195 protein-coding genes and 2 pseudogenes are annotated in these 202,006 nt (G+C 64.8%); 74 read left to right on the forward strand and 123 right to left on the reverse strand.

Annotated features, from left to right (window positions below; all coding sequences use genetic code 11):
- Window positions 1-261 precede the first annotated feature (261 nt).
- Both ACSU1G_RS30505 and ACSU1G_RS30510 read left to right on the forward strand, forming a co-directional pair.
- On the forward strand, window positions 262-2,397 hold the full coding sequence (locus ACSU1G_RS30505) for an acyltransferase family protein (protein ID WP_439284729.1): 2,136 nt from the start codon (window positions 262-264) through the stop codon (window positions 2,395-2,397).
- 117 nt (window positions 2,398-2,514) lie between these two features.
- Entirely contained in the window at window positions 2,515-2,991 is a 477-nt protein-coding gene (locus ACSU1G_RS30510; RefSeq protein WP_439284731.1) for a transposase, read from the forward strand.
- Between the two features lie 266 nt (window positions 2,992-3,257).
- Here the strand turns inward: ACSU1G_RS30510 and ACSU1G_RS30515 are convergent, their stop codons facing one another.
- From ACSU1G_RS30515 to ACSU1G_RS30525, 3 genes are all read right to left on the reverse strand, one after another.
- Window positions 3,258-4,355 carry a glycosyltransferase gene (locus ACSU1G_RS30515; protein WP_439284733.1) on the reverse strand — a complete coding sequence of 366 codons (1,098 nt, stop codon included), beginning with the start codon at window positions 4,353-4,355 and terminating at the stop codon, window positions 3,258-3,260.
- An 81-nt stretch (window positions 4,356-4,436) separates the two neighbouring features.
- Window positions 4,437-5,756, reverse strand: a complete 1,320-nt coding sequence (locus ACSU1G_RS30520; RefSeq protein WP_439284735.1) for a hypothetical protein — start codon at window positions 5,754-5,756, stop codon at window positions 4,437-4,439.
- Window positions 5,757-5,886: 130 nt separating this feature from the next.
- Entirely contained in the window at window positions 5,887-6,522 is a 636-nt protein-coding gene (locus ACSU1G_RS30525; protein ID WP_439284737.1) for a VanZ family protein, read from the reverse strand.
- A gap of 143 nt (window positions 6,523-6,665) precedes the next feature.
- Between ACSU1G_RS30525 and ACSU1G_RS30530 the strand changes: the two genes are divergently transcribed.
- Both ACSU1G_RS30530 and ACSU1G_RS30535 read left to right on the forward strand, forming a co-directional pair.
- Window positions 6,666-6,935 carry a hypothetical protein gene (locus ACSU1G_RS30530; protein ID WP_439284739.1) on the forward strand — a complete coding sequence of 90 codons (270 nt, stop codon included), beginning with the start codon at window positions 6,666-6,668 and terminating at the stop codon, window positions 6,933-6,935.
- Window positions 6,932-7,270 (forward strand): ribbon-helix-helix protein, CopG family, encoded by a 339-nt coding sequence (locus ACSU1G_RS30535; RefSeq protein ID WP_439284740.1) that lies wholly within the window; start codon window positions 6,932-6,934, stop codon window positions 7,268-7,270. Before ACSU1G_RS30530 ends, ACSU1G_RS30535 begins: the two co-directional genes overlap by 4 nt.
- Before the next feature lie 37 nt (window positions 7,271-7,307).
- On the opposite strand, the gene ACSU1G_RS30540 is transcribed toward ACSU1G_RS30535, so the two are convergent.
- The 20 genes from ACSU1G_RS30540 to ACSU1G_RS30635 all read right to left on the reverse strand — a co-directional run bounded on the left by ACSU1G_RS30540 (window position 7,308) and on the right by ACSU1G_RS30635 (window position 28,854).
- Complete coding sequence (locus ACSU1G_RS30540) at window positions 7,308-7,754, reverse strand: hypothetical protein (RefSeq protein ID WP_439284742.1); 447 nt, start codon at window positions 7,752-7,754, stop codon at window positions 7,308-7,310.
- Window positions 7,755-8,100: 346 nt separating this feature from the next.
- On the reverse strand, window positions 8,101-8,508 hold the full coding sequence (locus tag ACSU1G_RS30545) for an antitoxin HicB (RefSeq protein WP_439284744.1): 408 nt from the start codon (window positions 8,506-8,508) through the stop codon (window positions 8,101-8,103).
- Between the two features lie 14 nt (window positions 8,509-8,522).
- Window positions 8,523-8,732 (reverse strand): type II toxin-antitoxin system HicA family toxin, encoded by a 210-nt coding sequence (locus ACSU1G_RS30550; RefSeq protein ID WP_439284746.1) that lies wholly within the window; start codon window positions 8,730-8,732, stop codon window positions 8,523-8,525.
- Between the two features lie 144 nt (window positions 8,733-8,876).
- Window positions 8,877-10,070 carry an elongation factor Tu gene (gene tuf, locus ACSU1G_RS30555; RefSeq protein ID WP_439284748.1) on the reverse strand — a complete coding sequence of 398 codons (1,194 nt, stop codon included), beginning with the start codon at window positions 10,068-10,070 and terminating at the stop codon, window positions 8,877-8,879.
- Between the two features lie 153 nt (window positions 10,071-10,223).
- Complete coding sequence (fusA, locus tag ACSU1G_RS30560) at window positions 10,224-12,338, reverse strand: elongation factor G (protein WP_439284750.1); 2,115 nt, start codon at window positions 12,336-12,338, stop codon at window positions 10,224-10,226.
- Window positions 12,339-12,424: 86 nt separating this feature from the next.
- On the reverse strand, window positions 12,425-12,895 hold the full coding sequence (gene rpsG / locus ACSU1G_RS30565; protein WP_439284752.1) for a 30S ribosomal protein S7: 471 nt from the start codon (window positions 12,893-12,895) through the stop codon (window positions 12,425-12,427).
- A 5-nt stretch (window positions 12,896-12,900) separates the two neighbouring features.
- Window positions 12,901-13,269 carry a 30S ribosomal protein S12 gene (gene rpsL, locus ACSU1G_RS30570; protein ID WP_439284754.1) on the reverse strand — a complete coding sequence of 123 codons (369 nt, stop codon included), beginning with the start codon at window positions 13,267-13,269 and terminating at the stop codon, window positions 12,901-12,903.
- A gap of 980 nt (window positions 13,270-14,249) precedes the next feature.
- Window positions 14,250-18,101: an SCO7613 C-terminal domain-containing membrane protein gene (locus ACSU1G_RS30575; RefSeq protein WP_439284756.1), complete on the reverse strand. Its 3,852-nt coding sequence runs from the start codon at window positions 18,099-18,101 to the stop codon at window positions 14,250-14,252.
- Window positions 18,101-18,340, reverse strand: coding sequence for a helix-turn-helix domain-containing protein (locus tag ACSU1G_RS30580; RefSeq protein WP_439284758.1), 240 nt, complete (start codon window positions 18,338-18,340; stop codon window positions 18,101-18,103). The genes ACSU1G_RS30575 and ACSU1G_RS30580 overlap by 1 nt, the downstream gene beginning before the upstream one ends.
- Entirely contained in the window at window positions 18,340-18,816 is a 477-nt protein-coding gene (locus tag ACSU1G_RS30585) for a DUF2975 domain-containing protein (protein WP_439284759.1), read from the reverse strand. Before ACSU1G_RS30585 ends, ACSU1G_RS30580 begins: the two co-directional genes overlap by 1 nt.
- Window positions 18,817-19,049: 233 nt before the next feature.
- Window positions 19,050-19,697 (reverse strand): spermidine/putrescine ABC transporter substrate-binding protein, encoded by a 648-nt coding sequence (locus tag ACSU1G_RS30590; RefSeq protein ID WP_439284761.1) that lies wholly within the window; start codon window positions 19,695-19,697, stop codon window positions 19,050-19,052.
- 54 nt (window positions 19,698-19,751) lie between these two features.
- Window positions 19,752-20,186 carry a hypothetical protein gene (locus tag ACSU1G_RS30595; protein ID WP_439284763.1) on the reverse strand — a complete coding sequence of 145 codons (435 nt, stop codon included), beginning with the start codon at window positions 20,184-20,186 and terminating at the stop codon, window positions 19,752-19,754.
- A 71-nt stretch (window positions 20,187-20,257) separates the two neighbouring features.
- A complete protein-coding gene (locus ACSU1G_RS30600) occupies window positions 20,258-21,367 on the reverse strand; it encodes an ABC transporter (RefSeq protein WP_439284765.1) in 1,110 nt (369 codons plus the stop codon).
- 83 nt (window positions 21,368-21,450) lie between these two features.
- Window positions 21,451-21,636 carry a hypothetical protein gene (locus ACSU1G_RS30605; protein WP_439284767.1) on the reverse strand — a complete coding sequence of 62 codons (186 nt, stop codon included), beginning with the start codon at window positions 21,634-21,636 and terminating at the stop codon, window positions 21,451-21,453.
- A 153-nt stretch (window positions 21,637-21,789) separates the two neighbouring features.
- Window positions 21,790-22,473 (reverse strand): HAAS signaling domain-containing protein, encoded by a 684-nt coding sequence (locus ACSU1G_RS30610; RefSeq protein WP_439284769.1) that lies wholly within the window; start codon window positions 22,471-22,473, stop codon window positions 21,790-21,792.
- A complete protein-coding gene (locus ACSU1G_RS30615; RefSeq protein WP_439284771.1) occupies window positions 22,470-22,802 on the reverse strand; it encodes a PadR family transcriptional regulator in 333 nt (110 codons plus the stop codon). The genes ACSU1G_RS30610 and ACSU1G_RS30615 overlap by 4 nt, the downstream gene beginning before the upstream one ends.
- Before the next feature lie 164 nt (window positions 22,803-22,966).
- Window positions 22,967-24,844, reverse strand: a complete 1,878-nt coding sequence (locus tag ACSU1G_RS30620; RefSeq protein WP_439284773.1) for a glycoside hydrolase family 13 protein — start codon at window positions 24,842-24,844, stop codon at window positions 22,967-22,969.
- Window positions 24,845-24,964: 120 nt separating this feature from the next.
- The gene (locus tag ACSU1G_RS30625; RefSeq protein ID WP_439284775.1) at window positions 24,965-25,900 is read right to left on the reverse strand and encodes a sugar ABC transporter permease; all 936 of its coding nucleotides are present in this window, start codon (window positions 25,898-25,900) and stop codon (window positions 24,965-24,967) included.
- Window position 25,901: 1 nt separating this feature from the next.
- A complete protein-coding gene (locus ACSU1G_RS30630; protein WP_439284777.1) occupies window positions 25,902-27,515 on the reverse strand; it encodes an ABC transporter permease subunit in 1,614 nt (537 codons plus the stop codon).
- 94 nt (window positions 27,516-27,609) lie between these two features.
- Window positions 27,610-28,854, reverse strand: a complete 1,245-nt coding sequence (locus ACSU1G_RS30635; protein WP_439284779.1) for a sugar ABC transporter substrate-binding protein — start codon at window positions 28,852-28,854, stop codon at window positions 27,610-27,612.
- A gap of 188 nt (window positions 28,855-29,042) precedes the next feature.
- On the opposite strand from ACSU1G_RS30635, the gene ACSU1G_RS30640 reads away from it, so the two are divergent.
- Window positions 29,043-29,531, forward strand: a complete 489-nt coding sequence (locus tag ACSU1G_RS30640; RefSeq protein ID WP_439284781.1) for a YajQ family cyclic di-GMP-binding protein — start codon at window positions 29,043-29,045, stop codon at window positions 29,529-29,531.
- Window positions 29,532-29,589: 58 nt separating this feature from the next.
- Here the strand turns inward: ACSU1G_RS30640 and ACSU1G_RS30645 are convergent, their stop codons facing one another.
- Window positions 29,590-29,970 carry a helix-turn-helix transcriptional regulator gene (locus tag ACSU1G_RS30645; RefSeq protein ID WP_439284783.1) on the reverse strand — a complete coding sequence of 127 codons (381 nt, stop codon included), beginning with the start codon at window positions 29,968-29,970 and terminating at the stop codon, window positions 29,590-29,592.
- Between the two features lie 94 nt (window positions 29,971-30,064).
- On the opposite strand from ACSU1G_RS30645, the gene ACSU1G_RS30650 reads away from it, so the two are divergent.
- Complete coding sequence (locus ACSU1G_RS30650; protein ID WP_439284785.1) at window positions 30,065-30,361, forward strand: WhiB family transcriptional regulator; 297 nt, start codon at window positions 30,065-30,067, stop codon at window positions 30,359-30,361.
- 98 nt (window positions 30,362-30,459) lie between these two features.
- Here the strand turns inward: ACSU1G_RS30650 and ACSU1G_RS30655 are convergent, their stop codons facing one another.
- Window positions 30,460-31,200: a hypothetical protein gene (locus ACSU1G_RS30655; RefSeq protein ID WP_439284787.1), complete on the reverse strand. Its 741-nt coding sequence runs from the start codon at window positions 31,198-31,200 to the stop codon at window positions 30,460-30,462.
- Window positions 31,201-31,208: 8 nt separating this feature from the next.
- Complete coding sequence (locus ACSU1G_RS30660) at window positions 31,209-31,397, reverse strand: hypothetical protein (RefSeq protein WP_439284789.1); 189 nt, start codon at window positions 31,395-31,397, stop codon at window positions 31,209-31,211.
- Window positions 31,398-31,761: 364 nt separating this feature from the next.
- Between ACSU1G_RS30660 and ACSU1G_RS30665 the strand changes: the two genes are divergently transcribed.
- Both ACSU1G_RS30665 and ACSU1G_RS30670 read left to right on the forward strand, forming a co-directional pair.
- Window positions 31,762-32,439 carry a RelA/SpoT domain-containing protein gene (locus ACSU1G_RS30665; protein ID WP_439284791.1) on the forward strand — a complete coding sequence of 226 codons (678 nt, stop codon included), beginning with the start codon at window positions 31,762-31,764 and terminating at the stop codon, window positions 32,437-32,439.
- Between the two features lie 2 nt (window positions 32,440-32,441).
- On the forward strand, window positions 32,442-32,693 hold the full coding sequence (locus ACSU1G_RS30670; protein ID WP_439284792.1) for a hypothetical protein: 252 nt from the start codon (window positions 32,442-32,444) through the stop codon (window positions 32,691-32,693).
- 56 nt (window positions 32,694-32,749) lie between these two features.
- Here ACSU1G_RS30670 and ACSU1G_RS30675 read toward each other — a convergent pair whose 3' ends face one another.
- Window positions 32,750-33,055, reverse strand: coding sequence for a hypothetical protein (locus ACSU1G_RS30675; protein WP_439284794.1), 306 nt, complete (start codon window positions 33,053-33,055; stop codon window positions 32,750-32,752).
- A 148-nt stretch (window positions 33,056-33,203) separates the two neighbouring features.
- Here ACSU1G_RS30675 and ACSU1G_RS30680 point away from each other — a divergent pair, with 148 nt between their 5' ends.
- Entirely contained in the window at window positions 33,204-33,464 is a 261-nt protein-coding gene (locus ACSU1G_RS30680) for a hypothetical protein (RefSeq protein ID WP_439284796.1), read from the forward strand.
- A 165-nt stretch (window positions 33,465-33,629) separates the two neighbouring features.
- On the opposite strand, the gene ACSU1G_RS30685 is transcribed toward ACSU1G_RS30680, so the two are convergent.
- From ACSU1G_RS30685 to ACSU1G_RS30695, 3 genes are all read right to left on the reverse strand, one after another.
- Window positions 33,630-33,965: a hypothetical protein gene (locus ACSU1G_RS30685; RefSeq protein WP_439284798.1), complete on the reverse strand. Its 336-nt coding sequence runs from the start codon at window positions 33,963-33,965 to the stop codon at window positions 33,630-33,632.
- Between the two features lie 324 nt (window positions 33,966-34,289).
- On the reverse strand, window positions 34,290-34,790 hold the full coding sequence (locus ACSU1G_RS30690) for a hypothetical protein (protein ID WP_439284800.1): 501 nt from the start codon (window positions 34,788-34,790) through the stop codon (window positions 34,290-34,292).
- A 180-nt stretch (window positions 34,791-34,970) separates the two neighbouring features.
- A complete protein-coding gene (locus tag ACSU1G_RS30695) occupies window positions 34,971-35,615 on the reverse strand; it encodes a hypothetical protein (RefSeq protein ID WP_439284802.1) in 645 nt (214 codons plus the stop codon).
- On the opposite strand from ACSU1G_RS30695, the gene ACSU1G_RS30700 reads away from it, so the two are divergent.
- Window positions 35,614-36,027, forward strand: a complete 414-nt coding sequence (locus ACSU1G_RS30700; RefSeq protein ID WP_439284804.1) for a DUF2255 family protein — start codon at window positions 35,614-35,616, stop codon at window positions 36,025-36,027. The two genes, ACSU1G_RS30695 and ACSU1G_RS30700, sit on opposite strands and share 2 nt — an antisense overlap.
- Window positions 36,028-36,041: 14 nt before the next feature.
- On the opposite strand, the gene ACSU1G_RS30705 is transcribed toward ACSU1G_RS30700, so the two are convergent.
- Together ACSU1G_RS30705 and ACSU1G_RS30710 are read right to left on the reverse strand one after the other, a co-directional pair.
- On the reverse strand, window positions 36,042-36,638 hold the full coding sequence (locus ACSU1G_RS30705) for a response regulator transcription factor (RefSeq protein WP_439284806.1): 597 nt from the start codon (window positions 36,636-36,638) through the stop codon (window positions 36,042-36,044).
- A 41-nt stretch (window positions 36,639-36,679) separates the two neighbouring features.
- Window positions 36,680-38,431, reverse strand: a complete 1,752-nt coding sequence (locus ACSU1G_RS30710) for a sensor histidine kinase (protein ID WP_439284808.1) — start codon at window positions 38,429-38,431, stop codon at window positions 36,680-36,682.
- A gap of 181 nt (window positions 38,432-38,612) precedes the next feature.
- On the opposite strand from ACSU1G_RS30710, the gene ACSU1G_RS30715 reads away from it, so the two are divergent.
- Together ACSU1G_RS30715 and ACSU1G_RS30720 are read left to right on the forward strand one after the other, a co-directional pair.
- Window positions 38,613-38,747, forward strand: coding sequence for a hypothetical protein (locus tag ACSU1G_RS30715; protein WP_439284810.1), 135 nt, complete (start codon window positions 38,613-38,615; stop codon window positions 38,745-38,747).
- 367 nt (window positions 38,748-39,114) lie between these two features.
- A complete protein-coding gene (locus tag ACSU1G_RS30720) occupies window positions 39,115-39,750 on the forward strand; it encodes a GntR family transcriptional regulator (RefSeq protein ID WP_439284812.1) in 636 nt (211 codons plus the stop codon).
- Here the strand turns inward: ACSU1G_RS30720 and ACSU1G_RS30725 are convergent.
- From ACSU1G_RS30725 to ACSU1G_RS30755, 7 genes are all read right to left on the reverse strand, one after another.
- Window positions 39,735-40,784: an alpha/beta hydrolase gene (locus ACSU1G_RS30725; RefSeq protein ID WP_439284814.1), complete on the reverse strand. Its 1,050-nt coding sequence runs from the start codon at window positions 40,782-40,784 to the stop codon at window positions 39,735-39,737. The two genes, ACSU1G_RS30720 and ACSU1G_RS30725, sit on opposite strands and share 16 nt — an antisense overlap.
- Window positions 40,785-40,811: 27 nt before the next feature.
- Complete coding sequence (locus tag ACSU1G_RS30730; protein WP_439284815.1) at window positions 40,812-41,864, reverse strand: hypothetical protein; 1,053 nt, start codon at window positions 41,862-41,864, stop codon at window positions 40,812-40,814.
- A gap of 159 nt (window positions 41,865-42,023) precedes the next feature.
- Window positions 42,024-43,397: an FAD-dependent oxidoreductase gene (locus ACSU1G_RS30735; RefSeq protein WP_439284817.1), complete on the reverse strand. Its 1,374-nt coding sequence runs from the start codon at window positions 43,395-43,397 to the stop codon at window positions 42,024-42,026.
- A 37-nt stretch (window positions 43,398-43,434) separates the two neighbouring features.
- The gene (locus ACSU1G_RS30740) at window positions 43,435-44,496 is read right to left on the reverse strand and encodes a polyprenyl synthetase family protein (protein ID WP_439284819.1); all 1,062 of its coding nucleotides are present in this window, start codon (window positions 44,494-44,496) and stop codon (window positions 43,435-43,437) included.
- 10 nt (window positions 44,497-44,506) lie between these two features.
- A complete protein-coding gene (locus tag ACSU1G_RS30745; RefSeq protein WP_439284820.1) occupies window positions 44,507-45,232 on the reverse strand; it encodes a class I SAM-dependent methyltransferase in 726 nt (241 codons plus the stop codon).
- Window positions 45,233-45,288: 56 nt separating this feature from the next.
- Window positions 45,289-46,200: a hypothetical protein gene (locus ACSU1G_RS30750; RefSeq protein WP_439284822.1), complete on the reverse strand. Its 912-nt coding sequence runs from the start codon at window positions 46,198-46,200 to the stop codon at window positions 45,289-45,291.
- 127 nt (window positions 46,201-46,327) lie between these two features.
- A complete protein-coding gene (locus ACSU1G_RS30755) occupies window positions 46,328-46,903 on the reverse strand; it encodes a hypothetical protein (protein WP_439284824.1) in 576 nt (191 codons plus the stop codon).
- A 105-nt stretch (window positions 46,904-47,008) separates the two neighbouring features.
- On the opposite strand from ACSU1G_RS30755, the gene ACSU1G_RS30760 reads away from it, so the two are divergent.
- Window positions 47,009-48,292 carry an isochorismate synthase gene (locus ACSU1G_RS30760; RefSeq protein ID WP_439285086.1) on the forward strand — a complete coding sequence of 428 codons (1,284 nt, stop codon included), beginning with the start codon at window positions 47,009-47,011 and terminating at the stop codon, window positions 48,290-48,292.
- A gap of 76 nt (window positions 48,293-48,368) precedes the next feature.
- Here the strand turns inward: ACSU1G_RS30760 and ACSU1G_RS30765 are convergent, their stop codons facing one another.
- The 3 genes from ACSU1G_RS30765 to ACSU1G_RS30775 all read right to left on the reverse strand — a co-directional run bounded on the left by ACSU1G_RS30765 (window position 48,369) and on the right by ACSU1G_RS30775 (window position 51,326).
- Window positions 48,369-49,223: a PPK2 family polyphosphate kinase gene (locus ACSU1G_RS30765; protein WP_439284826.1), complete on the reverse strand. Its 855-nt coding sequence runs from the start codon at window positions 49,221-49,223 to the stop codon at window positions 48,369-48,371.
- A 91-nt stretch (window positions 49,224-49,314) separates the two neighbouring features.
- On the reverse strand, window positions 49,315-50,982 hold the full coding sequence (gene menD, locus ACSU1G_RS30770) for a 2-succinyl-5-enolpyruvyl-6-hydroxy-3-cyclohexene-1-carboxylic-acid synthase (protein WP_439284828.1): 1,668 nt from the start codon (window positions 50,980-50,982) through the stop codon (window positions 49,315-49,317).
- The gene (locus ACSU1G_RS30775; RefSeq protein WP_439284830.1) at window positions 50,979-51,326 is read right to left on the reverse strand and encodes a PLD nuclease N-terminal domain-containing protein; all 348 of its coding nucleotides are present in this window, start codon (window positions 51,324-51,326) and stop codon (window positions 50,979-50,981) included. The genes menD and ACSU1G_RS30775 overlap by 4 nt, the downstream gene beginning before the upstream one ends.
- A gap of 104 nt (window positions 51,327-51,430) precedes the next feature.
- On the opposite strand from ACSU1G_RS30775, the gene ACSU1G_RS30780 reads away from it, so the two are divergent.
- On the forward strand, window positions 51,431-52,897 hold the full coding sequence (locus ACSU1G_RS30780) for an alanine/glycine:cation symporter family protein (RefSeq protein WP_439284832.1): 1,467 nt from the start codon (window positions 51,431-51,433) through the stop codon (window positions 52,895-52,897).
- A 171-nt stretch (window positions 52,898-53,068) separates the two neighbouring features.
- Here the strand turns inward: ACSU1G_RS30780 and ACSU1G_RS30785 are convergent, their stop codons facing one another.
- Window positions 53,069-54,160 carry a glycosyltransferase gene (locus ACSU1G_RS30785; protein ID WP_439284834.1) on the reverse strand — a complete coding sequence of 364 codons (1,092 nt, stop codon included), beginning with the start codon at window positions 54,158-54,160 and terminating at the stop codon, window positions 53,069-53,071.
- Window positions 54,161-54,291: 131 nt separating this feature from the next.
- On the opposite strand from ACSU1G_RS30785, the gene ACSU1G_RS30790 reads away from it, so the two are divergent.
- From ACSU1G_RS30790 to ACSU1G_RS30800, 3 genes are read left to right on the forward strand one after another with little or no spacing between them, the layout of a single operon-like run.
- On the forward strand, window positions 54,292-54,852 hold the full coding sequence (locus ACSU1G_RS30790; RefSeq protein ID WP_439284836.1) for a TetR family transcriptional regulator: 561 nt from the start codon (window positions 54,292-54,294) through the stop codon (window positions 54,850-54,852).
- On the forward strand, window positions 54,849-55,604 hold the full coding sequence (locus ACSU1G_RS30795; protein WP_439284838.1) for an ABC transporter ATP-binding protein: 756 nt from the start codon (window positions 54,849-54,851) through the stop codon (window positions 55,602-55,604). Before ACSU1G_RS30790 ends, ACSU1G_RS30795 begins: the two co-directional genes overlap by 4 nt.
- Window positions 55,604-56,371: an ABC transporter permease gene (locus ACSU1G_RS30800; protein ID WP_439284840.1), complete on the forward strand. Its 768-nt coding sequence runs from the start codon at window positions 55,604-55,606 to the stop codon at window positions 56,369-56,371. The genes ACSU1G_RS30795 and ACSU1G_RS30800 overlap by 1 nt, the downstream gene beginning before the upstream one ends.
- Before the next feature lie 3 nt (window positions 56,372-56,374).
- Here ACSU1G_RS30800 and nhaA read toward each other — a convergent pair whose 3' ends face one another.
- From nhaA to ACSU1G_RS30820, 4 genes are all read right to left on the reverse strand, one after another.
- Window positions 56,375-57,691, reverse strand: a complete 1,317-nt coding sequence (nhaA, locus tag ACSU1G_RS30805) for a Na+/H+ antiporter NhaA (RefSeq protein WP_439284842.1) — start codon at window positions 57,689-57,691, stop codon at window positions 56,375-56,377.
- A 95-nt stretch (window positions 57,692-57,786) separates the two neighbouring features.
- A complete protein-coding gene (locus ACSU1G_RS30810) occupies window positions 57,787-58,482 on the reverse strand; it encodes a potassium channel family protein (RefSeq protein ID WP_439284844.1) in 696 nt (231 codons plus the stop codon).
- Window positions 58,483-58,523: 41 nt separating this feature from the next.
- Window positions 58,524-59,891 (reverse strand): TrkH family potassium uptake protein, encoded by a 1,368-nt coding sequence (locus tag ACSU1G_RS30815; protein ID WP_439284846.1) that lies wholly within the window; start codon window positions 59,889-59,891, stop codon window positions 58,524-58,526.
- A gap of 42 nt (window positions 59,892-59,933) precedes the next feature.
- The gene (locus tag ACSU1G_RS30820) at window positions 59,934-61,460 is read right to left on the reverse strand and encodes a SulP family inorganic anion transporter (protein WP_439284848.1); all 1,527 of its coding nucleotides are present in this window, start codon (window positions 61,458-61,460) and stop codon (window positions 59,934-59,936) included.
- 87 nt (window positions 61,461-61,547) lie between these two features.
- Here ACSU1G_RS30820 and ACSU1G_RS30825 point away from each other — a divergent pair, with 87 nt between their 5' ends.
- Window positions 61,548-61,901 carry a MerR family transcriptional regulator gene (locus ACSU1G_RS30825; protein WP_439285088.1) on the forward strand — a complete coding sequence of 118 codons (354 nt, stop codon included), beginning with the start codon at window positions 61,548-61,550 and terminating at the stop codon, window positions 61,899-61,901.
- A 31-nt stretch (window positions 61,902-61,932) separates the two neighbouring features.
- Here ACSU1G_RS30825 and ACSU1G_RS30830 read toward each other — a convergent pair whose 3' ends face one another.
- The 4 genes from ACSU1G_RS30830 to trxB are packed head-to-tail and all read right to left on the reverse strand — an operon-like array spanning window position 61,933 to window position 65,446.
- Window positions 61,933-62,340: an arsenate reductase ArsC gene (locus ACSU1G_RS30830; protein WP_439284850.1), complete on the reverse strand. Its 408-nt coding sequence runs from the start codon at window positions 62,338-62,340 to the stop codon at window positions 61,933-61,935.
- A gap of 33 nt (window positions 62,341-62,373) precedes the next feature.
- Complete coding sequence (locus ACSU1G_RS30835) at window positions 62,374-63,375, reverse strand: metalloregulator ArsR/SmtB family transcription factor (RefSeq protein WP_439284852.1); 1,002 nt, start codon at window positions 63,373-63,375, stop codon at window positions 62,374-62,376.
- On the reverse strand, window positions 63,372-64,469 hold the full coding sequence (gene arsB / locus ACSU1G_RS30840; protein WP_439284854.1) for an ACR3 family arsenite efflux transporter: 1,098 nt from the start codon (window positions 64,467-64,469) through the stop codon (window positions 63,372-63,374). The genes ACSU1G_RS30835 and arsB overlap by 4 nt, the downstream gene beginning before the upstream one ends.
- On the reverse strand, window positions 64,466-65,446 hold the full coding sequence (gene trxB / locus ACSU1G_RS30845) for a thioredoxin-disulfide reductase (protein WP_439284856.1): 981 nt from the start codon (window positions 65,444-65,446) through the stop codon (window positions 64,466-64,468). The genes arsB and trxB overlap by 4 nt, the downstream gene beginning before the upstream one ends.
- A gap of 219 nt (window positions 65,447-65,665) precedes the next feature.
- Here trxB and ACSU1G_RS30850 point away from each other — a divergent pair, with 219 nt between their 5' ends.
- Entirely contained in the window at window positions 65,666-67,273 is a 1,608-nt protein-coding gene (locus ACSU1G_RS30850) for a peptide chain release factor 3 (RefSeq protein ID WP_439284858.1), read from the forward strand.
- Window positions 67,274-67,289: 16 nt separating this feature from the next.
- Here ACSU1G_RS30850 and ACSU1G_RS30855 read toward each other — a convergent pair whose 3' ends face one another.
- A complete protein-coding gene (locus ACSU1G_RS30855) occupies window positions 67,290-68,612 on the reverse strand; it encodes an FAD-dependent oxidoreductase (protein ID WP_439284860.1) in 1,323 nt (440 codons plus the stop codon).
- Between the two features lie 83 nt (window positions 68,613-68,695).
- Between ACSU1G_RS30855 and ACSU1G_RS30860 the strand changes: the two genes are divergently transcribed.
- The 4 genes from ACSU1G_RS30860 (at window position 68,696) to ACSU1G_RS30875 (ending at window position 71,496) form a co-directional block, all read left to right on the forward strand.
- Window positions 68,696-69,037 (forward strand): ArsR/SmtB family transcription factor, encoded by a 342-nt coding sequence (locus ACSU1G_RS30860; protein ID WP_439284862.1) that lies wholly within the window; start codon window positions 68,696-68,698, stop codon window positions 69,035-69,037.
- Window positions 69,034-70,209 carry an MFS transporter gene (locus ACSU1G_RS30865; protein ID WP_439284864.1) on the forward strand — a complete coding sequence of 392 codons (1,176 nt, stop codon included), beginning with the start codon at window positions 69,034-69,036 and terminating at the stop codon, window positions 70,207-70,209. The genes ACSU1G_RS30860 and ACSU1G_RS30865 overlap by 4 nt, the downstream gene beginning before the upstream one ends.
- Before the next feature lie 167 nt (window positions 70,210-70,376).
- Window positions 70,377-70,931: an NADPH-dependent FMN reductase gene (locus ACSU1G_RS30870; RefSeq protein WP_439284866.1), complete on the forward strand. Its 555-nt coding sequence runs from the start codon at window positions 70,377-70,379 to the stop codon at window positions 70,929-70,931.
- A 253-nt stretch (window positions 70,932-71,184) separates the two neighbouring features.
- Entirely contained in the window at window positions 71,185-71,496 is a 312-nt protein-coding gene (locus ACSU1G_RS30875; RefSeq protein ID WP_439284868.1) for a DUF4229 domain-containing protein, read from the forward strand.
- A gap of 35 nt (window positions 71,497-71,531) precedes the next feature.
- On the opposite strand, the gene ACSU1G_RS30880 is transcribed toward ACSU1G_RS30875, so the two are convergent.
- Window positions 71,532-72,110 carry a TetR/AcrR family transcriptional regulator gene (locus ACSU1G_RS30880; RefSeq protein WP_439284869.1) on the reverse strand — a complete coding sequence of 193 codons (579 nt, stop codon included), beginning with the start codon at window positions 72,108-72,110 and terminating at the stop codon, window positions 71,532-71,534.
- A gap of 86 nt (window positions 72,111-72,196) precedes the next feature.
- On the opposite strand from ACSU1G_RS30880, the gene ACSU1G_RS30885 reads away from it, so the two are divergent.
- Complete coding sequence (locus ACSU1G_RS30885) at window positions 72,197-72,643, forward strand: anthrone oxygenase family protein (RefSeq protein WP_439284870.1); 447 nt, start codon at window positions 72,197-72,199, stop codon at window positions 72,641-72,643.
- Window positions 72,644-72,666: 23 nt separating this feature from the next.
- Here the strand turns inward: ACSU1G_RS30885 and ACSU1G_RS30890 are convergent, their stop codons facing one another.
- Window positions 72,667-73,635 carry a 1,4-dihydroxy-2-naphthoate polyprenyltransferase gene (locus ACSU1G_RS30890; protein WP_439284872.1) on the reverse strand — a complete coding sequence of 323 codons (969 nt, stop codon included), beginning with the start codon at window positions 73,633-73,635 and terminating at the stop codon, window positions 72,667-72,669.
- A 42-nt stretch (window positions 73,636-73,677) separates the two neighbouring features.
- Window positions 73,678-73,965 carry a DUF4287 domain-containing protein gene (locus ACSU1G_RS30895; RefSeq protein ID WP_439284874.1) on the reverse strand — a complete coding sequence of 96 codons (288 nt, stop codon included), beginning with the start codon at window positions 73,963-73,965 and terminating at the stop codon, window positions 73,678-73,680.
- Window positions 73,966-74,045: 80 nt separating this feature from the next.
- Between ACSU1G_RS30895 and ACSU1G_RS30900 the strand changes: the two genes are divergently transcribed.
- Entirely contained in the window at window positions 74,046-75,035 is a 990-nt protein-coding gene (locus tag ACSU1G_RS30900) for a DUF5937 family protein (protein ID WP_439284876.1), read from the forward strand.
- Here the strand turns inward: ACSU1G_RS30900 and ACSU1G_RS30905 are convergent, their stop codons facing one another.
- Window positions 75,036-76,262, reverse strand: coding sequence for an MFS transporter (locus ACSU1G_RS30905; protein ID WP_439284878.1), 1,227 nt, complete (start codon window positions 76,260-76,262; stop codon window positions 75,036-75,038).
- Between the two features lie 27 nt (window positions 76,263-76,289).
- Entirely contained in the window at window positions 76,290-76,739 is a 450-nt protein-coding gene (locus tag ACSU1G_RS30910; protein ID WP_439284880.1) for an Lrp/AsnC family transcriptional regulator, read from the reverse strand.
- A gap of 71 nt (window positions 76,740-76,810) precedes the next feature.
- On the opposite strand from ACSU1G_RS30910, the gene ACSU1G_RS30915 reads away from it, so the two are divergent.
- Both ACSU1G_RS30915 and ACSU1G_RS30920 read left to right on the forward strand, forming a co-directional pair.
- Window positions 76,811-78,223: a DUF6421 family protein gene (locus ACSU1G_RS30915; RefSeq protein WP_439284882.1), complete on the forward strand. Its 1,413-nt coding sequence runs from the start codon at window positions 76,811-76,813 to the stop codon at window positions 78,221-78,223.
- A gap of 105 nt (window positions 78,224-78,328) precedes the next feature.
- A complete protein-coding gene (locus ACSU1G_RS30920) occupies window positions 78,329-78,970 on the forward strand; it encodes an SDR family oxidoreductase (protein WP_439284884.1) in 642 nt (213 codons plus the stop codon).
- 15 nt (window positions 78,971-78,985) lie between these two features.
- Here the strand turns inward: ACSU1G_RS30920 and ACSU1G_RS30925 are convergent, their stop codons facing one another.
- On the reverse strand, window positions 78,986-80,509 hold the full coding sequence (locus tag ACSU1G_RS30925; protein ID WP_439284886.1) for an MFS transporter: 1,524 nt from the start codon (window positions 80,507-80,509) through the stop codon (window positions 78,986-78,988).
- An 80-nt stretch (window positions 80,510-80,589) separates the two neighbouring features.
- Here ACSU1G_RS30925 and ACSU1G_RS30930 point away from each other — a divergent pair, with 80 nt between their 5' ends.
- Window positions 80,590-81,657 carry a threonine aldolase family protein gene (locus ACSU1G_RS30930; RefSeq protein ID WP_439284887.1) on the forward strand — a complete coding sequence of 356 codons (1,068 nt, stop codon included), beginning with the start codon at window positions 80,590-80,592 and terminating at the stop codon, window positions 81,655-81,657.
- 98 nt (window positions 81,658-81,755) lie between these two features.
- Window positions 81,756-82,493 (forward strand): SDR family NAD(P)-dependent oxidoreductase, encoded by a 738-nt coding sequence (locus ACSU1G_RS30935; protein WP_439284889.1) that lies wholly within the window; start codon window positions 81,756-81,758, stop codon window positions 82,491-82,493.
- A 65-nt stretch (window positions 82,494-82,558) separates the two neighbouring features.
- On the opposite strand, the gene ACSU1G_RS30940 is transcribed toward ACSU1G_RS30935, so the two are convergent.
- Window positions 82,559-83,158 carry a DUF4916 domain-containing protein gene (locus tag ACSU1G_RS30940; RefSeq protein WP_439284891.1) on the reverse strand — a complete coding sequence of 200 codons (600 nt, stop codon included), beginning with the start codon at window positions 83,156-83,158 and terminating at the stop codon, window positions 82,559-82,561.
- A gap of 36 nt (window positions 83,159-83,194) precedes the next feature.
- Between ACSU1G_RS30940 and ACSU1G_RS30945 the strand changes: the two genes are divergently transcribed.
- Window positions 83,195-83,881, forward strand: coding sequence for an alpha/beta hydrolase (locus ACSU1G_RS30945; RefSeq protein ID WP_439284893.1), 687 nt, complete (start codon window positions 83,195-83,197; stop codon window positions 83,879-83,881).
- Here the strand turns inward: ACSU1G_RS30945 and ACSU1G_RS30950 are convergent.
- Entirely contained in the window at window positions 83,870-84,124 is a 255-nt protein-coding gene (locus ACSU1G_RS30950; protein ID WP_439284895.1) for a hypothetical protein, read from the reverse strand. The genes ACSU1G_RS30945 and ACSU1G_RS30950 overlap by 12 nt on opposite strands.
- Window positions 84,125-84,375: 251 nt before the next feature.
- On the opposite strand from ACSU1G_RS30950, the gene ACSU1G_RS30955 reads away from it, so the two are divergent.
- Together ACSU1G_RS30955 and ACSU1G_RS30960 are read left to right on the forward strand one after the other, a co-directional pair.
- Complete coding sequence (locus ACSU1G_RS30955) at window positions 84,376-85,986, forward strand: ABC-F family ATP-binding cassette domain-containing protein (RefSeq protein WP_439284897.1); 1,611 nt, start codon at window positions 84,376-84,378, stop codon at window positions 85,984-85,986.
- The gene (locus ACSU1G_RS30960; protein WP_439284899.1) at window positions 85,983-86,165 is read left to right on the forward strand and encodes a PspC domain-containing protein; all 183 of its coding nucleotides are present in this window, start codon (window positions 85,983-85,985) and stop codon (window positions 86,163-86,165) included. Before ACSU1G_RS30955 ends, ACSU1G_RS30960 begins: the two co-directional genes overlap by 4 nt.
- Before the next feature lie 97 nt (window positions 86,166-86,262).
- Here the strand turns inward: ACSU1G_RS30960 and ACSU1G_RS30965 are convergent, their stop codons facing one another.
- The 3 genes from ACSU1G_RS30965 to ACSU1G_RS30975 all read right to left on the reverse strand — a co-directional run bounded on the left by ACSU1G_RS30965 (window position 86,263) and on the right by ACSU1G_RS30975 (window position 90,586).
- Complete coding sequence (locus ACSU1G_RS30965) at window positions 86,263-88,833, reverse strand: hypothetical protein (RefSeq protein WP_439284901.1); 2,571 nt, start codon at window positions 88,831-88,833, stop codon at window positions 86,263-86,265.
- A 163-nt stretch (window positions 88,834-88,996) separates the two neighbouring features.
- Window positions 88,997-90,328, reverse strand: coding sequence for a DUF222 domain-containing protein (locus tag ACSU1G_RS30970; protein ID WP_439284903.1), 1,332 nt, complete (start codon window positions 90,326-90,328; stop codon window positions 88,997-88,999).
- A gap of 54 nt (window positions 90,329-90,382) precedes the next feature.
- Window positions 90,383-90,586 (reverse strand): hypothetical protein, encoded by a 204-nt coding sequence (locus ACSU1G_RS30975; protein WP_439284904.1) that lies wholly within the window; start codon window positions 90,584-90,586, stop codon window positions 90,383-90,385.
- Window positions 90,587-90,652: 66 nt separating this feature from the next.
- Between ACSU1G_RS30975 and ACSU1G_RS30980 the strand changes: the two genes are divergently transcribed.
- The 6 genes from ACSU1G_RS30980 (at window position 90,653) to ACSU1G_RS31005 (ending at window position 97,956) form a co-directional block, all read left to right on the forward strand.
- On the forward strand, window positions 90,653-95,353 hold the full coding sequence (locus ACSU1G_RS30980; protein ID WP_439284906.1) for an Lhr family ATP-dependent helicase: 4,701 nt from the start codon (window positions 90,653-90,655) through the stop codon (window positions 95,351-95,353).
- A gap of 32 nt (window positions 95,354-95,385) precedes the next feature.
- Window positions 95,386-95,634: a type II toxin-antitoxin system Phd/YefM family antitoxin gene (locus ACSU1G_RS30985; protein WP_439284908.1), complete on the forward strand. Its 249-nt coding sequence runs from the start codon at window positions 95,386-95,388 to the stop codon at window positions 95,632-95,634.
- Window positions 95,631-95,897, forward strand: coding sequence for a Txe/YoeB family addiction module toxin (locus ACSU1G_RS30990; protein WP_439284909.1), 267 nt, complete (start codon window positions 95,631-95,633; stop codon window positions 95,895-95,897). The genes ACSU1G_RS30985 and ACSU1G_RS30990 overlap by 4 nt, the downstream gene beginning before the upstream one ends.
- Window positions 95,894-96,664 carry an EI24 domain-containing protein gene (locus tag ACSU1G_RS30995; RefSeq protein WP_439284911.1) on the forward strand — a complete coding sequence of 257 codons (771 nt, stop codon included), beginning with the start codon at window positions 95,894-95,896 and terminating at the stop codon, window positions 96,662-96,664. Before ACSU1G_RS30990 ends, ACSU1G_RS30995 begins: the two co-directional genes overlap by 4 nt.
- A gap of 30 nt (window positions 96,665-96,694) precedes the next feature.
- Window positions 96,695-97,468, forward strand: coding sequence for a DNA-formamidopyrimidine glycosylase family protein (locus ACSU1G_RS31000; protein WP_439284913.1), 774 nt, complete (start codon window positions 96,695-96,697; stop codon window positions 97,466-97,468).
- Between the two features lie 80 nt (window positions 97,469-97,548).
- Complete coding sequence (locus ACSU1G_RS31005) at window positions 97,549-97,956, forward strand: DapH/DapD/GlmU-related protein (protein WP_439284915.1); 408 nt, start codon at window positions 97,549-97,551, stop codon at window positions 97,954-97,956.
- A gap of 96 nt (window positions 97,957-98,052) precedes the next feature.
- Here ACSU1G_RS31005 and ACSU1G_RS31010 read toward each other — a convergent pair whose 3' ends face one another.
- The 3 genes from ACSU1G_RS31010 to phnD are packed head-to-tail and all read right to left on the reverse strand — an operon-like array spanning window position 98,053 to window position 101,770.
- Entirely contained in the window at window positions 98,053-99,891 is a 1,839-nt protein-coding gene (locus ACSU1G_RS31010) for a PhnE/PtxC family ABC transporter permease (RefSeq protein ID WP_439284917.1), read from the reverse strand.
- Window positions 99,888-100,772: a phosphonate ABC transporter ATP-binding protein gene (gene phnC / locus ACSU1G_RS31015; protein WP_439284918.1), complete on the reverse strand. Its 885-nt coding sequence runs from the start codon at window positions 100,770-100,772 to the stop codon at window positions 99,888-99,890. The genes ACSU1G_RS31010 and phnC overlap by 4 nt, the downstream gene beginning before the upstream one ends.
- A 41-nt stretch (window positions 100,773-100,813) precedes the next feature.
- Entirely contained in the window at window positions 100,814-101,770 is a 957-nt protein-coding gene (gene phnD, locus ACSU1G_RS31020; RefSeq protein WP_439284920.1) for a phosphate/phosphite/phosphonate ABC transporter substrate-binding protein, read from the reverse strand.
- 153 nt (window positions 101,771-101,923) lie between these two features.
- Here phnD and ACSU1G_RS31025 point away from each other — a divergent pair, with 153 nt between their 5' ends.
- Genes ACSU1G_RS31025 through ACSU1G_RS31035 form a run of 3 tightly spaced genes read left to right on the forward strand, consistent with a single transcriptional unit; the run spans window position 101,924 to window position 105,136 of the window.
- A complete protein-coding gene (locus ACSU1G_RS31025) occupies window positions 101,924-102,652 on the forward strand; it encodes a LysR substrate-binding domain-containing protein (protein WP_439284922.1) in 729 nt (242 codons plus the stop codon).
- Between the two features lie 19 nt (window positions 102,653-102,671).
- Window positions 102,672-104,420 (forward strand): alkaline phosphatase family protein, encoded by a 1,749-nt coding sequence (locus ACSU1G_RS31030; RefSeq protein ID WP_439284924.1) that lies wholly within the window; start codon window positions 102,672-102,674, stop codon window positions 104,418-104,420.
- A complete protein-coding gene (locus tag ACSU1G_RS31035; RefSeq protein WP_439284926.1) occupies window positions 104,420-105,136 on the forward strand; it encodes a glutamine amidotransferase-related protein in 717 nt (238 codons plus the stop codon). Before ACSU1G_RS31030 ends, ACSU1G_RS31035 begins: the two co-directional genes overlap by 1 nt.
- A 17-nt stretch (window positions 105,137-105,153) precedes the next feature.
- Here ACSU1G_RS31035 and ACSU1G_RS31040 read toward each other — a convergent pair whose 3' ends face one another.
- From ACSU1G_RS31040 to ACSU1G_RS31050, 3 genes are all read right to left on the reverse strand, one after another.
- Window positions 105,154-107,709 carry an ATP-dependent Clp protease ATP-binding subunit gene (locus tag ACSU1G_RS31040; RefSeq protein WP_439284928.1) on the reverse strand — a complete coding sequence of 852 codons (2,556 nt, stop codon included), beginning with the start codon at window positions 107,707-107,709 and terminating at the stop codon, window positions 105,154-105,156.
- Between the two features lie 73 nt (window positions 107,710-107,782).
- Window positions 107,783-108,241, reverse strand: a complete 459-nt coding sequence (locus ACSU1G_RS31045) for a glutaminase (protein ID WP_439284930.1) — start codon at window positions 108,239-108,241, stop codon at window positions 107,783-107,785.
- Entirely contained in the window at window positions 108,238-109,446 is a 1,209-nt protein-coding gene (locus ACSU1G_RS31050; RefSeq protein WP_439284932.1) for a cation:proton antiporter, read from the reverse strand. The genes ACSU1G_RS31045 and ACSU1G_RS31050 overlap by 4 nt, the downstream gene beginning before the upstream one ends.
- 96 nt (window positions 109,447-109,542) lie before the next feature.
- Here ACSU1G_RS31050 and purU point away from each other — a divergent pair, with 96 nt between their 5' ends.
- Window positions 109,543-110,394, forward strand: a complete 852-nt coding sequence (gene purU, locus ACSU1G_RS31055) for a formyltetrahydrofolate deformylase (protein WP_439284934.1) — start codon at window positions 109,543-109,545, stop codon at window positions 110,392-110,394.
- Between the two features lie 123 nt (window positions 110,395-110,517).
- Here the strand turns inward: purU and ACSU1G_RS31060 are convergent, their stop codons facing one another.
- The 3 genes from ACSU1G_RS31060 to ACSU1G_RS31070 form a co-directional block, all read right to left on the reverse strand.
- Window positions 110,518-110,913, reverse strand: coding sequence for a type II toxin-antitoxin system VapC family toxin (locus ACSU1G_RS31060; RefSeq protein WP_439284936.1), 396 nt, complete (start codon window positions 110,911-110,913; stop codon window positions 110,518-110,520).
- Window positions 110,904-111,161 (reverse strand): type II toxin-antitoxin system Phd/YefM family antitoxin, encoded by a 258-nt coding sequence (locus ACSU1G_RS31065; RefSeq protein WP_439284938.1) that lies wholly within the window; start codon window positions 111,159-111,161, stop codon window positions 110,904-110,906. The genes ACSU1G_RS31060 and ACSU1G_RS31065 overlap by 10 nt, the downstream gene beginning before the upstream one ends.
- A gap of 155 nt (window positions 111,162-111,316) precedes the next feature.
- A complete protein-coding gene (locus tag ACSU1G_RS31070; RefSeq protein ID WP_439284940.1) occupies window positions 111,317-112,351 on the reverse strand; it encodes an NAD(P)H-dependent flavin oxidoreductase in 1,035 nt (344 codons plus the stop codon).
- Between ACSU1G_RS31070 and ACSU1G_RS31075 the strand changes: the two genes are divergently transcribed.
- Both ACSU1G_RS31075 and ACSU1G_RS31080 read left to right on the forward strand, forming a co-directional pair.
- Window positions 112,316-112,684 carry a DUF6412 domain-containing protein gene (locus ACSU1G_RS31075; RefSeq protein WP_439284941.1) on the forward strand — a complete coding sequence of 123 codons (369 nt, stop codon included), beginning with the start codon at window positions 112,316-112,318 and terminating at the stop codon, window positions 112,682-112,684. The genes ACSU1G_RS31070 and ACSU1G_RS31075 overlap by 36 nt on opposite strands.
- A 61-nt stretch (window positions 112,685-112,745) precedes the next feature.
- The gene (locus tag ACSU1G_RS31080) at window positions 112,746-113,504 is read left to right on the forward strand and encodes a YidC/Oxa1 family membrane protein insertase (RefSeq protein ID WP_439284943.1); all 759 of its coding nucleotides are present in this window, start codon (window positions 112,746-112,748) and stop codon (window positions 113,502-113,504) included.
- Here the strand turns inward: ACSU1G_RS31080 and ACSU1G_RS31085 are convergent.
- The 5 genes from ACSU1G_RS31085 to ACSU1G_RS31105 form a co-directional block, all read right to left on the reverse strand.
- On the reverse strand, window positions 113,482-114,384 hold the full coding sequence (locus ACSU1G_RS31085; RefSeq protein WP_439284945.1) for an EamA family transporter: 903 nt from the start codon (window positions 114,382-114,384) through the stop codon (window positions 113,482-113,484). The two genes, ACSU1G_RS31080 and ACSU1G_RS31085, sit on opposite strands and share 23 nt — an antisense overlap.
- Before the next feature lie 64 nt (window positions 114,385-114,448).
- Window positions 114,449-115,537, reverse strand: coding sequence for an alcohol dehydrogenase catalytic domain-containing protein (locus tag ACSU1G_RS31090; RefSeq protein WP_439284947.1), 1,089 nt, complete (start codon window positions 115,535-115,537; stop codon window positions 114,449-114,451).
- Window position 115,538: 1 nt separating this feature from the next.
- Window positions 115,539-116,264: a phosphonatase-like hydrolase gene (locus ACSU1G_RS31095; protein WP_439284949.1), complete on the reverse strand. Its 726-nt coding sequence runs from the start codon at window positions 116,262-116,264 to the stop codon at window positions 115,539-115,541.
- Complete coding sequence (locus tag ACSU1G_RS31100) at window positions 116,261-117,415, reverse strand: TIGR03364 family FAD-dependent oxidoreductase (protein ID WP_439284951.1); 1,155 nt, start codon at window positions 117,413-117,415, stop codon at window positions 116,261-116,263. The genes ACSU1G_RS31095 and ACSU1G_RS31100 overlap by 4 nt, the downstream gene beginning before the upstream one ends.
- Before the next feature lie 419 nt (window positions 117,416-117,834).
- Window positions 117,835-118,977 carry a sensor histidine kinase gene (locus ACSU1G_RS31105; protein ID WP_439284953.1) on the reverse strand — a complete coding sequence of 381 codons (1,143 nt, stop codon included), beginning with the start codon at window positions 118,975-118,977 and terminating at the stop codon, window positions 117,835-117,837.
- A 228-nt stretch (window positions 118,978-119,205) separates the two neighbouring features.
- On the opposite strand from ACSU1G_RS31105, the gene ACSU1G_RS31110 reads away from it, so the two are divergent.
- From ACSU1G_RS31110 to ACSU1G_RS31140, 7 genes are all read left to right on the forward strand, one after another.
- Window positions 119,206-119,865 carry a response regulator gene (locus tag ACSU1G_RS31110; RefSeq protein WP_439284955.1) on the forward strand — a complete coding sequence of 220 codons (660 nt, stop codon included), beginning with the start codon at window positions 119,206-119,208 and terminating at the stop codon, window positions 119,863-119,865.
- A gap of 63 nt (window positions 119,866-119,928) precedes the next feature.
- Complete coding sequence (locus tag ACSU1G_RS31115) at window positions 119,929-121,209, forward strand: M18 family aminopeptidase (protein ID WP_439284957.1); 1,281 nt, start codon at window positions 119,929-119,931, stop codon at window positions 121,207-121,209.
- A 113-nt stretch (window positions 121,210-121,322) separates the two neighbouring features.
- Entirely contained in the window at window positions 121,323-122,774 is a 1,452-nt protein-coding gene (locus ACSU1G_RS31120; RefSeq protein ID WP_439284958.1) for a purine-cytosine permease family protein, read from the forward strand.
- On the forward strand, window positions 122,771-123,328 hold the full coding sequence (locus ACSU1G_RS31125) for a cysteine hydrolase family protein (RefSeq protein ID WP_439284960.1): 558 nt from the start codon (window positions 122,771-122,773) through the stop codon (window positions 123,326-123,328). The genes ACSU1G_RS31120 and ACSU1G_RS31125 overlap by 4 nt, the downstream gene beginning before the upstream one ends.
- An 86-nt stretch (window positions 123,329-123,414) precedes the next feature.
- Window positions 123,415-125,574: a choline BCCT transporter BetT gene (gene betT / locus ACSU1G_RS31130; protein WP_439284961.1), complete on the forward strand. Its 2,160-nt coding sequence runs from the start codon at window positions 123,415-123,417 to the stop codon at window positions 125,572-125,574.
- Window positions 125,571-127,043: an aldehyde dehydrogenase family protein gene (locus tag ACSU1G_RS31135; protein WP_439284963.1), complete on the forward strand. Its 1,473-nt coding sequence runs from the start codon at window positions 125,571-125,573 to the stop codon at window positions 127,041-127,043. Before betT ends, ACSU1G_RS31135 begins: the two co-directional genes overlap by 4 nt.
- Window positions 127,044-127,066: 23 nt before the next feature.
- On the forward strand, window positions 127,067-128,629 hold the full coding sequence (locus ACSU1G_RS31140) for a GMC family oxidoreductase (protein WP_439285090.1): 1,563 nt from the start codon (window positions 127,067-127,069) through the stop codon (window positions 128,627-128,629).
- A 17-nt stretch (window positions 128,630-128,646) separates the two neighbouring features.
- Here ACSU1G_RS31140 and ACSU1G_RS31145 read toward each other — a convergent pair whose 3' ends face one another.
- Entirely contained in the window at window positions 128,647-129,354 is a 708-nt protein-coding gene (locus ACSU1G_RS31145; protein ID WP_439284964.1) for an MBL fold metallo-hydrolase, read from the reverse strand.
- A 91-nt stretch (window positions 129,355-129,445) separates the two neighbouring features.
- Here ACSU1G_RS31145 and ACSU1G_RS31150 point away from each other — a divergent pair, with 91 nt between their 5' ends.
- The 8 genes from ACSU1G_RS31150 (at window position 129,446) to ACSU1G_RS31185 (ending at window position 135,920) form a co-directional block, all read left to right on the forward strand.
- Window positions 129,446-130,006 carry a TetR/AcrR family transcriptional regulator gene (locus ACSU1G_RS31150; RefSeq protein WP_439284965.1) on the forward strand — a complete coding sequence of 187 codons (561 nt, stop codon included), beginning with the start codon at window positions 129,446-129,448 and terminating at the stop codon, window positions 130,004-130,006.
- 17 nt (window positions 130,007-130,023) lie between these two features.
- Window positions 130,024-131,085 (forward strand): alpha/beta hydrolase, encoded by a 1,062-nt coding sequence (locus ACSU1G_RS31155; protein WP_439284967.1) that lies wholly within the window; start codon window positions 130,024-130,026, stop codon window positions 131,083-131,085.
- Between the two features lie 114 nt (window positions 131,086-131,199).
- Window positions 131,200-132,051: a tryptophan 2,3-dioxygenase gene (locus ACSU1G_RS31160; protein ID WP_439284969.1), complete on the forward strand. Its 852-nt coding sequence runs from the start codon at window positions 131,200-131,202 to the stop codon at window positions 132,049-132,051.
- Complete coding sequence (locus ACSU1G_RS31165; protein ID WP_439284971.1) at window positions 132,051-132,995, forward strand: hydrolase; 945 nt, start codon at window positions 132,051-132,053, stop codon at window positions 132,993-132,995. The genes ACSU1G_RS31160 and ACSU1G_RS31165 overlap by 1 nt, the downstream gene beginning before the upstream one ends.
- 1 nt (window position 132,996) lies before the next feature.
- Window positions 132,997-134,211 carry a kynureninase gene (locus tag ACSU1G_RS31170; protein WP_439284973.1) on the forward strand — a complete coding sequence of 405 codons (1,215 nt, stop codon included), beginning with the start codon at window positions 132,997-132,999 and terminating at the stop codon, window positions 134,209-134,211.
- Window positions 134,212-134,236: 25 nt separating this feature from the next.
- Window positions 134,237-135,223, forward strand: coding sequence for a formylglycine-generating enzyme family protein (locus tag ACSU1G_RS31175; protein WP_439284974.1), 987 nt, complete (start codon window positions 134,237-134,239; stop codon window positions 135,221-135,223).
- The gene (locus tag ACSU1G_RS31180; protein ID WP_439284975.1) at window positions 135,220-135,582 is read left to right on the forward strand and encodes a YidH family protein; all 363 of its coding nucleotides are present in this window, start codon (window positions 135,220-135,222) and stop codon (window positions 135,580-135,582) included. Before ACSU1G_RS31175 ends, ACSU1G_RS31180 begins: the two co-directional genes overlap by 4 nt.
- Entirely contained in the window at window positions 135,582-135,920 is a 339-nt protein-coding gene (locus tag ACSU1G_RS31185; RefSeq protein ID WP_439284976.1) for a DUF202 domain-containing protein, read from the forward strand. Before ACSU1G_RS31180 ends, ACSU1G_RS31185 begins: the two co-directional genes overlap by 1 nt.
- Window positions 135,921-136,124: 204 nt before the next feature.
- On the opposite strand, the gene ACSU1G_RS31190 is transcribed toward ACSU1G_RS31185, so the two are convergent.
- The 3 genes from ACSU1G_RS31190 to ACSU1G_RS31200 are packed head-to-tail and all read right to left on the reverse strand — an operon-like array spanning window position 136,125 to window position 141,714.
- Window positions 136,125-137,591, reverse strand: coding sequence for an amidohydrolase (locus ACSU1G_RS31190; protein ID WP_439284978.1), 1,467 nt, complete (start codon window positions 137,589-137,591; stop codon window positions 136,125-136,127).
- Window positions 137,588-138,241, reverse strand: a complete 654-nt coding sequence (locus tag ACSU1G_RS31195; protein ID WP_439284980.1) for an FMN-binding negative transcriptional regulator — start codon at window positions 138,239-138,241, stop codon at window positions 137,588-137,590. Before ACSU1G_RS31195 ends, ACSU1G_RS31190 begins: the two co-directional genes overlap by 4 nt.
- A 20-nt stretch (window positions 138,242-138,261) precedes the next feature.
- Window positions 138,262-141,714 carry a proline dehydrogenase family protein gene (locus tag ACSU1G_RS31200; protein ID WP_439284982.1) on the reverse strand — a complete coding sequence of 1,151 codons (3,453 nt, stop codon included), beginning with the start codon at window positions 141,712-141,714 and terminating at the stop codon, window positions 138,262-138,264.
- A gap of 131 nt (window positions 141,715-141,845) precedes the next feature.
- Between ACSU1G_RS31200 and ACSU1G_RS31205 the strand changes: the two genes are divergently transcribed.
- The 3 genes from ACSU1G_RS31205 to ACSU1G_RS31215 all read left to right on the forward strand — a co-directional run bounded on the left by ACSU1G_RS31205 (window position 141,846) and on the right by ACSU1G_RS31215 (window position 143,683).
- Window positions 141,846-142,736 (forward strand): LysR family transcriptional regulator, encoded by an 891-nt coding sequence (locus ACSU1G_RS31205; protein WP_439284983.1) that lies wholly within the window; start codon window positions 141,846-141,848, stop codon window positions 142,734-142,736.
- 109 nt (window positions 142,737-142,845) lie between these two features.
- Entirely contained in the window at window positions 142,846-143,193 is a 348-nt protein-coding gene (locus ACSU1G_RS31210; protein WP_439284985.1) for a hypothetical protein, read from the forward strand.
- A 148-nt stretch (window positions 143,194-143,341) separates the two neighbouring features.
- Window positions 143,342-143,683 (forward strand): hypothetical protein, encoded by a 342-nt coding sequence (locus ACSU1G_RS31215; protein ID WP_439284987.1) that lies wholly within the window; start codon window positions 143,342-143,344, stop codon window positions 143,681-143,683.
- Window positions 143,684-143,758: 75 nt separating this feature from the next.
- Here ACSU1G_RS31215 and ACSU1G_RS31220 read toward each other — a convergent pair whose 3' ends face one another.
- From ACSU1G_RS31220 to ACSU1G_RS31240, 5 genes are all read right to left on the reverse strand, one after another.
- The gene (locus tag ACSU1G_RS31220; RefSeq protein ID WP_439284989.1) at window positions 143,759-146,002 is read right to left on the reverse strand and encodes an arylsulfatase; all 2,244 of its coding nucleotides are present in this window, start codon (window positions 146,000-146,002) and stop codon (window positions 143,759-143,761) included.
- Window positions 146,003-146,113: 111 nt separating this feature from the next.
- Window positions 146,114-147,160: an ABC transporter substrate-binding protein gene (locus ACSU1G_RS31225; protein WP_439284991.1), complete on the reverse strand. Its 1,047-nt coding sequence runs from the start codon at window positions 147,158-147,160 to the stop codon at window positions 146,114-146,116.
- Window positions 147,161-147,233: 73 nt separating this feature from the next.
- Window positions 147,234-148,067: an ABC transporter ATP-binding protein gene (locus ACSU1G_RS31230; protein WP_439284993.1), complete on the reverse strand. Its 834-nt coding sequence runs from the start codon at window positions 148,065-148,067 to the stop codon at window positions 147,234-147,236.
- Window positions 148,060-148,878 carry an ABC transporter permease gene (locus ACSU1G_RS31235; RefSeq protein WP_439284995.1) on the reverse strand — a complete coding sequence of 273 codons (819 nt, stop codon included), beginning with the start codon at window positions 148,876-148,878 and terminating at the stop codon, window positions 148,060-148,062. The genes ACSU1G_RS31230 and ACSU1G_RS31235 overlap by 8 nt, the downstream gene beginning before the upstream one ends.
- 8 nt (window positions 148,879-148,886) lie before the next feature.
- Window positions 148,887-149,702, reverse strand: a complete 816-nt coding sequence (locus ACSU1G_RS31240; protein ID WP_439284996.1) for an ABC transporter permease — start codon at window positions 149,700-149,702, stop codon at window positions 148,887-148,889.
- Between the two features lie 125 nt (window positions 149,703-149,827).
- Between ACSU1G_RS31240 and ACSU1G_RS31245 the strand changes: the two genes are divergently transcribed.
- Both ACSU1G_RS31245 and ACSU1G_RS31250 read left to right on the forward strand, forming a co-directional pair.
- The gene (locus ACSU1G_RS31245) at window positions 149,828-150,991 is read left to right on the forward strand and encodes an ROK family transcriptional regulator (RefSeq protein WP_439284998.1); all 1,164 of its coding nucleotides are present in this window, start codon (window positions 149,828-149,830) and stop codon (window positions 150,989-150,991) included.
- A gap of 121 nt (window positions 150,992-151,112) precedes the next feature.
- Complete coding sequence (locus ACSU1G_RS31250) at window positions 151,113-152,117, forward strand: NAD(P)-dependent alcohol dehydrogenase (RefSeq protein WP_439285000.1); 1,005 nt, start codon at window positions 151,113-151,115, stop codon at window positions 152,115-152,117.
- Window positions 152,118-152,185: 68 nt separating this feature from the next.
- On the opposite strand, the gene ACSU1G_RS31255 is transcribed toward ACSU1G_RS31250, so the two are convergent.
- From ACSU1G_RS31255 to ACSU1G_RS31275, 5 genes are read right to left on the reverse strand one after another with little or no spacing between them, the layout of a single operon-like run.
- Window positions 152,186-154,399, reverse strand: a complete 2,214-nt coding sequence (locus tag ACSU1G_RS31255) for an arylsulfatase (RefSeq protein ID WP_439285002.1) — start codon at window positions 154,397-154,399, stop codon at window positions 152,186-152,188.
- Window positions 154,396-155,208 carry an ABC transporter ATP-binding protein gene (locus tag ACSU1G_RS31260; protein WP_439285004.1) on the reverse strand — a complete coding sequence of 271 codons (813 nt, stop codon included), beginning with the start codon at window positions 155,206-155,208 and terminating at the stop codon, window positions 154,396-154,398. The genes ACSU1G_RS31255 and ACSU1G_RS31260 overlap by 4 nt, the downstream gene beginning before the upstream one ends.
- A 38-nt stretch (window positions 155,209-155,246) precedes the next feature.
- Window positions 155,247-156,002: an ABC transporter permease gene (locus ACSU1G_RS31265; RefSeq protein ID WP_439285006.1), complete on the reverse strand. Its 756-nt coding sequence runs from the start codon at window positions 156,000-156,002 to the stop codon at window positions 155,247-155,249.
- Between the two features lie 17 nt (window positions 156,003-156,019).
- Window positions 156,020-156,823 (reverse strand): ABC transporter permease, encoded by an 804-nt coding sequence (locus tag ACSU1G_RS31270; RefSeq protein WP_439285008.1) that lies wholly within the window; start codon window positions 156,821-156,823, stop codon window positions 156,020-156,022.
- Window positions 156,824-156,830: 7 nt separating this feature from the next.
- Complete coding sequence (locus ACSU1G_RS31275; protein WP_439285010.1) at window positions 156,831-157,838, reverse strand: ABC transporter substrate-binding protein; 1,008 nt, start codon at window positions 157,836-157,838, stop codon at window positions 156,831-156,833.
- A 182-nt stretch (window positions 157,839-158,020) separates the two neighbouring features.
- On the opposite strand from ACSU1G_RS31275, the gene ACSU1G_RS31280 reads away from it, so the two are divergent.
- On the forward strand, window positions 158,021-159,040 hold the full coding sequence (locus tag ACSU1G_RS31280) for a LacI family DNA-binding transcriptional regulator (protein WP_439285012.1): 1,020 nt from the start codon (window positions 158,021-158,023) through the stop codon (window positions 159,038-159,040).
- Between the two features lie 42 nt (window positions 159,041-159,082).
- A complete protein-coding gene (locus ACSU1G_RS31285) occupies window positions 159,083-160,456 on the forward strand; it encodes an MFS transporter (RefSeq protein ID WP_439285014.1) in 1,374 nt (457 codons plus the stop codon).
- On the opposite strand, the gene phnN is transcribed toward ACSU1G_RS31285, so the two are convergent.
- The 12 genes from phnN to ACSU1G_RS31345 form a co-directional block, all read right to left on the reverse strand.
- The gene (gene phnN, locus ACSU1G_RS31290; protein WP_439285016.1) at window positions 160,407-160,979 is read right to left on the reverse strand and encodes a phosphonate metabolism protein/1,5-bisphosphokinase (PRPP-forming) PhnN; all 573 of its coding nucleotides are present in this window, start codon (window positions 160,977-160,979) and stop codon (window positions 160,407-160,409) included. The two genes, ACSU1G_RS31285 and phnN, sit on opposite strands and share 50 nt — an antisense overlap.
- A complete protein-coding gene (locus tag ACSU1G_RS31295) occupies window positions 160,976-162,184 on the reverse strand; it encodes an alpha-D-ribose 1-methylphosphonate 5-triphosphate diphosphatase (RefSeq protein ID WP_439285018.1) in 1,209 nt (402 codons plus the stop codon). The genes phnN and ACSU1G_RS31295 overlap by 4 nt, the downstream gene beginning before the upstream one ends.
- Complete coding sequence (locus tag ACSU1G_RS31300) at window positions 162,181-162,834, reverse strand: DUF1045 domain-containing protein (RefSeq protein ID WP_439285020.1); 654 nt, start codon at window positions 162,832-162,834, stop codon at window positions 162,181-162,183. The genes ACSU1G_RS31295 and ACSU1G_RS31300 overlap by 4 nt, the downstream gene beginning before the upstream one ends.
- The gene (gene phnL, locus ACSU1G_RS31305; RefSeq protein WP_439285022.1) at window positions 162,831-163,547 is read right to left on the reverse strand and encodes a phosphonate C-P lyase system protein PhnL; all 717 of its coding nucleotides are present in this window, start codon (window positions 163,545-163,547) and stop codon (window positions 162,831-162,833) included. The genes ACSU1G_RS31300 and phnL overlap by 4 nt, the downstream gene beginning before the upstream one ends.
- A 2-nt stretch (window positions 163,548-163,549) precedes the next feature.
- Window positions 163,550-164,326: a phosphonate C-P lyase system protein PhnK gene (phnK, locus tag ACSU1G_RS31310; protein ID WP_439285024.1), complete on the reverse strand. Its 777-nt coding sequence runs from the start codon at window positions 164,324-164,326 to the stop codon at window positions 163,550-163,552.
- The gene (locus ACSU1G_RS31315; protein WP_439285026.1) at window positions 164,323-165,222 is read right to left on the reverse strand and encodes an alpha-D-ribose 1-methylphosphonate 5-phosphate C-P-lyase PhnJ; all 900 of its coding nucleotides are present in this window, start codon (window positions 165,220-165,222) and stop codon (window positions 164,323-164,325) included. The genes phnK and ACSU1G_RS31315 overlap by 4 nt, the downstream gene beginning before the upstream one ends.
- Window positions 165,219-166,337, reverse strand: coding sequence for a carbon-phosphorus lyase complex subunit PhnI (locus ACSU1G_RS31320; protein ID WP_439285028.1), 1,119 nt, complete (start codon window positions 166,335-166,337; stop codon window positions 165,219-165,221). The genes ACSU1G_RS31315 and ACSU1G_RS31320 overlap by 4 nt, the downstream gene beginning before the upstream one ends.
- The gene (phnH, locus tag ACSU1G_RS31325) at window positions 166,337-166,960 is read right to left on the reverse strand and encodes a phosphonate C-P lyase system protein PhnH (RefSeq protein ID WP_439285029.1); all 624 of its coding nucleotides are present in this window, start codon (window positions 166,958-166,960) and stop codon (window positions 166,337-166,339) included. Before phnH ends, ACSU1G_RS31320 begins: the two co-directional genes overlap by 1 nt.
- Window positions 166,957-167,451, reverse strand: a complete 495-nt coding sequence (gene phnG, locus ACSU1G_RS31330) for a phosphonate C-P lyase system protein PhnG (RefSeq protein WP_439285031.1) — start codon at window positions 167,449-167,451, stop codon at window positions 166,957-166,959. The genes phnH and phnG overlap by 4 nt, the downstream gene beginning before the upstream one ends.
- 98 nt (window positions 167,452-167,549) lie before the next feature.
- Window positions 167,550-168,269, reverse strand: coding sequence for a GntR family transcriptional regulator (locus ACSU1G_RS31335; RefSeq protein WP_439285033.1), 720 nt, complete (start codon window positions 168,267-168,269; stop codon window positions 167,550-167,552).
- A gap of 65 nt (window positions 168,270-168,334) precedes the next feature.
- Window positions 168,335-170,449: an alpha-galactosidase gene (locus ACSU1G_RS31340; protein WP_439285035.1), complete on the reverse strand. Its 2,115-nt coding sequence runs from the start codon at window positions 170,447-170,449 to the stop codon at window positions 168,335-168,337.
- Window positions 170,450-170,524: 75 nt separating this feature from the next.
- Complete coding sequence (locus ACSU1G_RS31345; protein WP_439285037.1) at window positions 170,525-171,649, reverse strand: ROK family protein; 1,125 nt, start codon at window positions 171,647-171,649, stop codon at window positions 170,525-170,527.
- Window positions 171,650-171,746: 97 nt separating this feature from the next.
- Between ACSU1G_RS31345 and ACSU1G_RS31350 the strand changes: the two genes are divergently transcribed.
- Entirely contained in the window at window positions 171,747-173,885 is a 2,139-nt protein-coding gene (locus ACSU1G_RS31350; protein ID WP_439285039.1) for a glycoside hydrolase family 36 protein, read from the forward strand.
- A gap of 68 nt (window positions 173,886-173,953) precedes the next feature.
- Here the strand turns inward: ACSU1G_RS31350 and ACSU1G_RS31355 are convergent, their stop codons facing one another.
- From ACSU1G_RS31355 to ACSU1G_RS31380, 6 genes are all read right to left on the reverse strand, one after another.
- A complete protein-coding gene (locus ACSU1G_RS31355; RefSeq protein ID WP_439285041.1) occupies window positions 173,954-174,844 on the reverse strand; it encodes an ABC transporter ATP-binding protein in 891 nt (296 codons plus the stop codon).
- Entirely contained in the window at window positions 174,841-175,725 is an 885-nt protein-coding gene (locus ACSU1G_RS31360; RefSeq protein ID WP_439285043.1) for an ABC transporter ATP-binding protein, read from the reverse strand. Before ACSU1G_RS31360 ends, ACSU1G_RS31355 begins: the two co-directional genes overlap by 4 nt.
- On the reverse strand, window positions 175,722-176,732 hold the full coding sequence (locus ACSU1G_RS31365) for an ABC transporter permease (protein WP_439285045.1): 1,011 nt from the start codon (window positions 176,730-176,732) through the stop codon (window positions 175,722-175,724). Before ACSU1G_RS31365 ends, ACSU1G_RS31360 begins: the two co-directional genes overlap by 4 nt.
- A 5-nt stretch (window positions 176,733-176,737) precedes the next feature.
- Window positions 176,738-177,727, reverse strand: a complete 990-nt coding sequence (locus tag ACSU1G_RS31370) for an ABC transporter permease (RefSeq protein WP_439285047.1) — start codon at window positions 177,725-177,727, stop codon at window positions 176,738-176,740.
- A gap of 43 nt (window positions 177,728-177,770) precedes the next feature.
- Window positions 177,771-179,471: an ABC transporter substrate-binding protein gene (locus ACSU1G_RS31375; RefSeq protein ID WP_439285049.1), complete on the reverse strand. Its 1,701-nt coding sequence runs from the start codon at window positions 179,469-179,471 to the stop codon at window positions 177,771-177,773.
- Window positions 179,472-179,705: 234 nt separating this feature from the next.
- The gene (locus ACSU1G_RS31380; protein ID WP_439285051.1) at window positions 179,706-182,156 is read right to left on the reverse strand and encodes a glycoside hydrolase family 2 protein; all 2,451 of its coding nucleotides are present in this window, start codon (window positions 182,154-182,156) and stop codon (window positions 179,706-179,708) included.
- A 126-nt stretch (window positions 182,157-182,282) separates the two neighbouring features.
- Between ACSU1G_RS31380 and ACSU1G_RS31385 the strand changes: the two genes are divergently transcribed.
- Together ACSU1G_RS31385 and ACSU1G_RS31390 are read left to right on the forward strand one after the other, a co-directional pair.
- Window positions 182,283-182,951 (forward strand): hypothetical protein, encoded by a 669-nt coding sequence (locus tag ACSU1G_RS31385; RefSeq protein WP_439285053.1) that lies wholly within the window; start codon window positions 182,283-182,285, stop codon window positions 182,949-182,951.
- A complete protein-coding gene (locus ACSU1G_RS31390) occupies window positions 182,948-183,505 on the forward strand; it encodes a hypothetical protein (protein ID WP_439285054.1) in 558 nt (185 codons plus the stop codon). Before ACSU1G_RS31385 ends, ACSU1G_RS31390 begins: the two co-directional genes overlap by 4 nt.
- 386 nt (window positions 183,506-183,891) lie before the next feature.
- Here ACSU1G_RS31390 and ACSU1G_RS31395 read toward each other — a convergent pair whose 3' ends face one another.
- Complete coding sequence (locus ACSU1G_RS31395; protein WP_439285056.1) at window positions 183,892-185,172, reverse strand: hypothetical protein; 1,281 nt, start codon at window positions 185,170-185,172, stop codon at window positions 183,892-183,894.
- Between the two features lie 141 nt (window positions 185,173-185,313).
- On the opposite strand from ACSU1G_RS31395, the gene ACSU1G_RS31400 reads away from it, so the two are divergent.
- Window positions 185,314-186,528, forward strand: a complete 1,215-nt coding sequence (locus ACSU1G_RS31400) for a Fic family protein (protein ID WP_439285058.1) — start codon at window positions 185,314-185,316, stop codon at window positions 186,526-186,528.
- 220 nt (window positions 186,529-186,748) lie between these two features.
- Here the strand turns inward: ACSU1G_RS31400 and ACSU1G_RS31405 are convergent, their stop codons facing one another.
- The 4 genes from ACSU1G_RS31405 to ACSU1G_RS31420 all read right to left on the reverse strand — a co-directional run bounded on the left by ACSU1G_RS31405 (window position 186,749) and on the right by ACSU1G_RS31420 (window position 190,803).
- Window positions 186,749-187,237 (reverse strand): Fic family protein, encoded by a 489-nt coding sequence (locus tag ACSU1G_RS31405; RefSeq protein WP_439285092.1) that lies wholly within the window; start codon window positions 187,235-187,237, stop codon window positions 186,749-186,751.
- Window positions 187,188-188,384 (reverse strand): acyl-CoA dehydrogenase family protein, encoded by a 1,197-nt coding sequence (locus ACSU1G_RS31410; protein ID WP_439285059.1) that lies wholly within the window; start codon window positions 188,382-188,384, stop codon window positions 187,188-187,190. The genes ACSU1G_RS31405 and ACSU1G_RS31410 overlap by 50 nt, the downstream gene beginning before the upstream one ends.
- Window positions 188,381-189,535 (reverse strand): CaiB/BaiF CoA transferase family protein, encoded by a 1,155-nt coding sequence (locus tag ACSU1G_RS31415; RefSeq protein ID WP_439285061.1) that lies wholly within the window; start codon window positions 189,533-189,535, stop codon window positions 188,381-188,383. The genes ACSU1G_RS31410 and ACSU1G_RS31415 overlap by 4 nt, the downstream gene beginning before the upstream one ends.
- Before the next feature lie 374 nt (window positions 189,536-189,909).
- Complete coding sequence (locus ACSU1G_RS31420; protein WP_439285063.1) at window positions 189,910-190,803, reverse strand: LysR substrate-binding domain-containing protein; 894 nt, start codon at window positions 190,801-190,803, stop codon at window positions 189,910-189,912.
- Window positions 190,804-190,978: 175 nt separating this feature from the next.
- Here ACSU1G_RS31420 and ACSU1G_RS31425 point away from each other — a divergent pair, with 175 nt between their 5' ends.
- The gene (locus tag ACSU1G_RS31425) at window positions 190,979-191,122 is read left to right on the forward strand and encodes a hypothetical protein (RefSeq protein ID WP_439285065.1); all 144 of its coding nucleotides are present in this window, start codon (window positions 190,979-190,981) and stop codon (window positions 191,120-191,122) included.
- Between the two features lie 279 nt (window positions 191,123-191,401).
- Complete coding sequence (locus ACSU1G_RS31430; RefSeq protein ID WP_439285067.1) at window positions 191,402-192,787, forward strand: IS1380 family transposase; 1,386 nt, start codon at window positions 191,402-191,404, stop codon at window positions 192,785-192,787.
- Window positions 192,788-192,939: 152 nt separating this feature from the next.
- Here the strand turns inward: ACSU1G_RS31430 and ACSU1G_RS31435 are convergent, their stop codons facing one another.
- From ACSU1G_RS31435 to ACSU1G_RS31450, 4 genes are read right to left on the reverse strand one after another with little or no spacing between them, the layout of a single operon-like run.
- A complete protein-coding gene (locus tag ACSU1G_RS31435) occupies window positions 192,940-193,809 on the reverse strand; it encodes a fumarylacetoacetate hydrolase family protein (RefSeq protein WP_439285069.1) in 870 nt (289 codons plus the stop codon).
- Between the two features lie 44 nt (window positions 193,810-193,853).
- On the reverse strand, window positions 193,854-194,639 hold the full coding sequence (locus ACSU1G_RS31440) for an SDR family oxidoreductase (protein ID WP_439285071.1): 786 nt from the start codon (window positions 194,637-194,639) through the stop codon (window positions 193,854-193,856).
- Window positions 194,636-195,334 (reverse strand): GntR family transcriptional regulator, encoded by a 699-nt coding sequence (locus tag ACSU1G_RS31445; RefSeq protein WP_439285073.1) that lies wholly within the window; start codon window positions 195,332-195,334, stop codon window positions 194,636-194,638. The genes ACSU1G_RS31440 and ACSU1G_RS31445 overlap by 4 nt, the downstream gene beginning before the upstream one ends.
- A gap of 14 nt (window positions 195,335-195,348) precedes the next feature.
- Complete coding sequence (locus ACSU1G_RS31450) at window positions 195,349-196,014, reverse strand: polysaccharide deacetylase family protein (protein WP_439285075.1); 666 nt, start codon at window positions 196,012-196,014, stop codon at window positions 195,349-195,351.
- 717 nt (window positions 196,015-196,731) lie between these two features.
- Between ACSU1G_RS31450 and ACSU1G_RS31455 the strand changes: the two genes are divergently transcribed.
- Window positions 196,732-197,313, forward strand: coding sequence for a quercetin 2,3-dioxygenase (locus tag ACSU1G_RS31455; protein ID WP_439285077.1), 582 nt, complete (start codon window positions 196,732-196,734; stop codon window positions 197,311-197,313).
- Here ACSU1G_RS31455 and ACSU1G_RS31460 read toward each other — a convergent pair.
- Window positions 197,310-198,401, reverse strand: a pseudogene (locus tag ACSU1G_RS31460) (IS630 family transposase). The gene ACSU1G_RS31455 and the pseudogene ACSU1G_RS31460 sit on opposite strands and share 4 nt — an antisense overlap.
- 248 nt (window positions 198,402-198,649) lie before the next feature.
- Between ACSU1G_RS31460 and ACSU1G_RS31465 the strand changes: the two are divergent.
- Complete coding sequence (locus ACSU1G_RS31465; RefSeq protein ID WP_439285079.1) at window positions 198,650-198,910, forward strand: ATP-binding protein; 261 nt, start codon at window positions 198,650-198,652, stop codon at window positions 198,908-198,910.
- A gap of 285 nt (window positions 198,911-199,195) precedes the next feature.
- On the opposite strand, the pseudogene ACSU1G_RS31470 reads toward ACSU1G_RS31465, so the two are convergent.
- The 4 genes and pseudogenes from ACSU1G_RS31470 to ACSU1G_RS31485 form a co-directional block, all read right to left on the reverse strand.
- A pseudogene (locus tag ACSU1G_RS31470) lies at window positions 199,196-199,489 on the reverse strand (transposase); the annotation flags it as partial.
- Window positions 199,447-199,710, reverse strand: coding sequence for a hypothetical protein (locus ACSU1G_RS31475; protein WP_439285081.1), 264 nt, complete (start codon window positions 199,708-199,710; stop codon window positions 199,447-199,449). The gene ACSU1G_RS31475 and the pseudogene ACSU1G_RS31470, both read right to left, overlap by 43 nt.
- A 149-nt stretch (window positions 199,711-199,859) precedes the next feature.
- Complete coding sequence (locus tag ACSU1G_RS31480; protein ID WP_439285082.1) at window positions 199,860-201,002, reverse strand: integrase core domain-containing protein; 1,143 nt, start codon at window positions 201,000-201,002, stop codon at window positions 199,860-199,862.
- 54 nt (window positions 201,003-201,056) lie between these two features.
- Window positions 201,057-201,608: an IS110 family transposase gene (locus ACSU1G_RS31485; protein ID WP_439285084.1), complete on the reverse strand. Its 552-nt coding sequence runs from the start codon at window positions 201,606-201,608 to the stop codon at window positions 201,057-201,059.
- Window positions 201,609-202,006 lie beyond the last annotated feature (398 nt).

Here is a 202,006-nt window from a genome sequence, read left to right on the forward strand (position 1 = left end):
CGGCAAGCCGCTCTGGGGCGTTTGACCCCGATCGAATTCGAGACCATCATGAACACGACCGTCGCCCTCGCGGCGTGACTAGAAACTGTCACCTAACCGTGCAGCAGTCCCGACCGTCGACGCGCTCAGACGGCTACACCCTTGTTCGCGTAGCGCCCCTTGCCACTAGCCTTCCCCTTCCCCACCAGTTCAGCTAGCCCGGAACTTTACGGTTATCGGAGATGAGCATCATTCGCTCACACCATAGATTCCATTGCTCGCATGAAGTACCTTTCGCAGAAACACCCCAGTTCGGGCCGCTGGATTCAAGCAGATAGCATCGAGACTCTGAAGCCCGCAGGAAAGCTGGAAATGACCCACAACACCCTGAAAGTTCAGGTAGCTACGCAACGAACGCTCCGACACGACATCCAAGGACTTCGTGCGGTCGCTGTCATTGCTGTGGTCGTGTACCACCTGTGGCCGTTGAAGCTATCCGGCGGATACATCGGCGTCGATGTCTTCTTCGTCATCAGTGGATTCTTGATCACCGCGCACCTACTAGGCGAGGTGGATCGCACTGGAACTGTGTCATTGTCCCGGTTCTGGGCGCGACGTGTACGTCGACTGCTACCTGCAGCGTTCCTCGTCCTCATCGTTTCGTTCGTGCTCGCACTTACGGTGATCCCTCGTTCGCAGCTCATGCAAAACCTGACCGAGATCGCGGCGTCAGCGCTCTATGTGCAAAATTGGGTGCTCGCATTCAACGCGGTCGACTACCTCGGCGCGGACAACGCGGCATCCCTCGCGCAGCACTACTGGTCACTTTCAGTGGAGGAACAGTTCTACATCGCATGGCCAATGCTCGTACTCGCGGCTGTGTGGATCGCGTCGAAGCTGAAGCGTGCTCCACGTCTCGCGATCCGCGCGACGCTCGGTGCCGTGTTCATCGCGTCGCTCGCCCTGTCGTTCTGGCTCACAGCGACGAATCCTGCTCAGGCTTACTTCGTTACGCCGACGCGTGCATGGGAGTTCGCCGCCGGCGGGTTGCTAGCATTCGCTCCGCTGCTGGCAGCGAACTTCAATAGGAAGATCGCGGCGGCCGCTAGTTGGGTCGCACTCGGACTGATTCTTGTACCGGCGTTCATCTACGACGCATCTACGCCATTCCCCGGATGGACTGCTCTGATTCCCGTTGCTGGAACCGTCACGTTGATTTACATCGGAGACATAGCGACCACGTGGTCACCGCAATACCTGCTACGGGCAGGCGTCGTTCAGCTTCTCGGGGACACATCATACGCAATTTATCTCTGGCACTGGCCTCTGATCTTCACGTACCCGATGGTCTTCGGAGGACGCATTTCGCTGCTCCCCGGAGTGTTGATTTTCGCCGTCTCCGTGGGTCTTGCATGGCTAACAAAAAAGTTCGTGGAAGACCCGACACGGAGGAGCGACGGACTGCTCGGCAACCGTCGCCGTGCCTTCAGTTTCATGGCCAGTGGCTTGGCCGTCGTCGTTGGCATGACATCGCTGACAGGTTTTGTATCCGACAACGCCAAAAACTACTATGCAAACAGCGTTGCAGCGGCGATGGCCGACACCGATGGTTGCTTCGGCGCGTATGCCCTCGACAATGGCTGCGAGCGCCCCTTCGCCACTGGTGAGCTCACAAACCCGGAAGTGGCGGCGACAGACATTCCATGGCGAACTGGCATCTCACCTACCGCCGACTGCTTGGGCGAGATCATAAGTGCGTGCGACTTCGGTACGGCAGATGACAAGGCCCCCACAGTGCTGTTTATCGGCGATTCGCACGCACAGCATCTCGTTGATCCCATGGCCGAGGTCGCATCCGAAAACGGATGGGAGCTGACGACGCTGACGCGCAGCGGATGCACTGGCTTCGAGGTCCCAACAAAATTTGACGACGCAAACCAACAAGAGCGACACAACGGATGCGTCGAATGGGGACAAGGCGTAGAAGAGGTCGTTGAGTCAACCTCTGGCCTTACGCTCATTGTGCTGTCTGCCCGTGCGCACGCTACACCCGTCACCTCAGAAGACGCGATACCACGACTCGAAGCGCTCCGCAGCCACGCTCCGGTGGTGGTGCTCACAGACGTCCCTGGAATGCCCAACGGCGTGCAGGGTGCCGTCTGCGTGGAAGACTCGGAGCAAACTGCCGATCCTTGCAGTTGGGATCAGCCTTCTCGTAGCAACTTCTTGGTTGAAGCTGTCAATACGATCGGTGGCACAACGATCGACCTGGGCGGGCGGCTCTGCACGAATGGAACGTGTCACGCAGTTATCGGCGAAGCGATCGTTTACTTCGACGATAATCACCTGACCACAACATTCGCGCGAACGCTAGCCCCGTGGCTCGATGAGCAGTTGTCTCCGCTATTGTCGAGATAGCGGAGCGTCCAGGGGAAACGACGGACATCGTGATGTCGCGATTCGTCGACCATCCAAGGCCGTTCCATTGCGAAACCATAGATCGCGCTCGACGAAGAAGTCAAAGAACACGCGGAAATGATCGAGCAGCTGGTGATGAAATGCGTGCCGCACCTGCTGGATGAGTTCGGCATCGGCTTGGACACCGCTGCGGAGATACTGATCGTTGCTGGCGACAACCCTGAGCGAACCAGAAGTGAGGTCGCGCTCGCGAAGCTCGCTGGAATCAACCCCGTACCAACCAGCTCCGGGATGACCAGCAGGAAACACAGGTTCAACCGCAGCGGGCACCGGCAGCTGAACGCTGCGATCTACCGGACGGTGATCGTGCGGATGCAACACCACGAGCCAGCGAAGGCATATGTCGCACGCCGCACCACCGAGGGCAAGAGCAAAAGAGACATCTATCCGCTACCTCAAACGCTATGGCATCCGCGAGGTCTTCCAGCTCATCAAGGTGAATCCTCGAACCGACGAAATCCTGAGTTGACGACCATGGGAGAATCAAACCCCTCGCCGAGAGCGTCGTCGGCCTTTACAGGACCGAGTGCATGAAGATCGACGGCCCATTCCGCACCGCCGAGGAGGTCGAACCGCCACACTGTCGTGGGTGCACTGGTTCAGCCGAGAGCCGACTGCGTTCACAGATCAGCCATCTCACACCGTTCGAGAAGGAGAACGAGTACTACCGTTAGACGAAGCCCCAGCGTCAGGTGGCGCTGGGAGAACTCGCCCTCCACTGAACCCGGGGTGATTCACCATCGACCTCGCAATCCGAGTATCCGCAGTTACCTGCCAGCGATCAGCGGTTTGGGCTTAGGTCAACCGATATTGGAGTTCACAAAATGAGTAATCCGGTGAGTGAAGACTTCGGTGTTAAATTCTCTCGCGCGTGCAACGCATGCATTTGAGGCAGATGCCACCGCGCGATCTACCGCCGCGGCCAGCTCAGTATGAGATTCCCAGTCATGCACATGCGCGCCAGTGACGCCATCGATGACTGACTCCACCGCGCCGCCGATGCCGTTCGCGACCACTGGCGTCCCCGACGCCATCGCCTCCACCGGCACAATGCCGAAGTCTTCGATGGGGGCGAACACCAAAGCCGCGGCCTTACGGTACAGCGCCTTCAGTAGCGGGAACGAAGGTCGGTGCAGGAACCGGACGTCGACACCGCTTGCTTCGGCTTCCGCACGCAGACGGGCTTCGTCAGGCCCCTCCCCTGCAAGCACGACCGGGCGGCCAGAAGCAAGTCCAGCAGCGATCGCGGCATCAAGTCGCTTATACGGAACCCATCGAGACACAGCGAACAGGAAGCCCTCGGGCAGTGCGTCCAGCACGGCCTGGTCGGCGTCCGAAAGCACGGGTGCCTCAGCGAAATCTTGCACTGCTACCGGCGGATAGATCACTTCAGCGTCACGTTGCCAAGTCGCTTGGATTCGTTCAGCGACGAATTTGCTGTTGGCTGCGATCGCAACAGGTTCTTGCGCGCGCTTGCGATCGAGCGGTTTCAGCGCCGAGGACATGAGCTTTGCCGGAATCGACCCGCCGCGGCCGTCTAACTCCGGCACCCAGATGTAGCGGGCGGGAGTGTGTGCGTACACAAGCTTTGGGGCATGCCGCGCAGGCCCTGCGAAGCGCGCATGATGCGCGAAGAGGTGGCTGCTCGTTAGAACCCAGTCAGCTTCAGCGGATGGCAGTTGACGCCACGCCAGCGGCATCAACGGGAGAGCCAGCGCCTTACTGCGGCGTAGAGGCGTGCTCGCTAACCAGGTCTCACCGACACCGTTGAAACGACCCTCACTGTCATCCCACAGCGCATATCGCGCGGCGTCTGGAAAAGTCTCGCTGAGCACCTCGAAGACGTTCTCCGACCCTCCGGTGCGAGCGAGCCACTCGTGAACGAGAATGCCGCTCAAAATTCAACCCCCATTGTCAATGACCATTCGATCTTAGTCGCGCGGTCAATGAGCGCCGAACCGGCCGCTTGAGGGGTGCGATTACGCCCGCGCCTCGAACTGTGCCCGGCGAGCCAGCAACACGACCGCGAGACCGCCGAGTACCAGCACGAGACCGCTGGTCGCGACGCCCGATGCGAACGCGGAGTCGATACCGGTGATGGCCAGATCGTCAGTCACTGTGATGTCGACGAACACGGACCCGCTGGTTGCGCCACGCACCTCGATCTCGTGGTCACCGATCTCCGTGCCGCCAGCGATTCCCACCGGCAGCGAAAGTGCTCCGGTTGCATCTGCGGTGGCGTTCGTCAGCTTCCACGGATCCGAGTGCAGCCAGATCTCCAGCGACTCGTTCGGCGCGAATCCGCTCGCGTTGACCGTCACGCTGCCACCGGCAGGAACCGACGTGCTCGAGAGGCTAGCTGCAGGCACAACCGGTGCGGGCGCGGGCGGTTCCACAACCGGCGCGGGAGCAGGGCTCGGCGCCGGAGCGGGAGCCTCGGAAGGCTCAGCCGGGGCCGGCGCCTCGGTCGGCTCCACGGTCGGAATCGGCGTAGGCGTCGGCTCCACGGTCGGAGTCGGCGTCGGCGTGGGCTTCTCTGTCGGAGTCGGGGTCGGAGTCGGCGTTACTTCAGCGCAGTCGACCGCAAACTCGTACGTCTTCTCGCCGACAGGCTTCACTAGATCTGCACTGTGGCGCTCGACGACGGTCACAACCGTCTTTCCTTCACGCGGGATCGCGAACTCGATTACCGCTTGGCGGTTCTCATCAATGTCAGCGGAGTACGTTCCTTGGGTGTCGCCGTTGATCACGGTCAGCTCGGCGGTCGCGTCGCTCGGCGCGTCAGCGCTGAACCGCACGGTCGCCGTGGCCGTGGCATCCCCTTCAGCGGGGCACACCGCGTCGCTGAACGTCACTGCACCCGCAACAGGTGCTGACGCATCGGCGCAGTTCTCGGCGTACGAGAACTGGCCGTTGGAATGCACGACATCATTGACGACCCACTCGACGAGATGCGTCTCAGCGTCTTCGATGACCGGAGTTGTCCCAGCGCGGTTCACGAGCAGGCCGTTTTCATCGGCCGTGATCGTTTCGACGTTCGCGGGAGCTTCACCATCAACGCGAAGATAAGCAGTCACCGACTCATCTGCGCCCAGGGTGATCACTCCGCCGCCGTTGACCTGGAAAGCATCCGAAGAGCACTGCGTCGTGAGCTGCGCAACGCTGTCGATCACGACGGATGCCTGTGCGGGCGCGGCCACGATCAAGCTGCTCAACGCTATAGCGAAGACGCCCACCAGCGACGCAAGGCGCGCGCGAAGCGTGCTGTGCGGACTGCTGTTGTGAAGGCGTCGAGTCATGTCGGCTCTTTCGGTCAATGAGCACCGTTATGAACGGATGCAAGGGCGTCAGCGTTGACGCTTACGCGAATCTTATCGAACTTCCGGGACAACCGGCGACTCTGCACCGGTCATTGTGCATTGAAGGTGGTCAAAGGTTCAGTCGCAGGGTCGGCGCCTCATCCGATGCCCAGAAATCAGCATCCAGCACCCGGGTCACCGGGTCAGGCTCGGCCGGCGCATAAGACTGCTGATACTGCTCGGCACGGGCACGCTGAAGCTGCGCAGCAGCCGCTCGGCGCTCCCACAACTCACGCTCGATCTTGGTGCGGTCACGGGCATAGATCATGGCCCGCATGACCATCGCGAGCAGCAGCCCAAGGTAGCCACCGATCGTGTTCGACAACACGTCGTAGAACGTCGATACACGCTCATCAAGGGCAAGCCCCTGCGTGAACTCGATCGCACCAGAGAACGCGGGAAGCAAGAAGATCGCCACCCACCACGCCTTGCGCGCCAACGCGAGCCCCAACAAGAAACCGAGGGGCACAAACATGCCAATGTTCGCCGTGAACTCGAGCTTGTCGTATCCGAACGACTCCGGCACTCCGAAGTTATGCAGCACCTGCAGCAGACGCGAGGAGATGCTCCCGAACTCCAGCTGCTTCGGGTTCGGCCACATCGTGACCAGCAGAACGAACGCGGCGTAGAACGCGAGCAGGACTGTCGAGACCCACAGACGTGCATAGCTGCGCGGCGGCGGTGGGCCGACGTGGATTTCACTCAATGGGTGCTCCTCGGTACTAGCGGGCGGATAGCCATCGTAGCGAGGGGCGGCTGGGAGAACGGGTCGTTCTGAGGATCCCTCCAGTGATGCGCCGATATGAAGGGAAACTAAAGTGTAGCCTCATTCTGAGCTACACTTTAGTTATGGCCGTTGAGTGGGCGCGTAGCGCGGACAAACACGGGATTCCGCACGAGGATGCCCTGTACGCGATGATGCACGCCGAGGCGATCGCAGAGGTGGACGGTGAGCCGGCGGAACAAGTGATCGTGTACATCGGCCACCCGCATGGGCAGACAGACCGTTACCTCGAAGTGATCGCCGCGCACCAGCCGCCGCGCACGATCTTGATCTTCCACGTCATGCCCCTGACCGACATGTTCCGATACTTACTGCACGAAGGAGAAGCACAATGACTACTGACAAGTACGACGAGCTGGCCGCTCGCGCTGAGCGCGGCGAGCTGACTGTCAAGCCCAGCACCATCCGACGCGGCGCCGAGGCCGCGGCCGAAGCGCGTAGCGCTCTCATGGCGGCGACCGGCGCAGCGACTCCGCAGGAGGCGGTGCAACTGGCAATGGGGCGACCGCCTGTCGGCACGAAGCGCGGCCCGTCGCCGGTCGTGCGTGCGCGTGTGCCCCAGGCGCTCAAGGATCGCGTGCGTGACCTCGCGCAACGTGAGCAGCGCGACGAATCTGACATCGTGCGCGAAGCTCTCGCCGCATACGTCGAACTGCGGCACGTCTCCTGACCGCCCGAACGCGAAGCGAGCTCATCGAAAAGCTGTCTCAGGCTGCGGCCAGGTCCAATTCAGCGCCCGCGGTCGCCTCCAGATCTACGCCCGAGAACCGAACGCGCAGTATGCCGGTCTTCGCCGACTGTTGGCGCATGAACATCACAAGATAGTCCATTGTGATGTTGTTGTGCACGTCGGAGACGTCGGTCGACTTCTCCAGCTCAATATCCGACTCAGCGGGCGCTTGATGCTTAGCGACCATCTCGATGATGTGAAGCTTCTCGTCTGAGTCGACGACAAACAGGTTCGCTGAACCTCCCGCGCTCTGTACACGCGCGAATACAACATCGACCTTCTCGTGCCCCAAAGCAACAACGATAGGTGAGGTTCCGTCAGCTGCCTTCACCGTGAGTACTGAGTGCAGATTATTGCGCACGACGGACTTCATCAGGTCGCGCGCGTAACGCGTACGGATGAGAGTGTCGGTGTCAGCGGCCATCACGCCACTTCCCTTCATTTAGGCGGCCAGAGCTTCCGTGGGGCAGCGACACTGACATTGACAGCCACCATGTCGGAGAGACGCCGAGCCACATCACTGCGACAGCATCCACCAATAGCAAAGGGGTCGGACCCGAAAGCGCGAGCCCTTTGCGAGGAAGCGGATGCGCACGCTCCGCCCGCAGACGCTGCGTCCGGCTACTCGGCTTCGGCGAAGTACCTTGCGTGAGTCTTCTTCACGGTGTCGCCGGAAAACTCTCGAACGCGGTGCTCACCAGTAGGGCGGTGATACTCAATCACGAATCCCGACATGGCCACGCCTTCCCTATCTGCGATTCGGGGCGTCGTCACGATGCAATCTTCTCCGTTACGTCTGCGGCCTTCTCGAGCTGGTAAACACGCTGCTTACTGATACCGAGCACGCGGCCGACGTCGGGGGCGCTATAGCTCTGTCCGCGAAGCTCACGCACGACGGCGCGACGACGCGCCGCGGCGCGGGCCTGAGCCCGTCGGGCTTCTTCCTCGTCGAGCTCGGCAGCTGCCCACTCGGCCAGAGCTTCCGCGGGGCCAGCGACACTGACATTGACGGCCACCGCCTCAGGAGAGACGTCGAGCCACATCGCGGCGACCCCCTGGGCCTCGGAGCTCACTTCGCCGAGACTGCGAGCCTGGCCACCAGTGCCGAGTTCAGGAATCTCGAAGACCCACCACTTGCCGTCGCGCTCGACCTTGACTTCGAATCTTTGAGCACTCATCGCGTCCTCCCTATTCACTGCCAGTCCCGGGGCAAATTTACCCCTGCGTTCTTGATCTGTCGGAGGACTCCAGCGGAGACCTCGCGGTGTCCGACCGGAATCGCCGCCTTCACAGATTCATCGGGCAGTCCCCAAATCTCGTGACTTCCTTGGCCGTCCCGGAGGAACACCCAGCCAATACTCCTGAGGTACTTGAGGACATCCCGCGTCTTCTGTGCCTTCATCAGGCTAGTCTAGGCCTCCCTTTACCGCAACGACAAGAGGGGTATAGAATTCTCGGAACCCAGCATCCAACACCAGCATCCGGCATCCGCCAACGACAAACGGGCCGGACCCGAAGGCCCGACCCGTTTGAGAAGTAAGAGTACTTACTTGATGATGCTCGTGACCGTACCAGCGCCCACGGTGCGTCCACCCTCACGGATGGCGAAGCCGAGGCCGTCTTCCATAGCGATCGGCTGGATCAGCGCGACCGTCATGTCAGTGGTGTCACCAGGCATGACCATCTCGGTGCCCTCAGGCAGCGTGATGACGCCGGTGACGTCGGTGGTGCGGAAGTAGAACTGCGGGCGGTAGTTCGTGTAGAACGGGTTGTGACGGCCGCCCTCTTCCTTGGAAAGGATGTACGCGGTGCCCTCGAAGTCGGTGTGCGGCGTAACCGTACCCGGCTGAACGACGACCTGGCCGCGCTCAACGTCTTCACGCTTCAGACCGCGAAGCAGCAGACCACAGTTCTCGCCGGCCCATGCCTCGTCGAGCTGCTTGTGGAACATCTCGATACCAGTGACCGTGGTCTTCTGCGTCGGGCGGATGCCGACGATCTCGACCTCAGAGTTGATCTTGAGGGTTCCACGCTCGGCGCGGCCGGTGACGACCGTTCCACGACCGGTGATCGTGAAGACGTCCTCAACAGGCATAAGGAACGGCTTGTCGCGGTCACGCTCGGGGTCCGGCACGCTGTCGTCGACAGCCTGCATGAGCTCGACGATACGCTCGACCCACTTCTCTTCACCCTCGAGCGCCTTGAGCGCCGAGACCTGAATGACAGGTGCGTTGTCGCCGTCGAAGCCCTGGCTGGAGAGCAACTCGCGAACCTCGAGCTCGACGAGCTCAAGGATCTCTTCGTCGTCAACCATGTCGCTCTTGTTCAGCGCGACCATCAGGTACGGCACGCCGACCTGCTTGGCGAGCAGAACGTGCTCACGGGTCTGAGCCATCGGGCCGTCGGTAGCGGCAACCACGAGGATTGCGCCATCCATCTGAGCTGCACCGGTGATCATGTTCTTGACGTAGTCGGCGTGGCCGGGAGCGTCAACGTGCGCGTAGTGGCGCTTGGGGGTCTCGTACTCAATGTGCGAGATGTTGATCGTGATACCACGCTGGCGCTCTTCCGGCGCCGAGTCGATGGTAGCGAAGTCACGCTGCACGTTGGTGGCCGACGGGTACTTGTCAGCGAGCACCTTGGAGATGGCTGCGGACAGCGTCGTCTTGCCGTGGTCAACGTGACCGATGGTTCCGATGTTGACGTGCGGCTTGGTCCGCTCGAACTTGGCCTTGGCCACTGGGTCCTCCTCAGGACGTTCGTGTAGAGATTGCCGGGCACTGGTTTGTGACCGGTTCCCTACGGGGTTTGATTCTCAGTTTAGTAGAGAGATTGCATGTGAAGTTGTGAGTGTGATCCGGATGCCCCTCACGAGGCATCCGGATCGAAAGGGTTATTCGCCCTTGATCTTCTGGACGATCTCGTCCGCCACGGCCCTGGGGACCTCAGCGTAGGAGTCGAATTCCATCGAGTAGACAGCGCGACCCGAAGTCTTCGAGCGCAGGTCACCGATGTATCCGAACATCTCGGACAGCGGAACCGACGCACGAACGACCTTGACGCCAGCAGCATCTTCCATCGACTGGATCGAGCCACGACGTGAGTTCAGGTCGCCGATGACATCGCCCATGTACTCCTCAGGAGTACGCACTTCGACGGCCATCAACGGCTCAAGGAGCACAGGGTTGGCGCGACGGAGAGCTTCCTTGAAGCCCATGGAACCAGCGATCTTGAACGCCATCTCCGAAGAGTCGACGTCGTGAGCAGCACCGTCAACGAGGGTCGCCTTGACGCCCACGATCGGGAAGCCGGCGAGAACGCCGACGTTCATAGCATCCTGGAAACCAGCATCGATGGAGCCGATGTACTCACGCGGAATGCGACCACCGGTGACGGCGTTCACGAACTCGTAAGTCTTCTCAGCATCCAAATCGAGCGGCTCGATGTTGAACTGGATCTTTGCGAACTGACCCGATCCACCCGTCTGCTTCTTGTGGGTGTAGTCGTGCTTCTCGACGGTCTTCTTGATCGTCTCGCGGTAAGCCACCTGGGGCTTGCCGACGTTCGCCTCGACGTTGAACTCGCGCTTCATACGATCCACGAGGATGTCGAGGTGCAGCTCGCCCATGCCCTTGATGGTCGTCTGACCGGTCTCGGGGTTGAGCTCCGTGCGGAAGGTCGGGTCCTCCTCAGCGAGCTTCTGGATGGCGACACCCAGCTTCTCCTGGTCGGCCTTCGTCTTCGGCTCGATCGCAACCTCGATGACAGGCTCCGGGAACGTCATCGACTCGAGAACGACCGGGGATGCCGGGTCAGTGAGGGTGTCACCGGTGGTGGTGTCCTTCAGACCGATCACAGCGTAGATGTTGCCCGCGGTGACTCCGGCGACCGGGTTCTCCTTGTTGGCGTGCATCTGGAAGACCTTCCCGATGCGCTCCTTCTTGCCCTTGGTCGAGTTGATGACCGCAGAACCAGAATCCAGGTGACCCGAGTACACGCGAATGTACGTGAGGCGACCGAAGAACGGGTGCACAGCAACCTTGAACGCCAGAGCCGCGAACGGGTCCGTCGCGCTGGGGTTGCGCTCGATGATCGTGTCGTAGTCCTTCGGGTCGTGTGCCTCAATGGCACCGACGTCGAGGGGGTTCGGCAGGTAGTCGACAACAGCATCCAGCATCGGCTGCACGCCGCGGTTCTTGAACGCCGAACCACACAGGACCGGGTAGATCTCAGAGTTGACGACCATCTTGCGGATCGCACCCTTGACCTCGGCGACCGTGAGGTCTTCGCCACCGAAGAACTTCTCCAGCAGCGCGTCGTCGGTCTCGGCGACCGTCTCCAGCAGAAGCTGACGGTACTCGGCGGCCTTCTCCTTGAGGTTCTCAGGAATCTCCTGAACCTCGTAGGAAGCGCCCATGGTCACGTCACCCTTGGAGTCACCTGCCCAGACAAGCGCACGCATCTCGACGAGGTCGACGACACCGATGAAGTCGCTCTCAGCACCGATCGGCAGCTGAAGCACGAGCGGCTTCGCACCAAGACGGTTGATGATCGTGTCGACGGTGTAGTAGAAGTCAGCGCCGAGCTTGTCCATCTTGTTGACGAAGCAGATACGCGGAACGTTGTACTTGTCAGCCTGGCGCCAGACGGTCTCGGACTGGGGCTCAACGCCCTCCTTGCCGTCGAACACAGCGACAGCACCGTCGAGCACGCGGAGCGAACGCTCCACCTCAACGGTGAAGTCCACGTGGCCGGGGGTGTCAATGATGTTGATCTGGTTGTTGTCCCAGAAGCAGGTCACGGCGGCAGACGTGATCGTGATGCCGCGTTCCTTCTCCTGCTCCATCCAGTCAGTCGTTGCGCCACCGTCGTGCGTCTCGCCAAGCTTGTGGTTGACGCCCGTGTAGAACAGGATGCGCTCGGTGGTGGTGGTCTTGCCAGCATCGATGTGCGCCATGATGCCGATGTTGCGGACCTTGCTCAGGTCGGTGAGCACGTCTTGTGCCACTGGAGTGTCCTTTTCTATCTAGCCGTACAACTGCGAAAGTTTGGGTGCCCGTCCCCGGCACGCGACCGGGAACGGGCAAAGGCTGTTTACCAGCGGTAGTGAGCGAACGCGCGGTTCGACTCGGCCATCTTGTGAGTGTCCTCACGGCGCTTGACTGCAGCGCCCAGGCCGTTCGAGGCATCCAGAATTTCGTTCTGGAGACGCTCGGTCATGGTCTTCTCGCGACGACCCTTGGCGTAGCTGACGAGCCAGCGCAGCGCGAGAGTGTTCGCACGGTGCGGCTTGACTTCGATCGGCACCTGGTAGGTCGAGCCACCAACGCGGCGGCTACGAACCTCAAGGGTGGGGCGCACGTTGTCGAGCGCCTTCTTGAGGGTTGCGACAGCGTCCTGGCTGTTCTTCGCCTCGACGCCGCGGAGGGCGCCGTAGACGATCGACTCTGCGAGCGACTTCTTGCCATCAACAAGGATCTTGTTGACAAGCGAGGTGACGATCGGAGCGCCGTATACGGGATCGTTGACGACGGGGCGTTTCTGGGCGGGACCCTTACGAGGCATTGGTCTTAACCCTTCTTCGCACCGTAGAGGCTACGAGCCTGCTTACGGTTCTTGACTGCCTGGGTGTCCAGGGCGCCACGGACGATCTTGTAACGCACACCGGGGAGGTCCTTGACACGACCGCCGCGGACGAGCACCAAAGAGTGCTCCTGCAGGTTGTGTCCCTCACCGGGGATGTACGCCGTAACTTCAGCGCCGTTACGAAGCTTCACACGAGCGACCTTGCGCATCGCCGAGTTCGGCTTCTTCGGGGTGGTGGTGTAGACGCGGGTGCATACCCCGGCCTGCTGCGGGTTCGACTTCAGGGCGGGCGCCTTGGTCTTAGTGACCTTGGGCGAGCGTCCCTTGCGAACCAACTGCTGAATAGTTGGCACGTTCTCTCCTCATAGTGCTGCACGGTGACAGCGTGATGGGTTTCACCTCATGACCCACCGGCCGCGCGGAATCGCTTAGCTTTTGGTGTGGTGGGTATGCCGTGGGGGCGGACCGATATGGACCGGAGCCCGTGTGCAGGCACGCCAAGACGTGCACACACCTGATCAAGTGTAATGCGGCGTGGTGTAGCGGTCAAATGAGGGTGTGGGGTGGGTGGGGGCGCGGCGGCGGGGGTGGCGGCGCGTGGATGGTCGCGGCATCCGGGGTGAGGCAACATCCTGCGCGCGCGGCGACACGAAGCGCGTGAAGCACCATCCCTACGGTGGTGGCTCATGCTGTCGGTGTCGCGGCGTGCGGGAGATGTTGTCTCGATCGGGCCCGAGTGCGTCGAACGAGGTGCTCGCGGGCTGGACGCAGCCGCGAGAATCGGTTTGCCGCACGAGACGGGCCGCGGGAACACCCGTCTCATGCAGCTGGGCCATTCTCGAGGCTGGGGCCGCGGGTTGGCCGAGCTCGAGCGGGCTCGGAGCTGGTGCCGGGTCGAAGTCGGCGAGTTATATTGATAGTGCCTCCCGTTGCGACGGATCGGGAAGAAGGCCTTAGAAACCCAGCCGGACGACTGGATCTAGGGCCTTTCGCTTGCTTCAGGGCAGATTCAGTCCCCCAGGCGGCTGGCAAGCGAGGTACTCGGTGCATAGGTGGCCCGGCATCCGGGGTGAGACAACATCCTGCGCGCGCGGCGACACGAAGCGCGTGAGGCACCATCCCTACGGCGGTGGCTCATGCTGTCGGTGTCGCGGCGTGCGGGAGATGGTGCGTCGATCGGCCCAGGTGAGTCGATCGAGGTGCTCGAGGGTGGGATGCGGCCGTGAGAATGGGTTTGCCGCACGAGAAAGGCCGCGGGAACACCTGTCTCATGCAGCAAACCAATTCTCGCGGCGGGATCGGGAGGGCGGGGCGAGCGGGGGCGAGGCGGGGCTCAGCGCAGGTCGCGGATGCGGGCGGCCACCGTCGAGGCATCTTCGCTGCGCCGCTCGTAGGTCACGGCGATGATGAGCAGCACCGCGCCGATGACGGCGAGCGTGATCCACCACGGCATCGACTCAATCCCACGGCCGATCTGCACCGAGAAGACGAAGACGTTCTCGATCGGCAGCACGAGCATCCCGATAATGAAGGGAGCGGCCAAGCGGCGGCCAGCACCGACCATGATCGCTGCGAGCGCGAGCACCATCACCAGGATCGCCCGCCACGTCAGCGGATCGGTGAAAGTCGCCACGATCGACGCACTCATCATCGTGATGATTCCCGGCGCGAGCAGCATCCAGGAGCCGGTGCGACCGGCGGGCCAGTTCCCGAGCATGCTGCCGGACTCCCCCGCGTGCCGCCGTTCCCCCGCGTGCCGACGCATCCCGGCGATTCCGCCGAGCAAGAGGAAGGCGCCGAGTGGCAACGAAAACCACTCCACCCGCAGGTCGCGCGGACTCCACGCGACCACCGCGGTGACGAACGCGACTGCGAACAGGAACCACACCGGCGGCAGCGTCGATCGCTCTGCACGGACGGCGGCCGTGAGCATGAGCGCGAGGATGCCGATCATCAGCATCCACATCATCCAGATCGATCCCCAGTCGCGTTCGATCGCGCACCAAGTTCCGACGGCGAGCGCGAGCACTGCGGGCGCGAATATCCAGCGTGAGGTACGCAGGCGCGACTTCGCACGCGCCGCCAATCGGATGCCACGGCCAGCGAAGACGAGAATGAGCGCAGCGAGCGCCGACACCCCGAAGCACGCGAAGAACAGCGCCGATCCATGCAGGAAGGAAAGGTCGGCACCGATGCCCATTCGGATGCCCTGCATCGGGCCCGCGATCGCCGCGAGACCTGCCGCCGCGAGCGTCGCCGGTACGAGCATCCGCAATCGCGCGATGCGCAGCCGCTGCCCGAGGCGGGCGAGGCCCGCCGCGATTCCGAGCAGCAGTACACCGGCGGCCAGGAGCGCGAAGGCCCGCCATGGCACGTCCGCTGCGGTGCGGGAATCCGGTTCGATAAGGGCGAGCAGCGCGATGCTGGGCAGTACGGCGACACCGAGACCCGCGGCGTAGAGGCCGCGCACCTCCACTCCACGCGCGGCGAGGATCGCCGCGATGAGCGCCGCGGCCAGCGCCGGCGGAAGCAGATAGGCCTCGAGCAGGTCGACGCCGTTCATGGTCCACACGCACCAGAGCGCACCGGTGAAAGCGGCACCCGCCACCCACCAGCCGTAGCGACGACGGGTGAATACGGCGCTGGCGGCCGCTCCGATTCCGAGGATCACGAGCACCAGGAAAGTCGTTCCGAGCCCGGCTGCCTCTCGTGCGAGCGCGAGCGCAGTGGCGATCACTCCGGTGAGCAGTGCGGATGCTTCGATTGCCACGCGCACGGCGGCCGCGGCATCCGCTGGTAGGCCATTGCGACGCAGGGAATCTCTAATGATGGTGGTGCTCGGAAGCACGAGCGCGACGATCGCCGCGATGATCGGGAGCGTGACCGGCGAGGCGCTGATCGCGAGCACCTGGGCGCCCAGGCACACCACGACGACGGCGACGGTGGGCACGAGCATCCCGGCCGCGAGCGTGCGCAGGACGATGTTGAGGCCGGGGCGACGAGTCAGTAAAAGTGACAGGGCGAGCGCGAACATCAGGGCGGTCGAGAGTGCGGTCCAGCCGCTGCGCTCGAAGATCACCTGCACGATGCCGGCGGCGAATGGCACCACTGTCACGACCAACACGGCGTACCAATTGCGCGAGCTGACCCGAGGCAAGAAGGTCACGACGATCGCGCCGACGAGACCAGCGGATGCCACCAGGCACAGCACCGCGATACTGCCGAGTTCGGTCAGCGCGAGCGCCTGCCCGAGACACACCAGCGCGTAGGCGAACCCGACGCCGACATGCAGGAAGCGGATGCCTGCGGGCAGTGCCATGGCCGCAAGCGCCAGGGCCGCGATCACGCCGAGACCGGACAGTGGTGCGGACTGGGGGTCAAGCCACGAGATGAGGACGCCGACTGCGATCGCCGTGTGGATGCCAATGATCAGCACCACGCGATTCACCAGCGCTGTGTTGCGGATGCTCGGGATCGCTCTCAGCGCGATAGCCGCGGCTGCTGCGGAGGCGAGCACGATGATGAGGCGTGCAGGGAGCGGAAGGAGGTTGCTGCAGGCCAGAGTGAGGATTGCGAGCGCCGCCGCACCGATCGCGATGACGTCGGTGGTTGCGGCGAAGGGGCGGAGGGTCTGGCTCTTGTCTGGGGTTTGGTGTTGGCGGTCTTGGTTTTGGTGTTCCTGGGTTTGGGCGTCTCGGTCTCGTGCGAGTCCGCCGAACAGGGCGATTCCGGCGGCGAGCCCGACCATTCCGAGCACCGGGGCCCATTCTCCTGGCTCTCCTGGCAGGAGGGGTCCGGTCCCCCGCACCACGTCGGTCAGGGTGTCGAGAGCGGCGACTGCGGCATAGGCCAGGGGCAGAAGTCCGATCAGCGCAACCACGATGACGCCACCGATCGCGAGAGTGGAGCGAGCGACCGTGCGCGGCAACGGCGACACCGCGATGAGGGCGAACGCGAATGCCGCGGCCGTCGGGAGCGCTGCCGGCATCCACTCTGTTGCCGCGTGAGCCACGGGCGACGTGACCGCGAGCACGAATGCCGTGGTCGCCGAGGCTCCGGCGACGAGACTCCACCAGTGCCTCAACAGCTCGTGCGTGGCGAAGAGCGCGTGCGCGGCGATGAGCGCGAGCACCAGGCTGATGCCGAGCATGATCGTGACCGTGCCGGAAAACCAGAAGGATCCCAGCACCGCGAGTGGCACAGCACTCAGCACCGCGACCACCTGAATCGCGGTGAGCGAGCGCTGCGCGACGGGCGGCCACACCCTGACGAGCACGGCGGCTAGGAGAGCGGTGCCGATGTGTCCCAGGGCTGAGACATAGATCGCACCCGCGGCGTAGCCGAGCATCGCGGGCACGACGGCGACGCCGATCAGCGCTGCCCACGGCCACACTCTGATTCTCGCGGCCCCGATTTTTGACAGCCTGCCTGCGGCGAGCATCACTGCGCTGGCGACCGCGGTTGCGAGCGCGGCCAGCATCCAGGTGGCGGCGGGCGTGTCGCCGATCTGCGCAAAGGAGTAGACGTCGATCGCGACAAACACGAGGCCGAGGGCGCCGATGGCTTCGGCGGAGAACTGGAGTCCTCGGCGGGCGAGCATCCACGCTCCGCCGAGGAAGACGAGCGTGACCAGCCCGACTACGACACTGCGGATGCCACGGTCGGAGAGGTCGGGATTCAGGAAGGTGAAGATGAGCGCGGCGATTGCGAAGAGTCCGGCGCCGGCGATCGCCAGTACGGACTGGACCGTGGCGCTGCTGCGCGGCTGGGGGTGGGGTTTCGGCTTGGTGGGTGGCGGGGTTTGTGGTGGGGCAGGTGGGGCGGGTGGCGCGGTCGGCTGTGGGATTGCGGGCGCTGCGGCGGTCACGGGCGTCGCGGCGTTCGTGGTCGCGGGCGCTGCGGCGTTCGCGGGCGCTGCGGTGAGTGCGGGCGCCGGCGCCGTGGCCGGGGCATCCACGATTCGAGGGACGCGACTGAGCAGCGCGTCGCGTGCACGTAGTGCGGCGGCTGCGGATATCGAGGCGTTCCACACCTGGATTCCGACGGCACCGCGAAGGTCTGCACCGCAGTGGGCGCAGCATCCATCTTTCAGATTGTCGGATGCGCAGACGGGGCAGACGGTGCTGTCGAGAAGTCGCTGGGCGACAGGCTCGGCCCAGTTGATCGTGTCGGTCGCGGTGCTCATCACTCCCCCGGTTCTGTGTCGGTGTCGGCGGTGGTGTCGGCGGTCCACCGTAGGATGTCGCCAGGCTGGCATTCCAGCACGCGGCAAATGGCCTCGAGGGTGGTGAAACGTACGGCTTTGGCGCGTCCGTTCTTGAGCACAGCGACGTTCGCGGGGGTGATTCCGATGGCATCCGCGAATTCCTGGACGCTCATCTTCTTGCGCGCCAACTGCACGTCGAGGTCGATGACGATGGGCATCAGACGACCTCGGACATGTCCTGCTCGAGCTCGAGCGCCTTGCGCAGGAGCCCACGCAGCACCATGACCAACAGGGCGAGGGCGATGCCGACGACGACCCCGAGGATCGAGACGAGCAGGATCGACGGCGAACCTGCCTTGGCGCCCATGATGATCACGTTCGACACGATGATGATGAGGCTTGCCGCGATCATCGTGGCGATGATGACGTCGACGTAGATGAACGCGTTCGAGCTGAAGATCCGCTCGGTGCGCACGAGCGACAGGAGCCGCCAGATGCAGGCCAGCACAACCTCCACACAGACGAGAAACACCACCGCGGCGATGACGCCGGGGATCTCAAGGTGAGCGAACTCGGGGAATCGGTCTGCCGTGGCAGCGGCCAGGCCAGGAATCATCCACACCTGAGCGGCGACCAGCAACAGGATCATCACGGCGATCAACGTCTTCAACACAGCGGTCACACGGGGTTGCATGAATCTACCTATCGATAAGCGGCCGGTATCTATCGAAAAACGATAGCTCGGGATGCCCGGGTGGCTCAAGCCGAGCGGCCGCTCTCACAGGGAATGCACGGAGTGGGGCGGTGCGGGGCTGCGGCGCGGTAGCGGGGCGGGCTGCCAGCCGAGAATGGGTTTGCTGCACGAGAAAGGCCCCAGGAAGACTCGTCTCGTGCAGCAAACCGATTCTCGCGGCTACGCACGCCGGGCTAAGGGGCCTCGGGGTCGAACGGAGAGTCGAGCGACTCCGTGAGCTCGGCCAGCAGGGCCTCGATCTGCGGTTCGATGTGCTGCGAGATCGCCGCCTGCACGTTCAGGCGATGCCGCAGCAGCATCCCACAAATCTCGCGTCCGACCATATTGGCGTACTCATCGGCGAGGCCGACCTCTTGCCGCAGCGCGGCCTTCGCCTCGTCGCTCAGCGGCGGCAGCGGGGGAAGCTCGACGCTGGCGTCATCCGCGAGGCCCGCGATCGTGAAGAGAAAAGGGGCGCCAGGCGTCGGATCCGGATCGAGCGGCATGCCCTCGAACTCCGGCGCGAGATCCTCGGACGGGCGATAGCTGCGGGCGCGATTGCGCTCGGCCTGCTGGTCGAGCTCCATCTGCAACATGGGCAGGTTGCGCGCGGTGTACCCGGCGACGGAGTGATCGACGACCCGCTTGATCCGGGTGGACAAGCCGTGCTGCACACCGTGCGGAACGTTCGATCCGATACCGGCGGCGGAAAGGATCGGCGAGCCGAGACAGAGTCGACACGGGGCGGCGCGACCGCGGTGCGTGGGCGGCTCCCAGCGCGGCACCCAGCGCAACCAGGCCTCGACGGCCTGGTCAACCTGCGTCTCTATCGACCGCTCCACGTTCCCAGAGTACGGCGATCTGCGTGTTCAGCCGAGATTTCCGGGGGTGGTTGGTTAGGACCCGTTCGGATCCTCGCGCTCCCAGGGCCACTGCGGATGTTTCGCCTTCGTCCGGCGGAGCGCAACTCCGGCCCAGGATGCCACGGCGGCCACCACAAGAATCACGAGGCTCGCTCCCCCGGTGATCAACCCACCCATGACAGCCATCGCCGTGACAAATTCGCCCGTCGCGATCGCGGCGACCAGACCGACAGCCAGCAGATGTACGAGTGCGGTGGTGATCGAGATCGTCCACACCGAGCGGAAGCGCGGATGCTTGATCCGCACAGCCAACCAGAGGATGCCAGCGAACACCGCGACGGCGATGACCATGCCCACGATGCCCGGCGCTTGACCCACTCCCGGGATTGCGATGATGTCAGTATCCGTCGCAATGCTCAACGCGCCCAGGCCGAAAACAGCGAGCGCGAAGAAACCGATCGTCGTCATGACCGTCGCCAAGGCGGCCGAAACCCCCGCAGGCACGGGGCCGCGAGGGTCAGGCGTTGAAGTGGTCGTGATTACCTCGGCAGGCTCGGGCCGGCCTCAAGCGTGCGCTCGTACTCACGCTGAGCCTCGGCGTTGAGTTCGGTCTTGCGAGCGCCGCTGCGAGCAGCCCACGCGCCGAACCAGATGGTGAGCTCGCGACCGAACACGAATGCGGCGATGGCGAGCGGAGCCAACAGCTGCGAACCGACGAGTTCGCTGCCCTCGCTGGCGGTGACGGCCCAGAACGGCGCCTCGAACAGCTGGCCGAGAATGTGACCGGCGTAAGCGAAGATGCCGACGATGATGCCGAAGACTACCCAGCGACCCCAGCGGCCGCGGTTGATGATCGCACCGAGCAGCCAGAATCCGATGAAGAACACGACGACCGGAACCCAGAAACCCCAGGTGGTCAGCGGGGCGAGTGCGGCTTCGCCGATGTTCTCACCCGTGACGTCACCAGCAAGAGCGCCCAGGCCCAGAGCAGTGGCGAGGTACAGGATTGCGAAAGAAAGCGTTGCGAGCAGGCCGATGCCAGCCGCGGTGCCACGGTTGTTGCGTTCACGCGGCGGCTCGGGAGCCTGCACGAAGATCGGCTGCTGCTGCTGCGAGAAAGCCGGCGGCGCGGCGACGATCGAGTCAGACGAGGCGCTCGGCTGGGGAACCGGCTCCGACGGAACGACGCGGGTCGCGGTGTCGTCAGCGGCCGGCGGCAGGTACGCGGTGTCGGCGATGGATGCGTCGTTGGCGTCGGCGGCGGGCCAGCTGTCTGCGATGGATGCGTCGGCATCCGCGGTGGCGCGTTCGTCAATAGCCTCGGACGGCTCGGAAGACGCCGAAGATGCGAAGGATTCCGGGGCGCCGAATGTACCAGGATGCGCCCTCTCTGCCTCTTCGAATGCGGCGAGATCGGGGTCGACAGCATCCGCGACACTGTCAATGCCCGCAGATTCTGCGCCGACGACGTGCGCGTCAGCACCTTCGGCGGCACCTTCTGCAGCGCCGTCGATGTCTGCGCCATCAGTGTCAGCACCGGGTACCTCGGCGGCGGCCGCCTCGGCCTCGGCGAGTCCAGCGTTGGCACTGTCGACGACGTCGTTGACGTCTGCCGGCTGCTCGGGCTGGGGAACCTCGGGGTCACTCATGGGGGCGCCTCTCGTCGGATATGTGCAATGTGAGGTTATCTCCGCATGGTCATGCGGTTGCGGAGGCGTGCCGACGTGTCGCTCTACCCGCTGGATTTCAGGGCGGATGCCGTCGTGCTGGCATCCGCGCCGCGCAGGGTGTCGCCGAGGAAGTTGAACAGGTCCGCCGCCATCGGAGCGGCGAACCAGAGCAGCGCCACGATGACGCCCACGCAGAAGATGCCGGCGATCCAGCTGATCACCCGATTGCGCCCCGCGACCCCGGCCATGCCTCCACGATACGACCGCTCGGGTTCTCCCCCGCCCCAGACACGCGCTCCCCCTCTGACTGCCGTTGCGAGTGGCCGCTTGTGGCTCTATTTTTCGCAATTTTCGAGCCACGCGCGCCCACTCGCAATCAGCTCATGTGGGGCGGGGCGGAGTTAGGTGCGGGGCGCGTGGGGGCGCCGGCGCAGGCGCCAGAGGAGCCAGAGGCCGGATGCCGGAATGAGCAGGATGCCGACCACGACGAGCCCGCTCCAGACGAGGTCGTACGTCGCTGGCAGCAGCGGGTTGTTCACAGGTGCAGAGAACTCGCCGCTCCCGGTCGATGTACCCATTGCGCCGCCGGGAGCAGCTTGGAAGGCGAGCAGTCCCGCACCACCTATGGCGATCAGCGCCACAAACGGCACGATGATCGCAACCGCCTTCTCCCACGCCCGCCACAGCGAGCTGAAGCAGACCAGCACCACGCCGACCACCCAACCGGCGAACGGCAGCACGATGCCGCCGACACTCAGAGTCAGCGCGGCAGCGATGGCGAAGCCGCGCGTGCTCGTCGCCGGCGCATTCCGCACCGTGGGTGCAGCCGCTGGCGGCGGCACAGGCGTGGGCACGGCCACCGGCGCCACCAGCACCGGCGCTTCATCTTGCGCCTCGCGGGCGACAGCCTCTGGATCACCGAGCTGTGCGATCCGGGCGGCGGTGGCCGCGGCATCCAGACCCTGCAGCTCCTCAAGGATCCCGCCACGAATCTCGGCGGCGACGCCGTGCGGCACATTGCGCATCGCAGCATCCAGGCGCTTCAAATAGTCTCCGCGTAGGCGATCAGCGTCGGCGATGTTCATGAGGGTTCCTCTCCGATGAGTCCGGTGACGACTCGGGCGAACGGCATCCACTGTGTGCGGAACTGCGCGAGTTGCGCGATGCCGGCATCCGTCAGTCGGTAGTACTTGCGCGACGGGCCGGACTCGCTCGGCCGATCGAACGTGCTCACCCAGCCGTTATCGCGCAGGCGCCCGAGCAATGGATACAGCGTGCCGATGCTCGCGATCAGCCCGGCGCCGGTCAGCGCCTCTGACAGCTGCCAGCCGTACATCGGCTCGCGCGCGAGGAGGCCGAGTACGCAGTACTCGACCACTCCCTTGCGCATCTGCGCTCCGACATCCGCTGTCATGCATCGCAAGATAGCATGCCTCGCAAGATAGCCCTCGTTTGCGCCCCGCGACCCCTTGCGAGCGGGCGCCTGTGGCTCTATTTTTCGCAAATTTCGAGCCACAAGCGCCCACTCGCAACCAGGGACCAGGGACCAGGCACCCAAGGCACCCCAGAACGAGGGGCTTAGGGGGTTGGGACTCCGGGGAGATGCCAGGCGGCGAACGACGCACCGGACGCCGTGATGGTGATTGCACCAGCCGCCGTCAGCACCGCCGAGCCGAACAGCATCCGTGCCTGCCCGATACCTGCGATCGACGCGGCGTCCAGCACGATGTCCGCTCCGCTGCGCGTCGCCAGCACGAGCACAGACTCCTCCGCCGACTCGCGGACAAACACGATCGTCTCGTCATCCACGTGCAACCAGCGCATACCGCCCGTGCCGAGCACCGGATGCTCACGACGCAGCGCGATGAGCGAGCGATACTCGGCCAAGCGCTCCGCGACGCCAGGCTCCTGTTCGGATCCCCACGGCATCGGCGTCCGACTGGCCTCGCCGTCGACTCCGGTAAGCCCGAACTCGTCGCCGGCGAAGACGACCGGCAACCCCGGCATCGTCATGGACAGACCGACCGCGACGGGCACGGTTCCCGGTGCCGCGTTCGTCGCGAAGCGAGCAGTGTCGTGAGTGTCGAGCGGCTGCATGTTGCCCTGCCTCACCCGCCACGGAATGCCGGCGGTGAATGCAGTCACACTGTCGACAAAGTCGCGAGCCGTGTACCGAGGGATGCCGCCGGTCTGCAGCCCGAAGAACCACGGCTCGGTCTGCTCGTCCCCCTGAGCTGTCAGATAGGGTGTGAAGTTCGCCTCACACAGCCAAGCCCACAGCGGACGAGTGAACGGCGGATACGTCATCGCGCCGTGCCATCCGTCGCCCTGCAGGTCACTGACCGCGTCGTTCGTGGACTCACCCAGCAGGATCGCGTCGGGATTGATACGGCGCATCGACTCACGCAGCAGCGCGCGAACCTCGGCGTTCACATCGACAGCGCCGAGACGCCCGGTCATGTTCGCCACATCGACCCGCCAGCCGTCGGCGTTGTACGGCGGCTTCAACCACTTCGCGACGATCGAGTCCTCCGCTGAGACGAAACGCTCGCGAAGCGCCTGCGACTCCCAGTTGAACTTCGGCAGCGAGGGCACCCCCAGCCACGTCTCGTACTCGGTATTGCCCTCGTCAGTGAAGTAGTAGTAACTCTCAGTCTCGGCCCCCGGGTTGCCGAGCGCAGCCTGGAACCACTCGTGCCGGTCACCGGAGTGATTGCTGGTGAGATCGCCGATTACACGGATGCCACGGGCGTGTGCCGCTTCGATCAGCTCGATGTACGCCTCGTCGCCACCCAGAAGCGGGTCGACGCGATCGAAGCTTGACGCGTCATAGCGGTGGTTGGATGCCGCTGGGAACACCGGAGTCAGATAGAGCAGGTTCACGCCCAGCTCAACGAGGTGGTCCAGCTTCTCGATGATGCCGGGGATGTCGCCGCCGTAGAACTGGCTCGAGCGCGCAGGCATCACCGGGTCAACGGGTGTGCTCCAGTCGGTGGGCATTGCCCAGTCCGGGGCGGGATGCTCGTCGGCCTGCGCTGAACGGGCGAAGCGGTCGGGGAACACCTGGTACATCACCGATTCGTTCAGCCACGCCGGTGGGGCCTCGTTTGCGACGAGAGCGAAGTCGTCGGCATCCACGGTCTCGATCGAGTGGAGACCCGCCTGGTTCAGCCATTCGACCCGACCGTCGACGTGCAACAGCATGAACCGGTAACCATGACGGGGGTTGCGAACCGTGATGTCCGCTTCCCACCAGTGCCAGCCGTCGATGCTGCCGATGCGACGAGCGTCCGTCCATTCCGGCTCATGATCAGGGTTGGAGCGCGCACGTACGGCCTTGAGCGGACCGTAGCCTGCCGGGACGCGCACGCGCACTGTGACCTGCTCGCCCAACGCAGGAGCGGAGTTCGAGACGTGCAGGGGCGAGCCGTCGTGATGGGGAAGAAGGATTGTCATGTCAGGACCTTTCGGTTGACGGCGATGCTCCATCGCCGGAAATCGACGTGGTTGCAAGGCGGGTGCCATGACAGAGCCCTTGAGTTGTTGTTACATTGTGCGCCTCATCGGCGCAGAACGCTACTTCACACTACCGGCTGTCAGACCCCCGACGATGTACTTCTGCAACGCCAGGAACAGCGCCACCGGAAGGACCGCGGCAAGAACGGCGCCAGCGCCGAAGACGCTCCAGTTCTTCGAGAACTCATCGGAGACGAACTTGTAGAGGCCAACCGCGAGCGTCTGCTTCTCAGGATCGACGAGGATCAGGCTCGCCAAGATGAACTCACTGCTCGTGCCGATGAAACTCAGCAGTCCCACCACCGCGAGGATGGGAGCGACAAGGCGCAGGATGATCGTGAAGAAGATGCGCGCGTGTCCGGCGCCGTCAATCTTCGCGGCCTCGTCGATCGACGAAGGAACAGTGTTGAAGAATCCGTACATCAGGTACGTGTTCGCGCCCAATGCCCCGCCGAGATAGACCATGATCAGGCCGATCTGCGAGTTCAGGCCGATCGCCGGGAAGACGTCGCCGATGGCGACCATGATCAGGAAGATCGCGACCATCGCCAGCATCTGCGGGAACATCTGCACGACCAGCAACGCCGTGAGGCTGAAGCGGCGACCGGTGAAGCGCATGCGCGAGAACGAGTAGGCGGCGAGAGCGCCGAGTATCACAGTGAACACCGCAGTCACCAGGCCGATAATCAGCGTGTTCACGAACCACGCCGCATAAGGGCTTCGCGGACTGTTGAACAGCGTCACGTAGCTGTCGAAGCTGATGTTGCTGAACAGAGAGTTGGCGGTCAGTAGCGTGCCGCCGGGGTTCAGCGATGCACTGAGGATGTACAGCAGCGGGAAGAGTGCGAACGCACCCACAACGATTCCGACGATGTGCCGCCAGCCGGTCTCGCGGAAGTAGCGTTTGAATGGACGACGGGGTGCTTTGCCGACACCGGGGATCCCGGCATCCGCAGTCACGATCGCTGTCGTCGAATCGGGCTTCACGGAAGTCATTTCAGTTCAACTCCTCAAGAGACTTGGTATGCCGGAATGCGACGATCGAGATCGCGGCGACGACGAGGAAGATGATGATCGAGAAGGCGCTGGCCAGACCGTAATCAGCGTTCGAGCCAACGAAGGCGACCTTGTACACCATCGTGATGAGGATGTCGGTCGCGCCGACGTTCATGCCAGCGCTGATATCGCGCGGCCCGCCGCCGGTGAGCATGTAGATCAAGCTGAAGTTGTTGAAGTTGAATGCGAACGACGAGATCAGCAGTGGCGCCACCGACACGAACAGCAACGGCAGCTTGATCGAGCGGAACACTCTCCACGCACTGGCGCCATCGACGCGGGCCGCTTCTTGCACATCTTCCGGGATCGATTGCAAGGCACCGGTACAGATCAGGAACATGTACGGGAAGCCCAACCAGAGGTTCACCAGCAGGATGCTGATCTTCGCCAACCACTCGTTGGTCAGCCAGGGGATCTCTGCCCCGCCGAAGAGGACGGCATTGAGGAATCCGAACTCCTGGTTCATCATGCCGGCCCACACCAACGCCGAGAGGAACCCGGGGAAGGCGTACGGCAAGATCATGATCACCCGGTAGTACTTCTTCGACTTCATCCGCGGGTCATTGAGCACCACCGCAATGAACAGGCCGAGCGCGAAGCAGGTCGCGACCGACAGGATCGCGAAGGCGAAGGTCCACACCAGCACCGAGAGGAACGGTCCGCGGACAGATTCGGCGCCGAACGCCTTGACAAAGTTGTCGAAGCCGACGTTGATCTGCCAGCCGGGCATGAGCTCGGTGCCGTCGGCTGCAGTGAATGCGCCGGTACCGATATCCGAGTAGACGTCTCCGGATCGAGTGTCGGTCATGGTCGCGGCGGCCTCGTCATAGATGAGCGAGGATACGTAGACGTAGGCCTTCGATCCATCCGGCGTGCGCAGGGCGCCGTCATTCGGGTCGTCACTGATCGGCACTGCCAGATCCGCGATCGCCTGCTGATTCTGAACAATCTGTGCGAAGCCGAGCGTGTTGTAGCCAGAGAGACCGACGGCCATATTGCCGTCCATCTCGGCGCCGTTGACTACTTCAAGGGGACGCTCTTCGCCACCGATGGCGACGTCACCGTCGGGCGATGTGACCAGGAAGGAGAACTCGCCGAGCTGCTCGACGATAGTGAGGTCATAGGCGGCAGAGTCCGGCACGCGTTCCTGCGCCGAGAGCATAAGCGCGTTGACGGCACTGTCCTTGTCGCTGTTGTGCCCGGTACCGTAGTTCGTGAAGGCGATATAGCCCGTGTAGAGCGCCGCGAAGACTTGGAAGACAAACAGGAAGATCAGGCCGGGGACGAGGTACTTGGCCGGCAGATTGCCGCGGCTGAAATAGATCCAGTTCGCGATAGCCGTAACGATTGCGACGATGGATGCTGGCAGCCACTGCTCGCTCTGCAGGAGGACGAAGATCGCGTAAACGGCGAGCGCGTCGATGATGCCAAGGGCGATGACCTTGAACAGCATCAGCTTCCAGCCGATGCTCGCGGCATCCGCGATTCGCGCTGCGCGGCGGGATCTGCTGCTCGGCGCGACCGCGTCGGTGTCTACGTTGGTCGGCGTGCTCATCGGTTCCTTCTGGTTCGCGTGATCTTGTCGGCGTGCATCCGTGTGCCAGCGGAGTGACGCCCGGGTGTGGACGTCACTCCGCTAGTCAAGCTGATCAGTCGATCGCGCCCTGGATGTCGGTGGCCATCTTCGACCAGAGCTCGGCCGGGTCACCCTGGCCGTTGATCAGCGCCACCTCGGTGACACCCCAGTACTCCCAGACCGATCCCATCTCGGGGATGGAGGGCATCGGCACGGCATTGGCACCGACCTCGCCGAAGCCGGCGGTGATCGGGTCGGCCGCGATGGCCGCCTCGTAGGATGCCGTCAGTGCAGGTGTGCGTCCGCCGACCTCGTAGAGCGCCGTCTGCACCTCTTCGCTGCCGACATAGTTCAGCAGGAACTCGTTAGCGGCGAGGCGGTTCTCGCTCGCGGAGCTGAGGAAGAAGCCCTGCACTCCGGCGAACGGCTGCGCGTCCTGATCGCCCGTGGTCGGGATCGGGTCGATCTCAATGTTGAGCCCGGCGTCGATCGCGTCGGTGGCGTTCCACGGACCGGTCAGGTAGAACGGCGACTTGCCGGCGAAGAAGCTCTCGCGCGCGATGTCGGGGGTGATGTTGGTGTTCAGAACACCCGCGGCGCCCTGCTCTTGCAGCCACGCTGCGAACTGCTCACCACCGGGGTTGCCGATCTGCAGGTCGGTTGCGTCGTAGGAGCCGTCGGCACTCGTGCCGAACACCGGAGCGCCGAACGAGGTCTGGAACGGGTACAGGTGATAAGGATCGGATGCCTCGGGGTCAAGGCCGACCAGGAACGGGTACTCGGCGCCGGAGGCTTGGCCCTTGGCGATCATGTCCGCGTAGTCGGTGGCCGCCTCAGGAACGAGATCGGCGTTGCGCAGCAGTGCGATGTTTTCGATGGCATACGGGATGCCGTAGTTCTGCCCCTCGTAGTTCCAGGCGTCGAGGGCGATCTGCTGGAACTCGTCTGCACGGTCACCGAGCTCGACCGGGGCGACGACGCCGTTGGTGACGAGCTCACCCAGCCAGTCGTGTGCGCCGACGGCTACGTCAGGACCCTTGCCGGTCGGTACCTGCTGGACGAACTGCGTACGCACCTCGTCCATCTGCTTCTCGACGATCGTGACCTTCACGCCGGTGTCGGCGGTGAACTTCTTCGCGGCGTCCTCGAGGACGGCGGCGCGGTTGGTGTCGGCCCAGACTGTGATCTCGCCGGAGAACTCGGCCGCGGCGTCGGAGTCATCGGTGGGGGTGCTGCTCGATGAGCAACCGGCGAGCGTCAGCGTCGAAATCACGGCGAATGCGCCGAACGCGACGATGCCCTTCTTGTGCACCTTCATTGGTGTCTGCCTCTCTGAATGCGGAAGACCTGCGTTACTGCAAGCGCTTACAGTATGCCTGCTACCCTGCCCTCATTGCAACGGGAGCGCGTAGTGATATCAACCTGTAACCCACGCAACGCCCGCTCCCGCGCCCTGGAAGCGCTTCCAGGAACCCGCCTCAGAGGCAAAATCGATAGGATGGCGGCATGGCAGACTCATCGTTCGACATTGTCAGCAAGGTCGACCACCAGGAGGCGGAAAACGCCCTCAACCAGGCCCGCAAGGAGGTCGAGCAGCGCTACGACTTCAAGGGCACTGGAGCGTCCGTCGAGTGGAGTGGTGAATCCATCTTGATCAAGGCGAACACCGAAGAGCGCGCGAAGGCCGTTCTCGACGTGTTCCAGACCAAGCTCATCAAGCGGGGCATCTCGCTGAAGAGCCTCGAGACCGGTGATCCCTTCGCCAGCGGCAAGGAATACCGCATCGTCTCTGAGCTCAAGGACGGCATCTCCTCTGAAAACGCGAAGAAGATCGGCAAGATCATCCGCGACGAGGGCCCGAAGGGCGTGAAGAGCCAGATCCAAGGCGACGAGCTGCGCGTGCAGTCCAAGAACCGCGACGATCTTCAGGCCGTCATCGCCCTGCTCAAGGGTTCAGACCTCGACGTCGACCTCCAGTTCATCAACTACCGGTAGGTCACCGCGCTGACCAGGTCTTTTTCTAGTTCAGTCCGCAGGGAGTCCGCAAGAGTCGTCATTGACGGCCAACGCCATACGTGCGGGCGGCGATGAACGAGTCCAGGTCGGACTCGCGGATGCGCTGGTTCTTGCGGGTATCGCCGAGCTCGACGACCGGGATCTCCCCACGGTTGATGCGCGCGTAAACCCAGCTTTTGTTCACGCCGAGACGCTCGGCGACATCCGTCACCTTGAGCAGCGTCTCTCTTGGATCAGCGAACGCGACAGGCTCCCGGTGTTCCAGCAAGGCGAGTCGCGAGAAGGCGATCCTCACGACTGCATCCTCGAGCGCGTCGCCGACCATGCCGCCTGCTTTCAACGCGTCCACCTCTCGGAGCAAGGCGGATGCTGCCGGCAAGCCCACAACCATAGGACCGTACTTCCGGTGGTAGATCATCGTCAGACGATACGAGCAGCTGGCCGCGCACGCAATCCCACCTCGACCGCGTGCCCCACAGCAAGCGCTCTCCACTTAGGGTTACAGTGACCTTATGTCACCGGATGTCGCCCACACGCCGCGGCCTCGACGCGTATCCCCGGCCGATGCCGCATACGCGCAGCTCTCACGAGCGCTCGACCGTCGCGCACCCGAATGCGACGGCATCGACCTGTTCACCGCCGACACGCTCACCAAGGCGGATGCCGCCACACTCGCCCCGATCTGCGCAGCATGCGACGTCGCGCTCCTCTGCCGGCAGTACGCGAAAGCCGCGAAACCGACAGTCGGATTCTGGGCAGGGAAACAGTACGTCGGCCGCGGCCGCAAGGCAGGACAGGAAGCCGCCTGATGTCCGCACTACTTGACACCATGCTCAGGACGGCGATCGTCTGGGACATGAATGCTGGCGTGTGCCACAACGAGCGATCTCCCAAAGGCCCGCCTCTCCTATATCGCGTGCACCCGATCCAAGCGGCATGAGAGCTCTGACGACGGCGGCGTGACCTCGTAGCCGAGCCGCCGCAGCTCCGTGGCCGCGGACTCAGGGTCATCCGAGACGGCTGCTCGAATCTGCATCGCACGCCACCCCTGACGTCCCTCGCGAATCGCGTTTCCCGCGGTCGGCCTCACGTCGATACCAAACTCGATCCACAGCATCTCGATGACGTCCTCGAGGCAGAGCCGGAATCGGTGCCCACCGACCGGGAAATGCAGATCTGCGAGCCGAGGAGTCTTCCCAGAGCGGATCGCTTTCCGGTGGTTCTTGCCGCGACGAACGGCACCTGTCTGCAGTAGCTCCGCCTCAATTGGACCGTGCTCGAAGTGCAGGTTGTAGTGCGCAGCTGGCGTGTTGGACTGAGCATCCCGCACGTAGTCGACCGTAAACAGAGGGCGGCCCATGCCGTGGGGTCTCACCAGGAACTGCGATCCAAACACCGTCGGCAAGCGCGAGGTAGGGCTCAGCATCAGCTTGTAGTTGACCTCAAGCTGCAGTGCCGGCCGTTCCTCGATCGTCAGCTCGATGCCGCCTGGGTTGACAGACGCAATGGCGATGCGTGCGGAGCCGTCGCGAGCTGGGAGCGCCTGGGACGAGAGCCCGAGGTTTCCTGTCGGCAAGATCTCGCCGAGCCGGAGCATCAAGTCGACCGCGAATTCGTTTACCGCCTCTTCAAGCGCAGCTGCGTCCAACTCTGTCGCTAGTTCCCCGCGAGGAACTCGAGCCGCTCAAGCTCGCGAAGCACCTCGAGTTCGTCGATCGACAGTTCGTACTCGTGCGCGCGATCACGAAGGTCGTAGAGCGAGCATCCGACAGACGACAGCAGCTCACGTCGCCGATCGTCCAGATCGGCCCGCGAGAGTACGTTCACGATTGGTGCGGGTGTCATGAGAACAGGATGCCACGCAGTTGGGACATTGTTCGTATTACGTTCGACCTGACCACCAACATCGGCCGGTAGCGGCGCTCAACTCTCCGGTCCGCCGAACTTGCGGGCTGCGGGACCTCATCGAAACTGCGCAACGTTCACGGCTCTATACGGTCAGGGCACGCGCCGGAAGAGGTTGCCGCCGAACGCACGAGGCCCCCGCATCTGACCTCACGGTCGAGGGTGGGGGCCTTGGGCTTTTCGTCGTTTCACACAGGGGCAGTAGTCTCATCCCGTGTCGAGCCGTCAACATCCATCGCCGAGTATCTCCAAGAGTGAGGTCAATCGCTGTGGTCAGTACCTAGTCGACCTGCATCGTGCTCGCATGGGTCCGAACAGGGCCATGCTTCACGAGCTGTTCGATCGCGAACGGCTCGCATACTGCACTGACATCGTTGATCAATTTCGCGCCACGTATCAACGGCCACTCGGCACAACCTCGATGGGCCTCCGAACATTCATGAACACGGCGCTGGGGAAACCGCCCGTGGTCTCGCAGAGGCTTAAACGACTTCCGCGGATCGTGCGGAAACTCGCCAACATGGAAAGCAGCATGCTCGCTCGCCTCGAAGATGTGGGCGGAACGCGAGCTGTTGTTAGTAGCCTCCATGATCAGAGGCTTCTTGGACAGCACCTTGTTAGTCGCTGGAGCAAGGACCTCCGACGAGATCCACGGGACTACGTCGACGAGCCAAAGCCCACCGGCTATCGTGCAGTTCACTACGTTGTGGAGAAGCATGGTCGACGGATCGAGATCCAAATTCGCACCCGCCGCCAACAGCAGTGGGCGAACGCGGTAGAGCAGGCGGACTCCCGGTTTGGACTCACGCTAAAGGATGGGCGGGGTCCGCAATCCATGTTGGACTACTTCACAGCCGTGGGAGATATGCTTTACTATCAGGACGCGGAGCTGTCTATCCCCGCTGATGTCCTTCTTCGTTTCGAGACGATGTCGGATGCAGTGATAGATGAGGGCTTCTACGTCCGACGAAAGGACACCTAGAGATGGCGACTGTTCATTTCCTCCTGGCCTACAGCCACAAGGATCAGCGTCTCGTCATGCAGGAAGAGTTTTCCGACTCGAGGCGCGCCACGAAGGCGTATGCCGAGGAAGAAGCGAAGCACGTAGGGGACTCGGAATTCGAGATCGTGCTGATCGGCTCCGACAGCATCGAGACCATCATGAAGACCCACGGACACTACTTCACGAACGAGACTGAAGAACTGTTCTCACAGCTCGAGTTCGTTAGCCGCTGAAACGACGGCACAAGACCCCCACCTAGCCTTCGGGTTGGGTGGGGGTCTTTTGTCGTCTACCATTCCCGATTGATGGTCGCTAGAACAACAAAGAGGGCGATACCGATGACGGCACCGTGCGTTATGAGCTTGGCCCTGTCACGTCGCCATTCCTGACCCTTCAATTTCGTCGTCCCCGGTTTTGCACTCGGCGTGGTGTCGGCGAACGCGAACAACATGGCAGTGATGAGGGTCGCGATGGCGACGATGATCTTCGCACCCTGTCGAACCGTCGCCAGATCTGGGACGGGTAGCGGAGTGAAAGTTACTCCACCGAGCGCAATGAGCAGCAGTGGCAACGCGAACCACAGGAACCTCTTCACGATGAGGTCAGGGAGCTGGTGGATGGGAACATGATGTCAGCGTAGGGGGTGCCGGCTGAATCCGTCGGTGCTGTGCTTCGGTGCGTTGCGTCGCTCCCGCCCGACCTTCCTGCTGGACGCACAGCGTCACCACCGATAGTGTTCGGCCATGACCCAAATCATCCGTCCGGACATGCTCACGGGCTCGCTCAGCGCCGAAAGCCACCAGCTCCCGATCGCTCAGTTATTCATCGACACAGTGAACACATCGCCGACGGATCGCACAGAGGACGTTCTGCGCGCTTCACTGGAAGCCAGCATCGCCGCGATCGCCGCGCTCGAGCTCCGCATCACCGCTCTAACGAAGGCTGTCGGTGCCGTCGAGGTTGAGTCACCAAAGGTTGGCATCGAGGACGTCCAAGAAAAGTAGGCGACCGCTCCTTAGTTCGTCATCTCTCCGGGTGTTCGGCGTTCCATGCTTGCCCCTCACCCGCCGTAGATGCTCGATCCGTCGAACTCGGGCGGCAACGGTCCCGACATCGCCGGTTCGAAGCGACCGCACACTGGGCATTCCCATGGTGCGAAGCCCCGGCCCTCACGCAGAGGACGCCGGAGCTTCGCCATCCTCTTCAAGATTCACCTCCGGCGGCAGACGGTCCGAAATGATCTCCCCGGACGTAACCTCCCGAGCGTTCCACATGCGGATTGCACGGCGAGTGTCATACCACGTGCCGACTCTCCCCACCGCGTCCATGGCACTTGCTGGCCGCGCCGACAGGTGCTCAAGTGCGGAATCGATCCACACGTGAAGCTCGTCATCTTCTGGCGCTGTCGCATAGAGCGCGACCGCCGCGAGAGCTTCCGCTCGGAGCCGCTGCATCTCGCTCGCTGCTTCGCGGATCAGAATCGCGTGCCCCTGTTCCCTCACCATGGGCCGAGCGTCCCGAACCCTCGTGTATTGCTCCGTCGCAGACACCGCTCGCATCATCGTCATAGCAACCCCCGAACGTTCTTCGCGCTCCCGTTGATCGGCTTCCCGCTCTCGGTGATCTTCGTCCCTCTGGGCGGCCTCCGACGCGATCCTTGTAGCCTTCCGGCCGTTGGCGTACGCCAGCCAAGCCAGCAACCCGGTCACTGCCACAGACCCGACCGTGATCCACACCATCACCCATTCAGCATCCATCCCCACAGCATCCCAGACGAAAGCCCCGGCCCTCACAACGGTGAGACAGCCGGGGCTTCGTCATACGTGCGACTACAGATTCACGATCACCTTGTGCTGCTCGTCGTCACCCTCATAGCTATAGACGATGGTCAGCTTCTGGGCACTCCCAGCCATCGTCCTGATCGGGATAAATTCGATCACGTCGCCATACTCGTACCGACCACCCGCCTGTTGCGTAGTGATCTTGACCAGGCCGGCCATCGATTCCGGCTGGACGTCAATCTTGGACACGACCAGGACACGCTTCGACGTGTTCGTGAGTCGCTGCAGTTCACCGCGTAGCGGCTCCGGGCCAGACCAGTCCGGCGGCGTCATCTCTTCGAGCTTGAGACGGTTCGCTTCCTCCTGCGCGACAGCTTGACGTTTGAACGCGTCGTTCGCTTCAGCCGCCAAGCGGGCGCTCTCCACCGCCGACGCCTGCGCCTCATCCCGTGCCTCGCGAGCGTCCTTTAGCGATTCGACCGCCGAATGCGCTTGCACCCAAGCGAACACAGCGGCGGCCCCGGCGATGACCACGCCGATCGCCGTCATCCATATTCCCCAAGCTTCCATAGCTTCCCCATTCTTTGATATCGCGAGCCCAGCACACGCCCCCCACAGCATCCCAGCACCCAACGACATTCGGCCCCACGTCGGTCATACACGTGAGCGAACACTCACGAGCCCCTCAGGCTCCCCGGCAAGTCATGTGCGACCCGTGGACGGTCGCGATCACGGCAGGCCGACCATATCGGCATCGAACGTCCTGCTATCGCCAGTGACGTGCACGGCATCCGTCGGCGTGTACCATTCGCCACTGTCACTGAGCGCGCGGCCACCAACGAAACACCCCGCAGCGAGAAGCAGACGCCCCGACACAACGGCAGCACGCCCATTCACCATGCCGCGCAGCGTCACATCACCACCATCGACCGTCAGTTCCCCGGCGATCTGACCACGCACATGCAGCACACCGGCTGTGCACGTCACATCGCCCGACACCTGTCCCCGCAAGATCAGCTCTCCGCCGTCGTGCAGCAGGTCACCCTGATGCTGGCCCCGGAACTTGAAGACCATCCGCGAGTCCGCAGAAAGTCCGCAGAAGTCCCACTCGGGCGCCTGAACACCCACCACCAGACACCTACAGATCCGCGTGATTACGCGGCAGCCACCAGATGCCACCATTCGCCACCAGCTGTAGTGCGATTCATCAACTACCGGTAGGTCACCGCGCTGACCAGGTGTATTCCTGGCGCTTCCGCGTGACGCGGGAAGAATAACCCGGCTGCAATGCGAATTGGAGCCGGGTTTTTCTTCCGCCAGGTGAGCGGCGGGGCCGCCCCGGATCATCGCCGGGTGCGGTAGCTTCAGCGGCATGGGCTTTGACACTGTCGTACGGGTATTGGACGAGACCTCGGTGGTCGCCATCGTCACCACGAGAGCCAACGGCGATCCGATCGCCACGCCGATCTGGTCGATGGTCATCGACGGTGTGCCCTATGTGCGATCTGTGCACGGAGCAACCGCCTGGTGGTATCAGCACGTGGGCGCCGGGCGCCCGGTAGCATTTGCCCTCGGCGACGGTGCGATCGCGGAGCGTGATCGCGTTGCTGCGCTAGACCTTCCGCGCGCGCAGGTCGCGACCGTATACGTGCCGGTTGACGACGAGATCCAGCTGAAGATCGACGATGAATTGCGGCGCAAGTACGACGGCCAGACCTCGTCGGTCGACGCGATGCTGACCGACGACGCGCGATCGTGCACCCTGCGGATCGACGAGGCACGCTGAACTAAAGTTCGGCGTCAGCCCCGGTTCAGGTACTGAAGCACCGCGAGCACGCGGCGGTGCGCATCGGAATCCACGGCCAGCGAGAGTGCATCGTAGATGCGAGAAGCGTGCTGCACGACGGCTTTCTCGGTGAGGAAGAGCCGCGCCGCAATTGATGCGTTACTGCGCCCCTCTGCCATCAGACCGAGCACTTCCTGTTGCCGCGCGGTCAACGCTCCAACCGCCGAATCCGATCGACGTGCGCGCGCGACCATGACCGCGACGACATCGGGGTCGATTGCTGTGCCCCCTTCTGCGACATGGTGCAGGTCCGCCAGAAACTGATCCACGTCGGCAATGCGTTGTTTGAGAAGGTAGCCGATGCCCCCGGCGTGGCCAGAGAGCAACTCCACGGCGTATCGTCGCTGCACATGCTGCGAGAGCACAACGACAGCGGTCCCCGGAAACCGCGCGCGGATGCGCAAGGCGGCAAGCAGTCCCTCATCGGTATAGTCCGGCGGCATGCGAATGTCGGTGACAACAAGATCAGGCCGTTGCGCGGCGACGGCCTCCTCAAGCTCCGACGCGTCAGCCGCGACCGCCACCACGTCGAAGCCGGCGTCACCCAGCATCAGTTCGAGACCGCGCCGCAGCAGGGCCTCGTCTTCCCCAATTACAACCCGCATGGGATCTCCGCCCGAATCGTTGTGCCGGCGCCGCTTGCGCTCTCGATGTGTACCCGGCCGCCCAGCGCTTCCACCCGCTCGACCATTCCGGTAAGACCAGACCCTCGGCCCTCCCTCGCACCACCATCACCGTTGTCGCGCACCTCGACGTGCAACACGTTGCCTGCTCGACTCAGCTGCACCGCGATCGCTCCGGCGCGCGAGTGCTTCACCGCATTCGCGAGAGCCTCGGCCACCACGAAGTAGGCGGTGCTTTCGACCACGGGCGAGCATTCATTGTCGCTGATACTGAGCGTCAAAGTTGTGGGCACCGGCATCCGGTCCACCAGGTCTTCGGCCGCGGCCGACAACCCGCGTTGGGTCAGTGCGGCCGGCATGACCGAGTGCACCACCTCGCGCAGTCCGGCCGCTGCCGTGTCGATTCCCTTGCGCAACTCGGTGGCACGCTCCTGCACCGCATCCCCGTCATCGCCCGCGTTCGCGATCTGCTGTGCTTCGAGTGCCAGAAGAACCAGCTGCACCTGCAGCCCATCATGCAGATCCTGCGCGATGCGTCGACGCTCACGGTCGGCGACCTCGACCAGTCGCTCGCGAGAAGATTGCAACGCGCGACCGCTCGCGAGCAGCTCGGCGATCAGCCGTTCGCGGTCGAGCGCGATCGCGACGACTCGACCAGCGGTACGCACGAGCTCTGGCTCGGCCATAAGCGCGATGTCGCACGAGATCGCGCCGATTCTGCGCCCATCCAGCTCGACGGGCTCGAGCCCACGGCTCGCCTGCTCGCGCGCCGCCGTCACCTCAACACCTTCCGTATCGACGTACCCGTTGCGGCCAGGAACCCAGAACCATACTTCAAGTGTCGGGTCGCCGAGCGTGCGAGCCAGTGCCGCGCCGATCTCCGGTTTGGTGCGCCCGGCCTCCCCCAGCCAGACCCCCAGCTCCTCTAGTTCACCCGTCCGAGCCACCCCACCTCGCAACACTCCGAGCGCGAAGACAATGGGAACCCCGCAGAACATGAGCAGCTGCAACGCAGCAACGTCCTGCGGCGCCCACGCGAAGACCGGTCGCAGGATACGGGCGGCGAACAGCATGACGACAACGGCAGCGATTCCGTACCCGTACAAGGGCACGAGCACGCGCCGTTCAGTAGTCGATGAACGCCGGAGGCGATGTGTGAGCAGCACCAGCGTGCTCGCCAGGACGACGAAACCGACTGCTTCTTGAACGATCCCACCCCACCGGGCAAGCTCAGGGGCATCCGCAATCGCCAGCCCGGGGACACCCGGGTTCGCCACGAACAGATAGCTGGGAGCTTCCAGAAGCAGCGAGGTGCCGTAGGCAACCATCACCGTCATACGTGAGATCCTCCCGCGCACCCGGCCGGCGGGAAACGCCAGCAGCAGGTGCACGAACCCGGCGAGCGGCATGCTGCCGGCGATGGTGCCGAGCCAGACGAGCGCGGGGACGTCGGTGTTGCCCGCACCGCCGAGAAAGACCCACACACCGGTGAGCAGAATCAATGCGCCCATCCGATTGCTCGGTCGGTGATACCAGGCGAGCAAGCCCGCCCCGAGATAGATCAAGACGTTGATCGGGAAGAGTGCAAGCACCAGGCCGAACGGGCCCTCGAGCGGCAGCAGGGCAGTGAGCGTAAGCACAAGCACGAGCCCCAGACACAGAATCGCGAGGAGTGCGCGATTGAAGGATCGCCGTATCGGTGCGCTCGCGCCCATGCTCATCAGAAAATCCTCAGCCGTGAAAGTGTGTGCGTTTCGCGCTCGACGCAGTCTCATCATGACCGCGATCTCAACGCCGGTGCAAGCGCGACGCGGATCTTGCTCAGCCGCGCGTCAATTCTGGCGACCTAGGTCTATACGACCGCTCCGTACGCGCGAATACGCTACCCAGCATGGATCTTCCATGCGTGTCATCGTCCGGCTTGTCGCGGCGTCGCGGAGCCCGTCGCCCGTCGTAGTCGCCAAGACCATCATCGCCACCCTTTACGGCGCGGATGCCGTGCCGTCCAGCAACCCGGCTGCACCTCCGGCAGGCTGACGCGGCCACATTGCATACCGGTATATGGGTCGTTGGATACTGATATATGGGTCGCGATCGTCAAGACTGAAACGAGGCCGCAACCGGAGGCGGCCCCGACGTAACCGTGCCGCATCGAACAGCTGGTCGTCACGCATCCGAGTCTGGGGGTTCAGGACGCGTGACTTCAGCACAGGAGTCGGGCGAGACTCTCGATCGCGGTGGTCACGTCGATGTGGTCAGCGGGTTCCGGCCCGCTGGCCACTCACGTTTGGGGTTCGATGCGCAAGATCGCGCGGGGTTGGCATCTTGCCCAAGTTCATGATGTAGTTACTCTCCCGGCACAATGGGGCGTCCGGGATATGAGTGGTTTGGGGGCGAGGATCCCATGTTAAACACGGGTTCACTCCGCATCGGGGGTAAGAAGCAATTGTTGGCCGAGGACGTCTTCCGGCATGTCGGAGAGGCAATCCTCAGCGGTCAGCTCAAACCGCACGAGCGCATCAGAGATATCGAGTTGGCGCGCGAATTGCACGTGTCGCGGATGCCGGTGCGAGAAGCCCTGCAGCGACTCGAGCGCATCGGTCTGGTGCGCATGTATCCCAGCCGATACACCGAGGTGAGTGAAGTCACGGATGCCACATTCGAGGCCTCGTGCGAGTTCGCCGGATTCCAATCGGGGTTCGTCGCCCACCTCGCAGCGGGGCGGATGGACGACGAGCAGCGCGCCGAGGCGGCGAGCATGATCGATCGGATCGTCGCAGCGACCGATGATCAAACGACGAGTTCGCTCATACGGCGGGACCTCTTCACGTACTTGTCGAAGCACAGTGACAACTTCCTGCAGCACAGCCTGCTCGACGAAGCGAGCCTCGCTCTGACGCGCAACCTGCAGCGGTTGGTGCGGGATCCCGCACATCGGGAAGCATCACTTCCCGCCTGGGGCGCACTGCGAAAAGCACTCCTGGCGGGTGATTCGTCCGCTGCCGAGCGCGCCGCGCGTGCCGTTCACGGGCTGGTGTGAACCCACCCGGTCACCCAGCGCTCCATCCGCGCGTAGGCATCATCGCGCGCCTGCTTGCGTGACAGGAACACGTCGTGCAGTGCGCCGTCGACGCGTTCGACCGTGACGGATGCTCCGAGCTTCAGCGCACGGCGCGCGATGTCATCGACCACCAGAACAGTGTCGGCCGAGGTGAGATCCTCCGACCAGCGCGACGGCAGCGCCGAACGCGCCGACAGCAGCACGCACACCGGCACCGGGATCGACAGCCCCTCACCTACCGCGCGGTGGCCGTCCAGGATGGCATGCAACCACCCCGCATGCACGGCCATTGCTGGCGTCGGCCGCCACTGCAAGTTCGTCGTCATCGCATCATCCGCGTCGGCGACCTCGGCCTGTGCACGCGCGTAGAAGCCGAGGTCGATCTGCGGCGTGACATCCAGCGGACGCAGTCGCGCCTGCAATTCGACCATCGGCGCGATCGCCGCGCGCAGCGGGGCGAGCTGAAACTCCAGCCACGGCGCGTTCAGGATGACAGCTGCCGCAGCATCCGGATGCCGGGATGCCCACAGGCTCAGCACCAGGCCACCCATCGAGTGCCCCATCAGCACCAGGCGTCGCGGACCACGCGAGGTGTCGGCATCCTCGGCGATGGCTTCGAGCGCGGCCGCGATATCCTCGTCGTAGGTCTTGAGATCGGTGATGTACCCGGGCGTCTGGCCATCGCGAAGGCTGCGACCGTACTTGCGCAGGTCGAGCGCGAAGAAACGCGCGCCGCGCGCCGACCAGAACCTGGCCAGGCGCTTCTGAAAGAAGTAGTCCGACCAGCCGTGCACGTAGAGCACGTCGACGCCGTCCAGCAGCGGCGGATCATCCTGCAGTGGCAGACCGCGAAGACGGCGGACGAACCGTTCCCAACCAGCGGGCTGCGGCGGCACCGGCTCAGGCAGCGCGCGCACCAGCGTCGCAACGACCTCACCCTGGTCGTCTTTTCCCAGCGGGAGGGTTCGCTGTTCGAACTCGTCGTCGAGGACATCCGGAACCCACTGCGCCATGCTGACCACCCTAATGGGGGTGAGGCATCACTGAAGTGCGGCGGCGTTGGCCGCCACGATCTCGGCGATGGCCGTGAGATCACCGGCTGAGCCTCCGACAGCCCCGGTCAGTCGAATCCAGTCGTCACCAACGAGGATGTCGACGATGGGGCTCGGAGATGCCGCCTCGTCGGTGCCGGAGTACGCCGCGTCGGCTCCCGCCACGGTAATCGCCGTCCGCCCCTCGAGGATATCGAAGGCCCACACACCACCGGGAAGATCGGTGAGCAGCAGATATTGCTCGCTTTCATATCCGCCCTCATCCGTATAGAGGCACAGGGCGCCTCCGTTGACCACGTGGTAGACCTCGGCCGGAACACCCCAGCCGCCGAAACGGCCGCCGAGATGCGCCGGCACGCCCCAGAGTGCACCCAACTGCTCCGCAGAGAGCAGTTGATCGCACTCGGCCCCTGCGATCGCAGAGGGCGCCACCTCGTAGCCCTCCTCCTGCTGGCTCGCCGCCGCCTTGTCGACCCAGGACTGGGCGAAGACGCGCGCGCCCATGGTGTCGTCCGGCGTCAGCGCGGGTGCGGACACTTCGCCGACCAGCAGCGCATCACCCTCGCGGGCCATCAGCACGCAGGCGCCGTCGTAGCATTCCGACGGCATCTCGTCGTATCCCGCAGCGACCAGCGCGTCAACGATCGCCTGGGCGCCGGGGACGATCATGACGTGCCAGCTGTCTTGCGCACCGTCCGCGCTTGGCGCTGCGTCGAACGCACACACGGCGCCGCCTGCACGTTGCGTCATGAACTCGGCAGGGCCCGCGTACCAATCGGGCGCGGATGCCAGCGCGATGCGCTCCTTCACACCATCAGCCCCGAATCCGACGAACTTGTCCATCGCCGCAGCAACCTGATCGCAGTCGATGTCGAAGGCGCTCACCGGCGCAGAACCCGGTAGCGGGTCCTCGGTGGCACTCGGACTCGGCGACGGGGCAGTGCTGACCGTCGGCTCTGGCGTCGGCGTTGGCTGGCCGGTGCATCCGGCGAGAAGCGCGAGGAGAAGAGCGGTGGTCATGATCGCCGCAGGCCTGTTCATGCGATCAGCATAGGGTGCACGGGGGCCGCCCTGTTTCCCCGGCACACCTGCAGGGCGAAAGCACGGGTGCAGGGCGAAACTACGGCGTGTCGCCGTGCATCCGTTCGATGGCACTGCATGTGTACCGGATGCTCGCCGGCCGGAGCCGCCAGGCGGCACTCACTCGCCGCGGGAGATCCGCACCATCTCGTCGCGCGGGACGACCTTGATGCGCACACGCTCGTGCGGCTCGCCGAGGGCGAGTTCGTGCTGGTCGAGGCGGTGCCAGCCGTCGAGGTCGGTCCACTTCACGCCGCGCTCCGCCAGCAACGCCGGGATGGCCTCCTCGGAGGGGTCTTCCGGATGCCACCACGAGCCCTGGTCGTTGACCAGGTGCTGCACGGTTTCCATTGCATCCGACTTGGTGTGGCCGATGAGCCCCACCGGTCCGCGCTTGATCCAGCCCGTGGCGTAGACACCGGAAACACGCTCATTGGAGTCCTTGGCGACAACCTGGCCCTCGTGGTTCGGGATCACACCGTGGCGCTTGTCGAAGGGCACATCCTTCAGCGGCGAACCGAAGTAGCCCACGGCGCGGTAGAGCTGTCCGATCGCGATCTCGCGCAGCTCGCCGGTGCCTTCGAGCCCGCCAGAGCCGTCTGGCCGCGTGCGTTCGTAGACGATCGCGGCGACCTTGCCGTCGGCATCCGTCTTGATCTCAATCGGCTTCGCCCAGAAATGCAGATGCAGGCGACGGGATGCCTCGCCTCCGGCGTTGTTCGCCGAAGGAAGCTGGCGCCATGACTGCAGCACGCGGTCGATGACCTTGACCTGCTTGTTGCTCGCGACCGCGGCGAGGGATGCCTCGTCGTAGTCGAAGTCCTCGTCGTAGACGACCACGTCGACATCGCGCAGATCGCCGAGCTCGCGCAGCTCAAGCGGGGTGAACTTCACCTGTGCGGGGCCGCGGCGGCCGAACACGTGCACATCGGTGATGTTCGAGGCCTCGAGCCCCGCATGAATGTTGTCCGGGATCTCGGTCGACAGCAGGTCCTGTGCGTGCTTGGCCAACATGCGCGCCACGTCGAGTGCGACGTTGCCGTTGCCGAGCACGGCGACCGACTCGGCATCCAGCGGCCACTCGCGCGGCACATCGGGGTGTCCGTCGAACCAGCTGACGAAGTCCGCCGCACCGAATGATCCGTCGGCGTCGACTCCGGGGATGTCGAGCTTCGTGTCGCGGATAGCTCCGGTGGCGAAGATCACCGCGTTGTAGTGCTTCTTCAGGTCTTCGAGGGTAATGTCCTCGCCGAAGCGCACGTTGCCGAAGATGCGGATGTCGCCGCGGTCGAGCACGTCACGAAGTGCGTTGATGACGCCCTTGATGCGCGGGTGATCCGGCGCGACACCGTAGCGAACAAGGCCGTACGGCGCAGGCAGCTGCTCGAACAGATCGATGGAGACGTCGAAGGACCGCTCGGTCTTGAGCAGAATGTCAGCGGCGTAGATTCCGGCGGGGCCTGCCCCGACGATGGCCAGCCTGAGCTTGGTCATGAGTGTCCTTTCGGATGCTGCAGCGATCGAGGTTCGATCAGCTGCTGCGGTCAGCAAGAGATTCTGCGAAGCGGGTGAGAGCCTCGCGCACCGCGCCCTTGGGCAGCGGCGCCAGTACGCCGATGGCGTCGCGCGTCCAGGTGCGGGCGAGCTCGAGCGTCTTCTGCGTCACCGCGTGGTCGCGCAGCTCAGCCAGCGGCTGGTCGAGGAGCGCGGCATCCGCACCTTCGGCGATACGTGCCACGCCGTCGTCGATGCGGGCGGCGAGGTCAGCGGCCGCAGCATCCGATTCTGCCTTCAACAACAGGTACGGCATTGTCGGCACGCCCGCGCGAAGATCAGTACCGGGGACCTTTCCGGTCTCCTCGGGCTTGGCGGACAGGTCGATCACATCATCCAGCAGCTGGAAGGCGACGCCGACCTTTTCGCCGTACACGCGCAGCGGCTCGACGTACTCGGCGGGCGCGTTAGAGAAGATCGCACCGCCCTGCGTCGCCGCGGCGATCAGCGATCCGGTCTTGTCGGCGAGCACCTGGATGTAAAACTCGATCGGATCGTCGCCGGGCTGCGGCCCGACCGTCTCGTGCAGCTGCCCCATGACGAGGCGCTCGAAGGTGTCGGCCTGCAGTCTGATCGCGCGGTCGCCGTAGCGAGCCATGAGCTGGCTGGCACGGGAGAACAGGATGTCGCCGGTAAGGATCGCGACGTTGTTGCCCCACACCGCGTGCGCGGCGGGAACCCCACGGCGGCGGTCAGCGCCATCCATGACGTCATCGTGATAAAGCGAGCCGAGGTGCGTCATCTCCAGCGCTTTGGCGATGTCGATCACTGCGGGGATGTTGCCCTCACCGAGCTGGGCGGTCAGCAGCGTTAGCACCGGGCGGATGCGCTTGCCTCCCGCCTCGTAGAGGTAGCGGGATGCGGCATCCGCAATGGAGTCGGCGACGCGCAGATCCACGGCAAGCCCGCTCTCGACAAGGTCGAGGCCGGCTTCGATCTCATCGGCGACGCGACGTGCGGCGCGGCCGATGAAAACGCGGTCGCTGAAGCCGAGCCGGTTCGCGAGTCGCGAACCCGGGGCGGCAGGGCTCGAAGTCACGGTTTCTACCCTACCTGGGCGCGGGCTTCGGCTTCTGCGCACGATGCAGTGCGACGATGCCGAACGAGAGGTTGCGGAAGGCGACATCGGTCCAGCCCGCCTCGCGGATCCAGCTGGAGAGTTCCTTCTGATCCGGCCAGTCTTTGATCGATTCGTTGAGGTAGTCGTAGGCATCGCTGTTCGTGCCGGCGACGCGTGCGACACGAGGCAGAACCTGGGCGTTGTAGAAGCGGTAGAGCCCGCGGAATGCCTTGGCCGGAGGCGTGGAGAACTCGTTGACCAGGAGCCTGCCGCCGGGCTTGGTGACCCGGAACAGTTCGGCGAGCGCCTTCTTCGGCTGCTGCACGTTGCGCAGGCCGTATGACATCGTGACGGCGTCGAACTCGTTGTCAGCGAACGGCAGATTCATCGCGTCGGCCAGGGCGAAGGAGAGGTTGCTCAGATGTCCGTGGCGGCGTTTGCCTTCGGCCAGCATCCCCGGTGAGAAATCGGCGGCGACGACGTCGGCACCGCTGGCGGCGAGGGATGCCGAGGAGGAGGCCGTGCCTGCCGCGAGATCGAGGATGCGCTCTCCGCGTTTCGGTGCGACAGCGCGGGTCGTGGCCGCGCGCCAGAGCGCGTCGTTGCCGAACGTCATGACGGTGTTGGTGCGGTCGTAGCCGGCCGCGACCTGGTCGAACATGCCGCTGACGCGCTGGGGGTCCTTGCCGAGGTCGGCGCGATTGGGCTGGGTCACCCGTCTAGTTTAGATCGTGTCGCCGCGGCGAGCACTGCCTGCTCGGCTGCGGATACTTACCAGAGCTCCAGTGAATACTTCGGGATGTCGTATGCGCCCCACCCCTTCATCTGCGGGTACACGACGAACATGCGGTCCTCACCGTTGATCTTCACCGGGATGCCGCAGGCCAGCGTGATCTCACCCATTTCGACGTCGTTGCACGCGATGCCGTCGAAATCGTACTCGCCGCCGCGCTCCGCAATGAGGGTGATTCCTTCGTACAGGCCGTCCGCGGCGGTGACGTCCGGTGCGGTCGTTCCTGCGATCGCCGCTTCAAAGACCGCACGCACCTGAGTCTCGCCACGCTGAAGCGCCGGCGCAGTGGGGGTCAACTCTGCTCCGGCGACGTCCACCGTCACGGTGCTTTCAGCCGACAGTTGGAAGCAGCAGGAGGGGTCATACAGGGTCGGGGCGGTCCAGCGGGCGAAGAACCCGTTCTCCGCGGATCCGAGCTCGACGATCACCTCGCGGTCGCCGCCGGTGAGGACAAACGGCTCGAACACTCCGACCGGTGCGAGCTCGGCATCCCACACCACGACCTGGTTCGGCCACGCGACTCCGCCACGATCGCAGTAGACGGATGCGGCCAGGAACTGCTCGCCTTCAGCATCCGTTCCGGTCAGCGCGAACGCGCTCTCCGTCGCGCTGGACTGCATTTCCTCGACCAGCGATCCTCCGAGCATTACCCGGCCGTCGTTCTCGGAAATGCCGGGCAGCATGCCGTCGACGAGTGTTCCGACGGGGTGCTCGCAGAGGGCAGGGACCTCGATCGTGAGCAGGGTATCCAGCGCGATGGCGGGTGCTGCGGTCGCGGTGGGTGTCGGGTCGGCCGCAGGCTCCTCCTCGCCGCATGCCGTCAGCGTCAGGGCCGCGGTCAGAACGACGGCAGCGGCAAGGATGCTTCGGGCAGTGGTGAGAACACGCATGCGCTAATCCTGTCAGCGGCCGGCGAGGGTAGCCGACCACCGTTCGGTTGCGAGTGGGCGCTCGTGGCGCTGTTTTCGCGATTTTTCGAGCCACAATTGAACACTCGCAAGGGGTGAAATGCGGGGGTTAGCGGGACGGGTTCAGGGCTTCTAGGCGATCGAGCCAGGCGTCGGCGGTCGCGTCGTCGAAGGGAGCGACCTGAGCGCGCACGCGGGTCTCGAGATCGAGCGTGAGCGCCTCGAGGTGCGTCATGACGTCGGCCGGGTAGCCGAACTGGATGCTGTGCTCGGCCCACTCGTCGCGGTCATCGACCCAGGTGCCGGAGGGCCCGTCCGCGGCTGGGCGCTCGCCCTCGATGCGAATCACGTCGAGATCCATATCGATGCCGGTGGCGAGGAGCGGATCATCTGACCAGTGGATGTCCCAGCCGAGATCGATGTAGATGCGCATGTTGAACGGATGCCGCCTGTTGATGGTGAGCGCGTGCTCGCCGGATGCCGGGATCAGCGTCACGTTCGGAGCTTCCGCGTCGAACTGAGCGCCGGGGCGTTCGCTGTGCCATCCGACGGGCTGTCCGAGCCAGTCGCCCCACTCATCCGCGCCGAGATAGACGCACTCGTGTCGCCAGTGCGGTGTGCCGTCCCATTTCCGCCACTGGAAAATCATCGGTGTCCCGCTCGCAGGTCGCGCATCCGTCGTCATTTCCCCCACCCTAAATTGCGAGTGGGCGCGCGTGGCTCGGAAATTCGAAAAAACCGAGCCACAAATGGCCACTCGCAAGGGGTGGAATAGGCTGGAGGGGTGAGCATGCGCCTGATCGTAGAGACCCGTGAGATCGATCCGGTCGACGATCTTCTCGCATATGCGCACCCCAGCGTTCCCCTCGCCTGGCTGCGCCGCGGCGACGGAATCGTCGCAATCGGCGACGGGATGCCCGTGTTCCTGCGCGTCCCCGCAGGAACAGGTGCGATGCGCAGCACGCTCATCGCAGAATCGTGGCGAAAGCTGACGGATGCCGCCGAGATCGACGACGTCGTAAATCTTCCCGGCACGGGCCTCGTCGGATTCGGAGCGCTGACGTTCGACGAGGATTCGGCCGCCGACAGCGTGCTGATCGTGCCGTCCGTCATCCTCGGCAAGCATCAGGGTCGCGGCTGGATCACCCGCATCGCGCCAGCCGGTCAAGATCTTCCCCAGGACCAACCGGATGCCACGATCGAGCCGTGCGCGTACGGACCGCACTGGGCAGGCACGCTCGGCCCCGGCGCGCAGACTCCCGAGGGGTATCAGGCGTCAGTACGCCGCGCACTCGACCGCATCGGTGCCGGCGAGATGAGCAAAGTCGTGTTGGCGCGTGACCTTGCCGGCACGATTCCGATCGGCTCCGACCTGCGCCGACTCGTGCGCGCACTGTCGACCGGCTACCCCGACACCTGGGCGTTCTCCGTCGACGGGCTGATCGGCGCGAGCCCGGAGACCCTCGTCACCGTGCAGAACGGCACCGTCACCGCTCGCGTGCTGGCCGGCACGATCGGCCGTGGCGCCGATGCCGATGAGGACGGGGAAGCCGCGGCGCATCTCGCCTCGAGCACCAAGGATCTGGACGAGCACCAGTACGCCGTGCAGAGTCTGTTGACGTCGCTGCGCCCGCATGTGCGTGCCATGGCGTCGAGCGAGCAGCCGTTCCTGCTCAAGCTGCCGAACCTGTTCCACCTCGCCACTGATGTGGAGGGCGAGTTGTCCGACGGTGAGTCAGCACTGGACCTGGTGGGAGCGCTGCATCCCACCGCTGCGGTGGCGGGGACGCCGACGGACATCGCGGTCGCCGCGATCCGCGAGCTCGAGCCGTTCGACCGGGGGCGCTACGCCGGACCTGTCGGTTGGATCGACGGCAACGGCAACGGAGAATGGGCGATCGCGCTGCGCTGCGCGCAGTTCGAAACCGAGCCGGTGCGTCGATCCGCCGAGTACTCCGACACGATCGCCGTCACCGCCTACGCCGGCGCAGGCATCGTCGCGGCGAGCGACCCGGAGACCGAGCTGCTCGAGACCCGGGTCAAGTTCCGCCCGGTGGTCGACGCGCTGGCGTGAGTTGGTGCGCGGGCGGACCTGGCAGTGCGGCCCCTCCCGCGCGCAGGCCGAGCGGATGAACCCGCAGCGCTGAGCCTCAGCTCGCCGCGAGCCGCTTCTTCTCTGCCTCGACGTCGTAGTCGGCGGTCGGCCACTGCGGATCGATCTCCTGCATCGCAGCAAGCAGCAACTCCTGCACGGCAAGTCGCGCGTACCACTTGCTGTTTGCGGGCACCACGTGCCACGGCGCAACCTCGGTCGAGGTCCGTTCGAAGACCGCCTGGTAGGCATCCATGTACTTCGGCCAGAGCATCCGATCGTCAACATCGCCCGGGTTGTACTTCCAATGCTTGTCTGGACGCTCCAGGCGCTCCATCAGCCGGGCCTTCTGCTCCTCCGGCGAGATGTGCAGCATGACCTTGATGATGCGAACTCCGGATGCCGCGACCTGAGCTTCGAAGTCGTTGATCGCGCCGTACCGCCGCTCGATCTCCTCGTCCGATGCCAGCGCGCGCACCTTTCCGACCAGGACGTCCTCGTAGTGCGAGCGGTCGAAGACGCCGATGAAGCCGGGCTCTGGCAGCCGCTTCTCGATGCGCCAGAGGAAGTCGTGCTCGCGTTCCTCGGCCGTCGGCGCTTTGAACGCCGCCAGCGTGACCCCCTGCGGATCCACACCGCCGACCACATGCCTGACGATGCCGCCCTTGCCCGCAGAATCCATCGCCTGCAACACGAGCAGCACGGAATCCTTCGCCACTCCCGCGCGACTGGCCGCGAACAGGCGCTCCTGCAACTCGCTGAGCGCCGCGATTCCGACGGCGAGATCCTTGGCGCCGGACTTCTTGTCGCCCAGATAGCCCGGATGCGAGTCAGGATCCACGTCGGAAAGCAGGAACCCATCCCCGACTCGCAGGATCTCAGATGCTTCGCTCGTCCAGCCGCGTGTGCTCATGCGTACATCCTCCCGCGAGACTTCACCAATGTCCCGAAAATCGCCCGAAACCGTGACACAGCTGAAGTCTCGCGGGCGGGCGGGGTGAAGCTCAGCGCGCGAGCGGGATCTCGAGAAGCTGGCGGCCGGAGGCCGGAGTGGTGAGCGCCTGGTCTAGTGCGGAGCGCGTTGTGATGCGCTGATACTCCCAGCCGTAGGCGAGCGCGAGATGCTCGAGACGGGTCGTGTGCGGTGTGTAAAAGACGCGATCGAGATCTTCTTTCGGCGCAGACGAAGCCACCTCGAGCGAGTCGAAGATGGTGCCGCCGCCGTCATTTCCGACGATGACCTGGATGCGCGGCTCCTGCTCGTCCGGCGGCAGCAGCAGCGCGCCGACGTCATGCAGAAGCGCGAGATCGCCGAGCAGCACCCGCGTCACCCCCGCAGCACCGGAAGCCTGGCTCGCGAGTGCGATGCCCATCGCCGTCGAGATCGTGCCGTCGATGCCGGCGAGTCCGCGGTTCGCATGCACCGGCACCTTCTTGCCGCTGAGCACCGCGTCGGCGACGCGAACGATGCGGGATGAGCCAAACATGAGCCGATCGTGCGGCCACGTCGCCCGCCACACGGCGTCGGCGAGCATCTCACGATCGATCGGTCGGCGCACGGCCTCGAGTTCCGCCCGCACGGCGTCACGCCTGATGGCGAAATCTGTGGAGTTCAGACCGTCCTGGTCGGGCGCATCCTCACTCAGATCGATGACGGATGCTGCGGATGCCTGCATCCACGCCCCCATCCAGGCACGGTCGGCGTCGCCCCGGCCGACAGCCACGGATGCCGCAGCGATCGTGCGCCCGTTCAAGTTCAGTGCTTCTCCGCCCGCGCGCACGGCGATGACCTCGACATCATCGCGCCTCAGTAGCGCCGTCACCTCACGGCTGAGGGTCGGGTGGCCGAGAACGATGGCGCGTTCGATCTGGCCGCCGAGCGAGTCATCACGCAACAATGCGCGATAGCCGTGCACAACGTGACGGCCGAAACGGGCACCGCTGACGATCTCGGCGATGAGCGGCCACGTCCCTGCGTGCGAGACTTCCTCCGCCGCCGGCCCGGCATCCGCTCCGGCGATCACAACGGTGCGCGGGCCACGTTCGAGCACGAGCGGCTCACCGGCATCCGGGGTCGGCGCTGCTCCGGGCGTGGCCGTGTATCCGTCCGGCAGCGCGCCGGACAACGGCTCGCGCGATGGCAGATTCACATGCACGGGCCCGGCGATACCGGCCAGCGCAGAAGCAGCAGCAGCCCCCATCGCCGCAGCGACCGCCCGCTCAGCAAGCCCTTCCCATGAGCCATCGCCCGGCACCGGTGCATCCACGGCGAAACGTACCCACGGGTGAAAGAGTCCGGGCTGCACGGTCGCCTGATTCGCGCCGATACCGCGCAGCTCGGGTGGCCGATCGGCGGTGAGCAGCAACAACGGCACACCGGAGTGGAAAGCCTCCATCGCCGCAGGCAGCAGATTCGCGGCGGCGGTGCCCGAGGTGCAGATCACCGCAGTCGGCACACGGGTCTCGCGAGAGAGGCCGAGGGCGGTGAATCCGGCGACGCGCTCATCGATGCGCACGTGCACGTGCAGTACGCCTTCACGGGCGAGATGCGTGGCGGCGAGCGCCAGAGCCTGTGACCTCGACCCCGGCGAGATCACCACGTCTCGGATGCCGTGCTCCACGAGCTCCGCGAGGAGGGTGGTTGCAGCATCCGATGCCGGCGATGCCGTCATGGACGTGCGTCCGGTGCGGGGCCGTCCGTCTCGTCATCCAGGCGTGCGAGTTCTTCTTCGAGACGGGCGATGCGCTCGTCCTGCTCGGACTTGCCGAGGGTGCGCAGGAACTCGGGATCATCGTCGGGTGCGACCAGGTGCATGCCCTCTTGGCCGCTGCGGCGCTTGCGTCCGAGAGCGAACCAGAGGATGCCGCCGAGCACCGGCATGAGAACAACGATCGCGATCCAGGCCCCCTTGGGCACACCACGGTGCCGCGCCGCCGGCTGCACTGCGCAGTCAACGATGCTGAAGACCCAGAAGAGGAGGGCCAGGAAGCCGCCTACGATCAGTACTCTCGCCACAGCCCCAGTCTAGGCGGGTTAGCTGAACGTGGATCGCCCACCCCAGCTCTGCCATAAGCTCCGAAGGGTAGCGCGAAAACGCCACCCTTCGACATACTGTGCCAATGGATGCTGTGAACGAGTGGCTGCTGACCTGGGGCGACAACCTGTGGACGTGGATCGTCCTGCCGATCGTCGTCCTCCTTGGCTTGTACTTCACGGTGCGCTCCGGCGTCGTGCAGTTCCGGATGATTCCGGAGATGTTCCGAACGCTGCGAGACAGCACGCCACGGACTGAGACCGGCGAGCCGCAGTCGGTCTCCGCGTTTCAAGCGTTCACGATCTCCGCAGCATCCCGCGTCGGCGTCGGCAATATCGCGGGCGTCGGCACCGCGATCGCCATCGGCGGGCCGGGCGCGATCTTCTGGATGTGGCTGATGGCCTTCATCGGCGGTGCGGCCTCGTTCATCGAGTCCTCGCTCGCGCAGCTATACAAGACACGCGACAAGGACGGATTCCGCGGAGGCCCGGCGTACTACATGCAGCGCGGACTCGGCGCGCGATGGATGGGCATCCTCTTCGCGATCATCCTCATCATCTGCTTCCCGATCGCGTTCAGCTCGTTGCAGGCGAACACCATCCAGGCCACTATCTCCGGAAGCCTCGGCGACGAGGCTGCGGGGTGGCTCCCGTTGGTAACCGGCCTCGCACTTGCCGTGCTCATGGCGCTCGTCATCTTCGGAGGTGTCCGTCGCATCGCGTCGGTTACGCAGACTCTCGTTCCGCTGATGGCACTGCTCTACCTGCTCCTCGGGCTCGTGATCGTCGCCATGAACATCGAGCGTCTCCCCGAGGTCTTCTCGCAGATCTTCACCCAGGCGTTCGGTCCCAACGAGGTTGTCGGCGCAACCCTCGGCTACATCATCCTCACCGGCGTCAAGCGCGGCATGTTCTCGAACGAGGCCGGTCTCGGCTCCGCTCCGAACGCGGGCGCGAGCGCCGCGGTCACGCATCCGGTCAAGCAGGGACTCGTACAGACGCTGGGCGTCTACTTCGACACGTTCCTCATCTGCTCGATCACCGCGTTCATCATTCTCGTGTCGGTTCCCGATCTCGCGAACGCAGAGCGAGGGATCGGCCTGACACAGGGTGCTGTCGTCAGCGCGCTCGGCAGCTGGTCGAACATCCTGCTCATCGTGATCATCTTCTTGCTCGCGTTCAGCTCGATCCTGGGCAACTATTACTACGGGCAGTCCAACATCGAATTCATCACGTCGAAGCCGGGCGTCCTTCTCGGTTACCGCATCTTCGCGATCGCGGCCGTCTTCGCTGGAGCCCTCGTGTCTGCGGATGTCGTCTGGAACTTCGCCGACGGGGCGATGGGGTTCATGGCGATCGTGAACCTGGTGGCGATCGCCTTGCTCTCCGGCGTCGCCTTCAAGCTCCTCAAGGACTACACGCAGCAGCGCCGCGCCGGACTCGATCCGGTGTTCACCCAGGCCAGGCTCCCCGGAGTGCGCGGCATCGAAGTGTGGGAGGACGAACTCTCCGTGACCGGCCCGATCCAGCTCCCCAAACAGCGCCGCCGCTGAGCGGAGCGGGCGGTCAACCGCCACCGTGGATACGCTCGAGGGCGCGGACGGCCGTTGCCGTGCCATCCTCGGCGTCGATCTGCTCGGCCAGCATCGCCGCCTTCGCGGCATACGCAGGAGTGTTGAGAAGGTCGTCGATGCGCTGCGCAAGCGTGTCGACTCCGATCTTCTTCAGCGGGAGGGGGCGGGGCCGGCGCCGAGCTCGTGGATGCGCGAGCCCCAGAAGGGCTGATCGCCGAGAATCGGACAGATGAGCGTGGGACGGCCGGCCCTGAGCCCTGCCGCGGTAGTACCGGATCCTCCGTGGTGGACGACGGCACTCACGCGAGGAAAGAGCCATTGGTGCGGGGCATCGTCGATCACGTGTACATCATCCGCTGAGGATGCGAGGAGCCCGCCCCACCCGGTCGCGACGATCGCACGCGCGCCAACCTGGCGGATCGCATCCAGCACGATCTGTCCTCGCGCCTGCGCCTTGGCACCGAATCCCATGCTCCCGAACCCGACATAGACGACCGGACCGTCCGCGCTGAGGAAGGTCTCGAGCTCAGGAGGAGCCGCCCAATCGGTGTGACCTACTCCTCGAAACCAGTACCCGGTGATGTGAGCGGAATCCGGGAAGTCGGTCGGGCGCGGAACCACATGGCGGCTGATCGGATAGAGCACCGGGACACGTTCCCCGTTCCGGTGCAGGTAATCGCTGGTTCGGCTGACGCGACGCAAGCCGAGGTGCTCTGATCGGAATCGGTTGATCATCCCGCCGTACGCGATGGCCGTGAATCGGTTGAACTGATAGCTGAACCGATTCGCGGAGCGAGGGAGGCTGCGAGCGATGAACGGGATCGGGAAGTCACCGGTGGGTGTCAGGAACGGCAACGGGAGCGACGCGACGAACGGGATACCCAGACGTTCCGCGATGTGGAAGCCTGCCAACGCCTTCGGGTGCGACACGATGAGCGTCGGCTCGACGCGCTGCGCCGCCTGCCACTGCTCCTGCAGTGACTCCCGCATCGCCTGCGTCATGCGCCGAGCCATGCGGATGGCATCACCGGGTCCGCTCGCGGAGGTCATGCCAGCGCGAACAATCTCGTGCATCTCGGTTCCCGCTGGCTCGAATCCGACCCCGAGCGCTTCGACGTCTTTCCGATAGGGTTCCGGCGCACACAGAACCGCGACGTGACCTTCGCGCCGAAGCCGCTCGGCAAGAGCGGCGTATGGGTCGATATCGCCTCGCGTGCCGAATGTGGCAATGAGCACTCGCATGAGAACCTCCGGGGTCGACGTGAACGTCGCCGACCAGACTTCCCGGCACTCCTCGCGACACGTTACTCGCGTCGGGGTGATCAGGAAAGACCACTTGTGCAAGCCAAGTGTTAGTCACTAACATTTTGTGCATGTCAGGAAGATCTGCCCGTACCGCGGAACGATTGCAGGAATGCGCCCTGCAGCTTTTCACGCAGCGCGGTTTCGATGACGTGACGGTCGACGAGATCGCGCGTGCCGCAGGAGTGTCGCACATGACGTTCTTCCGACACTTCCGTACAAAAGAAGCGGTGCTGCTGGATGACCCTTATGACCCCGCGATCGGCGCGGCAGTAGTCGCGCAGGACGTCAGGCTGCCGCCGCTGGAGAGAGCGCGGCGCGGTGTGATGACAGCATGGGACTCCGTGCCGGAGGCGGCATCGACTGATATCCGGACGAGGATAGCGATCGTGGCGGGGCATTCTGGCCTTCGAGCCAGAGCGTGGCAGAACACGCAACGCACTGAAGAGGTCATCGTTGACGCTTTGACACGTGGTGGCACCTCCCGAGAGGAGGCTGTCGTCGCCGCCGGGGCGTGCCTGGGCGCACTTATGGCCGCGCTTCTGGAATGGGGACGTTCACCGAACGACGCCCCGCTGAGCGACCGGATCCAGTCAGCTCTGGTGATGCTCGGGCAGCCGGTCAGCGAATGAATGCCACAGCGGATGCCGTCTTGGATGCGCAGGACGTGAGCAAGTCGTTCGGTGATGACCGTGCGCTCGACGGCGTGAGCCTGCAGGTGTACGCAGGGAGAATCCATGCGCTCGTCGGGCTGAACGGGGCAGGCAAGACGACCTTGATGCGCACGATGCTGGGGATGATCCGGGCGGATGCCGGACGAGTGTCGATTCGGACGGGCGTCGATGCGGTCCCACTCGAACACGTCTCCGCGTCGACGTGGCGCCACGTCGGATATCTGGTCGACTCGCCATTCGGATATCCGGAGCTGACGGCGGCCGAGACGATCGTCGCCGCCGCACGCTTGCGAGGCATGTCTGCGGCGAGCGCGAGGAGCGCGGCGCAGCGGATGATCGATCGGCTCGCCCTGCGTCAGTGGGCCGACCGACGTGCGCGCCAGTTGTCGATGGGCAATCTGCAGAGGCTGGGGCTGGCCAGTGCACTGGTGCATGATCCACGCCTCGTGATTCTGGACGAGCCGGCCAACGGACTCGATCCGGCCGGTGTTCGTCTGATCCGGGATGTCCTGCGCGCGAGCGCGGCATCCGGCGCGGCCATCCTCCTCTCCAGTCACCACCTCGACGAGATGGCCCGCCTCGCCGACGAGATCACCGTGATGCATCGCGGACGGATCGTCGGCACGCTTCCCCCTGAAGGGGTTGACATCGAGCGGCAGTTCTTCGACATGATCCTGCTCGCGGACCAGGACGACGGCGGTGCATCCTGATGAACGCCGCTCTCCACTTGGAGTTCCTCAAGTTCCTACGCGCGACGCCGGTGCGGGCGGCAACCGTCGTCATGGTCATCCTGGTGCCCGCCCTCAGTGCGGCCTTTCTCGCCTTGGCCCGTGCAGACAGCAATGGCACGCTCGCGCTCAAGATCGCACCTCTCCTGCAAGACGACGGATGGGGTGGCCTGACGGGGTTTTCGGCGCAGATCTTCTCGGTCGGCGGCCTTCTTGCCATCGGGGTGGTGGTCTCGTGGGTATTCGGACGCGAGTTCACAGAGAAGGCGTTCGGTTCACTGTTCGCGACGGCGGTTCCCCGAGAGAGCATCGCGGCGGCCAAGCTGGTGATCTTGCTGGCGTGGGGCACGCTGGTTTCCGTCGCCACTGCTCTGGCGACCCTTCTCGCCGGTCTGATCATCGGCCTCGGCGCACCGGAATCGCACGCATGGGGCGCTGTCGGACGAATCATCGTCGTCGGCATCCTCACCACTGCACTATGCCTACCTCTAGCGGTGGTCGCAAGCGCAGCACGCGGCTATCTGGCCGCGATCTCCGCGCTGCTCGCCATCGTCGTGATCACTCAGGTGACAGTCGCGCTGGGCGCAGGAGCGTGGTTTCCGTACGCCGCCACCGGGCTATGGGCCGGTCTCGGGGGTGCGGTGCTCTCTGCCGAAGTGGAAGCCCCGCAGCTGCTGCTCGCTGTGCCCATCGGAATGGTCGCTGCCTTCGGAACCTGGCTGTGGTGGCGTCGTGCGTTCGTGCAATAGTGATCAGCGCTCGACGCGCTCGTCGTCGTTCGCGCGCGCCAACTGCCGATAGTGACGATTGCGGATGCCGAGCACGATCGATGCGAGGATCGCCGCGACGACGGAGGCAGTGAGGATCGCCACCTTCGCGTGATCGTGGTGGTCGCTACCGCTGGCGAAGCTGAGTTCGGCGACCAGGAGCGACACGGTGAATCCGATGCCGGCGAGCAGACCCACGCCCGCGAGGTCGATCCAGCGCAGTGACGGGTCGAGGTTGACCCGTCGTATTCGCGTCACGAGCCACGTCGCGAGAGTGATCCCGATCGGCTTGCCGACGATAAGTCCGAGCATGATCCCGATCACCACCGGATCGTTGAAAGCGGAGACAAATCCCTCCACGCCACCGATCGCCACCCCCGCGGAGAAGAAGGCGAACACCGGTACTGCCACCCCCGCCGAGATCGGCCGGAATCGGTGTTCGAAGACCTCCGCGAGGCCCGGCCCCGCATCCGCGTCCGCGTCACGAGCAGCCTTCTTGTGCAAGACCGGGATGGTGAATCCGAGGAGCACACCGGCGATGGTCGCGTGGATGCCGGATGCATGCAGCAGCGCCCACGCGGTGACACCGATCGGCAGCAGCACGAGCCACGCCGCTCCAGAACGCAGGTGGAAGAACTCCCTGCCCAGTTGGGCGATCACACCGTACAAGGCGATGGCCACCAACGAGAACACGAGCGGGACGAGATTGATCGTTTCGGTGTAGAAGATCGCGATGATGCCGATCGCGATCAGATCGTCGACCACCGCCAGCGTGAGCAGGAAGATCCGCAGTGCGCTGGGCAGGTGCGAGCCGATGATAGCGAGCACCGCAACGGCGAACGCGATGTCGGTGGCGGTCGGAATCGCCCATCCCTCGGTCGCACCACCGGCCCCTGCCACAATCGCGAAGTAGATGACCGCGGGCACCACGACTCCCCCGACGGCGGCGACGATCGGCACGATTGCCGTGCTGGGCTTTCGCAGGTCCCCCGCGACGAACTCCCTCTTGAGTTCGAGCCCGACGAGGAAGAAGAAGATGGCGAGCAGTCCGTCGGCAGCCCACGCACCGAGCGACAAGCGGAGGTGCCACGGCTCGTAGCCGATCTCGAAGTCGCGCAGTGCGAAATACGAATCCGCCCACGGCGAGTTCGCCCAGACGATCGCGATCGCGGCGAGCGCGACGAGAAGGATGCCGCCGACGGTCTCCTTGCGGAGGATCTCGCCCACGCGCAGCGATTCCGCACTCGAAGAAGAGGGGAAAAGGCTACGGACACGAGCGATGCGGGAGGGTTTGGGCGACATGAGCGCCTTTCGGGTCGACGATAGTGACGTCGACCAGGCTTCCCGACACTCCACTATCCATCGTAGTAGTCAACGCGGCGCCACGCGCCTCCCCGTCAACGCAATTGCGCGAACTTCTCCACGCTCGTCGTCGGCCCGACGACGAGAACCGTGTCGCCCTCGTGGAGGACAGTATCGGCCTGCGCGTTTCGCCAGTCGCCAATCGCCGGGCGATAGGCGGCGATCGTGACTCCGTGGTCGCTGCGCACCGCGCCATCCGCCAACGTGATTCCATGCAGATACTGAGGAGCCACTGTCTTGACGATCGCGTACCCCTTGTCGATCTCCAGATAGTCGGCCGCAGCTCCTCGCACGAGGTGCGCAACGCGACGCCCCATGTCCTTATCGGGGTAGATCACCCTGTGCACCCCGAGCTGTTCCAGCACCGCACCGTGCCGCTCGTCCACAGCCTTCGCCCAGATCACCGGAACCTTGAGCTTCAAAAGCAATGAGGCGGTAAGGATGGATGCCGTGATGTCGCTGCCGATGGCCACGACGACCCGATCGAACTCGCCGACGGCGAGCTGCTCCAGGACATCAAGTCGGGTCGAATCGGCGCGAACGACCTGGGTGAGCTCGCCGTTCAACGACTGCACGATGCCCTCATCCTCGTCGATGCCGAGCACCTCGGTTCCGGAAGCCATCAGCTCGAGAGCGAGAGCCGTGCCGAACCGGCCCAGTCCGATGACGGCGACCGAGTCGGCCTCGGCGATCCGTTTCGTGTCCTGACCGAAGGAGAGGAATTTTCCCATCGGGTGTCCTTTCAATAGTTGTAGGGATGCTCGGCGTCCGGTCAGCCGATGGCGGGGCGTTCTTTCGGTAGCTCGTATGCCGTCGGTCGCTCTCTCAGCGCGAGGGCAGACCCGAGGGTGAGTGGTCCGAGACGGCCGAGGAACATGAGCAGGACGAGAATGATGTGCGCAGCCGGCGGCAGACTCGCGGTGATACCCGTCGACAGGCCGACGGTTCCGAAGGCCGACACCACCTCGAACAGCACCCGGTCGAGATCGAGGTCGGTCATGGCGAGGATCGCGATGACGGCCGTCATGATCGCCCCGAGCGCGATGATCACCACGGTGATCGCCTCGCGGTGAACAGCGCGTGACAGCCGCTTGCCGAAGATGTTCACCGCGGTGCCTCCGCGCAGTTCGGTCCACATGATGAAGAACAGCACCGCGAAGGTTGTGAGCTTGATTCCTCCGGCGGTGCCGGCTGGGCCGCCCCCGATGAACATCAAGACATCGGTGCCCAGCCAGGTCTCGTCATGCATCAGCGAGACGTCGACGGAGTTGAATCCGGCGGTGCGCGACTGGACCGAGTGGACGAATCCCGCGAGGAGGCGCGTTCCCAGGGGAAGCTCACCCAGCGTGCCCGGGTTATCCCACTCGATGAAAAGCACGAATGCAGTACCGACCAACAGCAGCACCGCTGTCGCAGCCAACACGATTCGCGTGTTCATCGACCAGTGCAGCGGGCGCCGGAACTCCCGGCGCAACTGGCGCAGAACCGGGAACCCGAGGCCGCCCAGGATGATCGCACCACAGATCGGCAGGCAGATCCAGGGGTCCGAGACAAAGCCCATCAGGCTGTCGCTGTAGAGCGCGAAACCGGCATTGTTGAAGGCGGATACGGCATGGAACACCGCATGCCATGCGGCGCGCCCGACGTCATACCCGTACTCCGTGGCGAATCTCGCGAAGAGCAGAAGCGCCACCACAGCCTCGATCACGAGCGTCGTGATCACGATGCCGGCGGCAACCCTCTTCATGTCGCCGGCGCCGGGGGTCTTCGTCTCTGTGCCGGCGATCACCCGGGACTTCACGCTGAACTTGCGCGCGAGAACGAGTCCCACCAGCGCGGCAAAGAGCATGATGCCGAGGCCGCCCAGCTGGATGAGCACCAAGATTACGATCTTGCCGAAGGGGCTCCAGTACACGGCGGTGTCAACGACCACCAAACCGGTGACACACACGGCGGATGTCGAGGTGAACAGTGCCTCGACGAACCCCGTCCAGGTGCCGTCAGCGGACGAGAGCGGCAGCATCAGCAGCGCCGTGCCCACCAGAATCGCCGCCCCGAACCCCGACACGATCGCCTGCGCGGGCGCCATGGCACGGCGCTTGGTGAGCCGACCACGTGCGGTGGTGCTGTGTGAAGTCACGAAGAAGCACACTACTCCTCAGCGCGCGGTTTTCGCGCCGCGTCAGTGCCCTGCGCCGAGGTTTCCGCTCAACCGCTGGTGAAACGCCGCGGCGGTGTCGTTGAGCCCGCGAATCTCGACGGACTTGCCGCGGTTGTTGTACTTGGTGATGACCGCGTCGAGCGCGGCAACCGTTGATGCATCCCAGATGTGGGATCTACTCAAGTCGATGACGACGCGCTCGGGGTCGTGCGTGTACTCGAATAGGGTGGTGAGATCGTTGCTGGAGGCGAAGAACAACTCGCCGTCCACCTCGTAATAGGCAATGGCCGGAACCTGCTCCTCAGCGGTGACCTTGCGTGTCACGGTGACGAAATGCGCCACACGCCTGGCGAACATGACCATGGCCGTGATGACGCCGAGAATGACGCCGATGGCGAGGTTGTGGGTCCAGACAGTGGCCACGACGGTGATGAGCATGACGGCGGTTTCGCTCTTCGGCATCCGCCTGAGGGTGGCCGGATGGATGCTGTGCCAGTCGAACGTGGCGGCGGAGACGAGAATCATCACGGCGACGAGAGCGGCCATCGGGATGATCGCGACGATGTCGCCGAGGGCGAGGACCAGGATGAGGAGGAAGACGCCTGCGAGGAACGTGGAGATCCGGGTGCGCGCACCGGACGCTTTCACGTTGATCATGGTCTGTCCGATCATGGCGCAACCGCCCATTCCGCCGAACGCTCCGGAGAGGATGTTCGCCACACCCTGTGCCCATGCCTCTCGGGTCTTGCGGGAGTGCGTGTCGGTGATGTCGTCGACGAGCTTGGCCGTCAGCAATGACTCGAGCAGGCCGACGACAGCCATAGCCAGGGCATATGGTGCGATGATGCCGAGCGTCTCGAACGTGAGCGGCACGTTCGGTATGAACAGCTCGGGAAGGCTCTGTGGCAGCTCGCCCTGATCGCCGACGTTCGGCACGCTCCAGCCGAAGACGACGACGGCCGCCGTCAGCAGGACGATCGTGACGAGAGGGGCCGGGACGACCTTCGTGATCCGGGGCATCAGGAACAGGATGAGCAGGCCGACCGCGACGAGGGGGTAGACCAGCCATGGCACGTCGAAGAGCTGCGGCAGTTGTGCGAGAAAGATCAGGATAGCCAAGGCGTTCACGAAGCCGACCATCACCGAGCGGGGAATGAATCGCATCAGCTTCGCCACACCGAGCACGGCGAACACTATCTGGATGACGCCACCCAGCAGGACCGTGGCAATGAAGTAGTCCATCCCGTACTCACGCGCGACAGGTGCGATGACCAGCGCGATGGCTCCGGTTGCGGCGGTGATCATCGCGGGGCGACCGCCCAGGAAGGCGATCGCGACCGCCATCACGAAGGACGAGAACAGGCCGACGCGGGGATCCACTCCGGCGATGATGGAGAAGGCGATGGCCTCCGGAATCAGCGCGAGCGCAACGACGAGTCCGGCGAGCACCTCACGGGTGAGCAGTCGAGGGCTGCGCAGCGCTTGCAGAACAGTGGGTTCGATACGATACCGGGACGAGCTGTCGCGCGTCGAAGTGACGGCAGTCATGTGGCCTCCTGGGTCGAACAGACTCTAACGTAACGTTAGGTTTGATGACGAATCGATGAAGGCGGTTTTGTGGATCACGACAGAACGATGCGAATCGGCGAGGTCGCCGATCAGACCTCCTTGTCGTTTCGTACGCTTCGGCACTACGACGACGTCGACCTGGTCACCCCTTCGGGGCGCACAGAAGGTGGGTTTCGGCTCTACACCGAGCGGGATGTCGCGCGACTCATGATCGTCAGGCGAATGAAGCCCCTCGGATACACGCTCGAGGAGATGCGTACGGTGATCGATACCGTCGACGCGCTGGCCGACTCGCCGGAGGACTCTCACCTGCAGGATCGGCTCACCACCATCCGCGAGGAGGCAGCCGCCCGGCGCGAGAAACTCGCCACCCAGGTCGGCATGGCGGATGAGTTCCTCGCACAACTCCACCGATTCTGAGCGGCTCTGCGCGCTGAGGAGGCCCGAACCGCTAGACGAGTTCGGACACCAACTGTGCGATGCGCGCGCGAATGTCGTCGCGGATCGGGCGCACCGAATCAATGCCCTGACCGGCCGGGTCGTCGAGCTTCCAGTCCTCGTAGCGCTTGCCGGGGAAGAACGGGCAGGCGTCGCCGCAGCCCATCGTGATCACGACATCGGAGGCCTGGACCGCCTCGGTCGTCAGAATCTTGGGCTGCTCGCTGGTGATGTCGATGCCGAGCTCTGCCATCGCGTCCACCGCGATGGGGTTGATCTGGTCGGCAGGCATCGATCCGGCGGAGCGGACTTCGATGCGGTCTCCGGCGATGTCGCGGAGAAATCCGGCGGCCATCTGGGAGCGGCCGGCGTTGTGGACGCACACGAAGAGGACGGAGGGCTTGGTGGTGGTGTCAGTCATGGTGGCTCCAATTCAGCGGTTTGTGAGAGAGGTTCAGCGGTTTGTGAGAGAGGTCAGGAGAACGTCTACGCGGTGCGCGATGTCGTCACGGATGGCAGCGACGCCACCGAGTGAGGCGAGCGCGGGGTCACCAACGGCCCAGTCCTCATAGTGGACGCCGGGGATGATTGGGCAGACGTCGCCGCATCCCATGGTGATGACGACGTCTGCCGCGCGGACGGCGTCGTCTGTGAGCGGCTTCGGGAATCGCTCCTGCTCATCATCCGGGCCGGTGATCTCCGCGAGGAGGGGCTGCACGTTCGGGTGAATCTCGGTGGCCGGCGTCGAGCCTGCAGAGCGGGCGATGACGCGCCCTCCGGAGCGCTGGTTGACGAGCGCTGCGGCAAGTTGGGAGCGACCAGCGTTTGCCACGCAGACGAAGAGAACCTGCGGGAGCCCGGTGTCACGATCGCGGCTGATGTCTGTCAGCCGCTGACGAGCGAAATGCTCGGTGAGCGAAAGCAGATGCGTCTTCATGCGCGCAGCCTTGGCAAGGGAAGTATAGGACTCGCGAACCACAGCCTTCACGAGGTCGCGACTCAGCGCTGGGTAGAGGTCGCTGAGTGACGCGGCGAGGTGGGTGAGGGCGTCATCGACGTCTTCGAGTCCGCCGTACTCGATGCGGTGCGTGGGGCCGACGGCCACCGGTGCGAACGAATCGAGAAGGGCCGTAACTGCCGGGCGCAGCTCAGGATTAATGCGGTACCAGACCCACGTCCCGCGGCGCTCAGATGTCAGCACCTCTACGTCCTTGAGAACCTTCAGGTGGTGGGAGACGGTCGGCTGCGAGACGTCCGCCAATTCGGCAAGATCGCACACGCACGACTCACCGCGCGGGTCGGAGGCGATGGCCGACAGCATCCGGAGACGCAGCGGGTCGGAGAGTGCCTTCAAAGTCGAAGCGACGGATGCCGCGGCATCCTGCCCGATGGCATGTGAGACCACGGAATGTGTCGCGGCAGGTGCACACGAGTCGTCGGTCAGCGTGACGTTCATGACGGCATCCTCTCGCCGGTATATGGGTCGGTGTGGAACCATCTGCGAGCCGCCCAGAGCGAGACGTAGACGAGCCCGACGAGCACCGGTACCTCGATGAGCGGGCCGACAACTCCGGCGAGGGCCTGCCCTGATGCAGCCCCGAACGTGCCGATCGCGACCGCGATGGCCAGCTCGAAGTTGTTCCCCGCCGCGGTGAACGCCAGCGTCGATGAACGCGCGTAACCGAGACCGAGCGCTTTGCCGGCGAAGAGTCCGACGAACCACATCACCGCGAAGTACACGAGCAGCGGCAGTGCGATCCTGGCCACGTCGAGAGGGCGGGAGGTGACCTGCTCCCCCTGCAGCGCGAACAGAAGAACGATGGTGAACAGCAGGCCGTAGAGCGCCCACGGTCCGATCTTGGGCAGGAACTTCTCCTCGTACCATTCGCGCCCCTTGCGGCGTTCGCCGATGAAACGAGAGGCGAAGCCAGCGAGCAGCGGGATGCCGAGGAAGATCAGCACGTTCAGGGCGATCGCCCCGACGGAGAAGTCCAGCCCCTGAGTGTCTAGGCCGAGCCATCCGGGGAGCACGGTGAGGTAGAACCAGCCCAGCAGCGAGAACGCCACGACCTGGAAGACAGAGTTGACCGCCACGAGCACAGCGGCAGCCTCTCGGTCGCCGCAGGCGAGGTCGTTCCAGATGATGACCATCGCGATGCAGCGGGCAAGTCCCACGATGATGAGTCCGGTGCGGTACTCGGGCAGGTCGGGAAGGAAAATCCATGCCAGCGCGAACATGAGCGCGGGGCCGATCAGCCAGTTCAGCACCAGCGACGACACGAGCAACTTCTTGTCGCCGGTGACGGCAGCGACCTTGTCGTAGCGGACCTTCGCGAGTACCGGGTACATCATCACCAGCAGGCCGAGCGCGATCGGGACGGAGATGCCGCCGACCTCGAGGCTCGCGAGCAGCGGAGAGACGCCGGGGATGAATCGGCCGAGCAGGATGCCGACGACCATAGCGAGGCCGATCCACAGTGGCAGCCAGCGATCCAAGGTGGACAGGCGGCGCGATGTCGAGGCCTGTGCGGGAGCGGTGACGGCACTCATGCGAACACTTCCTCGGTTTCGAGTTCAATGGTGGTGGTGCTCTCTTCGAGAGCGGACAAGTAGTGCTGAGCATCCTGTGCCGCCGCGCATCCGGTGCCGGCTGCGGTGATCGCCTGCCGGTAGGTGTGGTCGACCAGGTCACCGGCGGCGAATACGCCCGCGAGGTTTGTGCGGGTAGAGGGATGCTCGACCAGGACGTACCCCTCGGCATCCGTGTCGATGAGCCCAGTGACGAGTTCGGAGCGCGGGTCGTGGCCGACGGCGATGAACACGCCTGTCGTGGACAACTCGCGTTCCGTCCCGGTGACGGTGTCGCGGAGGGTGATCGCTTCGACCTTCTCGGCGCCAATGAGGCCGGCGACCTCACTGTTCCAGGCGACCTCGATCTTGGGGTGGTCAAGCACGCGCTGGGCCATGATCTTCGAGGCCCGGAACTCCTCACGCCGGTGCACGATGGTCACCTTCGACGCGAAGCGGGTGAGGAACAGCGCCTCCTCCATTGCGGAGTCTCCGCCACCGACGACAACGATCTCCTGCTCACGGAAGAAGAACCCGTCGCACGTCGCGCACCATGACACCCCGTGCCCGGTCAGGCGTTCCTCATCCGGGATGCCGAGCTGTCGGTACGCGGACCCCATGGTGAGGATGACCGCACGCGCGTGGAATGTCTCCCCCGCTCCAGTTTCGATGACCTTGACCGGGCCATCGAGATCGACGCGAACCGCGTCGTCGAGCTGAATGCGAGCGCCGAAGCGCTCGGCCTGCGCGCGCATCGACTCCATCAACTCAGGGCCCTGGACACCATCCACGAACCCGGGGAAGTTCTCCACCTCGGTTGTCGTCATCAACGCGCCACCAGCAGTAACGGAACCAGCGAGGACAACGGGCGCAAGCCCAGCGCGTGCAGCGTAGACCGCAGCGGTGTACCCGGCAGGACCGGAACCGATGATGACCAGCTCAACCTCTTGAATCGACATGTGTCTATATTGACATCCATCGATACCGAGTGCAAACATGCTGAGGAGAGTTCACCTGCTCGTCACCTTCTGAGCAGATCATTCCGATGCAGCGATCCCGCTGCAGTTTCCAGAAAGCCCACCGCAGTTTCCACGGGGTGATGGTATCGGCCATGGGCGCCCCAGAGGGAGCGGGAACCGCAGAGTAGAATCTCTCATAACGGTCAAGTTAGAGGTTTCGTGAGTTCACAAATTAAGAGGGAAGCGGGGAGACGGCGAACGATTGCCGTGATCTCCCACCCAGACGCCGGTAAGTCAACGCTGACCGAGTCGCTCCTACTCCATGCCAGTGCCGTCACCCAAGCAGGTGCCGTCCACGGAAAGTCAACCCGAACCTCCACCGTCTCCGATTGGATGGAGATCGAGAAGGACCGCGGGATCTCGATCTCATCCGCGGCAGTCCAGTTCACCGTCGATGACGTCGTGTTTAACCTGGTGGACACACCCGGCCACGCGGACTTCTCAGAGGACACCTATCGCGTGCTTGCGGCCGTCGATGCGGCCATCATGCTCATCGATGCCTCAAAGGGAATGGAAGCGCAGACCATTCGCCTCTTCGAGGTCTGCGCTCAGCGTGACCTACCGGTCATCGTCATGATCAACAAGTGGGATCGCCCCGGCCGCGCCGTGCTTGAGCTGCTCGACGAGATCACCAGGCTCACCGGCCGTCAGCCGATGCCGGTGAACTGGCCGGTCGGCGACGCCGGCTATTTCCGAGGACTTCTGGATGTCGCCTCGAGGGATCTTCTTGTGTTCGACAGCGATGGCAGCGGCGCGCATGTGCCTCTCGTTCGCCGTTTCTCCGAACACGATGCCGCCAATGCCGCCAATGTCGGAGATGCATGGCATGCCGCGGTCGAGGAGGCCGACCTCGTGGCCCTCGATGGTGGCGAGTACGACCGACAGAGCTTTCTCGAGCTTTCAGGGATGCCAGTCTTCTTCGGTGCCGCAGTGCGACACATCGGGGTCGGCGAGCTTCTCCAGTTCATCCATGACCATGCGCCATCGGCAACGCCACGGACGTCCACAGAAGGTCACCTTCACCCGGTCGATGGTGGCTTCTCGGCCCAGGTTTTCAAGGTGCAGGCCAGCATGGACCGCGCGCACCGCGACCGCGTCGCGTTCGTGCGGATCTGCTCGGGACAATTCACGCGCGGGATGGTCACCTCTCACGCGCAGAGCGGTCGCACCTTTGCCACCAAGTACGCCCAGCAGATGTTCGGCCGCGAGCGCGAAACGGTCGACACCGCTTGGCCGGGCGACATCGTCGGACTCGTCAACGCCACCATGCTTCACCCCGGTGACACTCTCTACGCGACCGACCGTGTGGAGTACGTCGGGATGTCCACATTCACCCCTGAGCTGTTTGCTCTCGTTTCGCCCGCCGACACCAGCGCGGTCAAGAAGTTCCGCAAGGGGCTGACGCAACTGGTAGAGGAAGGGGTGGTTCAGCTCCTTGTATCTGAACGACGCGGACCGCAGACGCCGATGGTCGGTGCCGTTGGGCAGATGCAGTTCGAAGTTCTCGCCTCAAGGATGCTCAGCGACTTCGGCGTCGAGATCCGGGTTTCCGACCTCCCTTATACAGTCGCCTGCCCCACCGACTCTGCGACCGCTGCTCTGTTGCAAGATCGCCGGGACTGCGAGGTGGTCGCCCGCCACGACGACCATCTGGTCTTGTTCCTCGATGAATGGCGGGTTCGCGCCCTCCTGCGCGAGCTTCCCGACCTGAACCTCGAAGCGCCCGGACAGCGCGCGACGCATCGTCCCTCAGGGACCCGCGGATAGGGTCGCTCGAACGCTTCTAGCTCCCCGCGAGCAGGGTCAGGCCGACGGCGACCGGACGGGCACCGATCTGCAGCACGGATGGTGCGGCGCAGCAACTGCCGGCGTTGTCATCGAAGTCACCTGAACCACCGCACACTCCCGTGTCAGGGAGGACGAGATCATTGCGTGCGGCGGCTTCGTGGTCACCGGCAAGGTGGGCTGTAACACTGCGCACCTGCTCGTAACCGGTCAACGCGAGGAAGGTCGGCGCGCGGCCGTAGCTCTTCACTCCGACGATGAAGAAGCCGTGCTCTGGCTGAGCGAGCTGACGCGCACCGGTTGCCGAAACGGAACCGCAGGAATGGATGTTCGGGTCGATCTCCGAAGCAATACCGGCGACGGCATCCAGAACAGGATCGAGATCGGTGCGCAACTCCCGCAGTATCTCCGTATCGGGCCGGAACCCGGTCAGAGCGAAGACGTGAGCGACACCGGCAACCTCGCGCCCATCCTCGGAGAGGACCGTAACCGTCGCGCCATCTCGCTGAAGTTCGGCCACTCGGAACCCGGTCACGAGCTCCACGAGGCCCTCGTCGATCACCTTGCGCGCACGCGATCCGAGAGCTGCGCGTTCGGGGAGCCCATCCCCGATTCCCCCTCCGAAGACGTTCGCGGCTGTCCCTCGGCGCAGCATCCACGTGACGCGGGTGCCGGGCGCACGGCGCGCCAGTTCGCTCAGCCGCAGCACGGCATGGATGGCGGAGTGACCGGCGCCCACGACAGCGACGTGCGAACCGGCGAACTCAGACACGTCGTCAGGGATGCGGTAGGAAATGACAGCCGCAGCCGCAGCCTCCCCGATCGCCGGAAGGCCATCAGCGCCCGCTGGGTTCGGCAAACCCCAAGTTCCGCTGGCATCGATAACCGCCCGTGCGATGATGCGGGATTCGTTGCCACCCTCATCCACCGTGTGCACGACGAAGGGCTGATCCTTCCGCCCGCCATCGACAACCTTGTCGCGGCCCTGACGAGAAACCCCGGTCACTGTTGTTGCGTACGCCACTCGCTTACCGAGCGCGTCGGCTAGAGGTGCGAGGTAGTCGCTCACCCATTTTGCCCCCGTCGGATAGCCGGAAGTCGGCGCATTCCAGCCTGTCGTTTCGAGAAGGCGACGCGCGGCCGCGTCTGTGAGCTCCGGCCATGCCGAGAAGAGGCGCACGTGACCCCACTCCGATACCGCAGACCCCGGCCCACTTCCGCGTTCAACGACGACCACCTCGATGCCTCGCTCGGCAAGGTGCGCTGCTGCGGCCAGCCCCTGCGGGCCCGCACCGATGACGACAACAGGAAGTTCGGACATCGTTTCTCCTCGAATTGAAAAACTTCAATACGAATAGCGTCAATCATCTATCGAAGATTGTCAATACGTGCCAGGATGTTCCCGTGAGCCTGCCAACGACGATCGACGCGACCTCCTGCTGCGTGCCGCCCATCACATCCTCGCTCACTGCCGAGGAAGCGGAACGTATCGCGCGGGTGTTCAAGGCGCTCGGCGATCCCACTCGCGTCAGGCTGCTGTCGCTCATTGCCGCCAGCACTGGCGGCGAGGCGTGCATCTGCGACCTCACCGAGCCGGTCGGCCTTTCGCAGGGCACCGTCTCGCATCACATGAAGCTGCTCACCGAGGCCGGGCTGGTCACGCGGGAGCAACGGGGCAAGTGGGCGTACTTCGCACTCAACGACGGCGCGCTCGACGCGGCCGCCGACGCACTTCGCTCGGCATGACCGTGATCGACGCCCCGCCCCGTCAGGGTGGACGATTGGCCGCGCTCTCCGTGGGACAGGTCATCAGCTGGGGCATCCTGTTCTACGCGCTTATTGTCGCCTCCCCCGCGATCGCAGACGACACCGGCTGGTCGATCATCTTCGTCACCCTGTCGTTCTCGGCAGGCCTCATCGTCTCTGCCGTCGCCGGGATGTTCGTCGGACGATGGCTCGATGAGCGGGGCCCACGCCTCATCATGACTATCGGAAGCATCATCGGCCCGGCGGGCCTCGTCGTCGTCGCGCTCGCCCCAAACCTGCTGATCTTCACAGTCGGGTGGATGATCGCCGGCGCAGCCCAGGCGGCAGTGCTCTACCAGGCCGCATTCACTGTGATCGCCCGTCGGTACCGTGCGCGCCGACGGGGCGCCATGACGATCCTGACTTTGGCCGGCGGACTCGCGTCCACCGTGTTCGCGCCCGTTGTCGCCGGCCTGCTGAGCATCACGGACTGGCGCTCCATGTTCCTGATCCTCGCCGGATTCCTGCTCGTCACCACCGCACCCCTGCACTGGTTCAGCCTCGAGCGCACCTGGGTGTCGGTTCCGCATGACGACGATGCTGCACAACCACACACGGTGAGCACCGTCATCCGCACCCGGCAGTTCTGGATGCTGGAACTGTCGATGTTCACGCTGGCGGCCGCCCTCTTCAGCGTCACGCTGGCACTCATCCCGCTGTTCACGGAGAAGGGCATGACCTACGAGCTCGCCGCCTGGGCGCTCGGGCTGCTCGGTGCCGGACAGGTCATCGGGCGATTGCTCTACGTCGCGATCCCGCACACCGCGGCACCCTGGATACCGTTGGCCGCCACCGCCGCACTGAGCGTCGCATCTCTCGCCCTGCTCGCACTCGTCCCCGGTCCTCCTTGGCTACTCATCACCATCGGCATTGCCGCAGGAGCCGTGCGAGGCGCACAAACGCTCGTGCAAGGCTCCGCTGTCGCAGACCGTTGGGGCACCCGAAACTACGGCGCCATCAACGGCGTTTTCGCAGCCCCGATCACGCTCATCGGCGCTTTTGGTCCTGCCCTCGGTCCGCTCTTAGCTGCCGCGACAGGCTCCTATTCAGCCATGGCCCTGATCGCCGTCGCGCTGGCCGCGATCGCACTCGGCTTCGCGAGATTCTCCTGAGGCCGGATGCTTGGGGCAGCTGGCCTGGTCGTCGCAGTGCGTTGAAATCAATTCAGGCGCATAGGGAATACGCGAGCCGCGGCATCCGTTGGTAGTACTCGACGCCGCTGTCCTGCGAGGACGCGGCGTCTTCGTTTGCTTCCCCGAAATCCCCTCAGGAGTCACCAGTGCCGAACCTCATGATCATCGTCGCCAGCACCCGCCAAGCCCGCATCGGCCACACCGTCGCCGATTGGGCTGTCAGCACGGCGAACGGCCGCGGAGATCTCACCGTCGACGTCGCCGATCTGCAGGAGATCAACCTGCCCTTCTTCGACGAGGCGCACCCTCCGATGATGGGCAAGTACGAACTGCCGCACACGCTGGCATGGGCCGAGCGCGTGGCCGCCGCAGACGCCTTCCTGTTCGTCAGCCCCGAGTACAACGGCTCCTACCCGGGCGTGCTGAAGAACGCTGTGGACTACCTGCTCGCCGAATGGCAGGGCAAGCTCGCCGGTGTCGTCGCGTACGGCGCGTATCCTGAGAGCCGGATGATCGGCCAGCTCGACTTCGTGCTGCGCAACCTCGGCCTCGAGCGCACCACCGCGGACCTGCAGGTGCAGACCCCGTGGACGCTGCTCGACGCCGACGGTAAGCTCGCCGCTCCGGCCGAACTCACCGACTCACTGCAGTCGATCCTCGACGAATTGTCCCTGGTGGCTGCGGAGCCCGTCACCGCGTAAGCCGGGTTCGCACGACAAGAAAGCCCCGCTAGCCCTGATATTTCAAGGGCTAGCGGGGCTTCTTGTTTAGACGCGACGGCGGGAGTCGAACCCGCAATGCCCTCAGGTATGAACTGGAGCCCGGGACCACCCGGATCGTCGCGATGACATCGACGTTACCTGGCGGCGACCACTTCTGGCCAGGGCCGACCCCTGAGATTTACCTATGTGTCACCCGATGACTACTTGTTTCAGGGCGACTTAGACTGGAAGCATGAAGTTGCCGCCCATTCTCGTGTACTCCGTGCTGCGACTGCTCGCGTTCCTCGTGCCGCTGGCGATCATGTGGTTCTTCTTCCCGATCATGCGCGAGCTCTGGTGGCTGACGGCCATCTTTGCCGCACTGATCGGCATGAGCATCTCGATCCTGTTCCTGCGCACGCCACTTTCCGGTGCATCCTCGAAGATGCACGAGCGCAGCGAGGCGCGCGATGCGGCTGGCAAGCGCAACGCGGCTGCGCGGGATGCTGACGCTGAGGATGCGGTGATCGACAACGCCGGGGACACCGCCACAAACCAAGGCTGAGCCCGGCGCCGCCGCGTAGCCTCCGTGGCGGTGCGTCACACCACCGCGAGTCGGTCCACCAGCAACTCCACCCTCTGCGCGGCATCCTCCGGCACCAGCCGCCCCGCCCGGGTCAAGGTCGCCAGCCCGTGCAGGGAAGCCCAGAATACCTCGGTGAACAGCCCCCGGTTCACGCCATCCCCGGCGACCTCACCCAGGCTCTCCCGCAGCGCGGCGAAGGCATCCTTGAGCGGTTCTGGCGTTTCCTCCTGCGCGTACGCAAGGCCGCCGTCGAGCTGGAACAAGGCGTCATAGACCGCCGGGTTGCGTGCAGCGAAATCAAGGTACGCACGAGCGAGTGCAGCGACCCGGGCATGCGGGTCGTCTGCGGCGGCGGTCACCGCCCGCACCACCGCGGCCAACTCGGCGGCGCCCTCCAGTGCTACGGCGCCGATGATCTCCCGCTTGCCGCGAAAGTGGCTGTAGAGGACGGGCTGGCTGTACTCGATGCGCTCGGCGAGCCGGCGCGTGGTGACCGCATCCCAGCCCTGCTGCTCCGCGAGTTCGCGGGCAGTCGCCACGATGAGTCGCTCCCGCTCCGCCCGTTCACGCTCCTTGCGTTTCTGTACCGACATGACCGAATTCTAGCGCTGCTAGACAATCAAGCGAAACTATGTTTAGCATCGATTTGCTACCTAGCAGCACTAGATCAGGAGTCATCATGCTCAATGTTCTCGAAGTCGTCTCCACCGTTGCCGTCGGCGTGATGGTCGGGGTGGAGTTCTCCGTCGTCTTCGTCCTGAACCGGATCCTCAACGCGCTCCCCGACGACAGCAGACAACGCGGCCATGCCCACGCCGGGCGGATGCTCGGCGCGGTGATGCCGGTCTGGTACATCGGCTCACTCGTCCTGGTCGCGGTCTGGACAGTCGCCAGATGGCATGGCCCTGGCACCGGACTCGTGGCCACTGCGGGCGCGCTGCTGATACTCGGCGTGGTCATGTCGGTTCTACTGCTCGTCCCGATCAACAATCTGAACAAGACGTGGACCCCTGAGAACCGGCCTGCCGATTGGAAGCAGCTGTTACAGCGTTGGGAACGCTTCCATTACGTTCGGCTCGTCGTCATCATCGCCGCCTTCATCCTGCTCGTCGCCGCCCTCGTCTGAGGTTGCGGGCCGGCCAGTCGAAATCAGCCGGCGAATGCCCAGTACAGCGCGCCGGCGTAGACCAGCGCGGTGAGCGATGTGAGGCCGAGGGCGACGACCAGTTCGCGCGCCTGGCGGTACGACCACACGATGATGATCGCCGGGATGCCAGCCAGCAGAGCCATCAGTGCGAGCCACGCGATCGGGTACAGCAGCGCGATGAAGCTCGACAGCAGGAACGGCACCACCATGAACACGGTGTAGACGACCTGCGTCGCCCGGCGGCCGATCAGCACCGTCAGCGTGCGCTTTCCGACCGCACGGTCCTGGTCGATGTCGCGCAGGTTGTTGGCGAGCAGTACACCGCAGGCGAAGAGCCCGACGGCGATCGCACCGATCCACGCTTCTTGTGGCAGGTAGAACGCCTGCACCCACGTGGTTCCGAGTGTGGCGACGAGCCCGAAGAAGATGAAGACGAAGACCTCGCCGAGACCGAAGTATCCGTATGGGCGTTTGCCGCCGGTGTAGAACCACGCGGCGATGATGCACGCGGCGCCGACCGCCAGCATCCACCACTGACCGGTGCGAATCACGATCGTGAGCCCCACGATCGCGGCGAGCGCGAAGAAAACGAAACCGATTTTGAGCACGGAGCGCGGATTCACGCGACCGGAGGCGGTCAGGCGGGCGGGCCCCACGCGGTGCGCATCGGTGCCGCGGATGCCGTCGCTGTAGTCATTCGTGAAGTTCACGCCGATCTGCAGCAGCACCGCAACGGCGAGGCAGGCCAGCGCGATGACCCAGTGCAGTTCGTGATCGATGATCTGGGCAGCGCCGGTGCCGATGATGACCGGAGCGATCGCGAGGGGAAGCGTGCGCAGGCGCGCAGCGCCGATCCAGTCACGCGCAGTAATCGGCGGGGCCTCGACGATGGGCCGTCTGGCGGGGTTGCCGCTGGTGCGAACCGGCTTCCGGTTGGGTGCCGACGTCTTGCGCTTCGAGGATGCTGCCACGGTACGGATCTTAGTCCGCCTGCCGATGGCTGCCGAACCCGATCAGTTCGGGTTGCTGTCCTTGCCGTCCAGCCACAACGTGTCTGTCGCATCCGCATGCGTGCCACCGGACCCGACATGTTTGACGCTGATCTGCGGCCCCTTGGTGATCACGTGCACAAGCGACATCGCATGACCCTGGCCGAGCGCGTAGTCCTCTTTCAGCCAGGCGATGATCGGCGTCGCCTTGGTGGTCTCGTCGAACCCCTTCTCGCGGGCGAGGGCGATGAACTGGCGAGGGGTGAGTCCGGTCTTGGTCTCGATGTTGTCGAGGTATGCCTGGAAAGACATGGTTACTCCTTCAGAGATTGAATGTTGCTGTTCATGTCTCCACTCTCGACGGATCGTGCCGGGTCTCCTAGAGTTTCGATGTGGGTCGAAACTTCGTGGACTTCCATCTCAGCCCCGGCGACATCCAGGCGGTGCGCTTTGGCGTCTCTCCCGGCCACGAACTTGCGCACGCGGTGCGCATCCTGCTGCGGCCAGCGCAGCATCCGCTGATGTGGGGATGGCTACGCGATGCGCGCGGGCGACTCCCCCGCGATGCCTTCGCCCTGCTCAGCCAGGTGATCGGCAGCGACGGCTATCTCCCGGATTTCCTCACCACGACGCCGCGGTGGGACCTGACTCCGACAGACGAGGTGGCCGCCCTGCGCGTGGCAGACCTCGGCCCGATGCGCGTCGACCTCGACAAGATGATCCTGCGTTCGTCTGGTGATCGGCAGCAGCTTTTGCGTGCGATGCGCTCCGACCCACGGCGTGCGCGTGCGCAGATCGCGGACGCTTGGGAAGAAGTATGGGCAGCGTCGCTCGAGCCAGTATGGACGCAGCTGGAGCGGATGCTGCGCGCAGACATCGCGGTCCGCTCTCGCACGATCGCCACTGATGGACTGGCCTCGATGGCCGCGGGATTGGATCCGAAGGTGAGCTGGGGCGACGGCGCGGTGCGCGTCGAGATGCGCGTGCACAGCGAGCAGGTCGACTGCCGCGGAAGCGGACTCGTACTGGTGCCATCGGTGATGTCGTCATGGGGATGCATGGTGCTGACCGAGCCGCCGGCGCAGCCCACACTCTTCTACCCCGCACGCGGTGTCACCGCCGAATGGGCGCGCGATCCGGCATCCACAGCAGAAGCGCTCAGCGCGCTGATTGGCCCGGCCCGCGCCGACATTCTGCTCGCCGCTCACGCTGCACGCACCACGTCACAGGTCGCTGTGGATACCGGTGTCGCAGTGTCGACGGCATCCCATCACCTCACGGTGCTGCGCGAGTGCGGGCTCATCGCCAGCGAACGCGACGGCAATCGGATGCTGCACACCCGCACGCCGCTCGGCGAGGCGATGATCGGAGCCCGTCTATGATTACGCCACGCGCTCGACCTCGACCGCGCCGCGCATCCGTCGCCCGTACGCGACCGCAGCAACCGCGGCTAGCGCGACGAGCACCAGTGGAATGATCAGCGCCGCACGCAGTCCGAACTCGTCACCGGCGAAGCCGAGCGCAGGCGGACCGACGAGGAACGCAACATACCCCAGCGTGGCAACCAGCGACACCCGGGCAGCGGAATCGACCTCGGAATCTCCCGCCGCTGAGATCGCCACCGGGAATCCGAGGGACGCCCCCAGCCCCCAGAGAATCACAGCCGCCGTTGCCGCCGCCTGACCGTCTACGAAGATGATGATCGCCAGGCCGATCGTCGCGAATACTCCGCTGGCGCAGAGCACCACAGCCCGGCCGAAACGGTCGATGAACCATGCTCCGATGAACCGACCGGTCGTCATCGCGGCTGCGAACACCGCGTAGATCGCTGATCCAGATGCCGCATCGAACCCGTGCCCGTCGACCATCACCAGCGGCAGCCAGTCATTCGCCGTACCCTCCGCCAGTGCCATCGCCAGGATGATGACACCGATCAGCAGCAGGGTCGGATCACGCCACAGGTGTGTGTTCGAACGGCGCACGGCTCCGGATGCGGTGCGCTCGACGCGCCCCGTTCCCGCGGGGATCCGCGGCACCGAGAAGATCACCGCGAGAAGTGCGACGACGCCCACCAGAATCAGGTGCAGTTGGACAGGGAAGGCGGATGCAGTGGCGAACATTCCGATCAACGCGCCGATGACGGTGCCAAGGCTGAAGAATCCGTGCATCTGAGGCAGGAATGATCGACCCGTCAGCCGTTCGACGTCGGCGCCCTCGACATTGAGCACGACTTCTCCGCCGCCCATGCCCGCGCCGAAAAGGAAGAGCCCCACTGCGACAAGAAACGGCTCGCCGAGCCCCGCACCCACGCCGATCGTCGGCATGCTGATGACGATCGTGCTCGCGCCCGCCGCGATGACGGGACGCGCTCCGAAGCGTGCGACGAGCAGCCCCGACACGAGAATGCCCAGCATCGAGCCGAGCGAAAGCCCGAACAGCACGAGCCCCATCTCCAGCGTCGATGCGCCGAGCAGGTCGCGAATGTCCGGGGTGCGGGTGACCCAGGAAGCGATTCCGATACCGGGAACGAGGAAGAGTGCAGCGAGAGCGAGCCGCCGCAGACGGATGGTGATGATCGTGGTCCCCTCAGAGCGCGTGCGAGAGCACACAAGAGAATCGTACTGGGGACCGGACCTTCATTCCTCGACGGCGATCGGCCGGTGCTCGTAGTACGTCTGCAGCACGACTGTGGTCCGCGTGCTGACGTTCGCAGTGAGGCGCACATCACTCACGAGCTGCTCCAGCGCCCGCGGCGAAGCCACTCGGACGAACAGCATGTAGCTCGCATTGCCCGCGATCGAATGGCACGCCTCGATCTCGGCGATGGGCTCCAGCAGTTCGGGCGCATTGTCCGGCTGGGCGGGGTCCAGAGGCGTGATCTCGATGAACGCCGCCAGCGGTTTGCCCAGCGCCTCCGGGTCGAGGATCGGCCGGTAGCCGGTGATGACGCCACGGGATTCGAGCCTGCGCAGCCGTGACTGCACGGCGGAACTCGAAAGCCCGACGGCCTCCGAGAGCTGCGCCAGCGTGGCCCGCGCATCATGCGAGATCTCGGTGATGATCCGACGGTCGACAGCATCTTCCATAAGTGGAAGAATATCGGTGAATCATCGATTCAACCGTAAACATTCCGCCATACTCGCGATCGGAGGTCCCGATGTCTACAACTCCCGCCCAGCTCAATGCCATCATCGGCGAACCCGAGGTCGTCGAGGATGCCCGCGCTGCCGAAACCTCTGCGGCGTGGCTGCAGATGAAGGATGCCGCAATCGCGCTGCGCGAGCTGCAGGTGAAGGACGGGTCGATCCCTGGTGCTCACGAAACCGCGCACGCGCACGTCGCGGCGATCACCGCTGCAATTCGGGCGCTGGCGCCTGCTTTCCCGCACGATGCGGAGTACCTCGCGGCATCCATCACAGACTTCGAGCGGTGGGCTGCGGGGGGATTCGGCGTGCCGGACTTCCTCGACTCACTCGTCGCGTTCCAGCCGCAGCAGCACCGGGTTGACGGCATCCGCCATCTCGTCATCTTTCCGATGTACACGCAGAACGGCTCGCCGGACCGGCTGGTCGAGGCGCTGATCGTCGAGGCGATCTGGCCCGAGTTCATTGCCGAACTCGAGGCCGGAGACTACGGAAACAAGCTGTTCGTCTCGCTGCGGCTGATCGACTTCACCCCCGGCTACGACACGAACTCGGCCGTGCTGTTTCCCGAAACCGTCGCGATGCGCGAGATACCGACCTTCACCTGGGGTGCGATCTTCCAGGACCGCGAGGCTGCGCGTTACCGGCGTGTGGTGCGCGCGGCATCCGAGATCACCAAGCTCGATCTGCCCGCGGATGCGACGCGGATGCTGGATGACCAGGACCTCACGGAGAAGACGTTCGTGATGTGGGACATCATTCACGACCGCACGCACATGCGCGGCGATCTGCCGTTCGACCCGTTCATGATCAAGCAGCGGATGCCGTACTTCCTGTACTCGTTGGAAGAGCTGCGCTGCGACCTGACCGCGTTTCGGGAGTCGGTGGCGATTCAGAAGCGGCTGTCTGCGCGGGATGACCTGTCGGCCATCGAGCAGCAGATGTGCGAGCACGCGTCTCTCGTGCAGTATGCCGTGATCTTCGACCGGATCTTCCGCTTCGCGATCACCGGCTCGCGCGTGCGCAACTACGACGGGCTCGGCGGGCAGCTGCTGTTCGCATGGCTGCATCAGCGCGGCGTGCTGCACTGGACCGACACGCAGCTCACGTTCGACTGGCCCGAGGTGCCGGATGCGGTGATCGCGCTCGGCGATGCGATCGACGAGTTGTACTGGCGCTCGATCGATCGGCCGAAGAAGGCGCACTGGCTCGCGGCGTACGAGCTGGTTCGCGGCGTGCTGGCGCCGAATCCCGCCTCGGTCTGGGCGCGCGGGCTGTCGGATGACGTACTCGCCGGCATGCCGAAGGGCTACACCGACGAAGTGCTGGACGATGAGTTTCCGCTGTCGATGTTCTTCGAGGCGCTGGAGAAGAAGATGCGACCGGTGATCGAGTCGACGGCCGGGATCCGTGGCAGCGATGAGTGAATGCGGCGTGCGGCATCTTCGGAGAAGTTCAGCTTCTTCGGACGTTTCGGATCAGTTCGTCCGAAGAATGCGTACATCTCCGAGGTTCGCGCTCGGGGGTGCAAGGTGAGTGCGTCACGGCGCACTGTCTTGCTCGCCGGCGCGACGAGTGCGGCCGGGCTGGCAGTCGCACAGGCTCTGATCGCAGCGGGCGCCCGAGTGGTCGCGACTGGGCGTTCGGCGGAGCGGCTTGCCGCACTTCGGGATGCTGGCGCGGAGGTTGAGGTGGCCGATGCCATGTCACTTGCCTCGATGACCGAGCTTGCCGCGCGGCTCGGCCCGGTCGACGGCGTCATCTCGCTCGTCGGCGGCTGGCGCGGAGGCGGAGGTCTTGCCGGGCAGTCCGATGAGGACTTCGATGCACTGCTCCCTGCGCTCCAGGCTGTGCGTGCGACGAGTCGTGCGTTCGATTCGGCGCTGCGCGCCTCGGATGCGGGCCGCTTCGCGATCGTGTCCTCCGTAGCCGTCGCGCGGCCGCTCGCAGGAGGAGCGAACTACGCTGCGGTCAAGGCTGCGAGTGAAGCCTGGGCTAGGGCCGTTGCGCAGGGGTTCGCGAAGGGTGCTCGGGATTCCGGCGAGCCGCTGCGCGCAGCATCCGTCATCTTCCGCGCAAAGGCGCTCGATCCGGAGTCGCTCGCGCGTGCCGTCGTGAGTCTCTGGGCAGCGGAGGCCGCCGAGCTCAACGACCGGGTGATCGACCTGGCCTGAGCCGCGCGGACGCGCTCACTGACGCGGCTCGGGGATCGACGGCGGGAACCCGCGCACCGGCGGCCCGACATCAGGTGCAACCTGGTCACCCGCATCCGCACCAGAGGTAGCCGTACCCGCACCCGTACCCGTACCCGTACCCGTACCCGTACCCGTACCCCCACCATCCGAGCCTGCATCTGCCTCGCCCATCTGCTGAACAGGCGCGTGTGCGTACAGCTCGGTGAGCCTGCGGTACGAGCGCGTGAAGAAGGCGAGGATGCCGACGACGACCATGATCATTCCGGCGAAGAAGCAGACCAGTGCGATGCCGCGGGCCTCCCCCTCGCCCAGCAGCCAGCCCCAGCGCTGCTGACCGGCCGGAGTCTTCATATACGGGATGATCAGGAACTCCGCGATCGGCGCGATCATGAACGCCGTGATCGGCGCGGCACCGGCTTCCATCGCCGCCGCGACCCCGAACACCCTGCCCTGCCGCTCGAACGGCACGACCTTCTGGATCACGGTCTGCTCTGCCGCTTCCACCGGCGGCACCAGCGCCATGTACAGCCAGATGCCGATCGCGTACAACGGCCACCACTCGCGGATCATGAAGACTGCGCCCAGCAGCCCCATCGCGATCACCACGAGGAGCATGGTCCGCATCGGCTTCTTGCCGAGGCCGAATTTGGCCACCATGGCCCCGCCGATCAGGAAACCGGTCGAGGTCACGCCCAGCACGATCCCCCACATTTCCACAGAGAACAGCGTCAGCCCATAGGGGTCCATGAGCGCCATGTACGCACCGCCGATGAGGTTGTTGAACGTCGAGAAGATGATCAGCGCGAAGAGCCCAGGAGCGAGCCGGATCGCCGTGACGCTGCCGCGGAAGTCCAAGGCGCTCGATGCATTCGGATCGGGATGCGGCTTGCTCTCGGGGATGTGGATGAACCACAGGTGCACGAATGTCACACCCATCGCGACGATCGCGATCACGAGCGTCCAGCCCATGCCCAGCAGACCTATCGACAGCCCCGAGAACACGCTCGTCACCATGAACGCGATGCCCTGCACCGTGCCGACCAGACCGTTCGCGTTCGCGCGTTTCTCCTCCTCGACGAGAAGCGTGACCGTCGTCGATAGCGCGATGTTGCGCAACTGCTCGATCACACCGCCGAACAGGATGATGCCGGCGAACAGCCAGAACCACGGTCCGCCGAGGTTCAACAGATCAGACTCCGGTCGCCACAGGTAGAGCACGCCCGCCACCGCAAAGGCCACGGCCGAGACCACGCTCGAGAGCACCATCACCGCATGTTTTCGATGTCGGTCAACGATCGTTCCGAACACCATCGCGAAGAACGCCACGAACAGCATGTAGGCGCCGCCGATGATGCCCGTCGCGAGCACTGACTGCGTCTCGATGTACACCCAGAACGTCAGAGCGAACCACAAGAAGCTCGTCGTCACATTGGCGATGAGAGTGTTGACCAGGACGTTCACGAACGCGCGGTGCGCGATCATCTTCGCTTGGTCGGCTGCTGCCGTCTTCGGCTCCATAGGGAGAGAATAATCATCGCCGCCGACATTCGACAGAGCAACTTCGACACTCGTTCGAGCATCCGACATAGGCTGGTTCGGTGAGCACACTGCATGACCCCGCGATCCGGGGATTCGCGTCGGACAACTACTCCGGCATCCACCCCGAGGTCCTCGCGGCGATCGCCGCGGCGAACGACGGACACCAGGTCGCGTACGGCGAGGACCAGTACACCGAGCGCCTGCAGGAGGTCTTCCGCGGCCACCTCGGCGACGGCATCCAGGTCTTTCCGGTGTTCAACGGCACCGGTGCGAACGTCGTCGGCCTGCAGTCGATGCTTCCTCGCTGGGGTGCGGTGATCACGGCATCCACCGCGCATATCAACGTCGACGAGGGCGGTGCCCCGGAGCGGATCGGCGGGATGAAGCTGCTCACGGTGCCGACGGAGAATGGCAAGCTCACTCCGGAACTCGTCGACCGCGAGGCCTGGGGCTGGGGCGATGAGCACCGCGCGCAGCCGCTGGTCGTCTCGATCACACAGTCCACTGAGCTCGGCACGCTCTACACGGCCGAGGAGATTCGCACGCTGGCCGATCACGCGCACGGCCACGGCATGCGCCTGCACATGGACGGTGCCCGACTCTCCAACGCCGCGGCGGCCCTCGACCTGCCGCTTCGCGCCTTCACGCGCGATGCCGGGGTTGATGTGCTCAGCTTCGGCGGCACGAAGAACGGCGCCATGCTCGGCGAGGCGGTCGTCGTGCTGGATCCCGAAGCATCCGCCGGTCTGATCTACGGGCGCAAGTACAACATGCAGCTGTCCTCGAAGATGCGCTTCATCTCCGCACAGCTGATCGCGCTACTCGAGGGCGATCTGTGGCTGCGCAACGCGCGCCACTCCAACGCGATGGCCGCACGTCTGCGCGCCGGCATCGAAGCGGGGCTTCTCGGGGGAACGATCCGGGGTGTCGAGTTCACCCAGGAGACGCGAGTGAACGGCGTCTTCGCGACGCTGCCCGAGGGCGTCGCCGACACGCTGCGCGAGTCGTTCCGTTTCTACGACTGGGATGCCGCGAAGAACGAGGTGCGCTGGATGTGCAGCTTCGACACGCAGGAGAGCGATGTGGATGCCTTTATCGCCGAGATCGGCCGGCTCACGACGTCCTAGTATCCATTCATTGGAATAGAAACTAGGGTCTTTTCGTTGTACTCAATACACGGCCGCAGCGCCTTGCTGGCGGTCGTTCACTGAGGAAAGAGGAGATCATGACTCGTTTCGAAGGCCGCGTTGCACTGGTTACCGGCGGCGCCAGCGGAATTGGTAAGGCGACAGCGCTGCGCATCGCATCCGAGGGCGGGACGGTCGTGATCGCCGACGTGCAGGATGACCTGGGCGCTCAGATCGTCGCTGAGATCGAGAAGTCCGGTGGCAAGGGCCTCTTCATCCATCTCGACGTCACCAGCGAAGACGGCTGGATCGACGCCGTGGCAAAGACCGTCGATACGTTCGGCGGGCTGCACGTCCTCGTGAACAATGCCGGCATCGGCGACACCGAGCCGATCGAGGTGACCTCGCTCGCAACCTGGGACAAGGTCGTCGCCGTCACCCAGACCAGCGTGTTCCTCGGCATGAAGGCCGCAGGTGAGGCACTCAAGAAGAGCGGCAACGGCTCGGTCGTAAACATCAGCTCGATGTACGGGATCGTCGGGTCGGGCGTGAGCCCGGCCTACCACGCAGCTAAGGGTGCCGTACGTCTGCTCACCAAGACCACGGCTCTGGGCTGGGCCAAGGAGGGTGTGCGCGTGAACTCCGTGCACCCCGGATTCATTGACACCCCGATCCTCGGCGACACCGACCGCGACATGCTGATCGCTGGCACGCCGATGGGACGCCTGGGCAAGCCCGAGGAGATGGCAGCGATGATCGCTTTCGTCGCCAGTGACGACGCCAGCTTCGCCACCGGTGCGGAATTCGTCGCCGATGGTGGCGTGACCGCCGGCTAGGTTCTCACCCCGCCCCAACTCCAGCTCGCCCGCAGCGCGGCGGGCGGGCTGGCCGGCGGGGTGAGTCAGCGCAGCAGACCCAGACTCGCGAGGGCGTGGCGGATGAGTGTGCCGCGCCCTCCTTCCATCTCGGCAGAGACTGCATCGGATGCCGCCGCCTCCGGAGAGAACCAGGTCACTTCGAGCGCATCCTGACGCGGCTCGCAGGTGCCGGTAACCGGCACGACGAACGCAAGTGACACCGCGTGCTGACGGTCGTCGTGGTAGGCGCTGACCCCAGGAATCGGGAAGTACTCGGCCACGGTGAACGGCAGCGGCTGCGGCGGCAGCAGCGGGAAGGCCATCGGCCCCAGATCGTTCTCGATGTGCCGGAACAGCGCATCGCGCACCGGCTCGCCATAACGCACGCGTCCAGAGACGATCGTGCGAGTCATCTCGCCCATCGGCGTGGAGCGCAACAGGATGCCGATCTCAGTGACCACTCCTGCCCCATCGGTGCGCACCGGAATCGCCTCGACGTACAGCATGGGTATATGTCGTCGCGCCTCGGCGAGTTCGACCTCGCTCAGCCATCCGGGATTAGTCGCGTCTGAAGGCAACTCGCTGAACTGAGAGAGATCGTCATCGGAGCCCTCGGGATCCGGATCTGGTGTGCGCACCGCCATGTCTCATTTCTACCAGTGTCCGCGCTCGCTGGCAGGATGGTGTCTGTGAGCGACAACCTGACACTCGACGCGGATGCTACGCGCTGGGCTCCCGACACCCGCAACGGACTGCCGTTACTCGTGCTGCTGCATGGCTATGGCGCCGACGAGCATGACCTGTTCGGGCTCGTTCCCTATCTTCCTGAGGGCATCGCCGTGGCGTCGATCGCTGCCCCTCTGACGCCGCCGTGGCCGGCGCCTGGTCGCTCGTGGTATCCGATCGACGGCCTGAATGGTCGAGATCCGGATGCGGTAACCCACGCCGCGCGCGCCGTGCTCGACTGGCTGGATGCTCATGCCGGCAATGTGCCGACTGCCCAGGCCGGCGAATCGCCGAGGATCGCGCTGCTCGGTTTCTCACAGGGCGCCGCGGTGTCGCTGCAGGCGTTGCGGTTGGATGCTGCGCGCTTCGGCGCTGTCGTCGCCCTCAGTGGCTACGCCTCACCCGGTGATCTGCCAGATGATGAGGCACTGCAAGAATCGCGCCCGTCGGTGTTCTGGGGCCGAGGCACGAACGATGACGTGATTCCGGCGCCCCTGATCGCACACACATCGCAGTGGCTACCCGGCCACTCAGAGCTCACCGGACGCGTTTACCCCGGCCTCACCCACAGCATCTCCGAGGCCGAACTGCTCGACGTGAAGATCTTTCTGGAGAAGTGGCGGGACGACTCAGCGGGCTGAGCCCGGAGCATCCTCGTCGGGAAAGTCTTCAACGGCGTCATCGGCCTTCGGCCTGCGGCGCCGCCCGATTGAGCCGATCGCAATCGCGAAAGCCACGCCGATCGCAATGCCGATCCCGATTCCGACGCCCATGTTGTCCAACGCCGACCCCGTGGCGACGCCGACACCCATGCCAATGGCGATGCCGGCACCCCAACTCAGTCGCTGGCGCATCTCGCTGCCGCTCATCTCGTTGTCAGCCATGACTCCACCGTACGAGGTCTCAGACGCCGCGGCATCCTCCGGACGGTGGACATTCGCGACACGCCCGGGTAGCATCGACGAGTCCTGTCCGCCGTGTTTGGAAGTTCATTGATCTGATCTGTCGCCTCCGCGCTCCTCTTTCCGCGCGCTGACACGACGATCCTTCCCACCGGTTTCGCCTCCGCCTTCTCGGCGTCGAGCGGCGACCCGTGTCAGTGCATCCGCACATCTTCGGGAGATACCCATTGTCATTGCACACCCCTCACGCATCGGTCACCCTCGACCGCCTCTCATTCACCTGGCCGGACGGCTCCACTGCACTCGACCGGCTCACCGGATCGTTCGGCGACGGACGCACCAGCCTGGTCGGCCGCAACGGCTCAGGCAAGTCCACGCTGCTGCGCCTGATCGCCCGCGATCTGACCCCCACAACGGGATACATCGCCACCACCGGTGACGTCGCGTACCTGCCGCAGCGCCTCACTCTCGACACCGATCGACGAGTCGCTGAGCTGCTCGGCGTCGTGGATGCCCTCGACGCCGTCCGCGCCATCGCCGCCGGCGACGTCGCATCGGAGCACTTCGACGCGGTCGGCGACGACTGGGACATCGAGGCACGCGCCGAGGTGTCATTGGCCGAGGCAGGCCTCGATCCATCGTTCCTCGACCGCAGCGTCGGTGAACTCTCCGGCGGTGAGGCGGTACTCGTCGCGATTGCAGGCATCCGCCTTCGGCACGCGCCGATCACGCTGCTGGACGAGCCGACCAACAATCTCGACCGCGATGCTCGCGCAAAGCTCGCCGACATGGTGCGCTCCTGGAAGGGAACGCTGATCGTCGTCAGCCATGATGTGTCACTCCTCGAGCTGATGGATGACACGGCCGAGCTGTATGCGCACAACTTGAGCGTGTTCGGCGGGCGATACTCCGCATGGCGCGCCTGGCTGGATGCCGAGCAGGATGCTGCGCGTCAGGCCGAACGCGATGCGAAGCAGAGCCTGAAGAAGGAGAAGCGCCAGCGCATCGAGGCCGAGACGAAACTCGCGGGCCGCGCGCGCATGGCCAACAAGGCATTCGTTGAGAAGCGAGTGCCGAAGATCATCGCGAACGGCAGGAAGATGGCTGCCCAGGTGTCGGCGGGAAAGCTGCGCACCGAGGTCGCGGAGAAGGAGCATGACGCGCGCGCTGCGCTCGACGAGGCCGGTCGACGGGTGCGCGGCGACGCGTCGATGAAGATCGAGTTGCCCGATCCGGGTGTGTCGAGCTCTCGACGCATCGCCACGATCAGCGATGGAGAGCGGTCCTGGGTGATCCAAGGTCCGGAGCGAGTGGCGCTGATCGGTCGCAACGGCATCGGCAAGACGACGCTCTTGCAGCGTCTGGTGGACGGCGGCCAAAACGGCGCTCTCATCGCTGAAGCCCACACCGACCGGATCGGGTACCTGCCGCAGCGCATCGACGGGCTCGACGAATCCCGTTCGGTAGTCGAGAACATCGCCGAGGCTGCGCCGAGCATTCCCGAGAAAGACCTGCGCAATCGTCTGGCGCGATTCCTGATCCGCGGCGACACGAGCGACCGTCCAGTAGCCACATTGTCTGGCGGTGAGCGCTTCCGGGTTGCGCTGGCGAAGCTGCTGTTGGCTGACCCCGCACCACACCTCGTGGTGCTGGACGAACCGACGAACAATCTCGATCTAGACACGGTCGATCAACTCGTCGATGCTCTGCGCGCCTACCGCGGTGCAGTGCTGGTCGTGAGCCACGATGACGCGTTCCTGGGACGACTCGAGCTCGACCTCACGCTGGAAATCGACGAGCAGGGGTTTTGCCGAACGGTCGCGGGAGGCAGGATGGGTGCATGAATCCTCTCGTACGGCCCCGCAAGGGTCGCGTCATCGCAGGAGTGTGCTCCGCGCTCGCCACCCGGTTCGGTGTCAGCCCGACGACGGTTCGCGTGATCACTGTGCTTGCCGTGCTGTTCGCCGGGCTGTCGCTTTGGGCGTACATCCTGCTCTGGATCATCGTTCCGAACGAATCCTGACCCGTCGGGCGATCACCGCAATCCGTGATCGACCTGCGGGACGTCGGTGTGTGCTGCGCCGGACACCATCCGGGCGGCCGGCGCAGCACACGTGTCGCTAGTAGCTGTACGTCACCTTCACGTCGCCGTCAGAGATCTCGACTTCACCGTAGAACGAGATGGACACTTCATCCGTGACATCCTCAGACGAACCGAAACTCGTTTCGGTGTATGCAGCTGTCGCCTCGCCGCCATCCGCGGAGAAACGTAGCCCGTCGCTCGTGAGCTCGATCGTCGGATAGCTGATGATGGTCCAGGCGACCGGAGTGTCGGACGGGTAGACGTACGTGCGAAGCGGGCATCCGTCGGACCGAGCCGCGGTTGATTCGGCGCACGTGTCCAGCAGCGTGTTCACCTGCTGCTGCACCTCTTCGACGAGCTTCTCGGTCGGAGCGAACACGAAATACGTGCTCGCAACCAGGCCTGCACCGACTTGCAGCTGCGAGGACTCGAGCTCGTACAGCCCATCACCGTCAGACGTGACCTCGTAGATGGCCGGGTAGAGCGCGACCTCGGTGCTGCGATATGAGGAGCTTTCATCGATGTCGAGCGGCACATCCCCGATCGACAGCGCGCCAGGTCCGTCGACGTCGATACGCACATTCTGGACGAGGGGCGTGGAGATCTTCCACGTGTTGAGGACGAGCCACTCATGTTCGCCCTTCTCCGCCGTGAGGGTGCCGTCCTGCGTCACTCCGTCGAGCTTGAATGAAACTTCCAGGTAAGCCTGGTCGCTCCCGTCGATCCCGATCGATCGGACGGAGACGTCGGAGATCCGCTCGGTCGCCGACTTCAACACTTCATCTGTCAGGTGTGCGCGTGCCGCGTTTGAGACATCCGGGTCGACGAGCGCGTTCGCCGCCGAGGCATTTCCGCTGGCAATGTGCCCCAGGTAGGTGAGTGCGACCGCATCCGCCGTGCGTGTGCTGTTGAGGACGGATACGCCCACCGCACCCACGATGCCCAGCACGATCACTGCGCCGACACCGATGCCGCTCCACAGCAGACCCTTCTTCGCTGCGGGGCTGAGCGGCTTGGGCGGTTCAATCGGCGGGACCGCCTGCATAGCCGCCTCGCCCTCAGCCTGCGGCGCACCACCGAGAATCAGGTCGTGACTGCCGGGAACGCCAGCGACACCGGCGCCGGCAGCGGCTGCGGGAGCAGCCACCCAGGTGCCGACCGTTGCGCGACCTGCGACAAATGCGTGCACCTGCGGCGAGAGACCGTACAGGATCGCGGGCAGGTACTGCGCGCCAAACTCGATCGCCGCCGCCCAGATGAGGAACACCACCGGAGTCCATACAGCCAGCGCGAGACCCGCCGTGCCGCTCCCGCCGACGCTGCCGAATGAGCCTCCGCCCTGGACCGTGAGGCCAAAGGTGAACAGTCCGTGCAGCACCCAGGCGCCGAAGATGACCACCGGGAACTTCCACGCATCGACGAGGTTCAGCCCGACCTTGCGTGGACGCCGCGTTCCGATCCATACCGCGGCGACCACCGAGAACAGCAGCGCGACCACGACGAGCAGCCATGACCAGCCGCTGGTGCTGAAGACGGTCATCGTCTCGACGCCCCCGAAGGATCCGAGCCCCGAGTGCAGGGTGAAACCGCCCAGGTGTCCGATGATGATCGGGATGCCGATGAGGTTAAGCAGACCGAAGATCACCACAGGAAGCGCACCGGCTCCGATCTGATCCCACAGGAGGATCGTGCCGAAGATCACGGTGATCACGCCGAACACGAACGTGAGGCCGGCCGTGTAGAACAGCGCCTCGCGGACGAACCTGGGCAGCACAGTGATGCTGTCGCCGATGGCGCGCAACCAGTTCACGCCTGCACGAGCCCGTGCACCGATGACGCGGCCGAGGAAGACCGTGCCGCCGACCAGGATCGTGCCGAACAACACGATCCGGAAGCCGGCGCTGCTGATCGCGATCTCGACGCCGCTGCCGCCCTGCCGGATGGTGAAGATCAACGTGAGGATGACCAGCACGAGGCTCGTGGCGAGCCCCACTCCGCCGCTGAAGAGCAGTCGATTGCGGATGCCGCGCAGCGGCGCAGTGCGCTCCTGACGGATGCTCCACCAGAGAAGCAGTACGAGGACCGCGACCGTGAGAGTCAGCGGGAACGCCCAAAGCGCACCGCCCGCGTTGGCACCGAATCCGCCAATGCCTGTGGAGACCTGCAGGCTGATCTCCCCACCGAACACGAAGCCGGCGAGCGTGAACGCGATGAGCACGAAGCCGCCGATACCGCTGAAGGCATCGACCGAGATAGGCAGACCAAGATCTCCCAAGGAGCTGCCCGCAGTAAGGACCACGGCGATTGCCAGGATGAGTCCGGCAACGAACGCGCCTCCGACAGCGATACCTGCCGTGGACAGTCCGCGGAGCAGATGTCCCTTCACCTCTGGCGTGAGCGTGGGTGCGGCGACGGCTGGCGCGGCAGGCGCGGCAGGCCCGGCGACGGCAGGTCCAGCAATGGCAGGCTCAGCCGGTGTGACCGGTGTGACCGGCGCCGACGGAAAAACGGGTGCCGGTGGTGCTGGCACGGTCACCTCTGGAACGGCCACCTCTGGAACCGCGGCCTCCGGCACCGTGCCCTCGTTGTCAATATTCGAATCGCTCATGCGTCCCCTCAATAAAAAGCAGGCTCCTCCCCTCCGGTGGAACCTGTGCCCTTTCTGTGTACCACCTGGGAGTGGCATCCACCAATGCGCGCCGCGCCAGACTACACATTCGGATCATCCATCGCAGCGCGCTAGCGCGAACTCAATCGGCCATCGTGGACGGTCAGAACGGAGCCTTCACGGGCATCCGATCTTCGACGTCGTCGAAGGTGACGTGTGTCGCGATGCCAGGAGGGCGATCGATGTAGATCCTGCCGGTGGGACTGGTCCATTCCAGAACTCCACCGCCGAGTTGTCGAACCTGCCACGGCGTATTGTGCTTGGTCACATGATGTCGGCGACAGAAATCGGCCAGGTTCGTGAGCGCTGTTGCGCCTCCGAGCGCATGATCGATCGTGTGATCGTCGTCGCACAGCCTCGCCACCAACCTGCACCCCGGGAATCGGCACCGCCGGTCCCTCGCTCGCAGATACCGACGCATTTCCGCGGAGGGACGATACCTGTCCACCCCGAGCACCATTCCCGACACCGGATCCGTCAAGATTCGGTCGAACCCGGCTACGTTTCCGGTCAGAATGCGCGCGGTGGCCGGATCGACGGGCCCCACACCTTCCAGATGCGCGGGCGATGCGAGCTCGTCGGCGTCGGTCAGTGTCAGCACCGGCACCGTGATGTCGACATGCGCCCGGATCTCTCCGAGCAGCCCGTCTTCAGTCTCATGGCCGGTCGGCACTCCAGTGAGTACGAGATCGGCAAGCAGATCCACGCGGAGCTGGTTCAGCGTCCGCTCATCCGCGAAGTCGTCGGCGGTCTCTTCCGGCGCCGAACCACCAGCAGCCTTCGCCGCTTTCGCATTAGCCCGCTTCACCGCGAAGGCCATCTGCGTTGCCCGGTCATGCATTCCGTGGATGATCACGCTCGGACCGTAGACCACCAGCTCTGCCATCCCGTCGTCGCACCCTTTCACCCAGGTCGCACGGCGCTCGCGTGCCTCGCGATGCCGCTCGGTGAACGAGCGCTCTCGGAATTTCTCCGCCACCTGCTTGGCAAACGGCCGCAAACGGTTGGGAGATTCTGCCTCAGCACGAGCGACGACAATCGCTTCGAATCGGGCCCTCTTCTCCGCATCCTCGATCTGCTCTCCGGCATCCATAATCACCCGCACATGCGCCTGCGAAATCCGGCCGGCGCCGAATGACGCCGCTGTCGCGGGGAACAGTTCCACAAGGCGAGCTGCCGCACCCATGTGGGCCTCGATCGTCCGATCACTCACCCGTAGCGCCGCGCCGAGCTCGGTCGCCACTGCCCGCTGTGCCATCTCACGCGAATCGACCGAATCGAACGGCTCATCATCTGCGATTCGCGACGCCGTCGCCAAGAGCGCTGATTTCACTGCCATAAGCTGATTGATGGTCTGATCCACCGTCGTCACCGTCGACACGACATCATCCAGCAGCACGTTCAGCGCTGGGTTCGTCATCGTCGAGTTGGTCATGGTTCCATTGAACACCGGGCCACAGACATTCGAACATTTCTCCAGGCCCGGGCGTCAGAGCTGCTGCAATCGACGCGGCGGACCTTCGATACGGGCGATCGCAACCTTGACGTCGACGAGTTCGTTCTCGACGCGCTCCAGGCGAGAGTCGATCTTCTTGGAAACGTGGGCGAGCATCCCGCCCACACCACCGATGACTGTCAGCGCAAAAGCGAACAGCGCGACAATCATTCCAACCACGTCAGGGAACACGAACACCCTCCCATTCTGCGCCCGTCGGTCGCATAAGTCACCGTTGTCAGCCCCACCCGCGATGATGGAGAGATGAGCGATGTGCTCGACCGTTTCACCCCGGCGACTCAAGACTGGTTCCGGGGTGCGTTCGCTGCGCCGACGAACGCTCAGGTTGGCGCCTGGGAGGCGATTTCGGCAGGCAAGCACGCGCTCGTCGTCGCGCCGACCGGATCAGGCAAGACCCTGTCGGCGTTCCTCTGGGCCATCGACAGCGTGTTTCGGGAGAAAGCGGATGCCAGCGGCCTCGCCGAGCCTGGCCCTGCCAAGCCCGGCGCTGCGCGCACACGCATCCTCTATATCTCACCCCTGAAGGCGCTCGGCGTCGACGTCGAACGCAACCTTCGTTCGCCGCTCGTCGGTATCGGGCAGTCCGCCCGCCGACTCGGAATCGCGGCACCGACCGTGACCGTCGGCGTGCGCTCGGGAGACACCACATCCAGCGACCGACGCAAACTCGTCACGAACCCGCCCGATATTCTCATCACGACGCCGGAATCGCTCTATCTGATGCTCACCAGCCGCGCCGGCGAGACGCTGCGCGACGTGCACACCGTGATCATCGACGAGGTGCACGCCGTCGCCGCCACCAAACGCGGTGCGCACCTCGCGGTGAGCCTCGAGAGGCTCGACGCCCTGCGTCGCGCGGCACGACCGGATGCCGCGCCCGCGCAGCGCATCGGGCTGTCAGCGACCGTACGGCCTATAGACGAAGTTGCCCGTTTCCTCGGCGGCTCGGCCCCGGTCGAGATCGTCGCACCGCGCGCGTCGAAGACATTCGAATTCAGCGTGGTCGTACCGATGGACGACATGTCCAACCCGCCGCCTCCACCGGGTGCTGCATCCACGAACGATGACCCGGCCGAATACACCGAGGTGACCGGATCCGTCTGGCCACACGTCGAAGAGGCGATCGTCGACCGCGTCCTCGAGAACAACTCCACGATCGTGTTCGCGAACTCGCGGCGTCTTGCCGAACGACTCACCGGCAGGCTCAATGAGATCTACTCGGAGCGCATCGGCGCCCCGCTCCCGGCGTCAACAGCCCCACCCGCTCAGATGATGGCGCAGGCTGGTGCGACCGTCGGCGCAGATCCGGTGCTCGCGAAGGCGCACCACGGCTCGGTCTCAAAGGAACAGCGCGCGCTCGTCGAAGAAGAGCTGAAATCCGGCATCCTGCGCTGCGTCGTCGCGACCAGCAGTCTCGAACTCGGCATCGATATGGGAGCGGTCGACCTCGTCATCCAGGTCGAGGCGCCGCCGTCCGCGGCATCCGGCCTTCAGCGCGTCGGCCGGGCAGGGCACCAGGTCGGCGAAATCAGTCGCGCGGCACTCTTCCCGAAGCATCGCGGAGATGTGCTGCACACCGCGATCGTGACCGAGCGGATGCTGGCAGGCAAGATCGAGGCAATCGCCGTGCCGCGCAACCCGCTCGATATCCTCGCGCAGCAGACCGTCGCGGCCTGCGCGCTCGCGCCGATCAGTGTCGAGGAATGGTTCGAGACCGTCAGGCGATCGGCGCCTTTCCAGGCACTGCCCCGCTCAGCATATGAAGCCACTCTCGATCTCTTGGCCGGACGATTCCCCTCCGACGAGTTCGCCGAACTGCGCCCACGCCTCGTCTGGGATCGGGATGCCGGAACGCTGACCGGCAGACCAGGTGCTCAACGCATCGCCGTCACAAGTGGCGGCACGATCCCCGACCGCGGACTGTTCGCCGTCTTCGTCGCCGGCGAGGGCGCAGGAAGGCGCGTCGGCGAGCTCGATGAGGAGATGGTCTACGAGTCACGCGTCGGCGACGTCTTCACGCTCGGCACAACGAGTTGGCGCATCGCCGAGATCACACACGACCGCGTCAACGTGCTCCCCGCGTACGGGCAGCCCGGAAAAGTGCCGTTCTGGCACGGTGACGGCATCGGCCGACCCTACGAACTCGGTGAGGCGCTCGGTGCGTTCTCTCGAGAGGTGGCTGCCGCCACTCCGGAGAAGGCCGCGCAGCGCCTGATCGAGGCCGGGCTCGACGCACAGGCTCGCATGAACCTGCTCGCGCATCTGCACGAGCAGAGAGAAGCCACTGGCACCCTCCCCACCGACCGCGCCCTCACCGTCGAGCGTGGTCGAGACGAGGTCGGCGACTGGCGAGTCATCTTGCATTCCCCATACGGCATGAAGGTGCACGCGCCCTGGGCGCTGGCGGTCAACGCGCGCGTTCGTGAGCGCCTCGGCGTCGAAGGCTCGGCGGTGGCCAGCGACGACGGCATCATCGTTCGGATTCCGGATGCTGACGCCGAACCACCCGGAGCGGAGCTGTTCGTCTTCGACGCTGACGAGATCGAACATCTCGTCACGGAGGAGGTCGGTGGGTCGGCATTGTTCGCCTCCCGCTTCCGCGAGTGCGCAGCACGCGCACTGCTGATGCCGCGAATGAATCCGAACAAGCGCACACCGCTCTGGCAGCAGCGGCAGCGCTCGGCGCAGCTGCTGGAAGTGGCGCGCAGGCACCCGACCTTCCCCGTGATCCTCGAGACGCTGCGCGAAGTGCTGCAGGATGTGTACGACCTCCCGTCGCTGCGCCGCCTCACCACCGCCATCGCCGAGCGCAAAGTCAGACTCGTCGAGACGGAACCAGCGCAGCCCTCGCCGTACGCGCGCGATCTGCTCTTCGGATACGTCGGCGCCTTCATGTACGAGGGCGACTCGCCGCTCGCCGAACGCCGGGCCGCGGCACTGTCGGTGGATCCGGCACTGCTCGGCGAGCTGCTGGGCACCGTGGAGCTGCGCGAACTGCTCGATCCCGACGTGCTGGCGCAGTTCGAGCGTGAAGCCCAGCGTCTCGACGCCGAGCGCCGCGTGCGCGGTCTCGAAGGCGTCGCCGATCTGCTCCGGATGCTGGGGCCGATGGATGCGGACGAAGTCGCCGCGCGGCTGGATGATTCGCGTCCCGACCCCCAGACGGACACGCCCGCTCACGGCGAGCCGACTGGGCAACTCGCCGTCGCGAACGCTGAGCGTCCGGGATTCGGGACCGCCGCCGCCCACCTGGACGCACTGATCTCCGCACGCCGGGCGATTCCGGTGACGATCGCCGGCGTCGCACGTGTCGCGGCGATCGAAGACGCCGGCCGCCTGCGCGATGCTCTCGGAGTCGCGCTGCCCACCGGCATTCCGGTTGCGTTCCTGGAGCCCTTCGCCGATCCGCTCGGCGACCTGGCCGCTCGCCATGCCCGCACGCACGGCCCGTTCACGACGGATGCTGTCGCCACCCGTTTCGGGATCGGCGCTGCCGTCGCGCGCCATACTCTGCAGCGGTTGGAGCACGCGGGCCGCGTGACGAGCGGGTTCTTCCTGCCGGAAGCATCCGGAAACGGGTCAGAGAACGAGTGGTGCGACACCGAGGTTCTGCGCCGTCTGCGGATGCGGTCGCTCGCCGCGATCCGCGGCAGCGTCGAGCCCGTCGCCCCCGAGGCGTACGCCCGGTTCCTCCCGGACTGGCAGCACCTGACGCGTCCGCTGGAGGGCGTGGACGGCGTGCTCGCAGTGATCGAGCAGTTCGCTGGCGTGCCGATCCCGGCGAGTGCCTGGGAATCGCTGGTGCTGCCCTCTCGTGTACGCGACTACTCGCCCGCGCTGTTGGACGAACTCACCGCAAGCGGTGAGGTGGTGTGGGCGGGTCAAGGGACACTGCCCGGCCGCGACGGATGGGTGTCACTGCATCCGGTGGATCTGGCGCCGTTCACTCTGCCAGAGCCGAGCATTCTCGGTGATGCGATCGCCGCCGACTCACTCGAGGGACGTCTGTTGGAGGCGCTCAGCACAGGTGGAGCCTCGTTCGCCGCTCACCTGCGCGAGCGTGTGGGTGCCGAGAACGAACAGTCCGTACTCGACGCCCTGTGGACGCTCACCTGGTCTGGGCGCGTCACGAACGACACGTTCTCACCGGTGCGCCAGCTGCTCGCCGGAGGATCGCAGGCGCACAAGTCCGTGCGGCGGGCGCCGCGCACCCGCACCTTCCGTGGTGTGTCATTCACCGGGCAGACGCCACCTCGTCCGACGATCACCGGCGGGCGGTGGTCGGTCTTGCCGCAGACAGGCTCAGCGAGCGACCCTGCTGAGGCCGCACGCCGGGCAACCGTCACGGCAGGTCTGCTGCTCGATCGCTATGGCGTCGTCACACGTGGCGCCGTGCAGGCAGAGGGCGTACCGGGCGGCTTCGCTCAGGCGTACCGGATCCTCGCCGGTTTCGAGCAGGCGGGCCACTGCCGTCGTGGTTACGTGATCGAGAAGCTGGGCGCTGCGCAGTTCGCGGCATCCGCCACTGTCGATCGCCTTCGCACCTTCGCGAACCTTGCCGATCCTGCACCGCTGCGTGCCATCACGCTCGCCGCGACCGACCCCGCGAACCCCTACGGCGCCGCCCTCGGCTGGCCACGCCGCGACGGCGTCTCGCATCGTCCCGGTCGCAAAGCCGGTGGGCTCGTCGTACTCGTCGACGGCGCGCTCGTGCTCTACCTCGAACGCGGCGGCCGCACTGTTTTGGCATTCGACGACGATCCGCAGGTGCTGCGCGCTGCGGCATCCGACCTTGCGGCCACCTCCCGTGCTCGCAGGCTCGAGACGCTCACCGTGGAGAAGGTCAACGGCGAGCCGATCTACGGCACCCTCTTCGCCACCGCACTGCAGGAAGCAGGTTTCGTACCGACTCCCCGCGGCTTCACGCTGCGCAAGGTGATTTAGTGGTACCGTTTCTGGTACAAGTAGGAGGCGACATGGCCATCACCACGAGCGAAGCTCGACGCGACCTGTTCGGACTGATCGAGCGCGTCAACCTCGACCATACCGAGGTGGAGATCACTTCACGGCGGGGCTCTGCCGTGCTCATGTCGAAGGACGAATACGACTCTCTCGTAGAGACGAGCTATCTTCTACGCTCTCCGAAGAATGCCCGCCGTCTGCTCTCTGCGTTGGAATCGGCGCGCGACGGCAGCACCGAGGAGCATGACCTGCTGGGCGCATGACCACCCGCATTCTCGCGTGGACTGCCGAGGCCTGGGAGGATTACCTTCACTGGCAGACTCAGGATCGAAAGACCCTCAAGCGCATCAACATGCTGATCGCGGACATCCTCCGCGATGATCCGTTCGAAGGCATCGGCAAACCAGAGCCTCTGCGACACGCTCTCGCCGGCGCATGGTCGAGGCGTATCGAAGAGGCGAATCGCCTGGTGTACATCGCAGACGAGAATCACGTGACAGTTCTGCAAGCGAGGTACCACTATTGATCGCTGAATTCTTCGCCGGCGTCGGCACCCTGCTAAAGGGCTTCCGAATGTGGAAGACCCACACCAAACTCATGTCGCTGGGGCTCATCCCCGCCTTCATCGCGTGGGCACTGCTACTGGCCGCGCTCATTCCGCTGGGCTTCACCCTGGGACCGATCACCGACTGGATCACCCCTTTCGCTGACGGCTGGGTCTCGCCCTGGCGTGAAACACTGCGCATCGGTGTCGGCTTCGTCATCTTCATCGCCGCACTCGCTCTCGCCGGGGCCGTGTTCACCGCCTTCACTCTCACGATCGGCGACCCCTTCTATCAGCGCATTTGGCAAGGTGTCGAGCGCTCGCTCGGTGGCGACGAGCCCACCGGCAAGACCGGGATCTGGACGACCGTCGGCGAAGGCATCCGTCTGGTCGTGCTCGGCATTCTGGTGGCGCTGCTCACCCTCGTGATCGGCTTCTTCCCCCTCGTCGGCGGCGTGCTCGCATCGGTGACCGGCATTGTCCTCAGCGGCCGCCTGCTCGCCAGAGAGCTCACCAGTCGCGCCTTCGACGCCCGCGGAATCACGACCTACACTCGCTCTGAACTGCTCGGCGCCGGACGCGCCAGGGTCATCGGCTTCGGCGTCGCAACCCAACTGTGCTTCCTGGTCCCGCTCGGCGCGATCGTGGCGATGCCGGCGGCCGTCGCAGGATCGACCATCCTCGCGCGTGCACTCACCGAGAGGGCCGCGGCAGAAGCAACAGCGCCGCCTCCGACCGCCCATGCCTGAGCCAACCAGCCATGCCTGAGCCGACCGCCCATGCCTGAGGGGGACACCGTCTACCGCACCGCGCGGCGCCTGGATGACGCGCTCGCGGGGCAAGAGGTCACGCGCTTCGATCTGCGCGTCTCCGGCTTCGCGACGGCCGATCTGACCGGCGCCATCATCCGCGGATGCGCTCCCTACGGCAAGCATCTGCTGCTGCGCATCGGCGATCACACTCTTCATTCTCATCTGCGCATGGACGGCGCCTGGCACCTCTACCGTCCTGGCGAGAAGTGGCGGCATCCGGCGTTCACCGTCCGTGCGATCGTCGGCACCACCGAACGCGACGCCGTCGGCGTCGACATCGCCGAGATCGAACTCCTCCTCACCAGCGACGAGGGTCGACTGGTCGACCATCTCGGTCCGGATCCGCTCTCCGATGAGTGGGATGCCGAGGAAGCAGCACGTCGCGTGCACGCCGATGCACGCAGCATCCATGTCGCCCTCCTCGACCAGCGCAATGTCGCAGGCTTTGGCAATGTGTACGCCGCCGAACTCCTCTACCTCCGCGGAATCCTGCCGACGACGCCCGCAGCCGAAATCGATGCCGCAGCAATCGTCGATCTGGGCGCGCGCACGATCCGCGCCAACCGCGACCGGCCGGAACGCACATTCACCGGCATCAATCGCCCGGGTCAGAACACCTGGGTGTACGGGCGTGCGAACCGTCCCTGCCGCCGCTGCAGCACACCGATCAGACGCGGCGCACAGGGCGCAGATCCGACTAAGGAACGCGTCACCTTCTGGTGTCCGAACTGTCAGCGGTAATCAACATCCCCGTTCGGGAATGAAACGGTCCTTCTCGTGGTTGTTCATATATCCGGAGGAGTCCGGGCACGGGAGGAATCTTGGGTAAGAACTACATCGACATCGAAGACGAACAGGGCACGACGTTGCGTTACCGCAAACACGTCAACGGCCGTGGACTTGTCGCGCACGGCGCGAAGGTGCATCCGAAGGCTGTCGTCGAAACCGGCGCTTACGTCGAGCCGGGAGCGCGCATCGGCGCGGGAGCCATCCTCGCACGCGGGGCGTGGATCGAACCGGATGCCACGATCGGCGAGAACGCCTACATCGACGCGCACGCCCACATCGGACAGGGCGCAGCAGTCGGCGACGGCGCGCACATCGGCGTCCGCACCGAGATCGGCGCTGGAGCACGCATTGCCCGCGGCGCACGCATCGGAGACGACGAAACCGTCGCGGCCGGACTCCGCATCACCACCGACCGCAAGGGCCTCTGGCTAGCCGCCTGATCCGCCTCCGCCCCACCAACTCGAACACCAACCAACAACACCACGCCGAGACGACAGCGATTCACATGCGTCTCGGCGTGGTGTTGTTGTTTCGGGCTACTTGAGCGCGCGCCGGATCAGAATCGACGCGCTCTCGACAACAACAACCATTCCGATGATGACGAGTACGTACGCGAGCACCTCGTCGAAATGACGCCCCTGCAGAGCGTTCATCAGAAGGAAACCGATACCACCGGCTCCAACGATGCCGAGGAGCGTCGCCGAGCGGATGTTCTGCTCGAGCAGGTACATCAGGTGACTGACCAGCGCAGGCACAGACATCGGAACAGTGGATGCGAAGAACACCTGAGCGCGCGTGCCTCCGGCGGCCGCAAGCGCGCGCTCCGGACCGTTTGGCACTTCCTCCATCGAATCGCCGATCAACTTCGCGAGCAATCCGATACCGCCGATGCCGAGCGCCAGCGCACCCGCCTGCGGGCCGATGCCGGCCGCGATGATGAACAGGATCGCGACGACGAGGTCGGGGATCGCGCGAATGAAGAGCGTGATGCCGCGGAACGTGTTGCGCACCCAACTGTTCGGTGCGACGTTGCGCGCAGACAGCGGGCCGACGACAGCCGAGATGATTGTCGCCATCAGAGTCGCTGCGAACGCGATCTGAATCGTCGTTATGACGGCGGCGAGCACATCCGCCCAGCTCTTGCTACCGAAGTGCGGTGGCCAGATGGCGCGATCGCGCTCCGGGTTCACAATCTCATCCCATGCGGGGGTGAACATCTTCGACACGTCGGGCGCCGCATAGAGGAAAGCCCCGACGACGGCCAAGATGCCGATCCACACCCACATCGTGTTGCCGACCCGCTCACGGTTCCAGGGCCGGTGCATCGCCGCTTCGATCCGCGCGTTGCGGTCCTGCGTCTTGGCCTGGATCGCCGTCGCCGAGCGGACGTCCCCTGAGCTCTTCCGAGAGACGGCGCGGGCTACCGTGTCGCCGATACCCTTACCCGTCGGACGAACGCCCAACAGGCGCGTGCGCAGCAGCGACGAGACAATCTCGAAGACCACACACAGCGCAATGATGATGACCACGATGGGGATGACGCGGCGCATGCCGGCTGGCCCACCGTGCAGGGCGCCATCCAACTCGTAGCCGATGCCGATGACACCCACGACGCCGAGGATCACGGTTCCACGCAGGTTGATATCAGCGCGGTGCAGTGTCACCGCGACCCAGGCTGGCAGCACCTGCGGCACGACTCCCGACCAGAACTCCTGCGACTTCGATCCTCCGGCAGAGCGGATTGCGAGCCGCGGACCCTCGTCGACCTGCTCGATCGCGTCGGCGAACATCTTCGAGATCATGCCGACAGAGTGCAGTCCGATCGCGATGATCGCCGGGAGCGTCCCCGAGTTGAACCAGAGAAACGCGAAGATGACGACGAACACGACGTCTGGAATCGCGCGCGCGACGACACCGATGCCGCGGCACAGCGCCAGCACCGCGGTGTGTGGCGTGGTGTTCCGCGCCGCACCGTATGCGACCGGGATCGAAAGCACCGCGGCGAGCGCGGTACCAGCGACGACCAGAGCGAGAGTGATGACGATCGTGAGGAACATCTGCCAGATCGGCTCGAATCCGACCCAAGTGGTCGTGAAGACGGCCGTCCCGTCCGCCTGGCGCTCACCGACAACGTCCCAGCCCGGCCACTGCATGGGTGTGGCCATCCCCAGGAACCGGCTGATGTTCTTGCCGGTGGTCTCCATGCTCTTGATGCTGTAGTCGAGCCCGATGAAAGACCAGACGCCGAGGCCGAGGATCACGATGATCGTTCCATAGGAGACGATCGTCGACAGCCGCGGAGCGGGGTGCGGCACCCGCGCGATGCGCTCGGCAAGCGGCTCGGCGACGGGCTTGGAGGGGGCGACGATGGTCATGCAGGTTCCTCATTCGCGAAATCCTCGACAAGGCGCTCGCGAGCTGCTGCTCGTTTGCGGACCTGCTCGCGCGCTTCGGCGAGCTCATTGTCGAGCGCATTCATCTCGCTCGTCGTGGTGGCGACGCGGCCGTAGATCTCCATGACCTCTTCGCGTGTCAGGTCATCGGTGTGAGTGTCGAGCACGACCGTGCCGCCGCGCAGCCCGATGATGCGGTCGCCCCAGCTCAGCGCGAGATCGACCTGGTGAAGCGAGCAGATGACGGTCAGCGAGCGTTCGGCGGCGATCTCGCGGATGAGCGCCATGACCTGGCTGCTCGACTCCGGATCGAGCGAGGCAACAGGCTCGTCGGCAAGCAGAATCTCGGGGTCCTGCATCAGCGCGCGAGCGATCGCGACGCGCTGCTGCTGACCACCGGAAAGAGTGTCGGCACGCTGGTAGGCGAGGTCGAGGAGACCCACCCGCTCAAGATGACCCAGCGCCTTCTCGCGCATCGCGCGCGGATACGTCAGGATGCCCACGCGCGGGCCACGCAATGAGGAGAGCCCACCGGTGAGCACGTTCTCCAACACGCTCAGCGCGCCGACGAGTTCGAACTGCTGGAAGATGAAGCCGATCCGGCCGCGCAGTGCGCGAAGGGCAGGCCCACGCAGCTGGGGAACCGCCTCCCCGAGGGACACGACCGAACCCTCGGTGGGGTTCTCCAGCCCGTTCACATGACGCAGAAGCGTCGACTTTCCCGAGCCGGAGAGCCCGAGCAGGACCACGATTTCGCCCGGATTGACGGCCAGCGACACCCCCGAAAGTGCCGGTTGTGCGGCCCCGGGGTATGTCTTTCCCAGATCCGCGATCTGGACGGCGGGGGTGTCGCTGGTCGTCATTTCAATACTCCTGAATTATCCGTGCGTGAGGGGGACGAGGGTCAGACCTGGCAGGCCTCAACCTCAGCGGAGATCTCGTCGCACAGCGTGCGGATGAGGTCGTAGTACGCGTCATCGACGGCACCGAAGCCGAACCAGCCGTCGGTGAGGAACTCGTTGAGCTCCACGCCCGCGTCGGTCAGGTCAGACTGCGTGCTGTCCGCGAGTGCCTCGAAGAGCTGGTCCTTGACTTCCTGCGGGAGGGCGGCCTGGAGAACGATCGGAGCAGCCGGGACGAGTACCCGCTCGACCTCTTCGAGCTCACCCGACTCGATCAGCGGGTCAGCGTCGATGTCCTGAGCGAAGCCGACCTGGCAGTCCACACCCTCAGCAACCTTCTTGGCGTTGAGGTCGTGCTCCTCGCCGAAGAAACGGTCGCTCTCGGCGACGGTGACGCCCGCATCCAGCAGGCCGCCCATGGGCACGGCGAATCCAGAGGTCGAGGTGGGGTTGACGAAGCAGACCGGCTGGTCAGCGAAGTCCGCGAGCGACGTTACGTCGGAGGCCGGGTTCTTCACAGCGACCGAGTAGTAGCCGGGCTCTGCACCCTCCTGGGTGATCTGTGCGCCGATGGGCTCGATCTCCGCGCCCGCGTTCTGCGACTGGTAGTACGTGAACGCCGAGATCTGCGCGATGTCGATCTGGTCGGCAGCAAGGCCCTGCACGACGGCGGTGTAGTCGGTCGCCTGGAAGAGCTCGACCTCCTTGCCGGTGATCGCGGAGATCCAATCGGCGATCGGCTGAGCGTCCTGGTCTGCGCCCTCGTGGTCGGGGAGGACGGCGAAGATGAGCTTGTCGGCGCTGCCCGAGGCGAACGTGCCTTCTGCGGTCGCTGTGTCATCGCTACCGGCGTCTCCACCGGTTGCGGAACCGGCAGGGTCTGCGGCGCAGGCGGCGAGCCCGAAGGCGAGGGTGAGACCGGCGGCGATCGCGAGACCGCGCTTCACTGGTGACTGCATGGGAGGAGCCTTTCGAAGGTGCTGGTGCAGATATCTGATCGGCGGGACAGCCGACGATGAGAGCTAAGGCCGCCAGGGCGACGTCTGCGGGGCGAACGCCTGACGCCCCTGTGAACGAAAAGTGAATTCCCGTAGCGCGAGTACCCTGAAGCCATGGCACATTCCGGCAACTCCCGACACCGCGCATCGATGGGTGGCCCTGCCCGATCGAAGAGGCGGGCGGCGGCGAAGCCCGCCCAGGCGCCGAAGAAGCGTGCCCCCGAACCAAAACCCGCCCCGGCACCGGAACTCGAGCCGCGCACGTTCCGCCTCGGAGCCGTCCCCGGGGCGACACCAGGCAAGTGGATCGACACCTGGCACCGGCGGATGCCACACGTCACGCTGGAACTCGTGCCGATTGACGCGGCGACCCAGCGCACCGCTATCGATGAGATGGATGCCGCCCTCATCCGCCTGCCTCTCATCGACGAGAGCCTGCACCTGATCCCGCTCTATGACGAGATACCGGTTGTCGTGGCATCCATCGAGTCCCATCTGCTGGTGGCCGATGAACTCGAACTGTCCGATCTGTCCGGCGAGGTACTGATCACGCCGCTCGATGACGTGCTCGGACCGCTGGATATCCCGGGCATCCAGACGCCGAAGTTTGCCGCTGTCGACACCACCGGAGAGGCAATCGCGACGGCCGCGTCCGGGGCTGGCATCGTGATCGTGCCGATGTCACTTGCCCGCATGCACCAGCGCAAGGATGCCGATTATCGCCCCCTGCGCGGCGGGCCGAGTTCGACCGTCGCGATCGCCTGGCCGCGTGATCGCACCACAGAAGACGTCGAGACCTTCGTCGGGATCGTGCGCGGACGCACCGCGAACTCCTCGCGCTGACCGGCGATAGATTATCTGCATGGCCAGCGAATCCGACCGATCCAAAGAGGCGTCCAGACGGCAGTTCTTCAAGCTCAGCGGTGCGGCTGTGATCGGTGCCGCTGCCGGTGGTGCGGCCGGCGCTGCGATCGGCGCAGCCATCGGCGGCGCAGCCGGGTACCGCTCAGGCTTCGCCGCGGGCGATGACGAGTTGGACCCACTCGAGCCTCGCTCCGCACCGGGATTCGATCACGTGGTCGTCGTGATGGGCGAGAACCGCTCGTTCGACAACCTGCTCGGTCACCTGTATACGCCGGACGATCTTCCCGCAGGGCAGAGCTTCGACGGAATCGCGTTCGGGGAATACTCGAACGTCGCCCCGGACGGCACCGTCATTGCCGCCCACGTGTACGACGGCCCGACGGATGACGTGATGGGATATCCGAACCCCGATCCGGGCGAGGAGTTCCCCCACGTCAACACCCAGCTCTTCGAGCATGTCGCCCCGGCGGAGAACGAGCATCTCTGGGTCGAGGAGATGACTTCCCCGTTCAACACCCCACCGAGCGGTGCGACTCCCACCAACGGCGGTTTCGTGCAGGACTATTTCATCAACTATCGCCGGCTCCAGAAGGGTAAGAAGCCGAGCACAGATCAGCTGCAGCACATCATGGGCGGCTTCTCTCCTCAGATGCTGCCGGTGCTCTCGACGCTGGCGAAGGAGTTCGCCGTCTTCGACAATTGGTTCGCGGCCGTGCCCTCGCAGACGTTCTGCAACCGCTCCTTCTTCCATGCGTCGACGTCGCACGGTTTCGTCACCAACAAGCACGGCGGCGGTTACGACAAATGGATCGACGCTCCCGAGGTGCCGACGATCTTCAATCGTCTTGAAGACGCAGGGCTCAGTTGGAAGATCTACTACGACGAGCTCCAACTCGTCTCGTACACGGGATTCCTGCACACATCGGCGCTGGAGAGGTTCTGGAAGACCGACCACTTCGCGACGATGGATCAGTTCTATGCGGACGCCGAGAAGGGCGAACTGCCCGCATACGCATTCATCGAACCGCGCATGACGTTCAACCACAACGATTTCCACCCGCCGTTCGGCGCGCTGCGAGAAAGCGATGTGGACGGCGTCGACGTGGTGGACAGTGCGATCTCAGATGTGCGTGCCGGTGAAGCGCTTATCCACGCCATCTACACGGCGATCAAGAACTCCCGCACACCCCAGGGATCCAACGCGGTGAACACCATGCTGCTGATCACCTTCGACGAGCATGGCGGCACCTACGACCATGCCGCGCCTCCTGCCGCACAGCCGCCTACCGGCGGCCAGGAGCCGGGCGAGATGGGTTTCGGTTTCGATCGCCTCGGATGCCGGGTTCCCGCCATCGCCGTCTCGGCGTACACGCGCAGCGGCACAATCATCAACGACGAGATGCACCACGGTGCGGTCATCAAGACGCTGAGCGAACTGCACGGTCTGAAACCGCTGACCCACCGTGATGCGGGCGCGAACGACCTGTTCTCGATCGTGAATCTCGACCAGCCCCGGCATCCGGATGACTGGCCCACGACGACGCCGCAATGGGTGCCGGCCAATCCGCAGGAGGCGCCACCGCATCCCGCACACGTCCACAAGGACAAGCCGCTCAGCCCTCCCGCCCGCGGGCTCCTCGGACTGCTGCAGGCGAAGTTCGATTCGGATGAGCCCGAGCCCGAGACGTACGCAGACGCCTATGAGCAGCTGCACAAGCACGGCGTCGGAATCATGGGGACAGAGTGATGGCCTCACTCCTCTATGTGTGCGTGCGTCCTGAGCGCGGCGCCGCCGAGGCCGAGCACGCATCATTCCAGCGTGCGCTCGGTGTTGCTGAGCTCGATCAGCTCGACCTTGTCGCGGATCCCCTCAGCGATGAAGTGCTCGGCAGACACGACGGATTCGTCATCGGAGGTTCGCCGTTCAACGTGACGGATGCCGTGAAGACACCGTTGCAGCAACGCGTCGAGAGCGATCTCGAGCGCATCGCCGCACGCTCCCTCGCCGGCGAGACTGCCGCGTTCTTCACCTGCTTCGGCATCGGCATTGTCACGCGGATGCTCGGCGGCGCGCTGACGCTCGCCCACCCCGAATCCACCAGCGCCACCGAGATCCGCACAACGGATGCCGCGTTCGCCGACCCGGTCCTCGGCCCGAGCGCTCCGCTGCTGAGCGTCTTCACCGCGCACAAGGAGAGTGCGGCGGCCGTGCCGCCAGGTGCGACGCTGCTCGCGACGAACGAGGCCTGCCCTGTGCAGGCGTATCGCGTGGGCGAGCGGCTGTATGCGACGCAGTTCCACCCCGAACCCAGCCCGCAGGACTTCGCTGACCGCATGACGTTCTATCGCAATAACGGATACTTCGACGCTGCCGAGTTTGGCGCCGTGGAAGCAGAAATCCTCGCCGCCCAGGATGTGGGCGGCGAGGATCTGCTGCGCAGATTCGCGCTGACTTTCGGGTAGCGCCAGGTAGCGCCGGCTTACGCCGCCTGGAGCACGTCCGTCTTCACAACGAGACCGTCCTGATCTACGTCCACCCGTACTACGCCGCCATCGTCGAGAGCACCGCTGACCAGCAGATCGGCGATGCGGTCATCGACCTCGCGCTGGATCAACCGGCGTAGCGGGCGTGCACCGAACTCGGGCTCGTAGCCGTGCTCACCCAGCCACGCCACCGCAGCATCCGTCACGTCCAGGCGCATGTCGCGCGCGGCGAGACGAGCCGAGGTCGCCCCCAGCAGCAGATGCACGATGGGAGCCAGCTCATCTTGAGTCAGCTTCTGGAACAGCACAATCTCGTCGATGCGGTTGAGGAACTCGGGCCGCATCGCCTCGCGAAGCTTGCCCATGACGCGATCGCGCAGGTCCTTCATCGACGCGAAGCCGTTGGCTGCGGCATCCTGCGAAGAGACGAAACCGAGCGCACCGGAGCGCGACGCGAGGAATTCCGACCCGATGTTCGAGGTCATCACGATCACCGTGTTGCGGAAGTCGACCGTGCGACCCTGTCCATCGGTCAGACGCCCGTCGTCGAGCACCTGCAGCAGCAGGTTGAACACGTCCGGGTGCGCCTTCTCGATCTCGTCGAACAGCACGATCGAATACGGGTTGCGCCGTACGCGCTCGGTGAGCTGACCAGCTTCGTCGTAGCCGACGTATCCGGGAGGAGCACCGACGAGCCGCGACACAGTGTGCCGCTCGCCGAACTCGCTCATGTCGAAGCGGATCACCGCAGACTCATCGTCGAACAGCCGATCGGCGAGAGCCTTCGCCAGTTCGGTCTTGCCGACGCCGGTCGGACCGAGGAATAGGAACGATCCGACCGGACGCTGCGCGTCGCCCATGCCAGTACGGCTGCGCCGAACGGCGCGCGCGACAGCCGCGACCGCGTCATCCTGTCCGATGACCCGCGCGTGCAGTTCGCTCTCCAGGTCGGCGAGACGCTCCCGCTCGCCCTCCGTGAGGCGGCTGACCGGAATCCCGGTCGCCCGCGCGATCACCTCGGCGATCTCGCGTTCGTCGACGATCGCCTCAGCAACAGCCGATGCTCCTGCGGCGGCCGCGTCGATCTGGGACTGGGTCACGGAGATTTCATCGCGCAGTTGCGATGCTTCCTCGTAGCGCTCGGCGGTCACTGCCTCGTTCTTGCGCACGTCGAGGTCCGCGAGCTGCGTCACGAGCGCTGAGGTGTCGATCGGGAGCCCCAGCTTCAGGCGCAGCCGAGCGCCGGCCTGATCGATCAGGTCGATCGCCTTGTCCGGCAGAACCCGGTCTGGCAGGTAGCGGGCGCTCATGACAACGGCGGCGCGCAGCGCGGCGTCCGTGTAGGTGACCCGGTGGTGGCTTTGGTAGGCATCCTTCAGCCCATCGAGAATGCGTACGGCGTCTTCGATACCAGGCTCGTCCACCTTCACTGGCTGGAAGCGACGCTCCAGCGCCGGGTCCTTCTCGATCTGGCGATACTCCTTGAGCGTCGTCGCGCCGATCATGTGCAGGTCTCCGCGGGCGAGACGCGGCTTGAGGATGTTGCCCGCGTCCATGCCGCCCTCACCGGATCCACCGGCTCCGACAACGGTATGCACCTCGTCGATGAACACGATCACCGTGTCCTTGTGCGCGGCGATCTCATCCATGGTCTTGGTCAGACGCTCTTCGAAATCGCCTCGGTAGCGGGTGCCTGCGAGCATTCCCGGTAGGTCGAGTGTGATCACCCGACGCCCCTCGAGCTGTGCGGGAACCGTGCCGTCGACGATCGCCTGCGCGATTCCGTCGACGATCGCCGTTTTCCCGACGCCGGCCTCGCCGATCAGCACCGGGTTGTTCTTCGTGCGGCGGCTGAGAATTTCGATGGTCTGCTCGATCTCTTCACCCCGGCCGATCACCGGGTCGAGCGCGCCGGCGCGGGCGCGCGCGGTCAGGTCGATCCCGTATTTGTCGAGCATGGGCGAGGCGGATGCTTGGGTTCCCGCATCCGCTGCGTCGCCGCCGACCGGTGCGGTCACGTGCTCACGCGCGCCCTCGGTAAGGGCATCCGCCGTCACGCCGATCTGCGCGAGGACCTGACCTGCGGGCACGTCCTGACCCAGCACGAGCGCGAAGAACAGGTGCACGGGTTCGATGTACGTCGCCCCCGAGGAGCGGGCCACCTGATACGCGTGAAAGAGCGCCCGAGAAGCGCTCGGGGTGACCGTCGCGGCATCGGCTCCCGCCGGTTCAGCAGGCATCGGCAACCGAGTCTCGACGGCGTCGACGATCTGCTGCGGGGTCACGCCGATGCCCTCGATCGCCTGCGCGACAGCCGCGTCCTCGACGATCTTCCGCAGAACATGCAGCGCGTCGAGTTCGGTCTGTCCACGCTCCAGCGCGAAACGGCCCGCGCGCTGCAAAATCTGCTGCGTGCGCGCGGTGAGGAATCGACTGAGGTCGATCGACCGCGTCTGACGGGCTCGATCGCCCGCGAGATAACGCGCGAGGAACTCATCGAACGAGTTCGCGCCATTGTCGTTGAAGGCAGAGTCGCTGAAGTCGTTGGGCATTGCATCCTCCTGAAAGTTGAGTGCAGTTCACTCAACTTCAACGCGTGAGGAGAACGAGTATTCCTGGAATCCCTCAGAAACCCTGGATGAGTGAGATTCGCTCGCTCAGATACGTGTCCAAATGCATGTACGCGCCGGTGTTCGACCAGCGCACGTGTGGGATACCGTCGATCGATGCCAACGGACCAGACGAGCCCCCGGCATCCACCGCATCCACGTTGATGACCGACCACCCGACATGGGCGACCTCGCCCTCGGCGAAGCCACCGCGCAACGCCATCTGTCGGCGCGCGGCGCGCTCGCGCGCCGACTCCGCCGTGTAGCCGCGACGTCCTGGGTCGGCCGCGCGCAGGACTTCGGCGGTGGCCAGTGCCTGATCGTCAGTGAGCAGCAGCACTCCGAGGTGCCAGGCCTCGCCGACACGGATGATCCGATCCCCGCGCCACCGCGAAGAGCGCTCCTCGCCGAGTCCTTCCTTGGGCACGCCAACGAGCGCCGTGCGTGCGGCGGCCAGGAGCTCAACGGTGGTCACAACTCTCCCTGCGGCTGGTCCTGTCGGGCAGCATCCAGTCGTTCACGATCGCCGCGCAGTGTCATCGCGATCAGCGGATAGACCAGCACCGACAGCATCCCTGCACCGACAAGTGCCGCAGCGATCGCCGGATCCAGAATCTTCTCGCTCACGCCGATCGCCGTCACCGCCACGATGATCGGCAGCCCGGTCGCCGCCAACATCGCGATCGATGTGCGCTCCTTCGCACCAGCGCCCGCGGGCGCCGAGATCTGCGCGGCGGAGCCCCTGATCACCAGCAGCGCGATCAGGAACAGCGGCACCAGCGCGAGGGCAAGGGGCGAGGCAGTGAGCGATGCGAGGTCGAATGTGACGCCGGTGTACAGGAAGAAGATCGGCACGAGGAAGCCGAACGCGATCGCCTCGATCTTGCTTTCAATGGCTTCCGCATCCTGTTTCGGCGCCCGCGCCATGATGATGCGCCAGACCGCGCCGGCGACGAAGGCGCCGAGCAGCATGTCCAGATCGAGTATGACGCTGAGGGCCACCAGCGCGGCGATCAGCATCAGCACGAACCGGACACCGAACTGATCGGAGGTGTGCAGCGTGGCTCTGACGAACTCGTGCAGGCGCCCGTGCGGTGCGCGATGGGCGATGAAGACCACAAGGGCGGCGAGGACGACGAACGTCAACAGGATTGCTGCGGCGATCGGAGCCTTGCGAGTGCTGAGAAAGATCGAGATGGCGATCAGCGGCAGAAACTCGCCCACAGCGCCGATCGCGGTGATGACCTTACCGAAGGGCGTGCCGAGCTCACGTGCATCGCGAAGAATCGGCATGATCGTGCCCAGCGCGGTCGAACTGAGCGCGATGCCGATCACGACCATGCCCTCATCCGGCGCGATCAGAAATCCGATTCCGACGCCGAGCATGAGGCTGAGCAGCCATCCGAGTGAGGCTCGCATCAGCGGGCGCCCTGCGACCGCGCGGAAGTCGATCTCGGTGCCTGCCATGAAGAACAGCATCGCGAGACCGAAATCGCTGAGCTTGTCAAGCACGACGCCAGGTTCCACCCAGCCGAGCACAGCGGGACCGACCAGGATGCCGAGCACCAGCTCGAACACGATGATGGGCACGCGCAGCACAGGGCGCACGCCCTTGGCCAACAGGGGTGCGGCGACCGCCAGCAGTGGTATCAGTACCAGTCCGGTCTCGCTCGCGTTCACCCGCCAAGAGTACCGGCAGCGCAGCCTGGTCGTTCGATTCGCCACCCTCCCCCGAACGGGGCAGAATCGACACAGACCTTTGCAAGGAGCATCCCTATGTCTCAGCCCGATACCGCACGCCTGCTCATCGCCTGCGATGACCAGCCCGGAATCGTCGCCGCCGTCGCCAACGTCCTGGCCGAGCACGGCGCGAACATCATCTCGCTCGATCAGCACTCGACGGATGCCGAAGACGGACGCTTCTTCCAGCGCACAGTCATCCACCTTCCCGGTCTGTCCGCTGCGCGCCCCGCACTGGAAGCTTCGCTCGGCGCAGTCGCCGAGAGCTTCGGCATGGAGTGGTCTCTGCACGACACGTCACGCCGCAAGCGGGTCGCGATCTTCGTGTCGAAGTACGACCACTGCCTGATGGAGCTGCTGTGGCGCACTCAGCGCGGTCAGCTCGATGTCGACATCACCATGGTCGTCTCGAACCACCCCGATCTCGCAGAATCGGTACGCACGTTCGGCGTACCGTTCGTGCACATCCCCTCCGGCGACAAGATCGCGATGGAGCAGCGTCAGCTCGAGCTTCTGCAGGGCAACGTCGACCTCGTCGTTCTCGCCCGATACATGCAGATCCTCACCGACAGCTTCATCGAGAAGGTCGGAGCACCGGTGATCAACATCCACCATTCCTTCCTGCCTGCCTTCGTCGGCGCGAACCCCTACGCCCGCGCCAAGGATCGCGGCGTGAAGCTAATCGGCGCGACCGCGCACTATGCGACGGCCGACCTTGATGAGGGTCCGATCATCGAGCAGGACGTCACCCGCGCCACGCACGCCGATTCGGCAGCTGAGCTGCAGAGCCGCGGCGCCGACGTCGAACGCCTGGTGCTCGCTCGCGCGGTGCAGTGGCACGCAGAGGACCGCGTGATCGTGCACGGCAGGTCGACCGTCATTCTTTAGGGGCGGTAGGGGCTGGTAGGGGTCGGTCGCGATCCAGTCCCGTTTCCCTCGCCGAAATCAGGAGCATGTCCCCAGATCAGGAGATTTCTGCAGATTCCTCCTGATCTCGGAACATTCTCCTGATTACGGGAGGGAGATATCCACGGCGAGGCCACGGGATGCCGCGGCAAGTCGCTTGTCGTTGGTCCAGAGTTCGTCGCATCCGCTCAATTGCGCTGCCGCCAGGTGAAGTGCGTCCGGAGTCTTCAGCCCGAAGTCTGCCCGCAGCTCTGCGGCCCGGATGAATACCGCGGCATCGAGAGGAATATGCTCCAGCCGCTCGAACATCGCCAGGTAGCGATCCCTGAGCTCGACATTCTTCTCGCGCAACGGGACGACCAGACATTCATGCAGCGCGAGGTCACTCGATCCGACCGGCGACTGGGTCCCGCGCAGGGCGGCTCGCACGGCATCCCCTCGCGCACTCTGGTCTTCCAACGCGTAGATGAGGATGCAGGAATCCAGATAGATCATTCCCATGCATCCCGTGCTTCAGCGATCTGGGCATCCAATTCTTCGCTCGTTCGAGACAGTCTCGACGGCACTGGATTGGATTCGATCCATTCAACCAAGGCTTCGCCGCTTGTGATCAGGTCAACCGGACCGATCGGAACGAGGCGTACCACGGGAGCGCCCCGCTTCGTGATCACCACTTCCTGACCGGACTGTGACTCGGCGATCAACCGCGAGAGGTTGTTCCTCGCATCGAGAACGTTGTGCTGCACCATTTAGCCATAATAGCCAGGTTCCTAGCCATCTTCAATGCCTCCCAAATCAGGAGGCTGTCCCCAGCGCAGGAGATTTCAGCAGATTCATCCTGATCTCGGGCGGAGTTCCTGATTTCGGGCGGGTCTGGCAGGGCGGCCGAGCGGGCGCGGGCGACCTAAAGCCCCGCCAACAGCTCGGCGAACACCTCGTCCGCCGCATCCCACTGCGCCAGCGGGGCCGCCTGCCCGAGCCAGAGCGACTGCAGTTCTCCGAGGTTCTGCTCCCCCGCCGCGACACGGAAGCGCCCCGTGAGCCAGTTCTGCACCGGGAACGCCGCAATCATTCCGCCCGCCTCGATCGCCCGCACCGCGCGATTGCGAACACCCCTGGCCAGGCGCCCGCTCATCGCCTTCGTCAGCACGCTCTCATCCGCGGCCGTCGAACGGATCGCGCCGCGGTGAGCATCGTTCGCCGCTGACTCGCGCGTTGCCAAGAATGCGGTGCCGACCTGCACTCCGGATGCCCCGAGTGCGAAGGCCGCGGCCACACCGCGCCGATCGGACACACCTCCGGCCGCGACCACGGGGATCGAGACCGCATCCACCACCTGCGGTACGAGCGCGAACGTGCCGACGAGCGACTCTTCCGGCGCCCGCAGGAACGACACCCGGTGTCCGGCCGCCTCTGCACCACTGGCGATCACAACATCGACGCCGCCGGCTTCGAGGGCGACAGCTTCTGCCACCGTCGTGGCGGTGCCGGAGACCAGGATGCCACGGCGATGCGCCTCCTCGATGACCTCTGCCGCCGGCACCCCATATACGACGCTGAGAGCTGCGGGTGCGGCATCCCAGATCGCGTCGAGCTGTTCCTCCAGCGACGGCAGATAGCGCTCCGGCCGTGAGGGGATCTCCACACCCACCGCCTCGTAGAACGGCTCCAACGCCTGCGCGAACACGGTGTGCTGCGCACCAGGAACGACCTCATCGCCGGTCGGCAGCCAGATGTTCAGCGCGAAGGGCCGAGACGTCGCTTCGCGCAGCGCGGTGACCGTCGAGCGAATCCGCGCACCGTCGTAGCCATACAATCCGTAGGCTCCCAGACCGCCGGCATCGCTCACCGCCGCCGTCAACGCGACGGAGGAAAGCCCGCCGAAAGGGCCGAGAAGAATCGGATGCCGGATGCCAAGAAGCTCACGCAGATCGCTCATGCCTTCGAGGCTACGCCTCAGCCGGCCGCTGATATCGTCTATGACATGGCGGACACATTCGAGCAGCTCATGCAGCTCATGCTGTCTGCGATCGGGCTGTTCAACATGCCCGATCTCGCCACGCTCGATGTTGCCGCGCTGACCCTCGCCGTCGCCCTGCTGGCCGTCACGGCCCTTATCGTCGCCTACGCCTTCGGGCTGGTGCAGCCGGGTCAGGGTTCGTCCCCGCATCCGCTGCGCGCCATAGATCTGTCTGTCCTGCTGTCTCAGAGTGATCCGGATGCTGCGGGCCACCCGCGTCCGCGAGCACCGGGAGTCGCCTTCGCCGTGTAACCGATCGAGTCGGGAACACGGCATCAGGCCGACCCTCCCGACACTTCGAACGGACACTCTTTTGGACATCTATGTCTTCGGGCCCATCGCGGCGATCCTCGACGCCGCCTATGGCGCTCTCACCGCTCTCTCCCACCTCCTCGAGCCTTTCACCGGCACCGCCTCCGCCGCGGCCGCCGTCATCCTCATCACCCTGCTCGTACGCGCTCTACTGATCCCGGTCGGCATCTCACAAGCCAAGGCCGAACAGACCAGGTCGCGCCTGGCACCGAAACTGCGCGCACTGCAGAAGCGCCACAAGAAGAACCCAGAGCGCCTGCAGCGCGAGACGATGCAACTCTACAAAGACGAGAACACCTCGCCCTTCGCCGGCTGCCTCCCCGTGCTGCTGCAGGCGCCGGTCATCGGCATCCTTTACACACTGTTCCTGCGCACCGATATCGCGGGCCACGCGAACGAGCTGCTCACGCACGACCTGTTCGGCGCCACCTTGGGCACGAGCCTGGTGAGCATGCTGTCCTCAGGCCCGTTCTCGCTGCCAACGCTCCTCGTCTACGGTGCGCTCATCGCGATCATGATCGCCGTCGCCGAGGTCACGCGGCGGGTGTTCCGCCCGACACCGGTCGATGACTCGCCGATGTCGTCACCGGGGATGCTGCGCATGATGAGCGGGCTGCACTATCTGACCGCGGTGTTCGCCGTGTTCGTGCCGCTGGCTGCGGGGCTTTATCTCACAGTCACCGTGGTGTGGACGCTCGTTCAGCGTGTGATTCTGCGGCGGCGCTACCCGCTGGTGGTCACGGTGTCGCAGGCTCACTGAGCGGTGGGTCACCGCGTCGCTTGCGCACACCCACCAGGCTGACGCCGACGCTGGCGGCGACGACGAACACGATCGCGAGCAGGCGCAAGGGGCCGGCGTGCTGGCCGAGCACCAGCCATCCGGCGAGGGTCGCCGTGGCGGGTTCCAGGCTCACCAGGATTCCGAATACCCGCTGCGGCACCCGCCGGAGTGCGGCAAGCTCGAGCGTGTACGGGATGATCGAGCCGAGCAGCGCGGTGAGTACCGCCAGAAGCAGCAGAGTCGGAGCAGTGGAGATCGTGATCGCGGCGGGAACCCCGAATGGGGTGAGCAGCACGGCCGCCACCACGAGGGCGACCGCAAGCCCGCTGTTCCCGGGGATCAGCGACCCTGCGTGCGCACTCGCCCGAATGTAGAGCGCCCAGAAGAACGCCGCGATCAACGCGAACATCACACCGATCGGGTCGAGTGGGCTCTGCCCGAGCACCCCCTCCAGCCCCAGCAGACCGATGCCGACCACGGCGAGCGCCAGCCAGCCGGCATCACTGCGGCGTCGGGTGAGCAGGGCTGCGAGCACGAGGGGTCCGAGAAATTCGATCGCCACGGCGGGGCCGAGCGGAATGCGCTCGATCGCGGCATAGAAGGCGCCGTTCATCGCGGCGAGGCTCATACCGAACAGGATCGCCGCGCGCCACTGCTTCCTGCTCCATCGGCGCACGGCCGGGCGCACGAAAGCGAGCATGACGATCGCGGAGATCCCCAGCCGCAGCGCCGTCACACCCCACGCGCCGAGGGCGGGGAACAGCTGAGCGGCGATCGCTGCCCCGAAAGACAGCGAAACGCAGGACCCGAACACGAGCGCAGCACCGAAGGTCGGGTGTTGAGAAATGCGCGGGTTCACCACTACAGCCTGCCCGATGTTCGGTCGCGCCAGTACCGGAATGGCGTGCGAGTTCCGTGCGGGTTCAGCGCGGGTTCAACGCCACACGCAACGGCGCTCCTGGCGCGGATGCCGCGGCGAGCGCGGCATCCACATCATCGAGCGTATGCACCGCGCCGACCACCTCGCTGAATGGGTAGGCGCGCCCCCGGCCGCCGAGGAAGCCGACCGCTGCGGCCAGATCGGACGCCGTGTAGTTGTGCACTCCCGTCACGCTCACCAGCCGCCGTACGATGCTTTCGGCATCGAGAGGAACCGGATCGGCCGGGAACACACTGCCCACGAGCACGACGGTGCCACCGATATCAGCAGCGGCGATCGCGTCAGAGACGGCGTGGCCGGATGCCTCGATCACGATGTCCGCCGGGCCGGTTGCCGCTGCCGCGCCCACTCCCCCGAATCGTTCCGCGAAGGTCCGTCGAGAGGCAGATGGATCAACGACAGTGACCTCTGCACCGGCATCCGCGGCGATCGCCACCGCGGACAGTCCGACGAGACCCGCGCCGTAGATGAGTACGCGGGTGCCCTCCAGACTGCGTCCGGCTGCGCCGCGCGCGACCGCAGCCCAGGCTGTGGCGGTAGCGCAGGATGCGGGTGCGAGGATCGACGCCGGCAAGGCTTCCGGAACGCGAACGATCGTGGTGCCTGCACGCAGATGAGCGTGACTGGCGAATCCTCCGGTCAGCTCCCAGCGCGGCCCGATGCGCTCGTGCCCGTACTTCGCCAGGGTCCGGCATTTCTGAGTGAAGCCGCCCGCGCAGCGATCACAGGTGCCGCACGACACGGTCACCGACCACACCACACGATCACCGATGCGCAGTGCGCTGTCATCTGCCGCGATCGCGCCGTCTTCTCCGAGCGCGATCACCCGACCGACGCTCTCATGTCCCAGCACCAGCGGCGCCGGAGCGGAGCGGTGTCCCTGGACCGTGTGCACGTCAGAACCGCACACCGTCGAAAGCTCGATCGCGACCAGCACGTCGCCGCGGCCGAGAGCGACGCCTGGGACGGCGACGGTCTCATGCTCCTGACCCACGCCGATCCAGACCATGGCAGTCGCCGCGGGTCTCAACGCGACGTCTTGCCGCTCATCGTGCGGCAGGAGAACACGCATGTCAGGATGCCGGCGAGAGAGCGGTCCGAGCGAGGACGGTACCCAGCAGGTCCCGCTCGATCAGGGTCGCCTGCAGGCTGGTGACGTCATCGAGCACGGCATCCGCACCGGCTTCCATCAGCGTCGCGCGATCATGTGCACCGCTGAGCACCCCGGCGACGAAACCCGCGCCAGCCCTGAGACCGGACTGCACATCACTGCTCGTGTCGCCGGCGACAGCCACGGCCTCGACCGAAGAGGTGCCGGTGCGCAGCAGCGCGGTGAGTACGAGGTCGGGCGAGGGGCGGCCACGACCGGCATCCACCGGCGACAGCGCGAGATCGACCAGATCACGCCAACCGAGGCCGTCGAGAAGCGCGTCGCGAGTCACCGGGGCGAAGCCCGTGGTGAGCGCAACCTTGAGGCCGGCGTCACGCAGGTTCGAGATGGCGTCGGCCGCGCCGGCGATCTCTGCCACGCCCTGCTCGGCGACGATCTCGGAGTACGCCCCCTCGAACGCAGCGGTAGCCGCAGTCGCCGCGGCGATATCGCCACCGGAAAGGTGCGTGAAGACGTCGATCTTCGACATCCCCATGGTGTCGCGAACGTAGCCCAGGGCCTCGTCCCACGGCATCCGATCGGCGACGCCGGTACGCTCGGCGGCACGCTGGAAAGCCTGCTCGACGACGCCGTCATCACGGACCGTCGTTCCTGCCATGTCTAACACGATGAGTTCGATGGCGGTCATGGGGTTCCTCCCTGTACGGGCTGCAATGCCCGGTCGTATGCGGTCTGAAGCGTGCGCTCGGCGAGCCCCAGACCCGTTGTCATGCCGATCCCCGTCGTCGCGGCGATCACGTGCAGGCCCTGTTCCGGCTCCTCGATGAGGAACTCGTTCGGCCCGGATGCGTACACACCCTGCCACCGCTCGAGCACGCGGAATCGGTCGACGTCGAAGAGCAGCTGAGCCTCATCGAGGAAAGCGGTGAACGCTGCCTCCGGCTGGAACGGTGCCGGCTGAATCGCCCTGGCATGCGAGTCGCCGATGATGAACGAACCGTCCGGCAGCTGGGTGTACATCTGATTCAGGTCGAGCGCGGCAAGATCAGGGCGCTCTGCGTGCAGTCGCTCGCGGAGCGCGGTGGTTTCCGCGAATGCGGTGAAGCGTCCGTAGCGCAGCAGCGACCATGCGGTCAACAACGGAGCATCCAGTGCGCGCGGCGCGTCTGCGGTGACGCGCATCATGTCGAGCGTGCAGCGGATGACACCGGCCCGTTCGGCCAGCTCCGGCAGCAACTGGTCGATGTCGTGGTTCACTGCCACGACGACGAGACCGGCAGTAATGGAACCGCGGGTAGTCGCGACGCGTCCTGCGCTCACGGAGGTTACCGCTGTGCGGAACCGGAAATCCACACCGAGGGATGTGAGATGCCTCACGATCGCGCCCGCCGCTTCGCGCGGGTTGGCCTGCAGGTCGGGTTCGACCAGAGCGCCACCGCGCACCGCGTCGCGACGCAACGGCGCACGGTTCAGCAGCTCACTCTGCGAGAGCATCCGCACGTCGCCGTCGGCTGATGCCCGCTCGAGCACGGCGAGTTCGTCGTCCGCTCGCGCGGCGATGAGGGTCCCGGACTCGCGCAGCCAGAAGCCGGCATCCTTCGCGAGCCTCAACCACACGTCACGCGACGTGTCGGCGAACTCGCGGGCAAGTCCGCTCTGCGCGCCGATGCAGATGTGACCGAAGTTGCGGATCGTGGCGCCGATCGGCGTCTCGGTGCGATCGACGACGATGACGCTGAGTCCACGGCGGATGCCCGCATAGGCTGCGCCGAGCCCGACGATGCCAGAGCCGACGACGACCAGGTCTGCGGTGTCTGCCGCGATGGGGTGGATCTTCACGACGGCCTCTCCTGCAGACGAACTGTTCCGAGACCACTGTGACACCCGGCGGAGCGGCCACTGCGCCGATCTGGGAAGAGTTTGCCCGCCGTTAACCCGACCTTCGCTCGGGTGAACACAAGTGAAACTTGCCAGGCTGACGGCGATTTCTGCAGGAACGGGATGCCCGTTCGACTGCCGCCACGATGTGGCGGGACAGCGGCGAATCTGTGGCGAATCTACGTGACTCGAACCAGGCCAGAAGTCGACCGCGAGCGCACTTGGCACTCAAATGCTGAAATGCCGCGCCCGCGATCGAAGCGCTGGGGACGCTTTTATTCTGGGGTGTTCTTCACGGTACCGATGCGCGACCGCGCCGAGAAGGGACGAAGGTCGACAATGTATTGGACTTTCGTCCATGCCGTGCGCGTGCGGGGACGTCACTCACACGTCGGCAGGCGAGCCGACACGCACCAACTGTCATCGACTGCGCCGGCGCTGAACTCGCCGCTGGCGCCGAGCACCCGCTCAGCCATCCTGTTCAATCCAGTGCGGCTGGAGGACAGGTCTTGTCGGGGCGTCGCGGGAAGTGGACTGCAGATCGTGAGTAGCGCCGACTCGGAGTCGATGTCCAGTCCGATCCGCACTTCGCCACCGCCGGCGTACTTGAGGATGTTCGTCGCAGACTCGCGCATTATCCGGGCGAGAATGAGATCGCCCGCCCGAGAGATGCGCTCGTCACGCGGGTCTCCTTCGCAGACCACTGAATACCCCGCGGACTCGAACTCATGGCGCGCTTCGTTGATTGCGACGGCGAGCCCTTCGGTCTGCATGCCGGGCGAACGCGGCCCATCATCGGCGAGTTCGATCACGAAACGCAGATCGGTCATCGCCTTTGCCGCGGCCTGCCGGATCGCTTCTTGTGAGTTCTTGCTCGCTTCTGCATCGTCGAGCATCTGAACGTGCAGTGCCACCACCGTGAGATGGTGCGCAATGCTGTCGTGCAATTCACCGGCGATCCATCGCCGTTCAGCGAGCACTGCTTCATGCTCCTGCTCTGCCTGGATCGCGAGCTGCAGTTCCAGTCGTTGACCACGGGCCGATGCCATCCGCAGCGCGAAGCCGATTGCCCCGGCGACGGTGGCGAGAATGAGGTAGATGCCCACGTCCGCAGGAAGCCGGTCATCGGTATACGCGGTGATCGCGGTCGCGAGGAGGAACGCCCCGGTGTACGAGAGGATCAGCGCGGTCCATCCCAGCCGGAGCACGAGACCTGCGGCGACGGCGGCAGCTGCCAGCACTTGGCCTTCGCTGCCGACGAGGAACGAGAGTGCGAACACGAGCCCGAGTGAGCACGTGCCGATGAGTGGCGACCAAAGATAGAGGGCGAATACGGCGGTGGACGCGATGCTGAACACAGATCCACCGAGATCGAGCACAGGTCCGAATACCAGACCGAAGACGTCAAGCACGATGATGCCGACGACGATCACCAGCAAGGCAATCCGCTCGAGAGCACTAAGTCTCTCCCGAGCTAGTCGGAGAATGCGGGAGTCACCCGTGGCCGACCGGTCGAACGCCATGGTTCAGTATCTCCTATTCGCCAGATACTCTAGCGAGAGAGACCCAGAAGGTTGCAAATCTGCTGCCAGAAAGACATAGTGGTTCACCTCCGCTGGTGATCTTTTGTTGGGGTACTGAATTCATCCTCTCGGTAAGCCAGACTGGGCACATCTGACTAGCAGTCACACTTCACTGGCTAAAGGTCTATATCAAGCTGCCTGTATCGCCAGCGCCATTAGGCTTCCCTCATGCCGGAAATTCGCGTTCTCATCGTCGATGACGATCCCCTGGTCCGCGCGGCGCTCTCGCACTTCGTGTCCCGCGCCGCGGGCATCCGCGTCCTCGGCGAAGCCGAGAACGGCATCGAGGCGATCGCCTCCGTGGAGCAGGAGCGCCCTGACGTCGTCATGATGGACGTACAGATGCCGGTGATGAACGGCATCGAGGCAACCGCCGCGATCGCCGGACGCTGGCCGGATGTGCGCATCCTCGCTGTGACCACACTCGCTGGTCGAGACACGGTCCTTCCGATGCTGAGCGCCGGCGCATCCGGATATCTGCTCAAAGACTCCAGCGCCGAGGACATCGTCACCGGGATAAGGGAAGTCCACGAGGGCGCGAGCTCCCTCTCACCCCGGATCGCGTCCCTGCTCGTCAAACATGTGCGCGCCACCGAACCTGCGGGCGGCACTCCTGCCGGTGGCCTCGAGCCCCTCACCGAACGCGAGACGGAGGTGCTGCATCGTCTCGCCGACGGCATGTCCAATGCCGAGATCGCACTTGCTCTCATCGTGTCCGAGGGCACCGTGAAGGCCCATCTCGGTCACATCATGTCGAAATGGCAGGTGCGCGACCGAGTGCAGATCCTCGTGGCGGCCGCGCACGCGGGACTCGTCACGTTCCGCTGATCTCCGCGCTGGGGCTCGGCCTCGCGTGCCAGCGGAAACCGGGCCGCCGATTACGATCGAAGCATGCCCGTCACTTCGCACGCCCTGTCTCACGCCGAGGATCTTGCCGATTTCGTCGCGGCTTCCCCCTCCAGCTACCACGCCGCCGAAGAGGTCGCGCGGCGCTTGGAATCGGTGGGCTTCACCCGTCTCGAGGAAACCGCAGCCTGGCCGACACAGGCCGGCGGCCGGTTCGTCGTCGTACGTGACGGAGCCGCAATCGCATGGACGGTGCCGGCGGATGCCGCGGTGACAACTCCCACGCAGATCTTCGGTGCGCACACGGACTCCCCGGGTTTCAAGCTCAAGCCGAAGCCGACCACCGGCTCACGCGGCTGGTTGCAGGCCGGCGTCGAGGTCTATGGCGGGCCGCTGCTGAATTCGTGGCTCGACCGTGAGCTCCGCCTCGCCGGACGCCTCGCTCTGGCCGATGGGCGCGTCGTGCTCGCCGATACCGGCCCTCTGCTGCGCCTGCCGCAGCTGGCCGTACATTTAGACCGCGAGGCGAACAGCGGGCTGGCGCTCGACAAGCAGCTGCACACTCAGCCGGTGTGGGGCCTCGGCGACCCGACCGAAGAGGACCTGCTCGGCGAGCTTGCGGCCTCGGCCGGAGTCAACGCCGCCGACATCCGCGGCTTCGACGCGGTCGTTGCCGACTCCGCGCGCGGTGCGGTCTTCGGCAAGGACAGTGCATTCTTCGCCAGTGGACGCCTCGATGACCTGGCATCCGTGCACGCGGGAGTTGTCGCACTCGCAGGTCTCGCCGCTGATACGCCTGGGATCGCCATCCTCGCGGCATTCGACCATGAGGAGCTGGGCTCCAACTCGCGCTCCGGCGCGGCAGGCCCTTTCCTCGAAGATGTCCTGGCCCGTGTCTACGCAGGCCTCGGGGCGGATGCCACCGAGCAGCGTCGAGCATTCGCGGCATCCTGGCACCTCTCCAGCGATGTCGGACACTCCGTGCATCCCAACTACGCGCACAAGCACGACCCGGTCGTCCAGCCTCTGCTGGGGTCGGGGCCGATCCTGAAGGTCAACGCCAACCAGCGCTACGCCACGGATGCCACCGGCGCCGCCGCCTGGGCACAGTGGTGTGAGACGGCAGGGGTGGCCTCGCAGGAGTTCGTCTCGAACAACGCGGTGCCGTGCGGTTCGACGATCGGCCCGATCACCGCAACCCGCCTCGGCATCCGAACGGTGGATGTCGGCATCCCGATCCTCTCGATGCACTCCGCGCGTGAGCTCGCTGGCGTCTCTGACCTGTATGCGCTGACCCAGGTCGCCGAGGCGTTCTTCCAGGCCTGAGCCCTGGTACCGGCGCGGCGCGGTCCCGCGACACCTGCACGGCCCGCATCCGATGCCGAGCGGGTCACCGCATCTGAAGCCCATCGACACCGTACTGGTGCCAGTATGGGGGCATGTCAGAGAAGATCGCAGCGGGGCCCGGCCTGATCGAGCGTGCGGGCATCGAAGTCATTCCGGAATCTGAGCGTACGGCGAAGCCCCGCGACCTGTTCTGGCCGTGGTTCGCGGCGAACGTGTCCGTGTTCGGCATGTCCTACGGCTCGTTCGTGCTGGGCTTCGGCATCTCGTTCTGGCAGGCGACGATCGTGTCGATCATCGGCATCGTCGTCTCGTTCCTGCTCTGCGGGCTCATCGCGATCGCCGGCAAGCGCGGCTCGGCGCCGACGATGGTGCTCTCCCGCGCGGCGTTCGGCGTGCACGGACAAAAGGTGCCTGGCATCGTGTCGTGGCTGACCTCGATCGGCTGGGAGACGTTCCTGGCGATCTTGGCGGTGCTCGCCACAGCGACCGTCATCACGCAGCTCGGCGGCGACGGCGAGAGCATCGCACTGAAGATCACCGCCACGATCATCGTCGCCGCACTCATCGTCGCGGCATCCGTTCTCGGCTATCACACGATCATGAAGATGCAGTCGGTGCTCACCTGGATCACGGGTGCCGTCACGATCCTCTACGTGATCCTCGCCTTCTCGCACATCGACTTCACTGCCGTCATGGCTCTGCCCAACGGCAGCCTCGCGCACACCATCGGCGCGCTCGTGATGGTGATGACCGGTTTCGGGCTTGGCTGGATCAACATCGCCGCCGACTGGTCGCGCTACCAGAAGCGCACAGCCTCTGATGGTGCGATCGTCGCGTGGAACACGATCGGCGGCTCCATCGCACCGATCATCCTCGTCATCTTCGGGCTGCTGCTGGGCGCATCCGACGAGGATCTTCTGAACGCGATCGCCGGCGACCCGGTGGGCGCGCTCGCCACGATCTTGCCGATCTGGGTGCTCATCCCGTTCCTCCTGACGGCCGTGCTCGCGCTCGTCTCCGGTGCGGTGCTCGGCATCTACTCCTCCGGCCTCACACTGCTCAGCCTCGGCATCCGCATTCCTCGCCCGTCGGCGGCCGCGATCGACGGCGTCATCCTCACCATCGGCACGATCTTCGTGGTGTTCTTCGCAACCGACTTCCTCGGGCCGTTCCAGAGCTTCCTCATCACGCTCGGTGTGCCGCTCGCCTCGTGGGCCGGCATCCTGATCGCCGACATTCTGCGCCGCAAGAAGGATTACGACGAGGATGCGCTGTTCGACGCGAAGGGGCGCTACGGCGCGTGGGATTGGACCTCGATCATCACCATGGTCGTCACCAGCGTCATCGGCTGGGGCCTGGTCATCAACAACTTCGCCGAAGATGCCGCCTGGAACAACTGGCAGGGCTACCTGCTGTTCATCGTCGGCGGCAAGGACGGCGACTGGGCGTACGCGAACCTCGGCGTCTTCTTCGCGCTGGTGCTGTCGTTCCTGGTGACATACTTCGCTCGCGCGGGAAAGATCCGGCGGCAGGAACAAGCGTGACCGACACAGAGCCCTGGCTCGTCGTCATCGATCCGCAGGCGATCTTCGCATCACCGGATTCCGCCTGGGGTTCGCCGTTCTTCGTCGATGCGATGCCGCGTATTCGTGCGCTGGCGGGTGCCTTCGGCGAGCGCGTCATCGTCACCAGGTGGATGCCGACGGCAGATCGATCCACCTCGTGGGGTGAGTACTTCGCGAGCTGGCCATTCGCGGATCAACCACAGACAGATCCGCTGTTCGACCTGGTCCCCGCAGCCCGCGATCTCACCCCGCATCCGACACTCGACCTGCCGACCTTCGGCAAGTGGGGTGCTTCCATGGAGGCCGTTGTCGGCCGCGGCGCGCACATCGTTCTCGCAGGAGTGTCGACCGACTGCTGCGTGATCTCGACCGCGCTCGCCGCAGCGGATGCCGGAGCCCACATCACCATCGCCGCAGACGCCTGCGCGGGCTCGAGCGCAGAGAACCATTCGGCGGCGATCCAGGTGATGGGACTCTACCCACCGCAGATCACGATCAGCACCGCAGCAGAGGTGCTCGCAGAACTCACCTGAACAGGTGTCCAGCGCTTTGCTATCGTCAGTGCCAGTACATAACTGACGACGACTCTGACTGAACGACACCTGACGAAACTGATGTGATGCCTGAAGACACCTCGCCCCCTGCTCCCTCGAACCGACGAATCGCGGCCCCGCCGCCTCGCTGGCCAGTGCTGATCGGCTCGGCGGCTGCAATTCTGGCTATCGCGCTGTGGGCGATCTTCGCTCCGGTTCAGGCCGGCGAAGTGATCGGCGTCATGGTCGGATGGATCGCGACAAACTTCGGCTGGTACTTCGTTCTCACCGCAGCGATCGTCGTGGTGTTCGTGCTGATTTTGGCGTTCTCCTCGGTGGGGCGCACCAAGCTCGGACCCGATCATTCCAAGCCGCAATTCAGCATGTTCACGTGGGCCTCGATGCTGTTTGCCGCTGGCATCGGCATCGACCTGATGTTCTTCGCCGTCTCCGAGCCCGCAGCGCAATACATGCAGCCGCCGACCGGCGAAGGCGAGACGATCGCCGCCGCCCGGCAGGCGATCGTCTGGACGTTCTTCCACTACGGCCCCGTCGGCTGGGCAATGTACGCGCTGATGGGCGCAGCGTTCGCCTACTTCGCCTACCGTCTCAACAAGCCGTTGACGATCCGGTCGGTGCTCTCTCCGATCTTCGGCAAGTTCACGAACGGCTGGGTCGGGCACAGCGTCGACATCTTCACTGTGCTCGGCACCGTCTTCGGCATCGCCACCACACTCGGCATCGGTGTCGTGCAACTCAGTTACGGAATGCACGTGCTGTTCGGCACTCCGGATGGGGTCTCGATGCAGATCGCACTGATCGTGCTCGCCGTGGCGATGGCGACCATCTCCACCGTGTCGGGTGTCGAGAAGGGCATCCGTCGGCTGTCTGAGGCCAACGTCATCCTCGCTATCGTGCTGCTCGTCTGGATCACGATCACCGGCCAGACACGTCGCATCATGGACGGCCTCGTGATGAACATCGGCGATTTCGTCGCCACGTTCCCCAGCCTGCTCATGGAGACATTCGCGTGGAGTCGTCCCGATGACTGGATGCAGGGGTGGACGCTGTTCTTCTGGGCGTGGTGGATCGCGTGGGCCCCGTTCGTCGGCTTGTTCCTGGCGCGCATCTCCCGCGGCCGGACGCTGCGCCAGTTCATCGTCGGCGTGCTGGTGATCCCGTTTGCGTTCATCGCGATCTTCATCTCCGTCTTCGGCAACTCCGCGCTCGAGCTCATCCTCGGAGGCGACACCGCCTTCGCGGAGTCGGCCGTCAACACCCCAGAGCGGGCGTTCTTCGACCTGCTGCAGCAGTACCCGGCGGCCCCGGTAGTGCTCGCAGTGGCGCTGCTGACCGGACTGCTCTTCTATGTGACATCCGCCGACTCTGGCGCCCTTGTGCTGGCGAACCTGACGTCGAAGATGGAAGACCCCAGGCAGGATGCTGGCAAGCTCCTGCGCGTCTTCTGGGCGATCGCCACGGGACTACTGACCCTCGGAATGCTGTTGGTCGGCGGAGTGCCGACCTTGCAGGCAGCGACGCTGATCATCGGCCTGCCGGTATCGCTGTTGCTGTACCTGGTGATGTTCTCGCTGTACCGCTCACTGGGCGCTGAAAAGCAACGTCGTGCGGGATATCTCGCCACGATCCCTGGTCGCTTCGGCCCGACGCAGACGAACTGGCGTCAGCGGCTGAAGCGCTCCACGTCCTACCCTCAGCGCGCGCAGACAATCACCTATCTGGAAACGACTGTTGCGCCCGCACTCAAGGAGGTCACCGACGAACTGCAGGCAGCCGGAGTGCCGGCGACGCTGGAACGTATCGACATCGAGTCGCTGGATGTGCCCTCGATGGTGCTCACCGTGCATTACGACGGCAGCGAAGACTTCATCTATCAGGTGTATCCGATCAGTCACGAGCTGCCGACTTTCGCCTACAGAAGTGTCAGTGAGTCCGACCAGTACTTCCGGCTCGAGATCTTCTCTGCCATCGGTTCGCGCGGGTACGACGTCTACGGCTACACGAGCGAACAGCTCATCACCGATGTGCTGAGCGGCTATGAATCCCACCTGGAGTACCTGCGCATCACGGTCGACGTTGCGGAGCCCGTCTTCACAGAGGCACTACCGGTAGTCACCGACTGGCAGGACGATTTCCAGGATCCGGCATCCGACACGAACGGTGCCGACGGTGCCAACGGCTCAGCGCACACCTCCGCAGAGAACACGACCAAGGAGACCCCATGACCTCGACACTCTTCATCGACGGCATCTGGACCTCGGCGATCGATGGCGGTATCAGAGAGATCCGCTGCCCGGCAGATGGCTCACTCGTCGCTGTCGTCGACGAGGCTTCCGAAGCTGACACGATTTCGGCGATCCAGGCCGCACGTCGCGCGTTCGACAGCGGCGTGTGGAGCTCGACACCGGCTCCCGAGCGCGGTGACTTCCTGCTGCAGGTGGCCGAGCGCCTGCGGGAGCGCAAGGAAGAGTTCGCGCGCGCCGAGTCTCTCGACACCGGCAAGCGCCTGGTCGAATCGCGCATCGACATGGACGACATCGCGGCCTGCTTCGACTACTTCGGAAAGCTCGCAGCCCAGGATGCCGGGCGGATCGTCGATGCCGGAGACGCAAACGTCCTCAGCCGCATCGAGCATGAGCCGGTCGGGGTGTGCGCGCTGATCACCCCGTGGAACTACCCGCTGCTGCAGGCCGCGTGGAAGATCGCACCGGCGCTGGCTGCCGGAAACACGTTCGTCCTGAAGCCCGCCGAGCTGAGCCCGCACACGGCGATCCTGATGATGGACGTGCTCGACGAGCTCGGTCTGCCAGCGGGCGTCGCCAACCTCGTGCTCGGCGCTGGTGCCACCGCGGGCGGGCCGCTGTCCACCCACGAAGACGTGGACATGGTCTCGTTCACTGGCGGGCTGGTCACTGGTCGACTGCTGGCGGCGAATGCCGCGGCGACCGTGAAGAAGGTGGCGCTGGAGCTGGGCGGCAAGAACCCGAATGTGATCTTCGCGGATGCCGACTTCGATGCGGCGGTCGACAACGCGCTGAATGCGGCGTTCGTGCACTCGGGGCAGGTCTGCTCTGCCGGCGCCCGACTGATCGTCGAGGAGTCGATCGCCGAGCGCTTTGTCGATGAACTCGTGCGAAAGGCAGAGGCGATCCGTCTCGGCGGACCGTTCGACGACGATGCGGAAACGGGCCCTCTCATCTCCGCCGCGCACCGCGAGAAGGTCGACGCCTACGTGCAGGCGGGCGTCGCCGAAGGCGCACGATTGCGCACCGGAGGGCGGGCGCCGGAGGGCGATCTGGCGGACGGCTTCTACTACCTGCCAACCATCCTCGATCAGGTGAAGCGCGGCATGTCGGTGGTGCGTGACGAGGCCTTCGGCCCTGTCGTCACCGTCGAGACATTTTCCACCGAGGACGAAGCGGTCGAGATCGCCAACGACACCATCTACGGGCTCGCTGGCGCCGTCTGGACGCAGGATGCCGGGCGCAGCCAGCGCATCGCCCGGCGGCTCCGCCACGGCACGATCTGGATCAACGATTACCACCCCTACCTCCCGCAGGCGGAATGGGGCGGGTTCAAGCAGTCCGGCTTCGGCCGTGAGCTGGGCCCGACGGGTCTCGCGGAGTACCAGGAGGCCAAGCACATCTACCAGAACCTCACCCCCGCGGTGACGGGCTGGTTCCCCGAGCGCTGACGCACCGAACCGGAGTGATGACGATGAAGACGACACATACTTTCGATTACGTGATCGTCGGCGGTGGCTCCGCCGGCGCCGCGGTGGCTGCCCGGCTGAGTGAGGACCCCACGGTCACGGTGGGCCTGCTCGAGGCCGGCCCCTCCGATACAGATGAACAGGTCGTGCTGCAGCTTGATCGGTGGATGGAGCTGCTGGAATCCGGCTTCGACTGGGACTATCCGATCGAGCCGCAGTCGAACGGCAACTCGTTCATGCGGCACGCACGCGCGAAGGTGCTGGGCGGATGTTCCTCACACAACTCCTGCATCGCCTTCTGGGCGCCGCGCGAAGATCTCGACGAGTGGGCACACACGCACGGAGCGAGCGGCTGGGAATCGGAGCAGACGTTCCCGCTGTACAAGAAGCTGGAGACGAACGAGCTGCAGGGCGAGCTTCACGGCCACGACGGCCCGGTGCATCTGATGAACGTTCCGGCAGTCGACCCGTGCGGCATCGCACTGCTGGATGCCTGCGAACAGGCAGGCATCCCCCGCGTGCAGTTCAACACCGGCGAGACGGTCATCAACGGCGCGAACTTCTTCCAGATCAACCGCCAGGCTGACGGCACTCGCGCATCGTCGTCGGTGTCGTACCTGCATCCGATTCTGGAGCGGGAGAATCTCACGATCCTCACCGGTCAGCACGTCAAGGAGCTCACCTTCTCCGATGAGAACGTGTGCACAGGGGTGATAAGCGTCGACAATCCCTTCGCGCGGCCTGCGCACATCGCAGCACGTCGTGAGGTCATCGTCTCGGCGGGCGCCATCAACACCCCTCAGCTGCTCATGCTCTCCGGGATCGGCCCGGCCGAACACCTGCGCGAGGTCGGTATCGAGGTGCGGGTGGACTCCCCTGGCGTCGGCTCGAATCTCGCCGATCATCCAGAGGGCGTCGTGCAGTGGGAGGCGAAGAAGCCCATGCCGCGCACATCGACGCAGTGGTGGGAGATCGGGATCTTCACACCGACCGAGGAGGGGCTAGACCGGCCCGATCTGATGATGCATTACGGCTCGGTGCCGTTCGACATGCACACCTATCGTGCTGGCTATCCCACAGCCGAGGAGATGATCTGTCTGACCCCGAACGTGACCCACGCACGCTCGCGCGGCACCGTGCGGCTACGCTCGATCGACTACCGTGACAAGCCCAAAGTGGACCCGCGCTACTTCACCGACTCCGAGGGTCACGATATGCGGGTGATGATCGACGGCATCCGCAAGGCGCGCCAGATCGTCGCGCAGCCGGCGATGGCTGAATGGGCCGGACGCGAGCTCGCACCCGGAGCGGATGCCTCAAGCGATGAAGATCTGGCCGCCTATATCCGCGCCACCCACAACACCGTCTACCATCCGGTGGGCACGGTACGGATGGGCGCCGCCGATGATGCGAGCTCACCGCTGGATCCGCAGTTGCGCGTCAAGGGTGTGACCGGCTTGCGTGTGGTGGATGCCTCGGCGATGCCGGAGATCACCACGGTCAACCCGAACATCACCGTGATGATGATGGGCGAGAAGTGCGCGGAGATGATTCGCTCGGGCAGCTGACTTCGCTGTTGCGCACGTCAGGCGTTGCGGACCGCAGCGGCGATGTCGGCGGGTGTGCCGCGCCACGGGGCGCCATGGCCGGGCAGCACCCAGGATGCCTGAACCCGTGCCAGAGCGTCGAGGGATGCCAGGGCTTCAGCCGGTTCATCAGTAAATGGGGCGGGCTGCGGGCCCTGCTGACCGGTGAGCACGTGCCGGGTGGTGAGCGCGTCGCCGACAAATACCGCGTCCGCCGCGGGCACGTGTACGGCGATACTGCCGGGCGAGTGACCGGGCATCCCGATGATCACCGGCGCACCAGGCAGGTCGAGGACATCACCCTCGGCGACCGCGGTGACTTCCTGCACGTATCGGGTGCGCATTGCGTTCTTGCGCAGCCCGTAGGCGAAGAAGCTCAGCATCGGGCCGATGCGCGATGGGCCCATCGGGGTCTTCGACTTCTCGCCCGTGCGGGTGCGGACGGCATCCGCCGCGTGCACGTAGACCGGCACGCCGGTCTCCTGCCGTAGCCGTTCGGCGAAGCCGATGTGGTCGCTGTCGCCATGGGTGAGGATGAGCCCGCGGATGTCGGAGAGCGGACGTCCGATTGCCTCGAGCTCCTGCTGCAGATCTCGCCAGTGCCCCGGCAAGCCGGCGTCGATGAGAGTGATCCCCTCCGGCACATCGATCAGGTACGAGGCGACGATGTCATTGCCCAGACGGTGCAGGTGCGGTGCAAGCTTCATGGTCGCGTCCTTTCTCCGCCATCCGTGTGGCGCTTGTCATGGCTACAGTACGTAGCTATGATGGCTAATGTCAATAGCTACGGAGGTTCGGATGCCCACGCCGGAACGCACGTCCTATCCAGCGATCGTCGCCGCTGGGCGAGAGATCCTCGAAGAGAGCGGCCTGGCCGGCCTGACGATGCAGGCCGTCGCCACGCGCGTCGGAGTGCGCGCACCGTCGCTCTACAAACGGGTGCAGGATCGGGATGCACTGATCGCCGCCGTCGCCGAGGCCGTGGTAGACGAGCTCGCCGTACGCCTAGAGAATGCGGGCGATGACCTCGCGTCCCTCGCGCTGGTCTATCGTGCGCACGCCTACGCCTTTCCGGAGGGGTTCCGCCTGATGTTCACCGCATCCGCCCCGCTGGCCTCGCTCGATCGGGCTGCCGCTCCCGTCATCCGCGCCGCATCCGCACTCGTCGGCGAAGCCGATGCCCTCGATGCCGCCCGTCTCTTCACCGCCTGGGCCACCGGCTTCCTGCAGATGGAACTGTCAGGCGCTTTCCGCCTAGGCGGTGACGTCGATCAGGCGTTCACCTACGGCCTACGCCACCTCCTCACCGCACTCACCCCCCGAACCGCCCCGAGGACGAGCGGATCCCTGCCAGACTGATCCGTGGAAGGGGTTCCATGACCACGCTCACGCACGAGGCCGCACACGACGAAGACAACCCGAAGAAGCCGCATCGGCGGTGGCGCAAGACGAGGATCACCCTCGGAATCATCATCGTCATCGCACTGGTGGTCGCAATCATCGGAGCCATCACCCCCTGGCCGTCCGCCATGGTGATCCGGGCCGTCTTCACTCAGGGCGGCGACGCCACCGCTGCCGAGATGAAAAAGTACGTCCCGGATACGAAGCTCACCGAGACGCTCGACGTCGCCTACGGCGATGACGGCGTCGACACGACGATGGATGTCTTCACTCCAGCATCCGCCACAGGCCCCCTGCCGACCATCGTCTGGATTCACGGCGGTGCATGGATCTCCGGGTCCAAGGAGAACATCGACCCGTACATGCGCATCCTTGCCGCCGAGGGGTACACGACCATCGCCGTGAACTACACGCTCGGCCCGGAGGGCACCTACCCGAAAGCCGTCCACCAGATCAACACCGCACTCGGGTACATCAACGAGAACGCCGATGAGCTGAACGTCGATGCATCCCAGATCGTGCTCGCCGGAGACTCGGCCGGCGGCCAGCTGGCAAGCCAGATGGCGACGCTCATCACGAGCACGGACTACGCCGAGATCATGGGCATCACCCCGTCGCTGTCGTCCGATCAGGTCATCGCGACGGTGCTGAACTGCGGCGTCTACGACCTCGCAGCCCTCGCCGCGCTGGACGGCATCGTCGGTTGGGGCTTGAAGACGTCGATGTGGGCGTACGCCGGCAAGAAGACCTGGGCAGAAGGATCCACGGGCGCGACAATGTCGACCGTGAACTGGGTCACGGAGGACTTCCCGACCACGTATATCTCCGGCGGGAACGGCGATGCCCTCACCTGGTTGCAGTCGATCCCGATGGCGCAGCGCCTGGATGAGCTCGGCGTCGACGTGACGACACTGTTCTGGCCGGCACCCCACGAGCCCGCTCTTCCGCACGAGTACCAGTTCCACCTCGACATGCCGGATGCCCAGACCGCCCTGCAGAAGACCATCGATTTCCTGAACGCGCACACGACCCGCTGACCCCCTGACCCCCTGACACCGGTTGCGAGTGGCCGGTTGTGGCTCGATTTTCACAAGATTCAGAGCCACAAACGACCACTCGCAAGGTGTCACTGGCGTAACGTTCAGAGCATCATGAGCACAGGCAACGAGCGCGCGCTCGAAGACGGAATCGTCACCGACCTCACCGGACGGATGACCTACGGGTCGTACCTCGAATTGGACAAGCTACTCGATGCGCAGCATCCGGTCAGCACACCGGAGCATCACGACGAGATGCTGTTCATCATCCAGCACCAGACCACCGAGCTGTGGCTGAAACAGCTCCTGCATGAGCTGTCATCCGCGCGTGACCTGCTGGCCAGCGATGACCTGCGCGAAGCACTCAAGCGCGTCGCGCGCGTCAAGCGCATCCAGGACGTCATGACCCAGCAGTGGTCGGTGCTCGCGACCCTCACCCCGACCGAGTACGCGCAGTTCCGCGGAGCGCTGGGCAACTCTTCCGGATTCCAATCCGTGCAGTATCGAGCCGTCGAGTTCGCCCTGGGGAACAAGAACGAACGGATGCTGTCGGTCTTCCGCGACCACCCCGCCAACCTCGCCCTGCTCACCGTCGAGTTCGAACGGCCCACGCTGTACGACGAGTTCCTGCGATACGCGTCTCGCCGAGGCATCCCGATTCCGACTGAGATCCTCGAGCGCGACGTGCGCGAGCCGTACCGGCCGCACGCGTCACTCGTGCCAGCAATCCAGGAAATCTACGAGAACCCGAAGACCCACTGGGATCTCTACGAGGCCTGCGAAGACCTCGTAGACCTCGAGGACAACTTTCAGTTCTGGCGCTTCCGGCACCTGAAGACCGTCACACGCACGATCGGCATGAAACCCGGCACCGGCGGATCCAGTGGCGTCGGCTTCCTGCAGCGCGCCCTCGAACTCACCTTCTTCCCCGAGCTGTACACCGTGCGCACCGAGATCGGCGTGTGATGCGTGCGGTCACGTACTTCGACGGTGCGGTGCTGCGCGAAGGGACGCTGACGAAGGATGCCAAGGGCATCACGCTGCTTCATTCACCCGCGCCTCAGCACGCGAAGCGACTCGACGGCGTGCTCACCGGGCTGTTCAGCGACCACCATGTGCACCTGCAGCTCATCGATCCGAGCGCGCTTGCATCGAGCCGACTGGGTAGGGTGATCGACCTGGGCGCGAACGTCGACGTGGTGCGCGATTACGACCTCGCGCTTGAGAACGACGGCATCGAGTGCGAGTACGCCGGCCCCTTCCTGACCGCAGTCGGCGGCTATCCTGCCGATCGGGACTGGGCGCCGGAGGGCGCCGTGCACCAAGTGCAGGATGCCGCGGACGCCGCCACCGTGATCGGCGCACTCGCCGCGGCCGGGGTGAGTTGGATCAAGGTCGTCGGCAACAGCGACGCGGGCCCGGTGCTGGACGACGAGCTGTTCCGCGCTGTGGTTCGCGAAGCCGCCGAGCACCGCCTTCCGGTCGTGGCGCATGCCGAGGGCGCAGGTCAGGCGCAGCGCGTCGCTCACCTTGGCGCGTCCCGTCTCGCGCACGCACCATTCACGGAGCGACTCACCGATGACGAGATCGCGGTGCAGGTGGCATCCGTCTCTTGGGTCTCGACGATGGCGATCCACGAGGGTGAGGCATATGCGCATGTGGTCGACAACGTGCGCCGTTTCGCGGCAGCCGGTGGAGATCTGGTCTACGGCAGCGATATGGGCAACGGCCCGACCCCGGTCGATCTGCGGGATGCTGAGATCGAGGCGCTGCGCGAGGCAGGTGTAGATGGGGTCGCTCTGCTGACGGCGCTCGCGCCGCTCGAGATCGGGTCGGGCGACCTTCTCCTTCTCCCTGACGGCGACCCTGTGCGCTCCCGCCGTCTCACGATCGCCGATCTGGAGGATTGACATGTCTGACCTGCTCGAGCTCGCCCGTTCGCTGGACGCGCGCGACCCGCTGGCTGGCCACCTCGACGCGTTCGTGGATGCGCCAGGCGTCAGCGCATACCTCGACGGCAACTCCCTCGGCCGCCCACTGCGCTCGCTTCCCGACCGTCTCGCGTCGTTCGTGCGCGAAGACTGGGGCACGCGTCTGATCCGCTCCTGGGACGAGCAGTGGATGGACCTGCCGATCGAGCTCGGAGACCGGATCGCCGCGCTGTGCCTGGGCGCTGCCCCCGGACAGACGGTGGTCGCCGATTCGACGACCGTGCTGCTGTACAAGCTCATGCGCGCCGCGGTGGCTGCGCGGCCCGACCGCAGCGAGATCGTGATCGAGGAGGGCAACTTCCCCACCGACCGCTTCGTCGCCGAGGGCATCGCCGCCGAGCGCGGGCTGACGCTGCGCTGGATCTCGGGTGACCCGACGGCGGGCGTGCAGGCATCCGATATGGCGGGGATCGTGTCAGATCAGACCGCACTGGTCGTGCTCAGCCACGTCGATTACCGCTCGGGCGCACTGGCCGACATGGCCTCGATCACGGATGCCGTGCATGCGTCGGGCGCGCTCATGATGTGGGATCTGTGCCACTCCGTCGGTGTGATCCCGATCGAGCTCGACGCATGCGGCGTCGACCTTGCGGTCGGCTGCACGTACAAGTATCTGAACGGCGGGCCGGGCTCTCCGGCTTTCGCGTACGTCAACGCCCGCCACCACGGCGCACTCGCCCAGCCCATCCAGGGGTGGATGGGGGCGGGCGACGTGTTCGCGATGGGTTCCGCGTACGCGCCGGCCAACGGCATCCGTCAGTTCATCAGCGGCACGCCTCCGGTGCTCGGGATGCTGGCGATGCAGGGGATGCTCGACCTGATCGAAGACGCGACGATCGCAGCCGTGCGCGAGAAGTCGATGACCCTCACGGATCTTGTGGTGCGGGCGTTCGATGAGGAACTCGCTGCCTCAGGCGTGCGACTTCTCAGCCCGCGCGATGCCGGCCGCCGCGGCGGCCATGTGACGATCGGGCATCCGGACTTCGCCGAGGTGACGAAGACTCTGTGGGCGGATGGGGTGATCCCGGACTTCCGATTCCCCGATGGCATCCGTCTCGGGCTGTCGCCGTTGAGCACGTCATATGCCGAGGCGGTGGCTGGGGTGCTGGCCGTGCGCGACGCGCTAAGGGTGTGATGGGGTCGCCCTAGGATGAGAGGCGATGAACAACGCCGATGAGGACAAGAGCTGCGGCCCCGGCTGCACGTGTGGAGCACCAGCCCGCGACCAGTTTCTGACGCTGGGCGCGACCGTGACGGCGAGCATCCCGACACCCGTCGCTCCATCAGCCGATCGGCATCCGATCGCCCAGACCGAGATTCCTGCCGGGACTTTCCTGATGGGTGATTCCTCCGGCGATCAGAACCACGGCGATGGAGAGACGCCTCGACACGAGGTGACGCTGCCCGCGTTCTCGATCGACGCGACCGCCGTCACGAACGACGCCTTCGCCGCGTTCATCGCGGCGACCGGGTACCTGACCGAGGCGGAGACGTTCGAATTCTCTGCCGTCTTCCACCTGGCCCTCGCCGCTGCGGAAGAGGACGTCCTCGGCCAGCCGCCTGGGACCCCCTGGTGGTTCGGAGTCCGCGGCGCCGACTGGGCGCACCCCGGTGGGCGCGAGTCCAGCATCGACGGCCTTGGCGACCACCCGGCCGTACACGTCAGCTGGAACGACGCGGTCGCCTACTGCGAGTGGGTCGGCCGACGGCTGCCCACTGAGGCCGAGTGGGAGTACGCGTCGCGCGGCGGCCTGCACGCCGCCAAATACCCGTGGGGTGACGACGAAGTCGATGCCGGTGGGTGGAGGGCGAACATCTTCCAGGGCTCCTTCCCTCGCGAGAACACATTGGAAGATGGGTTCCTCACCACTGCGCCCGTTCGCTCGTTCCAGCCCAACGGATTCGGCCTCTGGCAGAGTGTCGGCAACGTCTGGGAATGGTGCGCCGACTGGTTCGACCCGACCTACTACGAGCGCGCTCCCGGGGCCGCGCCGAAGGGTGCAGAGGTAGGAAACTCCCGCGTCCTCCGCGGCGGGAGCTACCTGTGCCACATCTCGTATTGCAACCGGTACCGCAACTCGGCACGTTCCCAGAACACTCCCGATTCCTCGATGGGCAACGCCGGATTCAGGACGGTGGGATTGTGAGTCCTCGCGAACGCTTCCCCGCGGCCGTGTACCGACACGGAGCGGAGCCCGATGCGCGCTTCACATTCGCGAACGAACGCACCTTCCTCGCGTGGACTCGGACCGCACTCGCTCTCGTCGCCGCAGGCGTGGCGCTCGAACTCCTCGGACTCGATCTGCAGCCCACGCTCAAGCTCGCCGCATCCCTCGTCCTGATCGGCACCGGCATCGTCACACCTGCACTCGCATGGGTCGGCTGGATCCGCAGCGAACGGGCGCTGCGACTGGGCAACCCGCTCCCGGCTTCGCTGCTTGCACCATTGGCAGGACTCGCGGTGACTCTCTCGGGAGTGCTGATCCTCATCGCAACGCTGGTGTGATGGCGCTTTACGACCCAGGCTTGCAACCCGAGCGCACCGAATTGGCGTGGCGCCGCACAGCGCTCGCAATCGCGGTCGGTTCGCTCGTGAGCATGCGTGTGTTGCCCGTCATGCTCGGATCCGTACTGTGGATGCTCCTCGGCGTCGCCGGAATGATCATCGCTGCGCTGATGTGGCTCGCCGCCCGGGCCCGCTACCGCAGCGGATACCGGGCACTCCACGACAACGAGGGCAAGGTCGCACTACCCGACGGCAGCTTGATCGCGGTGACAGCCCTGTTCAGCATCGGCGTAGGCCTGGTCGCCCTCGCCGCAGTGATCGTCACTGTTGCCCCTTGAGCCGCTAGCCGGCGACCTCGCGATCAAAACCCTCGTAGGCGAGCGGCGGCAGCAGCCGCACGCGGTGGGAGCATCCGAACGCCGTCGACCTCGGTCACGACATATGCGCGACGGGCGAACTTGTCGATCTCGGTGAAGCGTGCGGGCAAAGTCAGCGAAGAGACGTTGTCACGCTCTTACGCATGACGGCCGTCCGCCCGGACTTCAGAAGGTGCGGTGCGTGAAGCGTCCTCCGAGCAGTGTGGCCGCGACCGGCATGTCGCGGAGCTCATCGCGGTCGCAGGCATTCGGATCGCGGTCGACGATCACCAGGTCGGCCGGCTGACCGACCTCGAGTGTCGAGCGTGCGGATGATGCGAGCGCGACGTCGAGTGGCAGTCGCTGCTCTGGATGCCAGGAATCGCGTTCTCCTCGGCTGCGAGAAGTGGCAGCGCTGATCGAGATCCATGGATCAAGAGGCGCGACCGGCGCATCCGATCCCAGTCGCAGCTCTGCACCGGAGCGGTGCAGTGATCCGAACGCGAACGCGTGAGCAGTGCGGCCTGCCCAGTGATGGTCGGCGACATCACGGTCGTCCATCGCGTGTTCCGGCTGGATGCTGGCTGCAAGGCCCAACTCGGCGAAGCGGGAGAAATCGTCCTCACGAACCAGCTGCGCATGCTCGATCACACCCTGCATGCCGAGCTCCGCAAAGGTGTCGAGTACCTCGCTGTTCGCGCGATCACCGATCGCGTGCACAGCTGCTTCGATGCCCGCTTCGCGGGCGCGCTCCAGTAGCCGCCGCAGCTCCGGGACCGGAACGCTCTCCATCCCGCACACGTGCGGGTCTGCCGGGTCAAGTCCGGGGTACGGATCCCAGCACCATGCGGTGCGGGTGTTGAGCGAGCCGTCAACGACGACCTTGAGCCGGCCGAACGTCGCGAGCCCCTGGTCGTCAAGCGCATCACCGGTGCGCAATCCAGCCGCAATAGCCTCTTCCAGACGATCAGGCCAGACCGCCGTATCCACCCGCAGGCTGGTGAGCCCGTTCGCGATGCGCTCACGCCACTCGGCGACATTGTCTGTCGTCTCGAACTCGACGATCCCGACGACGCCTCGAGCGGCCGCTGCCTGAGCAGCCTCCTGGTAGGCCTCGAAGGGCAAGTCGGATGCCGTGTCGAAGGAGTGCAGAAGTTCGATCCACGGCCCCTCACGCAGGACGCCGGTGGCGTCGATCTTGACGTCGAGGTGTGCGGCTGCGGCCGAGTTGAACCACCCACAGTGCAGGTCGCCGCTCACCAGCACGACCGGTACATCGCTGATGACCGCGTCGAGGGCTGCGAGCGTCGCGGGCTCCGACCAGAGGCCGTCTCGGAAGCCGTAGCCCATCAGCATCCCGCCGATCAGCGAAGCTCCGCCTGCGCGAGCGCGGATGACCGTGTCAAGCACGTCCTGCGCACTGCGCGTCTCGGTAAGGTCGATCCGACGCAGGCGAGTCACGTGCTGAGTGAAGTGCACGTGCGAGTCCCACAGGCCAGGGCCGATCCAGCGACCGGAGACATCGACGACCTCGCCTGCCGTCTCTACTGAGCCGGCCAGTCCAATCTCCGCGATGATGCCATCACGAATCACGACGTCGACGGGCTCTGCACCATAGGGACGGGCACCACGCAGGGTAAGAATGTCAGTCACGAACGGTTCTCCTCGGTGTTGGTCGCATCGGTGCGGGTCGCGGCCATACGTGCGGCGAGTGGTGGGTTGAAGTACGGGCCGGGCTTGCCCAGTGCGTCGATGACGCGGTCAACGACCTCGGCAGGTTTGTCCTGGCTCATCTTGTCTTTGGCCTCGAAGCGCTCGACACGCATCCGGAAGCCGACTGTGCCGTGCACGATGCGTTCGGCGTAGGCGGCGTTCTCCAGCGTACGGTTCATCAGGTAGGGCTCCGGCAGCGGGTTCTCGAAGTGCGCGACGAGCTTCTCCAACACCTGCAGGTTCTCCGCATCGGAGAGGATCTCCGGGGTGCCGTAAAGGTGCGCGACAACGAAGTTCCACGTCGGCACCGCCGGTGAGGAGTCATACCACCCGGGCGAGACGTAGCCCTGCGGGCCGTAGATGATGACCATCGCCTCGTGTCCGCCGAGTTCGTGCAAACGTTCGTCCGGACGGCCGACATGGCTCAGCAGCACAATGCCGTCGGCATCCTCATCGAGCAGGATCGGATAGTGCGAGGCGACGAGGCCCTTCCCCGGGACGAAACTGACGATGCTCGCCCACGGGTTCTCACGCACCAGAGCACGGATGGCGTCGACGTCGTCGAGTTCGTAATCGGGGTTGGGCCTCATCGGTGGTCTCCTCGTGCTGGTTATGCAGTGAGCGGGGCGATCTCGTGACGGTGCGGCGTACCGAAGCGGTGCGCCGAGATCGACACGGCCTGCTCGCGCAGGAACGGCAGCAGTTCGATCCTGCCAGCAGACACGACCGGGCCCGCGTATACCGCGACCGCGGGCGAGCCGCCGGTGTGCGCCGCGACCGCTGCGGCGTTGCCGCCCACGAGACGGATGCGCCCGCCGGTCTCGGCGAGGCGTGCGGCGCGAGCACCCCACGCTGCGGCATCTTCGACGGCGACACCGACACTCGCGCCGGAAAGCCAGGCGTGGACGGATGCCGGAAGTTCCGTCGCCGCACTGACGCTGAGCCGGGACCCCGCACGGACACCGGCCGCGATCACGCGAATCGCCTGAGCGGCGCTCGCCTGCTCGAGACGAATCGTGACCGGCATGACGTCGTAGCGCAGCGCATTCTGCTCAGTGATGAGGCCGGTCGCATCGCGCACGGCACTGAACTCGTCGCTCCATGCCGCGACATCCGTGGAGAGAGCGCCCTGCAACCAAGCGGCGTCGACATCCCCTGCATCCTTCGCCGAGGCAAGAGCCGCCAGCGCGGCCTGGGAGACGGCATCCTTCGGAGCATCGGCGGCGACCGGGGCGTCTTCCCAATCGGACAGACCGATCAGGTAGCTCGGACCGCCAGCCTTGGTTCCGGCGCCGACTGCGGCCTTCTTCCAGCCGCCGAAGGGCTGACGCTGCACGATGGCGCCCGTGGTGCCACGATTCACGTAGAGGTTTCCGGCCTGCACGTTCGCGAGCCACTGCGTGATCTCGTCCTCGTCCAGCGAGTGCAGCCCCGAGGTAAGGCCGTAGTCGATCGCGTTGACCATCGCGGTCGCCTCATCGAGCGTCTTCGCGGTCATGATGCCGAGCACCGGACCGAAGTACTCGGTGAGGTGGAAGGGCGAGCCGGCAGCGACACCCTCGCGGATGCCCGGACGCCACATCTTGCCCTCGTCGTCGAGCTTCTCGGGCTCGATGATCCACTTCTCGCCGGGCTCCAGCGTGGTGAGCGCGTGCAGGAGCTTCCCGTCTGCCGGGCCGATCAGCGGTCCGATGCGGCTGGACCCGTCCCACGGCTGTCCGACCTGGTACGAGCCGACCGCGTCGATGAGCTGACGACGGAACCGCTCGCTCTGCGCGGCCGAGCCGACGAGGATGACGAGGGATGCCGCGGAGCACTTCTGCCCGGCGTGACCGAACGCCGAGTAGGCGACGTCACGGGCGGCAAGGTCGAGGTCGGCGTGCGGGGTGACGATGATCGCGTTCTTGCCGCTCGTCTCGGCGAGCAGCGGCAGGTCGGGGCGGAAGCTGCGGAACAGCTCTGCCGTCTCGTAGCCGCCGGTGAGAATGACGCGCTCGACAGCTGGGTCGCTGATGAGGTGCTGACCCAGTTCGCGGCCGTCGAGCTGTACATACTGCAGCACCTCGCGCGGGACTCCCGCTTCCCACAGCGCCTCGATCATGACCGCGCCGGAGCGACGGGCTTGACGGGCCGGCTTGATGATCACGGGAGAGCCGGCAGCGAGAGCGGCGAGCGTGGAGCCGGCGGGGATGGCGACAGGGAAGTTCCACGGCGGGGTGACGACGGTGAGACCTGCGCTCTTGTGCGTCGCACCGTCGATCGCCTCGATGCGCTTGGCGCTCTCGGCGTAGTAGTGCGCGAAGTCGATGGCCTCTGAGACCTCTGGATCACCCTGCTCGAGCACCTTGCCGCACTCGGCGCCCATCACCTCGAGGAGGTCGGCGCGACGAGCCTCGAGGACGTCACCGGCACGGTGCAGGATCTCCGCCCGACCGGCGGCTCCGAGGGCCCGCCAGGCCTCACCTGCTGCGGTGGCTGCGGAGATGACGGCGTCGAGGGATGCTGCGTCCGACAGCGTGTGGGTGCGGACGGTCTCTTCGCCGAGTGCGGAGGACTCCATGCGGGAGCGAATCGCATCGCCCCATGCACGGTTCGCCTTCAGGCTCGGGTCGGTGTCGGGGGCATTGTCGAACTCGTCACGCGGGGACGGCGCAGGCTCGGCGCTGCGATCCTGCGTGCGGTTCGGGCCTGGAACCTCGGCCGGCATCGATGCGATTGAGGCGAGGAAGCGGTCCCGCTCGCGGGCGAACAGCACCGGCTCATCGTCAAGCTCGAACACGGCAGACATGAAGTTGTCGGTGGAAGCGCCTTCTTCGAGTCGGCGGATCAGGTAAGCGATCGCGACGTCGAACTCGGTCGGGTGCACGACAGGCGTGTAGAGCAGCAGCGAGCCGACGGTGCGGCGGACGACGGTCGCCTGCGCGGTGGCCATGCCCAGCAGCATCTCGAATTCGATTCCGGCCGTCGCTTCGCGCTGGTTCGCGAGCAGCCAAGCGAGGGCGATGTCGAACAGGTTGTGCCCGGCGATGCCGATGCGCACGTTCTGCACGTGCTCCGGACGCAGTGCGTAATCGAGTACCGCCTTGTACGAGGCATCCGAAGCCTCCTTGCTGTGCCACGTCGCGAGCGGCCAGCCGTGGGTCTCGGCATCCACCTGCTCCATCGGCAGGTTCGCACCCTTCACGACCCGGACCTTGATCGGTGCCCCGCCGGCGGACACGCGAGCGGCAGACCACTCCTGCAGGTGGATCATCGCGCCGAGGGCGTCCGGCAGGTAAGCCTGCAGCACGATGCCAGCCTCAAGACCGCGGAACTCCTCGCGGTCGAGGATCGAGGTGAAGACCGCGATCGTGAGGTCGAGGTCCTTATACTCCTCCATGTCGAGGTTGATGAACTTTCCGCCGCGGCTCTTGGCGATCCGGAACAGCGGGACGAGAGCGTCGGCGGCATGCCGGACGGCCTCGTCGAACGCCCACGGGCTGTGCGGGGCAACGGTGGATGAGACCTTAATGGAGACGTAGTCGACGTCATCGCGTTCGAGGAGTCGTCGGGTGCCCTCCAGTCGGCGGGCAGCTTCTTCTTCGCCGAGGATCGCCTCTCCGAGGAGATTGATGTTCAGGTGCACGCCCTCGTCCGCACGAATGCGGCGAATCGCCTTGCCGAGCTTGGCATCGGTGGCGTCGACGATGAGGTGCCGGACCATTCCGCGGAGCACGCGACGGCTGATCGGCACAACGATTCCGGGGAACGCCGGAGCCAGCGCACCGCCGATACGGATGAGACCACGCAGCGCCAGCGGGAGGAACTTCGGAGTGAGCGGCACCAGGCCTCGCAGGTTGAGGGCCGCGACCTTCAGATCTTCCGGGCGCACCACACCATCGACGAAACCGACGGTGAAGTCGAGACCGTTCGGGTCGCTGAGCACGCCAGCGAGACGCTTGGCGGCAGTGTCGCTTGGCACCTCGCGACTCTCGACGAGCCAGCGCTGTACGAGCGCGATCGCGTCGTCTGAGAGCGCTGCGAGCTCAGCGTTGCCGGTCGGGGTGGATGTCATCGGGTTCATCGGGTTTCCTCACTCCAGAGCGCGGTGGAACCGCGAGTCTTGATCTCAGTGTGGAGCCGCACTACCCTTCGTGAAAAGCAAGCGTTTACGATAGTTAATATTCGGTTTTCTCGATGATTGTGAGGCGCTCCATGTTCGAGCTTCGACGACTGCGCCTGCTGCATGAATTGGCCCTGCGTGGCACCATCTCGGAGGTTGCCGCAGCCCTCGCGTACAGTCCGTCCACGGTGTCGCAGCAGCTCGCACAACTCGAGCGTGAGGCCGGAGTTTCGTTGCTCGAACCCGACGGTAGGCGCGTCAGGCTCACGACACAAGGGCGTCTGCTCGCCGCGCACGCGGCGCGCGCTCTGGAACTGGACGAGGCCGCACGCGCCGAGCTGTCGTCTTCGCAGCAGATTGAGGAGCGGGTGCGGATCGCCGTCATGCCCACAGCCGCCGAGGCCCTGGTGCCGCCGGCGCTGACCCTGCTCGCCGAGCGGATGCCGGACCTCCGCGTGGAGATGGTGGAGATGGCTCCTGAGGAGGGGCTGTTCGAACTGCAGGCGCGGGGCTTTGACCTCGTGGTCGCCGAGCAATACTCCGGGTACACACGTGAACTGCGCGACGGAATCGATCGCACGCTGCTCGGACCTGACCCGGTGCGCCTGGCCGTACCTCCCGGGTCATCGGCGACGGGCCTGTCCGATCTGCACGATCACGCGTGGGCGATGGAGCCGAAGGGCGCCGCGGTTCGGGAGTGGACCATGCAGCAGTGTCGCGCTGCGGGTTTCGAGCCTGATGTCCGATTCGAGGCCACCGATCTCATCGCGCATGCGCGCCTGGTCGCCGCCGGTCACGCGGTGGCGATGCTGCCCGATCTCGTCTGGACCGGAGACCGCTCCTCGGTGCGGCTGCTCGAGTTGCCAGGGTCCCCTGTGCGCGAGATCTTCGCGGCGACCCGCTCGTCTTCGCGCGACAACACCGCGGTCGCGGCGGTACTCACTGCAATGACGGAGGCTCTCGCCGCGCACGTGCCTCGGTGAATGGTGCCGCACGAACTCGCCAATGTTTCGCCACGTGTCGCCCGCGTTTTCATGTCGCGCACGCCCGATCTAATCTTGCCAGATCAGTTCCCGACCAGAGGAGATCACCGTGTCCACCCCACTGCACCGCCTTTCACCCCTCGAGGTGACGGAGCGTGCGGCGTGCATGTGCGACCACGGAGATGTCTGCTCTTCATTCACACCGGGCCATGCGCTGCACCTGATCCAGGCGCGCCTCGCGTCAGCGACATCCAGCGAATGGGTCGACGGAATCGTCGAATCAGCGGATGCCGTGAGCGGCGACCTGATCGTGCGGGATCTCGACGGCACCGCGCACGCACTGTGGAACGGTTCGGGGGCAGCTCTCGAGGCTGCCGCAGGCACGCCGGTGGCCCTGCACCTTCGTTATCACGTGCTCGCTGTCGGGCGCGTGCAGTTCAACGTCGCATCGGTCTGACTCGACTCGCGTTCCGAATGTGAGGGTTGCTCAGGCAGCCGCCATCATCATGTTCTTCATGTCCATGCAGGCGTCCATGCAGGCCTTACAGGACTGAGCACACATCTTGCAGACCTCGCTGTGATCCGCGTGCTCCATGCAGGAGTCCATGCACAGCTGGCACATGGCGATGCAGGCGTCGAGCATCGACATCATCACGGCGGGTGTCATGCCCTGCATCCGCATCATCGATCGCATCATCGTGTTGCACATGTCGGCGCAGTTCATGCACGACGGCGCGCAATCCATCATCTGCATCGAGCAGATGGTGCAAGCCTGCTCGCAGGCGGAGCAGGCATCCATACAGGCCTGCATGACGGCCATGTCCATCATTTCCATGCCGGGCATCGCCTTCATGTCCTGTGACATGGCACCCATCATCATCGAGTCCATCGCACACCGCTTCCCTCAGATCCGGGGCGAGCAGGGGACCCGCCTGCGGCCAGGTTAGTCCTCCGATGCGGCTACGTCGATGGGGATGTTGCATCCGGCGCAATGCCGAGTGCACCACCCCCATCGCCGTCTGTTATTCCGCGGCAATTAGCCTCTGCCAGTGCTGTTCCGACATCTCTGGCGCAGCGTCGGGGAACTCGATCAACGCCTCTCGAATCGACCCAGTGAAGCGGGCCGGTCGCTCGTACAACGGAGATACCGGCGAGGGGTAGTTGTAGCCCACCTGCAGCGACAGGCAGCCGAGCCCTGCGGGCATGAGTGAGGGAAGCTCCTGCGTCACAACACCCACACCGTCGTACGCCAACGTCGCGAACGCCTTGCCGTCACTCCGATCCAGCGTCAGCGACACTTCGGTGGTGCCCGCCGGTGCGGGAGGCGCACTCACAACGGTGTGTTCCCCCGCCCTGTTCAGGTCGAATACAGCCTTGCCATCGTCCATGAACAGCACGAACCCTGCTGCGCGACGGCCGTAGGAGACGAGCACTCCGCTCTCCTGCCCCACGAAGTCGCTCAGCTGCACCGTGATGCGGAACTCCCGGTCGCCAAACCCTGGCGCGGCAGATCCGTTCGGCAGCCGCGCACCAGGCAGCATCCGATAGCTGGCGCGTTCGCGAACCAGGTCACGAGACTGCACACGCGTCTGCATCCGATCGTCAAGCGGAAGAACGCCGTGCTTCTCGGCTTGCTCCCACCACGCGTCAACAAGAGACTGCGTCAGCTCCGGATGCTGTGCCGAGACGTCCGCGACCTCGTTGAAGTCCTCCCGAATCGCGTACAGCTCCCATCGATCCGCATCGTAATCTGCACCCGGCTCGTGATTCGCGATCGCCTTGTAGCCGTCCTTGACGATGCCCCGGTACCCGGCGGTCTCGAAGTACTGCGTGGACCGGGTGCCTTCGGCATCGGGGTCCGCGAGTGAGTATGCAAGCGAGGTGCCGTCGAAGTCTTCGAACGCCGCACCGCGGAATGACTCGGGAACATCGACGTCGATCGCCTGGAGAATCGTCGGCACGAGATCTGTCACGTGATGGAACTGGTGCCGTACCTGCTCGGCGCGCTGCACATGCCCTGGCCAGTGCACGATGAGAGGCGCGCGAACCCCGCCACCATAGGTGTACTTCTTGTACATCTTCAGCGGCGTGTTCCCTGCCTGCGCCCACCCCGACGGGTAGTGGTTGTGCGTCAGTGGACTGCCCAGGTCGTCGATCATCGCCAGGCTGTCCTCGAAGCGATCCTCGAGACCGAGGAAGTAGCGGTACTCGTTGGCAGAGCCGTGCGGGCCGCCTTCACCACTGGCGCCGTTGTCGGAGAGCAGCACGACGAGCGTGTTCTCCGTCAGCCCCTGTTCCTGAAGGAACGCCAGGAGCCGTCCGATCTGCGCGTCGGTGTACTCCATGAATGCGGCGAAGACCTCTTGCATGCGCGCATAGAGCCGCTTCTGGTCATCACTGAGTCCATCCCATGCCGCTACGCCAGGGTTCGCTGGCGGGAGCTCGGTGCCTTCTGGGACGATCCCGCGCTCGATCTGGCGGCGCAGGATTCGTGCGCGTTCCTCGTCCCACCCGTGGTCGTATGCTCCTTGATATCGGGCGATGTAGTCCTTCGGCGCCTGATGCGGCGCGTGGCCTGCTCCGAACGCAAGGTGGAGATAGAAGGGTCGTTCCGGGGTCGCGCTGACGTGATCTGCGAGGTAGCGTCGCGACCGGTCGACCAGGTCGGCACTCACGTGGTACTCCGGGTCCTCTGGCAACTCGGCGTAGTGCTGGTCCTCCCAGACTTCGGGAGCCCACTGGTCTTCCTCACCACCGAGGAAGCCGTAATACCGGTCGAAACCGCGGCCGGTCGGCCACTGTTCAAAGGGGCCGGCCTGCGTCATCTGCGACGGCGGGGTGAGGTGCCATTTGCCAACGGCATAGGTGGCATACCCCTCCTCTTTGAGGATCTCCGGGAGCATCGGCACTTCGCGCCGTACCGCTCCGCGGTATCCGGGGAATCCGCTGTCGAAGTCCGCGAGGAACCCCACCCCGACCGCATGGTGGTTGCGCCCAGTGAGCAAGGATGCCCGGGTCGGCGAGCACAGGGCCGCGACATGGAAGTTCGAGTACCTCGCGCCACCTTCGGCAAGGCTGTCGATGTGCGGCGTCGCGATCGACGAACCGTAGCAGCCGAGCTGCCCGAAGCCCACGTCGTCCAGGACGATCGTGATGACGTTCGGCGCCCCCTCGCGTGCGCCGCGGGATTGTTCCCACGCCGGAGTCGAGTCGGCGACCGTGCGTCCGATGGTGCCGCCGAAACTCGTGTTCGATTCGTTGCTCATGGTTCTTTCTGTCTTTCCTGCAGAGGATGAAGGACTGCGCCCGCTCTGACACGACGGAGACGGCGAGCATGCACCCGCCGCCTCCGTTTCAGTCGTGGAGTCGCTACGTGCCTACTCGGCGGCGCCGCTCTGCGCTGCCTTCAGCAGAGCAAGCCCTTCCTCGAGCAGATCGTCGATGGGCGGGGCCTCCGGGTAGACACCCGCGTTGACGAAGAACTCCGCGCTCGCCTTGAGCGCGTCGCTCGTCTCTCCCGACTCGACCCCACCGATGGCCTCGTCGATGTCGAACCAGGTGCGCGCGGTGACCTCCCACTCGGCCTGCTCCTCCGAACCGGTAATGGCGTACGTCTCGTAATAGTCGAGCATGTACGCGACGGCCTTCTCATGGTTCTCCGTGATGAACGCAGTGGCCCGTGTCGTGGCACGCACAAATGCCTCTGCATCCTGCGGACGTTCCTTCAAGAACGTCGGCGTCACCACGATCGCCGATGTCACTGCCACGCCCGCTTCCTCGGCGTCGCACACCGGCACGTAGGTTTCCGGGTCCTCGAGGAGCGGCCAGGCCGGGGTGACCCAACTGTTGACGACGTCGACCTGCCCAGAGATGATCGCCTGCACAACGGCGCCGCCATCCAGCGGGACCATCTGAACGTCCTCAGCAGGAACGCCTAGCCATTCCGCGCATCCGCGCATCACCTGCTCGGCAAGTGAGTTCTGCGAGGTTGCGACGGGGTGCGTGCGCAACACCTCGGCCGGGTCGGATCCCTTCAACACATCAGCGGTCATGAACATGATGTGGTTCGGGTCTTCACGCATCATGAGCCCTGCGGGGATTAGACCAAAGGTGTTCGCACCGGTGAGGGCTGGCGGGGCACCGAGCCATCCGGCCTGCCATTCATTCGCTGCCCCCGCAGCCAGTGACGCCGGGCCGCTCGCATAGTTCTCAATCGTGACGTCGAGCCCTTCATCCTCGAAGAAGCCCTCCTCTTCGGCGATGAAGAACGGCAGGCCCGCACCGTTCGGCTGCGACGCGAGCGTGATCTTCGCGGGGCCATCCTGCTCGTCAGCGCTGGGTGAGGATGTGCAGCCGGCGAGCGCGACCGCGAGGGCGGTCGATGCGCCGAGTACCGCGACAGTGCGGCGGGTGAGGTGCTTCATGTTGTTCGTTCTCCATTCGGGGTGGGTATCGCAGGTGCGCTCCGTGAGCGGGTGGCTCACGGCATGCGCAGTCTCAATTTCCGTGCAGGTGCTGCCAGATGCGTTCGCGGAGCGAGTTGAAATCGGAGTCGCTCATCGCGGTCTCGATCGACATGCCCTTCCACGCGCTGTTCGGATCGACCCGGTACTCGTGGGCGATGCGTCCCGGTCGCGCAGACATCACGATGATGCGGTCGCCGAGGTAGACGGCTTCTTCTACGCTGTGCGTGACGAACAGGATCGTCGAACTGATGCGCGCACGCAGCTTCGCCATCTCGTCCTGCATCCGCGTACGGGTCTGCGCATCAAGTGCGCCGAACGGCTCATCCATGAAGAGCAGCGGTGGCTCCAGCACGAGGGCGCGGGCGATCGCGACACGCTGCTGCATGCCGCCGGAAAGTTCGCTCGGGTACGCGCCCTCGAACCCGGTCAGCTTCATGTTCTCGACCTGCTCGGCAACCGGAGCCACGCGATCGTTCTTGCGCACCCCCCTCGCCTTCAGACCGAAGCCGATGTTCTGCTCCACCGTCATGTTCGGGAAGAGCGCGAACTGCTGGAAGACGACGCTACGGTCGGGGCCGGGTTCGGTCGCCAGCTTCCCGTCGACGTAGATCTCGCCCTCGGTCGCCGACTCCAAGCCACTCGCGATCATCAGCAGCGTGGATTTACCGCAGCCGGACGGACCGACAATGGTGACGAACTCGCCCTCCGCGACATCCAGATCCGTCGGAGAAAGCGCATCGACCTCTCCTCTTTTGGTCTGGAACCGCTTCGTGACGCCGCGCACGGAGAGTTTTGATGTGGGCTCACGTCGATCAGTCATCGTCGTTTCGAACCTTTCCTGTGTGGTCTCGCGCTGGTCAGTCATTGGTTTTCCTCCAGGGTGTGGAGCGACTTCCGACGATGTTGACGATCCAATCAATCAACGCACCAGTGATGCCGATCGCGATCATGCCGGCCATCACGACACGGACATCGCCCGTCTCCTGCCCCTGAATGATGAGGAATCCGACGCCTTGGGTACCACCGATCATCTCGGCGGCCACCACGGCCATCCAGCCGTTACTCACTGCGACGCGAATTCCGGTAAAGATCGACGGCACTGCGACCGGAGTGAGCACCTGGGTGATGAGTCGCACGGGGCCCGCACCGAGGTTGATCGCGGCCCGCGGCAACCGCGGGTCGACGTTTACGATGCCGACCTGGGTGCTGATGACCACGGCCGGGAAGGCGGCGACGAAGACGATGAAGGCGGCGCTTGTCTGCCCTGTTCCCATCCACAGGATCGCCAGTGGGATCCACGCGAACGGCGGAATGTAACGGAGAAACTCGAACATGGGAGTGAACGCTTCACGCACCCAAGTGATGGCGCCAAACGCGATGCCGATCGGTACGCCGAGGACGACCGCGATCAGGAATCCGGTGCCCCACCGCGTCAATGACGACAGAACGTGTCCGGGGAGGGTGAGACCGGCGAGTGGCTGCACCATGAGCGAGAAGAAGGTCTGCGCGACCTCGATCGGGCCAGGCACGAGGTGCGGGCCGATAACGAGGCTGGCCACTGCCCAGACGACGAGGAACAGGGCGAGGGAGACGATCACCCAGAGCGGTGAAACAGCTGTGGATGACCGCTTCGCGATGGGACGGATGATCGAACGTGTCGTTGTGAGAGAAATCATGCCGGGCCTCAGTTCTTCGCCCAGGGCGCGATGATCTTCGACAGACGGAGCATCAGCGCCGAGAAGAGGATGCCGAGTGCTCCGATCACCGCCATCGACGCGAGCATGGTCGGGGTATCCAGAGCTCTGGAGGAGTTCAGCGCCATGAAGCCGAGACCGGCGGTCGCGGCAAGAAGCTCGGCCGCGATAAGCGCTGTCCACGCATTACCGAGGGCAATGCGTGCTCCGGCGAGCAGGGTGGGAAGGCACGCGGGGAGAACGACGCTGGTGAGAGTGCGCCGTCCGGCGCCCAGCGTTTTCGCTGCACGTAAGAGCAGCGGATCGACGCCACGCACGGCATCCATCGAGTTCACTGTCCATGGCACGAACGCCGCAATGAACACAATAAAGATTCGTGCACTGTCATCGATGCCTAGCCAGACGAGCGCGATGGGGATCCATGCGATGGGCGAGATCGACCGGAGCACCTGGAAGATTGGGAAGGTGAGGTTGCGCACGGTCGCGGACCAGCTGATGCCCACGCCGAGGATGATGCCGAACACGCCAGCCAGCAACCATCCGGCCAACACGATCTGCACACTCGCCCATGCGTGGCCCCAGATGGTTTCTCCGAGGTACGGGGTGGTGCTGAGCGTCACGATGCGCTGAAACACCGCCTCCGGACTCGGCAGCGACAGCGGAGAAATCAGATGCAGCTGTGTCGTCGCAAGATGCCAGATGAGGATCGCAGCGACAGCGGCGCCCGCCCCCACCAGGACTCGTCGGCGGATGCTGCTCGTATGCGTCAGCGCGTTCACGCGCCTCAGCCGAGCACCCTTGCTCATCATCACGACTCCCTCTGGTTGTTTTCGAAGTGACGTTTATGATGAAAGCACACATATCTTGTCTACGGCAAGTTATTGTAGATCTCACTCGCATTACGAACCGGAAGAACGAGATAATGTCGGCTATGAACCTCACCGCTGCAACTCGCGCCCAAAATTCCGCGCGCGTACTGCGCCCCACGGAGGTACGCGGCACAAACTCGTCCGCGATCCTGCGCCTGCTCATCGAGAACGGCCCGATGCCCCGCGCCGAGATCTCCACAATCCTGGGCTTGAGCCAGGGTGCCGTCACCCGGATCGTTGCAGACCTTGCAGAACAGGGATTGGTCGAAGAGGGCGCCAGCGTGAGCGCGAACTCCCCCGGCCGCCCTCGCGTGCCGGTCGGCATCATCCCCGGATCGCGCCTGAGCGTGGGCGTGCATATCGGTGTGCGCTTCATCCATGCCGCACTCACAGACCTCAACGGGGAGGCTGCCGAGAGCCGGCGGATCGAACACGACGGAACCCCCGAGAACGTCATCGCGCTGTGCGCCGCACTCATCGATGAACTGCGCGCCCTCGCGACGGCCCCGTTACTCGGGATCGGCGTGATCTCCGGCGGGTGGGTCGAACCTGAGACCGGTGTCATCCATCGCCACGGCCCTCTGGACTGGCACGACGTACCTCTACGCGCAGAGCTGATGCGACGCACCGGCCTCGACGTACTGGTCGAGACCAGCGCACGCGCTCACGCAGTGGCAGACATCCTGTACGGCAATGCGCACGGCCATGCCGACTTTGCCCACGTCTTCATCGGGCACGTCGTGGAGGCATCACTGGTCGTCGGTGGCCGCGTGCACGCTGGCCCGCAGGGGCTGGGTGGCGCTCTCGCGAGCTGGGTCGTCGACGACGGAACAGGGCGCGTCAGCACTGCAGGAAAGGTCGTCAGCGACGGTGCCGTGATCGCCAAGGCGGAGGCATCCGGGATCGTCCCTGCGGGATCGTCCTTCGAGGATGTCCTCGCGCTCGCCACCGAGTCAGCACCGGAATCCGACGCGGCGACGGCATTGCTGCACGAGCGTGCGTATCGATCGGGACAACTCACCGCGGCACTCACCGATCTGGTGGGCATCAGCCTGCTCATCTTTAGCAGTGGTGTCGTCTCCTTGGAGTCATCCATCGATCACATTCGAGCTGGCATCGAGCACGCTCGGCCCGGTTTGCCCGTCCCCGAGATCCGCACCGAAGCGAACCTCGGCGCAACACTGACGAGGGCTGCGTCATCCGTTGTTCTCACGACAGTTCTCTGACGATCAAGGCGCAAAATCACGCGGAAACGGTGCCGGATTGACAGCCGCAACAGTCGCAGGGAATACTCGGCTTGAACGTCGAATAGATCGATCTACTAATACTGGTCACGGAGGACCCGAAATGACGACACGAGCAGCAGTGATGCCCCACCTCGGCACAATTGAGATCCAGGATCTCCCTGACCGCACGCCGGGCGCCAGAGAGGTCGTCGTTCGCATCGAAGCGGTCGGAATTTGTGGCTCGGACGCCGCATATTACAAGGTCGGATACATCGGCGACTGGGTCGTGGATGGGCCCATCGTGCTAGGCCATGAGGCAGCAGGACGCGTCGAGGCCATCGGCTCCGACGTCACGCAGGTCGCCATTGGTGACCGCGTCGCGATTGAACCGGGTTCGCCCTGCCGGGACTGCGAAGACTGTCTCGCTGGCCGCTACCATCTCTGCCCCGATCTGGTCTTCCTCGCGACTCCCCCGTACGACGGTGCGCTATTGGAAAAGCTCGTCATCGATGAGCGCAACCTCTTCACGATCCCCGACACGATGAGCTTCGAAGAGGGCGCAATGTGCGAACCTCTGTCGGTCGGAATCTGGGCCTGCAAGCGCGCCTCATTGACGCCGGGAGATCATGTGCTCGTCTCCGGCGCCGGGCCCGTCGGAATTCTCGCTGCTCAGGCCGCACGAGCGTTCGGCGCAGCATCCGTCACGCTGGTCGATGTGTCCGAGTTCCGTCTCGCTGTCGCGAAAGAGCTCGGTTTTGATACCGAATTCAGCAGCGCTCCGTCCGAGCGGCGGTTCGATGTCCTGCTGGAATGCGCTGGAGCCCCTGGTGTGCTGGCCGCGGGGCTTGCCCGGTTGCGCACCAATGGCAGGGCCGCGATGGTCGGGATGCCGAAAGAAGCGGTCTCGCTCCCCCTGTCGAACCTCAACGACAAAGAGCTCACGATCAGCCTCGTGAACCGCTACTCCCACACGTGGCCGATGGCCATCGAGCTCATTGCATCGGGCCGCGTGCGAGTAGACACCCTGATCACGCACCACTTTGGGCTCGACGGCACCGAAGAAGCACTGACGCTGGCGAGCCGGGTTCCCGACTCACTGAAGGCGATCATCCACCCTCAGCAGTAAGCCTTCCCACAAAAAATCGCCGTGCCGCGGAGTCCTGTTCAGGACTCCGCGGCACGGCGATTTAGATCTTAGCTGTCGAGAAGCTCGACGACGACCTCGTCGAATCCGCCCTCGAACGCGAACTCTCCCTGACCATTGAGCCGGACCGGCGAAAGCCGATCCGCACCAATGTCGAGCCCCTGGAACGAGACGAAATACTCGAACGTCTCCTCCAAGCGCAGCACGCCAGATTCGATGTCATCGATATACAGCGACGCCGTTCCCCCGGTCCCGTGCTCATCGATAACGAAGCGCATCCGTAGACGACTCGTTCCCGCGGGCACTGGAACGTTGGATCGAAGGATCTTGTGGTCGCCATAATAATTGAAGTCGTACTCGAAATACCCGTCGTGGATCAGTAGCGCGTAGCCACTGTTCCAGCTGCCATGCGCAAGAAGCACACCCTCTTCGGTACCCAGCGGGCGTTCCACAGTCGTAGAGACCTCGAACGATCGGCCAGGGACGGGCGGAGCCGCACCATTTCCGACGTGCTGCACGCCCTTCAAGTAGGCAAACCGCTTCCGGTCTCGCGGCGAATGAGGACTGAATTTGGCGTTGGCTCGTTGAGCGAAGCCCCGGTCATCCAGCGGCAGCACTGCGTTGTTACGTGCCTGCTCCCACCAGTCTTCGATGAGTGCGCGAAGCCGCTCAGGGTGAACTTCTGCCAGATCATGCGTCTCGGAGAAGTCCTCATCGAGGTTGTAAAGCTCCCAGCGATCGGTCTCGAAGTCAGCGCCGCGCACATGGAAGGCCACCGCTTTCCAGCCGTCCTTCCAGATCGCGCGATGCCCCAGCGTTTCGAAATACTGGGCACGCGTCTCGGACTCAGTCCCGCCGCCTTCCAGCGACTGGAGTAGCGACCGACCATCGATCGGACGCTGCGAAAGTCCGCGGCGAACGGCAGGCGCCACAAGCTCGAGGTGTTCCAGAACGGTTGGCACGATGTCGGTCACGTGCTGGAAGCGCTCAAGCTTCACACCTCGAGGGATGCTGTCTGCCCCCTGGGGAAGGCGGATGAGCGCCGAGGTACGGATGCCGCCGGCATGCGTGTTCTGCTTGTAGCGGCGTAGTGGGGTGTTCCCTGCCTGCGCCCACCCCAACGGATAATTCACCTGAGTCGAGGAACCATCGATGAGGTCCATCTTGGCGATGACTTCTTCGAGATCGGGGAAGTGCCCGTTCTCATACTGGGTGGTGTTGAGCACTCCGTGTGGGCCGCCTTCCTGGCTGGCCCCGTTGTCGGCGAGGAGAACGACGAGGGTGTCGTCGAGCCTGCCAATCTCTTCAATTCCGGCCATGAGTCGCCCGATCTCGAAGTCGGTGTGCTCCAGGAATCCAGCGAACACCTCCTGGAAACGCGCATAAGCCTTCTGCGCGTCGGGGGCGATGTCGTCCCAGGGCTGCACGTCGTCGTTGCGCGGCGGAAGTTCCGTACCCTCGGGGATCACGCCGGTTTCCAACTGCCGCTGATACCGCCGTTCCCGAATGACATCCCAGCCCTCTTCGTATGCCCCGCGATACCGCTCGACAAACTCACGCGGTGCTTGGAACGGCGTGTGCGTGGCGCCGAGGGCGAAGTAGAGGAAGAACGGCTTCTCCGGCGTGATCGACGTCTGGTCGCGGATGAACTCAATCGACTTATCGACCAGATCCGTCGTGAGGTGGTAGCCCTCTTCAGGCGTCGCCGGTGGCGGAACAGGGTGGTTGTCGTAGTACAACTCCGGGTGGAACTGATCGGTGAGACCCTCTAGGAACCCGTAGTAACGCTCGAACCCGCGCGCGAGTGGCCACTGATCGTAGGGACCGGATGCGGTGGTCTGATCCATCGGAGTCAGATGCCACTTACCCACAGCCATCGTGTTGTAGCCCTGGTCGACCAGCATCTCGGCGAGGGTCGCCGAGTCGTGGCCAATGCGACCGCGGTATCCGGGGAAGCCATCGTCGACGTGGGAGAGGTATGCCATGCCGACCGCATGGTGGTTTCGGCCCGTCAGCAGGCTTGCCCTAGTAGGCGAGCACAGCGCTGTGGCGTGGAAGTTGGTCAGCTGGGTGCCATCCGCGGCGATCGCATCCATAGCTGGCGTCGAGATCTCCGAGCCGTAGCATCCGAGGCTGCCGAAACCGAGGTCATCGAGAACGATGAAGACGACGTTGGACTTGCCCGTCGCCTGCGCTTGTTCCTGCCACCAGGCTTGAGAATCACGGTAAGTGGTACCGATCGTTCCGCCGAACTGCACGCTCATCGGTGTGCCTCTCCAACGCCGAGGTCCTCGAGGATGCGGGAGAGCTTGTCGGCATAGGACGGGCTCGACTTGTCGCGATCGGCCTCATCGATATCGATGATCGTCTTGATGCCCGCAGGCCGCGTGGACAGCACGACGACCTGATCGCCGAGAGTGATCGCCTCGGATACATCGTGGGTCACGAGGATGACGGTGGGCTGGACCAGCTCCAGCATGCGCCGAAGCTCACCCTGAAGGGTAATTCTGGTGAACGCGTCGACAGAGGCGAACGGCTCATCAAGCAAGAGCAAGCGCGGCTGGAGCGCGAGCGCACGCGCAATGCCGACGCGCTGTGCCATACCGCCGGAGAGCTGGCGCGGGTACGCGCGTGCATAGTCGGCGAGGCCGACCTTCGCGAGAAAGTCGTGTGCCAGCTTCTTAGCTTCAGCGCGCTTGTGGCCTCGCACCTCCAGGCCGACCGTGATGTTGCGTTCCACGGTCATCCACGGGAAAAGTCCCGGCTGTTGGAATGCCATGCCTAGGTGGTTGGTCGGGCCGAGCTTGACCGGCTCTCCCTCCCAATAGAGCGTGCCTTCTGTGGGCGCCATAAGCCCCGCGGCAAGGCTGAGGAAGGTGCTCTTACCGCAACCAGACGGGCCGACGAGAGAGATCACAGTGCCGGGAGCGGCGGTGAAAGTGAGATCGCGCAAGATCGGGGTGTTGCCCGAGGAAGCTGACGGGTTCGCGTATGCGAAGGAGACGTTCTCCGCCCGCAGTTCGCCGGAAACGGCCCGAGAGCTGTCGGATCGGAGTGAGGAGTTACTGGACATGGAAAGCTTTCTTGTCTGGAAGGGCGGAGCGCAGCGCACTACGCGTCGTAGTTGACCTTGGAGGACGTGGCCAGCCCGATGAGCCAGCTCACCGCGGCACCGACGAGTCCGATGACGACCATCGCGGCGATAACAACCGCGGTATCGAGAGACGACGAGGCGTTGATGATGATGAAGCCAAGACCGGCACTCGATCCGACGTATTCGGCAGCGACGACGGCGATCCAGCCGAGACCGGCTGCAGCGCGTGATGCGTTGAGAATCGAGGGCGCTGCGGCGCGGAACTGCACCTGGAACAGCGACTGCCACCGCGACATGCCAAGCATCGTGGCGACGCGCAACAGGGTCGAATCGACATTGCGCACAGCATCCGTTGTGGAGACGAGCATGACAAAGAACACCGCGTATGCGACGAGGAAAACCTTGCCGCCGATGCTCGTGCCGAACCAGAGGATCGTCAAGGGGATCCAGGCGAACGGCACGATGAAGCGCAGGGTCTCGATGACTGGATTCAGCGCGAGCGCCAGCCGGGGAAGAGCGCTCAGCACGAGACCTGCGACCACTCCCGCGCTCACACCCACCAAGAAGCCGAGGATGAACTCGAGGACGCTTACGCCGAGGCTGTTCCAGAATGGCGCGGTCGCGATCAGGGCGAAGAACGCCTGAACCACGTCGGTGACAGTCGGAAGCACAACGACCGGAACGCCACTCAGCGCTACCGTCGTCTGCCAAATCACGAGGACGATTGCTAGCCCGAGGATCCCCGGCCAGGCGCGGCCAATCCATCCGTTCATTGCTTTCCGCCGCACTGCTACGCGTTCTTCCATCGCTGGGCTCCCTTCAGGGCAAGGCTGTACAGACCGTTGAGGATGAGGCCGACGGCGCCGAAACACAGCATGAGCGCCATGACCGTCGGGATGTCGTACCCCTGTTGAGCGCGGACCAGGCTCTTGCCAAGTCCGCTGTCTGCCGCGATGAGCTCAGCGATGATCACTGTTCCCCAGCCGGCGGTGAGCGCGACTCGGAGCCCGATCAGCACCTCGGACATCATCGATGGAAGCACGAGGAATCGCATCTTCTGCCAGGTGCCCATGCCGAGCATTGTCGCCGACTTCTCCAACGTCGACGGGATTCTGCTGGCCCCGTCAACGGCATAGACAATCACGACAAGGTAGACCGCAAGGCCGACCAAGAAGAGCTTGCCCGAGTAGCCGAAGCCGAACCAGACGATGGCCAGCGGAATCCACGCGATGCTCGACACGGGGCGGATCATCTCGATCACCGGCAGGAACATCCTTCCGAGCAGGGTGATCCTGCCGAGAAGGAGTCCGGTGAGGACGGCAGCTGCAGCACCTAGTGCCCAGCCGCCGATAAAGACCCCAAGACTGCTTGCCAGGTCGGTGAGCAGCGACTTTTGCGCGTACTCGACGAGAGCCTGGACGACCTGAAGAGGGCCGGCCAGCTTCGAGATGCGACCACCGCTGGTATCCAGAACCGCGGCGATGAGCGCCCAGACGGCGATGAAGCCGACAACGCCAATCCCGCCCCACAACCAGGGACTGTCACGTCGAGAGGTAGGCCTGATGGCCGTCTCGATTGCTTTCGTATCCGACATCTGGTGCTCAGTCCTCCAGAGCGCGTTCTGCGAACTCAGTGTTCACAAACTCGGTCACAAACTTCGTCAGGTCGATGGTCTCGTTCGGAGCGAAGCCCAGGTCCTGCGCGAGCTCGGCGACCGTGGCAAGACCATCAACGTCGGGAACGTAGCTGCTTGCGACTCCGACAAGGCCGTTGTCGAAGGAGTACTCGACCGCTGCGACGTCAACGCCGGCAAAATCTGCCATCAACTCGTATGCGTCGGCCGGTGAGTCCTTGATGACGTCTGTTGCTGCGAACTGTGCGCGAAGCACCTCAACAACGGCGTCAGGGTGCTTCTTCGCAAAGCTCTGCGACACGATGAAACCGTCGCCAGGAGCATCCGCACCCAGCACATCAGAGCCGGTGAAGAGAATCTCGCCGATGCCCTTGAGCACCATGTCTGCGGCGTATGGCACATAGGTTGCGGCTACATCGACGTCGCCCGATTCGAGCACGCCGACCATGCCGGGGCCCGTGCCAGAGACGAAGTACTCATTTCCGCCGGGTTCGATGCCGGCGCTCTTGAGACCAATTTCGAAGAACAGCGTCGACGCGGTCTTCGGGCCGCTTACGACAACCTTCTCCCCCGCGAGATCTTCAATGGACTTGATTCCGCTGTCTGCGCCGACGATAGTCACGTTGGCGTTCACGAACGACTGGCCGACGAAGAATGCGGCATCCGGTGACTGCGAGAAGATGACCGTGGCTGAGGCGCTGTTGCCCCAGGTCATGTCGAGCTGGCCTGCTGCGAGGGCACTTGCAGCGCCGGGCAGTCCCTGGGTGATCTCCACCCAGTTCACGTCATAGCCGAGGTCGGCCAGCAGATCTTGATCCTGCATGATCGGCACCGGCGAAACCACCGGGAAGTACCCGATGTTCAGCGTGGTGCGTTCTGGTTGATCTGCTGCTGGGGTTGTCGACGCGCAGCCTGCGGCTGCGAGGACGACGACGGCGCCGATTGCGGCAGCCATCAACGAACGAGACTTGAGCATGTGCTCTCCTTTGAACGATTCCGTCTCACCTGAAAGTGGTTTACGATGATCTAGTAGATCCATCTACTAGATCGATCTACTGCACACTACGACAGCCACTCTCAGCTGTCAATATCACGCAGCTTTACGACAACGAGGCCCTAGGCTGTGGGGATCGCCGACTACCGATGGAGGACAGACGAATGGCTCGAGTAACGCTCAGCGATGTCGCTGAACGAGCCGGCGTCTCCCGAGCCAGCGCATCGCTCGTGCTCCGCGGAACGGGAAGCCTCACCGACGAGACACGCGATCGAGTGCGTGCAGCGATGGATGACCTTGGCTACGTCTACCACCGCGCAGCGGCGGCGATGCGGACAAGCCACACGCAGTCAATCGGCCTCATCGTGCCAGACGTCTCAAATGGCTTCACGGCTGAAATGACCGTCGCCATTGAACGACTCTTGGGCGACGCCGGTCACGTCACGTTGGTTGCAAACTCCCTTGAGGATGCCGATCGACAGGATCTCCTGCTCAATTCCATGCTCGAGCGGAACGTCGATGGACTCATCGTGGTGCCCGCAGCTGGCACCAGCGCGGTGTTTGCTCAACGGCTGATCGATGTTGCCCTCCCCGTTGTGATCGCAACGCGCGACATCGGCGCATCAGACCTGCCGTACGCCGGGATCGATAACCTCTCCGGCGGCCGAATGGCCGCGACCCACTTGCTCCAGCACGACGTCAAGACTGTTGGCTACCTCGGCGGCGACGCGATACTTACCCCCCGGCGCGACCGCGTGCGCGGAGCGCAAGAGGCACTTTTGGATGCAGGCGCGCAGCTTGTGTTCGACCTCGCTGGTCCCGTCAGCGGAGAATGGGGTCGGGAGATCGCGCACGGTCTCGCGATCCGGAATGAGCTGCCAGACGCGATTATCTGCCACAACGACATCGTTGCCTTCGGCGTCTTCCGGGCGCTGCGCGAGCTCGCCGTGGAGCCGCGCAGAATTCCGCGCGTAATCTCCTACGACGAGGTCGCCGCGGCCGCGCTATGGGAACCACCGTTGACCACGGTGGGAGCGCGTGGAAAGGATGTCGGTGCGCGGTGCACGGAGGTCTTACTCGCTCGCATGCGCGACCCGAAGGGGATACCCGCGGTCGACCTAATCTCCCCCCACCTGGTCGTCCGCGAGTCTTGCGGATGCGTTGCGGAGTCCCCGCGAGCTTAAGCAGAGTCGAACACGAGGCGGGAAGAAAGTAGTCTCAGTCTCGTGACCTCGTTCACCGCACTCCAGCGCCTCGTGATCTCGATCGCGGTCCTGGCATCCTTCGTCACCTTCCTCGACGGCACGGTTGTCACGGTCGCGCTTCCTGCGATCAGCGATGAGCTCGGCGGCGGAATCACAACGCAGCAGTGGGTCGTCGATGCGTATCTCATCACGCTCAGCGCGTTGATCCTGCTGGCGGGTTCACTCTCGGATGCCTACGGTCGCGTTCGCATCATGCGCATCGGACTCATCGCCTTCGGCGTGGCCTCGATCGCGGTGGCGGCCGCGCCGGAACCGATCACGCTCATCATCGCCCGTGCCGCCCAGGGCGCTGCCGGAGCACTGCTCGTACCCAGCTCGCTCGCGCTGATCATGACAGCGATGCGGGGCGAACTGCAAGCGCGCGCGATCGGTATGTGGACGGCATTCACCACCGGTGCACAGCTCGCCGGCCCGCTGCTGGGAGGGCTGTTCGTCGACCTGCTGTCGTGGCGGTTCGTGTTCCTCATCAACGTCGTCCCCATCGGCATCACGCTCATGCTGCTCGCACGTCTTCGCCTTCCGGATCAGCCCCGCGGCACGCGCGTGGACTGGTGGAGCGGAATGCTGTGCGCACTGGGCCTCGGAGCCGCGGTGTTCGCACTCATCGAACAACCGAACCTGGGTTGGGGCTCTCCCACCATCTGGCTCCCCGGAGTGGGCGGCATCCTGCTCTTCGCCGCATTTCTGGTGCGCCAGCGGTACTCGAGCGCGCCCCTGATGCCACTTTCACTGTTCCGCGCCCGCAACTTCGCGTGGGGCAACCTGGCCACGCTGTTCATCTACGCGGCACTGTCGCTGAACGGCTTCGTCATTGGCGTCTACCTGCAGGAGGGTGCCGGTCTCAGCGCGACCGCGGCGGGGTTGGCGAGCCTGCCGATCACGATCCTGATGATTCTCCTCAGCTCCCACGCGGGCGCCTGGGCGGGCAAGCTCGGACCGCGCCTGTTCATGACGGTGGGTCCGCTGCTCATGGCTGCGGGTGCACTGCTGCTGCTCACGGTCTCGAGCAGCTTCAACTACTGGTGGCAGGTGCTGCCGGCGATGATCGTCATGGGTTTGGGCCTGTCGCTGACGGTCGCACCGCTCACCTCTGCGGTACTCGGCGCGATCGACGAGAACCGCTCCGGCATCGCATCCGCCGTCAACAACGCCATCTCCCGCGTCGCCGGACTCATCGTCGTCGCAATGCTGTCGACGATCGTCGGGGGAATGCTCGATCTCGATGGATTCCACAGTGCGGCCTGGGTGACGGCTGCACTCATGGCGCTCGGCGGGATCGTGTCGTTCATCGGGATCCGTCGAGAGCCTTCTGCTCTTCCAGCACATCCCGCATGAAGGCGATGAGAGTGTCGCCGGCATCCGCCAGCGGCCCGTCGTTGACGATCTCGAGGTCGACCGGCTGATCGGGAGCGGGATCGGCTCGGTGCAGCCGCGCCAGCGCCTCGACGGAGTTCTCCCGCCCGCGGGAAAGGATGCGTGCCTTGCGCACCTCGTCGGGGACCGTTACGCGCACGACACGGACGCACGGGAAGGCAGATTCGAGGCCAGACAGCGCGCCCCGTGACACGTTGACGACCGCCACTGCCCCGTCGCGCACCGACTCGGCGACGGGATTCGGGACGCCGTATCGGAGCCCGTGCGCCGCCCACCACATCGCGAATCCGCCTGCACGCTCGAGCGATGCGAACTCCGCTTCGGTGACGGGTTGGTGGTCTTCCCCTGCGCCGGCGGGCCGGGTGATCACGCGGCGGGGGAAGACCACTCTGGTGTTGCCGGCGTAATGATCGCGGGCGACGTCGATCACGGCATCCTTCCCGGCTCCGCTGGGGCCGACGACGGCAACGAGTGCTCCGTTCATGCCACCCTCACCCCTTCACGCCACACGCCGCGCACGATCGGGACCGGTGCACCCGATGGGTGGTGCGCGCTCGCCGCCAACTCGTGAACATGCACTCGCACGAGGTCGGCCCGAAGGCCCACCGCGATGGTTCCGCGATCGTGCAGACCGATGGCCCGAGCGGGATTGGCGCTCACGAGTGCTGCCCCCTGCGAGAGGGTCACGTCACCATTCGCGACGAGGGCGAACACGGCCTGCAGTGGACTTGCCGGCACGTAGTCGCTGGAGAGAATGTCGAGCAGGCCGTGCCTCAGCAGTTCGGCGGCCGCGACGTTGCCGGAGTGCGATCCACCGCGCACGATGTTCGGCGCGCCCATGACCACGAGCTGACCCGCCGCTCGCGCCGCCCGCGCGGCCTTGACGGTGGTGGGGAATTCCGAGATCCGCACGCCGAGCTCGGACGATTCAGTCACATGAGCGAGCGTCGCGTCATCGTGCGCGGCCATCGTGATGCCCCGAGCCGAGGCACGTCGCGCCATCTCGCCACGGTGCGCGTCGGCATACAGCGCGCTGCGCTCATGCAGATCGACCACGTGCGCCTCGAACTGCGCGTCCGAGAAGCTGTGCTTGCCGACCATGTACGTGCGGAACGCCTCGACGTCGGCGTACTGGCGCTGACCTGGCGTGTGATCCATGAGCGATACGAGACGCACGCGCTCATGGCCGCCGATCCGTTCGAAGACGTCGACGACGTCGTACGTCGAGACCTCGCACCGCAGGTGCACGAGATGATCGGCCCGCAGCAGTCCGGCGTCCGCCGCATGCACGATGGCCGCGACCAGGATGTCGGCCTGCGCCGCCAAGCCGGCCTCATCGGGGCTACCTCCGATGCGCAGCGCATCCAGCACTGTCGTCATTCCGGATGCCGTCATCTGAGCGTCATGCGCGATCACCGCCGGAATCGGATCCCAGAATCGCTTCGGCCTCGGCTGGAAGTGCCCCTCCACCTGGTCGGTGTGCAGCTCGACGAGACCGGGCATCAGATAGTCGCCGCACATGTCCTCTCCCGGACCGTCAAGACCACCCGGACCGGTCAGGACGCCATCGAGCGCGCTGTCGGAGGGGACGACGTCGACGATCACGCCGTCGATCATCCGGACGGATCCGTGGACCACCTCGTCAGCGAGCACGATCTGGGCGTTGCGGAGAATGGTGTCGGTCGTCATGCGATCTCCTGGAAGGGGTGGATTGAGTGGATGCCGAAGGGCTGTCCACGGTCGGGTTCGATGAAGACGGCGAGGGAAGTGAGCGGGATATCCGCACCATCGAAGGCGGCGAAGTGCCGCCCGATCGCGGCGTCGATGTCCGCGGCCGGACCGTCGAGGGCATCGGTAAGCGTCAGATGGAAGCGGAACTCGTCGAGCGCGAACGGATAGCCGTACTCGTGCAGAATCTCCCGCTGCCGCGGCGTCAATCGCTCGGGCCTGCGCCGTGCAATGTCGGAATCGGTGAGCGGCGCACGGAACGGTTCAAACGTGCGGACGACGTCGGCGGCGAGCGCATTCGTCTCGACAGCATCGCCCCCGAGCACGAGAGCGCGGAAGGAACCGATCGAGGCAGCACGCAGATCGGGCAGCACGATGGATCGGCGCGTGCTCGCGAACGCCGACACCGCCGCCGCGAGATCGGAGATCGTCACGTCGGAAGCGAGTTCGAACGGAGCCTTGAGCGTGGCGTGGAAACCGTAGCGACGTGCATCCACGGTGATGCCGGGATGCTCCGAGTACCAGCTCTCGACGGCGTCGCGCAGCCGAACGGCCACAGTCGGCGCCCCCTGATCCAGGCCAGGCACCGCGTACACGGCGCAGCGTGTCATGCGGCGACCTTCTGACGCGTGGGTGTGAACGCCGCGACATCCACAACGAGATCGGCGACGGCATCGCGGACGTCGTGGTCGTGGAAGATCGCGAGGATTCCGGTGCCCGACGCAAGGCGCTCACGGATCATCTCGATCACGACGCCGCGGTTGCGTGCGTCGAGCGACGCGGTGGGCTCGTCGAGCAGCATCAGCGGGCGGGTGGTCGCGAACCCGCGGGCGATGTTCACGCGCTGCTGCTCACCGCCGGAGAACGTGGCGGGCGGCAGGTTCCACAGCCGCTGTGGGATGCTGAGGCGTTCGAGCAGCTCTCCGGCGCGCTCCCGGGCGGCATCCCGCGATACTCCGTGTTCGGTGAGCGGCTCCGCCACGATGTCCAGTGCCGCCACGCGGGGCACCGAGCGCAAGAACTGACTCACGTAGCCCATCGACTCCCGGCGCACCGCGATGACCTCACGCGGTGCCGCGCTCGCCAGATCGACGTGCCCATCTCGATGACGCACGACGATACTGCCGCGGTCGACGGCGTAGTTTCCGTTGACCATCTTCATGATGGTGCTCTTGCCCGCGCCGGAATCGCCGCCGAGCACGACGCACTGTCCACGCGGCACATCGAAGGAGACGTCTTTCAGCACGGGCACTTGGGCGTCCTGCAGATGCAGGGTGAAGGTCTTGGCGACTCCGTCGACGCGGAGAGCGGGTGTGTCGGTCATGGTCATCCTTGCAGGATCGAAGAGACGAGCAGCTGGGTGTAGGCGGCCTGGGGGTCATCGAGCACGCGGTCAGTGAGCCCAGATTCGATCACCCGGCCGTCCTTCATCACGAGCGTGCGGTGGGAGATGAGCCGGGCCACGGCGAGGTCGTGCGTCACGATCACGACCGCGAGGCCGAGGTCGGCGACGAGCGAGCGGATGAGATCGAGCAGACGAGCCTGCACCGAGACGTCCAGGCCGCTGGTGGGCTCGTCCATGAAGACGAGCTTCGGCCCGAACACGAGGTTGCGGGCGATCTGCACGCGCTGGCGCATACCGCCCGAGAAGGTGGCTGGCGTCTCATCCATGCGTTCTCGCGGGATCTCCACACGCTCCAGCCAGTCCGCCGCCTGCGCGCGGATCGTGCCGTAGTGGCGTTCGCCGTTCGCCATCAGCGGTTCGCCGACGTTGCCGCCGGCTGAGACGTGCATCCGCAGTCCGTCCGCGGCGTTCTGGTGCACGAAGCCCCACTCGGTACGCCAGAGACGGCGCACCTCGCGCTCCGACAGGGAAGACAGCTCGACAAGCTCGTCACCGGTGCGGTAACGGATCGATCCCTCGTCGATGCTCAGTCGCTGCGACAGCATCCCCAGCAGGGTGGACTTGCCCGAGCCGGATTCCCCGACGACGGCGAGCACTTCGCCCGGCCACAGGTCGAAGTCGACGCCTCGGCATCCAAAGCGCTCCCCATACCGGTGGCCTGCGCCGGTGACGCTGAGCAGTGGCTGATCGGTGTTCATACCGGGACCTCCTCGTTCTGGCGGCCGGTGATCGCGGCCGGAATCCGACGGTCCGCGTTCGCAGCCGCTGTGCGCTCGCAGTGGTCGGTATCGCTGCATGCGAACATCGCCCCTCCTGCGTCGTCGATGATGATCTCGTCGAGATAGACGCCCTCTGATCCGCAGATCTCGCACGGATCCTGGAAGCGCTGGGGTTCGAAGGGGAAATCCTCGAACCCGAGCGACTCGACGTCGGTGTACGGCGGGATGGCGTAGATGCGCTTCTCCCGGCCGGCGCCGAACAGCTGCAGCGCGGGGCTCTGGTGCATCTTCGGGTTGTCGAAGCTCGGCGTCGGCGACGGCGCCATCACGTAACGTCCGTTCACCATCACCGGGTAGTCGTACGTCTTGGCGATGTGACCGTAGCGCGCGATGTCCTCATAGAGCTTGACGTACATCAGTCCGTATTCCTCGAGGGCATGAAGGCGACGCGTCTCGGTCTCACGTGGTTCGAGGAATCGCAGCGGCTCGGGAATCGGCACCTGAAAGACGATGATCTGGCCATCGACGAGAGGTGTCTCGGGGATGCGGTGGCGGGTCTGGATCAGCGTCGCCTCATCCGTGCGCGTCGTCGCCTGAGCGCCAGCGACCTTCTCGAAGAACTGCCGGATCGACACGGCGTTGGTCGTGTCGTCGGCGCCCTGATCGATCACCTTCAGCGTGTCGGACTTGCCGATCACCGACGCGGTGACCTGCACCCCACCCGTGCCCCAGCCGCGCGGCATCGGCACCTCGCGCGAGGCGAACGGCACCTGGAATCCGGGGATCGCGACGCCCTTCAGCAGTGCGCGCCTGACGACGCGCTTGGTGTGCTCGTCGAGGTATCCCTCGTTGTAGACGATGCGCGGCTCGCTCATGATGCGTCCTTCCCGGCGGCTGCACGCCGCTCCTCGAATTCCTGGTTGAGGCGACGGATGAGCCCGAGTTCGGCCTGGAAATCGACATAGTGCGGCAGCTTCAGGTGCTCGACGAAGCCGGCGGCCTGCACGTTGTCGCTGTGCGCGATCACGAATTCCTCGTCCTGAGCGGGTGAGACCTCGCGCTCGCCGAACTCGTCCTTGCGCAGCGCGCGATCCACGAGCGACATCGACATCGCTTTGCGCTCGGCACGCCCGAAGACCAGTCCATAGCCGCGGGTGAACTGCGGCGGCTGGTCAGCCGTGCCGACGAACTGGTTCACCATCTGGCATTCGGTGACCTCGATGCGGCCGATCGGCACATCGTGGCCGATTTCTGGGGCCTCGAACGACACCTCGACCTCGCCCACGCGTACCTCTCCGACGAACGGATGCGTATTGCCGAAGCCGCGCTGGGTCGAATAGCCCAGCGACAACAGGAAACCTTCGTCGCCTCTGCTGAGAGCCTGCAATCGTTCGGCACGCGTCATCGGGAACGTCGTGGGTTCGCGGGTGAGATCGGCGGGATCCGGATCCTCCCAGCCTTCAGCTGGACGGTCAGGTTCGATGAGCGCGCTCCGGCCGAGCAGATCGGTGACACGCGGCATCGCTGCGTCGAACTCGACGTCGAGATCGAGCTCGGGATCGAGCTCCACATCGGGTTCGGTGATCGTCGGCGTCGGGAGCTCGTCGGCCAGCAGACGGTGCGTGTAGTCGAACGTCGCGCCCAACTGCTGTCCGCCCGGGATGTCTTTGAACGTCGCCGAGATCCGCCGCTCAGGCGGGAGACCGGACGTGTCCAGGGCGCGCGTCACGCCGAAGCGCGGCAACGTCGTGCGGTAGGAGCGAATCAGCGTGACCGCTTCGAGCACGTCGCCCTGCGCCTGCAGGAGCGCCTTCGCCGCCAGGTCGGGATCGTACAGCGAGCCCTCTGCCATGACTCTGGAGACCAGCACACCGAGCTGGTCTCGCAGCTGATCGTAGGCGATGCGCTCGGTGTCGCCCGCTCCCCGTTTGGCCAACAGGGCGTGGGCGTTGGCGATCGCCTTCTCGCCACCTTTCACTGCCACGTACATCAGCGGCTCTCCTTCAGTGCAGTGGTACGCGGCAGTCCGCGCACGTCGTCTTCACCGGCGAGGATCAGGTCGACCCCGCGCGGGTAGCGCCTCGTGTTGGCATCCCATGTCTCGAGGAAGCCCGGTCGTTCGGGCGAGGATGCCGGCAGGCCTGCGCCGTCCCAGCAGACCTCTCCGTTGATGCCAGGACCGGACGCCACGAAAGAGCCGGTCGGCTCAGCGCCTGCCGCGTCGATGATGACCGTCGCGGACAGATGCGGTTCCTCGTCGCTTCCCTGGCGCAGGTCACTCAGCGACGGCACGGCCGACGGTCCGGATGCGACGCAGAACAGCGCATCGTGCGCATCGGCCACGATCCGCGCGCCGGTGTGGAAGCGGATCCACGTCTCGACGTCGCCGGTACCGCGCAGCGCGGGGTCCAGCCAGATCGGAGTCTGCTCGTCGCAGAGCGTCAGAACAAGCGCTCCGACCGTCGGGCTCAATGGCGCGGGTGGCACCATGCCGGCGCGGACCGGCTGTGCGAGCGTCGGGCGCGCGAGCGCTGCAAGTGCAGCACGGAAGATTCGCTGCGCGTCGTTGACCGGATCTGCGAGACCCGGCGTCTGGATGGCGGTGACGTTCACTCGTCTTCCTCCTCGTCCGGCCCGAAGCCGTCGTTCTCTCGTGCGACCGTGAAGAAGTCCACGACAGTGGCCCGCTCCTCCCGACGCTTCTGGTGATCGTGTGCCGACTGCCCCCGTTCGAGAGGCTCGATGACCTCCGCCATCACCCGGTCGCGAGCCGCGGATTCCAGCATCCCCTCGAAGATTGCGGCGAGCGCGGCGTGCTCCGGATGGCTGCCGAGAACATAGGCCGAACCGACAGCCTCGTCGGAGCCGCTGCGCACGGCGACCGTCGCCCTGGTGGCGGTGGCTTCGCCGAGATGGAAGCGATCGCCGGTGCCGCCGATACGGCCTTGCACCATGACCAGGCCGGATTCCGGACCGCGCAGGTATTCGATCTGAGGACGATCGGTCCACGTGCGCCAGAGATCGGCGAGTTGGGCTTCGGTCGCGCCGACGAGGACGCGTGCGGTGCGGCGTCGTTCCTCGGGATTCCGTGCGTTCGTGTTCATGCCTCCACTTTCCGGCGTGGAAGTGGCCCAGACCGGATGCTTCAGTTACCGGCAGGTGAACCGTTTGGTAAACGACTGGTGACTTGTCGCGCAGTCGGTTAGTGCGCCGTGGATGCCGCAGCATCCCGCCCGTCGAACTCGATGACGACGCGAATGCGGTCCTGGCGCATCCAGGACCGACTGAACATCAACGGCGCGCCCCCGACACCGTCGCGGGTGAGGGTCTCCAGGCACCACACCGGAGCGGGTGCGCGCAGCTCGAGCCGTTGCACCACCAGCGCGGGCGGCAACTCGGTCGACGCCCGCGACCATGCGCGGGTCGGGTCGCGGTGGGAGCCGCGCAGCACTTCGGTCAGCGATTCGATCGCGCGCAGACTCACATCGACGTGATCGAGGATGCCTGGGCGAATCCACTCCTCGCCACACATCGCCGGCTGATCGTCGATGTACCCCACCCGTACGAGGCGCATGCAGCTCTCGCCCGCCGGAACATCAAGGTGTGCGGCGATGTCTGCCGGGGCGTCATGAATGCCGGCATCCAGAACGAAGGTGCGCGCTTCGGCTCCGGCGCGTTGAACAGTGTCATGCAGCGACGGTGCAAGGCCGGGCGAAAGGAGATAGTCGATCCTCCTGTTCACGAACGTGCCGGATCCGTGCACCCGCCGCAGGAGGTACCGATTCTCGAGCTGCTCGATCGCCCGCCGAACTGTACTGCGCGTCGCGTTAAACCGGCCCATCAGCTCATGCTCACTCGGCAGCCGCGCCCCGGGAGGCAGCTGTGCCACTTCGTCTTCCAGCGCCGCCACGATATCGAGCATGTCGGCCAGAATACGAAGCAACGGTGAACAGCAGGTGACTCAGGATCCGGCGGATCGGTCCCCCATCAGACTGCGACGACCTCCAGCACGAGCGCGGATGCGGGCGCCAGCAGCGGCGTGCGCAGCCCGATCCCCGACAGCAGCGACCCCGGCAACACGACGCCACCGTCTGCCAGCCACGGCACGGTCTTCGGATCGAGGTATGCCTTCGTCGTGAGCGCTGACACGACCGAGACCCGGTAGGTCAACGCGGGATCCAGACCCGGCAGGCGCAGCGCCGGAGGCACCGACCACTCACCTGTGGTTTCCCGCGTCAGCCGGAACAGCGCGTGCCGCTTATCCTGCGCCACCGCCCCGGTCAGCAACTGTCCCTCGTCGTCGGTTGCATCGTGCACGAGTTCGCCGGTGTGCATGAGTTCACGCAGCCGCTTGTACTCGAGAATCCACGCTGCAAGCTCTGCGCGCTCCTCGTCCGTGAACCGAGTGATGTCAGTCTCGATACCCGCCGACGCAAACAGGGTCGTCGCCATCCGGAAGCGCAGGTCGGTCGCGCGGCGCGTCGTGTGCGCAGTACCAGGCCCGACATGGCTGCCGATCAGCTCGGGCGGCAGCAGCAGCTCGGTCCAACGCTGGATGCGCGAACGCTCGATCGGGTCATTCGTATCCGACGCCCACACCCGATCGGTGTGCGCGAGAATACCGAGATCGACTCGCCCGCCACCCGAGGAGCACGACTCGATTTCCACGGCGGGGTGACGCCGGCGCAGATCATGAAGCAGCGCGTACACCGCACGGGTCTGCGTATCCACGCCCGCACGACCCGCATGCGCGGCCTCGAGCAGATCGCGGTTGTGATCCCACTTCAGGTATTCGATCGGGTACTCGTCCAGAATCGCACTCAGTCGCTCCAGCAGATACGACGCGACCTCCGGACGCGCAACGTCGAGCACATGCTGATTGCGCCACGAACGCGTCTCGCGCCCCGCGGCACGCAGCAGCCATTCCGGATGCTCGCGCGCAAGCTCCGAATCGAGGTTGACCATCTCCGGCTCGACCCACAGCCCGAACCCCATGCCGAGCTCGCGCACGTGATCGACGATCGGATGCAGGCCCTCCGGCCACACTGCAGGGTCGACGAGCCAGTCACCCAGGCCGGCGTCGTCTCGGCGGCGCCCAAGGAACCAGCCGTCATCAAGCACGAAACGCTCCACGCCGACGGATGCCGCGGCATCCGCCAGTGCGACCAGCGGAGCCAACGTGTGGTCGAAGTACACCGCTTCCCAGGTGTTCAGTACGACGGGACGCGCAGACGAGGGATGCGCCGGACGGGCACGCAGCGAACGGTGCAGCCGCGACGACAGGCCGTCGAGGCCGGCCTCACTCCACACGAACCATGCCGTCGGCGCGGCGAACGCCTCACCCGATGCGAGCACGATCTCATCGGGGCGCAGCAGCTCGCCCGCACCCAGCACGTTGCGGCCTTCGGGTAGGCGGTCGGTGCGATAGACGGCATCCCCACTCCACGCGAGGTGCACAGCCCAGACCTCACCCGTTCGGTCACTGAAACCCGGCGTTCCCGCGACAGCGAGCGTCGGGGCATCATGCCCCGTGCGTCCGCGACGCGACTCACGCACCTGGCTGCCCATCACGATCGGACGACGCTGCGGCGAGCGCTCACGCATCCATCGTCCGGTGAAGTCGAGCAGCTCACTCGCTCGCTCGGCGACAGGCAACACCGCATCCAGACCCGCGATCGTGACAGCCTCGCTGCCTGAGTTCACGACACGGTGATCGACGCGCAGCACACCGTCGGCGTCAAACCGCAGCGCGCTTTCCAGCCTCAGCCCTTCGGCCACCGCAACGATCGAGAAGCCACGCTCGTCGGCGTCGATTCGCTCGAGCGTCCAATCCGGCAGCAGCGGCGCACCGGCGATTGCACCAGACAGGCCCGGACGCCCCTGCCAGCCATCCCGTTCGGTCGGCAAAATCGTGAGTGGCCATACCTCGTCGAGCGCGCTCGCGGGAATCTGGCGCACGCTGGCCGAGTCGAGCGCCGCGAGCGCGGCGTCCGACACTTCACCGACGTCCGCACCCCAGTGGAGCACCTCCGGCAGTCCGGCGTCGCGGAAGGCAACGACCAGCGCCGCGCCTGCGGCGTGGAAACGTCGAACATCGGGCATGGCGGAGCCTCCGTCGTTGTGGAGGTTCCAGCGTCCCGCGCAGAGCAGGGGTTTGTCAAATCATGAAACAAAGAATTATGCGAGCATCCCACGAATGGCGATTCCCGCACCTGCACGCGCCCACTCCGAGAAGTCTCCGGTGCGCACATCCAGGTCCACTTCCACAGCTTCCCGGTCGAGGCGGTCGGCGAGCGCCGCACGCATCGCCTCTCCGCCGAGCTCATGCACGGCGATGCCGTCGCCAGTGAGTACGACCTTCTGCGGATCCACGAGATTGACGACCGTGGCAATGAGCACACCCAGCGCCCGGCCAGCATCCGCGAAGACTGCACGCGCGATGGGATCACCCTCACGTGCCGCCTCGACGACCTGCGAGTAGTCCGCGCCGGCCTGGCGATACGCCCCGACTATGGCGTCGTTCACGAGCATGCTCGACGCGCAGCCCCGGTGCCCGAGATCACAGTGCGGACCCGCCTCATCCACGATCGTGTGACTCACCTGACCCGACCGTGCGTGCGCACCCTCGACGACGTTGCCACCCACGACGAGACCGCAGCCGATGCCCATCCCCACCGTGATGAGCGCCATGTCGTCAATGCCAGCGCCCGCACCGAACCAGTGCTCGGTCGCGGTCAGCGCCTGCACGTCGTTCTCCACTGAGCACGGCATGCCGGTCGCGGTCTCGACCATCACACCCAACGGCACGTCCTCCCACTCGAGGAACGCAGACTGCTCCACCAGCGCGCCGGTAGCGCGACGGCCCACTCGTCCTGCGAGCGTGATGCCGATGGCAACCAGGTCCGGCCACTGCGCCGAGAAACCCCGTGCCACATCCGCGATCTGGCCAACGACGTCTGCGGGATCGCGTGAGACGAGCGCTTGATCGACCGAGGCCACGATGCGAGCGGACAGGTCAGTGACAACGACGTAAAGGCGATCGCCGGTGAGTTTGACGCCGAGGAAATGACGCGCATCCGCACGCAGCGACAGGAGCTCCGATGGCCGGCCGGTCTGCGCCATCAGCCGCGTCTCTCCCTCCGCGAGGAAGCCCCCGTCGACGAGCTGCCTGGTGATGCGCGTGAGGCTCGCTCGCGAAAGGTGCAAGCGTCGCGCGATCTCCGCGCGGGGCAGCTCACCGTGGATGAGCACTTCGAGGAGCGCGGCGCGCACGGCCGGAGACATCTCGCGCATTTCTGTCATCTGATTCACCCTGTTTGTCACCTAATTAAACATAGTGGCTTGCGCCGAGGCCTAGAGGATTGAAAGGATCTCATCACACCCACGATCGAGGATCCATATGACACCCCGTCCTGCAGCAGACATCGTCTGGCACGCTCCGCGCATCTCTCTCACCTTTTCGGCGCCGGCCGATGGACCGGTGAGCGTCCTCTCACTGCGCCCCTCCGACTCCCCCGCACCCACACCTGTCCTGCCATCGGGTCACGGTGAGCAGCCACTCGTCGAGATCTCCGCGTTCGGTCATGGCCGCTTCCCCGGCAGTTACCGCCACGTCGACACGATCATCGGGCGCGATCTGCGTCTCGTGTCGCACGACGAATCGGAGAAGGACGGATGCCACGAACTGCGCATCGTGCAGGAAAGCATCGTGCAGGAAGACGGCTCGCGCGGCATCCGCGTCACGAGTGTCTTCCAAGCCCACGCCTCGGCTGCCGCCGTGCGCACCTGGACCGAGGTGACGACGGATGCTGAGCTCGTACTCGACGCCGTCTCGAGCTTCGCGACCGGATCGTTCCTCGCCGACGCTCAGGCGTCATCCGTCGACGCCATCGTGCTCACCCACGCCGACAACGACTGGATCGCCGAGAATCGCTGGAAGAGCGAACCGCTGCGCGCAGCCGGCCTCATCGACGTCGGCCGCCACCTGCACCACAACCAGCCGCCGCGCACGCGCATCGCGCTCGGTAACCGCGGCTCATGGTCCAGTGGCGAGAAGGTGCCCACCGCTGCCCTCGCGGCATCCGATGGTGGCTACGCCTTCGCCTGGCAGATTGAACACAACGGTCCGTGGCTGGCCGAGATCGGCGAGAACGGGCACGGCGCCTATGTGCTGCTCAGCGGGCCCACCGACCAGGAGCACCAGTGGAACGTACGCCTGGCCCCCGGCGAGACATTCCGATCCGCTCCGGTTTCCGTTGCCGTGGCCACCGGCGATGCCACCGATGCGCTGCGTGCGCTCACCGACCAGCGCCGCGCCATCCGCGTTCCGCGTAGCGCCGATGCTGCGCAGCCGGTCGTCTTCAACGACTACATGAACACGCTCATGGGCGACCCGACGACCGAGAAGCTACTCCCTCTGATCGATGCAGCAGCCGAGGCGGGTGCCGACTACTTCTGCATCGACGCCGGCTGGTACGCCGACGGGCACTGGTGGGACGGCGTCGGAGCGTGGGAGCCATCCACCGTGCGTTTCCCCGGCGGCATCACCGAGGTGACCGACTACATCCGCTCGCGCGGTATGACGCCAGGCCTGTGGCTCGAGCCCGAAGTCATCGGTGTGCGCTCCCCTCTCGCCGAGACGCTGCCTGACCAGGCATTCTTCCAACGCCAGGGCGTGCGCATCGCCGAGCACGGCCGGCACCTGCTGGATCTACGCCACCCCGCCGCTCGCGCACATCTCGATGCCGTCGTCGACCGCCTCGTCGATGAGTACGGCGTCGGCTTCATCAAGATGGACGAGAACACGATGACGGGCCCTGGCACCGACCTCGACGGACTCGCCCCTGGGCACGGCTTGCTCGAACACGCTCGCGCGCTGCTCAGCTGGATCGATGGCGTGCAGTCGCGGCATCCGGCACTCCTCATCGAGAACTGCTCATCCGGCGCTATGCGCATGGACTACGCACTGCTGTCGCGCCTGCACATGCAGTCGACCTCCGATCAGCAGGATCCGGTCGCGTACGCCTCCATCGCCGCTGCCGCGCCCGCGGCGATCCTGCCGGAGCAGGCGGGAAACTGGGCGTACCCGCAGGCGGGCATGACCGACGAGGAGCGCACGTTCGCTCTCGTCAACGGCGTGCTCGGCCGCATGTATCTGTCCGGCTATCTCAACCGCATGTCACCCATCGAGGTCGCCGCCGTACGCGAGGCCGTCACCGCTCACAAGCGCGTGCTCTCCGATATTCGCGACAGGCACCCGGAGTGGCCGCTGGGGCTGCCGGCATGGGACGACGATTGGGTGTCGCTCGGCCTTCGGAACGGCGACCACGCGTACGTGTCGGTATGGCGACGTGCCGGGTCCGAGACGTCGCGCCTGCACCTGCCGTGGGCGCAGGGGCGCGAGTTGTCGGCCGTAGCCTTCTTCCCGGCCGACGCCAGCGGGTGGACGTGGACATGGGATGCCGCATCCGCCGTCCTCGCGGTGACGGCATCCGGCAACGAGCCGTCCGCCCGCGTGCTGGAGGTGCACGCGGGCTGAGCGCACGCGCGTTGCAAAGCGGAGAGCGGGTGGCGCGCTGTTGCGCACCACCCGCTCGAAGGAAGCGCTCAGGCGGCAGCTGGGGCCGTCTTCGCGCCTTCCCACTCACCGGTGAAGTGGTTGAAGCAGACCGAGTTGTCCAGCGTCGTGCGGTCTGGTGTCTTCTCCCCACTGACGACCTTGCCGATCCGCTCGGGGTCAGGCGCAGCCATCGCGAGCAAGCGGGTGTAGTCGTGATGGGGGTCGAGGATGACGGCATCCGCTGGCCCCCGCTCGACAACGCGGCCCTTGTAGAGGACGAGGATCTCGTCGGAGAAGTGTCGCGCAGTGGCAAGGTCGTGCGTGATGTAGAGGACGGCCAGGTCGTCCTCTCGTTGCAGCCGACCGAGCAGGTTCAGCACGCCGAGACGGATGGACACGTCCAACATCGATACCGGCTCGTCAGCGAGCACGACCTGCGCGCCCGGCGCGAGCGCACGGGCGATCGCCACACGCTGTCGCTGACCGCCGGACAGCTCATGCGGACGCCGCTGCGCGAACGACTCGTCGAGATTCACACGCTCGAGCATCTCGATGACCTTCTCGTAGGTCTCATCGGCTCCGCGGGTGCGCTTGTGCAATTGCAGCGGGCGGCTGATGTGATGCTCGATCGAATGGAACGGGTTGAGCGAGGCGAACGGGTCCTGGAACACCATCTGCACGTGACGCCGATAGTCACGCCGCGCGACGGGCCGACCGTCCGGCTGCGTCACCGCGATCGTTCCAGACGTCGGCGTCTCAAGCTTGGAGAGGATGCGGGCGATAGTCGACTTACCCGAACCCGACTCCCCCACCAGCGCCACGGTTCGGCCGGGCACGAGGTCGAAGGAGACTCCGTCCACCGCACGGAATCGCTCGCGTCGCACACCCTTGCGGATGCTGAACTCCTTGACAAGATCAGTGACCTTCACGCTCGTCATGCGCGCACCTCCTCAGTGTCGATTCCGGTGTCGATTCCGGTTCGGATGAACGATCCGCGTGATCCGCTGAGGCTCGGGAATGAGGCGAGCAGTTTGCGGGTGTATTCGTGCTGCGGGTTTCGATACATCTCGTCCGCGCTGCTCAGCTCGACGATCTCGCCGCGCAGCATGACGGCGATGCGATCGCTGATCTCCAGCAGCAACGGCAGATCGTGCGTGATGAAAATCACAGCGAAGCCGAGCTCATCTCGCAGGCGAACGATCTCGCGCAGGATGTCGCGTTGCACGACGACATCGAGCGCTGTGGTCGGCTCATCCATGATCATGACCTGCGGTTCGAGGATCATCGCCATCGCGATCATCACGCGCTGACGCATGCCGCCGGACAGTTCGTGCGGATACGACGTGAGCCGCGATGGGTCGACGCCGACGCGACGCATCACGTCGGCTGCGCGCTCTCGGCGCGCGTGCTTCGACATCTTCGGGCGGTGCTCTTGCAAGACATCTTCCAGCTGGGCGCGGACGCTGGTCACAGGGTTGAGCGCATTCATCGCACCCTGGAACACCATCGACAGCTCCGACCAGCGGAACGCACGCAGCTTCTCGTCGTCGAGCGCGAGCAGGTCGATGTCTTCACCGCCACGATCGTGGAAAACGATGCTGCCGTTCGCGATACGCGCCGGCGGCTTGTGTAGTCGGTTCACGGCATAGGCGAGGGTCGTCTTGCCGCATCCCGACTCTCCGGCAAGGCCCAGAATCTCACCGGCGGCGAGCTGGAATGAGGCATTCCTGACCGCGGTGACGGGCTCCTCCACTTCGTAGACGACGGTGAGATCCTCGATCGTGAGAACGGGCCGACGGGCCTCGGTGACAGCACTCATCGGCTGCGCTCCTTCCTGAGCTGCTCGCGGCGCGCACGGCGTGCACGGCGCGCATGCTGGCGTACGTGCTTGAGCTTGGGGTTGATGATCTCGTCGATCGAGAAGTTCACCAGCGACAGCCCCATGCCGAACAGTGCGATGAGTAAGCCTGGCGGCACGAACCACCACCAGGCGCCCAGAGGCAGCGCGAAGCCGTTCTGCGCGTAGAAGAGCATTGTTCCGAGCGTGGACGAGTTGGATGCGCCGAGGCCGATGAACGACAGCCCTGCCTCGCCGAGGATCGCGGCGATGACGGCGAAGACGAACTGCGAGGCGAGCACGGGCAGCAGGTTTGGGAGGATCTCGACGACGATGACTCGCCACGCCTTTTCTCCTGCGACGCGGGAGGCTGCGACGTAGTCACGGTTGCGGATCGACAGCGTCTGTGCGCGCAGCACGCGGGCAGAGCCAGCCCAGCTCGTGATCGCCAGGACGACCGCGATGGTCCAGAGCCCTCGCGCCTCGGCCGGAACGAAGCCCGAGATGACGATGACCAACGGCAGGCCGGGAATCACCAGGAACACGTTCGACAGGAGCGAGAACGCCTCATCGGCGAAGCCGCCGATGTAGGCGCCGAAGATCCCGAAGAACGCCGATAGCGCGGTGGCGAGAACGCCGACGATGAGGCCGATCTCCAGCGACCCACGCGTGGCGTATGTGAGCTGCGCCAGCACATCCTGGCCCGTCTGCGTCGTGCCGAGCAGGTGTTCGGCCGAGGGGCCGGTGAGGCCGATGTTGCGGATGGTCGCCGGGTCACCGACGAGATAGGGACCGATGAGGCCGAACGCGGCGATGCTGCCGATGAGCACAAGTCCAAAGGCAAGCCAAGGCGTCATCGTCGGGAGCATCTGGCGAAGTGCCGAACGCGATCGCTGAGACCGGTTCGACCTCTCGCGCGCCGCACGCGTGACGATCGCCTCGGTCGCGTCGGCGAGCTGAGGTTCAGTGGTGGGGGCGATATTAGTCATGGCGATCAGCTCCGTGTCCGCGTGCGGGGATCGATGAGGCCGTAGAACAAGTCGACGATGAGGTTCGCGCCGAGCACTGCGAGCGTGATGAACAGGAAGAGTCCCTGCATGAGTGCGTAATCGTTGTTCGTCACCGCCGAGAGCAACTTGGAGCCGATGCCGGGGTACGAGAACACCTGCTCGGTGATGACCGAGCCGCCCACAACGAAGCCGAGTGAGATCGCGAACCCGGCGATGGATGGCAGCACCGCATTGCGGGCCGCGTAGTTGCGCAGGATCCGGCCGTTGGAGAGGCCCTTCGCCTGAGCGGTGAGGATGTAGTCCTCCGAGAGTGTCGAGACCATCATGTTGCGCATGCCCAGCAGCCATCCGCCGAGCGACGCAATCACGATTGTGAGCGCCGGCAGGAAGCCGTAGTAGATCGCCGAGCCGATGAACTCCCAACTCCAGCCCGGGTCGAGGATGACGTTGTACCCGCCCTGCGACGGGAACAGTCCAAGCCCAGTGGACAGGAAGTACACCAGGATGAGCGCGAGCCAGAAGTACGGCACGGCCGCCAACAGCGTCGTCGCCGGCACCAGCGAGTCCACCCAGGTGCCCGGCTTCCAACCGACGAAGGCGCCCAGCGAGACGCCGATGATGAACGCCAGCACTGTCGAGATACCGATCAGCATGATCGTCCAGGGCAGAGAGACCGCGATCACCTCTGTGACCGGCGCCGGGAAGTAGGTGACCGATACTCCGAGGTCGCCCTTGAAGACGTTCACCAGGTAGCTGACGTATTGAACGATCAGCGGCTCGGACGAGTCGCCACCGAGGAGGAGTTCGTATGCGTGCCTGGTCTCGGCCGATACCTGCCCACCGCGCTGCTGGAGCTTGGCGAGCAGAATATCGACTGGGTTGCCCGGCAACAGGCGCGGGATCAGGAAGTTGAGCGTCAGCGCCGCCCACAGGGCGACAACGTAGAAGCCCAGCTTTCGTACGTAGTAATTCACCGGATCACGCCCGCCGTCATCTCAAACTCCTCCTCGGCCACGGTCACTCGCCCGTCGGCTTCAGCGCCTTGAAGATCTGCGCGTTGTCTGGCGATGCCCAGATTGCCGGGAACGCGTACAGGTCATCGAGCGTGGGCCAGCCGGTGAACTTCGAGGCATGGAACTCGCTCGTCGTTCCTCCGGTGAGGATCGGAATGTACGGCAGGTCCTCGACGATCGCGGCCTGGATGATGTCGAACTGTGCCTGGCGCGTCTCGATGTCGGCCGGGTTCGTCTTCTTGAGCACGGCGAGTGCCTCATCGACGGCAGGGTCGCTGAAGCGCGCGACATTCACGGGGGCGGCCTGACCGACCTCGGCGGTGTTCGCCGTCGAGAAGTAGTTGTTGTACAGGTAGTAGGGATCGGATGCCGCGCCCTGGCCGAGCGAGTCGATGGCCAGCTCGTAGTTGCCCTTGCTCTTCTTGTCCGTCCACTCGTTCCACGAGGACTGTGCGGCTGTGACGCCGATGCCTGCTGCCTTGAGCTGCTGGGCCATGGTGTCGATCGCGGTGATGTAGTCGGTCCAGCCGGTGACGACCTCGACCGTGAGGTTCAGCGCGACACCATCCTTGGCATAGATGCCATCGGCATCCTTCTCGTAGCCGGCACCGGTGAGGATCTCGTCGACCTTGTCGAGGTCAGCCGTCGCCGGAACGCTATTGTCTTCGATAGCGCCGGAGATGAACTCTTCCTGCGATGGCAGCAGTGCGAAGGTCGGCGACATATCGCTTGCGGTGTCCTGGAAGGCGAGCGAGTTCATCTGTTCGCGGTCAAGGGCGTAGTAGATCGCCTGACGCACGGCAGGATCCGTCTGCGGACCGGTGCAGCCGAGGTCAGCGTTCGAGCAGGTGAGCAGCGCCATCTGGTTCGCGCCGATGGTGATCGCCTCGTAGCCCGGGTAGTTCTCTGAGACGTTCTGGATGTCGGGGACCGGGCCCGTCTGCCAGTCGATCGTTCCGGCGGCAAGCGCGTCGGCCCCGGCGGTGTTTCCGGACAGCGACAGGTAGCGCACGTTCTCGACCGCGGGAGCGCCGTCCCAGTAGTCCTCGTTGGCGGTGAGGGTGAACGCCTGCGGTTTGAAGTTGGTCAGCGTGTAAGGGCCGGTGCCGATCGGCTCGGCGATGACATCGGTGATGGGATCGACGGCGGACCAGATGTGCTCCGGGACGATGAACGTCTTGCCGAGCACCTCGGGGCCGGTGACGAACGCGGGCTCGGGGAACACGATGCTGACGTGGAAGTCATCGACCTTCGTCACCGCGCCGGCGAATCCGCCGGTGTTGATCGACGGAGTGTCGAGGATCATCTGGAAGGTGAAGACGACGTCGTCTGCGTCGAACGCCTCGCCGTCGCTCCAGGTGACATCCTCGCGGAGCGTCAGATCGAGCTGCGTGCCGTCTTCGTTCCACACGTACTCGGTCGCGAGCAGGGGCTCGAAGGCCTCGGTGTTGACGTTCGTGACGAAGAACAGCGGCTCGAAGATCGTGCCGAGGCCGCCGATGTTGGTGGGCGCGTACGGGTTGAAGTTGCGCTGGTAGTCGCCGGCCTGGCCGGTGAAGGCGACGAGTGTGTTCGCCTCGGACGAGCCGCCGGAGTCGCCGGACGAGCCGGTGGAGGCACAACCGGTCAGTACGAGGCCGAGCGCGGTGGCGCCCGTGGCGATCGTGAGTGATGCGCGACGAGCGCGCTGTGAGCGAAGAATCATCCTTGGTCCTTTCCTCACGCCGTAGCTGGAGCTGCGGCGTCGACGAACCCTGTGCTGAAGCAGGGGCTGGGAGTGCGTTCTCCCGGAGGCCATTGTTACGCACTGAAACGAAGTCCGTCAAGCCACTTAGGACACAAACGGAACAAAGCATTCGAAGCGCTTCCCTGCCAAGGGCAGAGCGGGGACCCCGTCCGACGTTCACCGGATGGGGTCCCCGTTATTGCGCGCGTGGAGTCAGGCCTGCAGGTCTCCCGCGTGTCGCAGAACGAGCGGTGCGGTGAATGCCGCAGGGTCGGTTCCTGCCGGCGCACCCGTCACAAGGAACGCGTGGCTCTCGCCGGGCAACAACGTCACGAGCCCGCTGTCGACAGCCGCATCGACGTGCCCCCGATCGGCGAGCACGAACACGTCGCGCACGTACGAACGCGCGGTCACCGTCACGCGCACAGCGCCATCCACTGCTTCGGCGGAGACGTCGAACGGCGACTTCTCGAGGCGCTGATCGACGACCTCGGCGAAGTTGTGCACCCCGCGACCGAAGCCAGGAGCGTCGATGACGAGCACTTCCCCCGCGGCATCCGCTGGCGTCTGCAATTCTGAGGGGATGGCGATGGTCGCCTCGCCACGTGCAACGATCTCTGCGGCGACCGTGGCCTCCGCCAGCAGCGTGCCATCGAAAGCGATGCGCCTGATGGCGACGTCACCGGACCAGGCATCCGCATGGTCGTTGAGAAGCACGGCCGCGAGGATGCCATCCTGCGGCTGCACCGTGATGAAGCGGGGCTCGTAGACGGCCTTGAGCGCGTACCAGAGGGGCTTGCGGCGCTCGGCGAAGTCGACAGCTGCCCAAGAGATCACCGGCCAGTCGTCGTTGAGTTGCCAGACGATCGTGCCGGTGTTGTACGGCGCGAGCGAGCGGAAGTACGAGATGCCGAAGCGGACGGCTGCGGCCTGGTTGAGCTGCGTGGCCCAGTGCCAGTCGTCGATCGTCGCGGGCGCTGGCAGATGCGGACCGTAGCCGCGTTCAAGCTTGAGGTTTCCGTCGCCAGCCTTCTGATGCACGAGCATCTGCTCGCCGTAGGGCCCGAGCGGGGAATCGTGCACGACATTCGTCAGCGTCGTCCAGGCCGGCGGCCCCTGGAAACCGAATTCGGCGACGAAGCGGGGCTTCCAGTCGGCGTAGGCGGTGTAGTCCTTCTCATTCCAGACGTCCCAGATGTGCGTGGTGCCATGCGTATCAAGGTTGGGGCTCACGTAGGAAGAGAACGAGTACGGGCTGCCTGCCGAGTAGAAGCGCGTCGGGTCAAGCTCGGCGAGCAGTCGCGGGAACAGGCGACGGTAGTACGCCTCGCCCCAGGTCTTGCCGTTGAGAGTGGCGCGCCATCCCCAGTCGGAGTAGCCGACGATGTTCTCGTTGTTGCCGTTCCAGATCGCGAGCGACGGATGCGCGGACAGCCGCGCGATCGACTCGCGAGCCTCGGCCTCGATCTCGTCGGCGAGCCACTCTTCTTCGGCGTACGCGGCGCAGGCCAGCAGGAAGTCCTGCTGCACCAGCACGCCCTGCTCGTCACAGATCGTGTAGAACTCTTCGGATTCGTAAATGCCGCCGCCCCAGATGCGCAGCAGGTTCATGTTCGCTTCGGTTGCATCCGCGATGCGGCGGGCGTAGCGGTCGCCGTCGATCTCGGTGAGGAAAGCGTGGTCGGGGATCCAGTTGGCGCCACGGATGTGCACGAGCTGCTCGTTGACATAGACGGCGTACGGGGTGCCGTGCTCGTCGGGCGCGATATCGACGCGAACCGTGCGGAAACCGATGCGGCGCGTCCATTCGTCCAAGCCGACGAGCCGGACCGCAAGGTCGTACAGCGGCTGGGCGCCGTGGCTGCGCGGCCACCAGAGGTCAGCGTCGGCGACCTCAACGTGCACATGGGCGCTGGTGGCACCTGCGGCAATCTCGGCGGTGACGGTCTGGCCGTCGATCTCGACGTCGACCTGCACGGCCTTCTGCTTGAGACCGTCTGCACGCTCGATCTCGATGTGGGCGTCAAGGATGCCGGTTGCGCCGGCGTCGCCGGTGCGGACGTCGACGAGGGGGCGGACGGATGCGATGCGCGCGGTGTCCCACGTCTCGATGCGGATGGGCTTCCAGATGCCAGCACCGGCGACGTCGATGCCCCAGTCCCAGCCGAAGCTGCTGGCCATCTTGCGCACCGCGTTGTACGGGTGATGGTTCACGTGCGGGCGCGCATCGTGCTCTTCGGAGCGGGCGTGGGCTGCGGGGACGGGTGCGGCGAAGGCGACGCGCAGCGTGTTCTCCCCCTCGACGAGAGCCGAGGCGATGTCGAAGCGGTAGGAGCGGTGCTGATTCTGGGTGCGGCCGATTTCGACGCCGTTGAGCGTCACCGTCGCGATCGTGTCGAGGCCCTCTGCGACGAGGTCGCGGCGCTCGGAGCCATTCTCGTGCCAACGAAACGTGGTCTCGAATGCCCAGTCGACGTCGCCGATCCACTGCTGCGCGGTCTCGTTCGCTCCGTCGAATGGCTCGTCGATCAAGCCTGCGCGGTGCAGGTCGAGGTGCACCGAACCCGGCACTTGCGCGGGGATCGCGTGACCCGCGACGTTCTCGGGCGCGGGACCTGCGGTCGCGGTAACGGTCCAGTTCTCGGACAGTTCGATGACGGTCATGCGGCTCCTTCGCCTCTGGCACACCCCGGTGGGCGTAACACTTAGTTCCATAGTCTTACAAACTCTGGCCGTTTGCGCGACCCCTGAGTCGACGTCGATGACGTGACGGGTGGATAAGCTGACGTCGTGATTACGATCGGCGGAGCATCCGAATGGGCGCGCACCACCGCATCGCGGCTCGCTCGATCCGCTGTCAGCCCGGCCGCTGTACCGGCATGGATCGCGCTTGCGGTCGCCGGTGTCGCGCTCGTCGGCGTCGTCACGTTCGGCGGTCTGGATCGGTCGGATCCGATCCCCGCCGAGCTCACCGTCGGCGAAGAAGCGCGCGTGTCGCTGTATGCGGTGACAGTGCTCGATGCCGAGCTCACCGACAGCATCGAAGAGGAGTTCTTGGAAGCAGAGCCCGGCGAGACGCTGCTGGTCGCCACCGTCCTGCTGGAGAACCTCTCGGATCGACCGGTCGGCGTCGGCGTCGGTGCTGATCGAGTCCAATCGCAGCTCATCAGCGCATCGAATCCACTCATCGAGCTCGCCGACGTCGAGCAGACCAGCTCGCCCCGAGTGTGGCGTGACGACGGCTCTGCCGGATCGGTCATCCTCCAGCCCGGCGTCGCCAGCGAAGTGCGTATCGCGTGGACCGTCCCCGACGACGCCCTCCCCGACGGAGACTTCCAGCTGAACGTTCACGATGCCGCCGTGTCTACCGGCAAGATCCTGTTGGCTTCGGATCACATCACCTGGAAACGGGGCGACATCTCCGCCCGGATCAGCGCCACCGCCGGGAGCACGCCATGAAGCGAGCCTTGCCCTGGCTGACCGGCGCGGCGCTCGTCCTCGTCGCCGGCGTCATCACTGCGATCACTCCGGCTCAGGAGTCTGTGGATGACGCCTTCCTGATGCGCGGTGGTAGCGGAGAGACGGTGACTTCGCGGACGCTGACCGCAGCCATCGACGATGTTTTCTTCACGGAACACCTTGCGGTACCGGAATCCGATTGGCAGGCAGAGGGGAACTGGCTCGTCGTCACGGTCACGGCATCCGCACCGCTGACCGAGGTCGATGCCGCGATATCGCTCGCGACCCTCGTCATCGACGGGCGGGTGTTCCAGGCGAGCGAGCGTCCGTCGACGTCACTCGTCGGCGAGCGCCTGCATGTCGGCATCGACACCGTCGGTGTGCTGGCATTCGAGTTGCCATCCGACCTGCGCACCGGCGACGCCGAACTGCGCCTGACGATCGACAATTTCACGCCGCGGCTCGATGATCTGATCTCCATCCCGATCACACTCGATGACCTGCCCGTCGTCGCGCGCACCGATGTCGACGCCCCTGTACTGGGAGCGCCATGACCGAGGGCATCGTGGAGTGGTGGCGGAAACAGCGTGTGCCGCTGATCGCGCTGCTGGCCTCTGCGATCGCAGTAGCCTGCGTGCACGTGTGGCTCGATGTCCTCCCAGAACAGGACCAGAACACGGCCGCGGTCATCGAAGCGGATCGAAGCGCCGATATCTCCGGGCAGACGCTCAGACTCGTCTCCTCCCAATGGGACGAGTTCGAGAGCCCGGACGGTTCGCTCACATTCACCGTGCGCCTCGGAGCATCCGGAGGCACGGAATCGGCGAGCTGCGGCCCGTTCACTCTCACTGAGCCGAGCAGTGGCCGCGTGTGGCTGAATGCCCGCTCAGATCTGGAAGTGCCATTCGATATCGGCGAGCGATCCTGCCTGGAGGGCGAGTCATTCTCCTACGACATCGTGGCGGTCTTCCTTCTGCCAGAGGATGCCACCGGCCCCTTCGCTCTCGACATCAACGGCAGTGACGTCGCCGGTAGTGACGACACCGTCGCGCGCTTCGTGATCGAGAGGTGACGGCTGGGTCTCCAAGCCCGCCTCCGGCTGGGAGATGACGCTGTCGTATGCCGTCGCCACGATCGCGACGCGCAACGGCTCGGCGATGGCGGAGACACCGACCAGGATCAGTGGGAGAAACGCCGTCCAGAACGGCGTCTCGTGCCCTCCGAACAGGTACAGGATGCCGCGTGTTCCGAGTCGCTCGGCGAGACTCCACGCCGCATAGGCGACGGCGAACGCGCCGAACAGTGCAGGGCCTCCACGCCAGACCACTGCCACTGCGGCCCACAGATGCTCGAATCGATACGCCAGGATCCGGGAGAGCAATGCCGCCCTGCTGCCCTGCAGGGCAGAGAGCCTGCGGGGCACCGGCGCTTGTTCGAACGTCGTGCCGTAGATGACGCCGGCCACGGCGAGCCAGGCTGCGGGAATGATCAGGGCGGCCACGGCGATGCCGAATAGCCAGAGCGCCCCCTCCCACAGCGATGCGACGGGCGCGATGTTCGCCGCGACCCAGTCGCCGCTATCGTTCAGCCATCCGGCCACGACCCGTTCCGACATCCATGCCCGTACTTCTGACCACCATTGGCCGACGAGAGTGAACAGCATGAACGTCCACAGCACCTCAACATAGGCGGCGATCGCCAGCGTCCAGGTCGGCAGCCTTCCGCCGAGCCTCGACAGCACGAATCGCACCACCAGTGCGATCACGAGCACCGCGACGGGGAGCGCACTGACGGAGACGAGGCCGCCCCGGTCGCCGAGCTGGTCCAGGTCGTAGCCGGATTCGGGGAGGGCGACCGCGGCCGCAATGTTGAAGAACTCCGACAGATCGGTCGACAGCAGTCCCTGCGCGGCGTAGAACGCGGAGAACGGCAGAATCGCGGGCAGCATGGCACCCGCGAACTCGCGGTATCCATGAGCAGATGGACTGACGGCGTTCGCCAGCGACGGCCGGACGGCGAGATACATGGCGACGTAGGAGATGAGCCTGACCGCAACGGCGAGCGGCAGCAGGAGAAGCCCGCCGAGCGTCGTGTGGCCGCCCACGAATCCGGCGAGCTGCACGAGCAGCTGATGCAGGGCTTCCCCGCCCAGGCACCACGCCACGAGCGCTGGCCAGTGCTGCGCGAGGATGCGCAGGAAGGTTCGGAGGGCCTGGGCCATGCTGACAACCGTATCGCGGCGGGAGCATCGGCTTCGAGAACCTGCGCTCCCGCGATTGTGGTGACCGAGATTGGTAATTTCGCCCAGTAAATCACCGGTTAGCTATTCTAAGTGGGGATATGGGCAGGTAAACTGGCAGTTATGGACGAAGATCGGACCTTGCAGTGGCCGCCACACGGCATCGAAACGCTTCCCTGGCAGCAGCAGGCTCGTGGTGGCACCCGCGAGGACCGGATGATGCGGTCCGTGGATGCGACCATCCCGCCGTTCATCCGCGAGCTCGACTACATGCCGCCACTGAAGGTGATGCTCCACACCGAGCGCGCACTGCTCGCTGTAGCCCAGGCCGACACCGACGCCGAGGGGCACTCCGCAGCTCTCAGCCGCTTCATGGTCCGCTCCGAGTCCGCCGCCTCGTCGAAGATCGAGCGCATCAATGCTTCCGCCCGCGACTACGCCAAGGCGCTGGCCGGTAACAAGGGCAACACCTCCGCCACCAGCATGGTCGCAGCATCCGCCGCACTCCACGAGCTGATCACTAAGGTCGGTGAGAGCGGGCGCTTCGAGCTCGACTACCTCAAGAGCGCCCACCGTGCGCTCATGGCCGACGACCCCCAGGAAGCCGACTACGCCGGTCGCCTCCGCGACATGCAGAACTGGATCGGCAGCAGCGACCACTCCCCTCGGGGCGCACTCCACGTTCCCCCGGCGCCCGAGCGCGTGCCCGAGCTGATGGACGACCTCATCGCCTACCTCAACCGGGACGACGTACCCGTGATGACGCAGGCCGCGATCGGTCACGCCCAGTTCGAGTCGATCCATGCCTTCACCGACGGCAACGGTCGCATCGGCCGGGCTCTCGTCTCCGCTGTGCTGCGGCGTCGAGGCGTCACCCGAAACGCGGTGGTCCCCCTCGCCAGCGGCCTGCTCGCCCGCCGCGACGACTACTTCGCCGCCCTCGGCTCTCACCGACTCGGCGACCCTGCACCGCTCATCGACCTGTTCGCTCTTTCAGCGCGCGCGGCCGCCGAATGCTCCCGCGAGACCATCGCCCGACTGAAGGCGATGCCCGAACTGTGGGCTGCAGAGCTGAATCCACGCGCGAACTCCGCTGCAGCTGCTCTCATCCAGGCGTTCTACGACCACCCCGTCATGGGCACCGACCAGATCGAAGCCACAGCTGGTTCCCCCACGGCCGCCTACAGGGCGATCGACCAGCTGGTCGACGCCGGCTTCATCGAGGAGATCACAGGGCGCAAGAAGGACCGCGTCTGGGCGGCATCCGAAGTGATGGCCGAGCTCGACGATCTTGACCGCCGCATCCAAGCAGCTATGCACGAAGGAAAGCACGACTGATCGCACGGGAACGAACGAAACGAGTCCCGCCTCAGCTGATTGAATCAGGCTGAAACGGGACTCGACGGTGGCGGTGACGGTGGGATTTGAACCCACGGATTCGGGATCTGACTGGATACGGAAGTCCGGATTCGCCCGGAATCCCTTGGATTTGAGTCCGAGTAGGATCAGGCGGATCGGGTTCGATTTGATTCAGTTGTTCCCACGACGGTATTCAGACTCAGCGCAACTCGTAAGTCGAGATGAACACCGCCAAGTCTGTCGGATCGCGGTGCACGTCGTACGCGCGCAGCAGCTGCACGTACCGAGCCTTGTCGATCTGCCAGTCGTACAGCTCGACGGCCTCGCAGTCCTGCGCCGCAGCGATGACGCGATCGGCAAGCAACCGCGTGGCCCGACCGTTGCCGTCGACGAAGGGATGGATGCGAACACCGTCGGCGTGGACGGCGATCCCCAATTCGCGTGCCGTCCAGTCGCTGGTGTGATTCCAGCGGCACTCGCTAGTCTCCAGCGACCCGCGTAGCTCTGACGCGACGTGCACTGGATCGATCCCGATGTTCACGATGTGTGTTCGATACCGGCCGGCCCATGTCCAGCCGTCGCCACACAGCCTGCGATGCAGGTTTGGAAATCTAGGAGGTCGGGGCTTTCGTGCATACTCAGCGGAAGGCGGCTTCCCCGGTGAGGACCTGTCCGAGCACGAGGGTATGCATCTCGACGGTTCCCTCGTAGGTGAGTACGGATTCGAGGTTGACCATGTGGCGGATGATCGGGTACTCGAGAGAGATGCCGTTGCCGCCGAGGATGGTGCGCGCGGTGCGGCAGATCTCAAGTGCTTCGCGGACGTTGTTGAGCTTGCCGATGGAGACCTGCTCGGGGCGGAGCGTGTTGGCATCCTTGCGGCGACCCAGGTGGAGCGCCAGCAGGTAGCCCTTGATGTACTCGAGCGACATGTCAGCGAGTTTCTGCTGGGTGAGCTGGAACGCACCGATGGGCTTGCCGAACTGGATACGGTCTTTCGAGTAAGTGCGGGCGGTCTCCAGGCTTGAACGGGCGGCACCGAGGGAACCCCAAACGATCCCGAAGCGCGCCTCGTTCAGACACGACAGCGGCCCCTTCAGGCCGCGGGCCTCGGGGAGCATCGCCGATGCGGGCAGACGGACCTCGTCGAGGACGAGCTCACCGGTCGCGGAGGCGCGCAGGGAGAGCTTGTGCTTAATCTCCGGCGCGGAGAAGCCGGGGGTGTCGGTGGGCACGACAAAGCCACGGATGCCCTCATCTGTGTCCGCCCACACGACGGCCACGTCGGCATAGGGTGCGTTGGAGATCCACATCTTCCGGCCGTCGAGGATCCAGTCGGAGCCGTCGCGGCGTGCCCATGTCGTCAGATTGGCGGGGTCGGATCCGACATCCGGTTCGGTCAGTCCGAAGCATCCGATCGCATCCCCTGCGGCCATGCGGGGCAGCCATTCCTGCTTCTGCTCCTCCGAGCCCCACCGCCAGATCGCGAACATCGCCAGCGAGCCCTGCACGGACACCAGTGAGCGCAGCCCGGAATCGGTGGCTTCGATCTCCAGGCACGCGATGCCGTACTCTGTCGCCGACATGCCCGCGCAGCCGTACCCTTCCAGATGCATCCCGAGCACGCCGAGGGAGCCGAGCTCCTTGGTGATCTCACGAATGTTCGGGATCCCGCCGTTCTCGAACCACTCGGCGATGTAGGGTTCGGCGATCGAATCCAGCGTCTGCCGGACCGCGCCGCGAATCGACTTCTCGTCTTCGGTAAGCAGATCATCCAGGCCCGCCGGGTCGGCCGGGTCTAGTGCGGGCAGTTTGGTGGGGTCGAAATGGCTCATGCTATTTCCTCCTGTTGAAGCCAGTCGCGCACAACCTCGTCGTGCTCGCCGAGCCGTGGGGGTGCGCTGTAACGCGTGATGGGTGTATCTGAGTAGGTGATCGGATGCCGCACCTGCGCCGGTCGGCCTTCGCCGACCTCGACGAGCGGGTCAAGGCCCAGCTCGGTTGCCAGCGCGAACCCGTCGGCGATCGAGCCGACTTTGCCAGCAGGTACTCCGACGGCGAGGAGCTTGCCCACCCACGTATCGGTGACATCGTGGGCAAGCAGGGCGCCGAGCGCGTCGACCAGAGCCAACCGGTTCTGCACGCGCGCGGCGTTGATCGAGAAGCGCCCGTCGTCGGCGAGCGACTCGTCACCGAGGACGGTGGCAAGTTTGCGGAACTGTCCGTCATTCCCGCATGCGACAGCGATCGGACCGTCCTTACAGGGCAGCAGTTCGTAGGGTGCGATCGACGGATGCGCGTTGCCGAGCCTGCCCGGCGCGTCCCCGGTCGTCAAAAACGAAGATGCCTGGTTGACCAGCGAGCCCAGAAGGCTCGAGAGCAGGTTGACCTCAACAAGCTGACCCCGGCCGGTCACAGTCCGGGCGTGCAGGGCAGCGAGGATGCCGACGGTGGCATCCTTCGACGTGAGAACGTCGACCAGTGCGACACCCGCCTTCGTGGGCGTGCCCCCGGCCTCGTCGGGAGCACCGGTGATCGACATCAGCCCACCCACCGCCTGCACCAGGAAGTCGTAACCGGGCAGGTGCGCCCCACCGCCGCTGCCAAAGCCGCTGACCGAGCAGTACACGACACCAGGGTTGGCCTGGCTCACCGCGTCGTAACCGAGAGCGAACCTGTCGAGGGCGCCTGGGCGGAAGTTCTCCACGAACACGTCCGCCCGCCGAGCCAGCTCACGAGCGAGCTCCAGGTCGGCGGGGTCAGTGAGATCGAGGGTAACCGATTCCTTATTCCGGTTCGCACTCTCGAAGTACGCGGTACTGTTGTCCGTCCACGGAGGACCCCAGGAACGGGTGTCGTCCCCGGCTCCCGGGCGTTCGACTTTGATGACCCGTGCACCCAGATCAGCCAGCATCGTCGTTGCGTATGGACCAGCCAACACACGGCTGAAATCCGCGACGAGGATGCCGTCAAGGGGAAGCCTCACGGCGTGACCAGCTTCCCGTTTACGCGGCGTGGGATTGACCATGAATTGTCGGAGGCACTCATAGGACTCAGTGTTGCCGAAGTCGATTATGATGTGAAGTACCGATTTTGGGTTCGCACAATACCTTTCAGGTATCGCTCTCGGATGCGAAGATATACGCGTTCACACGTGAGCCATCGCGGGCCCAAAATGGTGGCTCGATGGATGCGGGCGCTCCGAGGTGCGGAAAAGGAGCTGCGCACGCCCATCGTCGTTGAACACGGATTCCTTAGACCGGCTCAAGCAGTTCGGGCCGCACTACTTCCTCAACGGACCCCGCAGCCACGATTCTGCCACAACCTAGCAAAACGAGTTGGTCTCAGTTGTGACTTTAGTTATCGCTCGGATGCGAAGTTCTCAGCGATTTCAGTCAGCGCGGCCAGCGCGGGATTGACATCTGCGCGGCGCCACGCCAACCGCACGTCCACAGCCCCCAGTGTGGGTGCGATCGGGCGGAAGGCAACGGTGTGGACAGGGACGTTGTCTCGCACCCCCGAGAACGTCAGCGCAATGCCGTTGCCTGCATCGACCATGAGCAACTGCGTGGCCGAGTCTGCCGCCGTACCGACGATTCGAGGCAGAAAGGGGCCGCGGGAAGCGAACTCTTGCAGCCGGCTGGAGAGCGTCGCACCACCACCGCCAGGGAGCACGACCCACGGTTCGTCGATCACGTCGTCGGCGGTGACGGCGTCGACCGTTACCAGCGGGTGATCTTCAGGCAGGGCGATGAGTAGCTCCTCCCGCGCGACCACTCGTGAATCCACGTCCTCAGGCAGGGTATCCCACCGACCGAGGATGGCATCGAGAGAGCCAGACATAAGCCGTTCGAGTCCCGGCTGCGAGAACTCGACTCCATAGAGCTCGACGGCGACATCAGGTCGACACGCACGCATCCGGCGCACCAACACGCTCACGAGGGAGTTCACCGAGGCGCCGGCGAAACCGAGCCGAATGCGCCCCGTCTCTCCGCGTAGCACTCGACGCACGAGATCCGTCATCCGCTCCGACTGCATGACGAGCTCACGCGCCGGCTCCACAAGTGCCGCGCCGACGGGTGTGAGCGACACTCTCCGCGGATTGCGTTCGAAGAGCTCGGCACCAATCTCCTGCTCTAGAGCGCGGATCATCCGACTCAAAGGCGGTTGAGCGATATGCAGGCGCACTGCGGCACGCCCGAAGTGCAGTTCATCGGCGACCGCAAGAAACGCGCGGGCCTTGTTAACTTCCATCCCACTGAGCGTACTGCCTCACGCGAGGTCCAGTCACTGGCGTGATTCCAGCGATACCCAATCATCTCCAGCAACCTGCGCAGCTCTGATGAAATGTGCACCGGGTCGATTTCTATGTTCACCATGTGCGTGCGATTCCGCCGACCCACGCCCAGATGCCGCCATACAGTCGACGATGCAGATCCCGGAAGAATCCATCCGTCAAAAGGACGTCCAGACGGAGACGCTGCTCCAGGACCTCCGTGAGGAGAGTCTCGGTCACCTCGGCCTCGATGACTTGTTCAACGTCATCGTTTCGCACCCCGTACGTACCCGCTAGGCGCAATGCGACGCCCGAGCGACGCCGAATTCACCGCGGCACGCACAGTGGCATGCTTGACTGCGGCCTTGTCGATCTGCGATCTGGGCGGGATCGAAGAGCATCTTCGTATCAGAGGATCCCAACTCACCTCGCCTACTGGTGGAGCGAAGCTAAGCCTGGATCCACCGATTGAGTGTGAGCTGAGGTCGGCGCGTTAAACGGAGAATTCCTGTCTGATCAGGGAAAATAGGACTTGTCTAAGGTTCCATTTCGCCCGATAAGAGAGGCATCTCGCAGATGCAAGTTTCTCTCATCGCCCGTTCCGCTGCCGCATCATTCGATGACCCGAATCTTGTGTCGATCGCCGGGCTGGTCCCGATCGTGCGCCTCGCCGAGAAAGCCGGGCTACGAAGCCTCGCCGATCAGTGGTTGAGCGTCCCGACGGACAAGGGCGCGAACGCCGGATCGAAGGTGTCATCACTCGTGGCGGGGATGGTCGCGGGTGCAGATTCGATCGATGACATGGCGGTGCTGCGCCATGGTGGGATGAAGAAGCTCTTCACCTCGGCCTGTGCGCCCTCAACGTTGGGGTCGTTCCTGCGCTCTTTCACCTTCGGACACGTCCGCCAACTCGATGCTGTCGCATCCCGATTCCTGGTGGCTCTCGCCGGCGAGGCTTCGATCGTCCCGGCACCCACGGATACGGGGATGGTGTTCGTCGATGTCGATGGCACGATCATTCAGGTCCACGGGCCGAAGAAGCAGGGCGCCAGGTTCGGATACTCCGGCGTCCGCGGCCTCAACGCGCTGCTGGCGACCGTGTCCACCCGCGCGTCCGCTCCCGTGGTCATCGCCCAACGTCTCCGCACGGGCGCGGCCGGGTCCCCGCGGGGTGCGGCACGGATCGTCGCCGACGCGATCAAGACCGTGACCCGACTCCCCGGGATGAAGGCCGTGCCAGTGCTGCTGCGCGCGGACTCGGCGTACTACGGCCACGCGACCGTGACCGCAGCCCTGAAAACGGGGGCGGACGTGTCGATCACCGCCCGGCAGGATCCCGCGGTCAAACGCGCGATCGGCACCATCCCCGATGACGCCTGGACCAAGATCAAGTACACCGACGCGATCTACGACCCCGACACCGGCGCCTGGGTCTCTGACGCGGAAGTCGCCGAAGTTCCCTTCACCGCGTTCATCTCGAAGCCGAAGAAAGGCCGAGTCCCAGGTCGACTGGTCGCCAGGCGCATCCCCGAGCTGAACAAGAAGAAGCTGTCCCAACCGACCCTGTTCGACACGCACCGGTTCCACGCGTTCTTCACCACCAGCACCCTCGACACGATCACCGCCGACCAGGTCCACCGCCGTCACGCGATCATCGAGCAGGTCCACGCCGATCTGAAGAACTCCGCCCTCGCGCACCTCCCGTCGGGCATCTTCACCGCCAACGCCGCCTGGCTCGTCCTGGCCGTGATCGCGTTCAATCTCACCCGCACCGCCGGGGCGCTCACCGGTGCTGAACTCGCGAGAGCGACGACCGCGACAATCCTCCGGAAACTCGTCAACATCCCCGCACGGATCGCGTCCTCCGCACCCCGCGTCAGACTGCATCTGCCCGAAGCTTGGCCCTGGGAAACGGAATGGACCGCATTGTTCGCTCACGCCCTCGCACCACCCCGAGGCTGACGATCCCGACCGACCTGCCATCACGGCACCGACGAGAAGAACGAGTGGAACATCACGGGCAGCGAGGCCCGCGGCTCCAACGCGCCAACCATCACCGAGCCGTTCAAGAACCCGCCAACACCCCGCCACCCAAGAACATCGGTGGATCGAGGCTAAGACGCAACGGCCACCGACGCCACCACCGGATTGCGCATCGTTCCTACCTCCGGCACGGATGTCTCAACCACAAATCCGTCAGCCAAGTACAGCGGAGGTTCCCGTCGCGCCCCGACTCCCTCAGGGGTCCCGGTGAATATCAGGTCGCCTGGCTCGAGCGTGACGAACCGACAAGTCCACGCGAGCAGGTCAGGAATCGAATAGATCAACTGCGCGGTCGATCCTGACTGGACTTCTGTGTTGTTGACGGTTCCTCGGATTTCGATCGCGTTGAGATCGGCAAACTCATCGAGGGTCACTAGATAGGGCCCAGTAGGCGAGAAGGTGTCGTAGGACTTGGCTAGCGAGAACTGGGCGAGTGGCGGGCGCCGCTGTTCGTGCCTATCAGAAACGTCTTGTCCCGCTGTAATGCCGGATACGTGGTCCCAGACATCGGCGGCAGCAACCCCACGCATTCTCTTGCCGATGACGACAACGACTTCTGCTTCGTAGTCGATCATTTCGCATCCATCTGGGACGATAATTGGATCGAATGGCCCACACAGCGAGCTGTTCAGCTTAGGGAATACTGCGGGCTCTCCCGGCACCGTTTTGTGCGATTCAACCACGTGCGCATGGTAGTTGAGCGCGACCGCCAAGATATTGTTCGGACGCGGAATAGGCGGGCCGAAGTCGCTGGGCGCCACCTCAGTCGACGGCAGTACAATCTGTGATGATTCGAGAAACCTACGAGCAATATTCTGAGTTTCTACCTCAACATACGCCATTGGGTCGAATGGAAGAGCTCCGCGGCTCGCGGCCGATAAATCGACGTGGTCACCGCCCAGCAGGGCGTGCGCTCGTCCGTTGATGTTTGCGATCTTCATCTAATGCTTTCTTGAAGGGCCATCGAAGGCGTGGTACATGTGGTTCAGACGAGGGCTGGGTAACTTCCACCGTCAAGGTGGAGATTCTGTCCCGAGATAAATCCGGCGAGTGGACTTGCGAGGAACGCGCATGTCGCGCCCAGCTCGGCCGGGTCACCGAGCCGCCGAGCCGCTATGGACTCGACTTGTCTGGCACGCGCTTCTTCGAAGCTGATGCCGTCGCGAGTTGAGGCAACCTCTGCCATGAACCGTTGTCTTTCGGTATCGAAGCGCTCAGGAAGCAAGTTGTTGATTGTCACGTTGTACTTGGCCACGTCGAGTGAGAGTCCTTTGACCGCAGCAGTCAGAGCCGCGCGTGCTGCGGACGAGGCGGCCATCGTGGGCCGTGGTGTCGTCACCATCGCCGACGTAATATTGATGATGCGCCCGTATCGGCGCTCGCACATACCGTCGACCACCCGATTGATGAGGTCGACATGTGGAAGAAAATTGGCTTCCATCCCGGCCATCCACTTGTCGCGGTCGGCCTGCTGGAAGGGTCCGGGCGCAGGGCCCCCACTGTTGGTGACAAGAATATCGGGCGCTGAACATGCATTGATAATGCGCTCACGCGTATCGCTTTTCGCCAGATCGCCAGCTACGGCGATTACCCGAACGTGGTCGCCAGCGCGGCGGGCGAGTTCGTCGGCGGCGTTTTTGAGGACATCAAGTCGCCTGCCGTTGATCACGACATTGACGCCTTCGTCCACAAGTGCCGCTGCGCAGGCATAGCCGAGGCCCTGTGAGGAACCGCCGACGATGGCCCAGAGACCTGCTAATTTCAGATTCACTGCTTGATCTCTCCCTTGTCGTCAGCGCTACCAAGCGAGTCCACGCACGCGCGACGCGTGGCGTCGATGTGATTGCTGAGAAGCTGAACAGCAGTGTCGGCATCACGTGCGATGACTGCATCGGCAATTGCTTTGTGTTCGGCTGCAACATTTCGCTTGTCACCGGTATTGAGTTTCGCCATCTGCCGGATGATCTCAGACTGGTCGTACAACTGTCCCCGGAACGCGAGCAGTCGCGGCGAGCTGCACGCGGCTGCGCATGCTTCGTGAAACATGCGATGCGCCTGGCTCCATCGCTCGTTGACTTCCGGGTCTTCCTCGATGGTGGCGCTGGGCGTAATCGAGAGCTGATAATGGGCTGCGACAACTCCGACTTCCCAATCGATATCACCTAATTCGATGGACCGCCGTACCGCCAGGCCCTCGATCTCCGATCGGACGAAGGCCAAATCGTTGATCTCAGCATCCATCAAAGATGGGATGGAGAACCCCTTGTTAGGTTCGAGGACGACGAGCCCTTGTTCGGCCAGCCGCGTAAGAGCCTCCCGCACCACGCTTGCACTCGCCTCGTACTCACTACAGAGGGCGGAAAGTTTGAACCGATGGCTCGGTTGAAAGTCGCCTCGAAGTAAGTTTCGCCGCAACTGCAAGTAAAGCCATTGGTGCCGAGTTTCTGCGCTTTGGGTTCGTGCCACGATTGATCCTCCGTCTATGAACTGGTGTCGGTGGTAACGTAATCGGTCTCGAAGTTCGCTGCCGGTATCCCGACTCGCAGGGGCACGACCGATGCTGGGAAATCAGTGACAACTTCGATACCACGTTGGGCCACCGCATCGAGAAACCGGGGTAGATGATCCATCGCACCAGTAGGTAGATCGTGCACGACGAGGACATGATGGTCTCGCTCGGGTAATCTCGCGAGAGCACGCTCCACCCATCCGTCTGGCATCTTGGAATCGCGAACGAACAGTGTCCACAGAACTACGGAATATTTCTTCGCCATAAGATAGTCAGCTGTGCCCCGAGTGAGAAGGTGAGAACCTATCGCCCCGTGTCCCGTCGGGCGGAACAGTCTCGACTCGACGTCGAGGTCTTCGAGAACAGCATCCGCGTTCACGATCTCAGCGAGCTCACGATCCCGATCGTGGAGGAGACCCAAAGGTTCGCCGTGGGTCATGGTGTGGTTTCCGATTGAGTGGCCAGCGGACCGTATCGCCTTGATCAGATCGGGCCCTCGGTCGGTAGCTGCTTTTTGACCAATTACGAAGAACGTCGCGGTTAGTCCTCGCTGTTCGAGGACGTTGAGCACCTTCTCGGTAACCCCTGGTGTCGGGCCGTTGTCGAAGGTGAGGGTCAACTTCTGCGTCGACATCATGTGTCACCGGTGCAACGAGGCGCGCTGTCACATAGAGCAGTCCTGCGGTCGACCGCAGCGAGTCGAGAAGAGCACAGACGGCGAGCGTCCATAGTTGTCGGGCAGTCAATCATCTGGGCGGAATCGAGAGCAGAACGGCAGTGGTACCGCCGGCCGATGGGAGCATGGTTTTGAGTTCTAAAGTTGGATCGACGCCGTCGTAGCTCTCCGATGGACGGGACTGCGTGGACCAGAGGATGCTCTTGCCATGTCCCCCGTGTCGTGGTCGACGTTGCAGTGTGTGGGGGTGCACCGTCCTCGTGCACTTTACTCGAGCCATCTGCATTGGCCACGACCACTCGGCGAGCCTTCATCGTGTTATCTCCTTCGATAAGTTGAGGCTTTACTCCCACCAGTGCGTTCGCCACACGAGACTGAGATCACGCCTCGACGTACACAGAGCCTGCCCTACAGAAGACTCGCTTGTCAAGCATATTTTCGATTCTTACTGAACAGCCTCTAAACGAGGTGGACAGCAGGATCATTGAGCAAAGACGACTTACGGCTAGACAAATCGACTATGACTTGCATAAGAGATTATTGGGATCTAGTGTGACGGAAGTGAGCGAGTCTGACGACGCTCTTCGATCTCAAGTCCGGAGAATGCCTCGCCAGCCAAACAACTCCAAACCTCTAGTCGGATGCGAGGAAAGCCGGCGAAACCGAAATGAGTGATCAATGACGACACCGGCGACTGGCAAAATTCACCCCGATGGCTATGTCGCACTCGACGCCGTAGCGATGGGTGCGCCCTACGTCCTGCGAGCCGGAGAGGCTCAGCATTACCTCGCGCACGGCGGATTGCGGTCCGTATTGGCTCGTTCTGAAGACACCCACGGCGATTTGGGGATCTTCGTCAACTCGGGTGGCCCGAGCCGTGCGACCATACCTCACTATCACCGACACACCACCGAGTTCATATACGTACTCGAGGGCACCACTCGTGTCTGGCTGGAAGACAAAGAGGGTGACAACCGGCTTGTCGATGACCTGCAACCAGGAGATTTCGTACTTTTGCCCGTGGGCTGGGTACACGCATGGGCATTCACGGGTACTAGAAACCGCTATCTCGCAGCCAACTCCCCAGGTGGCTTCGAGAAGGCGCTGGGGATGCTGAACCCGGAGCAGCAGACCTCCCTGAAAGACCTCCGCGCAATGGAAGAAACGGTAGACGTAGTTTGGCTTCCCGAATGGGACTTCTTTCAGGGCGCGGACGCACAGTATGCTCCAGTGCCAATGGCTTCCGAATCGGGAGACTAGTGTCCCGCGCCAGTAGTTCGCTTCATTAGTCGGGCGATGGATTCGAGGATCTGGTCAGCAGTCTTGGTCCAGATGAAGGGCTTGGGGTTCTCGTTCCACTCTGTGGCCCAGGCGCGGATGCCACGTTCGAGGGCGTGAATGTTCTTGTGGACGCTGCGTTGAAGGAGCTGGCCAGTGAGATAGGCGAACCAGCGTTCCACCTGGTTCAGCCAGCTGGAGCCGGTCGGGGTGAAGTGGACGTGGAATCTCGGGTGTGCAGCCAGCCAGTTCTTCACCAGCGGCGTCTTGTGGGTGGCGTAGTTGTCGCAGACGATGTGCACGTCGAGCTCGGCCGGAACTTCGGTGTCGATCTTGGTAAGGAACTTCTTGAACTCCACGGCGCGGTGCCTGCGGTGGATCGAGGAGATGACGGTGCCATCGGCGATGTTGAATGCGGCGAACAGGCTCGTTGTTCCGTTGCGGAAGTAGTGGTGAGTGCGCTTTTTAGGCATGCCCGGCATCATCGGCAGCACCGGCTGCGAGCGGTCCAACGCCTAAACCTGGCTCTTCTCATCGACGCAGAGAACCACAGCAGTCTCCGGCGGATCCAGGTAGAGGCCGATGACGTCGTAGACCTTCTCGATGAACAGCGGATCGGTGGAGAACTTGAAGCCTTCGACCCGGTGCGGCTTGAGTTCGAACGTCTTCCAGATCCGCCCGATCGTCGACTTCGAAAGACCAGAGCGCGCGGCCATTGACGCCCGCGACCAATGCGTCGCGTTCTTCGGCGTCGACTCCAGCGTCGCCACGATCACCTCGTCGACCTAATCAACACTGATCGTCGCCGGGCGACCGGGTCTCGGCTCGTCCACCAGCCCATCGAGTCGATCGGCAACGAACCGCGCCCGCCACTTCGCCACCGTGTGTGCCGCAACCCCGAGCCTCGCGGCGACCTCGACGTTACTCAGCCCCTCCGCGCTGGCCAGCACGATCTTCGAACGCAACGTCAACGCCTGTGAGGACTTCGCCCGACGCGCCCATCGCGTCAGTTGCTCACGCTCGTCATCCGCCAACACCAACAACGCCTTCGGGCGCCCGACATTTGCCATACCCCATTCTACAATTCAGAAGTGAATTTATGGCGCAGGACACTAGATGATTGAGTCCTGGATCTTCACGCTCATCCAGGAAGGAAAGGCGTCGGCGTCGGTGGGTCAGCGCGGACCACATGACTCGCGGCTAACCGGCGCGGAGGAATCCTGATGACGACGCTCCCTGATGACGCCGAACCATACGCCCGCGGGTATGAGTCCTTCCGCGGTAAGATCCGCGAGACGACATCGCGTTCCATTCCGGCGTGGCTCCCGAGCAACGCGCGCCCGCTGGTTCGCCCAATGTCGTGCTCATCGTCGTTGACGATATTGGGCTTCTCGAAGCCGACGCAGCCGAAGGCCTCTACCGGCTCGTTGATGCCGCTTACGAGAAGCGTTCCATCGCGGTGTCCTCGAACCTGCACCCGGCGGGCTTCGACGAGTTCATGCCAAAAACCCTCGCGACCGCGACCGTTGACCGGCTGATACACCACGCGCACGTCTGCCAAACCTCGGGCGACATTTGAGACCGTGTGTCCACACTGCCATGAGATATGGCACACGAAGTCATGATCGTCAGCGTCCCCGAAGTGCTGAGATTCGCTGTCCACGATGTAGCGAGGTTGCACACCAACCCCATGGACTCGTGCTGCCGAAAGGTGCTACTCGCCAGGTGCGACAAACCGGTCGCGAACCATCACCAGACGGAGCCTTCGCTCTTCAACTGATTCCGCATCCCTCACCATCCGGCCAATCGGAGCACTGGTGGTGGTCCGAATGAATCTCCACTGGATCGCTAGCCCGGGATGCTTCTATGTCTTGTCAAGTCCATTCTGCTGACTGAAGCGTCGGTAGAGCTGGCGGGCGATGTATCGCTTGAGAGAGCGTCGGATCTCTTTTGTTGTGCGCCCCTCCGCGCGTCGTCGCTCGACGTAAGCGCGAGTTGGCGGGTGGTGGGACGTCCGCGTCACTGTGATCGATGACAGTGCCCGATTCAGGCGTCGGTCCCCTCCGCGATTGAGTCGATGCCGGGTGGTGTTCCCGCTCGATGCGGGCACGGGACTCACACCAGCGAGCACCGCGAACGCGGCTTCGGAGCGCACCCGCCCGAGGTGCGACCAATGATCACGGCTGCGTTGATTGCGCCGATGCCTGGCTCGTCGAACTGGGCGGCACCGTCGCTGGCGGCGACCAGCGCGGTGATCTCCCTGCGGTTGGCGGCGAGGTCTTCGTCGCAGGCGGTCACGCGTTTGGCCAATCGGATCGCTTCACGGCGGGCTGTCGCTGTCGCCAGATCTTCCTGTCGTGTCCGCCAGGCTCCGATCACTGCGAACTGCTTCTTGGTCAGCGAGGTCCGTGCTGTGATGTCTCATGACGTGCCTGACAGTTCATGTCTCAGTGGGATCTGACACTTCGTAGCGTGCGAGGAAGCCGCGGGGTTTGCCGTTGGGGATGTAGGTTCCCGCGGGTGGGCGGTCATGGCTGCTCAGGAGCGTGCCTTGGTGATCGAAGATGATGATCCGCTTTGGCTCGAGGAGGATGTTGAAGGTTTGACCGGCGTGGGGTTTGCCGATCATGATCTTGATCCGTGCGACGCGGACTGTTCCGTTCGCGGATGCGGTGCGAACGAAGTGTCGGGGCGGGACAGGTATGGGGTGTGGGGAATCTGGTCGGGGTCGGGGTCGGGGTCGGGCTCTTCGATGTCGCGGTGTAGCAGGCGTGGGGCGTCATCATCTGGAGTGATTGATGGGGCCGATGCTCGTTGTAGAGCAGGTCGAATTGATCGAGTTGGCTTTGCAGATCGTCAAGATCCCGAGCGGGCGCTCGGGCACGGAGCCATCGTTTGAGCGTCGAGTGACCGCGTTCGTTCTTGCCCTGGGTTTGCGGGTGAGCGACGCTGGAGGCGATGGCGTGAACACCGAGCGCGGTCACCATCGCGGTGAGCTCACCGATCCAGCCGCGACGGATCGGGTTCAGGGCTGTCCCATTATCTGAGAGCAACCGCTGCGGCACCCCATGGCGCTCTATGCCTGTGGTGACCACGCGCACGGCGTCTCGCGCGTTCTCGGACCGGGCGGCAAGAGACGCGATCTGCAGGCGGGAATGGTCATCATTGAGTTGAAAGATCGCGACGACGCGGCCGTCCGCGAGCGTCCAGTCCGTTGCATCGATCTGCCAACACTCGTTCGGGGCCGCATACCGGAAGCGGACGTATGAGGTGCGGGGGCGTTTCTTCGGCTGGGCGGTGACGAGCCCGTTGCGGGTGAAGATTCGTGCCAGAGTCGCGCGAGAGGGTGGGGCGATTCCGAGCCTGGTCAGCTCGAATCCAACCGAGATGGGGCCATGGTCCCATCCCTCCGCTTCCAACCTGGCCCGAGCCTCGATCGCGAGCGCCTCAACAGGTGCAGGCGTTTTCCGTGGCGAGGTTCGTGGTCTGCTCGAGCGGGGCATCAACGCCTGCGGGAGGGCATCCTCCCGCATCCGTCTTCGTGTCGCATAGAACCATTCCCGGGACACCTTGTTCTCCGCGCAGAAACGACTCATCGCCCCGCGCGGCGCGTCCTCGGGCCAGGAAGCGATGATCAGCCGCAGATCAGTACGGGAAGAGTCATAAGCCATCCCCTGATCGTGCAAGACCCCGAGAAGTGTCAGGCAGGTCCCGAGACACAACTGTCAGAAAAGCACTGAGACTTCACACAGCGAGGTCCGTGCATCAATGCCCAGATCGGCCGTCCGTAGCAGCGCCGTCAGTGCGTTGATCGACCGAGTGCGTTCTAGGTTCACGAGGTCGCGGGCACTGATCAGCACTCGCAGTGCGGCGCGGATTCCCGTGTCTTGCCGTGGATCGCGGAGCTGTTCGATGTCGATGCTGAGGACGGATCGGGCGATGAGTTCCGCGTCGATCTCGTCGCTCTTGCCCCGGCCGCGCCGCTCACGGGCCGGTGTCGGGAACGACTCCACGACCCGGTAGCCTGCGTCCTGACAACAGCATGCGAGCCCGGCACCGTACGACCCGATCCCTTCGATCGCGATGAGCACGTCGACCAACCCGCTCGTTCGTCGACCACTCCAGGCGACCGCGCGAGATAGCCCCGCGGGCGTCGTCGGGAACGCCTGGGTGTCAATCCTCGCGCCGGTACGTGCCTCGAGGACGGCGAGCGTGTGTGTTCTTGCATGCGCATCCGCGCCGATGACATACGTGAACGGGTTTGCAACGATGGTCATGTGGCTGCGATCCTTCCGGGGTTGACGTCACTGCTGGCGTCGACCCCGGGAAGGTCACTTCGAGGCAGGCCTGTAATGGGCCACGACCGCCGCTAACGGTCGGGCAAGCTTCTAATCAAGCCATCGGAGTGGACAGGGTCGGCGCCGGCACCCGCCCAGCCGGACAGATCCCAGGAAAGGCACTCTGCTCGAGAGCAGAAGGCCAGGCGATTCAAGAGTCACGACCAAGCGGAGCACCAGCACCTACCCTGCCAGCCGACACCAGGTCAGCCGCTACGAGACTTACAGGCGATTCAGGCGTCATCTGGCCATGAGGGAGGGGAGCCAGGTGACGAGGTCGGGGAAGAAGATCCAGAGGAGGGTGACGATGACTGCCATGGGCATGAACAGCCACACTG

The sequence above is a fragment of the Microbacterium sp. A93 genome, from assembly GCF_051842835.1.

Excerpts from the sequence above, each read along its gene's own strand:
- ACSU1G_RS30505 (WP_439284729.1), top strand. The coding sequence starts at position 262 with ATGAAGTACCTTTCGCAGAAACACCCCAGTTCGGGCCGCTGGATTCAA.
- ACSU1G_RS30510 (WP_439284731.1), top strand. The coding sequence starts at position 2,515 with ATGATCGAGCAGCTGGTGATGAAATGCGTGCCGCACCTGCTGGATGAG.
- ACSU1G_RS30520 (WP_439284735.1), bottom strand. The coding sequence starts at position 5,756 with ATGACTCGACGCCTTCACAACAGCAGTCCGCACAGCACGCTTCGCGCG.
- ACSU1G_RS30530 (WP_439284739.1), top strand. The coding sequence starts at position 6,666 with ATGGCCGTTGAGTGGGCGCGTAGCGCGGACAAACACGGGATTCCGCAC.
- ACSU1G_RS30535 (WP_439284740.1), top strand. The coding sequence starts at position 6,932 with ATGACTACTGACAAGTACGACGAGCTGGCCGCTCGCGCTGAGCGCGGC.
- ACSU1G_RS30540 (WP_439284742.1), bottom strand. The coding sequence starts at position 7,754 with ATGGCCGCTGACACCGACACTCTCATCCGTACGCGTTACGCGCGCGAC.
- ACSU1G_RS30545 (WP_439284744.1), bottom strand. The coding sequence starts at position 8,508 with ATGAGTGCTCAAAGATTCGAAGTCAAGGTCGAGCGCGACGGCAAGTGG.
- ACSU1G_RS30550 (WP_439284746.1), bottom strand. The coding sequence starts at position 8,732 with ATGAAGGCACAGAAGACGCGGGATGTCCTCAAGTACCTCAGGAGTATT.
- rpsG (WP_439284752.1), bottom strand. The coding sequence starts at position 12,895 with ATGCCTCGTAAGGGTCCCGCCCAGAAACGCCCCGTCGTCAACGATCCC.
- ACSU1G_RS30575 (WP_439284756.1), bottom strand. The coding sequence starts at position 18,101 with ATGAGCACCGCGACCGACACGATCAACTGGGCCGAGCCTGTCGCCCAG.
- ACSU1G_RS30580 (WP_439284758.1), bottom strand. The coding sequence starts at position 18,340 with ATGCCCATCGTCATCGACCTCGACGTGCAGTTGGCGCGCAAGAAGATG.
- ACSU1G_RS30585 (WP_439284759.1), bottom strand. The coding sequence starts at position 18,816 with ATGCAACCCCGTGTGACCGCTGTGTTGAAGACGTTGATCGCCGTGATG.
- ACSU1G_RS30595 (WP_439284763.1), bottom strand. The coding sequence starts at position 20,186 with ATGACGACGATCGGTTTCTTCGCGCTCGCTGTTTTCGGCCTGGGCGCG.
- ACSU1G_RS30600 (WP_439284765.1), bottom strand. The coding sequence starts at position 21,367 with ATGAGTGACCCCGAGGTTCCCCAGCCCGAGCAGCCGGCAGACGTCAAC.
- ACSU1G_RS30605 (WP_439284767.1), bottom strand. The coding sequence starts at position 21,636 with ATGGCCGGGGTCGCGGGGCGCAATCGGGTGATCAGCTGGATCGCCGGC.
- ACSU1G_RS30610 (WP_439284769.1), bottom strand. The coding sequence starts at position 22,473 with ATGAACATCGCCGACGCTGATCGCCTACGCGGAGACTATTTGAAGCGC.
- ACSU1G_RS30615 (WP_439284771.1), bottom strand. The coding sequence starts at position 22,802 with ATGACAGCGGATGTCGGAGCGCAGATGCGCAAGGGAGTGGTCGAGTAC.
- ACSU1G_RS30620 (WP_439284773.1), bottom strand. The coding sequence starts at position 24,844 with ATGACAATCCTTCTTCCCCATCACGACGGCTCGCCCCTGCACGTCTCG.
- ACSU1G_RS30625 (WP_439284775.1), bottom strand. The coding sequence starts at position 25,900 with ATGACTTCCGTGAAGCCCGATTCGACGACAGCGATCGTGACTGCGGAT.
- ACSU1G_RS30630 (WP_439284777.1), bottom strand. The coding sequence starts at position 27,515 with ATGAGCACGCCGACCAACGTAGACACCGACGCGGTCGCGCCGAGCAGC.
- ACSU1G_RS30635 (WP_439284779.1), bottom strand. The coding sequence starts at position 28,854 with ATGAAGGTGCACAAGAAGGGCATCGTCGCGTTCGGCGCATTCGCCGTG.
- ACSU1G_RS30640 (WP_439284781.1), top strand. The coding sequence starts at position 29,043 with ATGGCAGACTCATCGTTCGACATTGTCAGCAAGGTCGACCACCAGGAG.
- ACSU1G_RS30645 (WP_439284783.1), bottom strand. The coding sequence starts at position 29,970 with ATGATCTACCACCGGAAGTACGGTCCTATGGTTGTGGGCTTGCCGGCA.
- ACSU1G_RS30650 (WP_439284785.1), top strand. The coding sequence starts at position 30,065 with ATGTCACCGGATGTCGCCCACACGCCGCGGCCTCGACGCGTATCCCCG.
- ACSU1G_RS30660 (WP_439284789.1), bottom strand. The coding sequence starts at position 31,397 with ATGACACCCGCACCAATCGTGAACGTACTCTCGCGGGCCGATCTGGAC.
- ACSU1G_RS30665 (WP_439284791.1), top strand. The coding sequence starts at position 31,762 with ATGGGTCCGAACAGGGCCATGCTTCACGAGCTGTTCGATCGCGAACGG.
- ACSU1G_RS30670 (WP_439284792.1), top strand. The coding sequence starts at position 32,442 with ATGGCGACTGTTCATTTCCTCCTGGCCTACAGCCACAAGGATCAGCGT.
- ACSU1G_RS30680 (WP_439284796.1), top strand. The coding sequence starts at position 33,204 with ATGACCCAAATCATCCGTCCGGACATGCTCACGGGCTCGCTCAGCGCC.
- ACSU1G_RS30685 (WP_439284798.1), bottom strand. The coding sequence starts at position 33,965 with ATGGTGAGGGAACAGGGGCACGCGATTCTGATCCGCGAAGCAGCGAGC.
- ACSU1G_RS30690 (WP_439284800.1), bottom strand. The coding sequence starts at position 34,790 with ATGACGGCGATCGGCGTGGTCATCGCCGGGGCCGCCGCTGTGTTCGCT.
- ACSU1G_RS30700 (WP_439284804.1), top strand. The coding sequence starts at position 35,614 with ATGGGCTTTGACACTGTCGTACGGGTATTGGACGAGACCTCGGTGGTC.
- ACSU1G_RS30695 (WP_439284802.1), bottom strand. The coding sequence starts at position 35,615 with ATGCCGCTGAAGCTACCGCACCCGGCGATGATCCGGGGCGGCCCCGCC.
- ACSU1G_RS30705 (WP_439284806.1), bottom strand. The coding sequence starts at position 36,638 with ATGCTGGGTGACGCCGGCTTCGACGTGGTGGCGGTCGCGGCTGACGCG.
- ACSU1G_RS30710 (WP_439284808.1), bottom strand. The coding sequence starts at position 38,431 with ATGAGCATGGGCGCGAGCGCACCGATACGGCGATCCTTCAATCGCGCA.
- ACSU1G_RS30715 (WP_439284810.1), top strand. The coding sequence starts at position 38,613 with ATGCGTGTCATCGTCCGGCTTGTCGCGGCGTCGCGGAGCCCGTCGCCC.
- ACSU1G_RS30720 (WP_439284812.1), top strand. The coding sequence starts at position 39,115 with ATGTTAAACACGGGTTCACTCCGCATCGGGGGTAAGAAGCAATTGTTG.
- ACSU1G_RS30725 (WP_439284814.1), bottom strand. The coding sequence starts at position 40,784 with ATGGCGCAGTGGGTTCCGGATGTCCTCGACGACGAGTTCGAACAGCGA.
- ACSU1G_RS30730 (WP_439284815.1), bottom strand. The coding sequence starts at position 41,864 with ATGAACAGGCCTGCGGCGATCATGACCACCGCTCTTCTCCTCGCGCTT.
- ACSU1G_RS30735 (WP_439284817.1), bottom strand. The coding sequence starts at position 43,397 with ATGACCAAGCTCAGGCTGGCCATCGTCGGGGCAGGCCCCGCCGGAATC.
- ACSU1G_RS30750 (WP_439284822.1), bottom strand. The coding sequence starts at position 46,200 with ATGCGTGTTCTCACCACTGCCCGAAGCATCCTTGCCGCTGCCGTCGTT.
- ACSU1G_RS30755 (WP_439284824.1), bottom strand. The coding sequence starts at position 46,903 with ATGACGACGGATGCGCGACCTGCGAGCGGGACACCGATGATTTTCCAG.
- ACSU1G_RS30760 (WP_439285086.1), top strand. The coding sequence starts at position 47,009 with ATGCGCCTGATCGTAGAGACCCGTGAGATCGATCCGGTCGACGATCTT.
- ACSU1G_RS30765 (WP_439284826.1), bottom strand. The coding sequence starts at position 49,223 with ATGAGCACACGCGGCTGGACGAGCGAAGCATCTGAGATCCTGCGAGTC.
- menD (WP_439284828.1), bottom strand. The coding sequence starts at position 50,982 with ATGACGGCATCGCCGGCATCGGATGCTGCAACCACCCTCCTCGCGGAG.
- ACSU1G_RS30780 (WP_439284832.1), top strand. The coding sequence starts at position 51,431 with ATGGATGCTGTGAACGAGTGGCTGCTGACCTGGGGCGACAACCTGTGG.
- ACSU1G_RS30785 (WP_439284834.1), bottom strand. The coding sequence starts at position 54,160 with ATGCGAGTGCTCATTGCCACATTCGGCACGCGAGGCGATATCGACCCA.
- ACSU1G_RS30790 (WP_439284836.1), top strand. The coding sequence starts at position 54,292 with ATGTCAGGAAGATCTGCCCGTACCGCGGAACGATTGCAGGAATGCGCC.
- ACSU1G_RS30795 (WP_439284838.1), top strand. The coding sequence starts at position 54,849 with ATGAATGCCACAGCGGATGCCGTCTTGGATGCGCAGGACGTGAGCAAG.
- ACSU1G_RS30800 (WP_439284840.1), top strand. The coding sequence starts at position 55,604 with ATGAACGCCGCTCTCCACTTGGAGTTCCTCAAGTTCCTACGCGCGACG.
- nhaA (WP_439284842.1), bottom strand. The coding sequence starts at position 57,691 with ATGTCGCCCAAACCCTCCCGCATCGCTCGTGTCCGTAGCCTTTTCCCC.
- ACSU1G_RS30810 (WP_439284844.1), bottom strand. The coding sequence starts at position 58,482 with ATGGGAAAATTCCTCTCCTTCGGTCAGGACACGAAACGGATCGCCGAG.
- ACSU1G_RS30820 (WP_439284848.1), bottom strand. The coding sequence starts at position 61,460 with ATGACTGCCGTCACTTCGACGCGCGACAGCTCGTCCCGGTATCGTATC.
- ACSU1G_RS30825 (WP_439285088.1), top strand. The coding sequence starts at position 61,548 with ATGCGAATCGGCGAGGTCGCCGATCAGACCTCCTTGTCGTTTCGTACG.
- ACSU1G_RS30830 (WP_439284850.1), bottom strand. The coding sequence starts at position 62,340 with ATGACTGACACCACCACCAAGCCCTCCGTCCTCTTCGTGTGCGTCCAC.
- ACSU1G_RS30835 (WP_439284852.1), bottom strand. The coding sequence starts at position 63,375 with ATGAACGTCACGCTGACCGACGACTCGTGTGCACCTGCCGCGACACAT.
- arsB (WP_439284854.1), bottom strand. The coding sequence starts at position 64,469 with ATGAGTGCCGTCACCGCTCCCGCACAGGCCTCGACATCGCGCCGCCTG.
- trxB (WP_439284856.1), bottom strand. The coding sequence starts at position 65,446 with ATGTCGATTCAAGAGGTTGAGCTGGTCATCATCGGTTCCGGTCCTGCC.
- ACSU1G_RS30855 (WP_439284860.1), bottom strand. The coding sequence starts at position 68,612 with ATGTCCGAACTTCCTGTTGTCGTCATCGGTGCGGGCCCGCAGGGGCTG.
- ACSU1G_RS30865 (WP_439284864.1), top strand. The coding sequence starts at position 69,034 with ATGACCGTGATCGACGCCCCGCCCCGTCAGGGTGGACGATTGGCCGCG.
- ACSU1G_RS30875 (WP_439284868.1), top strand. The coding sequence starts at position 71,185 with ATGAAGTTGCCGCCCATTCTCGTGTACTCCGTGCTGCGACTGCTCGCG.
- ACSU1G_RS30880 (WP_439284869.1), bottom strand. The coding sequence starts at position 72,110 with ATGTCGGTACAGAAACGCAAGGAGCGTGAACGGGCGGAGCGGGAGCGA.
- ACSU1G_RS30885 (WP_439284870.1), top strand. The coding sequence starts at position 72,197 with ATGCTCAATGTTCTCGAAGTCGTCTCCACCGTTGCCGTCGGCGTGATG.
- ACSU1G_RS30895 (WP_439284874.1), bottom strand. The coding sequence starts at position 73,965 with ATGTCTTTCCAGGCATACCTCGACAACATCGAGACCAAGACCGGACTC.
- ACSU1G_RS30910 (WP_439284880.1), bottom strand. The coding sequence starts at position 76,739 with ATGGAAGATGCTGTCGACCGTCGGATCATCACCGAGATCTCGCATGAT.
- ACSU1G_RS30915 (WP_439284882.1), top strand. The coding sequence starts at position 76,811 with ATGTCTACAACTCCCGCCCAGCTCAATGCCATCATCGGCGAACCCGAG.
- ACSU1G_RS30925 (WP_439284886.1), bottom strand. The coding sequence starts at position 80,509 with ATGGAGCCGAAGACGGCAGCAGCCGACCAAGCGAAGATGATCGCGCAC.
- ACSU1G_RS30935 (WP_439284889.1), top strand. The coding sequence starts at position 81,756 with ATGACTCGTTTCGAAGGCCGCGTTGCACTGGTTACCGGCGGCGCCAGC.
- ACSU1G_RS30940 (WP_439284891.1), bottom strand. The coding sequence starts at position 83,158 with ATGGCGGTGCGCACACCAGATCCGGATCCCGAGGGCTCCGATGACGAT.
- ACSU1G_RS30945 (WP_439284893.1), top strand. The coding sequence starts at position 83,195 with ATGGTGTCTGTGAGCGACAACCTGACACTCGACGCGGATGCTACGCGC.
- ACSU1G_RS30950 (WP_439284895.1), bottom strand. The coding sequence starts at position 84,124 with ATGGCTGACAACGAGATGAGCGGCAGCGAGATGCGCCAGCGACTGAGT.
- ACSU1G_RS30960 (WP_439284899.1), top strand. The coding sequence starts at position 85,983 with ATGAATCCTCTCGTACGGCCCCGCAAGGGTCGCGTCATCGCAGGAGTG.
- ACSU1G_RS30965 (WP_439284901.1), bottom strand. The coding sequence starts at position 88,833 with ATGAGCGATTCGAATATTGACAACGAGGGCACGGTGCCGGAGGCCGCG.
- ACSU1G_RS30970 (WP_439284903.1), bottom strand. The coding sequence starts at position 90,328 with ATGACCAACTCGACGATGACGAACCCAGCGCTGAACGTGCTGCTGGAT.
- ACSU1G_RS30980 (WP_439284906.1), top strand. The coding sequence starts at position 90,653 with ATGAGCGATGTGCTCGACCGTTTCACCCCGGCGACTCAAGACTGGTTC.
- ACSU1G_RS30985 (WP_439284908.1), top strand. The coding sequence starts at position 95,386 with ATGGCCATCACCACGAGCGAAGCTCGACGCGACCTGTTCGGACTGATC.
- ACSU1G_RS30990 (WP_439284909.1), top strand. The coding sequence starts at position 95,631 with ATGACCACCCGCATTCTCGCGTGGACTGCCGAGGCCTGGGAGGATTAC.
- ACSU1G_RS31000 (WP_439284913.1), top strand. The coding sequence starts at position 96,695 with ATGCCTGAGGGGGACACCGTCTACCGCACCGCGCGGCGCCTGGATGAC.
- ACSU1G_RS31010 (WP_439284917.1), bottom strand. The coding sequence starts at position 99,891 with ATGACCATCGTCGCCCCCTCCAAGCCCGTCGCCGAGCCGCTTGCCGAG.
- phnC (WP_439284918.1), bottom strand. The coding sequence starts at position 100,772 with ATGACGACCAGCGACACCCCCGCCGTCCAGATCGCGGATCTGGGAAAG.
- phnD (WP_439284920.1), bottom strand. The coding sequence starts at position 101,770 with ATGCAGTCACCAGTGAAGCGCGGTCTCGCGATCGCCGCCGGTCTCACC.
- ACSU1G_RS31025 (WP_439284922.1), top strand. The coding sequence starts at position 101,924 with ATGGCACATTCCGGCAACTCCCGACACCGCGCATCGATGGGTGGCCCT.
- ACSU1G_RS31030 (WP_439284924.1), top strand. The coding sequence starts at position 102,672 with ATGGCCAGCGAATCCGACCGATCCAAAGAGGCGTCCAGACGGCAGTTC.
- ACSU1G_RS31035 (WP_439284926.1), top strand. The coding sequence starts at position 104,420 with ATGGCCTCACTCCTCTATGTGTGCGTGCGTCCTGAGCGCGGCGCCGCC.
- ACSU1G_RS31040 (WP_439284928.1), bottom strand. The coding sequence starts at position 107,709 with ATGCCCAACGACTTCAGCGACTCTGCCTTCAACGACAATGGCGCGAAC.
- purU (WP_439284934.1), top strand. The coding sequence starts at position 109,543 with ATGTCTCAGCCCGATACCGCACGCCTGCTCATCGCCTGCGATGACCAG.
- ACSU1G_RS31060 (WP_439284936.1), bottom strand. The coding sequence starts at position 110,913 with ATGGGAATGATCTATCTGGATTCCTGCATCCTCATCTACGCGTTGGAA.
- ACSU1G_RS31065 (WP_439284938.1), bottom strand. The coding sequence starts at position 111,161 with ATGGTGCAGCACAACGTTCTCGATGCGAGGAACAACCTCTCGCGGTTG.
- ACSU1G_RS31075 (WP_439284941.1), top strand. The coding sequence starts at position 112,316 with ATGCCGGATGCCAAGAAGCTCACGCAGATCGCTCATGCCTTCGAGGCT.
- ACSU1G_RS31070 (WP_439284940.1), bottom strand. The coding sequence starts at position 112,351 with ATGAGCGATCTGCGTGAGCTTCTTGGCATCCGGCATCCGATTCTTCTC.
- ACSU1G_RS31090 (WP_439284947.1), bottom strand. The coding sequence starts at position 115,537 with ATGCGTGTTCTCCTGCCGCACGATGAGCGGCAAGACGTCGCGTTGAGA.
- ACSU1G_RS31095 (WP_439284949.1), bottom strand. The coding sequence starts at position 116,264 with ATGACCGCCATCGAACTCATCGTGTTAGACATGGCAGGAACGACGGTC.
- ACSU1G_RS31105 (WP_439284953.1), bottom strand. The coding sequence starts at position 118,977 with ATGGCGTTCGACCGGTCGGCCACGGGTGACTCCCGCATTCTCCGACTA.
- ACSU1G_RS31110 (WP_439284955.1), top strand. The coding sequence starts at position 119,206 with ATGCCGGAAATTCGCGTTCTCATCGTCGATGACGATCCCCTGGTCCGC.
- ACSU1G_RS31115 (WP_439284957.1), top strand. The coding sequence starts at position 119,929 with ATGCCCGTCACTTCGCACGCCCTGTCTCACGCCGAGGATCTTGCCGAT.
- ACSU1G_RS31120 (WP_439284958.1), top strand. The coding sequence starts at position 121,323 with ATGTCAGAGAAGATCGCAGCGGGGCCCGGCCTGATCGAGCGTGCGGGC.
- betT (WP_439284961.1), top strand. The coding sequence starts at position 123,415 with ATGCCTGAAGACACCTCGCCCCCTGCTCCCTCGAACCGACGAATCGCG.
- ACSU1G_RS31135 (WP_439284963.1), top strand. The coding sequence starts at position 125,571 with ATGACCTCGACACTCTTCATCGACGGCATCTGGACCTCGGCGATCGAT.
- ACSU1G_RS31140 (WP_439285090.1), top strand. The coding sequence starts at position 127,067 with ATGAAGACGACACATACTTTCGATTACGTGATCGTCGGCGGTGGCTCC.
- ACSU1G_RS31145 (WP_439284964.1), bottom strand. The coding sequence starts at position 129,354 with ATGAAGCTTGCACCGCACCTGCACCGTCTGGGCAATGACATCGTCGCC.
- ACSU1G_RS31150 (WP_439284965.1), top strand. The coding sequence starts at position 129,446 with ATGCCCACGCCGGAACGCACGTCCTATCCAGCGATCGTCGCCGCTGGG.
- ACSU1G_RS31155 (WP_439284967.1), top strand. The coding sequence starts at position 130,024 with ATGACCACGCTCACGCACGAGGCCGCACACGACGAAGACAACCCGAAG.
- ACSU1G_RS31160 (WP_439284969.1), top strand. The coding sequence starts at position 131,200 with ATGAGCACAGGCAACGAGCGCGCGCTCGAAGACGGAATCGTCACCGAC.
- ACSU1G_RS31165 (WP_439284971.1), top strand. The coding sequence starts at position 132,051 with ATGCGTGCGGTCACGTACTTCGACGGTGCGGTGCTGCGCGAAGGGACG.
- ACSU1G_RS31170 (WP_439284973.1), top strand. The coding sequence starts at position 132,997 with ATGTCTGACCTGCTCGAGCTCGCCCGTTCGCTGGACGCGCGCGACCCG.
- ACSU1G_RS31175 (WP_439284974.1), top strand. The coding sequence starts at position 134,237 with ATGAACAACGCCGATGAGGACAAGAGCTGCGGCCCCGGCTGCACGTGT.
- ACSU1G_RS31185 (WP_439284976.1), top strand. The coding sequence starts at position 135,582 with ATGGCGCTTTACGACCCAGGCTTGCAACCCGAGCGCACCGAATTGGCG.
- ACSU1G_RS31195 (WP_439284980.1), bottom strand. The coding sequence starts at position 138,241 with ATGAGGCCCAACCCCGATTACGAACTCGACGACGTCGACGCCATCCGT.
- ACSU1G_RS31200 (WP_439284982.1), bottom strand. The coding sequence starts at position 141,714 with ATGAACCCGATGACATCCACCCCGACCGGCAACGCTGAGCTCGCAGCG.
- ACSU1G_RS31205 (WP_439284983.1), top strand. The coding sequence starts at position 141,846 with ATGTTCGAGCTTCGACGACTGCGCCTGCTGCATGAATTGGCCCTGCGT.
- ACSU1G_RS31215 (WP_439284987.1), top strand. The coding sequence starts at position 143,342 with ATGCACAGCTGGCACATGGCGATGCAGGCGTCGAGCATCGACATCATC.
- ACSU1G_RS31220 (WP_439284989.1), bottom strand. The coding sequence starts at position 146,002 with ATGAGCAACGAATCGAACACGAGTTTCGGCGGCACCATCGGACGCACG.
- ACSU1G_RS31225 (WP_439284991.1), bottom strand. The coding sequence starts at position 147,160 with ATGAAGCACCTCACCCGCCGCACTGTCGCGGTACTCGGCGCATCGACC.
- ACSU1G_RS31230 (WP_439284993.1), bottom strand. The coding sequence starts at position 148,067 with ATGACTGACCAGCGCGAGACCACACAGGAAAGGTTCGAAACGACGATG.
- ACSU1G_RS31235 (WP_439284995.1), bottom strand. The coding sequence starts at position 148,878 with ATGATTTCTCTCACAACGACACGTTCGATCATCCGTCCCATCGCGAAG.
- ACSU1G_RS31240 (WP_439284996.1), bottom strand. The coding sequence starts at position 149,702 with ATGAGCAAGGGTGCTCGGCTGAGGCGCGTGAACGCGCTGACGCATACG.
- ACSU1G_RS31245 (WP_439284998.1), top strand. The coding sequence starts at position 149,828 with ATGAACCTCACCGCTGCAACTCGCGCCCAAAATTCCGCGCGCGTACTG.
- ACSU1G_RS31250 (WP_439285000.1), top strand. The coding sequence starts at position 151,113 with ATGACGACACGAGCAGCAGTGATGCCCCACCTCGGCACAATTGAGATC.
- ACSU1G_RS31255 (WP_439285002.1), bottom strand. The coding sequence starts at position 154,399 with ATGAGCGTGCAGTTCGGCGGAACGATCGGTACCACTTACCGTGATTCT.
- ACSU1G_RS31260 (WP_439285004.1), bottom strand. The coding sequence starts at position 155,208 with ATGTCCAGTAACTCCTCACTCCGATCCGACAGCTCTCGGGCCGTTTCC.
- ACSU1G_RS31265 (WP_439285006.1), bottom strand. The coding sequence starts at position 156,002 with ATGAACGGATGGATTGGCCGCGCCTGGCCGGGGATCCTCGGGCTAGCA.
- ACSU1G_RS31270 (WP_439285008.1), bottom strand. The coding sequence starts at position 156,823 with ATGTCGGATACGAAAGCAATCGAGACGGCCATCAGGCCTACCTCTCGA.
- ACSU1G_RS31275 (WP_439285010.1), bottom strand. The coding sequence starts at position 157,838 with ATGCTCAAGTCTCGTTCGTTGATGGCTGCCGCAATCGGCGCCGTCGTC.
- ACSU1G_RS31280 (WP_439285012.1), top strand. The coding sequence starts at position 158,021 with ATGGCTCGAGTAACGCTCAGCGATGTCGCTGAACGAGCCGGCGTCTCC.
- phnN (WP_439285016.1), bottom strand. The coding sequence starts at position 160,979 with ATGAACGGAGCACTCGTTGCCGTCGTCGGCCCCAGCGGAGCCGGGAAG.
- ACSU1G_RS31295 (WP_439285018.1), bottom strand. The coding sequence starts at position 162,184 with ATGACGACCGACACCATTCTCCGCAACGCCCAGATCGTGCTCGCTGAC.
- ACSU1G_RS31300 (WP_439285020.1), bottom strand. The coding sequence starts at position 162,834 with ATGACACGCTGCGCCGTGTACGCGGTGCCTGGCCTGGATCAGGGGGCG.
- phnL (WP_439285022.1), bottom strand. The coding sequence starts at position 163,547 with ATGACCGACACACCCGCTCTCCGCGTCGACGGAGTCGCCAAGACCTTC.
- phnK (WP_439285024.1), bottom strand. The coding sequence starts at position 164,326 with ATGAACACCGATCAGCCACTGCTCAGCGTCACCGGCGCAGGCCACCGG.
- ACSU1G_RS31315 (WP_439285026.1), bottom strand. The coding sequence starts at position 165,222 with ATGAGCGAGCCGCGCATCGTCTACAACGAGGGATACCTCGACGAGCAC.
- ACSU1G_RS31320 (WP_439285028.1), bottom strand. The coding sequence starts at position 166,337 with ATGTACGTGGCAGTGAAAGGTGGCGAGAAGGCGATCGCCAACGCCCAC.
- phnG (WP_439285031.1), bottom strand. The coding sequence starts at position 167,451 with ATGAACACGAACGCACGGAATCCCGAGGAACGACGCCGCACCGCACGC.
- ACSU1G_RS31335 (WP_439285033.1), bottom strand. The coding sequence starts at position 168,269 with ATGCTCGATATCGTGGCGGCGCTGGAAGACGAAGTGGCACAGCTGCCT.
- ACSU1G_RS31340 (WP_439285035.1), bottom strand. The coding sequence starts at position 170,449 with ATGCCCGATGTTCGACGTTTCCACGCCGCAGGCGCGGCGCTGGTCGTT.
- ACSU1G_RS31345 (WP_439285037.1), bottom strand. The coding sequence starts at position 171,649 with ATGACAGAAATGCGCGAGATGTCTCCGGCCGTGCGCGCCGCGCTCCTC.
- ACSU1G_RS31350 (WP_439285039.1), top strand. The coding sequence starts at position 171,747 with ATGACACCCCGTCCTGCAGCAGACATCGTCTGGCACGCTCCGCGCATC.
- ACSU1G_RS31355 (WP_439285041.1), bottom strand. The coding sequence starts at position 174,844 with ATGACGAGCGTGAAGGTCACTGATCTTGTCAAGGAGTTCAGCATCCGC.
- ACSU1G_RS31360 (WP_439285043.1), bottom strand. The coding sequence starts at position 175,725 with ATGAGTGCTGTCACCGAGGCCCGTCGGCCCGTTCTCACGATCGAGGAT.
- ACSU1G_RS31365 (WP_439285045.1), bottom strand. The coding sequence starts at position 176,732 with ATGACTAATATCGCCCCCACCACTGAACCTCAGCTCGCCGACGCGACC.
- ACSU1G_RS31375 (WP_439285049.1), bottom strand. The coding sequence starts at position 179,471 with ATGATTCTTCGCTCACAGCGCGCTCGTCGCGCATCACTCACGATCGCC.
- ACSU1G_RS31380 (WP_439285051.1), bottom strand. The coding sequence starts at position 182,156 with ATGACCGTCATCGAACTGTCCGAGAACTGGACCGTTACCGCGACCGCA.
- ACSU1G_RS31390 (WP_439285054.1), top strand. The coding sequence starts at position 182,948 with ATGAAGCGAGCCTTGCCCTGGCTGACCGGCGCGGCGCTCGTCCTCGTC.
- ACSU1G_RS31395 (WP_439285056.1), bottom strand. The coding sequence starts at position 185,172 with ATGGCCCAGGCCCTCCGAACCTTCCTGCGCATCCTCGCGCAGCACTGG.
- ACSU1G_RS31400 (WP_439285058.1), top strand. The coding sequence starts at position 185,314 with ATGGACGAAGATCGGACCTTGCAGTGGCCGCCACACGGCATCGAAACG.
- ACSU1G_RS31410 (WP_439285059.1), bottom strand. The coding sequence starts at position 188,384 with ATGAGCCATTTCGACCCCACCAAACTGCCCGCACTAGACCCGGCCGAC.
- ACSU1G_RS31420 (WP_439285063.1), bottom strand. The coding sequence starts at position 190,803 with ATGGAAGTTAACAAGGCCCGCGCGTTTCTTGCGGTCGCCGATGAACTG.
- ACSU1G_RS31425 (WP_439285065.1), top strand. The coding sequence starts at position 190,979 with ATGCAGATCCCGGAAGAATCCATCCGTCAAAAGGACGTCCAGACGGAG.
- ACSU1G_RS31430 (WP_439285067.1), top strand. The coding sequence starts at position 191,402 with ATGCAAGTTTCTCTCATCGCCCGTTCCGCTGCCGCATCATTCGATGAC.
- ACSU1G_RS31435 (WP_439285069.1), bottom strand. The coding sequence starts at position 193,809 with ATGAAGATCGCAAACATCAACGGACGAGCGCACGCCCTGCTGGGCGGT.
- ACSU1G_RS31450 (WP_439285075.1), bottom strand. The coding sequence starts at position 196,014 with ATGATGTCGACGCAGAAGTTGACCCTCACCTTCGACAACGGCCCGACA.
- ACSU1G_RS31455 (WP_439285077.1), top strand. The coding sequence starts at position 196,732 with ATGACGACACCGGCGACTGGCAAAATTCACCCCGATGGCTATGTCGCA.
- ACSU1G_RS31480 (WP_439285082.1), bottom strand. The coding sequence starts at position 201,002 with ATGGCTTATGACTCTTCCCGTACTGATCTGCGGCTGATCATCGCTTCC.
- ACSU1G_RS31485 (WP_439285084.1), bottom strand. The coding sequence starts at position 201,608 with ATGACCATCGTTGCAAACCCGTTCACGTATGTCATCGGCGCGGATGCG.